The sequence below is a fragment of the Micromonospora sp. NPDC049049 genome (assembly GCF_040649115.1).
Lineage (GTDB): Bacteria > Actinomycetota > Actinomycetes > Mycobacteriales > Micromonosporaceae > Micromonospora.
Genome location: NZ_JBEZEX010000004.1, coordinates 56,306 through 279,658, shown reverse-complemented (window position 1 = coordinate 279,658; position 223,353 = coordinate 56,306). Strand labels below are relative to the sequence as shown.

Sequence of the window (223,353 nt, the reverse complement as noted above, 5' to 3'; positions counted from 1 at the left end):
ACGTCCACCGGATCGGTCGGGTGGGTCGGGCCGGCCGCGAGGGCGTGGCGATCACCCTCGCCGAGCCGCGTGAGCACCGGATGCTCAAGACCATCGAGAGGGTGACCGGCCAGCGGATCACCATCGACAAGATCCCCACCGTGGCCGACATGCGTACCCGGCGGCTGGAACTGACCCAGGCGGCCCTGCGGGAGAGCCTGCTGGAGGACGACCTCGACCCGTTCCGGGTGATCGTGGAGACGCTCACCGACGAGTTCGACCTGATGGAGGTCGCCCTCGCCGCCGTGAAGCTGGCCCACGAGGTGACGTCGCCGGGCTCCGACGACGAGGAGGAGATCCCGCAGGCTCCGGTCCGCGGGTCGCGCGAGGGCCGACCGGACGCCGGCGGCCGGGGCGGCGACCGGCGGGGCGGGGGCCGGCCCCGCTCCGGCGGCGGCAACACCGTGCAGGTCTTCGTCGGCCTGGGTCGACGTGCCGGGGTGCGCCCGCAGGATCTGGTCGGCGCGATCACCGGGGAGACCGGCATCCGCGGCCGGGACATCGGCTCGATCGAGATCGCCGACCGGTTCTCACTGGTGGAGGTGCCGCAGGGGGTGGCCGACGAGGTCATCTCCGGCTTGCGCTCCAGCACGATCAAGGGCCGCAGGGCCACCGTGCGCCGCGACCGCGGCGGCGACGAGCGCTGAGAACGCGGTCGGCGACCGCCGGAGTACGACGGCCGCCGACGACCCGGCCTGGCGAGGCGGCGGGAAAAACATGGGCACCCGCCGCCCGCCGGTCTAGCCGATGTTTCCGTTGACGACGTTGTTGGCGCCGGCCAGCGACGCGCCACCGGAGCGGTGGTCGTACGCCCGCATCACGTTGTTGGTGACGATCCAGTTGTTGCTGGTGCCGACCGTCACGATCGGTCGGTCCTGGCGGCGGGGCGTCGCGTCGTCGTAGAACTGGTTGCCGATCACCTGGCACAGGTCGGCGTCGCGGCCGAGGATCCCGTTCGCGCCGTTGTCGTGGATGTCGAGCCCCATGATCCGGGTACGTCCGGATGAGGAGACCTCGATGCCGTTGGTGGCGTTGCGCCACAGCCGGCCGCCGATGAACTGGGTCCCCCAGACCTGCCGAAGGTCGGCGCCGCTGCCAGTGCCACTCGTGCCGTTCGATTCCAGGTAGACGTTCTGGAAGATGTTCCGGTGGGCGGGTTCGCGCAGTTCCACTCCGTTGCCCCGGCAACCCCAGACATGCAGGTTGTCGAAGAAGCAGGCGCTGTCCAGCAGCCGTATCCCGGTCTGGCACTCACCGACCCAGACGTTGAGGAACTCGTTGTCGTACGCGACCTTGTTCACCAGGATGCCGACGCCGAGGCAGTCCTCGATGTTGATATCGGTGATCTTGTTGGCGTGGGCGCTGGTGTCCGCGTCCTTGCCGAGGAACTCGATCGCGTGGCTGCCCGAGTTGCCGAAGTGCAGGTGGTGGAAGGTCGACCGGGGGCCGCGGACGGTCAACAGCACGTTGGAGGTCTGCATGCCGTAGAAGTGCACGTTGGAGATCTGGTTGTACTTACCGCTCGAGACCAGACGGCCGGTGTAGCCCGGGGCCGGCTGGATGATCGCGGCGCCGATGTTCTCGCCGGTCCAGGTCACACTCGTCGGAAAGCGGACCTCCGATCCGAGACCGAGCGCGCCCACCGGTTGGAAGATCTCCCCGCCACCCGCCGGCAGCAGGTTCAGCGCCGTGGTGACCTTGTCCGACTCGTCACTGCCGTCGAGCCGGCAGCCGACCCGGGGGTCCCGGAGGCTGAGCGGGGCCTCCCGCACGGTCGTGACGGGCGGCGATCCCGCCTGTTCGGCACCGGCGAGGGTGGCCACCGTGGTCGCCACCGCGGCGCCCGCGCCGCCGGCGAAGAGCACCCGCCGTCCCAACCGTCGGCTCGGTGGATCTGACCGTTGTGGCGCTGCCGGCGGCACCGCACCAGGTGCGCTCACGATCGGTTCCATGCCTCTCCCCCGTTGAGTGCCACCTCGAGCGGCGGGCAGACTCTACTGTGCATTGTCGCGTGCTCGCCGACGCGGATCAGAGGGCGTACGGGCCGAAACGGCCCCAGGCCACCACTGCGGCGAGGACGAGCAGCACCGCGCAGGTGACCGCGCCCTGGATCTCGGTGCGACGCCCCTGCTGGGTGGTCTGCTGCTTGCCGGCGCGCAGGTGCACCAGGAGGCCGCCGATCATGACGATGACCAGCCCGACGGCGGCGAGCGGGGTGAGCACTGTGGCGATGCCGGTGGCAGCGGGCAGCACGAGCCCGACGGCGGCCAGCAGCTCGACCGCGCCGAGCGACTTGACCTGTGACGGTGGGACGGGGTCCACCCACCGCATCACCTCGCGCAACTTCTCCTTGGGCTGGCTCAGCTTGGCCAGCCCGGCACCGGCGAAGACGGCGGCGAGCAGGAACTGAATGATCCAGAGCACCACGTTCACGGGGGGTTCCTCCAGGGGCCGCCTCGCGGCGGAGAGGTGGTTGACGGTGCAGACGAGACAGTAGACCTCCCCGCGTACCGAAAGGGCCCCCGCCGTCGCAAGACGGCGGGGGCCCGGATGGTCGGAGCGTCAGACCGCGAAGAGCGCCGGCCCGTCAAGCGTCTTCACGTCGGCCGGGCGCAGCGCCAGGGCGAGCACGTCGGCCACGTCGGCCAGGGTGTGCACGGTCAGCGCCTCGCGCACCTCGGTCGGCAGGTCGTCCAGGTCGGGCTCGTTGCGCGCCGGGATGATCACCTCGGTGAGGCCGGCCCGGTGCGCGGCGAGCAGCTTCTGCTTCACCCCACCGATCGGCAGCACCCGACCGGAGAGCGTCACCTCACCGGTCATCCCGAACTCGGGACGGACCGGGCGGCCGGTGACCAGCGACGCCAGGGCCGTGACCATGGTGATGCCGGCGCTCGGACCGTCCTTGGGCACCGCGCCCGCCGGGAAGTGGACGTGGATCCGGCGTCCCGCGAGAGCGTTCGGGTCGATGCCGAACCGCCGCCCGTTGGAGCGTAGGTAGGAGAGCGCGATCTGCGCCGACTCCTTCATCACGTCACCGAGCTGGCCGGTCAGGGTCAGCCCCGGCTCGCCCTCCATGCTGGTCGCCTCGATGAAGAGCACGTCCCCGCCGGCGCCGGTGACGGCGAGGCCGGTTGCCACGCCGGGCACCGCGGTGCGCTCGGCCGACTCCGGGGTGAACTTCGGCCGCCCCAGGTAGCGGGTGAGGTTGTCGGTGTCGACGCGTACCGGCGACGGGTCGGTCGCCAGCGTCACCGCCACCTTGCGCAGGATCTTGGCGAGGCCACGTTCGAGCTGCCGGACCCCGGCCTCTCGGGTGTACTCCCCCGCGATCAGCGCCAACGCCTCGTCGGCGATCTCCACCTCGTCGGCGGTCAGCCCGGCCCGCTCCCGCTGCCGGGGCAGCAGGTGGTCACGGGCGATGGAGACCTTCTCGTCCTCGGTGTACCCGTCCAGGGTGACCAGCTCCATCCGGTCCAGCAGGGGGCCGGGGATGGACTCCACCACGTTGGCGGTGGCCAGGAAGAGCACGTCGGACAGGTCGAGGTCGACCTCCAGGTAGTGGTCCCGGAAGGTGTGGTTCTGGGCCGGGTCGAGCACCTCCAGCAGGGCGGCGGCCGGGTCACCGGCGTAGCCGGCGGCCAGCTTGTCCACCTCGTCGAGGAGCACGACGGGGTTCATCGAACCGGCCTCGCGCAGCGCGCGGACGATCCGACCGGGCAGCGCCCCCACGTAGGTGCGCCGGTGCCCGCGGATCTCCGCCTCGTCGCGGACGCCACCGAGCGAGACCCGGACGAAGTTGCGCCCGAGCGCCCGCGCCACGGACTCGCCGAGGCTGGTCTTACCCACTCCGGGAGGACCGGCGAGGGCGAGCACCGCGCCGGAGCCGCGACCGCCCACCACACCGAGGTTGCGCTCGGCGCGCCGGTTGCGCACGGCCAGGTACTCCAGGATGCGGTCCTTGACGTCGGCCAGGCCGGCGTGGTCGGCGTCGAGCACCGCGCGGGCCGCGGTCAGGTCGGTGTTGTCGTCGGTACGCGTGCCCCAGGGCATCTCGAGCACGGTGTCCAGCCAGGTACGGATCCAGCCCGCCTCCGGGGAGGCGTCGCTGGCCCGCTCCAGCTTGCCGACCTCGCGCATGGCCGCCTCGCGGACCTTCTCCGGCAGCTCGGCGGACTCGACGCGGGACCGGTAGTCGGCGGAGCCGTCCGGCTCGTCCTCGCCCAGCTCCTTGCGGATCGCGGCGAGCTGCTGGCGCAGCAGGAACTCGCGCTGGGACTTCTCCAGCCCCTCGCGGACGTCACTGTTGATCTGCTCGGTGACCTCCTGCTCGGCCAGGTAGTCCTTCACCCAGCCGACCAGCAGCTCCAGCCGGGCGGTGACGTCCGGCGCGGCGAGCAGCTCGGTCTTCTGCTCCAGCGTCAGCCAGGGCGCGTAACCGGCCGAGTCGGCCAGCTCGGAGAGGTCGGTCATCCGCTCCACCGCGTCGATGACCTGCCAGGCGCCCCGCTGCTGGAGCACGGAGGTCACCAGGGCGCGGTACTCACGGGCGAGTTCGCGGGCCCGACCGGCGTGGGCGGGTTCGTCGAGTTCGGTCGCCTCGACCCAGAGGGCGGCGCCGGGGCCGGGCACGCCGGAGCCGATCCGGGCCCGGGACAGGCCACGGATGACGGCGGCGGGCTCGCCCTCAGGCAGGCGGCCGACCTTCTCGATGGTGGCGACCACGCCCACCGGGCCGTACTCGCCGTCGATGCGCGGCACGGCCAGCAGCTTGCGGTCGCCGGTCGCCCGCGCCGCGTCGATCGCGGCCTGGGTGGTGGGGTCGAGGGTCACCGGGATGACCATGCCGGGCAGCAGCACGGCGTCGGTCAGGGGCAGTACCGGAAGAGTTGCCATCGAACACCTCGCGTTAGTTGAGCGTGTCTCACTCAAGTAACAAAGCGTTCCCCTTGTTCCGGCCTGTGACCCAGGCCACTTTCGCGCCCGGTCCGTCGGGTCGCCCGGGACCGGTGGGCGACCCGACGGGCACCTCAGGTGAGCTTGCTCTTCACCGTGTTCACCACCGAGCCGGCCACTCCCGGGTTGGTGCCGTACAGACGAGGGTCACCCGGGGCCAGCACCGGTTCCGGCGCGTTCGCCCGCGGGTTGTCGTCGTACCGAAACTCGCCCTTGCCGTCCGGCGAGGGCCCGGACGCCCAGCGCCCCTGGGCGGCGTCGGTGCCCGAGGAGAAACCCAGGTAGGTGTAGCCGTACTCCTCGGTGAACTCGCCCGAGTCCGGAAACGCCTCTGGCACCGGCATCTCCTCCAGGCCGTCCTCCTTGAGCTGCTCGATCGCCGCCAGCCACATGTTCTGGTGCATCGTGTCGCGGGCCAGCAGGAAGCGCAGCATCTGCTTGACGCCCGGGTCGTCGGTCATGTGGAACAACCGGGCGACCTGGAGCCGACCCTGCGCCTCGGCGGTGACGTTGAGCTGGAAGTCGGCCAGCAGGTTGCCGCTGGCGGTGACGAACGAGCCGTTCCAGGGCACCCCGTTGGAGTCGGCGGGCAGGGCGCCACCTCCGCCGTGGATGAAGTGCGCCGGATTCTCACCGGCGTAGGTCGCGGCGCCTCCGGGATCCTCCGCGATCCCCTCGGTCAGTGACAGCGGCGCGTTGTCCAACAGCCGGGTGATCATCGTGACGATCATCTCGACGTGGCCCATCTCCTCCGTGCCGACGTCGAGCAGCAGGTCCTTGTACTTGCCGGGCAGTCGGCAGTTCCAACCCTGGAAGAGATATTGGTTGGCGACCGTCATCTCGCCCCACTTGCCGCCCAGCACCTCCTGCAACCGCCGGGCGAACGCCGCATCCGGGCCGTCCGGCTTGGCTTCGAACTGCAGATCCTTGACGTGGCTGAACATCCAACCTCCTCGGTACCGAAAAATAGGTAGCGAGGCCGTTCCCGCCCCGATGACCCGAGCGGGCCAACCGGTGTCCCGGCCGGGTCAGCGCACCGGGCGGGCCATCGGCAGCAGCACCTCCAACGCCACTCCACGCGGCCGTAGCCGGTGCGCCCGCAACGCTCCCCCGTCCGTCGCGACGAGCTGCCGCGCGATCCACAGGCCCAGACCGGACATCCCGACGGCCGGCGCCGGACGCCGCAGCGCGACCAGCAGCGCATCGTCGACCCGACCCTCGTCGGTGACCAGGATGCTCAGGCTCGGGCCGCGCACCGTGGCGTAGAGCCCGACCTGTCCGTCCGGCGGCCCGTGCCGTAGCGCGTTCTGCACCAGGTTGACCAGTACCTGTCGGGTTCGTCCGGACGGCACCGGGCAGGAGGCCGCCTCCCGGGTGGCTCGCACCCGCCGACGGGCGAGCGGCACCAACGCGGCGGCCTCCCGCAGGATGCCCGCCAGCGCGACGGCCGGATCCGGCTGCGGAGTCGGCGTCAGCACACCGGTGCCGGCGGTCGCGTCACGCAGCAGGCTCTGAAGGTGGGCGGCCTGGTCGCGGGCCAGCGCACTGAGTGCCCGCCGGTCGTCCCCGGTCAGCTCCCGACGCTCGTCGGCCAACGCGCGGGTCAGCGAGGTCAGGGTGCTGATCGGCGTCCGGAACTCGTGACACAGCACCCGCAGCAGCAGCTCGGAATCGGCCGCCGTCGGTCGCTTCTCGCCCGGTGTCGGCTCAATGGGGCGCAACCCTCGCAGCAGGTCCCGCAAACCGTGCCGTACGCGCATCCACCCGAGTCCTCTCGTTCGGTGCGAACCCGCATGATCGGTACCCGCTGGGGAACGGCGCAGACATGCCGGGAGCCTCCACCTTGCGACTCGTCGTCGTGGACGATCACCCCCTGTTCGTCCGCGGCCTGGAGTTGCTGCTCCCGATCACCACCAACGGACGCGTCGAGGTGGCCGCCTCGACCGGCGACGCCGCCGCGGCGGCGGCCCTGGTCAGCAGCTGCCGCCCCGACCTGGCCCTGGTCGACCTGCACATGCCGCCGCCCGGCGGCATCCGGGCGGTGGCCGCGATCCGGCGGACCACCCCACGGGTACGGGTGGTCGCGATGTCCGGCTCCGCCGACCCCGGGCCAGCGGTGGAGGCGCTGCGGGCCGGTGCCGAGGGGTTCCTGCCCAAGACCAGCGAACCGGAGGAGCTGCTGCCCCCGCTGCTGGCGATCCTCGACGGCTGGGCGGTACTGCCGGCTGAACTGCTGCGCGCCATGCTGCTGGGGCCCACCCGCTCCGCGCCCGTCGACCTGGACGGCGAGGAACGGCGGCTGCTGCGGGCGATCGCCGCCGGCCGCAACACCGTCGACATCGCCGAAGAACTGCACGTCTCCGAACGGACGGTGAAACGGATGACCGCCGCGCTGCTGCGCAAGTTGCGGGTCTCGAACCGGGCCGAGGCGGCTGCCATCGCCGGTCACAGCGGCATCCTCGGGGAATGAAGCCTCGCCACCGAACCGATTCATGGTTTTGCTCGGTAACGGAATCGCGACGCGCCGAATGAATGGAAGGCATATTGTTGCGGATTACCGGGGTGATAGGTCAGACTTTGGACACATCCCGCCGCACACAGGGAGTAATCGGCAATGGCGAGAAAAGTAATCACGGTCCTGACCGACGACCTCGACGGTGGGAAGGCCGACCGGACGGTTGAGTTCAGTCTCGACGGCGTGGCCTACACGATCGACGTCTCCGACGAGAATGCCGGCGTCCTGCGCAAGGCGCTCGATCCGTACATCAATGCGGGTCGGCGGATCGGGCGCGGCCCGGTGGAGAGCGCCCGTTCGGTCCGGCGGCCGGGGCGACCCGCCGGCGCGGGAATGGATCGGGAGCAGAACCGGGCCATCCGGGAATGGGCCGTCAAGAACGGCTACAAGATTTCCGAGCGCGGCCGGATCCCGGTTGAGGTCGTCGAGGCGTACAAGAGCCGCTGACGCGACTCGACGGGGCCCCGCCGGAAACGGCGGGGCCCCGTCGTTTGTCCGGGCAACCGAAGCGGCGGCCAGCCACCCCGGGTCGTCGCCCCGGGTGGCCGGCCGCCGCCGGTACGTCAGGTCAGTTGACGTCGATGCGCACCGAGTCGAAGGCGGGGGTCTGGTTGGCCCGCTCCATCATCGGCAGGCGGTGCGAGCCGTCACCGGCCCAGACGGAGCACTGGGCGGTACCGGACTCCGGCAGGCCCGGAATCTGGATCGTCACCTCGTCGGGCTGGGCGCCGCCGCGGCCGTCCTCGGTCGCGACGAAGAACGCGGGCACCTCCTGCGGCTCCGGCGGAGCGGTCAGGCTGTCCAGCATCCGGCACGCGGTGTGGAAGTGACCGCGGACCAGGCCCTGGTCGTTGAGGAGCGAGCTCTCCACGTAGTAACCACCCTGACCGGCGGCCAGGAAGCGGTCCCGGACCAGGTTGCGGGTGCTGACCCGCAGGGTGAAGGGCTGGTTCTGGCCGACCTGGTCGGGGAACTGGGTGATCAGCAGCGACGGGTTGTTGGCCGCCGCGCCGACCTCACCGAATTCGGTGCTCACGCAGCGGTTGCCGTTCTGGAAACCGTTGTGCGGCTCGAGCCGGCTCTCGTCGCAGTCGTTGGCGAGCACGCCGAGCCCGGCGCCGGGCTCGGTGCCACCGCCGTTGTTCCCGCCACCGTTGTTCCCGCCACCGTTGTTGCCACCGCCGGGGGTGGTGGTGGGAGTGGTGCCGCCGCCGTTGTTGCCGCCCGTTCCGCCGGTGGGCTGCACCTGGCACTCGGCGAGCTGCGCGAGGCCCTGCGGCCGGGGTCCGGCCCGGTCGATGGCGGTCGTGATCCGGTCCAGCACGGCGCGGCGCTTGCCGGCCAACGGCTGGAGGATCGCGTTGCGGATGAACGCCTCACCCTTGTTGCCCTCGGCGGCGAGCCGGCGGTCCGCCTCGGCGATCTGGGTCTGCAACTGGGCGAGGTTGCGGTCCACCTCGGCCCGAGCCCGGTCTGGCACCTGCGGCAGCTTGCTCGCCACGTCCGGACAGGCGATGGCCGTGCCGGTGCCCACGGTGCCGTCCTTGCCGTCCTCGCACTCGGGGACCGACTGCTGTCCGTCACCCCAGTGATTACGCACCCACCGACCGTTCTGCCAAGTTCGGCTGGTCGAGCCGCCACCGGTCGGCGCGGTCGCGCCCGGGCTCGGCTCCACGCACTGCCCGGAAGCCGGACGCGGCTTATTTGTCCGCCGGTCCTGGGCCGACGAAATCTGAGTCACGGCGACAACTCCGCCGAAGACCGCGAGCGTGCCGACAACTGCCAGCAGACGCTTGCTCCGCGCGTTGCCGGAAGGCCGGCGCGCCCGAGTGGACCTGCGCATCGAATTGCTCTCCTTCTCGATCCGGTAGTGGATTTCTGCCCTCGGCGGACCGACGGATGTGAGGTGGCACGCCGCGGTGGCGACCCACCGTGACCTACCCGGTAATGCGTCGATGGCCGACGATGCCCTTTCCGCACCGTCTCCCGCGCCCGGTGGACGCGGATGGGGAGATCCTGTTCATTCGCGCAGGAGTACGGGGCGGCGGCCGGGAAGGTTCAACAGACGCACAGGAAATTGCCGCGACCCGACACGGAGCCGGTGCGGAGCAGGGATCAGCAGGTGAAACGGGCGCTGGTCAGTCGGCGCAGAGGTGGTCGAAGGCGAACCCGCCGACCAGTTCGTGGCGGCGCTGGCTCAGCGCGGCGATCTGCGCGGTCCACTCGGCGCGCGACAGCAGGTCGGCGACGGCGTTCTCGCGCAGTCGTTCCCCCACGGCGACGGCGGCGAGATCCTCGGCCAGCCGGGCCGCGTCGATGCCGCAGGAGAAACGGTGTTCGGTCACCGAGACCTGCTCGATGAGGCACGCGTCGGGGCGTACCTGCACCCAACTCCACCCCTGTGCCGGCCCGTTTACCCAGCGGACGTGCAGTCCTCGCACGATCGGGTCGGCCACCTGCCCGGCCACGTACGCCTCGACCGCTGCCACACGGGTCAGCGCGCCGAGGTCGTTCACCGGCCCGGTACGCCCGTCCGGCAGCCGGCCCAGGATGTCCCGGAAGCCCACCGGCGCCGGTTCGGTCCCGGCGGCGGTGGCCCCGCCCTCGGCGTACGCGCGCGCGTCGATCACGTACTCGACCAGGCGGCGGCCATGCTCGGCGGCGCTCAACGTGGGCGACCCGATCCGCAGAGTGGGCAGGCCGGCGGCCGCGCCCACCGCGTCCGTGAGGCGCTCCACGCGCTGCTGCGCCGAGCCGGGAGGCGGAACGGGGCCGATCTGTACGGCGACGACCGGACGGCCGGTGTCGGCGGCGTAGACCACGAAGTCGAAGCTGGCGCGGCTCGCCGAGGTCCACTGACTGCCGGTGACGCCGGGCGGGCGGCCCTGGAGCAGGTCAGTGAGCCGGCGTGCCGCCAGGACCCGATGGCCGGCGCGGCTGAGCAGCGCGTCGCGCCCCGCCTCGGCGGGCATCGCCCGCAGCCAACCGCGGTCGTCGCTCCCGATGCTCGTCATCTGCCTGATCCATCCGCCGGTCGGTCGAGCCGGGCCGAGTCTAGGTGGTCGATCATGGGCCATCGACTTCTCCTGTGACGTGTATCACAGCAGCGTTGACGTTCCAGGGGTGGCCGCCGGGTGTATCCAGCGACCGCCGGTACCGGACCGGCCCGGAGGTGAGCATGTCGCGACAGCAGTTCGGCTTCCTCGCCGGGTTCCTCGCCGTGGCGGTCTGGGCGCTCGCCGGCGTCGGCGTGGCCGCCCTCGCCGTGCTCGCCGGTCTGCTCGGCTGGCTGGTCGTCCGGGTGCTCGACGGCGACCTCGCGATGACCGGTCTCGGCGATCGCCGCGCCGACACTCGGCGGCGGCGATGACCACCCGCCCGTCCGCGGGGACGAACCCCAGCACCGGACTGGCCGCCGGGACGGCCGGTCCGGAACGCCGCCCTGGCGACACGGCGGACGTCGCGCGGATCGCGGTGCAGGCGGCCAGCCTCGTGCCGGGCGTGTCCGTCGTCCGCCCGGCGGCGGTCCGTCTGGATGACCGGTCCGTCGGACTCGACCTGCACCTGATCACCTGGTACGGGCACAGTGTGCCGACTATCGCCGAGACGGTCCGGGCGGTGGTCACCGACCGGGTGGCCGCCCAGACCGGGCTCCGCGTGGCGGTGGTGACGGTCACCGTTGACGACCTGCTCGTCCCCGGCGTCGACTCCTCCGGCGTCGGCACCGCCACTCCGGAGGACGGCTGAGATGCGCACCGCCAACCGGGTCGCCTCGTTGCTGCTGGCCACCGTGCTGCTTCTCGGTGGCGCGGCGGCGGCCGTCCAGGCGTTGCTGCTCACCCTGCACCGACCGACACCGCTCGACACCAGCGGCTGGCTCGACGCGCTGAGCGGCACCCGGTGGCGCGACCCCACCGTCCGGGCCGTGGCCGGCGGGGCTCTCCTGCTGGGCCTGGCCATCCTCGTCGCCCAACTGCGCCGCTGGACACCGGCCCGCCTGCGCGCCGACGAGCACGACGGCTGGTACCTGCACCGGCGCTGCGTGGAACGGCGGCTCGCTGACGCCGCCAGCGCGGTGCCGGGCGTCCGCCGTGCCCGCGTTCGGGTCCGACGGCGCGGCGGTCAGTGGCGCCCCCGGGTCCGCGCGACCGGCGACCCGGCGGCCCGGGCGGAGATCGAGTTCGCTGTGCACCAGGAGTTGCGTCACCTCACCGCACCGCGCCCGGCCCGGATCGACGTCCGGCTGCTGCCCCGGCGACGGCCGGCGTGACCAACGCCGGGCACCGGCTGCTGTGGACCATCATCGCGCTGCTGCTGGTCGCGGGCGGCGCGGCGGCACTGACGGCCAGCCTCGGCACGTTGCCCGGCACCGACCCGGCGGCGGCGCTGCTCAGCGCCGAGCTGGTCGAGCGGTTGCGGAGGGCCGCGCCGTGGAGCGGCCTGGCCGCGGCCGCCGCCGCAGCCCTGCTCGCACTGGCCGGGCAGCGCCTGCTGACCCGGGAGCTGCGGGGCCCGGATGGCACGTTGCGCGGCACCCTGAGCCACCCCGGACGCCGGCCGGGCCGGACCCGGCTGGCCACCGACGTCCTCGCCGACGCGCTGGTACGCGACCTGACCGGCAACCCCGGCGTACGCCGGGCCCGGGTGGTGCTCACCGGCGAACCACCGCACCCCGACGTGTGGATCCGGGTGGACCTCACCGCCGACGCGCCGACCGCCGGCGTACGCGAACACGTTCGCGCGGCGGTCCGCCGATTCGCGGCAACGACCGACTGCCAGCCCGCGCACCTCGACGTGACCGCCCGCATCGAGCCCGGCCACCCCTGACCCGACGTCGGCACGAGGGGGCATGATCGGTGTCGGCGGCGAACGGAGGTACGCGGGTGCGGGTGGTGTCGCTGGTGCCGTCCCTGACCGAGGCGGTGGCGCTGACCCTGCCGGGAGCACTGGTCGGGGCCACCGACTGGTGCAGCCACCCGGCCGGGCTCGACGTGGCCCGGGTCGGTGGCAGCAAGTACCCCGATCTGGACCGGGTGCGTGCGCTGCGGCCGGACCTGGTGCTGCTCAACGTCGAGGAGAACCGCCGCGCCGACGCGGAGGCGCTGCGGGCGGCCGGCGTGCCGGTGCGGGTCACCTATCCACGGACCGTTCCCGGCGCGTTGACGGAGCTGGGCGACCTGCTGACCGAACTGGGTGCGCCGACGGAGCCGGACTGGCTGCGGGCCGCCCGGCGGGCGTGGGCCACTCCACCTCCGCTGACGGCGACCCGCAGCGCTGTGGTGCCGGTCTGGCGTCGACCGTGGGTGGTGCTCGGCGGCGACACGTTCGCCGGTGACGTGCTGCGTCGACTCGGCGTGTCGAACACCTACGAGGAGCACCCCGAGCGCTATCCCCGCCCGACCCTCACCGAGCTACGCGAGCGGGAGCCCGACCTGGTGGTGCTGCCCGACGAGCCGTACCGGTTCACCGCCGACGACGGGCCCGAGGCGTTCCCCGGCGTACCGTGCGCTCTGCTCTCCGGGCGGCACCTCACCTGGTACGGCCCGTCCCTGGCCGAGGCGCCCGCGCTGCTCGCCGACCAGCTGTCCCGGCCGGTGCTGGCCGGCTGACCTCCGCCGCCACCCGGCGGTCGGGGCACTACCCGTCGGCTCAGCCAGCGTCCCGGCGGCTCAGCCCTCGGTTCGGCGGGTCAAGCGTCGGTTCGGCGGCGGGCGGCCAGGGTGCTGGCGCCGATGGAAACCGCCAGGGTCAGCAGCACCACGGCGAGGGTCAACCAGACCGGCAGCTTGCCCACCGGCGTCTCGGCGAGGATCAGCTTCAGCCCGGCGAAGGCCAGTAGCAGCGCCAACCCGTATCGCAGGTAGCCGAAGTGCCGCAGCAGGCCGGCGAGGCAGAAGTAGAGGCTGCGCAGCCCCAGTACGGCGAACGCGGTGGCCGTCCAGACCAGGAAGGTGTTCGTGGTGATGGCAAGGATCGCCGCCACCGAGTCGATGGCGAAGACCACGTCGGTGGCCTCGATGGCGACGAGCGCGACCAGCAGCAACGTGGCCACCCGTCGGCCGGCCACCCGGGCGGTGAACCGGTCGCCGTGGTAGCGGGCGTCGGTGGGCACCAGCCGCCGGAACAGCCGGACCACGACGTTGCGTTCCGGGTTGACGTCCGGCTTCCCGCGTACGGCCAGCCGCCAGCCGGTCCAGATCAGGAACGCACCCAGCACGAACCCGGCCCAGGCGAGCCGGTCCAGCAACTCGGCACCGGCGAGGATGAACAGCAGCCGGAAGACGAGCGCCCCCACGACACCCCAGAACAGCACCTTGTGCTGGTAGCCCGACGGCACCTGGAAGTAGCCGAAGAGCAGCGCGAAGACGAACACGTTGTCCACCGAGAGCGCCTTCTCCAGCAGGTAGCCGGAGAAGTACGCGATGGCCGGGTCGCCCCCGAGGCCCCACCAGACGACCAACCCGAACAGCAGACCCGCGCCGATCCAGACGGCGCTCCACAGCAACGCCTCGCGGAGCTCGATGACGTGGTTGTCCCGGTGCAGGAACACATCCACGGCGAGCAGCACCGCGATCACCGTGCCGACCGCCGCCCAGGCCCACAGCGGGACCGCGACCGTCGCCTCAGCCACCGACGCCCTCCGCATCGACCACCGCGCACCGCCCGTCGACCAGGCCGGCCAGCCCTTTTCGAGCCTAGGTGAACGCCCGACCCGGCATCGGGCGGTCGAACGAAGTCGGGTCGGGCCCATACGATGATCTGGCAGCTAGCAGTGCGGGCGGCGGCTGAGGCTCCGGGCGGGCGGGTAGCCGCCCTCAGGCGACCGGCATCACCTGGCCGGGGTCGGTGACCGTGTCGTCGGCGTCGTAGGCGATCGCGTTTGCCACCCGCACCACGCCACTGACCTGCGCCGCGAGCCGACCGGCGAGGTCGACGGCGGAGCGGCGGTCCAGCCGACCGGCAAGCGTCACGTCACCGTGGCGGACCTCGACCGTGACCAGTCCGTCCCGCACGGCGAGCACCCGGCGAAGCACCTCCTGCACCACGTCCTCACGAATCTCGGCGTCCGACCGCAGGTGCACCCGCAGCAGGTCGGCACGACCGACGATGCCGATCAACCGGCCGAGGTCGTCCACCACGGGCAGCCGCTTGACCTGCTCGCGGTCCATCACTCGGGCAGCGGCGGACAGCGGCGCCTCCGGATCGGTGGTGACCGCCGGCGCGGTCATCAGGTCGCCGGCCAGCAGGGCCGCACCCTTGCTCCGCGCGCCACGCCGACGGCGGCTCTCGAAGACCCGTCGCAGCGCCGGCTCACCGGCGCGTTCGACCCGGTGCAGCAGATCGGCCTCGGACACCACCCCCAGCACTCGGCGGAAATCGTCGATCACCGGCACCGCGCTGACCCCGCGGCGCAACAGCACATCGACGATCTCCCGGTACGGGGTCTCGGCCACCACGGTCTCGACCTCCCGGGTCATCACGTCACCCACCTGCCAGGTCCTCATCACGGCCTCCCTCTCGTGGTCCATCTCGGACGCTACGACCGAGCGCCGACGGTCGTCAGGGCCGCCGGACCGGACCGGAGGGGTCGAACGTCCCGAGCGGTTGCGGTCTGTCGGCCCTGCCGCCGGGAACGCCGGGAGCGTCCACTGGAGATGCCACCGGGAAGCGCGGTGCGAAGCTGAGAAAGGACGTGGAGACCATGATCGCGACGACCGAGCGGGTCACCGCCGAGAACACCGCTGCGAAGGCCGGCACCACTCACGAGCGGGCCGTCCGGTACATCCTGGCCGGCACCCGGCTGGCACTGGGCTGGATCTTCCTCTGGGCCTTCATCGACAAGGTGTTCGGTTTCGGGATGGCCACCGAGTCGAAGAACGCCTGGATCAACGGGGGTAGCCCCACCAAGGGATTCCTGACCTTCGGCGTGACCGGCCCGTTCAAGGATCTCTACACCGGGATCGCCGGTGCCGCCTGGGCGGACTGGCTCTTCATGATCGGCCTGGCCGGGATCGGTGTCGCGCTGCTGCTCGGCATCGGCATGCGGGTCGCCGCCGTGGCCGGTGGGCTGCTGCTGGTCATGATGTGGACCGCCGTCCTGCCTCCGGAGAACAACCCCTTCATGGACGACCACTTGATCTACGCGGCGGTGCTGGCGGTCCTGGCGCTGGTCAACGCGGGCGACACCTGGGGCCTGGGCCGGGTGTGGGCGACGCTGCCGATCGTCCAGCGGACACCCTGGCTGCGGTGAACTCCGCACACCCCCCTCAGCGGGCGTCACCAGCATCGGTGACGCCCGCCACGGCGTCGTTCCACCGGCCGGGCCCGCAGCGCCACCGGGACGCCGGTGCTCGACCGACGGACGGGGGCTGCGGAGCAGGTTGCGGGTCCGCCGCACATCGGTGAGGGGTGATCCGGCAGGATCGACGGTGACCGGACACATCACCCAACACGGCAGGAGATCCCCGCATGACCCAGGCAGCAGGCGCCCAGTCGGGCAAGCCCGAGGTTGGTCCGATCGAGGGTGCACCGCCGGCCGACCTCGTGATCGAGGACATCACCGTTGGCGACGGCCCGCAGGCCGAGCCGGGCCAACTGGTCAGCGTGCACTACGTTGGCGTGTCGCACTCCACGGGCGGCGAGTTCGACTCGTCCTGGAACCGGGGCGAGGCGTTCGACTTTCCGCTCGGCGGCGGTCAGGTCATCGCCGGCTGGGACCAGGGCGTCGCCGGCATGCGCGTCGGCGGTCGCCGCCGTCTGACCATTCCGCCGCACCTGGGGTACGGCGACCGGGGTGCCGGCGGCGTCATCAAGCCGGGCGAGACGCTGGTCTTCGTCGTCGACCTGCTCGGCGTGAGCTGACCGATTGTCGGGGTCGCCGGTACGCGCCGGCGGCCCCGTGCCCGGCTGAGACGGTGACGGGCAACCTCGTCGATCGAGATCAGGCGGCCAGTTGCAGGTCCGTGGTGGCGATCACCGGGCGACGCGCGGCCTCGATCGGCGAGGTCAGCTCCAGAATCGGCATCACGCGGTGCAGCCCGCTGACGCGCAGCACCCGCGCCACCACCGGGCTCGGGTCGACCAGGACCAGCTCGCCACCGCAGGCCCGCACGCGCAGATGCGCCGCGAGCAGCGTGCGAACGCCGGTGGCGGAGAGCAGCCGCAGCCCGGACAGGTCCAGTTGAAGGACCGGCCGGGGCGGCGCGGACCACAGCGCGGACCGGAACGCGGCCACGGTGGCGATGTCGATCTCGCCGGCCACCCGCACGAGGACCATCTGGTCACCCACGCTGACCTGCACGTCCAGCCGGTCGCTGTGCTCTTCCATGCCTAGAAATCTAGCCCCCACCACCGACACTTTCGCCCCTGTGCGGAGTGATTCCGGGTACGCCCAGGGGCATACCCCGAGGTACCCCACCTCCTCCTCGGGGTGGAGTCAGGGGCCTCCCGCGGCGCGCCGCGCGGGCTCGGAACCCGGGGGCCGGCCGGCATCCGGGTGGAGAATAGGTCGATGCTGATCTCCCGACCCCGGCCGCCCCGGCTGATCCGCCCCGTCCGCGAGCCGGCGACCAGCCCTCCGGCGCTGGCCGGAGCATGGGCCCCCATCGACCGTCGGCTGGACGAGGCCGAGTTGCTCCCCCTCCCCGCGGGCGCCGTCGGCCCCGAGGACGTGCTGGTCGACGGCGCCGGGCGGGTGATCAGTGGCGACGAGGACGGTCGGCTCTGGTGGTGGCCGGTCGACGCGCGGGCCGGCACCACACCCCACCTGCTGGCCGAGACCGGGGGCCGTCCGCTCGGCATCGAGCTGGACCCGTCCGGTGAGGCCCTGGTGGTCTGCGACGCGTACCGCGGGTTGCTGCGGGTCACCCCGGACGGCGCGGTACGCGAACTGACCGGAACGGCACCCCCGGTGCACCTGGCCAACAACGCGACGGTGGGCCGTGACGGCACCATCTTCTTCACCGACAGCTCCGACCGGTTTCCGGTCTCGCACTGGAAGCGGGACCTGCTGGAGCACCGTCCCAACGGGCGGGTGCTGGCCCACCATCCGGGCACCGGCCGCACCGAGGTGGTGACCGATGGGCTGTACTTTCCCAACGGGATCGCGCTGACCCCGGACGAGTCGGCGCTGATGCTGGTGGAGACCAGCACCCACCGTCTGCTGCGGGTCGAGCTCGGAGGCGGTGTGCGGGTCCTCGCCGACCTGCCCGCGTACCCGGACAATCTCGCCTCGGTGGGTGATGGGACGTACTGGATCGCGCTGCCCAGCCCCCGGGTGCCGATCGCCGAACGGCTGCTGCCCCATCCGCGCCTGCGCCAGATCGCCGCCCTGCTGCCCGACGCGATGCAGCCGCAGCCACGCCGCTACGGGCTGGTCGCGCTGGTCGACGACGCGGGAACGGTCCGCCGGACGCTGCACGGTCCGAACGGGCACTACTCGATGATCACCGGCGTACGCCAACACGGCGACCACCTCTGGCTGGGCAGCCTGACCGGTCCCGGAGTGGCCCGCGTACCCCTAACCTGACCCTGCCCTGCACCCCACCACCGCGCCGATCTTGCGTTTCCTGTCGCCGGGTTGCGTGAAATGCCCCTTATGCCGGCGCGGTAAGTGCAAGATCGACACGGTGGGTGTCCCGTCCCGTCGCCCGGCTACGGGCGACGGGACTACCGTCGTCGTGCGGACCGGCCCCGTTCTTCCGCTCAGCGGCCGCTGACGGAGGGTGCCGGTGCGGGCGATCCGCCGGCCACCGCGCCCGGGTGCGCCGGGGCGACCGGCGCGGGCTTGAGCCCGGGCGGCACCGGCAGGGCGCTGCCCTTGGCGAACTCGTCCCAGCTCACGTTCCACGCGGTCCAGCCGTTGCCCGGCTGTAGCTCCACCTCGGTGCCCTTGACGGTGACCAGGTCACCGACCTGCGTCACCCCCATCAGCCAGTCGGCCGCGGTGGCGGATACGTTCGCGCAACCGTGCGAGACGTTGGTGTTGCCCTGGTCCCCCTCCGACCAGGGCGCGGAGTGGATGAACTCGCCGCCCCAGGTGTAGCGCTGGGCGTCGTCGACGTCGACCACGTAGCCACCGTTCGGCTCACCCCGGGTGTCGAAGGTGACCCGCTCGTGCTTTTCCATGATCACCATCTTGCCGCTGGAACTCGGCGTGCTCGGCTTACCCAGGCTCACCGGGATCCGGCGTACCTGCTTGCCGTCGCGCAGGACGGTCATCTGCTTGGTGGCGTTGTCGATCTCCAGCGAGACCTGCCGTCCGATCTTGGAGGTCGCGGTCCGCTCGGCGTCGCCGACCAACTTCTTTCCGATCGGCAGACCCTCCAGACCGGCCCGCACACTGATGGTGGTCCCGGGCTTCCAGAAATCGGGGGCCCGGTAATAGACCTGGCTTCCATCTTCAAGCCACGACCAGGCACCCGGTTGCGGCGGATTCGTCTTTACGAACAACCGCCGCTGGACATCCGCCCTGGCCTCTTTCGGAATTCCTGGGTCGAAGGCAACCGTTACCGGCATCGCCGTGCCGTACGTCCGATTGCCGTTGAAATAGAGGGTGCTGGTGATCTGCGGCTTGGTCGACTTGGCCATCGTCGTGAACGTGGTGGTGCGGGTGGTGGTGGCACCGGAGTCACCGGTCGCGGTCACCTCCGCGGTGTAGGTCCGTCGTGGTTGCAGCGGGGCGCTCGGCACCCAGCCGGACCCGTCCTCGCGCGGTTCGGCGTTGACCTGCTTGCCCTTGTCGTCAGTGAGCCGCACGCCGGTGACCCGTCCACCCTTGACCACGGTGCCCACCTCGGCGCTGACCGGGACGTCCCGGGCCTTGTCCCCCGGCGTCACGGCGAGTTCCGGTGGGGCGGCGTGCTTCTTGGCCGAGCCGGTCGCCGAACCCCGGTCGACGGTGCACGCACCCAGGACGAGTGGTGCCGCTGCGATGGTTACCGCCAACAGCGTCAATCGCCGCCTAGACGTCATGTTTCAGTCCCCCCGTTTTTCGACTTCCCTCCTCCGCATTCTTGCCCGCTTGACGGGACCATTCGCGGCATTCGGAAATAATTGGCCGCGCATTTATCGACCCATTTTCCAACAATGCTCCGCTTGGCCCAGACAGGGGTTCAACCGACCCGTGTCATGCGCTTTGCTCCGCTTGAGCGACGCAACGTCGACTGTCCGAATGGCGAGCGGAGGCGGCGGCACCGTCGACCCGGCTCATGATCGACTCGGCTTCAAGGAAGTTGGGGCATCCTGGCCGTCCTGACACGGCGACTTCCAGGAACCCCACTGGAAGTAGAAGCTCAGGCCCGGTGGCGCACCTCGTGGGCGGACTTTTGTCAGTTGAAGCGAAACTTCCGGCGAACGCGACAAAGCTTTGCCTTCGTCCGGAGGCAAGGGTAAGGTCTGGATCTAGATAGAGGGTTGCCCATTCGTCGATCAACTTGCCGCCACCTCTGCCGGGTCGCCGCGTTCCGCTCCCGATGGGTCCGGGCCGCACCCGCGCCGTCCCTCACCGTCCAGCCGGAGCCCGCCTCCGGCCGGTTCGGCGCGCCCGGCGGACGGCAGTCAGGTCGACCGCCGCCGACGGCGTCCCAGCCGTCAGGAAGGGACCACCACCATGGATCAACAACTCAACCGACCGGGGCCGGCACCGGTGTCCGAGCCGGTCAGCCGGCGGGGAGTGCTGCGCGCCGCGACTGTCTCCGCGGCCGCTGTCGGCGCCGCCGGTCTGCTCGGCGGCCCAGCCGTCGCCGCGCCCGCCGCGACCACCGGGCAGGCCCAGGGCCGCCGCCGGGTGCCGGTGGACCGGATCAGCATTCAGCTCTACACGCTGCGTGACCAGCTCGCCGCCGACCTGCCCGGCACCTTGGACGCGCTGCGTCGGATCGGCTACCGGCGAGTGGAGCACGCCGGTTTCGTCGGACGCACCGCCGCACAGTTCCGGGCCGCGCTCGACGAGGCCGGGCTGCGTTCCACCTCCGGTCACGTCGGCATCCCGCAGCCGTTCGACGCGGCCACCTGGGAGCAGGCTCTCGCCGACGCCAACGTGGTGGGCTGCAAGAAGATCGTCCATCCGTACTTCGGTCGGGACGCGAGCGGTCAGCCGATCCGCGACCCCGCCGTCTACCGGGCCCTGGCTCGGGACCTGAACCGCGCCGGTCGGCTCGCCGAACGCGCGGGGCTGGACTTCGGCTACCACAACCACCAGCTCGAGTTCGTGCCGCTGACCGGCGGCTCGACCGGGTTCGACATCCTCAGCTCGCAGACCGATTCCCGGCTGGTGCACTTCGAGCTGGACCTCTACTGGACCTGGCGGGGCGCCCACGACCCGGTCGACGTGATCCGTGCCAACCGCGGCCGGATCCGCCAGGTGCACGTCAAGGACCTCGACGTCGAGGGTGGTTTCGCCGACCTCGGCGACGGCCTCATCGATTTCGGCCGCATCTTCGCCCACGAGCGGGAAGCCGGCATCGAGGAGTACATCGTGGAGCGCGACGACGCGGGCACCGCGCCGCGCTCCCCCGCCGACGCACTGGACACCGCTCGCGTCGGCTTCGACTTTCTCGCTTCACTTCGGTACTGAAACCACCCCGGGGGACTCACCTGATGAACAGGACCGCATTCGCGTCCGCCCTGCTGTTGGTGACGGCCGGTCTGGCCGTACCACCGTCGGCAGCGTCCGCAGCGCCAGCCGCGCCGCCGGACAGCAGCTTCCAGAAAGTGACACTGAACGACTTCCCGGGCGAGCCGATGAGCCTCGCCGTCCTGCCCGACCTGCGGGTGCTGCACACCTCCCGTACCGGTGAGGTCCGCATCCACGACCCGCGCACCGGGCTGAACACCATCGCCGCCGACATTCCGGTGTACGAGCACGACGAGGAGGGGTTGCAGGGCGTCGCCATCGACCCGAACTTCGCCCAGAACAAGTGGGTGTACCTCTACTACTCGCCGCCGATGGACACGCCGGTGGACGACCCGGCGACTCCCGGCGTCAACGAGGGCGACGCGCCGGAGACCGGCACCGAGGCGGACTGGCAGCGCTTCAAGGGCGCGCTGCGGCTGTCCCGGTTCAAGCTGGACGGGCAGAGGCTGAACCTCGCCAGCGAGCAGCAGATCATCGACGTGCCCACCGACCGGGGCATCTGCTGCCACGTCGGCGGCCAGATCGACTTCGACAGCAAGGGCAACCTGTACCTGTCGACGGGTGACGACACCAACCCGTTCGCCTCCGACGGCTACATCCCGATCGACGAGCGGGCCGACCGCAACCCGGCGTACGACGCTCAGCGCACCTCGGCCAACACCAACGACCTGCGCGGCAAGCTGCTGCGCATCAAGGTCAAGGCCGGTGGTGGTTACACGGTGCCGGCCGGCAACCTGTTCAAGGCCGGCACGGCGCAGACCCGCCCTGAGATCTACGCGATGGGGCTACGCAACGCGTTCCGGTTCTCCGTCGACAAGCGGACCGACGACGTGTACGTGGGCGACTACTCCCCGGACGCGTCCAACCCGAACCCGGAGCGCGGGCCGGCCGGGCACGGCCGGTGGATGCGCGTCGACAAGCCGGCGAACTACGGCTGGCCGTACTGCGTGACGCCGACGATCGCCTACAACGACTACGACTTCGCCACCGGTGAGTCCGGCGCCAAATTCAACTGCAAGCGCCCGGTCAACGACTCACCGCACAACACCGGCAAGCGCGTGCTGCCGCCGGTCGAGCAGCCGGAGGTCTGGTACGCCGCCGCACCCTCGGCCGAGTTCCCGCAGCTGGGCTCTGGCGGCATCTCTCCGATGGGCGGCCCCGCGTACGAGTACGACGGGACCAGCACGTCGCGCACCCGCTGGCCGGCCTACTACGACGGGGTGCCGCTGTTCTACGAGTGGTCCCGCGACTACATCAAGGAGTTCCGCCTCGACGAGGACGGCGATGTCGACGACATCCGTCCGGTGGCGCCGTCGCTGGTAGTGGACAACCCGATGGACATGGAGTTCGGCCCGGACGGCGCGCTCTACGTCCTGGAGTACGGCGACGGTTACTTCGCTGAGAACCCGGACGCGCAGCTGTCCCGGATCGACTTCGTGCGGGGCAACCGGACGCCGATCCCGAAGATCAGTGGCACCCCGACCGTTGGGCAGGCCCCGCTGACCGTCGCGTTCTCCAGCGCCGGCACGACCGACCCGGACGGTGACAAGCTCAGCTACGCGTGGGACTTCAACGCGGACGGCTCGGTGGACAGCACCGCTCCGAACGCGAGCTGGACGTTCCCGGAGAACGGCTCGTACACGCCGACGTTGAAGGTCACCGACCGCACCGGACGGTCCGCCTCGGCGTCCCTGCCGCTGGTGGTCGGGCCGACCGCGCCGGTCATCGAGTTCGTCGCCCCGGAGGCCGGGCAGCCGTTCCAGTTCGGGCAGACCGTCGCGTACGAGGTGAAGGTCACCGACGACCTGCCGGTGGACTGCTCCCGGGTAAAGGTCACCTACGTGCTCGGGCACGATGAGCACGGGCACCCGCTGTCCACCTCGACGGGTTGCTCCGGAAGCATCCCCACCTTCCTCGACGGTGGGCACAGCGGCGCGGACAACCTGACCGCGGTGTTCGTCGCGGAGTACACCGACGCCCCGACCGACCCGGGCGTACCCCCGCAGTCCGCTTCGGCGACCGTGGTGCTGGACCCGACCCCGGTTGCCGGTCTGGCCGGCTGATCGGTTTCACCACGACAGTGGCGGCGGCCGGATCCTTCCGGCCGCCGCCGCACGTCGTTCAGCTTCCGGGTCTCGCCGTCGCCATCGCCCTGGCGTCCCGACGGCGACCGACGTCGGGTCAGCTCCAGTCGCTGTCCACGTGGTTGTCCCGCCACCGTCCGCCCACCGGCGGGGTGTCGAGTCGCATGCCCTCGTCGGCGTTGCCGGCCAGGTCGTTGTCCTCGACCCGGCAGTCCACGCAACTGCCCCGCTCGGTGATCCACAGCCCGTGCGTCTGGGTCGGGTTGTCGTGGTTGTCCCACACCCGGTTGCCCCGGATGGTCGCCGAGTCGAACGGCGCGTCGACGGTGATGCCGGCCCGCAGCTTCGGTGCGGCGGCCAGCTCGTATCCGCATCCCGGCGGTGGCACGTCCCCGCTCCACGCGCTGAACGCGTCCGGGCGGACCGGGGCGAGGGTGAGTTCGTCGCCGGTGTTGGAGGCCACCATGGCCACCGCCTTCCCGACCCGCAGGACCTTGCCCCGGTGCCCGTCGTGCGGCCAGTTGGCCGACCGGTCCACCAGGGACCGCTCGCTGTAGCGGACGGCGTCACCGGTACCGCCGGTGCCCTCGCCGTACTGCCGTCCGTTGTTGCGGATCCGGTTGTTGAGCAGCACCGCGTCGGTCATCTGGTGGTCGATCCGGATCGCGTCGAGGCCGTTGCCCCAGAACTCGTTGCTCTCGATCACCACGTCCCGGATCGAGCCCCGGTAGCCGCGCCCGAGGTCGTGCGAGTGATAACCGTACCGGCCGTTGCCGCTGATCCGGTTGCCTCGGACGGTGTACGGGCCAGGGCTGTTACCGATGCTGACCCCGTCGTACATGTTGCCGTCGATGACGCAGTCGGTGAGTAGCCCACCCCGGCCGGCCACCGACGAGGTGCCCTGCGCCGACACGTCGAACCCGGTCTCCAGGTTTCCGGTCATCGTGCAGGCGGAGACGATCAGGCCGTCGGCGCCCCAGTCGGAGATGCCGAAGCGGTTGCCCTGACTGTGGCAGCCGACGATGCGGTATCCGCGCGGCGGCGCCCAGTAGTCCTTCTGCAGCTCCAGGAAGATCCCGTTGGTGCCGTTGGCCAGGGCGGTGCAGTTGGCGATGGTCAGCCGCTCCACCGCTCCCCAGCCACCGATGCCGATCCCGATGCCAGCGCCACCCATCTGCTCGCCGTTGTCCAGTCGGCCACAGCCGACCACCACCACGCCGTCGATCAGCGAGTCCTGGAGGAAGTCGCAGCCCAGCCCGGTGGCGGCGGTGTGGTGGATGTAGAGGTTGCGGAAGACGCCCCGCACCACGTACTGGAGGCCGAGGCCCTTGGCCAGGTAGTTGTACTCGGCCATGGCGACGCCGGAGCCGTCGATCTGGAAGTCGGAGAAGGTGCAGTCGGCGATGTGCCGGTCCCGGTCGGCGCCGTGCTGCACGGTGGTCCAGAAGGCCAACGGGGTGGGGTCGGCCCGGTTGCCCTCGTTGCTGAGCATGAACCGGGTCGCCGCCGGGCCGGCCCCGATCAGCGACACACCGCTGCGCCACACGGTGCCCGCGTCCCGGATCGAGTAGATGCCCGGCGGGCAGTAGATGACCCGGGCCCGTCCGTCCGAGGCGTACCCGGCGCCGAGGCGGTCCACGAGGGCGGCCAGCGCCGGCTGGTCGTTGGTCGCGCCGTCACCGGTGAGCCCGTACTCCAGCGCGTCGCAGTACAGCGGCGCGCCGGCCGAGGCGGGCCGTCGTACCCGGACCGAGTTCAACAGCAGCTCGTTCGCCACGGCCACGGCGGGCTCCCTTCGACGCGTTCGGTGCGTTCCGGCGGGGCCGACTTCCCGGTGAGGCCGCCGGGAAACCCCGACCCGATGACGCCGCCGGCCCGATGACGCCGGCCCGATGACACCGCCGGCCCGATGACACCGCCGGCCCGATGCCGCCGGCCCGATGACACCGCCGGGGAGGCCTGGACGTGCGCCGGCCCCGGCGCCGCACGGGCGGCGCCGGGGCCGAGGGGGTACGCGTCAGACGGCGGCGATCAGCAGCGCCGGTCGCTCCACGCAGTCGGCGACGTGCCGCAGGAAGCCGCCGGCCACCCCGCCGTCGCAGACCCGATGGTCGAAGGTGAGGCTGAGCTGGGTCACCTTGCGGACGGCGAGCTGCCCGTCGACCACCCACGGCTTGTCCACGATCCGCCCGATCCCGAGCAGGGCCGCCTCGGGGTGGTTGATGATCGGCGTGGAGCCGTCGACGCCGAACACCCCGTAGTTGTTCAGGGTGAAGGTGCCACCGGTCAGCCGGGCCGGGGGCAGGGTGCCGGCCCGCGCGGCGGCCGTGGTGGCCGCCAGTTCGGCGGCCAGCTCGGCGGTGGTGAGCCGCTGGGCGTCGCGCATCACCGGCACCAGGAGCCCCCGGTCGGTCTGCGCGGCGATGCCGAGGTGCACCCCGGCGGACTGGACGATGCGCTGCGCCTCGGTGTCGACCCGGGCGTTGAGCTGCGGGAACCGGCGTAGTCCGCTGAGGCAGATCCGGGCCAGCAGGGCCAGGATGCTCACCGGCGCGTCGGGCGTCGCGGCGTTGATCGCGGCGCGGGTCTCCAACAGCCCGGTGGCGTCCACGTCGACCCAGATGGTCACCTCCGGGATCTCCCGCCGGCTGCGGGAGAGCTTGTCGGCGATCACCTTGCGGACGCCGGTCAGCGCGACGATGACGTCGCCGTCCCCGGCCGGGGCCGACCCGACCTGCGGGTCCGGCACGGCGGCGAGCCGGGCGGCGGGCGCGGTCAGCGCGGCCTCCACGTCGGCGCGGCGGATCACACCCCCGGGTCCGGTGCCCCGCACCGTGTCGAGGTCGACGCCGTGCTCACGGGCCAACCGCCGCACTATCGGGGAGATGACCAGGGCGGCGGAGGGCGCTGCCGGGTCGCGCGACACGGCACCGGCAGCCGCGCCGGTGCCGCCGGTCGGGCCGGCGTCAGCCGGTTCGGGGGCCACCGCCAGGCGGGGCCGACGCCGACGGCGGGTGGCGGTGCCGTGGCCGGTGCCGTACCCGATCAGCACGTTGCCCGAACCGGCCCGTTCCTCCTCGCGGTAGGTGGCGTGCCCGGCGGGCTCGTCGCCCCCGTCCAGCGGCGCGATGGTGATCAACGGCTGGCCGACCGGGCGTACCTCACCGGCCGCGCCGTGCAGGGTGACCACCCGGCCGGCGTACGGGCAGGGCACGTCGACGACGGCTTTGGCGGTCTCCACCTCGACCACGCTCTGGTCGACGGTGACCACGTCACCCACGGCGACCCGCCACTCGACGATCTCGGCCTCGCTCAACCCTTCGCCCAGGTCGGGCAGGAGGAAGACCTGCGTCCGTTCGACGATGGTCATGCCGCCGCCCAACGCGCGTCCGGCTGGTCGTCCCACTGAAGGCGGGCGACCGCGTCGAGCACCCGGTCCACGCCGGGCAGGTGGGTGTGCTCCAGCATCGGCGCCGGGTAGGGGATGTCCAGCCCGGCGACCCGCAGCACCGGGGCGTGCAGCGCGTGGAAGCAGCGCTCCTGCACCCGGGCGGCGATCTCCGCGCCGACGCCCGCAAAGCCGGGCGCCTCCTGGATCACCACGCACCGGCCGGTACGCCGGACCGAGGCGGTGATGGTCTCGTCGTCGAACGGCACGATGGTGCGTACGTCGACGACCTCCAGGTCCCATCCCTCCTCCCGGGCGGCCTCGGCGGCCTCCAGCGCGACCGGCACCGCCGGTCCGTACGCCACCAGGGTGGCGTCGCGTCCGGGCCGGCGCACGACGGCCCGGCCGAACGGCTCGTTGCGGGTCGGCAGGGACGCCTCGGCGCTGGCGAAGTAGAGCTTCTTGGGCTCCATGAAGACCACCGGGTCGGGGTCCTCGATGGCCTCGCGCAGCAGCGAGTACGCGTCGTCGACGGTCGCCGGGGTGACCACCTTCAGTCCGGGAGTGTGCGCGTAGTACGCCTCGGACGAGTCGCAGTGGTGCTCGACCCCGCCGATCCCGCCCGCGTACGGCACGCGGATGACGATCGGCACGCTCAGCGCGCCCCGGGTGCGGTTGCGCAGCTTCGCCACGTGGGAGGCGATCTGCTCGAACGCCGGGTACGCGAACGCGTCGAACTGCATCTCGACCACCGGGCGCAGGCCGGACATGGCCATGCCGACGGCGAAGCCGACGATGCCGGCCTCGGCGAGGGGGGTGTCGAAGCAACGGTTCTCGCCGAAGCGGGCCTGGAGGCCGTCGGTGATCCGGAAGACGCCGCCAAGCGCGCCGACGTCCTCACCGAAGACGACGACCCGGTCGTCGGCGGCGAGCGCGTCGGCGAGCGCGGTGTTGAGCGCCTTCGCCATGGTGGTGGCCATCAGGCGTCGCCCTCCTCGGCGTGCGCGGCGGCCAGCTCGGCGCGGACCTGCTCACGCTGTTCGACAAGCTGCGGGGTGGGCTCGGCGTAGACGTGGTCGAACAGGCTCAGCGGATCGACTGTGGGCTGCTCGTTCATCCGGGTCCGCAGGTCCGCCGCGTACGCCTCGGCCTGCTCGGCGATCTCGGCGACGGCCGCGTCGTCGAGCACACCGCGGGCGCGCAGGTAGGTCTCCAGGCGGGCGACCGGGTCCCGGTCCCGCCAGGCGTCGACCTCGGCGCCGTCGCGGTAGCGAGTGGCGTCGTCGGCGTTGGTGTGCGGCTCCATCCGGTAGGTGTGCGCCTCGACCAGGAAGGGCCCCTTGCCGGCCCGGGCGTGGGCGACCGCGCGGGTGAGCACGGCGAGCACCGCGACCGGGTCGTTGCCGTCGACCTGCTCGCTGGGTACGCCGTAGCCGACGCCCTTGTAGGCCAGCGACGGCGCGGCGGTCTGCCGCGACAGCGGGACGCTGATCGCGTACCTGTTGTTCTGCACGAAGTAGACCACCGGCGCCTTGAACACGGCGGCGAAGTTGATCCCCTCGTGGAAGTCGCCCTCGCTGGTGGCGCCGTCACCGATGAAGGCCAGCGCCACGGTGTCGCGGCCCTGATACGCCTCGCCGTGCGCCAGTCCGGCGGCGTGCACGCACTGGGTGGCGAGGGGGGTGCACTGCGGCGCGGTGTGCACCTCGGTCGGGTCGTAGCCGCAGTGCCAGTCGCCGCGCAGCAGGGTGAGCACCTCGACGGGGTCGATGCCTCGGGCAACCAGCGCCATCGACTCGCGGTACGTGGGGAAGACCCAGTCGGTGTCGCGGACCGCGAGGACCGCGCCGACCTGGCACGCCTCCTGGCCCCGCGAGGACGGGTAGACGGCCAGCCGACCCTGCTTGGTCAGGGCGGTCGCCTGGGTGTCGAATCGGCGGCCGAGCACCATCCGGCGGTACAGCTCGCGCAGCACCTCGGCGGGTGGTTCGGGGTAGTCGGCGCGGGCGGGCAGCGGCGTTCCGTTCTCGGCGAGCAGGCGGACCGGCTCGGCGTCCGGTAGCAACGAGCGCGCCGGGTCGGGCGGGGTGACCGTTCGACGGGTGCGCGGGGATGCCCTGCGGACCGCCTGGGGAGTGGTCGTCACGGCGGAACCTCCTGGGACGTGTGGTGAGCCTATGCTTCCGCTTGTGGATGATTGACTCAAGATCGACACAGAAGGCGGGACGGTTGGCATGCGGAGGGCGTACCAGTGAGCCAGGAGACCGCCGACGACGCAGGCCGGGGCGCGGGATCGGGACGATCGGCCCGAGCGTTGGACGAGGTCGACCGGCGGATCCTCGACGAGCTGGTCCGCGACGGTCGGACGTCGGTGCGTACCCTCGCCGAGCGGATCCACATTTCCCGCACCAACGCGTACGCGCGGGTGGAGCGGTTGCTGCGCGACGGGGTGATCACCGGATTCCGGGCCCAGGTGGCGCCCGAGGCGGCCGGGCTGGGCACGTCGGCGTACATCGCCCTGACCATCGAGCAGAACACCTGGCGGGAGGTGTCGGCCGAGCTGGCCCAGGTGCGCTACATCGAGCACGCCGCGTTGCTCGGCGGTGACCACGACGTGCTCGCGCTGGTGCGCGCGCCGGACAACGCCGCGCTGCGCGACGTGGTGCTGGGTCGGGTGCAGAGCATTCCGGGGGTGCTGTCCACCCGCACCTGGCTGGTCTTCGAGGAGTTCGACGGGGTTGGCAGCCCCTGGGCGTGACCGCCGGCCTCAGCGCTCCGGCGGGGCCTCCAGCCCGTCGCGGTCGGCCAACTCCAGCAACGGTTCCAGCGAGTGCCGGTCACCGTCGAGGCCGGCGTGCGGGTCGCCGCGCTCGGCGAACCGGGCCGGCATGCTGAGCACGTCGAAGTCCTCCGGGCGGGCCTTATCCAGCTCCGACCAGTCCAGCGGCGCGGAGACCAGCGCGGCCGGCGTCGGCCGGATCGAGTACGCCGAGGTCACCGTGTGGTCCCGGGCCATCTGGTTGTAGTCGACGAAGACCGGCCGGTCCCGTTGGTCGCGCCACCAGGTGGTGGTGACCAGGTCCGGCAGCCGGCGCTGCATCTCCCGGCCCAGCGCGAGCACCGCCCGACGGCAGTCACCGAAGCTCCACCGCGGCTCGATCGACAGGTAGACGTGCAGCCCCCGACCGCCGGTGGTCTTCGGGTAGCCGGTCATGCCCAGCTCGGCGAGGAACGCCCGCACCTCGTGCGCCACCGGCACCACCTGCTCGAAGCCGATGCCGGGCATCGGGTCCAGGTCGATGCGCAACTGGTCGGGGCGTTCCACGTCGGCGGCGGTGACCGGCCACGGGTGGAACCGCAGGGTGCCCAGGTTGGCTGCCCAGATGACCACTGCCAACTCGCTCGGCGCGACCTCGTCGGCGGTCCGGCCACTGGGGAACGTGATGTGCGCCGTTCGCACCCACTCGGGCGCGCCGGCCGGCAGCCGCTTCTGGTAGAACGCGTCGCCCCGGTTGGTCTGCCGGGTGGCGATCGTCGCGCCCTCGAAGACACCGCGGGGCCAGCGTTCCAACATGGTCGGCCGGTCCCGCAACGCGCGCAGGATGCCGTCGCCCACCGCCAGGAAGTAGCGGACCACGTCCAGCTTGGTCAGCCCACGCTCCGGGAAGTACGGCTTGTCAGGGCTGGAGACGCGGACCAGCCGCTCCCCCACCTGGATCTCCTCCGCCGCCGTGGCCACGCCCTGAGGGTACGGCGCACAAGCGCCCCGTACAGCCACCGAGCGGACACTGGCGCGGCGCCGACGGAGCGGGGCTTCGACGGCAGCGATGACGCGCTCGCTCAGGTGAGCAGCAGCACGCCGACCACGACCAGTGGCAGCCCGACGAAGAGGAAGACGCCGACCCCGGTGAGCACACGCCCACCGCCGGCCGTCTCCCGCTCCGGCGCGGCACCGAAGGTGGCGCGCGGGCCGAGCATGCCGATCCGACTCATCGTCAGGTCGCCCGTCATGCCGATGAGCCCGCCCACCACAACCAACCCGATGCCCAGCCGAGCGGCGTAGTCACCGCCGGCGACCGCCACCCAGATCATCGCCGCGACCGCGACCAGCGCCCCGACCACCACGAACAACAGGACCGCTTCCCGCAGACCTCGCAAGACAGTCATTCTTGACCCCCGTCACCTGTCCGGCGCACATTGTTTCGCATCACCGGGTCGCGGCGCTGCCCCGAAACCGACAGCCACCACCGGACACGGTTACCGTCGGCGGCGCCCGGGTAGGGGGGCCGCATGGCGGAACTGGCAACCCTCTGGATCGTCCGGCACGGCGAGAGCACCGCGAACGTCGCGGCGACGCACGCCGAGGCGTCGGGCGCGGAGCTGATCGACCTCACCCATCGCGACGCCGACGTGCCGCTGTCCGCGACCGGCGAGGAGCAGGCTCGGGCCACCGGCCGTTGGCTGGCCGAACTGCCGGACGCGAGGCGCCCGGATGTGGCGGTCGTGTCGCCGTACCTGCGCGCGGTGCAGACCTCGCGGCTGGCGCTGGCCGGCACCGACATTCCCGTCCACCGCGACGAGCGGCTGCGCGACCGGGAGCTGGGCATCCTCGACGGGCTGACCGGGCACGGGGTGCGCCGGCGGTACCCGGACGAGGCCGAACGTCGGGAGCGGTTGGGCAAGTTCTACTACCGGCCGCCGGGCGGGGAGTCCTGGACGGATGTGGCGTTGCGGCTGCGGACGCTGCTGGGCGACCTGCGTCGTGACCACGACGGTTGCCGGGTACTGCTCTTCGGCCACGACGCGCTGGTCTTCCTGCTTCGCTATCTGCTGGAGGGGTTGACCGAGGACGAGCTGATGGCGCTCACCCGGCAGGACGTGATCGCCAACTGTTCGATCACCGAGTGGTCTGCGGAGAACGACGGCCGCCTTGCTCTCACCGCCTTCAACGATGTCGCGCACCTGCGTCAGCAGGGCGCCCAGCCGACCAGGGAGGACGAGATCCATGCCGAGCCGGTCTGAGGTGAAGGTGATCACCCCGGCGTTGCTGCGGGACTGGGCACTGCCCGTGCCGGTGGGCGGGAAGGAGAGCCGGGGCACCGTGCTGGTGGTCGGCGGTTCCCGCTTCACGCCGGGCGCGGTGCTGCTCGCCGGAGTGGCCGCCTTGCGCGCCGGTGCCGGGGTGCTCCAGCTCGCCGCCGCCGAGTCCACCGCGGCCGCGCTGAGCATCCAGGTGCCCGAGGCGCTCGTGGTCGGCCTGCCGGAAACCACCGACGGTGCGGTCGCCGCCGACCGGGACGGCCAGCTCGGCGACCTGGTCACGCAGGCCGACGTGGTGGCGATCGGCCCCGGCCTGAAGGCGATCGACGAGACCAACCGTCTGCTGAGCCTGGTCCTGGAGGCGGCCCGCCCGGACACGTCGCTGGTCCTCGACGCGTACGCCCTCGGCGCGCTCAGCCACTCACCGGACCTGCTGGTCGGCTCGGGTCGACCCGTGGTTCTCACCCCCAACGTCACCGAGGCCGAGCACCTGCTCGGGCGGGAGCCGGGCGACGACCTGGACTCCGAGGCAGCCGAGTTGGCCGCCCGGTACGAGGCGGTGGTGTCGCTGTACGGGCACGTGGCCGCACCGGACGGGCGGGGTTGGCGGGAGGAGAGCGGCGACGCCGGGCTGGGCACCTCCGGCAGCGGGGACGTGCTCGCCGGGTTGCTGGCGGGGCTGTTGTCCCGGGGTGCCGACCCGGCGCAGGCGGCCTGCTGGGGCTCGTTCGCGCACTCGGTGAGCGGCCAGCGGCTGATCCCCCGCTACGGCCGGATCGGCTTTCTGGCTCGGGAGCTGCTCGACGAAATCCCCCGAACCCTGGCGATGGTCTGAGGCGGTTTCACCTGTTTCCGCGTTCGGCGTGGGGGTACCGGATCCCCACCAGCCGAGACTCGTCAGGGAGGTCATACCGGTGTCGACCGATGCCATCGTCCTGCTCAAAGAGGACCACAAGGAAATGCGCCGCCTGTTCAAGGCCTTCCAGGACGCCGAGGAGGGGCCGGCGAACCAGCGGCAGAAGTTGGTGGACCAGATCCTGGAGGCACTGACAGTGCACACCTACCTGGAGAACGAGGTGATGTATCCGGAGGTCCGCCGACTGCTGCCCGACCTGGAGGACGACATCCTCGAATCGTACGAGGAACACCACGTCGCCGATGTGCTCTGCGCCGAGCTGGCCAGCATGGACGCCGACGACGAGCGGTTCAACGCCAAGACGACGGTGCTGATCGAGAACGTCACGCACCACGTCGAGGAGGAAGAGGAGGAGTGGTTTCCCAAGGTCCGCGACGCGCTGGGCCGCAAGCAGCTCCAGGAGATCGGCGAGAAGATGATCGCGCTGCGCGCGGACGCGCCGCGTACCCCCACCGCCCCGAAGGCGATCAAGAAGGCGCTCGATGCGGTGACGGCCTGAGGCACCCGCTCACACCGAAGGGCCCGGCACAACGCCGGGCCCTTCGTCGTGCCGCCCCGCCCTGCCCCGCCCCGCCCCGGCCCCGCCCCGGCCCGGCCCGGCCCGCGATCTTGCACTTCCTGTTGCCGATTGGCGACGTCTCGTGCCGTTTTGTCGCGACAGAAAGTGCAAGATCGCGGGACGAGGGGCGAGGGCCGGGGGGCGCGGCGGCGGGGGCGGGGGTTAGCTGCCTGAGCCTGGTTCGGCCATCCGGCGGTGCTGCTCGGACTTGAGCCGGTCCGGAATGATCTTGCCGGCGGCGGTCTGCACCTTGTTGATCAGCGAGCCGGCGGTGATCGTCTGATCACCCCTCATCATCGCCTCGAAGCCCTGCTCGGCGACCTTCGCCGGGTCGTCCTTCCTGCCCGAGCCCACCCGGGTGTCCTCCATGTCGGCCCGGTCGAAGAACTCCGTGTCGGTCGGCCCGGGCATCAGCGAGGTCACCGTGACGCCGGTGTCCTCCAGCTCGTTACGCAGCGCCTCGGCGAAGGACTGCACGAACGACTTCGACGCGTTGTACACCGCCTGGAACGGCCCCGGCATGGTGGAGGCGATCGACGAGGTGAACAGGACCCGGCCCGTGCCCCGCTCGACCATCCCGGGCAGCAGCCGCTTCGCCAGGTGCACCGTCGAGCGCACGTTGAGGTCGACGATCTCCAACTCGTCAGCGAGGTCGGTGCCGCCGACGAAGGCGCCACCGGCGCCCCGACCGGCGTTGAGGGCCAGCGCGTCCAGCGGCCGCCCGGTCGCGGTGATGGCGGCCACCAGTTCCGTCACGCCCTGCTCGCGGGCCAGGTCGACGCGGACCGACCAGATCTGCGGGCCGCCGTCGCGGCGCAGCTTCTGCGCGGCCGCCTCGATGCCGTCGTCCTCGGCCGCGATCACCAGGTCGAAGCCGTGCTCGACGAACTGCGCCGCCAGCTCGTACCCGATCCCGCTGGAGGCCCCGGTCACCAGGGCGAGAGGCCGGTCGGAGGTGGGTGTGGTCATGTTGTCGACTCCTTCTGTGCGAAACCTGGCCGCACCAGTGACGGCGCGGTGGTCACCTACCGTGTGCCCCGCGTCGAATCGCCCAATCACGTTGGCGGGGTCGCCTCCCGGAGGGCGGCCCGAACGGCCAGTAACGGCCCGGTAGGATCCTCCCGGGCCGTTACTGGCGCGTGGGGATGGAGAACCATCGGGGAGCGGCCTCGTCACGTGGACGTTTGCCGAGCGCCTGGGCCTTCCCGCACGTCTGTTGGAGGTCGCATGTCCCGCAACGCAGAGTCCACCGCATTCCGGAGTGCCCTTGAGGTGATCCGGGCTGTCGAGCCGCGGGTCGCCGACGCCATCGGCGCCGAGCTGACCGACCAGCGGGAGTCACTCAAGCTGATCGCCAGCGAAAATTACGCCTCCCCGGCGACCCTGCTGGCCATGGGCAACTGGTTCAGCGACAAGTACGCCGAGGGCACCGTCGGCCGCCGCTTCTACGCCGGCTGCCAGAACGTCGACACCGTCGAGGCGCTCGCCGCCGAGCACGCCCGGGAGCTGTTCGGCGCCGCGCACGCGTACGTGCAGCCGCACTCGGGCATCGACGCCAACCTGGTCGCCTTCTGGGCGGTGCTCGCCGACCGGGTGGAGTCCCCCGCCCTGAAGAAGGCCCAGGTCCGCCAGGTCAACGACCTCACCGAGGCCGACTGGTTCGCGCTGCGCCGCGAGCTGGGCAACCAGCGGATGCTCGGCATGTCGCTGGACGCCGGCGGCCACCTCACCCACGGTTTCCGGCCGAACATCTCCGGCAAGATGTTCGACCAGCGCAGTTACGGCACCGACCCGGCGACCGGTCTGATCGACTACGACCGGGTGGCCGAGGCGGCCCGCGAGTTCAAGCCCCTGATCCTGGTGGGCGGCTACTCGGCGTACCCCCGGAAGGTGAACTTCCGGATCCTGCGCGAGATCGCCGACTCGGTCGGCGCGACCTTCATGGTCGACATGGCGCACTTCGCGGGCCTGGTGGCCGGCAAGGTGTTCACCGGCGACTTCGACCCGGTGCCGCACGCGCACATCGTCACGACCACCACCCACAAGTCGTTGCGCGGCCCGCGCGGCGGCATGGTGCTCTGCCAGCCGGAGCTGGCCGACCAGGTGGACCGGGGCTGCCCGATGGTGCTCGGCGGGCCGCTGCCGCACGTGATGGCCGCCAAGGCGGTCGCGCTCGCCGAGGCCCGCCGGCCCGACTTCGCCGACTACGCCCAGCGGATCGTGGACAACTCGCAGGCCCTCGCCGAGGGGCTGTTGCGTCGGGGCGCGAAGCTCGTCACCGGTGGCACCGACAACCACCTGGTGCTGATCGACGTGTCCGGTTACGGGCTCACCGGCCGGCAGGCCGAGCAGGCCCTCCTCGACTCGGGCATCGTCACCAACCGCAACTCGGTTCCGCAGGACCCGAACGGCGCCTGGTACACCTCCGGCATCCGGATCGGCACCCCGGCGCTGACCACCCGGGGCCTGGGCACCGCCGAGATGGACCAGACCGCCGAGCTGATCCACACCGTGCTGACCCAGACCACCGCCGGCGCCAACGCCGACGGCACCCCGTCGAAGGCGAAGTACACGCTGGACGCGGGCCTGGCCGACAAGATCGCCCGCCAGGCCACCGACCTGCTGGCCACGTACCCGCTCTACCCCGGCATCGACCTGAGCTGACCCGACCGACTCGCGTCGATCATGGAGTTGTGGTGCCCGAATGAGGGCGGGTAGCGACTTTCGCCCACCACCACAACTCCATGATCGACGCGGACGGGGACGGAGACGGGGGCGGAGGGCCGGGGTCAGGCCATGGGGCGCTTGAGGTGGTAGCGGTGGACTTCGGTGCTGCCTTGGACGTTGTTGACGTCCTCGGCGGCGGAGACCAGCTCCCACCCCTCTCGGCCGGCGCGGTTGAGGTGCGCGATGGCGGTGTCGCCGAAGGCGGTGATGTCCTTGCGTGACCCGTCCGGCGCGTACCAGACGAACGAGACGTGAAAATTGCGGCCCTGTCCCTGATAGCGACGGACGAGCAGGGCGTACTCCCAGGCAACCATGCGGCTTATTATGACCGTCCAACGAGGACGGCGGCACGCGGGTCGTCGCGCATTGCCATCCGATGAACGCGGTGTGTCAACCCGCCCGGCGAGTCAACTCGTCGGTGATCAGCGCCGCGAGGCGATCCAGCCCGACGTCGATCTGCTCCGGTGTGACAGCGCTCACCGACAACCGCAACGCGCGCACCGGCGCGGAGTCGTCGTAGAAGTGCGCCATCGGCGTCCACAGCACCCCGTAGTCGCGCGCCGATCGGTCCAGCAACGCGTCGTCGACCGGGAACGGCACTGTCACCACCACGAAGAACCCGCCGGCCGGCACCGTCCACCGCACCCCGGGCTGGTCCGGGTGCTCCGGCTGAGCCGGCTGAGCCAGAAAGCGCCGGGTGAGGCCGGCCACCAGGTGGCGCAGATTCCTGGTGTACGCGGACCGCTCCCGGGTGTTGGCGGCGACCAGGCTGCATCCGTGCTCCAGCAGCCGGCCGCCGATCACCGCCTGCGCGATGGGTGACGTGTTCACGGTGACCATGCTCTTGATCATGGCGAGCTGGTCGGCGAGCGTGCCGACCCGCCCGCCCGGGCCGCCGACCCGCTGGTCGGCGACGACGTAGCCGACCCGCGCCCCGGGGAGCACGGTCTTGGCGAACGAGCCGAGGTAGACGACCCGCCGGCCGGTGTCCAACGCCTTCAGGGTGGGCGGGCGCGGCCCGTCGTCGCTGTGGAACAGTCCGTACGGGTTGTCCTCCAGCAGCAGCAGATCCTCCTGCGCCGCCAGGTCCAGCAACCGTTGCCGGTGTGCGGTGTCGATACTGACGCCGGAGGGGTTGGCGAAGTCCGGCATCAGGTAGCAGGCGCGCGGCCGCAGCCCTGCGGCCCGGGCCCGGCGCACCTGGGCGGCCAGGTCGGCCAGGTCGACCCCGGTCGGCCCACCGGCGACCGGCCACACCGGCAGGTCCACCAGCCGGGCCGCCCCGGTCAGGCCGACGTAGGTCGGGGAGACCGCGAGCAGCACATCCGCCGGCCCGGCCCGCAACGCCCGCAGCACCAGGAACATGGCCTCCTGGCAGCCGACGGTCACCACCACGTCCTCCGGGTCGACGGTGATCCCCTCGTCGACGGCGAGGTTGCGGGCGATCAGGTGGTGCACGATGCCCTTGGTCCGGCCGTACTGCAGCAGCAGCCGCCGGGCCTGCTCGGGTCGGTGCCCCAGGTCGTCGACGAGGTGCCGGTGGAAGGTGTCCAGGTGCCGGTGCACCGCCGCGACGTCGAAGAACTCCTCGTACGGCCGGCCGGCCGCGAGGGACACCGCCGTCGGGTGCCGCTCGGACACCTCGTTGAGGAAGTTCATCGAGGTCAGCGCCGGATCGCCCAGCGCGGGGTGCAGGTCGGCGACGGTCAGGTCGACCGGTTCGGCAGCGCTCATCCCTCAGCCCACCCCGAGGGTGCGCAGTTGGCCGGCCGCCACCACGTCCGCGCAGCCGGCCAGGGTGAGCGCGTCGGTCAGCTCGGCGGCGAGCAGCCCCAACGCGTCCCGGGCGGCCGGTTCGCCACCGACGGCCAGCGCCCAGAGCAGCGGTCGGCCGACAAGCACCCCGGCCGCACCCAACGCCAGCGCCCGCAGCACGTCGGTGCCGCAACGGATGCCGCTGTCCAGCAGCACCTGGCAGCCGTCCCCGACCGCGTCGACGACCTCCGGCAGCATGGTGACGCTCGCCGGTGAGCCGTCGAGTTGCCGCCCGCCGTGGTTGGAGACGACCACCGCGTCCGCGCCGACCCGTACCGCCTCGGTCGCGTCGCGCGGGTCCAGCAGCCCCTTGACCACCAGCGGCAGGTCGACCTGCTCACGCAGCCAGGCCAGGTCCGCCCAGCGCAGCGCCGGCGCGAACGACGCGGCGGTGTGCGCGGCGATCGCGGACACCCCGGGGGCGCCGGAGTGCGCCAACGCGTCGCGACCGTCGGGGAGGTTCGCGGCGACCACCTCGGTCGGCAGCCGGAACGCGTTGCGGAGGTCCCGGGGGCGTCGGCCGAGCACCGGGACGTCCACTGTGACCACCAGCGCCCGGCAGCCGGCCGCGACGACCCGGTCCAGCAGGTCGCGGACGAGCGCCCGGTCGCGCAGCCAGTAGAGCTGGAACCAGACGTCCGCCCCCGCCCGGGTGACCTGTTCGATGGGGGTGCTGCCCAGCGTGCTGGCCAGGTACGGGATCCCGGCCGCGCCGGCCGCCGCGGCCAGAGCGAGCTCTCCGTCCGGGTGCACGAGCCGCTGGTACGCCATCGGCGCCACCCCGACCGGCATGGCGTACCGACGGCCGAGCAGGTGGGCGCCGAGGTCGACGGTGTCCACGCCGCGCAGCACCCGGGGCAGCACCGCGACCCGGTCCAGCGCGCGACGGTTCGCGGCGAGGGTCACCTCCGACGCGCTGCCGCCGGCCAGGTAGTCCCACACGTCCGGCGGCAGCACGGCCCGGGCGCGCTCGGCGTAGTCGGCGAGCGACACGGCCGGCCGGTCGGCCAACCCCCGCTCACCCATCGCCGGGGCCCGCCGCGGCCACGCCGGCCACCTCGCCCGAGCCCGCCGAGGCCGGCAGTCCGAAGCGCTCGCGGAGGAAGACCGCCGCGCTCTCCTGCGCGCGCCGCCCGTCGGTGAAGGTACCCGGCATGGCGAAGAACCCGTGGATCATGCCGGGGTAGTGCGCCAGCCGGGTGGGCACGCCGGCGTCGCGCAGCCGATCGGCGTACCGCTGCCCCTCGGCGCACAGGGGATCCAGTTCGGCGGTGATCACCAGCGCCGGCGGCAGCCCGGACAGGTCCTCGGCGAGCAGCGGCGAGGCCAGCGGGTCCCTCGCGTGGGCCGGGTCGACCAGGTAGTTCCTCCGGTACCAGACGACCGAACGGCGGTTGAACAGCGCCGGGTCCTCGTCCCCGGCCGGTTCGCCGCTCTGGTCGGTGTTCGGGTAGACCAGCAGTTGCGCGGCGAGCGGCGGCCCGTCCGTACGGCTGAGCAGGGTGACCGCGGCGGCCAGGTTCCCACCGGCGCTGTCCCCACCGACAGCCAGTCGGGTCGGGTCGGCGCCCAGCTCGTCGGCGTGCCGGGCGATCCACGAGGTGGCGGCGTGGCAGTCGTGCACCGCCGCCGGGAAAGGGTGCTCCGGGGCGAGGCGGTAGCCGACGGTGATCACCTGACAGGGCACCGCGTTGGCCAGCCGCCGGCAGATGCCGTCGGCGGTGTCGATGCTGCCGAGCGTCCACCCGCCGCCGAAGAAGTACAGCAGGGTGGGCAGCGGACCCGACCCGGCCGGTCGGTACACCCGCAGCGGCAACTCCCCGGCGGGGCCGGGGATCCGCTCGTCGCGTACCTCGGTCACCGGCTCGACCGCGCCGCTGCCGGCGCGGATCGCGGCCAGGTCCGCGGCGCGCGCCTCGGAGAGGGTCTGTGCGTATAGCGGTGGGGCGCCGGCCGCGGCGCGGGCCGCCCGGTACGCGGCCACCTCCGGGTGTGCTGCCATGTCGCTCCTATCCGCCGGTGCTGACCAGCAGCTTGTCGATGCCACGCAGGAACAGGCTGCCGCTGAACGTCGGTGTCTCGGTGACCGTCAGCGCGGGGAACCTGGCGAACAGCCGGGGCAGCGCGAGGCGACCCTCCAACCGCGACACCGCCGCGCCGAGGCAGAAGTGCAGACCCACCCCGAAGGCCAGCGACGGCGGGCCGGGACGGGTCGGGTCGAAGGTGTCCGGGGCCGGGAAACGGGCCGGATCGCGGTTGGCCGCGCCGATCATGATCAGCACGTTGTCGTTTGCGGCGACCGGCACGCCGTGCAGCACGGTGTCGGCCGGCGCGGCGCGGGCCAGGAAGTGCACAGGGCTCGCCAACCGCAGCACCTCGTCGACGCAGCCCTGCGCCAGCGTGGCGTCGGTGGGCAGCGCCGCGACCGTCCGCGGGTGGGCCAGGAGTAGCGGCAGCCCGTTGCTGAACATGTAGACGGTGGTGACGAAGCTGGCGTTGAACAGCACGATCAGGTTGCTGACCAACTCCTCCTCGGTCAGCTCCACCTCCCCGGAGTCGAGCGCCTCGACCAACGCGCTGAGCAGGTCGTCCCCGGGCAGCCGGCGGCGGTGCCCGATCAACTCCCGGTAGAAGGCCCGCAACTCCTCAGCGGCGGTGTTGGCCGCAGCCAGCCGCTGCGGGGTCTTCCCCGCCACGTCCAGGAATTCGTCGATCCACTCCACCCGCTCGCGGTACCACGGCAGATCGGCGGCCGGGATGCCGACGAACTCGGCCATTACCAGGGCCGGAATCGGGTACGCGAAGTCGGCCACGAAGTCGACCACGCCATCCCCGGCGTCCGCCATCCGGTCCAGCAGTTCGTCGACCACGCGCAGGATCACCGGTTCCAGCGCGCCGAGCCGGCGTGGCGTGAAGGTGCGGGAGAAGACGTGCCGCATCCGGGTGTGATCGGGCGGGTTGACGAACATCATCGAGGTCTGAAAGGTCCGCAGGATCTCCTGCTCCTCCCAGCCCGGCGGCGGCTGTTTCGTCCATTCCGGATCGCGCAGCAACCCGTCGACAAGGTCGTAGCCGACAGCGACCGCGGCCACCGTACGGTGCTCGGCGCGCGCCGGCACCGCGCTGATCGGGCCGAGCCGGTGCAGTTCCGCGTACCACGGGTACGGGTCCTGTCTGCCCTGCTCGCTGTACAGGCCGGTGAGTAACTCCCCTACCTCCATGATCAAACTCCTCCCCAGGATGTCGGTGACCGGGGGCGGCGGGGATCACCCGCCGCCCCCGGTCCTGATCACAGGTCGAGCAGCCGCAGCGGCACGGCGTCTGCCAACGCCTGGTTGCCGGCGTCGTTCGGGTGGATGTGGTCCCCCGAGTCGTACGCGGGCAGCAACTGGCTGGGCCGGGCCGGGTCGCGCAGCACCCGGTCGAAGTCGAGCAGCCCGTCGAACTCCCTGCTGCCGCGCAGGTACGCGTTCACCGCCTGGCGGGTGGCCTCCTTCTGCGGCGTCCACACACCCGGCGCTCCGTGCCCCTCGTACGGGGTCAGCGTGGCCACCAGACTGGTCAGCCCGCGCTGCTGGAGCTGCTGGTTGATCTGCCGCAACGTGCCGATGATCGCCTCGGGTGAGTCGTTCGACATCCAGATGTCGTTGATGCCCAGGTGGGTGACGACGGTACGCACCCCGGTCTGCGGGAACACGTCCTCGTTGAGCCGGGCCGCCGCGTTCGGGCCGAGCTGGTAGTAGCCCGGGTAGTTGCCGTCGCCCGGCTCGGTGCCCTCGTGGTTGAGCCGGTTGCCGGCCAGGCTCAGGTTGAGCACACCCGGGGTGCGCTTGTCCGGCCGGTCGGCGAGCAACCGGTCGGAGAGCAGGTCGGGCCAACGCCGGTTGGCGTTGACGGTGCTGCCGTTGCCGTCACCGATGGAGTCGCTGAGCACGACCAGCGCGCCGGGGCTGCCCTTGCGTTGCACGTCGACGCCGGAGAGGAAGAACCAGCAGCAGGTGGGACGGGTGGTGAAGCCGGTGCCCTCGGCCGCCCCGGTCAGATCCCCGGCGCCGATGAAATTGGCCTGCTGGGACTGCCCGTGGAACGTGGTCGGGCCGGTCGGCGTCGGGAAGTGCACTGTGACCACCAGGTCGCTGTCGTCAGCGACCGGGAAGGCCAGCGGGTCGCTGAGCAGTTCGGCGCCCCGGTTCATTGTCGCCGTGGTCGCACCGGTGAAACTCAACGGACGTACCGAGGCCGCGTCGATGTCGGAGAGGTCGTCCGGTGTCGCGGTGTTCGGCCGGGCGACGGTGGCACGACCGACGGTGACCGCCTGCTCGCCGTAGAGGTTGCTCAGGCGGACCCGCAGCGCCGGGCCGCCCACGGAGACGTGCACGATCATCCGGACGCTCTGGTTGTTGAGGCCGGTGTTCGTCAGCCCGACCGAGTTGCCCCGGGTGACCGCGGTGGCCCAACTGCCCGCCCACTCGGCGCGGGAGTCGGGTCGGCCGGCGGCGGTGCCGGACGGACCGGCGCTGGCGACGACGGCGGGTGCGCCGGCGACCAACAGCGCGGCCGCAGCGGCGATGACAGGCCATCTCTTCGGGGTTGCCGTTGCCATGGAACCTCCATCGTGGGGCAGCCCAGGGCCGTCCGCTGACGGCGCCCGCCTGGACGATGGTCCAGAAACCTAGCCGCCGCCGCTGACGGGCGTCAATCAACCTGATCGACGCGATCAAATGTCCGGCGGGCCGTTCGGATCGCCCGTCGGCACGGTTCCGACCAGCCGTCTCGCGCCTAGGCTTCCAGGCGGCGGCGGTGCGGTCGCCAACCGCGCCACCGTCGCGTCGTCACCGGGAACTGCCCGGGGACCGCCGCTTTTCTCAGATGGGGGCTGCCGGATGACTGACGGACCCGGGCACACCACTACCTATGTGGACAGGGTGTTGGACCTCTTCGCCGAGTTCGGCGACCGGGAGGCGCTTGTCGGCGCCGACCGCCGACTCACCTACACCGAGGCCGCCGCGCTGGTCCGGGCGATGGCCGCGACGGTGACCCGGCACGGCGTACGGCCCGGGTCGGCGGTGCTGGTGACAGTCGCGAACGCGGTGGAGGGTCCGCTGCTACAGCTCGCCCTGCATCTGCTCGGCTGCCGGACGATGTGGGTCGCCCCGGTGACCGCGCGCCGGGAGGTCGACGAGTTCATCCGGTTGGCCCGCCCGGACGCCCTGGTCTACGACGCCCGGGACCGGACCAGTCTGGGCCCGGAGCTGGCCGCCGCGCTGCCCGGCACACCGGTGTGCTGTCTGGGCTCGGGCGGCACCGGGCCCGATCTCACGGCCGACGCCGACGCCGACGGGACGGGCCTGCCGGCGTCGGTGCCGGCGCCCGAGTCGTTCCTGCAGACCAGCGGCACCACCGGCAGCCCGAAGCTGGTGCACCACCGGGAGAGCTTCTACGCCCAGATCCTCGCCCTGGCCGCCGACTTCCGCGCCGCCGGGTTCCCGTTGCTGCGGCACCTGTCGCACTCGCCGATGTGGCTGGCCAGCGGGCAGATCACCACGCTGTTCAACCTGTTCACCGGCGGGGTGCTGTTCCTGCGCGACGACTGGGACCCGGTGGCCTTCGTGGACACCGTGCAACGGGAGCGGATCAACTCGACCTTCGTCACGCCGCCGATGCTCTACGAGGTGCTGGACCACCCGGCGCTGGTCGGCGCGGACTTCTCCGCCATGTTCATGTTCAACGTGGGCGCCGGGCCGGCCGCGCCCGCCCGGCTGCGCCAGGCCATCGCCCGGTTCGGCCCGGTGCTGCGCATCGTGTACGGCCTCAGCGAGGCGGTCGTGATCACCGCGCTGCCCGGGCTGACCGACGATCCGGAGCACCCGGAACGGTTGCGCTCCTGCGGGAGGCCCTACGGCGACGTCCACATTGAGATCCGCGATGACGACGGCGCGGTGCTGCCGACGGGCCGCGACGGCGAGGTGTGGGTACGGACCCGACTGAGCTTCGCCGGCTACCACGGTCAGCCGGAGCTGACCGCGCAGACGCTCGTCGACGGGTGGGTGCGGACCCGCGACATCGGCCACCTCGACGACGACGGCTACCTCTACCTCGTCGACCGGGCACACGACATGATCGTCACGCATCGCCGGAACTGGGCGATCTTCTGCCGTCCCATCGAGGACGTGCTGGTCGGGCACCCCCAGGTACGGGCCGCCGCCGTCATCGGCGTGCCGGACGAGACGGTCGGCGAGGTGCCGCACGCGTACGTGGTGCTCGGGCCGGGCGCGACGGTCACCGGGGCGGAGCTGATCGACCTGGTGACCGTCGAACTCAACGAGATGTGGGCGCCGGCCGCTGTGGAGGTCCTCGACCGGCTGCCGGTGAACCGGTCGATGAAGGTGGACAAGCGGGCACTGCGCGCGCGGTACGCGGCCCGTCGGGCGGCGGCGGTCGGGGCGTGACCCCCCGCCGGCAACTGGTCGTCCTGGTCAGCGCGGACCTGATCTCCAACCTGGGCACCCGCATCTCGGTGGTGACCATTCCGTGGCTGGTGCTTGTCACCACCGGCAGCCCCACCAAGATGGGTCTGGTCGCGTTCGCCGAGACCCTGCCGTACCTGCTGTCCAGCGCGTTGGGCACACCCTGGGCGGACCGGATCGGCCTGCGCCGTACCTCGATCCTCTGCGACGCGGGCAGCGCGGTGGTGATGGTCGTCGTGGCGCTGACCCCGTGGTTGGGCTTCGTCCCGCTGGTGGCGCTCGTCGCGGTGGCCGGCGCGCTGCGGGGCATCGGGGACCGGGTGAAGCACGTGATGTTCCGGCCGGCCGCGGAGGCCGCCGGAGTGCCGCTGATCCGCCTGACCTCCGCGTACGACGGGCTCAGCCGGGTGGTGACACTGTTCGGCGCCGCGGTGGGCGGCCTGCTGATCGCCGTTTTCGGGGTGACCGAGGCGATCCTCATCGACGCGGCCAGCTTCGGGGTCTGCGCGCTGCTCATCGGCGTCCTGGTCCGCCCGCCGGCCGCCCCGACGCAACCCACCCAGCCGGAGAGTTACCTGCGCGCCCTGCGGGGTGGCTTCAATTACCTGGGCCGGGACCGGCCGCTGCTCGGCATGCTCGCCGTCATCTCGGCGCTGAACATGGTGGCCAACGCCAGCGTGGCCGTCTACATCCCGGTCTGGGTCGCCCGGGAGCTTCCCGGCCCGAGCGGCCTCGGTCTGGTGTTGGCGGCGTTCTCGGCGGGCGCGCTGCTGGGGAACCTGGTGTTCACCACGCTCGGGCCCCGGCTGCCCCGGCGGCTGACGTTCCTGGTCGGCGCGCTGGTCGCCGGCACGCCCCGGTTGGTGGCGCTGGCGATCAGCGACGAGCTGCCGGTGGTGCTCGTGGTGACGTTCCTGTCCGGAATCGGCATCGCGGCGGTCAACCCGCTGCTCGGGGTGGCGCTCTACGAGCGGGTGCCGCCGGAGCTGCAGACCCGGGTGATCGGCATCGCCGGTTCGTTGGCGTTCGTCGGTCTGCCGGTCGGCGCGCTGCTCGGCGGCTGGTCGGTGGACGCCCTGGGATTCACCCCGGCCCTGCTGACCATGGCGGCGGCGTGCCTGGTGGTGACCGCGTACCCGCTGCTGAGCAGGGCCTCCGGCCCGGAGACACCGGTGCGGCCCACTCCCGCCACCACCCGGTAAACCCGTTGCGGGTCCGGCCCGGCTGCCACAGGCTCGGGCAGATGAACGGACAGCCCACCTACGGCGTGCCGGTGACCGACTGCGACACCGTGATTGCCTGGACCCTGCTGCACGGCCCCAGCCGGGCCGCCTTCCGCGCCGCGCTCGGTCTCGACGACGCCAGCTGGGCTCGGGCCGGGGCTGGGCGCTGTGGAAGGCGCTGATCACCCTGGATGATCAGGACCCGGCGAAGGCCGAGTGGGCCGCGCGCGTGCTCAGCGAACTCCTCACCGAGCACCACGCGCACCGCTGAACCGTCACCGGTCGGCCGGGGCCCGGGTGGCGTGCTCGGTACGGCAGCGCGGGCAGCGCAGCCGCGTCCCGGCTGCCGCCCGGGGCACCCGGAGCCGCTGACCGCAGCCGCAGGTCAGTACCGGCGCCGACGCGCGGAGGTATTCGTCCCGGTCCCGGCGCGGCCACCGGCCGTGACAGCGGGCGCACCACTTCGGCGGGTAGCTGTGGTAGTGGGCGAGGCCGAACGCGCCCGCGATCATCAGCGCGACGGGGACCAGCAGACCGAGCGGCGCGAGCAGCGCGGTCGGCACTCCGCCGAGGCCGTCGGAGACCAACTCGGCGACCACAGCGAGCACGACCACCGGCACACCGAGCAGTGTGAACCCGAAACCCCAGGCGAAGGTCAGCAGGGACGGCAGGAACATCCACATGCCGCCCGGCGCCCAGCGGCGGACCCCGTACCCGCCGCAGCGTGGGCAGTTCGGCGAGGCGCGGTGCGGCACCGACCGCAGCGCCTTCGGCGCCAACCACTGCACCAGGAGCTTGAGGATCTCCTCGACCAGTTTCGTCGCGAGAGCCTGAAGCAACGAACCGAGCATCCGGTCACCTCCCTCGCCGACGGATCCCGTGGTCGACCCACCACCCATGGTGGGCGGTGGGTGCCAACATCCCGTCCCAGCGCGCCGATCTCGTCGCGCCAACGACGCCGATCCGACAGCGCCCGCGCGTTGTTCGTCGGACGTTCGGTTGCTGGTCGCGTGGGCGTCGGCGACGGCTGACTAGCGTCTACGGTCGTCACCGCACCTGGAGGCCGCCGCGTATGACGTCGTCACCCACCCGCCGCCGCACCGCGGAGGTCGTCGCCGTGCGCCGGATCGGCGACAGCGCGCCGCACAGCGCGTTCACCGACCTCGTCCGGTACGCCGGAAGCTGGTTCTGCGCCTTCCGGGAGGCTCGCACGCACCTCAGCGACGACGGCGTGATCCGGGTACTGACGTCGAGCGACGGCCGGTCCTGGACCTCCGCGACGGTCATCGCGCAGCCCGGTGCCGACCTGCGTGATCCCCGTTCCGTGGCGCGCCCCGACGGGCGGCTGCAACTGCTCGCGGCGGCCGCCACCGGCGCGGCCAGCAAGACGTTCCAGACGGTGACCTGGCTCAGCACCGACGGGCACACCTGGGGTGATCCGACCCCGGTGGGCGAGCCGGGCGTCTGGGTGTGGCGGGCGGCCTGGCACGACGACGCGATGTACGGCGTCGGCTACGCCACCCGGGAGCCGAGGTTCGCCCGGCTCTACCGCAGCACGGACGGGGTCGACCTGCGGCAGTGGGTGCCGACGCTGTTCGCTGACGGGTACCCCAACGAGTCCGGCCTGGTCTTCGCGCCGGACGGTACCGCCCTGTGCCTGCTGCGGCGGGACGCGGCCACCGCGAGCGCGCAGCTCGGCCGGGCCGTGCCGCCGTACCGGGACTGGACCTGGACGGATCTGGGTGTCCAGGTGGGCGGGCCGGCGCTGCTCCGACTGCCCGACGGGCTGCTGCTGGCCGGGGTGCGCCTGCACGACGGCGAGGTCCGCACCGCGATCTGCGTCGTCGATGCGGACCGGGGCGAGCTGACCGAACTGGTCGCGCTGCCGTCCGGTGGCGACACCAGCTACCCCGGGCTGGTCTGGCACGACGACCTGCTGTGGGTGAGCTACTACTCGTCACACGAGGGGAAGACCTGTGTCTACCTGGCCGAGGTCAGCCTGACCGGCTGAGCCTGGCCCGGCAGCCCGGCGGTCGGCTAGCGTGCCGGCATGCCATCGACGCTCACCGAATCGACGGACCCGTACTGTCTGCGCCCCGGGGAGGCCACCGAGTTGCTGAACGGGCACCGGTGGCGGCGGTTCGTGGCGCTCGGCGACAGCGTCGTGGAGGGCATGTGTGAGCCGACACCGGGCTACCCGGACGTGCAGTGGGTCGACCGGGTCGCCGCCGAGCTGACCGCCGTGCGCCCCGAACTGGCGTACCGGAATCTGGGTCGACGCGGGCTGCGCGCGCACCAGGTGCGGGCCACCCAGCTCGGCCCGGCGCTGGCCTTCGCACCGGACCTGGCGCTTGTCGTCTGCGGCGGCAACGACGCCTTTCACCCGGCGTACGACGCGGAGGCGGTGGACGCCGAGCTGACCGCGATGATCGTCGCGCTGCGCGAGGTGGGCGCCGACGTGATCACAGTGGGCATGTTCGACGTCTCACACAGCCCGGCGGTGCCCGCGCACCTCCGGCCCGGCCTGGGCGACAGGATGCGCCGCCTGTCGGCCCACACGGCAAAGCTGGCCGAGCGACTGAACACGATCCACGTGCACCTGACCGACCATCCCCTGACGGCCGATCCCAGCCTCTACAGCACCGACGGCCGCCACGGCAGCGCCCGCAGCGACGCCATAGCCACGGCCGAAACCCTGCGCGTCCTCTCCCCCCACCGCACCCCCCGCATTCCCTGACCCCACCCCTACCCACCTGTTGATCATGAAGTTATTGCCACGACACGCCGCAGCGCGGGGCAATAACTTCATGATCACCGCGGGTGAGGGTGGGGCCGGGTCTTCAGTCGCTCAGGAGGATTCCGGTCAGGAGGACGCCGTGGGCCAGGTTGAGGATGCCGTCGCAGCCGGGGTAGCCGACCCGGGCCAGGCCGCCGGAGGCGTGCCGGCCGAACAGGTACGGGGCCAGGGAGTACGGGACGTCGGCGGTGACCGTCTCACCCGTCTCGATCTGGACGAAGTCCATCGACACCCGGTCGGTCGGCAGGTACTCCTGGAGGATGGCACCGCCCTGCTCGACGGCGGCCCGCACACCGTCGGCCCAGTCCGCGGCGCTCAGCTCCGGGCCGAGCAGGACACCGTGCCCGGCCGAACCGTCGGCCGGCTTCGCCACCAGCGTGGCCTGCTCGGCGATGGCCCGGTCGAGCACCGCTGCGGTCAACGGCACCGTGTACGGTACGTGCCGGCGGATCAGTGCCTGGTCGTCGGCGGGCAGCCCGTCCACGTCCTCCCACAGCCAACCGAACGTGGTCTTGTTACCGAGCAGCCAGGCTGCCGCCGACACGAACATCGGTAGGGTGCCGGCGGCGAGGGCCACGGCCACCGCGTCCAGACCGGCGGTCGGAGTGACCCGGTTGGGCACGAACAGCCGGAACAGCGCGTCGACAGGTGCGCCGTCGACGACCAGGCGGCTGTCGGCGTCCAGTGTGGCGGTGGCGACCGGGGCGATGACCAGGTCGATGCCGAAGTCCCGGGCCCGTACGGCGAGGGGGTCGAGGATCCGGATGAACGTCTGCGGGTCGTCGAGGCCCGGGTAGTCGCCGTCGAAGTCCATCAACAGCGCCACCCGAGCGCCCTCGGGCAGCCGCAGCTCCTCGCGGATCGCCACGAACCGCTGGTCCAGCAGCGACGGCGCGGCCCGCACCGGCAGGTCGTCGAGGATGCCGTGCTCACGGTAGAGGCCCTCGTACCGTTGGATGACGGTGTCGGCGTCGAACCCGCCACCGAGGCTGCTGTCGATGTTGTACTCGACGAACTTCGGCACGCCGGCGGAGAAGATGACGTCCGGGCGGTACGCGGCCAGCAGCGCCTCGGTCAGCGGCTCGGCCTCGTCCAGCAGCCGGGTCTCCCCCGCCGGTACGCCGAGCAGCCGGCGCAGCTCACCGGCGGTGTCGGCCCGCCGGCGGCAGGCGTCGAGGATGAGCTGGGCCAGCCGGTCGCAGACCTCGTTGAGCTGCCGCCAGGCGTCGGCGGTGAGCACCGGGGGCCGGGCCAACCGCCACTGCTTGTTGTACGTCGCCCGACCGTGGAAGACCTGCTCCCAGGCCGCCGCCCCGTTTGCCACCATGGCTCGACGGGCCGGCTCCGGCAGGTCGTTCCAGGCCCGGTCGGCCGCCGGCCACGGGTAGTTCGGGTCAGTCATGAGCTGTCCTTCATTGTGAGGTGGATCGCGGTGGCGAGCTGGTCGCGGCCGGGCTGGACGGCCCGGTCCAGTGCCGGGGCGAACGGCAGCACCGCCCCGTCCGGGCGGGTGACCCGGCGCGGCGGGGCGAGCAGCCGGACCCGCTCCACCACCGAGGTGATGATCTCGGCGGCCATGCCGCAGGAACGGTTGCCGTCGTCGAGCACCACGAGGCGTCCGGTGCGGGCCACCGACTCGGTGAGACCGTCGATGTCGAACGGGTACAGGGTGCGCGGGTCGAACACCTCCACCGAGACCTGGTCGGCCAGCTCCTCGGCGACGGCCAGCGCGTCGTGCACCAGGTGCCCGATCGCGACCACTGTCACGTCGTCGCCGAAACGGTGGATCCGCCCGCGGCCCAGCGGCACCGGCGTCAGGTCGTCGACGTCGTCACGCACGTCCATCGCGCCGGCCGGGGCGAACACCACCACCGGGTCGTCGTGGCGGATCGCGGTGACCAGCAGCCCGTACGCGTCGGCCGGGGTGGCGGGTACGACGGTGACCACGCCGACGTGGGCGAAGAGGCTGTACGGGTGGTCGGAGTGCTGCCCGGCCCACCCGGTACGCGAGCCGGATCCGGGCACCAGGTAGGTGACGGGGACACGGCACTGCCCGCCGGTCATCAACGGGAACTTGTGCGCGTGGTTGACGATCTGTTCGAAGACCAGGAACAGCAACGATGGGATCTGGAACTCGATCACCGGGCGCAGCCCGGCCAGCGCCGCCCCGGTGGCGAAGCTGGTGAACGCCTGCTCCGACAGGGGGGTGTCGCGGACCCGTTCGGTGCCGAACCGCTTGGCCAGCCCGGTGGTCACCAGCGACGCCCCGACCTGGACGTCCTCGCCGAGCAGGAACACCGCCTCGTCGCGGGCCAACTCGTCGCCGAGGGCCCTCGTCAGCGCCCGGCGGTACGACAGTCGGGGCATCTCAGCCACCTCCGGTGCGGGCGGTCAGGCCGCTGGCGTACAGGTAGGTCAACGCGTCGGCCGGGTCGGGTTGCGGGCTGTTCAGGGCGAACCGCACCGCCGCGTCGAGGGTCGCCTCGACCTCGGCGTCCACGGCGGCGCGGTCGGTGTCGGTGAGGCGTTCACCCTGGATGCGCACCGGGTCCCGGGCCCGACCACGGGTCACCTCGTCGGGGGGCCGGTAGTCGAGGCGTACCGCGTGTTCGAAGGTGTGGTGCACGTCGAAGCGGTAGGTCCGGGCCTCGATCAGCTCGGGGCCGCCGCCGGCGCGCATCCGGTCGACGGCGGCGCACGCGGCGACGCGTACCGTCTCGGGGTCCTGGCCGTCGACCTGGACGGCCGGGATGTCGAACGCGGCGGCCCGGCCGGCGATGCTGCCGGCCACCGCGCCGGCCACCGGCATGGTGGTCGCGTAACCGTTGTTCTCGCAGACGAACAGCACCGGCACCCGCCAGAGCGCGGCCAGGTTCAACGCCTCCAGCAGCATCCCCTCGTTGACCGCGCCGTCGCCGAAGAAGCTCACCCCGACGGTGTCGCGGCCCCGGCGGCGGTGGGCCCAGACCGCACCCGTGATGATCGCCCCCGATGCGCCGACGATCGCGTTGGCCCCGAGCACGCCGATGCTCAGGTCGGCGGCGTGCATCGAACCGCCCCGGCCGGCGTTGAGGCCGGTGACCCGGCCGCACAGCTCGGCGAGCATCCGGGCCGGGTCGGCCCCGCGGGCCAGGACGTGCCCGTGCCCGCGGTGGGTGCCGGCGAGCACGTCGTCGGCGCCCAGCGCGGCGCAGACGCCGGCGGCGATCCCCTCCTGACCGAGGTACGGGTGGATGCCGCCGACGATCTGCCCGCCGTGGACCATCTCCACCGCCCGTTCCTCGAACCGGCGGATCAGCCGGACCGTGCGGTAGAGCCGGACCGGGTCGGCGTCGGTCACACGGGCCCCTTGATGGCGGCCAGGATGTCGTCCCAGAGCCGTGCCCGGGCGGCGAGGGCGGTGTTGACGGTGTCGGCGCACTCCTGCCACTTGGTGTCGTCGTCGCCGCACAGGTCGGCGAGCATCTGCATGGCCATCGGGGTGTGCTGTTCGCCGTCGACCTCGATGTGCCGCTCCAGGTAGTCGACGAAGGTGTGCAGCCGGTTGCTGACCTCGTTGACCGAGACGACCTGGGTGAACATGTCCGGGATCAGGTCCTCCCGGCCGAACGCGAACGCCGCCGCCTGGCAGTGCACCGGGGTGGACTCGATGATCTGCCAGGTGGTCGCGGCGAACCTCGCCGACGCGGCCGGCACCCCGGCCTCGGCGAGCGCCTCGGTGACGGGTCGGCCGGCGCGCAGCAGGTCGATGAGCGCGTTCACCGCCGTGGTGTCCGCGCCGGCCTCGGCCATGCCCCGCACGTACAGCTCGAAGTGGCTGATGTAGCCACCGCCCAGCTCGTCGCTCTCCTCGACCATGACGATGTCGTTGATGAGGCGGCGGCTGCCGGTCGGGCCGGTCGGGATCCACGGCACCGTGACACAGGTCAGTTGCCGTTGCAGCGACTTCAGCAGGGACATGAAGTCCCACACCGCGAAGACGTGGTGCTGCATGAAGGTGACCAGCGCGTCGTGGGTGTCGAGGTTGGCGTAGAGCGGGTGCTTGACCACGGCGTCGCGCCGGTCGGTCACCGCCCGCTCCAACCGCTCGATGCCCGGGTGCGTCTTACCCCAGTCGTAGCGTGACATGTCAGCCTCCCTGCTGGGCGCGGTGGCGCCAGATGACCGGGCAGTAATCGGGGTCCGCGTAGTCCGGCCGCCCGTCGTGGGTGCGGCGGACCAGCACGTCGTGGTTGTACGAGGCGAGCGTGCCGTCGGAGAGCGGATACTCCCGCCAGGCGTTGTCGCCGTCCTGAAGGTGCAGCGAGATCGCCTGCCGGGGGCGACCGCTGACGTTGGGGCCACTGCCGTGGTAGGTGCGGCAGTGGTGGAAACTCACGTGCCCCATGGGGATCACCATCGGGATCTTGCGGATCTCCGCGCCGTTGTACGCGGCGTTCTCGGCCAGCATCTCCTCCAGCTGGCTGCGGTCCCGGTCGGCGAAGTGCCGCACCACAGTGTCGTCCGCGCCGATCTCCTTCCACCGGTGCGAACCGTCGACCATCGTGATGGTGCCCATCTCCTCCCCGCAGTCGTGGAAGGGGATGAACGCGGTCAGCATCTTCTCCGACGACGAGGACGCCCAGTAGTGCTTGTCGAAGTGCCAGGGCACGATGTTGCTCGGCTCGCCGGAGATCGGCGGTTTGTAGATCAGCGTGGACTGGAAGACCCGGATCTCGTCGGCTCGGGCGAGCCGGGCGGCGACCGCGCCGAGCAGCGGTTTGCGCAGGATCGCGCCGAGCCCGTCGTGCTCGTGGTGGACGTAGTCGTTGTGCCGCTGCACCGGGCCCTTGGACGGCTCCCAGTAGGCCAGCTTCGGTGGGCGTACCGGCAGCCGCCGGTCCCGCTCCCCGTCGTAGTAGCGCTGCGTGGCGGCGGCGAGGGCGTCCACCTCGTCGTCGGTGAACACCTTCTTCGACAGGTACCAGCCGTGCTCGGCGTAGTGCCGCACGTCGTCGTCGGACGGCAGCAGCGCCTGCTCCTCGGCGGTCAACGTCGGCTCGTACTCCGTCGCGGTCATGCCCCCACCCCCTGTGGTGTGGCCACCGCGGTGGCCAGTTCCCGCTCCTTGGCCTCGTAGAGGGCCTTGATGTTGCCGCTGCCGAAGCCGCGCGCGCCGCGCCGCTCGATCAACTCCAGGAAGAGCGTGCGACGCACGTGCATCGACTCGGCGAAGATCTGCAGCAGCTGGCCGTCGTGGTCGGAGTCGACGAGCACACCCAGCTCGCGCAGCCGGTGCAGTGGGGCGTCGACCCGACCGACCCGCGCCTCCAGGGCGTCGTAGTAGCTGGCGGGGGTGCCGGCGAAGCGCACCCCGCGCCGGCCCAGCGCCTCGACCGCGCCGACGATGTCGTCGGTGCGCAGCCCCAGGTGCTGCACTCCCCCACCGGCGTGCTGGTCGAGGAACGCGTCGATCTGCCCGGGTCGCCGGTTGCGGTCCGGTTCGAGCAGCACCACAGTGACCCGCCCGGACGGGCTCTGCACCACCTTGGAGTTCATGCCCTGTCCGTCGACCTCGATGTGCTCCTCGAAGATCTGCGCGAAGTCGAACAGCGCCTCGAAGTGCCGGACCGTCTCGTCGAGCTGGCCGGGCGGCACGCAGACCGCCAGGTGGTCGATCTCGGCGAGCACCGGCGGGTGGCCGTCCGTCGTGGACGCCGCCGCGGTGATGGCGCCGGGCAGGAACTCGCTCCCCTCGCCCCGGCGCTGCACCAGCCGGTGCCGCACGTCGGCGAAGCCGTCCACCTCGGCGATCACCACCTCGGCGTCCGCGCCGGTGCGGGTGGTCGGCGGCGTCACCCCGGTCGCGCCCCGACCCACCAGCTCGGCGTACGCGGCCGGCACGTCGTCGACCTCGACGGCGACGACCCCGATGCCGTCACCGTGGCGTTGCACGTACCGCGACGCCGGATGCTCCGCGCTCAGCCCGGAGGTGAGCAGCAACCGGATGTCGCCGTGGCAGAGCAGCAGTGAGCGCTGCCCCGCCAGCCCGGTCTCCGGACCGCCCTGGCCACAGATCTCGAAGCCGACGGCGGTGCTGAAGTAGAAGGCCGCCTGTCGGGCGTCCCCCACATAGAGTTCGATGTGGTCGATACCACGGATGTCCATGTCGCCTGAAACCCTTCCCACCGGATTCCCCCTGTGTTGCCGTCCGGGCACACCCCGCCCGGGATGCCGCCTCGATCACCCCCTCGGCTCGGCGACGCGCGCCAGCAGCAGGCTCACGTTCTGGCCGCCGAACCCGAACGAGTTGGTGACGGCGTACTCCAGGTCTGTCTTGCGGGCCGTGCCACGGATGTGGTCCGCCGGGCAGGCCGGATCCGGATCGTCGAGGTGGTACGTCGGCGGCAGCAGACCCCGACCGAGCGCCAACGCGGTGGCCGCCGCCTCCAGCGCCCCGGAGGCACCGAGCAGGTGACCGGTGAGCGCCTTGGTGGAGCTGACCGGCACACCGCCGACGCCGAAGACGTCGGCCAGCGCCGTGGTCTCCGCGATGTCACCGAGCTTCGTGCCGGTGCCGTGCGCGTTGACGTATCCGACCGCCGCCGCTGGCACACCGGCGCTGCGCAGCGCCCGGCGGATGCACGCCGCCGCGCCGGCACCGTCCGGGCGGGGGGCGGTCGGGTGGTACGCGTCCGTCGTCGCGCCGTGACCGGCCACCTCCGCGTACCCGGCGACGCCGCGGGCCGCGGCGTGCTCGGCGCGTTCGAGCACCAGCAGCGCGGCGCCCTCGGACAGGACGAACCCGCTGCGGGAGGTGTCGAACGGCCGACTCGCCCGGCCCGGGTCGGTGCCGGCGCGCGCCAACGCCCGCGCGTTGCCGAAGGTGTCGGCGAAGGTCGGGAAGAGCGGTGCCTCGCTGGCCCCGCAGAGCACCACGTCGACCTCGCCGGTCGCGATGAGCCGCACCCCGTCGGCGACCGCCTGGGCGCCGGAGGCGCAGGCCGTGCCGACCGACGAGCTGTAGCCGCGGATGCCGTGCGCGATGGCGATCCGCGCCGCCGGCATGTTCGGCAGGATCCCGGTGAGCAGGTACGGGCTGACCGCCGCCCGACCCCGGGCCGCCCGGGCCAGCACCTGCGACTCCAGGGTGGCCATCCCGCCGACCCCACCGACGATCACACCGATCCGGTCGGGGTCGACGTCGCGGCCCACCTCGATGCCGGCGTCGGTGAGAGCGTCGGCGGCGGCGAGCAGGGCGAGGACGACGATCCGGTCCAGCACCCGGGTCTCCGGCCCGGACGCGACGGTACGTGGGTCGATGTCGGGCAGCAGGCCGGCGACGTCCAGCGACTCGCTCGCCGGGTGCCCCTCCGGCGGGCGGGTCAGCCCGGACCGGCCGGTGGTCAGCGCGTCAAAGGTTTCCTCGACGCCCCGACCGACCGGTGTGAACAGACCCATCCCCGTGATCAACGCGGTCATGAGCGTGCCTCGGTGAGGTAGCGCTCGCGCAGGACCACCTTGCGGACCTTCCCGGTCACGGTGACCGGGATGTCGGCGGAGCGCACCGGCACGACCCGACGCAGTGTGGCGCCGAGGTCCGGGCCGAGGGCGGCGCGGACCCGCTCGGTGCGGTCCTCGGCCTCGTCGGCGCCAGCGGCCAACTCCAGCAGCACGTCGGTGACGACCGCCCCGGCCTCGGCGACGATCACCACGGTGCAGTCGGTGACGTCCGGGCAGTCCGCGAGGATGCGCTCCTCGGACAGCGCGGTGAAGAACCGCCGCCCGTCACCCGCGTCGACCGAGTCCACCGCCCGGTCCAGGTGGTAGTAGCGGCCGTCGGTGTCGGCGCGCACCAGGTCACCGGTGAGGTACCAGCCGCGCTGGCGGAAGCGGTAGGTGGTGACCGAGTCGTTCCAGTAGCCTCGGAACAGCGACGGTGAGTCGATGCCCAGGAAACCCACCTCGCCGACCGGCACCGGCTCACCGTCGGCGTCGAGCACCGCCACCTTCGCGAACCGGTACGGGCGGCCGATGCAGCGGCCGTACCGGTCGGTGTCGGCGCGGTGGGTGATGTGGAACATCGAGTGCCCCATCTCGCTGGAGCCCAACCCGTCGATGAAGACCGAGCCGGGCACCTTCGCCACCCCGTCGCGGGTCATGGTGTCGCGCCAACCGACCGCGACCAGCCGGCGGATGTGCGGCTCGTGCGAGGCGTCGCCGGTGTTGAACCACAGCCGCACCGAGTCCAGGTCGTACCCGGACAGGTCGAAGCGGGCCAACTCCGCCCAGGTGACCGAGAAACCGAACACCCCGTCGGGGCGCCAGCGTTGGATGGCGTCCAGCACCTGCTCGCCGCCCTGCTCGGAGAGCAGGAAGATCTGCGCGCGGTTGCCCAGCGCCTGGTTGACCATCAGCACCGTCGCGGTGTGCGGTGCGGGCAGCGCGTTGAGGATCCGGGTGGTGCCCTGCGCCTGCGGCATGGTGAGCAGGTGCCGGGTGGCCGCGAAAAGGCTGGCCTGCGAGTGCAGCACCGCCTTGGGCACCCCGGTCGTCCCGGAGGTGTGGGTGATCACGATCGGGTCGTCCGGGTGGTGCCGGTAGTGCGCCGGGGCCGCGGCCGGGTCACCCGTGCCGGCCTGCGCGGGAGTGCCTAGCAGGGGTACGCCGAGGTCGTGCCCGGCCAGCAGCGCGGTGTGCGCGTCGTCGGCCAGCACACCGACGCCCCGCAGGCGGCGGATGTACTCGGCGGCGATCTCTGGGCGGAGTTTGCCGTTCATCAGCGCCGGGATCGCCCCGAGCCGGGCCAGCGCCAGGAAGCTGAGCACCATGTCGGCGGCGGCGGTGGCCCAGACGGCGACCGGGTCGCGGGGGCGTACTCCTTGTTCGTGCAGCCAGGCGGCGCGGGCGGCGACCCGCTCATCGAGCCGGCCCAGCGTCAGCGGCGTCTCGGCGGGGTGCCCGTCGACGGCGGTGTCGAAGGTCAGGCCGGGCCCGTCCGGGTCGGCGCCGTGCGCCAGCACCCGGGCCAGGACGTTGCCCGCGCCCAGTTCGGTGTCGGCGGCCAGTGCGCCGCGCAGTCCCCGTGTCCTCATGGTCGTGCTCCTCCCCCCAGCAGCACCGCGACCGCCTCGGTCGGCCCGTCGGGTGCCTGTTCGATCAGGATCAGCAACACCTCGTCGGTGTCGCCGTCGTCGCGCAGCAGGTCGGCCTCGGCGACACCGTCGGTGTACGGGTCGCCGGTCGGGCTGAGGCAGACCACCGGTCCTCGCAGGTTCCAGCGGGCCGCGAGGTGCCCGGCGACGCTGTTGGGCACGGACTGGAAGAAGAACAGCGGGCCGACCCGCCCGCCGGCCTCGACGGTGGCCCGTACGTGCCGAGCGCTGGCGAGATCACCGCTGGCGCTGACCAGCACGATTCCCGTCCGCACCCCGGCGGGCACTCCCGCCGACCCGTATCCCCGCCGCAGACACCGTTCCGCGACGGCCACCACCACCGGCGCGAAGTCCGAGTGCACGAACCCCGGCACCCCCGCCACGGTGCCCCCGACGTCCCCGCCCTCGGGCCAGAGAGCCCGAGCCCTCTCCCCCGGCGATCCGGTCATCCGACGCCGACCAGGAGAGCGGTGTTGGCGCCACCGAAGGCGGCGTTGAGGGTCAGGGCGTGGGTGGCCTCCGTCCTTTGCGGACGGTCTTTGACGACGTTCAGAGGGCAGGAGTCGTCGGGGCCCAGCCATCCGGCGTTGACCGGCAGGTCGCCGTGGCGCAGCGCGAGCGCGGTGACCACCAGTTCGAGCAACCCGGACGCCTCCAGCGCGTGCCCGTGCACCGACTTCGTCGAGCTGATCGGGACCTGGGCGGCATGACCGCCGAGAGCCCGACGCAGGGCGGCGGCCTCGGCGGCGTCGCTCTGCGCGGTACCGGTGGCGTTGGCGTTGACGTAGCCGACGGACTGCGGTGGCAGCCCGGCCCGGCGCAGCGCGCCGTCGACAGCGCGGGCCAGCCCGGTGCCGCCGGGCTCCGGCTGGCAGGGATGGAACGCGTCGCCGGCCCGCCCCCAACCGACCACTGCGGCCACCGGTTCGACACCGCGTCGTCGGACGGCGCTCGACTCCAGCACCACCGCGGCCACGCCGTCGCCCAGCAGCAACCCTCGACGGCCGGCGCTGAACGGGCGGACCGCCCCGTCGACAGCGAGGGCGCGACCGGCGTCGAAGAGCGCGTACTGGTCCGACTCCACCAGGTAGCCGGCCGCGACCACGACCCGCCCGACATCATCCCGGGTGATCCGGGCGGCGGCGTCGGCCACCGCCGTGCTGGCCGACACGCAGGCGCTGGTGTAGACCCGGGTGTGCCCGGACAGTCCACATCGCGCGGCGAGCTGACCGGCGAGCACGGCCGGCGTCGGGCCCACGGCCGGGCCGCCGTGCACGGCGAGCAGCAGGGCACACCCGGCGCGCTGCGCGCGGTTCAGACCGGCCGCGCGGCAGGCCGCGTCGATCGCGGTGGCCAACTCGTCGGGGAGGGTAGCGACCTCGGGCAGGGTGGCCGCCACTGTGACCCGGCGGGAGGCGGTGTCGAATCGGTCCACCGGCCCGAACGCCGGCACGCCGGCCAACACCCCGGCGAGCTGCGCGTCGGCGCCCCGCCCCAGGGCGCTGACCGCGTACACACCGGTGAGCTGGGCTACGCGCGCCTCAACCATCTGCGGAGGCGGTCAGCGACGCCTGGAACACCACCAGGGCGTCGTCGACTGTGCGGATGCCGGCCAGTTCCTCGTCGGTGAGGTCGAGCCGGCGTTCGTAGCGCTGCTCGACGAGGTGCACCAGCCAGGCAAGCTCCATCGAGCCGATCCGGTCGGACACGTCGGCAGCCGGTTTCGCTGTGAGTTCGGCGAGCATGGTCATCAGGTCAGCTCGCCCCAGATCGGGCTGACCGCCCATCAGCTCTTGTCGCTCGTCGCCTCGGTGACCCGATCGGCGACCATTGTGGTGAACTCGCCGACCGTCATCAGGGCGAGCTGCTCCGACTCGTCGTCGGCGAACGTCAGGCCGTACCGGTCCTCGACCCGGACGGACAGGTCGGCCAGGGCGAGTGACTCCAGGTCGACGCCGGAAGGGCCGAGCGTGGTGTCGTCGTCGAGCCCCTCGACGTCGTAGTTCATGTCGGCGAGCTGCTCGACGACGAAGGCGCGGACCTCGGCTCTCATGGATACCCTTTCTGCGTGGCTCAGCTGACGGTGTCCGGTCGGGACACCGCCTACGTGTGGGTCGGCCGGGACACCGGCGGTCAGCCGGATCCGGCCGCTGTGCTGCTGCGGCGGGCGGGTGCTCTGTTGCTCGGTCGCCCGGACGCCCAGCTGGTGCTGACGCACGACCGTGAGGGACGGCCGGTCGTCCGGGTCGACGAGGTGACCGGGTCGGTCGAGCTGGCGGTCAGCGTCAGCCGCACCGCCGGGCTGGTGGTGGTCGCCGCCCGTCAAGCCGGCGCGGTCGGGGTGGACGTGGAGCGGATCCGCCCGCTGCCGGCGCTCGCGCTGGCCCGCCGCTGGTTCCCGCCCGCCGAGCTGGCCTGGTTGGGCGATCGGCCCGAGGCCAGCCGGACTGTGGACTTCCTGCGGCTGTGGACCGCCAAGGAGGCGGTCGGCAAGGCGCTCGGGCAGGGGTTGCGCGGCGGCGGGTTGCGCCGGCTGATGCCGCCGCCGGGGCTGCCGTTGCGGCCGGTGCCCAGCGCCGAGCACCTGTGCGTCGGTCATCCGCACCTGGGCGGGGGCCTCGTCCTGGCCGTCGCCGCGCACGCGGGCGAGCAGGTCGGCATCGAGGTGATGCAGCGGCCCGGTCACGGGGTGACCGCCGAGCGCAGCGCGTCGGTCGAGCGGACCAGCTTGCCGGTGGTGGTACGGGGCAACTGATCGAGCAGGTGCAGCGCCCTGGGCCGTTTGTAGCCGGCCAACCGCTCGGCGAGGAGCTTGTCCAGCGTCTCCTCCGACAGCGGGCCGTCCGGTTGGACGTACGCGGTGATGCCGTCGTCCCAGACCACCACGGCGGCGGCGACGCCGGTCAGCTCGGCGACGGTGGCCTCCACCTCGGTCAGGTCGACCTTCATCCCGCCGACGGAGACCTGCGAGTCGAGTCGACCGCGCACCGTGACCAGGCCGGTGTCGTCATCGACGGTCCCGGCGTCGCGGGTGTGCAGCCACCCGTCGGACCAGCGGGTCGGGTCGCTCAGCCCGACGTACGGCGACGCCGGGCAGGACACCCACAGCTCACCGCCGGACTCGCGGACCTCGATCCCGGGCGCGGGGGCGATCGACGGTCGGTGCGACCCGTGCAGGTCGGTGCCGATCACCCCGACCTCGGTCATCCCGTACATGTTGCCCAGGGGTACGCCGTACCGGTCGGTGAACGCCCGGGCGACGGCGGCCGGGACCAGCTCACCCCCGGTGGTCATCCGCCGCAACTGTGGCAGTGGACCGTTCGGACGGGTGGAGGCGAGCAGTCCGATGTGGAACGGCACGCCGAGCACCGTGGCTGGCGTGGGGCCGGCGCTGATCGCGGCCAGGACGGCGTCACCGCTGAGCCGCTCCGGTGGCACCAGCTCGACCCCGGCGTGCAGCCCGTAGAGCAGGCCACCGACCAGGCCGAGCACGTGCATCATCGAGGGCAGCAGGATGATCCGCTCGCCGGGCAGCGCCACCCCGTCGATCCGGGTGTAGCGGTGCACCTCGGCGACCAGGTCGGCGGCGGTGCGGCCGATCACCTTGGACGGGCCGGTGGAGCCGGAGCTGAGCTGGATCACGGCGTGGCCGCTGACCGCCGGGCGGTCGGCGTACCGGGTGACGCCCTCGGTGACGTCGACGAAGATCTTCAGGGCGCCGCCACCGGTCCGCACCGGAGCGACCACCACCTGCGGGGCCAACCGGGTCAGCGCCCGGTCCACCTCGTGGTCGGTGAGCCGGTGGTCGAGCAGGATCGCCTGCCCCCCGGCGCGCCAGGTGGCGAGCAGGTTCACCACGTACGCCAGCGACGGCGGCAACCGCAGCGCCACGGCACCACCGGGGCGCAGTCCGGCGGTGGTCAGCCGCTCCTGCGCGGCGGTGACCAGCCGGTGCAGGGTCGCCCGGTCGACGGGCTCGGGCAGACGAAGACAAACGTCGGTCGGGTGGCCGGCGAAGAGGACTTCGTCCACCCAGCCGGGGTCTGTCGCCGTAGGATCTTCTGCCGTCACTGCCGTTCACCGCCCAGCATGAAAGAGGGCGAATCCGCCCATCACGTACGCTTGTCGGGGTGCTGCGGGGAACCATACGACTCCCACGTGGCCATTGCTAGATGCGAATGGATGGATCAAAAGCAGCGGCCAGCCGGATTGCCGACAGCCCGTTCGGCGGGCATGATCGGGCGGGTGATTTGGCAGAACGTCACCGAGGCATGACGCCTCGTACAACCGTCGCGCGTCCCCAGCCGGACGGCCGATGGCGGCGAGGTCGCCGCCGAACGAGACGGCTCTCGGGCGCCAAGGCGCGTTCATCAGGGCGGTCGAGTTCATCAGGGCGGCCGAGCCGAGGCGGTGTCCGGGCGGCCACCGGCAAGGCGCAGGCCGGCCAGTTCTGATGAAACAGGCCTCAGCTCGGTTTGATGCTGGCGAGTTCGACGAGCAGCTGAACCAGCCGATACGCCTCGGCGACGTCGGCGGCGTGGAAGGCGACCGTCCGGCCGCCACCGACGCGGGTAACACCCGGGACCAGAACCGCGAGGTCGACCATGTACGGCCCGTACAGATCGACCTCGACGTCAACCGGCCCGGCCATCTGCGCCGGTGGGATCGAGGCGCGCCGGGCGATCGCGTCGGCGGCGGCATGGCGCAGCCGCTCCCGTGCCTCCTGCGGATGCAGGGCCACCGCGGCGGCCTGACCCAGGGTCTGCTTGACGGCGACGGTGACCGCCGAGGGCACCAACGCGCTGAACTCGGCGCAGGCGGTGTCGTCCCCGCTGAGCAGGACGACGGGCGCATCGTGGTGCCCTGCCATGGCGACGTTGAGGCCGATCTCGCCCAGCGACCGCCCGGCCACCCGTACGTCGAGGATGGCGTCGCTCATCGTGTGGGCCAGCACGGCGGGCCCGGCACCCGCCCGAGCGTGATAGCCGACGAGCAGGACGGCATCCGTGTGCTCGTCCAGCCCGGCGAGCATGCCCAGCGGCCGGGGTTTGCCCCGCACCAGGTGAGCACGCCGGTCGAGGTCCTCGGGCAGGATGTTCCGGAACGTCCCGTGCGCGTCGGCGACCCACACGACCGCCTCGGGTTCGGCATCGAGGACCCCGGCGATCACCGCGTTCGCCTCGGCCGTCATCAACGCCCGGCCGCGCTCGTAGTCGTACCGATCCGGATTCGTCTCGGTGGGGTGAACGATCCCCGAGACGCCCTCCATGTCGACGGAGATCAGTACCTTCACAACTCCAAGACCCTACGCGCCGCAACCCGTCCCCACCGCGTCGATCTTGCAGTTTCGGTCGTCGAGACGCGTGACATGCCCCCTATGTCGCGACACCAAGTGCAAGATCGCGGGAAGAGGGCGACGGGGGCGGCACCGGGGGGCGGGAAGGACCCTCAGGCCAGGGCTGGGGTTTGGGCGTGGATGTGGAAGCGCAGCGAACGGGCGTCGGTGAAGCACTCCCGCATCGGGCGTACGAGGTCCCGGTGCTCAGGGCTGCGTTCCCACTCCTCGAAGTCGGCCAGGCTCGCCCACTCGCTGGTGATCAGCCACTGCTCCGGGTCGGTCGACGACCGGCACACCTGGTCGACCAGGTGCCCCGGCACACCGCCGGCGACCAGGTGCCGCACCTGTTCGTACGCGGCGAGGAACGCCTCGGTGCGCGGCACCGGCACCCGTACCAGAAAGACCACCCGGGCCCGTTTGTCGCTCATGACGCCTCTCCCCTCATCGGCGCGGCCCCGCGCAGGACCAGCGCACTGTTGAACCCGTCGAAGCCCCGCGCGCAGATCAGGGCGAGTCGACTGCGCGGTCGACGGTGCTCGCGCAGGAAGTCCAGCTCGCAGCCCTCGGCCACCTCGTCCGGGCCCGCCGACGCGGGCAACGTGTCGTGGGCGAAGGCGAGCAGCGCGGTGGCCACGTCCAACGCCGAGCCGCCCTGGTACGCCCGACCCGTCAGCGGTTTCTGCGTGGTCACCGGGGGCGGCCGGTCGGCGAACACTGCCCGCAGCGCCTCGGCCTCGCTGCGGTCGTAGCGGGGCACGCCGAGAGCGTCGGGCAGCACCACGTCGATTCCGGCGGCGGCGACGCCCGCCCGGTCCAGGGCCAGCCGCATCGCCCGCGCGTACTGGGCCGGGTCGCCGCTGCTCTCCGCAGTGGTGTGCGCGGCGTCGTGGGTGGAGCCCCACCCGCTCACCTCGCCGTAGACCCGGGCGCCCCGGGCCAGGGCGTGCCCCAACTCCTCCACCACGAACACCGCTCCGCCCTCGGCCGGCAGGTAGCCGCTGGCGGTGGCGTCGAACGGCCGGTACGCCCGCTCCGGGTCGGCGACGTCACTGAGCAGCCCCGAGCGCAGCTGGCAGGCGAGCGCGTACGGGCTCAACGGGCACTCGGTGGCCCCGGCGATCACGACCGGGGTGCCCCGGCGCACCGCGCGGGCGGCGTGGGCCAGGCTGTCCAGCCCGCCGGCCGACTCCGCGACCAGCACCCCGCTCGGGCCCTTGAACTGGTGGTGGATGGAGAGCTGCCCGACGCTGGCCGCGTAAAACCAGGCGATCGACTGGTACGCCCCGACCGTCCGTGAGGTGCCGCCCCACAGCCGTTGCAGTTCCCGCTGACCGAACAGGTTGCCCCCGGACGAGCTGGCCAGGGTCACCGCGTAGCCGTACGGGTCGGGTGCCCGGTCGGGCAGGCCGGCGTCGGCCAGCGCCAGCCGGGTGGCGGCGAAGCCGAGGTGCGTCCACCTGTCGGTCTGCACCAACTGTCGACTGTCGGCGTATGAGTCGGCGGTGAAGCCGGGCACCTCCCCTCCGAAGCGCGTCGGATAGCCGACCGGGTCGAACAACGTGATCGGCCCGGTCCGGCGGGTGCCGGCGAGGACCGTGCGCCAGTGCGCGTCCGCGCCGATGCCGCTCGGTGCGACCACCCCGATGCCGGTCACCACCGCCCGGGCCGTCGCGCCGCCACTGTGCGAAGCGGCGCTCACGCCGCCACCGCGCCGAGCATCCGACGGAAGACCATGGCCGACTGGAAACCGCCGAAGCCGCTGCCCACCGAGAGGGCCACGTCCACCGGTACCTCCCGTGCCTCATTGGGTACGTAGTCCAGGTCGCACTCCGGGTCCCGGGTGCTCCAGTTCGCCGTCGGCGGCACCACACCGAACTCGATGGCGAGGGCGCACGCGGCCATCTCGATCGACCCGATCGCGCCGAGCGAGTGCCCGACCATCGACTTGATCGAGCTGATCGGGATCCGGTACGCGGCCTGGCCCAGCGCCCGCTTGAACGCGGCCGTCTCGTGTCGGTCGTTCTGCCGGGTGCCCGAGCCGTGGGCGCTGATGTAGGAGACCTGTTCGGGCAGGATCCGGCCCTGCCGGAGCGCGTCGGTGACGGCGAGGCCCATCTCCAGCCCGTCCGGCCGCAGCCCGGTCATGTGGAAGCCGTTGCTGCGGCTGGCGTAGCCGGCCACCTCGCAGTAGATGTGCGCTCCCCGACGCCGGGCGTGGCCGGCCTCCTCCAGCACCAGCACCGCCCCGCCCTCGGCCAGCACGAACCCGTGCCGGTCGGCGTCGAACGGGCGGGAGGCGTGTGCCGGGTCGTCGTTGTCCGGGCTGGTCGCCTTGATCGCGTCGAACGAGGCGACAGTGACCGGCGAGATCGGCGAGTCGGACGCGCCGGCCAGCATCACGTCCGCCTCACCGTCCACGATCATCTGGTGGGCGTACCCGATGGCGTCGATGCCGGAGGTGCAGCCGGTGGACACCACCTGCGCCGGACCGTGCAGCCCGTGCCGGCACGCCACGTCCGCGGCGAGGCTGCTGGGCACCAGCGCCTGATAGAGGTACGGGCCACCGCGCGTCCCGTCCACCAGCCACCGTCGGCCGTGCTCGCTCACTGTGACGTACTCCTGTTCCAAGGCCATCGTGCCGCCCACCGCCGTGCCCAGCACCACCCCGGCCCGGTCCCGTTGCGCGTCGGTGAGCTCCAACTGGGCGTCGGCCACCGCCTCGGCGGAGCAGGCCAGCGCGAACTGCACGTACCGGTCGGCCCGGCGTCGCTCGGCCTCGCTCAGGCCCGCCGCGACCGGGTCGAAGTCGCACTCCGCCGCGATCTGCGACCGGAACGCCGACGGGTCGAAGAAACTGATCCGCCGGGTGGCGGTGCGCCCCTCGGTGATGGTTTTCCAGAAGCGGTCCCGGCTGGCGCCGCCCGGGGCCACCACCCCGATCCCGGTCACCACCGTGCGGCGCCCGGTCATGGTGCCTCCACCAGTTCGGTGTCGACGTGGCCCAGTTCGGGTCGGGGGGCGAGCGGGCCCAGGTGGAAGACCACCTCGGCCGGTTCGACCCCGGTGTTGCGCAGCCGGTGCCGCACGTTCACCGGGACGAAAAGCCCCTCACCGGCGGCCAGCAGCGTCGGGTGATCGTCCAGGTCGACGGTGATCGCGCCCCGCACCAGGTACAGGAACTCCTCGCTGTACGGGTGGTAGTGCTCGGCGATCCGCTCCCCCGGCTCGAGTGTGGCCACACCGAGGAAACCCGAGGTGCTGCCGACGGTGCGGGGGCCGAGCAGCACCCGTAGCTCACCGCCGCGCCGACGGTCGGCGGGTACGTCCCGGGCGGCGATCGGGCGGGTGCTCAGGTCACTCATCGTCGGCTCCCGTCGGTGCGTCGCTGGCGGTCGGCGCGCCCTGGTCGGCGCGCTGCCAGGCGATCCGCTCCACCCGGTCCTTGATCACCGCGAGTTGGATCACGCTGTTGGTGTTGATCCGCTCGGTCATCGCGGCGTTGTCGACAGGCGCGGTCGGCTTCATCGCGAAGTCCTGCGTCCAGGTCATCCGGGTGCCACCGGCCTCCTCGGTGTAGCGCCAGTGGATGCGCATGTACTCGAACGGCCCGGTCTCCACCCGGTGCGCCCGGACCTGCCTGCTCACCGGGTCGGCGGTGCGCTCGCTGACCCAGCTCCAGGACACCCCGTTCTCGTCGGGGTACATGGTGAGGCGGAACCGCACCGTGTGCGCCTCGCGGTGCAGGATCTCCACCACGGCGTACTCGGTGAACAGCTCGGTCCAGTTCGCCACGTCGTTGGTGACCTCCCAGACCAGCCCCAGCGGCGCGTCGATGACCACGCTGTTCTCGGTGTGCCCGGGCGGGTCGGCGCGGCGGGCGACCAGGTCGGCCACCGCCGGGATGCTCAGCTGTCCGGCCTGCTCGGGGATGGCCACCTGCCAGCGGTCGGCGACGACCGCCGACAGTTCCAGCAGGGCGAGCGAGTCCATGCCCAGCTCCTCCAGCGACGCGGCGGGCGCGCGGGCCGCGGCGTCGGCGTCCAGCCCGCAGTGCGCCACCAGGATGTCGGTGATCTCGGCGGTCATCGGGCGACCATGGGTGACGGTCATCGGGTCCTCCTGTGGGTTGCGTCGGGATCTGCGGCGGGCGCGGTACGCGGTGCGGGGGTGGTCGTCGGCCCCGGAGCGGGCGCGGAGAGCAGACGGTCGACCAGGCCGGTGGTGTAGCGGCCCTTGCGGAATGCGGCGTCGTCGAGCACCCGCCGGACGAACGGGATGGTGGTGTGCACGCCCGGACCGGCGACGTCGAACTCGTCCAGGGCACGTTCCAGCCGGTTGAGGGCCAGCTCCCGGTCGGGCGCCCAGACGATCACCTTGGCGAGCAGCGAGTCGTACCAGGGACCGACCAGGTAACCGGCGCTGGCGTGGGTGTCCACCCGGGTGAACGGGCCACCGGGTGGGGTGAACCGCTCCAACCGGCCGGGGGTGGGGGCGAAGCCGCGCCCGGGGTCCTCGGTGTTGACCCGACACTCCACCGCGACGCCGTGCAGGCGGATCTCCTTCTGCCGCCACCGCAGCGGTACGCCGGCGGCGATGTGGAGTTGCTCGTGGACCAGGTCGATCCCGGTGACCATCTCGGTGACGGGATGCTCCACCTGGATCCGGCAGTTGATCTCCAGGAAGTGGAACTTTTCCTCGGCGTCGACAAGGAACTCCAGCGTGCCGGCGCCAACGAAACCGACCTTGAGGGCACCCCGCAGGGCGGTCTCGGCGATGGTGTCGAGAACGGCGGCGGGCAGCGCCGGCGCGGGTGCCTCCTCGACCAGTTTCTGGTGCCGGCGCTGCACCGAGCAGTCCCGGGTGCCCAGGTGCACCCCGTTGCCGTGGGCGTCGCAGAGCACCTGCACCTCGACGTGCCGCGCCTCGGTGAGGTAACGCTCGACGTACACCCGGTCGTCGCCGAAGGCTGCCTGCGCGGCGGCCCGGGTCCGGGTGTACGCCCGGCGCAGCTCGCCCGGGGTGCGTACCACTGTCATCCCCCGGCCCCCGCCCCCGGCGGCGGCTTTCACGATGACCGGGTAGCCGACGGCGTCGGCCACCTCGGCCGCCGCGGCGGCGGTCGGTACCGGCGCGACACTGCCCGGCGACAGCGGCAGGCCGGCGCGGCTCATCAGTGCGCGGGCCGAGGACTTGTCGGCCAGCGCGGCCATCACCGCCGGTGGCGGGCCGATGAACGTCAGCCCGTTGTCGGCGCAGATCTCGGCGAAGTCGGCGTCCTCGGAGAGGAAGCCGTAGCCGGGGTGCACGGCCTGCGCCCCCACCTGCCGGGCCGCCTCCACGATGGCGGCGGCGTTGAGGTAGCTGCGCCGGCTCGACGCCGGTCCGATCCGGACGGCCTGGTCGGCGAGGCGTACCGCCGCCGAGTCGGCGTCGGCGGCGGAGTAGACGACCGCCGTCCGGACGCCGAGCTCCTTGCAGGCGCGCAGCACCCGCAGCGCGATCTCGCCCCGGTTGGCGATCAGCACGGTCTCGAACATGGTCAACCACCCCGCGCCGTCATGCCGGATCCAGTTCGACGAGCGGTTGGTCGTACTCGACCGGCTGGCCGTCCTCGACGAGGATCGCGGCCACCCGGCCGGCCCGGTCGGCGGTCACCTCGTTCATCAGCTTCATCGCCTCGACGATGGCCACCGGCTGGCCGGGGCGGACCAGGTCGCCCACCGCGACGAACGGCCGCGCGCCCGGCTCCGGCGCCCGGTAGAAGGTGCCGACGATCGGTGCCCGCACCGCGGCACGCCCGGGCACCGGCGGCCGGAGCATTGCAGGGGCGGCGTTGGGCGCCGGACCGACCGCCGGTGCCGCCTCGGCCCGGGGCAGGGGTACGTCCGGTCGGGTCGCCTCCTCGGGGTGCCACTCGACCTCCAGCACCGCCGGCCCGCTGCGCAGCCGGATCCGGCGCACCGGCCCGGCCAGCTCGGCGATCAGGTGCTGCGCCTGCCGGCGCAGCCCGGCGAGGGCCTCCTCGCCGTTCACCCCGACGTCGTCGGACGCGTCGACTGTCGACAGCGCCCCGTCGCCGGCCGTCATCGCAGGCCCGCCCGAGCGCCGACGCGGTTCGCGCCGAACCGTCGGAAGCGTTGCCGGCGCAGCCGGACCAGCATGGCCGGCGGCACGTCCAGCAGCGGCAGGAGGTTGGCCAGCAGGGCGGCACGCAACCGGTGGGCGGCCTCCGCCGGGTCGTCGTGCGCGGCGCTCGACGGCTCCGGCACGACCTCGTCGACAACCCCGAGCCGGCGCAGGTCGGGCGCGGTCAGTCGCAGGGCGCGGGCGGCCTGCGGGGCCGCCGACCGGTCCGGCCAGAGGATCGCCGCACACCCCTCGGGGCTGATCACCGAGTAGACGGCGTTCTCGAGCATCAGCACCCGGTCGGCCACCGCCAGCGCCAACGCGCCGCCGCTGCCACCCTCGCCGGTGATCACCGCGAGCACGGGGGTGGGCAGCACGGTGAGGGTGAGGATGTTCTCCGCGATGGCCGCCGCCTGGCCGTGCTCCTCGGCGCTCACCCCCGGGTCGGCGCCGGGGGTGTCCACCAGGGTGACCACGGGCAGGCCGAGGCGGGCCGCGAGGCGCATGAGCCGCAGCGCCTTACGGTGCCCGGCCGGGCTGGCCATGCCGAAGTTGCGGGCGACCAGCTCGGCGGTGGTGTGCCCCTTCTGGTGACCGATGACCATCACATGCCGGCCGGCCAACCGCGCCACCCCACCAACGATGGCCGGGCAGTCCGCACCGAGCCGATCGCCGTGCAGCTCCACGAACCCGTCGAAAACCGAGTCCAGGTAGTCCAGTGTGGTGGGCCGCCCCGGGTGCCGCGCCATCCGGACGGTGTCCCACGCGTCGCGTACCGCCGGGTTGCCGGCGTCTCCCTCGGCCGCCGGGTCCGTCGGCCCCGTCACGACGGCGCCGTCGTCGGCAAGGCGCTCGCGGTGCGACGCCGGCTCCTGACGGGGTACGGGCGGATGCGCCGGACGGCCGGCGCGGGTCGCGGCGAGCAGCGCCGTCAGCCGTCCGCGCAGCGACCGGCGCTGCACCACCATGTCGACCTGCCCGTGTCGGAGCAGGAAGTCGGCGGTCTGGAAGCCCTCCGGCAGGGCCCGCCCGGTGATCTGACGGATCACCCGGGGGCCGGCGAAGCCCATCCGCGCGCCACTCTCGGCGAGCACCAGATCGGTGTTGGTGGCGAACGAGGCGGCCACTCCGCCGTAGGTCGGGTCGGTGAGGACGCTCACGGTGAGCAGTCCCGCCTCGCGCAACGCGGCGATGGCCTGACTGACGGTCGCCATCTGCATCAACGACAGCGCGCCTTCCTGCATCCGCGCCCCGCCGGACGCGGTGATCAGGACGAGCGGCGTGCGGTCGTCGAGCGCCCGTTCGGCGGCCCTGGTGATCAGCTCGCCGACCGCGCAGCCCAGGCTGCCACCGAGGAAGCGGAAGTCCATCACCGCCAGGGTCACCGGGTTCCCGCCGATGGTGGCCGTGGCGCAGACGACCCCCTCGGCAAGACCCGTGCTGGCCCGCGCGCCGGTGAGCCGGTGCGGGTACGGCAGCACGTCGACGAAGTCGAGCGGGTCCGCCCCCGGCAGCCGGTCGGGCAGCAGGCGCAGCGAACCCGGGTCGACCAGTTGGCGCAGGCGTTCCGGCGCGCCGAGTCGGGCATGCTCCCCGCACTCCGGGCAGACGTCGAGGTTGCGGCGCAGCCGTTTGCGGTAGAGCAGGGTCGCGCAGCCCGCGCAGCGGGACCAGAGCTGCTCTTCACGCGGCGCGGTGGCCGTCACGACCGCCGCCCGGTGTCCGGGGAGTCGAACCGGTAGAAGCACCGCGCCATGGCGTCGCGCGGCGAGCGCCAGGTCGACAGGTACGGCGACACGTACGGGCGTAGGCGGTCACTGACTCGGATGAACTCGGGGTGGTCACGCGCGGCCTCCACCGCGCCCTCCGCCGGCTGGGCGGTCTCGAGCAGGTGCACATAGAGGTCGTGCAGTCGGTACAGCGAGCGGTGCCGGACACCGACCAGGCGCGGCAGCTCCGTCGCGTCCGACTCGGCGAAGATCTCGGCGACCCGCTCCTCGGCGGTCGGATCGACCTTCGCGATGATCAGTGATCGGTCCATGTTGGGCCTCCCCCCACGGCGTCCGGCCGGCGACGGGTGGCCCCCGGACGCGCTGGACGACTGCCGACACGATGCGCCGATCCTCGTCACGGCGGCGTCACCGTGCCAGGTCGGCCAGCGACGGATGACGGTGACGCTGCGTTGACGCAACCTGTGTATCAGCTATGTGCCGGGTGGGTTCGATGCGCTAATGTTTATGCAGTTCAGAACCGATTTCGGGTTGGCCGTCGCCAATAGAACGTCCACGTCGGCGTTGACGCAACGTGACCGTTATTGATAATCTTCAGCGTGGTCAGCCCGGCGGCCTCGGCGGGCGGGGCCGCGCCCGGCCACGCCGCGATCGGCGGGGTCGACAGTGGCGTCGAGGGCAACCGATCCGGGACACAGCAGACAGTCGGGACGAGCGTTCCGCAGGGGGTGCCGCCGTGGCCGCTGATTCGTCCGTGCCGACCGCCGGAGACCCGCCCGAGGAGGGCGTCTCACTGCACCTGCTCGGAGGGTTCCGGCTCCTCCGCGAGGCGGTGCCGGTCGTGGTGCCGCGCGGGCTGCAACGGGTGATCGCGCTGATCGGGCTCCGCCCCGGCGCCACCCGCAGCCAGCTCGCCGGGCTGCTCTGGCCCGACGCGTCGGAGGAACGGGCGCTGTCCTCCCTGCGTACCGCCCTGTGGCGGCTGCGACAGGACCCGTGCTGCCCGATGACAGTGGCCAGCGACACCGTACGCCTCGGCCCGGCCGTCCGGCTCGACGTGGACGACCTGGTCGGCACCGCGGCCCGGGTCCGGGACGGCGACGACCCGCGCACCGCGGCCGGCGCGCTCGCCGCCGGGCGGCACGACCTCCTGCCCGGCTGGTACGACGACTGGGTGCTGCTGGACCGGGAACGCCTGCGCCAACTCCGGCTGCACATGCTGGAACAGGTGGCCGGGCACCACCTGGCCGCGGGGCGGCACGGCGAGGCCCTCGAAGCCGCGTTGGAGGCGATGGCCGCCGAGCCGTTACGGGAGACGCCACACCGGCTGGTGGTCCGCATCCACCTGGCCGAGGGCAACGCCTTCGAAGCCGTGCACGCCTTCTACGTCTATCGGGACCTGCTGCGCCGGGAGCTGCGGCTGGAGCCGAGCCCGGCCATGAGCGCCCTGCTCGACGACACCCTCGCCCCGATCCGCCAGGCCAGCCGCGAGGCCGTCGCCGACCGCCCGTCACCCGCGGTCCGGCGTACGTGACAGCGGTGGCCGTCACCGTCCGTTCGGCCTACGTGACGGTGATGTGACAGGCGCTACGGCACGGTGGGCGCACAGAGCACGTGGCACCGGTCCCCGAGGGGTCGGGCAGGCCACCGGCGGAAGGGGTCCCATGAGTCGTCTACTGATCGTCAGCCGGATCATCCCGGGAGCGGAGGGGCGGGTCGCGCAGATCTTCGCCGAGTCCGACGCCACCGAACTGCCCGGTCTGACCGGTGTCACGCACCGATCCCTGTACTGCCTGCACGACCTGTACGTACACCTGCTGGAGACCTCGGACGACGTCGACCCGGACGCGCTCGCGGCGGCCCGCAACCACCCGCTCTTCCGACAGGTCAACGAGCGGCTCTCCGCGCACACGTCGCCGTACCTGCCGACCTGGCGTTCCCCCCGGGACGCGATCGCCGGCTGCTTCTACCGGTGGGACGCGGCCGAGGCACCCGCTCCGCGGCCGGCCGTCACCGAGGCGCCCGCCGCGCACCCGGCCGGCTGAGATGTCCGCCGCGCCGCCGCACGTCCTGATCATCGGCGCGGGCACGGGCGGGCTGTGCCTGGCGCACGGCCTGCGCCGCGCCGGGATCAGCGTCGCCGTCTACGAACGGCACCGCGACCGCGCCGAGGGGCTGCTCGGCTACCGGGTCGGCATCGGCCCCACCGGTAGCCGAGCGCTGAAGGAGTGCCTGCCCCCGGAGCTGTTCGCCACCTTCCTGGCCACCTGCGCCCGGCCGCCGCACTACTTCAACGTCGTCACCCAGGGGCTGCGCCAGACCGCGTCGTTCGCGCTGCGGCCGACCGCCGACCCGGTCCGCACCGAGCACTCGGTGGCCCGGATGGTGCTGCGCCAGGTGCTACTGACCGGCCTGGAGGACGTGGTGCACTTCGACAAGACCTTCACCCGGTACGAGCAGCGCGACGACGGCACTGTCACCGCGCATTTCGCCGACGGCACCAGCGCCACCGGCGACCTGCTGGTGGCGGCCGACGGCACCCATTCCGCCGTACGCCGCCAGTACCTGCCACACGCCGTCACCCGCGACGCCGGGACGATCAACATCGCCACCCGCATCCCGCTGACCCCGCACACCCGCGGTCTCATTCCGGAGCGGGTCCAGCAGGGCATCTCACTGATCTTCGGCGTCGGCGGGATGATGGGCGTGCTGCACGTCATGGAGTTCAAGTGGGACGCCGAACGCGCTATGAAGCCCGGCGTCAGCGAGCCCGACGCCGCCCTGCTCCGAGACTGGCCCGGCCTGGCCCACGACACCACCACCGACAACATCAACCTGATCATCTGGAGTGCGGCCAACCGGTTCCCGACCGACATCATGGAACGCCGCGGTGAGGACCTGGTGCAGGTCGCCCTGGATCTCACGGCGAACTGGCACCCGCACCTGCGGGAACTGCTCGCCCACGCGGACCCGGCCAGCGCCCTACCGATCAAAGTGTCCACATCCGAGCCGGTGCCGCCCTGGAAGAGCAGCACAGTCACCATGCTCGGCGACGCCATCCACACCATGACCCCGGGCCGGGGCGTGGGGGCGAACACCGCGCTGCGCGACGCCCGCCTGCTCTGCGCACAACTCAGCCGCGCCACCGCCGGCGACAAGACGCTGCTCCAGGCGGTCGCCGACTACGAGGCCGTGATGGCGCCGTACGGCTTCGCCCGGGTCGCCGAATCGTTGAACCGCAGCGGCACCAGCGGCGACGACCGGATGTACCGGCCGGTGGTGGGTCGACTCGCGTTGCTCGGCGCGCGCGGCTACTTCGGAGTGACCAGCCGGGTACCACGGCTCCGTCGCCGGTTCGTCGACGAATTCCACACCTACGAGGGCGACCGGGACTGAACCCGGCATCACCCGACCCGGGCTCGGCGTCCTCGCCGGGCCCGGGTCTCATCGCGTCCGGAGCGCTCCATCCGACCGAGCCACACCTGACCCGCTCCGTGCCCGACCCGGGTCTCATCGGGCCGTCTTCTGGTGTGATCGGGCGACGCTGTGTCACCCGGCAGGCACCGGCTGAGGTGGCTGTCCCACCCGCAACGCTGACGGCCGATCCTGCCTGTCGTCGGCAATACGCGTGTGCGAAGCTGCGGCGAGTTTTTCTCGTGACTTTTCCAACGACCTGAGAGGGAGGTTCGCCGTGGCGTGGTCTTTCGGACACTCACTGATAGTGGTACTTGCACTGTTGCTGGGCCTGGCCGCCGGGTGGCTGCTGCGCGGCCGGCGGGGCGTACAGGGCAAATCGATTGTGGATGGTGACCCCGTCGCCGGTCTGGCCGTGATCTCCACGCCCACGCCGGCCGCCACCACCGACGAGGCCCAGCCCGCCGCCGCCGTCGACCCGGCACCCACCGCGGTAGCCGACGAGCCGGTACCGGTCGACACGGTCAGCGCGCCGGCCGCAGTGACCGGACCGGACGGTCCCACCCCGGTGCCCGTGCCGGCGGACGCCCCGAGCACCGTCGACCCGGCGGACATGGCGCTGACCGAGGACCCGCCGCCCGTGCCGGTCACCGAGCAGCCCGACGCCGCCGAGCTGCGGCAGGACTCGGGCGTGGACTCGGCCACCGAGCCGGTCCCGGCCGACGAGCAGCCCGCCCCGGCGGCCGTGGTCGCCCCCCGCCAGCCGGCGGACGACCTCCCGTCCGCCGACACCGCACCGCTCGACACGACGCCGGCCGACGACGTGGAGACCAAGGCCACGGCGGTCGACGCCACGCCGGCAGAGTCGTTGGGGACCCCGGGCCCGTCCGATGCTGAGCCGGTGGACGCTGAGCCCGTGGACGCCGAGCTTGCGGTTGCCTCCACCGAGGCCGACGAGTCGGCGGTGGCCGCGCCTCCGGTCCGCCCGACCCCCGCCGCGACCCCTCCGGTCCGTTCGGCCGCCGACACGACGATCAGCAGCGTCGACGCCGACCCGACGGGCCCTGCCGACGACTTCCGCCGGATCCAGGGGATCGGGCCGAAGATGGCGGCCGCGTTGCAGGACGCTGGCGTGCGCACGTACGACCAGCTCGGCGGGTTGGACGAGCCGGCGCTGCGCGACCTGATCCGGGCCGCCGGCCTGCGCGCCGCACCTGGGCTGGGCAGTTGGCCGCAGCAGGCACGCGTGCTCGCCGGCGCCGGCGACGAGATGGCCGCGGTGCTGCCGAACGGCAACCAGGCCTGACCGACCGCGTTCGAGCCCCCGGCAGCCGTCCACCACGACGGCGCGCCGGGGGCTCGGCCGTCGCTGAATAGGCAATGGGCGCGCCGCGCTCGCTCAGTCCGACGGCGAGGTCGGCGAGGTCGCGCCAAGCCCGCGATGCGTGCTGACGATCAGCCCGCCGAGCACCGTGGCACTCGCTACTGTGAGTTCATGTTCAAAGCTCTTGCCCCGCCGGATCCCACCGAGTTCGCCGGCAAGCGCGCGGTCGTCACGGGAGGTTCTCGCGGGATCGGCGCTGCCATCGTGCAGCGGTTGCTCGACGGCGGCGCGACTGTCGTCACCACGGCGCGTAACGCCTCCGACGAGACGCCGAAGGCCGCGACCTTCATTCAGGGCGACATCGGCACGCTCTCGGGCGTACGGGCATTCACTGCGGCAGCGCTCGACGAACTCGGCGGCGTCGACATCGTGGTCAACAACGCGGCGGCGGCACGCGCCCACATCGGCGGTATCTCATCCATCCCCGATGAGGAGTGGATCGACGCGCTCGACCTCAACTACCTGTCCGCCGTGAGAGTCAACAACGAGCTGCTACCGGCGCTACGCGAGGCCGGGTCGGGCAGCGTGATCGTCAACATCTCGTCGGGAGCGTCCCTCACGCCGGCACCGCCGTTGGCGCACTACGGCGCCGCCAAGGCCGCCCTCAACGCCTACGGCAAAGCGCTCGCCTCCGAGCTCGCGCCTGCCGGAATCCGCGTCACCACGATCATTCCCGGCAACGTGCTCACCCCCGGCGCAGACGCGATCCGCCAGAACTTCGCCGACGCGATGGAGGTCACGCTTGCCGCCACCACAGCGGGCATCCCTCTGGGTCGTCCCGGAGACCCGCGCGACATCGCCGAGGCAGTCGCGTACCTCGTATCGGACCGGGCCCAGTGGGTCACCGGAGTAAGCCTGACAGTCGACGGTGGTGAACTCCCCGTCATCTAGTGCCCCGTTCGGTCAGCCGTGTGAAACGGTCACCGTCGATGGTGCGGCGCAAGCCGGAAGGCGCTGCGCCCGATCCTCCGGGTCGACGGGCAGGCTCAGGCGCGAAGCTCGGCCGCGAGGTCGCCGATCGACGCCATCGCGTACCGCTGCATTCCTGGCCCGAAGGTGATGCGTGTGGCGCCCTGCCGGCCCAGTTCGGCAACGGACTCCCGGGTGGGTCCGGCGGCCATGTTGATCGGCCCGGAGATGCCATCCCGCAGCCGCGGGAGCACCTGTGGCGGCGCCAGGATCGGGTAGACGCAGTCGGCGCCGGCAGCCACGTAGAGGCGGGCACGTTCCACCGCGTCGGCCGGGTCACCCGTTCCGAACAGGAACGTGTCGACGCGGGCGTTGACGAAGAGAGCGTCGCCCGCCTCCGCGCGCACCTCGGCCAGCCAGTCAGCGTGCCGCCGGGGGTCCTTGAGGGTGGCGTCCCCCTCCGAGTCCTCCAGGTTGCAGCCGACGGCGCCAGCCTCCAACAGCCGACCGACCAGCTCGCGGGGGGCGAGGCCGTAACCGCCCTCGACGTCGGCGGACACCGGAACGGACACGGCGCGGACGATGCGCGCGACAGCCGCGAACATCTCGTCCGGCGGTGTCGCGCCGTCCTCGTACCCGAGCGAGGCCGCCACACCCGCGCTCGGGGTCGCGAGCGCCGGGTAACCGGCGTCGGCCAGGACCCGGGCGCTGGCCGCGTCCCAGGGGCCCGGCAGGACGAGCGGGTCACCGATGGCACGGTCGTGGTGCAGGGCGCGGAAGGTGGAGGCTGTCATCGTTGTGGTCTCCCGCCGATGGTGACGATCCGGCCGTTGTCGGGCGGCATCTTCGCCGCAGTGCGCATCGGACCACCCTACGTTTGGTGGACCATACGGTCAACAATCGTTACGCTGGTCAGATGGCGAGGCCACGGCAGTTCGACGAGGAGCAGGTGATCCGCGCCGTCCGGGACCAGTTCTGGGACGCCGGCTACGCGGCGACCTCCCTGGAGGACCTGGTACGCGTCAGCGGGCTGGGCAAGGGCAGCCTCTACGGCGCCTTCGGCGACAAACACCGGCTGTTCCTGCGGGCGCTGCGGGAATACACCGACACCAGCGGCGGCTACCTGCGCGAGATGCTCGCCGCCGCCCCCCGCGCCCTGGACGCGCTGCGCGCGTTCGTCATGGCACCGGTGAACGACACCGGTGGTGCTGCCGCCCGGCGCGGCTGCCTCATGGCCAACAGCACGTACGAACTCGCCACCAGCGATCCCGACGTCCTCGCCGAGGCGCGGCGTACCTACGAGGCGACGACCGCCCTGGTCGCCGAGAGCGTCGGGCGGGCGCAGGACGAGGGCGACCTGCCGAGCGACGTCGACCCGGTCGAGACGGCGCGCGCGCTGCTCGCCGCGCAGCAGGGCCTGGTGTTCATGGGGCGGACGGGGCTGGACATCGACACCCTGACCGCCACGGCCCGCAACCTCGCCGCCAAGCTCCTACCGGACGCCTGACACCAGCGGTTATTTGATCTTGCGGGTGGAGCGCACCACGATGCTCTCGTACTCGGGGTGCTTGACCACCCAGTCGGCGATGAACGGGCAGATCGGCACGACGGTCCGGCCCTTGCCCCGCGCGTCGTCCAGCACGGCCCGCGCCAGCGTCGACCCGACGCCCTTGCCCTCATACGGCGGATCGACCTCGGTGTGGGTGTAGGCGATGATCGAGCCGGTCAGCTGGTAGGTGACGAACCCGACGACCGTGCCCGCCTCGTCGCGCGCCTCGAAACGCTCCCGCGCCGGCGCGTCTGTCACGGTGAACTGCACCCGACCATCCAACCACCCGGCCCGACGGCGCTCGTCGCGAGGCCGGCAGGGACGCGGCCCCACGCGCATTGTCTCGGCCGGAACGGGAAACGCAAGGCCGCCGGGCACCGGGGTACGCGACGCCGTCGGGCAGACCGTGGGAGGGGACACGCCACCATGACGAATCCATCGACGGACGGCGGCTTCGCCGTCGTCGAGATGTTCACGTCCCAGGGCTGCAACAGTTGCCCGCCCGCGGAGGAGTTGCTGAGCGAGATCGAGCGCGACGCCCGGGACCGGGGCCAGAACGTCTTCGCCCTCGGGTTCCACGTCGACTACTGGGACGACCTGGGCTGGCCCGACCAGTTCGCGGACGCCGCGTACACCGCGCGTCAGGAGGCGTACGCGCGCGCGTTCGGCACCCGGGGTCTCTACACCCCGCAGATGGTCGTCAACGGCACCGTCGAGTTCGTCGGTTCCGATCGCCGGCGGGCAGCCGCCGCGATCATGTCCGCCATGGCCTCGACCGCCGCCACACCACTGGCGCTCTCCATCGCCAACCTGGGCAATGACCGGGTGATGGTGGACTACCGCACCGAACAGCCGCCGGAGCGCGCGGTGGTGCACCTGGCGGTCGTGGAACGAGAGCTGACCAGCGCCATCGCCCGGGGGGAGAACGCCGGGCGGACGCTGCGGCAGGACAACGTCGTACGCGCCTTCAGGTCGGTGGGCCTGGACGCCGAGCGAGGGCAGCTGGAGCTGGCGACGCCACCTGGTCTCGATCCGCGACGCGCCAGCGTGGTCGGCTACGTCCAGGAGAACGGCGAACGGGCGATCGTCGGCGCCACGGCCATCGAGCTGTCCACCGCGTAATCTCAGCCCATGCGGATGGCGCGCGGTGTGAGGGGATCCGGTGGCTGACGCGGACGACGTACGCCGGGTGGCGCTGGCCCTGCCGCACACGGTGGAGATCGCCAGTGACGGCTTCGACTTCCGGGTGGCCGACAAGGGCTTCGTCTGGTCCTATCCGGAGCGGACACCGGGCAAGCCCCGGGTGATCCGGCTCGACATCGCGGTGCTGTTCGTCGGCGACGAGGCCGAGAAGCAGGCTCTCCTGCTCGGGGAGCCCGAGATCTTCTTCACCACGCCCGGCTACGAGGGCCTGCCCCTGGTGCTGCTGCGCCTGGCGGCGGTCGACCTGGACCGGTTGACCGAGCTGGTGACCGACGCGTGGCGGATGCGCGTACCGGAGTCGCTGTTGAGCGACAGTGCGGGCGCCGGCAAATAGCGATATCAGCACGCAACGCGTTGGACACATTGACGGGGATCTCGGTGCTCCATTACCGTGGCCGAGAGAGCGCTCTCTCACCCGACCTTCCCCCCAATTCAGACGCAAAGCGCTGGACCCGGCAAGGGCCGCACCCGGCGCGCGCGATGGAGGCACGATGAAACCTCCCGTCCCCCACCGCCGATGGGCCCTGGCCGCCGCCACCGCGCTGGCCCTGGTCGTCGGCGGCCTCACCATCCCCGTCACCCGCGCAGCCGAGGCCGCACCCGTCGGCGCCGGCAGCTACACCACCACCCCGGTCGGCCCGCTGCCCAGCGGCTGCGGCGCGATGACCAGCAACCCCCGGCAGTTCGCCACCGCCAACGCGCCCGCCGGGCCGATCCCCACCAACGACTGGTGGTCCTCGCTGCTGTGGAAGCGCACCGACTGCTCGTTCAGTGAGCCGCTGCACGCCCACCCGATCTCCTACGACACCTTCGGCGACGGCCTCGGTTTCTCCGCCAACTCCACGCCCGCCATCAGCGGCACCGCCACCGGCGTCGGTGAGTTCCACTACCCGTACGTGCAGGACATCCGGGTCGGTGTGGCCGGGCTCGCCGCACCCCTGGTAAAGGTCGACGGCTGGACGGACTGGACGGTCAGCCCGCACTGGAGCGACGGCACGCGCACCATGCGCGCGACCATCGGCCACGGTCTGCCCTTCGCGTACTTCCAGACCACCGGCGGGAACGCGCAGATCAGCACCGCCGGCACCCCCGACGTCTGGTCCAACAGTGGTGCCACCATCGGCTTCCGGGTCAACGGCCACGACTACGTCGGGTTCGCGCCCAGCGGCGCCACCTGGACCGTGGCGTCCGGCCGGATCTCGTCCACCCTGGCCGGCCGCGGCTACTTCTCCGTCGCCCTGCTGCCGCCGACGTCCAGCGCGACGGAGCGCGCCGCGCTGGCCGCGACCTACGGTCAGTACGCGCACGCCCACGTGACCGGCACCCAGGTCTCGTACGCCTACAACCCCGCAACCAGCGGCCTGACCACCACGTACGCGTTCACCACCACCGCCCGGGAGGGCACCGCCACGCAGACGGTGGTCAGCCTCTACCCGCACCAGTGGAAGTCGCTGAGCGGTTCCACAGCGATCACGCCGACCTATCCGTCGGCGCGTGGCCGGATGAAGGTGCTCACCGGCGTCAACCAGTTCCGCACCGCGATGAAGTTCCAGGGCATCCTGCCGGAGTTGCCGGCCGTCGGCGACGGCAGCGGTGGCGACCTGTCGACGCTCACCGGCCACCTGGCCGCCACCCGCGCCAACCCGATGGACCAACGCGGCAACGACACCTACTGGACCGGCAAGGGGCTCGGCCGTGCCGCGCGGATCGCCGAGATCGCCGACCAGGTCAACGACACCACGACGCGCGACAGCGCGCTGAACGCGATCCGCAGCACGCTCACCGACTGGTTCACCGCGTCCAGCGGCAAGACCAGCCGGGTCTTCTACTACGACAACAACTGGGGCACGCTGATCGGCTACCCGGCGTCGTACGGGTCCGACCAGGAGCTCAACGACCACCACTTCCACTACGGCTACTACATCGCCGCCGCCGCGACCCTGGCGAAGTTCGACCCGGCCTGGGCGGCCACCAGCCGCTACGGCGGGATGGTCGACCTGCTGATCCGCGACGCCAACAACTACCGTCGCGACGACACCCGCTTCCCGTACCTGCGGGACTTCGACATCTACGCCGGGCACGACTGGGCGTCCGGGCACGGCTCGTTCGGTTCCGGCAACAACCAGGAGTCCTCGTCCGAGGGGATGAACTTCGCGAGCGCCCTGATCCAGTGGGGGCAGACGACCGGCGACACCGCCGTCCGCGACGCGGGTGTCTTCCTCTACACCACGCAGGCCGCGGCGATCCAGGAGTACTGGTTCGACGTCAGCGACCAGAACTTCCCCGCCGCCTTCGGGCACTCGACGGTCGGCATGGTCTGGGGTGACGGCGGCGCGTACGCCACCTGGTTCAGCGCCGAGCCGGAGATGATCCAGGGCATCAACCTGCTGCCGGTCACCGGCGGTCACCTCTACCTCGGTAACAACCCGGCGTACGTGCGGACCAACTACGCCGAACTCGTCCGCAACAACGGCGGACAACCGACGGTGTGGCAGGACATCCTCTGGCAGTTCCAGGCCCTCGGGGACGCCGACGCCGCGCTGGCGAACCTGCGCGCGAACCCCGGCTACACGCCGGAAGAGGGAGAGAGCCGGGCGCACACGTTCCACTGGATCCGTAACCTCGCCGCCCTCGGCAATGTCGACACGACGGTGACCGGCAACCATCCGCTGTCCGCGGTCTTCTCCCGCAACGGGGCCCGGACCTACGTGGCGTCGAACCCGACGGCGACGCCGATCACCGTGACGTTCTCCAACGGCACCACGCTCGCCGTGGGTGCCGGCAAGACGGCCACCACCGGGGCGTACACCTGGAGTGGTGGCAACGCGGCCGGCGGCGTTCCCCCGACGACGCCGACGGATCCCCCGCCGACGACCACCCCGCCGACGACCACTCCGCCGCCGTCCACCGGCGGGCCGACCCGCTACCTGCTGCCGGGAGGTGGGTTGGGCGGCGCCGGCAGCGCGGCCACGACGACGGTCGCGGCGGCGAACGGCAACCACGACGGTACGCCGACCAACGCCCAGGTCTTCACGGCGACCGGCCTCAACCTCGCCTACGCCGGCGGGCAGACGGCGTTCGACCTGTTCGTCGACGCCGGGACAGCGGTCGGCAACGGCGTGCAGGTGCGGATCTCGTACGACCTCACCGGCAACGGTAGTTGGGAACGGGTGGAGACGCTGCGCTACTTCGCCACCGACCCGGTCACCGGCTACGAGCACTACACCCAGAACGCCGGCCTGTCCTCGGCCACCGGCACGTTGGGCGCGCTGAGCAACGGCACGGTCCGGGTGGAGGTCTGGTCGGCGATCGGCAACAACCCGACCACGCTGGGCATCGGCAACCAGTCGGTGCTGCGGCTTCCGTACTCCTGATCGGCTAGATCGAACGCCACACGACGTCGGCCGGTGTGCGGGACCAGGATCGGTCCCGCACACCGGCCGACGCTGTGCGGTCAGTCAGTCGTTGTCAGGAGGCGGTGCAGGTGGGCGTGATGCCGGCCCCACTGCCCGTGCCCTGGAAACCGAACTCGGTGACCTGACCCGCACCGAGACGGCCGTTGTAGTCCACGTTGGCGAACCGCACCGTGCCGGTCGAGCCACTGGCCGTCGCGCTCCAGGTGTTCGTGACACTGGCACCACTCGCGAGGGTGACGCTGACGTTCCACCCGTTCGTGCCGGCGGAGCCGGCGGTCACCGTCACGGTGGCCACGAACCCACCGTTCCACGAGTTCAGCGACACCGACGCCGAGCATCCGCCGGTGTTCGGCGGCGGGGTCGTGGGCGGCGGGGTGGTGGGCGGCGGGTCGGTGGGCGGGGGCGTGGTCGGCGGCGGGGTCGTAGGGGTACCCGTACCGGCGTTGAGGGCGTTCAGAACGTTGGTGTACGCGGCCTTCTTGTTGCCGTTGCAGTCGAACAGCAGCGCGTTGTCCGAGCCACGCCACGAGTCGCAGTCCCGCACACCCCACACCGTGATGCCGGTGCAGCGCGAGACGTTCATGCAGGCGCGGGTGACGGCGCCGAAGATGTTGGCCTGGTTGCCGCCGGTCATCACGTCCAGCTCGGTGATCTGGACGTCCACGCCGAGGTCGGCGAACCGCTGGAGGTTGGCCTGGTAGTCACCGGCCAGCGAGGTGCCCAGGTGCGACTGGAAACCCACGCAGTCGATCGGCACGCCACGGGACTTGAAGTCCCGCACCATGTTGTAGATCCCGGTCGACTTCGCGTTGACCCCGTCGGTGTTGTAGTCGTTGTAACACAACTTCGCACCCGGATCCGCCGCCCGCGCCGCCCGGAACGCCGCCTCGATCCAGTCGTTGCCGGTGCGCTGCAGGTTCGAGTCACGCCGCCCGCCGCTGCCGCCGTCGGCGAACGCCTCGTTCACCACGTCCCAGGCGTAGATCTTCCCGCGGAAGTGCGTCGCCACCTGCGTGACGTGGTTGATCATCGCGCTGCGCAACGCGCTGCCCGACATACCCTGGGCCCAACCCGGCTCCTGCTGGTGCCACAAGAGCGCGTGACCGCGCACGCTCATGCCGTTGGCCTGCGCGTGACTGACCAGACGATCACCACCGGTGTAGCTGAACCGACCCTGCTGCGGCTCGGTGGCGTCCCACTTCATCTCGTTCTCGGCCACGACACTGTTGAACTCACGGTTCAGGACGGTCGTGTAGACGCTGGTGGAGAGCTTGTTCGTCGCGACGGCCGCGCCGAAGTAACGGCCCTTCTCGGCCGCCGAGGCCCGGAGGGTCGTGCCGGCGCTGGCCGTGGAGGTCAGCGTCATCGTCATGCCTGCGGCGAGGGCACCGGTAACGGCGATGGTCACCGCCGCTCGCAGGGCTCTTCTGTGATTCATGCGGATTCCTTCTCTGTGGTGGTGCAGCGATGGAGACGCACGCCGGGAGCCGCTCCTGCGACATGGGGGATGTCAGCAACGATCGCCGTCGCGGCAGCGGTGCGGGGAGTCCTGACCCGACGTCCGGCATGCCCTGGGCGGACGTCACGGGTCGAGGTGCCACAGCAGGTTCGCCCGGTGAACCACAGGTGCGGCTGCCCTCAACCATCGACTGTGAGCGATAACATGCCGTTCGTCAAGTCGTAACCAACAGCGCCGGGAAACCTGTCGCTCCGTCACGGTGGTGGGCCTGTCGCCGTGCTGCCGGAGCCGTGCCGAGCACGGCCCCGGCAGCGACAGTCACTGGAACGAGGCGTCGTCGACCAGGAGGCTGTCGGTGCCCTCGGCTGTCTCGACGTAGAAGGTGGCGCTGGTCAGCGTGCCGCTCCACGACACTGTCGTGGTGCCGGTGAGCAGGGTCCAGCCGTTGACGTTCACTCCCACCGCCGGCGTCAGCTGGAGGTAGTTCGTCGTGCCGTTCGCGGTCAGCGACAGTGTCGCCTTCGCCGACGGGGTGCCGCCCTGTGCGCGTACCCAGACGTTCGTGGTGTAGCTCCTGCCGTTGGTGAGCGTGGCGGTCACGTCCTGGCCGGGGCCGTTCCAGGCACCGGTCCGGCCGGTGATCGACAGCGACCCGCCGCCACCGTGCGCCACGCTCGTGTTGCGGGAGAGCGTGCCGCTGCCGTGCACTCCCCAGCCCGTCGTGCCGTTCTCCACGTCGCCGTTGGTGAGCAGGTTGGTGACGGTGCCGCCGGTGCCGCCGAACTGCCACCAGTTGACGTTGAACAGGTTGCCGCTGCCGCCGGCGAAGCGCAGGTAGAGATCATGGGTGCCGGTCGCTCCGCTGATCGCGCAGGTGGTGGTGCTCCAGGTCTGCCAGCCGCCGGTGCCACCCACGGTGCAGGTGCCCACTGTCGGGCCGTTGGCGCTGTCGAGGCGTACCTCGATCCGCCCGCCGCTGGTGGCCGACGCGACCCGGGCGCTGAACGAGGTCGCACCCGCGCCGAACGCGACACCCTTGACCTTGATGTGGTCGCCGTTCTCGATCCAGCCGACGTTCATCCCGCCCTCGCTGGACACCTCGGTCTCGATCCCCGAGCCCCAGGCGATCGTCTCGGCCTCCTGCCGCACGTACGGGTTCAGGGTGCCCACCTGCGGCGCCCCCGTGGTGGTCATGTTGATCGTCGGGAACATGCCGCTGCTGGTGTAGGTGAACTTCTCCACCGCCACTGAACGGGTGTAACCGCTACCACCGGGCAACGCCCCGTTGTGATAGAAGAAATACGAACCGCCCTGGAAGTCGATCACACCCGCGTGATTGGTGAAACTGGCTCCCTGCCGCGGCATGATCGTTCCCCGATATGTCCACGGCCCCGTCGGTCCCGTCGCCGTGGAGTACGCGATGAATTCGGAGCAGCATTCCGCCGCGAACACGTTGTAGTACAAGCCGTTGCGTTTGAACACCCACGGCCCCTCCTCGTACAGCGTCGGCCGACTCGCATTACCGTTACGGGTGCCGAACCCCGCGGTCGTGAGTGGAATGCGTGTCGCGCTGCCGGAGAACGAAATCATGTCCGGGTTCAACTTCACGTACCACAGACCGGGGTTACCCCAGTACAGATACGCCTGTCCGTCATCGTCGATGAACGCGTGCGGGTCGATCTCGTTGTTGCCGACCAGTGGTCGACCGAGCGCGTCGCGGAACGGCCCGGTGGGGCTGTCGGCCACGCCGACGCCGATGACCATCTGCCCGTTGGAGCGCTGGCGCACCGGCACGTACCAGTAGAACTTTCCGTTACGCGGAACGACCTGCCCGGCCCACGCGTTGGCGTCCGCCCACGCGAACGTCGCCAGATTCATCGGCGAGCCGTGATCGGTCCAGTTCACCATGTCGGCGGACGAGTACACCCGCCATTCGCGCATGGTGAAGTAGGTGGATCCGTCCTCGTCGTGTCCGGTGTAGAGGTAGACCCGACCGTTGTGCACCATCGGCGCGGGGTCGGCGGTGTAGATGTTCTGGACGATGGGGTTGTCGGCCCTGGCCGTACCCGGGATCAGTGCGAGGAGGCAGGCCATGCTGGCCAGCCAGGCGACGGTTCGCCTGGTCCGGCGAGCGGCCCGGTTTGCGGTTGGATCCTTAACGTTCACGATTACTCCCACAGAGAGTGCGCGGTGCTTGACGGGGGGAGCCACCGCTGCGGCGGCCGCTCGAACGGGCTTGTGGTTCGCGCGCTGGGCAGCACGACCGGCGGCCGTGTTAGCGCTAACAGCTATTCGCCAATGCCTCCTTCCCCTATCTGGCCTGGATTTTTGTGTGGCGCGGGATGACCGTCGTAACCCCATCGCAGCATTGAGGCATCAACGTTGACATCGAAGATTTACGATGCACGGTACTGAGCCACCGGACGGGCGTCAACGGAGGGGCAGCCACCGGCAACGGTCACTCACGGCAACGCTCCGATGATCGCGAGCCCGGTAGATGTCCGTTTCGGACCACAACCGCCGCCGGGACCGGGCGACCCCGGGCCAGGTCGTCGCGGAAATGGGTCGACCAGACACTCCGGGGGTTGCGGGCATGTTAACGACGAACTATGTTAGCGATCACATCGATGTGCCGCGATAAGCGCAGGGGTGGGCACCCGGCGTCCACGGCGACCCACGTCCCACCCACCACACCGCTCCCGGCGTCGGCCCCCTTGTGCCGCCGACGACCCACCGCCATCGATGGCGGCCCCGACGTACCCGGCCACCTGGAGGTTCCCCATGCCATCCCTGCCCCTCAGCCGCCGCCACCTGCTTCAGGCCGCCGGAGCCACCGTGGTGGTCTCCGCGACCGGCGTCGCCGTCTCCCCCGCAAGCGCGTCCGCCGCCATCGTGCCCCCGGCCCGGTCCGACATCGGCGTCTCGGCGTACGGATTCGACCCGGGCCAGGTACGACTCACCGCCGGCCGTTGGATGGACAACCAGACCCGGACGCTGAACTACCTGCGGTTCGTCGACGTTGACCGGATGCTCTACAACTTCCGCGCCAACCACCGGCTGTCCACGAACGGCGCCGCCACCAACGGGGGCTGGGACGCGCCGAACTTCCCGTTCCGGACCCACATGCAGGGTCACTTCCTGAGCGCCTGGGCGTACGCGTACGCGGTGCTCGGCGACACCACCTGCCGGGACAAGGCGAACTACATGGTCGCCGAACTGGCCAAGTGCCAGGCGAACAACGGTGCCGCCGGGTTCGGCGCGGGTTACCTCTCCGGCTTCCCCGAGTCCGACTTCACCGCGCTGGAGGCACGGACGCTGTCCAACGGCAACGTGCCCTACTACTGCATCCACAAAACCCTCGCCGGTCTCCTCGACGTCTGGCGTTACATCGGCAACACGCAGGCCCGTACGGTGCTGCTGTCCCTCGCCGGCTGGGTCGACACCCGGACGGCCCGGCTGAGCTCCAGCCAGATGCAATCGATGCTGGGTACCGAGTTCGGTGGCATGAACGACGTGCTCGCCGACATCTACCAGCAGACCGGCGACTCCCGGTGGCTCACCACCGCCCAGCGGTTCGACCACGCCGCCGTGTTCAACCCCCTGGCCGCCAACCAGGACCAGCTCAACGGGCTGCACGCCAACACGCAGGTGCCCAAGTGGATCGGCGCCGCCCGGGAGTACAAGGCCACCGGGACCACCCGTTACCGGGACATCGCCAGCAACGCGTGGCGCATCACCGTGGGCGCGCACACCTACGCCATCGGCGGCAACAGCCAGGCGGAGCACTTCCGGGCACCGAACGCGATCGCCGGCTACCTCAGCAACGACACCTGCGAGCAGTGCAACACGCACAACATGCTCAAACTGACCCGGGAGCTGTGGCTGCTCGACCCGAGCCGGGCGGACTACTTCGACTTCTACGAGCGCGCGCTGATCAACCACCTGATCGGCGGGCAGAACCCGGCCGACAGCCACGGCCACATCACCTACTTCACCCCGCTGCGGCCGGGCGGTCGTCGGGGCGTGGGCCCGGCGTGGGGTGGCGGCACCTGGAGCACCGACTACAACTCGTTCTGGTGCTGCCAGGGCACCGGTCTGGAAATCAACACGAGGTTGATGGACTCCATCTACTTCTACAACGGGACCACGCTGAGTGTGAACCTGTTCGCGCCGTCGGTGCTGGACTGGACGCAACGCGGCATCACTGTCACCCAGAGCACCAACTTCCCGGTCAGTGACACCAGCACCCTCACCCTGAGCGGCTCGATGAGCGGCTCGTGGAGCATCCGGGTGCGGATCCCGTCCTGGACCAGCGGCGCGACGATCGCCGTCAACGGCACCGTGGAGAACGTGGCCACAACCCCGGGCAGCTACGCCACCGTCACGCGCACCTGGGCCGCCGGCGACACCATCACCGTTCGGCTGCCGATGCAGGTCGCCGTCCGGGCCTCCAACGACAACGCCACCATCGGCGCGATCACGTACGGCCCGGCGGTGCTGGCCGGCAACTACGGCAACACGGCGCTGAGCGCCCCGCCGACCATCACCGTCTCCTCAATCACCCGGACCAGCACCAGCTCACTCGCGTTCTCCGCGAGCGCCAACGGGTCCACAGTGAACCTCGGCCCCTTCCACGACGCCCACGGCTTCAACTACACGGTCTACTGGAACACCAGCGGAAGCGGCGGCACCGGCGGCAGCTACCGACTTGTCAACGTCGGCACCGGGCTGGTCCTCGGTATCCAGAACATGTCCACCGCCGACGGTGGTCTGGCCGTGCAGTGGAGCGACAGCGGCACCGCGGACCACAACTGGGTGGTCATCACCGACGGCAACGCCGTCCGGTTCCGCAACGTCAACAGCGGCAAGGTCCTGGGCGTGGAGAACATGTCCACCACCGACAACGCCCGGGTTCTCCAGTGGGCCGACAACGGCACCGCCGATCACCGGTGGATCCTGGTGGACAACGGCGACGGCACCTACAAGATCCGCAACGTCAACAGCAACAAGCTGCTCGGAATCCTGAACGGGTCGACCGCCTGGGGAGCGCAGGCAGTGCAGGATCCGGACAATGGCAGCGCGGACAACCGGTGGAGGCTGGTTCGCAACGCCTGACCTCCGCCCCCGCTCGACGGGCTCACCGGCGCGGTCACCCGAAGGCCGCGCCGGTGACGCCGGGCGGGCGCCCGCCAGCGGTCGTACAGTGGGGAGGGTCCTGGCCCCAGTGAACGTGGCGGACGTGTCGGCTCGTGCCGCTTCCGCCCGGAAGGAGCACAGTGAACCGCCCCCTCCGCACCACGCTTGGCAGCGCGTTGGCCGCCGTCATGCTGGCCACCGTCGCCGTCGCGCCGGCGCAGGCGCACCCCGCAGGGCGCCCGCCGGCCGTCCTCGCCCTCCCCGACGGGTTCCAGCCCGAGGGCATCGCCACCGCCGGCCGGTACGCCTACTTCGGCTCCCGCGCCACCGGTGCCATCCAGCGCGTCGACCTGGTCACCGGCCGGGGCACGACGATCGGCGCGGCGACCGGCACGCCGTCGCTCGGCCTCAAGGTCGACACACGTGGCCGGCTCTTCGTCTCCGGTGGCACGGCTGGCGACGCTCGCGTGCTCGACACCCGCACCGGCGAGGTGCTGGCCCGCTACCAGTTCGCCACCGCCCCGACGTTCGTCAACGACGTCGTGCTGACCCGCGACGCGGCATACTTCACCGACTCGAACCGGCCGGTGCTCTACCGGCTGCCGCTCGGTCGCGGTGGCGCGCTGCCGCCCGCCGACGCCTTCACCACGATCACGCTGACCGGCGCGTACGAGCAGGTCGGCACGGGGGTGAACCTCAACGGCATCGCCACCACACCCGACGGCCGGGCGCTGATCGTCGTCCAGTCCTCCACCGGCACGTTGTACCGGGTCGACCCGGCGACCGGGGCGAGCACCGTCGTGGACGTGCCGGGCCACACCTTCACCAACGGCGATGGACTTCTCCTGCTCGGCCGCACCCTTTACGTCGTGCAGAACCGCCTCAACCAGATCGCGGTGGTCCGGCTGAACCACTCTGGCACCGCCGGAGCGCTCACCGGCACCATCACCGATCCGCACTTCGACGTACCCACCACCGTCGCCAAGGCGCTGGGCCGGCTCTACCTGCCCAACGCCCGGTTCACCACACCGCCGACCCCCACCACGCCCTACACGGCGGTCGCGGTCCGCGCCCACTGAGCGACCCGAGGGGCACCCGCCGCGCGGGTGCCCCCTCGGCCCACCGCTCCTGGGACCTCGATCGTCGTTTCGGCCGCCAGTAAGATCACTGGCACCTCGGCGACGACTGTCGCCTCGCGCACCCCGGAGTCCGTGTGGCCGCCCGTCCCTATCGGTTCCTGCGCCGAACCCTGGTCGTGGGCTGCATCCTCGCCGCCGCCGCACTGCCCGCCAACCCGCAGGCCGCACCACCGGCCGCACCGCCGGCCGCGCCCACCGGCGTCGCGCAACCCACGGTCCTGCGAATGCTGCAGATGAACCTCTGCAACAGTGGCCTCGCCGGCTGCTACACCGGCCGCGCGATGGCCAGGGCCGCAGAGGTGATCACCGCCGAGGCGCCCGACCTGGTCACCCTCAACGAGATCTGCGCGGACGACCTGCCGGCCCTGCGCCGGGTGTTCCAAACCGTCCACCCTGGCCAGAGCGTGGTGGCCGCGTTCCAGGCCGCCGGCGACCGCCCGAGCGGCGACGACACCCGCTGCCGCAACGGACAACGGTTCGGCATCGGGTTACTGGCCCACCTGCGGACGCCGGGCACACCGAGCACCGTGTACGCCGGAACCCACCCCACGCAGGACCTCGCGGACCCCGAGGAACGGGCCTGGCTCTGCGTCGACGTCGACAGCGCTCTGCTCGCCTGCACCACGCACCTGTCGGCCAGCGGCGGCTACCGCGTCGCGCTCGCGCAGTGCGACCACCTGCTCGGCACCATCCTGCCGACGATCAGCCGCGACGCCGGGTACGAGCCGACAGTGCTCGGCGGTGACCTCAACCTGCGCGCCGGCCCCGACCCCGACGTGCGGTCCTGCATCCCACCTGGCCATCAGCGGGTCGACGATGGCCGACTGCAACACGTCACGGCGACCGCCGACATCACCCTCTGCTGTCGCAGCCAGGTGCCCATGAACGGGACGACCGACCACCCCGGGCTGCTGGTCACCCTCACGATCGACAGCAGCCGTCCCGGCCGGCGGCCGGCCTGATCCCCCTCCGCCCGGGCACCGAGACGGCCGGATCCACGAGGTCGCCAGCACCGCGGCGCGGGCCGGCCGCACGGCGTCAGCGCGGCGGCGTGTCCCGGCGGGACGGGAACGGAGTACCGGGCTGGCCGAGGGTGGAGCGGGCGCGCAACCCGACCGGGTCGGGAGCGGGGGCGGGTGCCGGGGCCGGCGGCTCCGAGAGCCGCAGCCCGTTCAGGTACGCGGTGGCGGCCCGGTCGTCATCGGTCGGAGCGGCGAGCAGCGCGTAGAGCAGACCGACCACGCCGAAGATCACCGCCAGCACGATCGGCACCAGCAGGGTGCTCACCCCGGCGCCGGTCACCTCACCCGCCCGCTCGTGGCGGTGCACCGACAGGGCGCTCATGCCGGTGAAGTGCATCCCGTTGACGGCGATCCCCATGACCAGCGCGGACGCGAAGATCGCCAAGCCCCGCCGGACGGTCATCGCGAGCCACAGCGCGACGGTGGACGCCACCACGGCGATGACCACCGAGAGCACGACCCGGACCGTGTCGTAGCCGAGGGTGCCGTTGAGGCGCATGGCGGCCATGCCGGTGTAGTGCATGGAGGCCACGCCGACGCCGGTGAAGACACCGCCGGCGATCAGTCGTACCGGATTGAGCCGGCCGGTGCCCACGATGGCCAGGCCGATACCGACCGCCACCACGGCGATGACGGTGCTGGCCGCGGTCAGCGGCACGTCGTAACGGATCCGGGTGTTCTCGACGGCGAAGCCGAGCATGGCCATGAAGTGCATCGCCCAGATGGCGGTGCCGCCCAGCGCCCAGGCCGACAGCAGACCCCACCACGCCCGCTGGCCGTTCGTCCGGGCCGTACGGATGCGCCCGGCGCAGACCAGACCGAGGATCGAGCCGAGCACGGACAGCGCGTAACTCAACGCGGGCGTGATCCACCCGTACTCAAAGTGATTGATTTCCGCCACGGCGGCTTTCTCCCCATTCGTTACCGATGCGTCAACAAGACGCCCCGGCAATGATCAGGGGTGCTGTGATCAGGCGCAATAGGCCCCCCGGGCTATTCGAGGGGTGCCGTTTCGGTAACCGTCCGCTGCGTCGATTTACCCGACGAAAGTTGCTGGGCGTAACTATCACGCTGACGTGTGGTACGCGAGAACGCCTCGATTGACGGCCGCTATAGCCTGTCGAGCTGTCGACCGCAGCTCCGTTGTGGCACCGCCGGAGTCGGCAATCTGACCGAGCAGGTCGACGACCTGGCGGGTCCACCGGACGAGGTCACCGGCGGACATCTCACCATCGATCTCATGACCGCTGCCGAGCACCTTCGCCAGCGCCTCCCCCGGGCCCCCGGGAAGCGCGGCCTCCCGGGTGTGGCGCGGTGCGGGCACGCACCTCGACGGCCCGTTTGTCCCCCGTGCGAGCTACCGCAGGTGCGCTCCGAGCGGTGACGATTTCCGGCAGGCGAAAAAATAGCGTTCAACCCAGGCCGCTGCGCCCGTGCAACGGCCTTGGGAAGGACTCCGATGCGTTTCGTAAAGCAACTCGTGGCCGTCGCGGCGGTCGCTTTCGCCGGCGGCCAGGCCATCGTCGCCGCGCAGGGCAACGACTGGCTCACACTGCCACTCGGCGTGCTGACGTCGGTGCTCGCCATCCTCGTCTACATCTGGGTCGTACGGCGTACCGAACGTCGCGCGGTCACCGAACTCGCGAGGGCCGGAGCCGTCTCGCAGACCGGCCTGGGAACGGTGCTCGGGGTCGGGATGTTCGTGGCCGTCCTCGTCACCATCGCGCTCTCCGCCGAGTACCACATCAACGGCTTCGGTTCGGCGACGGGCGCGATGGGGCTGGTCGGGTTCATGGCCGCCGCCGCCGTGACCGAGGAGGTGCTCTTCCGCGGCGTCCTGTTCCGCATCATCGAGGAACGCGCCGGCACCTGGATCGCCCTGCTCCTCTCCGGGGTGGCGTTCGGCATGATGCATCTGACCAACCCGGATGCCAGCCTGTGGGGCGCGACCGCGATCACGATCGAGGCCGGGTTCATGTTCGCCGCCGCCTACGCCGCAACCCGCAACCTGTGGCTGCCGATCGGCCTGCACTTCGGCTGGAACATCGCCGCGGGCGGCATCTTCAGCTCCGTGGTTTCGGGCAACGAGCAGTCGAAGGGCCTGCTGGAGACTGCGATGTCGGGCCCGGCGCTGCTCACCGGGGGTAACTTCGGCCCCGAGGCGAGCGTGTTCGCGGTCACGGCGGGCGTGCTGATGACCGCGGGGTTCATGTGGATGGCTCACCGCCGCGGCACCATCGTCCCGCGTCGCCGCCGCGCGGCCGCCGCCCCGGCGACGGTTACAGTCACCGCGTGATCGACCGTCGGACGTTCCTGGACCGGTGGCGGCAGCACGCCGTCACGGTCCGGGATCTCCCGGTGGCACTGCTGCTCGCCGCCGCGTCGGTGGTGCCGGCGTTGCAGGACCGCGGGACGCAGCTCGGCGACCTGCCGGCGCGTCCCTTCGACGCGCTGGCCACCGTGGCGATCCTCCTCCAGTGCCTGCCACTCGCCGTCCGTCGACGCTGGCCGGCGCTCTGCCTCACCCTGGTGTCCCTCGGCTTCGCGCTCGACCAGCTCCGGGCCTACCACACGGTGGCGGGTGCCGGGCTTGCCATCGCGCTGGTGAGCGCGGCGGCCCACCTCGACCAGCACCGGCGGACCGCGGTGGTCCTGGCCTCCGCCGCGTACGTGTCGCTGGCTGTCGCCCTGCATCGGCAAGGCTCGACCGAGGGCGTGCTCGGGTTCGGCACGTTCTATCTGATGCTGGCCTTCGCGTGGGGCATCGGGGTGTGGCTACGGCAGTCCCGGGCAGCCGAGGCGGAACGCCGTCGACACGTCGCCCTGGCAGCCCGCAACGCCGAACGCACTCGCATCGCCAGCGAACTCCACGACGTGGTGACCCACCATGTGACGGCGATGGTCGTGCAGGCGGAGGCGGCGCGTTACCTGACCGCCGCCCCCGAGCGCCTCGACACGACCCTGACCGCCATCACCGACACAGGCCGGCGGGCCATCACCGACCTGCGGCATCTGCTCGACCTGCTCAACCCCGACCACGCCACCGATCCTCGTACGCCGGCCGTCGGCGACCTGCGCGCCCTCGTGGAGCAGACCCGCCGGGCCGGGCAGCCTGTGGAGTTCACCGAGGAGGGCAGCCCCGCGGGGGTGACCGGCGGCGGCGAGGTCGTCGCCTACCGGGTCGTGCAGGAGGCGCTGACGAACGCCCTCAAGCACGACCACGGCAGCCGCGCCATCGTCCACGTGCGGCACGGCGAAAGGGACACCTCGGTGAACGTCAGCACCGACGGATCGGGCTCGCCCGCCGCGACGCCCGGTGGGAGCGGGCGTGGCCTCGCCGGGCTACGCGAACGGGTCCACGTGCTCGGTGGCGAGTTCAGCGCGGAACGGCAGGCGGGCGGCGGTTTCGTCGTGCGGGCCCGCATCCCCACCGGGAGCCCGTCGTGACCGCGTCTGTCCGGGTGCTTGTCTGCGACGACCAGGAGCTGATCCGCACCGGCTTCGCCACGATCATCGACGCCCAGCCCGACATCGACGTGGTGGGCGAGTGCGGCAACGGGCGCGACGCTGTCGCCCTCGCCCGCCGGCTGCGCCCGGACGTGGTCGTCATGGACGTACGGATGCCGATCCTCGACGGCATCGGGGCGACCCGGCTGCTGGCCGGCCCCGGGGTCACCGAGCCCGTCAAGGTGCTCGTGGTGACGACGTTCAACCTCGACGAGTACGTGTACGAGGCGCTGCGCGCCGGGGCGAGCGGTTTCCTGCTCAAGGACGCCCCTCCGGCCCAACTGCTGCACGGCATCCGCACTGTCGCGTCCGGTGCCGCGCTGCTGGCGCCCGAGGTGACCCGGCAGCTCGTGGGCAGGTACGCCGAGCGGATCCGCCCGGCCGGGGGCACCGTGGACGCCGTCGGCCTGACTCCGCGTGAGCTGGAGGTGTTGCGCCTCGTCGCCACCGGCCTGTCCAACGGCGAGATCGCCGCCCGGCTGGTGATCAGCCAGGAGACCGTGAAGACCCACGTGTCACGGATCCTCACCAAGCTCGACCTGCGCGACCGGGTGCAGGCGGTCGTCTACGCCTACCGGACGGGCCTGGTGAGCTGACTGTCGACGTCAGCGGGGCGGGTTGTCCGGCGCGACCGCTGCGTCGATCAGCCGACGGTCTTCACCGGGAGTAGTAATCAGACCGAGGTGTGGTAGGCCAGAACACCCCGGTTGACCGCCGCGATCGCCTGCCGGGCGGTGGACCGCAGCTCCGGCGAAGCGCCCCCGGAGTCGGCAAGCTGACCGAGCAGATCGACGACCTGTCGGGCCCACCGGACGAAGTCACCGGCGGGCATCTCACCATCGATCTCGTGACCGCTGCCGAGCACCTTCGCCAGCGCCTCCCCCCGGGCCCACCGGTAGACGGGCCAGGCGAAACCTAGATCCGGCTCCCGGGTCGCCGTCAGCCCTCGCGCCGCCTCGTCGGCCTCGATCTCCCCCCACAGCTTCAGCGTCTCGTCCACCGCGTCGGCCACCGGCCCGCGCGGCAGCGACGCCCTCTCGTCGACATCGCGGCGCGCCTCGAACACCACCACCGACACCGCGGCGGCCAACTCGGCCGGGGACAGCCCGTTCCACACCCCCCGGCGCAGGCACTCGGCGACCAGCAGGTCCGCCTCGGTCCAGATCCGGCCCAGCATCCGACCGGCGTCGGTGACCGCGCCGTCGCGGGCGAGGTAGCCACGCTCGGTCAGCAGCGCCACGATCCGGTCGAACGTTCGCGCGAGGGACCCGGTACGACCACTGACGCGCTCGCGCAGCTCCTCGGTGTCGCGCTCCAGCCGCCGACGCCGCTCAGCCCAGCGGGCGTGATCCTCGCGCTCCGGGCAGGCGTGGCAGGGGTGGTGACGCAGCTCGCTGCGGAGCTGGGTGATCTGGTGGTCCTCGCCGGTCGCCTGCCGGGAACGGCCCCCGCGTCGGCCAGCGTGCCGATCCAGGCCGGTGCCGCTGACCTCGGCGGCGAGATCCCGCCGGGCGCCCGGGGACCGGTGGTTGAAGTGTTTGGGCACCCGGATCCGGGCCAACACCTCGGCCGGAGTGGTGAAGTCGCCGGGGCTGACCCGCCCGGCCCAACGGTCCTGGGTAAGCACCAACGGACGGGGCTCACCGAACCCACCGGTCGCCGGGTCCAACACCACGGCCAGCCCAGCCCGCCGGCCCGACGGCACCCGGATCACGTCGCCGACCCGTAGCCGCTCCAGCGAGGCCACCGCGGCGGCCTTGCGCTGGGTCTGCCCCTGCCGGGCGATCGCCTTCTCCCGATCGGCGATCGCCACCCGCAGCGCGAAGTACTCGTCGAAGTCGCCGTGGTGGCAGGCGGCCTCCGCGCCGTACGCCTCGATGGTCTCGGTGTTGCGCTGCACCTGCCGGGCCAGGCCGACCACCGACCGGTCCGCCTGGAACTGGGCGAACGAGGACTCCAGCAGCGCCCGGGCCGGCTCCGCGCCGACCGTGCCGACCAGGTTCACCGCCATGTTGTACGACGGCCGGAAGCTGGAGCGCAGCGGATAGGTGCGGGTGGACGCGAGCCCGGCCACGTGCCGTGGGTCAATCTCCGGGGACCACACCACGACGGCGTGCCCCTCCACATCGATGCCTCGGCGGCCGGCACGCCCGGTGAGCTGGGTGTACTCCCCCGGGGTCAGGTCGACGTGCGCCTCGCCGTTGTACTTGACCAGCCGTTCCAGCACCACGCAGCGGGCCGGCATGTTGATGCCCAAAGCCAGCGTCTCGGTGGCGAAGACCGCCTTGACCAGGCCGCGGACGAACAGCTCCTCGACGACCTCCTTGAACACCGGCAGCATGCCGGCGTGGTGGGCGGCCAGGCCGCGTTCCAGGCCGTCGAGCCACTCCCAGTAGCCCAGGACCGACAGGTCCTCGCCGGGAATGGCGGTGACCCGCGACTCGACGACCCGGCGGATCTCGGCCCGTTCCTCCGCCGAGGTGAGCCGCAACCCGGCGGCGAGGCACTGCTGCACCGCGGCGGCGCAACCGGCCCGGCTGAAGATGAACAAGATCGCCGGTAGCAGACCCTCCCGGTCCAGCCGGTCGACGATGTCCGGGCGCAACGGGCCACGCCAACGCGGGCCACGCCGGCCGGCACCGGGCCCGGCGCTGCGCCCCTCCCCCAACTCCAGCCGCCGCGCGGTCTCCCGGGTGTAGCGCAGCAACTCCGGGTGCACGTCGTGCTTGCGGGCGGCGTCGGCGTCGTGGAACAGGTCGAACATCCGCTTGCCGACCAGCATGTGCTGCCACAACGGCACCGGCCGGTGCTCACTGACCACCACGGCGGTCTCCCCGCGCACGGTGACCAGCCAGTCGGCGAACTCCTCGGCGTTGGAGACCGTCGCCGACAACGAGACCAGGGTGACCGAAGCCGGCAGGTGAATGATCACCTCTTCCCACACTCCACCGCGGAACCGGTCAGCCAGGTAGTGCACCTCGTCCATCACCACGTACGCGAGGCCCTGGAGGGTGCTGGAGCCCGCGTAGAGCATGTTGCGCAGCACCTCGGTGGTCATCACCACCACCGGCGCGTCGCCGTTGATCGCGTTGTCGCCGGTCAGCAGGCCGACCTGCTCGGCGCCGTACCGGGCGACCAGGTCGTGGTACTTCTGGTTGGACAGCGCCTTGATCGGGGTGGTGTAGAAGCACTTGCGTCGCACCGGTGGGGTCGTCGCGTCGACGGCGGGCGCCGGGTCGTCGGGCCGACCCCGCAACGCCAGGTGGACGGCGAACTCCCCGACCACCGTCTTACCGGCGCCGGTGGGAGCGCAGACCAGCACACCGCTGCCCCGCTCCAGCGACTGGCACGCCTCCCGCTGGAAGTCGTCGAGGTCGAACCCCAACTCGAGGGCGAACTCGTCCAGCGCCGGAAACTGTGCGGCTTGTGCGGCCTTGCGGCGCGCCGCTGCGTACCGCTCGGCGGGGCTCGACATGGCACCAAGATTAGTGCGTGCCGCGTCATGTCACCCCACAAGGCCGTCCGGAGGCTCGGTCGGGGGCGGTCGGTAGGGTGCACGGCGTGCCGGACCATGCCGAACCGCCCCAGACCAGTCCGCCGGGCACCACCGAGCGCCGGGCGTCCCGACGCCCTGTCAAGGCGGTGCTCTTCGACTTCCACGGCACCCTGGCCCAGGTGGAGGAGCCCCAGCGGTGGGTGTCGGAGGCCGCGGCGGCGTGCGGCGTCACCCTGGACCGCGTCCGCGCCACCTCACTGGCCGACCGACTGCTCACCGCCGGACGCGCCGGCGGGCCACTGCCGGCACGGGTGCCGCCCCGACTCGCCGAACTGTGGGCCGACCGGGACCTCTACCAACACGCCCACCGGGGCGCGTACACCGGGCTGGCCGAGACCGTCGACGCCGGCATCGACGGCTTCGCCGACGCGCTCTACGAGCGGCTGCTGACCACCGAGGGCTGGCTGCCGTACGCTGACACCGCCCCCACGCTGACCGCGTTACGCGATGCCGGGGTGCCGGTGGCGGTGGTCAGCAACATCGGCTTCGACCTGCGGCCGCACTTCGACGCCTGGGGGCTGACAGACCTGGTCGGCGCGTTCGTGCTCTCGTACGAGGTGGGGCGCTGCAAACCCGACCCGGCGATCTTCTGGCGTGCCTGCGGCATGCTGGGCGTCGACCCGGAGCAGACCCTGATGGTCGGTGACACCCCGGCGGACGCGGGCGCGGTGGCCGCCGGCTGCTCGGCGCTGGTGCTCCCGGCAGCCGAGCCGGGCCGGGAGAACGGGCTGGGCGCGGTGCTCGACCTCGCCCTGCCCGGCTGACCTGCGGTTGCCTCGGCCACGCCGGTGGAAGCCGCCGCAGGTTGGCCAGGGCGGACGGCCTAGCGTCGTGCCCGTGACCGAGATCCTGCTGCCCACGCCGGCACCGGCAGAAACGCCACCAGCCCGCGGCGGCGGCGTCGTCGCGGTGGGGCTGGTGCTCGGTGGGGCCCTGTCGGTGCAGTTCGGCGCCGCCGTGGCCGCGTTGCTCTTCCCGCGTACCGGGGTGGCCGGTGCGGTGACCCTGCGGCTGACCATCGCGGCGGTGCTGCTGCTCGTCGTGTGCCGGCCCCGCCTGCGCGGACACGACCGGTCGGCCTGGCTGGCGGCCGGCGCGTTCGGGCTGGCGCTGGCCGGCATGAACTCGCTGTTCTACCAGGCCATCGAACGCATCCCGCTCGGCCCGGCGGTGACGCTCGAGGTGCTCGGCCCCCTCGCGCTGTCGGTGTTCTCCGCCCGCCGACTGGCCAGCTGGGGCTGGGCGGGGCTCGCGCTGGCCGGGGTGGCCCTGCTCGGGCAGGGCGGCTTCGACAGGCTGAACCCGGTCGGCGTGGCCTTCGCGTTCGGCGCGGGCGCCATGTGGGCCGCGTACATCGTGCTGAGCGCCCGGGTCGGCGGCCGCTTTCCCGGCGCGGACGGGCTGGCCCTGGCGCTGACCGTCGCCGCGCTGGTCACCCTGCCGCTGGGCATCGTCGACGGCGGCGCGGCGCTGCTCGACCCGCGGGCGCTGGCCCTCGGCGCCGCCCTCGCCGTGCTCGCCTCCGGGCTGCCCTACACCCTGGAGCTGATGGCGCTGCGGCGGATGCCCACCGCCACCTTCGCCGTTCTGATGAGCCTCGGCCCGGCCGTCGCCACCCTCGCCGGCTGGCTGGTGCTGCGGCAGGAGTTGACAGTGCTGGAGTGCACCGCCATCGTGCTGGTGATCGTCGCCAGCATCGGCGCGGTACGGGTCAACGCAGCAGCCGCACGGCGCCCGGAACCGCGCTGATCGTCACCGGCAACTCCAGGGAGCGTTCCCCGTCGGCGTACGACGTGATGCCCTCGGCCGCCAACTCCACGGTGCGGGCCCGGAAGCTGCGCACCAGCGGATGACTGATGTGGGTGCCCTGGTAGATACGCGGCTTCACCCGGACCAGGGTGCGCCGGTTGACCCGACCCGCCACCACCACGTCGAGCAGCCCGTCGGTCGGGTCCGCGTCGGGGCAGATCCGCATCCCACCGCCGTACGTGGGGCAGTTGCCCACCGCCACGAGCACCGCGTCCAGGTCGTGCGGCACCCCGTCGAGGCGCAGCGTGTAGCGGCGTGGGCGCAGCCGGGCCAGCTCGACCAGGATCGCCAGGTCGTATCGGCGCGGGCCGCGGGGCCAGCGCATCCGGTTGGCCCGCTCGTTGACGATCGCGTCGAAGCCAGCCGCGAGGACCGCCCCGTACCAGCGCTCGACGCCGTCGACTCCTACCATCCGGGCCAGGTCGACCGGTTGACTGCGGCCGTCGCGTACCGCCTCGGCGATCACCGCCGCCGCAGCCAGGGGGTCGGCCGGAAAGCCGGTGTCCAGGGCGAAGTCGTTGCCGGTGCCGGCCGGGATCGGGCCGAACGGCACGTCGGTCCCGGCGACCGCCTGCAACGCCCGGTGCACGGTGCCGTCGCCGCCGACCGCCACCAGCGCACCCGCGCCGTCCGCGACCGCCTGACGGCATGCCGCCTCCGCCTCGCCTGGGCTGGACGCCGACAGCACTCGAAGCGGCCGACCCGCGTCGGCCAGCCCGTCCAACAACCGGGGCAGCAGTGCGCTGTACCGTCCCCGACCGGCGGACGGGTTGGTGAGCACGGCCACCGGCCCACCGGCGAGCGGGGCGCGGTCGACGGGTTCGCCGGCGACCGGGCCGGGCAGGTGGTCGTCTGCGGTCACGGGCAGCACCGTACCGGTCGGACACCCGCCGTTCACCAGGGGCAGGTGCCGTCACCAACAGTTCCGCCGCCGCCGCGGCAGGTGACGCGACGACGCCGCCCCCGAAACACGGGGACGGCGTCGGTGGACCGGTCGGCGCGGAGCCGTCAGGTCATGTCGTCGTAGCGGCGTTCGATCGGCGCCGGTTTGGCGATCGGCTCGGGTTCGCCGATCGGCGCTGCCGAGTCGACCCGCTGCCCGGCCACGACCGGGTCCGCGTCGAACTCCAACGGCGACACCTCGTCGTCGTCGATGCCGGCGTAGATCTCCTTGCCGCGCCCACGCCGCTTGTCGTTGAGGAAGGCGACGCCCACCGCACCGAAGTAGAGAGCGGAGAGGCAGATCGCCAGGGCCGTCATGCCGAACGGGTCCGGCGTCGGAGTGACCACGGCGGAAAACGCGAAGAACACGAAGATCGCCACGCGCCACCAGCTGAGCAACCGCTTCGCGCTGGCGATGCCCACGAAGTTGAGCATCAGCACGACGAGCGGGAACTCGAAGGCCACGCCGAACAACAGGATCAGGTTGGTGACGAAGGAGATGTACTTGGTGATCTCCAAGGTCGTGCTGATCTCGCTGTCCGAGATGCTGAGCAGGAACTCCAAGCCCTTGGCCGTGACGAAGTACGCCAGCACCGCACCGGCCGCGAACAGCGGCGCGGCGAGGGCGGTGAAGAAGTACGCGTAGCGCCGCTCGTGCCGGTGCAGGCCGGGCGCGATGAACGCCCAGAGCTGGTACAGCCAGATCGGTGCGGCCACGATCAACCCGACCCAGAGCGCGACCTTCAGGTTGAGCAGGAACAGGTCGGCCGGGCCGAGCTGCACGAACTCGCACTTGCCGTCGACATATCGGGCCTGCGGCAGGTCACAGTAGGGCTGCTGGAGCAGGTGCAGCACCGGCTTGGCCAACCAGAAACCGAAGCCGAACCCGATGAGGATCGCCACGGACGCGCGGAACAGACGGTTGCGCAGCTCACGAACGTGCTCGATGAGCGTCATCGAGCCGTCGGCGGCCCGTTCGAACGACTTGGGGCCGCGTTTACGCAGTGCGAAGGCCACGGGAGTGGGGCCCTTCGGTCAGTTGTCGCGGACGCGGTGCACCGGGTCGACGACCGGCTGCTGCGGCGGGGCCTGCTGGTACGGGGCCTGCTGCGGCTGGCCAGCGTACGGCGCCTGCTGCCCGGCGTGCGGCGGCAGCGGCTGGTAGCCGGCCTGCGCGTCGGCCTTCTCGGCGAGGTCGCGGTCGTCATCCTGCAGGCTCTTGGTCTCGGCCTTGATGATCCGCAGCGACCGACCCAGCGAACGGGCCGCGTCGGGGAGCCGCTTCGCACCGAAGAGCAGGATCAGCACAACCACGAGAACAGCGATGTGCCACGGCTTGAGGGCACCCATGAGAAGCTCCAGTCGCTCTGTGTCCGGGGGGTGGTACGCAGCCCATCGTACGTGCGGATCGGCTGCCTGCCACCCGCTGGGTGGTGGTGGTCTGGGCGGGAGGGTGAAGTCTTGACCAACCCGCGATGATCCGTCAACCATCGCCGGGTGCGTGCCCGATCAGCCGCGCTTGGCCTTGATCACCGCGAGTCGCTGGGACGTGGTGTCGAGCCGACGTTGGACTTCCTCGGCACGCTGTTGCAGCGCCTCGGCGGTGTCCCGCAGCGCCTCGGCCTCCGCAGCGCGCCGCTGCAACGCCACGGCGGCGCGGCGCAGTCGGGGCAGCCGGGCCAGCACCGGGCGCACGGCCAACGCGAGCACCACGAGAGGTAGCAGCACCACCGCGAGCACGATCCAGATCAGCACGGCGGTCAGCCTACTGGGTGCGGCCGGCCACCGCCGGGTCACCCGACGGCGCGCGCTCCGGGTCGACCTCGGGCAGCCGGGGCACGGCCGCGGGCACGGCGTACGCATCCAGCGCGGCGGCCGCCGTCGCCCGCACCTGCTCGGCCAACTCCACCGGGGCGACCACTGTCACCTCCGGGCCGAGGCCCAGCACGAACCGGCGGGCCCACCCCAGGTCGGTGACCCGCAGGGAGACGAGCCACTGGTCGCCGTCACCGGCCTCGACCCGCTCGCACGGGTAGTACTCGGTGATCCACCGTTCGCCCCGACCGATGCGCAGGGTGATCAACGGTAGGTCGGCCGAGGGGCGGAACACGCCCTCGGTGAGGTCGTGCGGGACGGCCTGGGGCGGCACCGTGGCCGGCTCGTCCAGCTCGGTGACCGCGTCGATCCGGTCGGCGCGGAACAGCCGGACGGCCTCCGCGCGCCGACACCACGCCTCCACGTACGCCCGCCCGCCGACCATCAGCATCCGCAGCGGGTCGATGACCCGCTCGGTGGTCTCGTCCCGGGCGGCCGTGTAGTAGGTGATCCGCAGGGCCCTGCCGCCCTCCACGGCGGCGCGCAGCGCCTCGACCCGCGGGGTGTCCCCGGGTAACCGGACCGCCACCGGCGCGCCCACCAGGTCTCCTGCGGCCTCGATCTTGGCGAGGGCCCGTTCGACGGCCTCCCGGTTGGCCACCCCGGGCGTCTCGGCCAGCATGCGCAGCGCCACCACGAGGGCCAGGGCCTCGTCGGGGGTCAGTCGCAACGGCCGGTCGATGCCGGCGTCGTAGGTGATGGTCACCCGGTCACCGTCGAACGCCATGTCGATCAGGTCACCGGGGCCGTACCCGGGGAGCCCGCACACCCAGAGCAGCTCCAGATCCTCCCGGAGCTGGCGCTCGGTGACGCCCAGGTCACCGGCCGCCTCGGCGATCTCGATGCCGGGCCGGGCCAGCAGGTAGGGCACCAGGTTGAGCAGTCGGGCCAGCCGGTCGGCGGACGCGCGGGAGCCGTTGCGGGCGGCCGGGCGGGTCACCGGGCACCCCCGCCGACGGCCAGCTCGTCGTGGCGCACGGCGATCTCCTTGAGTCGTTGGATGACCGCCTCGCGGACCTCCGGTGGGTCGATGACCCGCACGTCCGGGCCGTAGCCGACGAGATGACCGGCCAGCCCGTCCGGGTCGGCGTACGGCAGGACCAGCCAGTCGCCGTCCGGCCCGGCGGTCACCTCCACCGCCCAACGGCGCAGCCCGGCGGCCCGCCCGGGCGCGGCCAGCACGGTGGCCCGACCGGTGCGCTCCACCGGACCCGACCAGCGGGCCACGTGGCTGATCAGGTCGACGTTGGCCGGCGGCTCGTACGCGCCGGGGGCGCCAGTCACCCGGACCGCGCCGACGACCCGGGACAGCCGGAAGCAGCGGGTCGCCTCCCGGTCCTGGTCGTGGCCGACCACATACCACCGGCCGCGCCAGCAGACCACGCCCCACGGTTGCAACCGTCGCCGGGTGGGCGCGTCGCGATCGGGCACCCGGTAGTCGAACCCCACCTCGCGGCGGTCCCGGGCGGCGGCGGTCAGCGGCGCGAACGCCGGGTCGACAGTGACCATCGGCTCCAGGCCGAGGGTCGCCTGCGGGTCCACGTCCACCCCGGCGGCGCGCAGCTTGGCCAGCCCCGACGACGCGGCGGCGGCCAACCCGGCGTGCTGCCACAGTCGGGCGGCGATGCCGACCGCTGCGGCCTCGTCCGGTTCGAGGAGGATGTCGGGCAGCGCGTATTCACGGTGGGCGATCCGGTAGCCGGGCTCGGCGTCGAAGGCGCTCGCCGTGCCGGTCTCCAGTGGGACACCCAGCTCGCGCAGCTCGGCCTTGTCCCGCTCGAACTTGCGTTGGAACGCCTCGTGGTCGCGCGCGTCGTCCGGATCGTGCTCGTAACCGGGCACGGTCGCGGCGATCTGCGCGGCGGTCAGGAACCGTCGCGTGGACAGCAGGCAGATCACCAGGTTGACCAGGCGTTCGGTGCGGGTCCGCGACACGCGGTAGACGCTAGCAGCCGACCCGCCCACACCGCGCACCCGCGCGGGCGTGCCGCACACTTGTTCGGATCGGGCCTCCCCCGGCGCGTCGCCGTCAGCGGTCATAGGGTGATCCTCATGTCGCAAGCGGAGGCCAGACCCGAGAGCGAGAGCGTCGGCACCGTCGTCGTCGCCGGGGCGGCCAACCTCGCCATCGCGGTCGCCAAGCTGATCGCCGGGCTGATCTCCGGATCAGCCGCGATGCTCTCCGAGGCGGCGCACTCGATCGCCGACACCACCACCGAGGTGCTGCTCTTCCAGGCGCTGCGCCGCGGCGCCCGCCCGGCCGACCAGCGACACCCCTTCGGGTACGGCAAGGAAAGCTACGTCTGGGCGTTCTTCGCCGCCATGTTCACGTTCGTCGCCGGCGCCGGTTTCGCCGTCACCCACGGCGTCACCACGATCCTGGTGCACAAGCACAGCGGCGACTACCTGATCTCGTACATCGTGCTCGGGGTGTCGTTCGTCATCGAGTCGATCTCGCTGGCCCGGGCCGTGCGGCAGGTCCGCCGCGAGTCGCGGCGCTGGCGGACCACGCCTCGGCGGTTCCTGCGGTTGACCGCCGACACCACCGTCAAGGCGGTCTTCCTGGAGGACAGCGCGGCCCTGATCGGTCTGGTGCTGGCCGGGCTCGGCGTCGGTCTGTCGCACGCCACCGGCGACGAGGTGTGGGACGGCGTCGCGTCGATCCTGATCGGGCTCCTGCTGCTGACCGTCGCCGGGATCCTCGCCAGCAACAATCTGTCGCTGCTGGTCGGCCGGGCCGTCCCGGAGCGGCTGCGACACGAGATCGAGCAGGATCTGGCCGGGCTGCCCGAGGTGGAACGCATCGACACCCTGTTGACCATGCAGCTCGGCCCGCAGGACATCCTGGTCGCCGCGAAGGTCGACTTCCGCGACGAGGCCACCGGCGCGCAGATCGAGGCCAGCGCCGACGAGGCCGAGCGGCGGCTCACCAACCGGTACCCGGAGATCCGCTTCGTCTTCCTCGACCCGACCCGTTCGATGCCGGGCGCCACCGGCACCGCCCGGCACACCCAGGCTGGGCCGAGCCCGGACGCCGGCGGCCCCGAACCGACCTGACCCGCACCCGGGCGCGGGCCGCCACGCCCGCGCGGCTAGCGTGCCCGTCATGGTGCGATGGCGTACGGGGACGGTGGCGACGCTTCGACGGCAGTGGACCGGGGCGGTGGAGCTGGACGTCGACCTGCCCGACGGCACGCGGATGCGGGCCCTCGCGTACCCGGAGCTGGTCGGCACGCCCCAGCCCGGCGACCGGGTGCTGCTCAACGCGGGCGCGCTGCTGATGGGGCTGGGCACCGGCGGGTACGCCCTGGTGGTCGCCCTGCCCGACCGACTGCCGCCGGACCCGCCGGAGGTCGCCGACACCCGCGACGCCGGGCATCTGGTCAAGGCCCGCTACACGCCGTTGCAGCCGATCCTCCTCGGCGTCGACGAGGAAGCCTCCCCGCACCGCGACGTGCTGGCCGACGCGGACGACCTGGGCGGCCTGCCGGTGGTCACCGCCGACCTGCACTCGGCGCTCCCGGCGATCCTGGCCGGCATCCGGGCCGACGCCCCGCAGGCGCGGGTGGCGTACCTGCTCACCGACGGTGGGGCGCTGCCCGCCTGGTTCTCCCGTACCCTCGCCGGGCTGCGGGACGAGTTGGTTGGCACGATCACCGTCGGGCAGGCGTTCGGTGGCGACCTGGAGGCCACCACCCTGCACGGTGGTCTGCTCGCCGCCCGCCACGTGCTCGACGCGGACGTGGCGATCGTGGCCCAGGGGCCCGGCAACCTGGGCACCGGAACCCGGTGGGGCTTCTCCGGCGTCGCCGTCGGCGAGGCGGTCAACGCGATCGCCACGCTGGGCGGGAAGCCGGTCGGCTCGCTGCGCATCTCCGACGCCGACGCCCGCCCCCGACACCGGGGCGTGTCACACCACAGCCTCACCGCGTACGGACGGGTGGCGCTCGCCGCGGCGGAGCTGGTGGTGCCCGACGACCTGGACCCCGCCCTTGCCGCCGAGGTGGACGCGGCGCTGGCGCCCCTGGCGACCCGACACCGGATCGTCCGGGTGCTCACCGACGGTCTGGACGCCGCGCTGCGGGCCAGCGCGGTACCCCTGTCCACCATGGGCCGTGCCCTGGACGCCGACCACGCCTACTTCCTGGCAGCAGCCGCCGCCGGCCGCCACGCGGCAACCCTGCTCCCCTGACCCCCCGCCAGCCCGCGTCGATCATGAGGTTATTGCGCTCCGCCTCGGCGTGTCATGGCAATAACCTCATGATCATCGCGGGCCAAAGAGGGTGCGTCCGGGTCAGGCCAGGAAGATCAGGGCTAGCCAGCCGCCCACGATGAGCGCCAGCGCCAGGGCCAGCACCCACGTCGGCACTGTGTAGTCACCGCGCCGGTTACGGTCGACCTCGGCGCGGATCTTCTCCCGCCGGCGTTCGATCCAGTTCTGCCGCTCGGTGCCGCGCTCGGGGCGGTCGGAAGGTCCAGAAGTCGTCATGGCGCGCTCAGCTTAACCGCTCGGCGCACCGGGCTGACCGGCCCCGTCGACGCAGCGCGTCGACGGGGCCGGCAACCGGTCACATGCTGGCGATCAGCCGCTCCACCCGCTCGTCGTACGCCCGGAACGGGTCCTTGCAGAGCACGGTGCGCTGCGCCTGGTCGTTGAGCTTCAGATGCACCCAGTCGACGGTGAAGTCCCGACGCTTCTCCTGGGCGTGCCGGATGAACTCGCCCCGCAGCCGAGCCCGGGTGGTCTGCGGCGGGGTCTCCTTGGCCTCGAAGATCTCCGGGTCGGTGGCCACCCGGTCGACGTCGCCGCGGCGCTCCAGGAGCCCGTAGAGGCCCCGACCACGGCGCACGTCATGGTAGGCCAGATCCATCTGCGCCACCCGGGGGTGCGACAGCGGCAGGTCGTGCTTGCGCTGGTAGCGCTCGATCAGCCGCAACTTGCTGACCCAGTCGATCTCCCGGGAGACCGGCTCCAGGTCGCCGCTCTCCACCGCGTTGAGCACCCGGCCCCACAGCTCGACGACCCGCTTGGCGGCCTGGTCGCCGCCGCGTCGCTCGACGAACTCGGTGGCCTTGGCGAGGTACTCCTGCTGGATGTCCAGCGCGCTGACCTCCTTGCCGTTGGCCAACCGCACCTTGCGCCGGCCGGTGATGTCGTGCGACACCTCCCGGATGGCCCGGATCGGGTTCTCCAGGGACAGGTCGCGCATCACCACCCCGGCCTCGATCATCCGCAGCACGATGTCGGCGGTGCCGACCTTGAGCAGCGTGGTGACCTCGTTCATGTTGGAGTCGCCGACGATCACGTGCAGCCGCCGGTAGCGCTCGGCGTCAGCGTGCGGCTCGTCGCGGGTGTTGATGATCGGGCGGCTGCGGGTGGTCGCCGAGGAGACGCCCTCCCAGATGTGCTCGGCCCGCTGCGAGAGGCAGTAGACCGCGCCGCGTGGAGTTTGCAGGACCTTGCCGGCCCCGCAGATCAACTGCCGGGTGACCAGGAACGGGATGAGCACGTCGGCGAGCCGGCCGAACTCGCCGTGTCGGGAGACCAGGTAGTTCTCGTGGCAGCCGTACGAGTTGCCGGCCGAATCGGTGTTGTTCTTGAACAGGTAGATCTCACCCGCGATGCCCTCGTCGTGCAGCCGCTTCTCCGCGTCGACGAGCAGGCCCTCCAGGATCCGCTCGCCGGCCCGGTCGTGGGCGACGAGATCGGTCACCGAGTCGCACTCCGGTGTCGCGTACTCCGGATGCGACCCGACGTCCAGGTAGAGCCGGGCCCCATTGCGTAGGAAGACATTGCTCGACCGGCCCCAGGACACCACGCGACGGAACAGATACCGCGCGACCTCGTCCGGGGACAGCCGCCGCTGCCCGCGATAGGTGCAGGTGACGCCGTACTCGGTCTCGAGGCCGAAGATTCGCCGCTCCATGGTGAGACATTAGCCGCCCGGAGGCCCGGTTCGTCACTGTCAGACCACAGGTCGTGCCCCGAGCGCCGTCACATACCGGTTGAGTGCGACATTCCGTCCGGACCGAGGCTCGCCGCGAACTGCCGGCAGCTGTCGTACTCCGGAAGCAGACCCCGCTCGCGGACCTGCGCCAGAGTCGGCGCCGCGTCGTCGCGCGCGGACAGCAGTGGAACGTCGGCGGGCCACTCGATGCCCAACTCCTCGTCCAGCGGGTGCACGGCGTGCTCGCCGGTCGGGTTGTATGTGGTCGAGCAGAGGTAGCTCAACGTCGCGTCGTCGGTCAACGCGCAGAACCCGTGCCCCAGCCCCTCGCTGAGGTAGACCGCCCGACGGTCGGTGTCGTCCAGCCGGACGCCCTCCCAACGACCGAAGGTCGGCGAGCCGACCCGCAGGTCCACGACCACGTCGAGGACAGCGCCCCGCACGCACGTCACGTACTTGGCCTGCCCGGGCGGGACGTCGGCGAAGTGGACGCCGCGCACCACGCCGCGCGCGGAGACCGACAGGTTGGCCTGGGCCAGCCGGAGCGGATGCCCCACCACCTCGGCGAGCTTGTCGAAGCGGTACCACTCCATGAACATGCCGCGCGGGTCACCGTGCTGCTGGGGGATGATCTCCCAGGCGCCCTCGATGCTCAGCTCCCGGATCTTCACCAGGAACCCCCGTCGTTGCCGGCCTGATCGCTGAGCAGACCGAGCAGGTAGGTGCCGTAGCCGCTCTTGGTCAGCGGCTCGGCGAGCGCGCGCAGCTGTGCGTCGTCGATCAGGCCGGCCCGCCAGGCGACCTCCTCGATGCAACCGATCTTGAGACCCTGCCGCTCCTCGACCACCCGGACGAACTCGGCGGCCTGCATCATCGAGCTGAACGTGCCGGTGTCCAGCCAGGCGGTGCCCCGATCCAGCACCGTCACCGCCAGCTCCCCGGTCTCCCGGTACACCTCGTTGACCGCCGTGATCTCCAGTTCGCCGCGGGCGCTCGGGGTGAGCTTGCGGGCGATGTCCACCACCCGGTTGTCGTAGAAGTAGAGGCCGGGCACCGCGTAGCGGGACTTCGGCCGGGCCGGCTTCTCCTCGATCGAGAGCACCCGACCATCGGCGTCGAAGTCGACCACGCCGTACTCCTGCGGGTTGGCCACCTGATAGGCGAAGACCCGCCCACCGACCAGGTCACTGTGGTCGGCGAGCTGCCCACCCAGACCCACGCCGTGGAAGATGTTGTCGCCGAGGACCAACGCCACCGACTCGGCGCCGATGAAGTCCGCGCCGAGGATGAACGCCTGCGCGATGCCCTCCGGGCGCTCCTGACTGACGTACTCCAGCCGCAGCCCGAACTGGCTGCCGTCGCCGAGCAGCCGACGGAACTGGTCCTGATCGTCCGGAGTCGTGATCACCAGAATCTCCCGGACCCCGGCCATCACCAGGGTGGAGAGCGGGTAATAGATCATCGGCTTGTCGAAGACCGGCATCAGCTGCTTCGAGACCGCCCGGGTGATCGGCCAGAGCCGGGACCCGGTGCCGCCGGCAAGTAGGATTCCGCGCATCGGGGAAGCCTAGCCGCACCCGGGCACGTCGTGCGGGGGTCACACACCGGGCGCCGCCCCGCCCGTCGCGTATACTTCCGGACCCGTGAGGATCCTCGTCACCGGCGGAGCCGGATTCATCGGGTCGGAGTACGTTCGCCTGCTGCTGGGCAAGCCCCTCGGCAGCGCGGAGAGCGTGCCGACGCTCGAGCCGGCCGTCGTGACCGTGCTGGACAAGCTGACCTACTCGGGCAACCTGGCCAACCTCGAGCCCGTCCGCGACGACCCGCGACTGCGTTTCGTGCAGGGCGACATCTGCGACCCGGTGGTTGTCGACGAGGCGGTGGCCGACCACGACGTGATCGTGCACTTCGCCGCCGAGTCACACGTCGACCGTTCCATCGCGGGCGCCGCGCCGTTCGTCACCACCAACGTGCTGGGCACCCAGACGCTGCTCGACGCGGCGCTGCGCCACGGCACCAGACGATTCGTGCACGTCTCCACCGACGAGGTCTACGGCTCGATCGACGAGGGCTCCTGGACCGAGACCTGGCCACTCGCCCCCAACTCGCCGTACTCGGCGTCCAAGGCCGGCTCCGACCTGCTCGCGCTGTCGTACCACCGCACCCACGGCATGGACGTGGTCGTCACCCGCTGCTCCAACAACTACGGCCCGTACCAGTTCCCCGAGAAGGTCATCCCGCTGTTCGTCACCAACCTGCTCGACGGTGGCACCGTCCCCCTCTACGGCGACGGCGGCAACATCCGTGACTGGCTGCACGTGCACGACCACTGCCGGGGCATCGCCCTCGTCCAGCAGAAGGGCCGTGCCGGTGAGGTCTACAACATCGGCGGCGGCACCGAGTTGACCAACAAGGAACTCACCGGCCTGCTCCTGGACGCCTGCGGCGCCGGGTGGGACCGGGTCGTCCCGGTCACCGACCGCAAGGGCCACGACCGCCGGTACTCCCTCGACATCACCAAGATCAGCGAAGAGCTCGGCTACCACCCCAGCATCACCCTCGACCAGGGCCTCGCCGACACCGTCCGCTGGTACCGGGACAACCGCAACTGGTGGGAACCCCTCAAGTCCGCGCCGACCGCATGACCCGACTCCTCGTCACCGGCGCGGGCGGGATGCTCGGCCGGGACCTGGTCGCCGTGCTGGGTGCACGACCCGACCTCAAGGTGACCGCCGCCACCCGCGCCGACCTCGACATCACCGACCCCGCCGCGGTCCGCACCGCCGTCGCCGGGCACGACCTCGTGATCAACGCCGGCGCGTGGACCAACGTCGACGCCGCCGAGGCCGACGAGGCCGCGGCGACGGCAGTCAACGGCCACGCCGTGGCCAACCTGGCCGCGGCATGCGCCACCGACGGAACACGGCTGATCCAGATCTCCACCGACTACGTCCTCGCCGGCAACGCGGACACCCCGTACCCGGAGGACGCGCCCATCGCGCCGGTCAACGCCTACGGCCGCAGCAAGCTGGTCGGCGAACAGGCCGTCGCGCGGCTGCTGCCCGACACCGGGTACGTCGTACGCACCGCCTGGCTCTACGGCGCGCACGGCCCGAACTTCGTGGCCACCATGCTCCGACTCGCCACCCAGCACGAACACCTCGACGTGGTCGACGACCAACACGGCCAACCCACCTGGTCGTACGCGCTCGCCGAACGGCTCGTCGCGCTCGCCGACGCGGCGCTGGCCGGTCACGCGCCGCCCGGCGTCTACCACGGCACCTGCGCCGGGCAGACGACCTGGTACGGGTTGGCGCGCGCCGCGTTCACGCTGGCCGGACTGGACCCGGACCGGATCCGACCCACCACCAGCGACCGGTATCCACGTCCCGCTCCACGGCCTGCGTACAGTGTGCTAGGGCACAGCCGCTGGGCAGCCGTGGGTCTACCCCCGCTTCCAGACTGGCACAGCGCCCTGGTTGACGCGTTCCACTCCCCCGCTCCACCCGCCCCGTGGAAGGTCGCATGAAGCTCACCCTCGTCACCGGCCTGACCGGCCTGCTGCTCCTCGGCACCATCGTCGAGCTGTTGCGCCGCCGTCAGCTGCGCGAGAAGTACGGCATGCTCTGGCTCGCCGTACTGATCATTGTGATTCCGCTGTCCCTTTTCCCCCGGCTGCTCGACAACGTCGCCGAACTCCTCGGCGTCGCCTCCGGTGTCAGCCTGGTGCTCTTCCTCGGCATCGTCTTCCTGCTGTTGGTGTGCGTGCACCTGAGCTGGGAGGTCAGCGCCCTGGAAGAAGAGACCCGCACCCTGGCCGAAGACTTCGCCCTGCTCCGCGCTGAGATCGACGCGGACCGGGCAGCCCGAGACGAACTGGTGTCGACCGATGGTTAACGGCAAGCGCACATTGATCATCATCCCGGCTCTCAACGAGTCGGGCTCGATCGCCGACGTCGTCGGCGAGGTCCGCGGCGAACTGCCCGGCGTCGACGTGCTCGTCGTCGACGACGGCTCCACCGATCGCACCGCCGCCGTCGCCGCCGCCGCCGGTGCCCTGGTCGCCAAACTGCCGTACAACCTCGGCGTCGGTGGGGCCATGCGCCTCGGCTACCGCTACGCCCGTGACCACGACTACGACGTCGCCATCCAGATCGACGCCGACGGCCAGCACGACCCCCGGTACGTGCCGAAGCTCGTCGACCTGCTCGACGACAACGACCTCGTCATCGGCGCCCGCTTCGCCGGTGAGGGCGACTACAACGTCCGCGGCCCCCGCCGCTGGGCGATGGTCATGCTCTCCGCCGTGCTGTCCCGGGTCGCCCGCACCAAGCTCACCGACACCACCTCCGGCTTCCGGGCCGCCAACCGGCGGGTCATCGAGATGTTCGCCAGCTGGTACCCGGCCGAATACCTCGGCGACACGGTGGAGACCCTGGTGCACACCGCTCGCCGCGGCTTCCGCATCCGCCAGGTGCCGGTCGCCATGCGCAAGCGGATGGCGGGCACGCCCAGCCACTCCCCCGCCAAGGCGATGGTCTACCTCGGCCGCGCGTTCGCCGTTCTCACGCTGGCGCTCATCCGCCGGTGATCCGACGGCTACTGAGCCTGGTCCCGCCCGGCACCGTCGCTGTCGGTGCCGGGCTGGCCCTTCTCGGGCTCGCCTCCTACGTTCACCTCGCCGTCGCCGGCCACAGCCTCAGCCAGGCCGACTACTCGTCCCTGTCGGTGCTCTGGTCGATCGTGTTCACCCTCGGCATCGGCGTGTTCATGCCGATCGAGCAGGAGGTCGCCCGGGTCGTCGCCGCCCGACACAGCCAGGGGCTGCCGCCCGGCCCGGTGCTGGCCCGCGGCGTCACCGTCGCCGCCGTGATGCTCGCGGTACTGGTGTTGGCCGTCACCATCGGCCGCCAGCCGCTCGCCGACAAGCTCTTCGCCGGTGACGGCAACCTGGTCACCGTGCTGATCGGCGCACTCGCCACGATGGCCGTCGCCTACGCCACCCGTGGCGTCCTCTCCGGCCTGCAACTGTTCCCCTGGTACGGCGCTCAACTCGGGATCGACGGCGGCCTGCGGATCATCATGGTGGCCCTGCTCGGGCTGGCCGGAGTGACGTCGCCCGTCTGGTACGGGCTCGTGCTCGTCGCCGCCCCCCTGGTCAGCGTCCTCCTCACCCTGCCACCGGTGCTGCGCGCCATCGGCGGAGGCCCTCCGGTCGCCTGGGCCACGCTGCTACGCGGCCTCGGCCTGCTCACCGCCTCCAGCCTGCTCTCCCAGGTCGTGGTGAACATCGGGGTGATCAACGTACAGCTGCTCTCCCCCTCCGACGCGGCAGCCGCCGGCGCACTGCTCTCCGCCCTCGTGCTGGTCCGCATCCCCCTGTTCGTCTTCGGCTCCCTGCAGGCGTCACTGCTGCCCGGCCTGGCCACCACCGCCACCACCGGCGACCAGCAAGGCTTCCACAGCCTGCTTCGTCGGGCGCTCGGCATCGTCACCGCGCTCGGCCTCGCCGGCGCCCTCGGCGCCGTGCTGCTCGGCCCATGGTTGGTCGGCACCCTCTTCGACGCACCCGGCGTCCTCGGCCACGGCGACTTCGCCTGGCTGGCGGCCGCCACGCTCGCCTACCTGTGGGCGATGGTGCTCGGTCAGGCCCTGCTCGCCCTCGACCGGCACCGCGCCCAGGCCCTCGCCTGGACCGCTGGCGTCGCCGCCCTGATCGCCGTGACGCTGATCCCGGCTCCGGTCACCCTGCGAGTCGAACTGGCGTACACCATCGGCTCCGTCATCGTGGCCGCCACCATGGCGATGCTGCTGCGTGGCGGCTTCAGCCGACCCACCACCCCCGCCCGGCCGCTCGCCGAGGCCGTTGCCCCTGCCGCATCCGGAGGCATCCGATGACCCGACCCCGGGTGAGCGCCGTCATGCTCGCCTACGGCCCGGAGCCCTACCTCGTCGACGCCGCCCAGGCGGTGCTGGCCAGCACCGACGTCGAGATCGACCTCATCGTCGTCGACAACGGCTGCACCGGCGACGGCATCGACATCGTCAAGGGCCTGCCCGGGGTGCGGGTGATCCGACCGGAGGAGAACACCGGCTACTCAGGTGGCTGCCGGGTCGGCGCCGCCGAAGCCACCGGTGACTGGCTCGCGTTCGTCAACTCCGATGCCGTCGTCGCACCCGACGCCCTGGCCAAGACCACCGCCGTGGCCGCCGAAGCGGGCGTAGGCGCGGCCATGGCGTCGATCCGGTTGGCCGACACCCCCGAGCTGATCAACACCAGCGGCAACCCGCTGCACTTCACCGGCCTCTCCTGGGCCGGCGGCAACGGCGAACCGGCCAGCAACCACGCCGTACGCCGTGCCGTGCCCTCCCTCAGCGGCTGCTGCTTCGTGATCAGCCGGCAGCTCTGGCGCGAGCTCGACGGCTTCGCCGCCGAATACTTCGCGTACCACGAGGACACCGAACTCAGCCTGCGACTGTGGCAGCGCGGACTACGACTGGAGTACGTGCCGGACGCCGTCGTGCGGCACCACTACGAGTTCTCCCGCAACGCCCTGAAGCTCTACCTGGTCGAGCGGAACCGACTGGTCACCCTGCTCACCGCCTACGAGGCGCGGACACTCGTGGTGCTCGCCCCGGCGCTGCTGCTCACCGAGGCCGCCATGCTCACCGCCGCGGTCGCCGGCGGCTGGTCCCGGCAGAAGCTGCGGGGTTGGGGCTGGTTGTGGCGCAACCGCGACTGGGTTCGCGGCCGTCGACGGCAGCTACAGGCTGAACGCCGGGTGCCGGACGGGGTCATCGCGAAGCTGATGACCGGTCGGGTCACGCCCTCCGGTGTGCCGACCACACCCGGCCTGGGAGCGTTCAACGCCGTCGCCGGCGGTTACTGGGCCCTGGCCCGGCCCCTGCTGCGCCGAGGATGACCGCTGGTGCCGGCCCCGGAACACGGGGCCGGCACAGGCGAGCAGAACCCTAGCGTTCGCCGCCCTCCGCGGGCCGGTCCTCCAGGTCCGCGGAACCGGCCGACGACGTCGGCTTGTGCCCCTCCGTGGTCGGCACGACCGGCTCGGCGGGACCGCCCGCCGCGTCCGCCGCCTGCCCCTCGGCCGTCGCATCCCCGTCCAACAGAGCCGTCAGCGCGGCACCGGTGATCCGCCGGAACGTGCGTCCGATCCGCTGACGGTCCAGGACCGCCACCTCGAGCTGGTTCGCGGCGATCGTCCGGGCGGCACCGCCCTCACCGCCGGCGCTGCTCAACGCCTGCACCGCCACCCTGACCGCCTCGGCCAGGGACATGTCCGCCCGATGCTCCGACTTCAACACACCGGTGATCGCCTCGGCCTGACCACCCATGGCCATCCGCCCCGGCTCGTCGTTCACCGAACCGTCATAGGTCAGCCGGTACAGCTCGTCCGCCTCCGGGGTGGCACCAACCTCCGCCACGCAGATCTCCACCTCGAACGGCTTCGACTGCTCGGTGAAGATGGCACCCAGGGTCTGCGCGAACGCGTTGGCCAGCGCCCGACCAGTGACGTCACGCCGGTCGTAGCTGAGCCCGTTCAGGTCGGCCATCCGGACTCCGGCGCGGCGCAGGTTCTCGAACTCGTTGTACCGGCCGACCGCGGCGAACCCGATCCTGTCGTAGATCTCGCTCACCTTGTGCAGGGCACTGGAAAGGTTCTCCGCGACGAAGAGGACCCCGCCGGAGTAGCTGAGGACCACCGCGCTGCGACCCCGAGCGATGCCCTTGCGGGCCAACTCGGAGCGGTCGCGCATGATCTGTTCGGGAGAGGCGTAGAACTGCATGGCCACGTCGGCGGTTCTCCTTACGGCGCTGTGCTGACGACTGCTGACTGGTGAGGTGCGGGTCTCAACCGCCCGGGTTCTCCATCCGGCCGGCAACCACGCCCTCGGCGATCGCCGCCGTCTCGGGGTCGGTCAACCGGCGGGTGCCCTCGGCGGTCGCGGTCATCACCACGGGGTAGATCCGGCGGGTCAGATCCGGCCCACCGGTCGCGGTGTCGTCGTCGGCGGCGTCGTAGAGCGCCTCGACCGCCAGCCGCGTCGCGTCCTCGACGGACAACCCGGCCCGGAACCGCTTCTTCAACGCGGACTTCGCGAACAGCGACCCGGACCCGATCGCGTCGTAGCCGGTCTCCTCGTACGGGCCACCGGTCACGTCGAAGCTGAAGATCCGACCGGCTCGCGCCGGGTCGGAGGCGGCCAGGTCGAACCCGGCGAAGAGCGGCACCACTGCCAACCCCTGCATGGCCGCCCCCAGATTGCCCCGGATCATCGAGGCCAACCGGTTGGCCTTACCGTCCAACGAGAGCATCGCGCCCTCGATCTTCTCGTAGTGCTCCAGCTCCACCTGGAACAGTCGCATCAGCTCGATGCCGATACCGGCGGTGCCCGCGATGCCGACCAGCGAGTACGCGTCGGCGGGGTGCACCTTCTCGATGTCGCGCTGCGCGATCAGGTTGCCCATGGTGGCCCGTCGGTCGCCCGCCATCACCACACCCTCGGCCGCCGCGATGGCGACGATGGTGGTCGCGTGGGGCGCCAGGTCGGCGGCCATGCCCGGCGGCAGCGGTCGCCGACCGGGCAACATCTCGGGGGCCACCCGACTCAGAAACGTCGTGAAGGAGGACGTCCCCGCGTTGGTGAACACATCTGGAAGACGCCCGGATGGATCAAAGCCCGCTGCCACGTGGTTCCTCTCAGGTACGTGATCGCCCTGGCCAGCCTCATGGGACTGTCACGGAACTGGCCAAGACCACCGTTGCAGTTGAAGCAGAGTATCCCGCGCACCCATCCGGTGCGATGATCGTGGTCCAGATGTTGCGGGTCGGCGCCGCCACGGATCGCGCAGACCCCGCCCTGCTCGGCCAGGAGCTCCTGAAACTCTTTCTCACCCACGCCGTACCGGCACCGCAGGTGGGGCAGCCACTCGCCGCAATCGCGGCAGCGGCGGTGGCCATCCCGGTCATCCAGAGGACGGGGCTGTCCGCTTTGTGCCCTTATGCCCTACTGGCCGCCTTTTTGCACGTAGCCCCTCACAAATTCCTCTGCATTCTCTTCGAGGACGGAGTCGATCTCGTCGAGGAGGTCGTCGACGTCCTCGGTGATCTCGGCGTGCCGCTCGGCCACCTCGGGGTTGGCCTCGGTGGTGACGTCCTCGATTTCCTCGCCCTGACGGGACTTGCCGGACTGCGACTGGCCGCCGCTGTCATGAGTGGCCATGGCTGTCTCCTCCACGATCGTCTGAGATGAAATCTACCCCGCGCAGACGACAGAAAGCCCTCACGTCCGCCGTGTTCGGGGTCAGGGACGTTCGATTACGCCGAAGGGTCAGCCCCGGGGAGCCGACGCGTCGGCCGGGACCGGCGCCGGCGCCCGCTCCGACTCACGCTGCCGCTCCTCCGGGGCCTCCGCCTGTGGTGCCCCGCGCCGCAGGCGGGGTGTCCAGTCCTTGAACCGCAACGCCTGCTTCTCCACCAGATGCCAGGACAGGAACGCCAGGACGACGGTGAAGACCATGACCACCGCGAAGTAGCCGACGAACCCCCAGGCAGCCGCCCCCAGCCACGCCAGCATCTGCTGCACGACGAAGGAGTAGATGTAGATGCCGTACGAGTAGTCGTTCTTCTGGCCCACGCGGTGCAGCAGCCGTGGCAACCGGACCGCGAGGTAGAGGATGGCGTACTCGTAGGCGAGCAACGCCGGGCCGAACAGGTGGCCCTCCAGGGTCTGCCAGCCCGTCACCACGATGGCGAGCACGCCCAGGACGTCGCTGATGGGCAGCTTGTCGCTGTAGAGGTCCGCCACGGCGCCCACCAGGAACATGAAACCGAACCGCAGGAACCAGATCTTGCTGAGTGTGCCGAGCAGCGGCAACGTGCCGACGGAGCCGCTGGTGAAGTATGTCGATCCGCCGAAGCGCAGCGCCTCGTACTGGTTCCACAGCAGCAGACCGAAGACGAGAACGGCGGCCGCGAGCACCAGCCAGCGGGCCCGACGCAGCACCGCCACCACGGCCAGCGACGCCACGATCAGGTAGCAGAAGATCTCGTAACTGAGCGTCCAGAGTGAGCCGTCGAGGACGCTCTTACGCACCAGGTCGCCGTACGGCGTGTCCCGGAAGACGTCCATGATCCCCTGTTGGCGGTAGCCACCCCACCAGTTCGCCTGCAGGAAGTTGACCACGCCGGCCGGGTGCCGCCACAGGCCGTCCAGGTTGCCGCGATCGGCGTACCAGACGATCGGGGCCACCACGAAGCCGATGAACAGCAGACACACCCAGAGGCCCGGCCAGATCCGCAGGGCACGGTGCCACAGGTAGCGGGGCAGGCTGGCCCGCCGGGCGCTGCGGGTGATGAGGAAGCCCGAGATGCCGAAGAAGCCGGCCACCCCCAGACCGGCCACGTCGACGACCTCGGTCAACGGTCGGGCGTACCCGATCACCGCGGTGTGCGCGAGGACGACCGCGACGGCGAAGCAGAGCCGCAGGAAGCCGAAGCTGTTGGCACGTCCGGCGTACGCGTTCGACAGCGGTACAACGGTCATCGCACGCAGGCCAACCTGCCGGGCTGAGGGGAGCATCGCATCACCGTGTGGGTCGACGGATCGGGGGACGGCCTAGCATGCCACAGAGCGATTCCCGGCGGAGGCACCGGATCTCAGCCCCCGGTCAACGTCTCCAACAGGTCCTTGGCGCTGGCGCAGCGATCGAACAACGCCCCGACGTGGGCGCGGGTGCCCCGCTCGGGTTCCATCATCGGCACCCGGACCAACGACTCCCGGCCCACGTCGAAAATCACCGAGTCCCAGCTCGCGGCGACCACCTCGGAGGCGTACTGGGCGAGGCAGCGACCGCGGAAGTAGGCCCTGGTGTCCTCCGGTGGCTCGGTCATCGCGCTGCGCGTCTCGTCGTCGGTGAGCAGCGTCTTCATCGCCCCCCGGCTGACCAGGCGGTGGTAGAGGCCCTTCTCCGGCCGGACGTCGGAATATTGGAGGTCGACGAGCTGGAGCTTGTGCGAGCCCCAACCGAGCTTCTCCCGCTCCCGGTAGCCCTCCAGCAGTCGCAGCTTCGCCACCCAGTCCAACTCGTCGGCGCAGAGCATCGGGTCCCGGCCGAGCCGGTCCAGGACGCTCTCCCAGCGGTCGAGCACGTCGACGGTCTGCTCGTCGGCGTCGGTGCCGTACCGGTCGTCGACAAAGGACCGGACCCGCTCCAGGTACGCCCATTGCAGGTCGAGGGCGGTGAGCCGGCGGCCGTCGCGCAGTCGCATGCGGTGCGTCAGGGTGGGGTCGTGGCTGACGGCGCGCAGTTCGCTGACCGGGTCGGCGATGCCGAGGTCGGCGCCGAGGGCCTTCTCCTCGATCATGGTGAGGATCAGCGCGGTGGTGCCGACCTTGAGGTAGGTGGAGATCTCGGAGAGGTTGGCGTCGCCGATGATGACGTGCAGCCGGCGGTACTTGTCGGCGTCGGCGTGCGGCTCGTCCCGGGTGTTGATGATCGGCCGCTTGAGGGTGGTCTCCAGGCCGACCTCGACCTCGAAGAAGTCGGCACGCTGGGAGATCTGGAAACCGCTCTGGCCGCCGTCCTGGCCGATGCCGACCCGGCCGGCGCCGCAGACGATCTGCCGGGTGACGAAGAACGGCGTCAGGTACGCCACGATGTCGGCGAACGGCGTCTGCCGGCGCATCAGGTAGTTCTCGTGGGCACCGTAGCTGGCGCCCTTGTTGTCGGTGTTGTTCTTGTAGAGGTGGATCGGCTGGGTGCCCGGGATGGTGGCGGCCCGGCGGGACGCCTCGGCCATCACCCGCTCGCCGGCCTTGTCCCAGCGCACGATGTCCCTGGGGGTGGTGACCTCGGGAGTGGAGTATTCGGGGTGCGCGTGGTCCACGTAGAGCCGTGCGCCGTTGGTGAGTATCACGTTGGCCAGGCCCAGGTCTTCGTCCGCGAGGGCCTCGGCGGGGTCGTACGCGGCACCGGAGTAGGTGAAGCCGCGGGCGTCGCGCAGCGGCGACTCTTCCTCGTAGTCCCACCGGGCCCGGCCGCCCCGGTTGAGTTCCGGACGTGCCCCGTAGGCGTTGACCACCTGCGATGAGGTGACCATCGGGTTGGCTCCGGCCTGCCCGGGCACTGAGATGCCGTACTCGACCTCGGTGCCCATGATCCGTCTTACGCTCATCGACCTACCCGCTTCGCTCGCCCGACCCGGTCCCCCGTCAGGTCGAGCGTAGTCCGCCCTGAGCACCTGCACTCTGTAGGTGAGTGCCGGCGGGCCGCGACACTTCGCTGGATTCGGTGTCGGAATGCTCAGCGGGCGGCGTCAGGTCGTCGGTCTCGGCGGAGCCGGTGGTCCAGACGAGCCACCCGAACAGCACCAGGCCGACGCTTGCGCTCAGCAGCGGGACCACCGAGCCGACCACCGGGTGCCAGTCGCCGGCGAGGGGGTTGAGGCTGCTCAGCCCGATGTTGGCGGGCAGGCCGTTCTGCCAGCGGACCATCGTGTACGCCAGGCAGAACAGCTGGATCGGCAGGAGGAGCAGGACGGCGAGTCGGGTGAACGAGCGGGCCCGGGCGACCTCGAAGCCGCGTTGTTCGGCGATCCACGCGGCGTAGAGCAGAACGCCGACCAGCATGGGCAGCATGTAGCGGCCCTGGGTGACGAAGCCGCTCTCGTTGACCAGGGCGATCTGCATGAGGGAGGGGACGGCCACGCCGCCGCCGAGCAGCACGAGCAGGCGCCACCGGTCGAGCGTGCTGCCCCAGACGACCCCGATGAGCAGCAGCGCTCCGGCGACGAGCTGCCAGATCAGGTAGGGCGGGGCGGGCATCCGGGTGTCCAGCCAGGAGGTGACCCCGACGATCTGGTCGAGGTATCCCCGCCACCGGTCGGCCTCACGCAGGGCCGCCTGCCCGTAGGTGAGCCGGTCGGCGGAGTAGTTGCCGAGGTCGGAGGTCTGCTGGCGGACGGACCAGGCGAGCACGGCGAGAGTGGACAGGACGATGCCACCTGCCCAGAGCTGCGCGGCCCGGTCCCGCAGTAGGCCGACGAGGTTGCCGCGGCGCAGCGGGAAGGCGAACGCGACGAACGCGGTCGCCAGCCACAGCGGGCCGGTCTGGCGCAGCACCGCGAGGAGCAGCGCGCTGATCCCGACGAGGACGATGAGGCCACGCCGTGGGCCGGGTGGACCGAGGAGCAGGGGGATGACCGCGCTGAAGAAGGCGATGCCGGCGGCGATCTCCAGGCCGTTCGGGTTGACCGCGCTGGCCATGTGCACGGCCATCGGGGTGGTGACGACGAGCAGGGCGCCCATCATGAGGCCGCGGCGGGACCGGTTGCGGATCACGACGTACGCGCAGGCGAGCAGCGCGGCGGAGCACAGGGCGCTGATCATGCGGGCGAGCAGGACGCCGGACCAGCCGGGCCAGAGCACAGTGGGTGCGCCGACGAGGGCGTAGTAGGCGGGGAAGTAACGACCGGCCCCGGTGCCGGCGCGGGTCGGTGTGTCGTCGCTGCCGGGGGGCTGGGCGCAGGCTGCCGAGACTTCCTTCTTGAACTGCCAGCACTGCTCACGGACGAGACCACCGGGAACGGTCTGGAAGGCGCCGGTGCCCTTCTTCGCGTCGGCGGGCGGTGGCGCGATCTGCCCGGCGGCGACGCCGGCCGCTCGGACGATGTGCTCCCGCTCGTCCGGGGTGCCGTCGTACGGGGCGGCCATCGACCAGGCGAAGATGATCAGGAAGAATGCGGCGAAGGCGAGGGCCCAGTGTCGTCGGCCTGTGCTGATGGTGGCCGCCGGGCTTCCGCTGGTGGCCGGCAACGTCACTCTTCCGGGATCAGGCACGTCAACCTCGCGGCTCGCGCGGGCAGGCCCCGCTGGGTAGATGGACAGACGATAGACTCCCTCGTCGTCCTCACCGCTCCGGGTCCCCCCTTGGAGAACTCTTTGCTGTCACCTGTTGCCGAGTCCGTCCGCCACCTGTCCCGACACAGCGCTGTGCGGTTTCTGGTCGTCGGGGGTCTGAGCGTCGCCGTGGACACGGGATCACTCTTCGTGTACCACGGAGTTCTCCGGATCGTCCTGCCGGTTGCGGCCGGGATGTCGTTCCTGACCTCGTTCTGGGTCAACTTCGGGCTGAACCGGGCGTGGTCGTTCGGCTCGTCCGCCCAGATGGTGCCGCAGGTGGGGCGCTACTTCGCGCTGGTCCTCGCGAACCTGACCGCCAACGTGGTGCTGGTGTCCGCGTTGACCTGGGCGGGCACGCCGTACCTGCTGGCGAAGCTGTTGGTGACGGCGTCGCTGTCGGCGGCGAACTACGTGGTGTCGAAGCGGTGGATCTTCGCTGCCTGACCGACGCCCTGGAATACCCGCAGCGAGGGTGCCCACCACCGAATGGTGGGCACCCTCGCTGCTGGGGTCAGAGGTACTGGCCGGTGTTGCTGGCGGTCTCGATGGACCGGCCGGCCTCGGCGCCCTTGCCGCCGGAGACGAGCGTGCGGATGTAGACGATCCGCTCGCCCTTCTTGCCGGAGATGCGCGCCCAGTCGTCGGGGTTGGTGGTGTTGGGGAGGTCTTCGTTCTCGCGGAACTCGTCGACGCAGGCGTCGAGCAGGTGCTGAAGGCGCAGCCCCTTGCGACCCGAGGTGAGGAACTCCTTGATGGCCATCTTCTTGCTCCGGTCGACGATGTTCTGGATCATCGCGCCGGAGTTGAAGTCCTTGAAGTAGAGGACTTCCTTGTCACCGTTGGCGTAGGTGACCTCGAGGAATCGGTTCTCCTCGGTTTCTGAGTACATCCGCAGCACCACGGCGTCGATCATCGCCGCGACGGTGGCCTGGGGGTCGGTGCCGTGTTCGGCCAGGTCGTCCGGGTGCAGGGGCAGCCCGGAGAGGATGTACTTGGAGAAGATGTCCTTGGCCGCCTCGGCGTCCGGTCGCTCGATCTTGATCTTCACGTCGAGGCGACCGGGGCGCAGGATCGCCGGGTCGATCATGTCTTCCCGGTTGGAGGCGCCGATGACGATGACGTTCTCCAGCCCCTCCACGCCGTCGATCTCGCTGAGCAGCTGCGGAACGATGGTGTTCTCCACGTCCGAGGAGACACCGGAGCCACGGGTTCGGAAGATCGAGTCCATCTCGTCGAAGAACACGATCACCGGCGTGCCCTCGCCGGCCTTCTCCCGGGCGCGCTGGAAGATCAGCCGGATGTGCCGCTCGGTCTCACCGACGTACTTGTTGAGCAGCTCCGGGCCCTTGATGTTGAGGAAGAAGCTGGTGTGCTTCTCCTTGCCCTGCCGCTCGGCGATCTTCTTGGCCAGCGAGTTGGCCACCGCCTTGGCGATGAGCGTCTTGCCACAGCCCGGTGGGCCGTAGAGCAGGATGCCCTTCGGTGGGCGGAGCTGGTGCTCACGGAACAGGTCCGCGTGCAGGAACGGCAACTCCACCGCGTCGCGGATCTGCTCGATCTGCGACTGGAGGCCACCGATGTCGCCGTAGTCGACGTCGGGCACCTCCTCCAGGACCAGCTCCTCGACCTCGCTCTTCGGGATCCGCTCGTACGCGTACGCCGAACGGGGCTCGATCATGAGCGAGTCGCCGGCCCGGATCGCCGAGCCGATGAGCGTCTCGGCGAGGTGCACGATGCGCTCCTCGTCGGAGTGGGAGACCACCAGCGCCCGGTCGCCCGGCCCGCCGTTCGGTCCCTCCAGGATCTCCTTGAGCATCACCACTTCGCCAACCCGCTCGTAACCGAACGCGTCGACGATGTTGAGCGCGTCGTTGAGCAGGACCTCCTGGCCGCGCCGCAGGTCACCCACATCGAGCGAGGGCGAGACCGCGACCCGTAGTTTGCGGCCACCGGTGAAGACGTCCACCGTGCCGTCCTCGTGCTTGGCCAGGAAGACTCCGTAACCGCTCGGCGGTTGCGCGAGCCGGTCGATCTCCTCCTTGAGCGTCACGATCTGCGTGCGAGCTTCCTTGAGGGTGCTCACCAGCCGGTCGTTGTTCTCGGTCAGCCGCGCCAACTGTGCCTGGGTGGCCGCCAGCCGCTCTTCGAGCTGCCGGACGTGTCGGGGGCTTTCGGTCAACTTCCGCCGCACCAGGGCGAGTTCCTCTTGCAGGAACGCGACCTGCGTGGAGAGATCGTGGGCTTCCTTCTCCCACCGTGCGGCGCGCGAGTCCGCGTCGTCGCTACGTGCTGCCACGTCCCACCTCCCCGGGGGGCTTGAACGTTCTGCCCTAACACTAGCCGCTATGAGGCCGATTCGGTCCCACGCAACACCCTCGTCACCGAACCTTGATCGCCAAGGGTGGCCTGACGGGCCGTTACCGGCGTTCGGGTACCGTCGGAGCGTGGGACGGGAGAACATGGGGGGTGCACAGGTGGCCGAGGTCGCGACCGACGAATTGCAGGTCTGGGTCGACCAGGACCTCTGCACGGGCGACGGGCTCTGCGTGCAGTACGCGCCGGAGGTGTTCGAGTTCGACATCGACGGCCTGGCCTACGTCAAGGGCGTCGACGGTGAGCTGCGGATGGCACCGGGGAGCCGGGTCGACGTCCCCGCGCACCTGCGACTCGAGGTGATCGACTCCGCGAAGGAGTGCCCGGGCGACTGCATCCACGTGGTGCGTGGCGACGGCGTCGAGGTCGCCGGCCCGGACGCCGAGGACGACTGACCCACCGGCCGGGCCGCGCGGCCCGGCCGGTTAACAACTGGGGTACGCCTCAGAGCATCGGACGGCCGACCACCGAGGCGACCAACCGCGCGAACTCCTCCAACCGGGCGATCTGCCCGGCGCCGCCGTCGTCGAGGGTCTTGCCGAAGCGCAACGCGTCGTGCCGGGGCGTGCCGGGCATCTCCTCACTCGGCGGCGCCTCGTCCAACGAGGTGAGCAGCAGGTAGACGTCGATGCTGTCGACCCGGATCTCGCCGCTCTCGGCACGGTTGAGTCGCCGCCGGCAGCCCACCTCGGTGACGGTGGAGACCGGCACCACCCGCAGCGACGAGGTCATCGAGCCCGGAGGGCCCTCCTCCGGCGGTACGTCCTCGCCGTGCCAGAGGATGAGCCGGCTGCCGTCGCAGACCACGACCTCCTGCCACACCCCGTTGACCTCGTTGACGAAGCGTTCCAGGGTGAAGCCGAGCACCGACGCGCCGCGCAGCACGCCGCCGAGCGCCTCCAGGGCGACGTCCGGGTCGCGCAGGTAGGCCCGCGCCGCCGACTCCAGGTCCTGGTAGGGCGACCAGTCGGGAAAGACCGCGGGGAGGTCTCCACCGCCGTAGCCCGGTCGGCTCATGCCAGCGTCTCCCCCTGCTCGGCGCTGCCGACACCCAGCTCGATGGTCACGGCCTGTCCATCTCCCCCGCACCGTTGGGTTGCGCGCCCGCCGCCTGCGCGGCGGCGGCCTGTCGGGCCGCCTCCGCCTCACGCAGGTCCTGACGGCGCTGCGCGTACGCCTCGGTGCCCTTGCTGGGCTTGCGGCGGCGCGGCGGCGCGGTGACCCCCGGGGCCAGCTTGCGGGCGGACACCAGGAAGGCGGTGTGCGCGATCATCCGGTGGTCCGGACGGACGGCGAGGCCCTCCGCGTGCCAGTCTCGCACCAGGGACTCCCAGGCCCGGGGCTCGGTCCAGCCGCCGCGCTCGCGCAGCGCCTCCACCAGCTCGGACAGCTGCGGTGTGGTGGCGACGTAGCCGATGAACACCCCACCGGGCACCAGCGCCCGCTCGACCATGTCGAGGGTCTCCCAGGGGGTCAACATGTCCAGGATGATCCGGTCGAAGCCGGTCTCCTGGCACTGCGCGACGTCGCCGACGTGCAGGTTCCACGAGGGGTGCGGCCCGTTGAAGAACGCCTCGACGTTGCGCTTGGCGATCTGGGCGAAGTCGTCGCGCAGCTCGAACGAGTGCAGCTCGCCCTCCGTGCCGACGGCTCGCAGCAGGGAGCAGCTCAGCGCGCCGGAGCCGGCGCCGGCCTCGAGGACCTTCGCGCCGGGGAAGATGTCGCCCATCGCCACGATCTGCGCCGAGTCCTTCGGGTAGATCACCTGGGCGCCGCGCGGCATGGACAGCACGTAGTCCGACAGCAGCGGCCGCAGGGCCAGGAAGGCGGTGCCCCCACCGGAGGTGGTCACCACGCTGCCGTCGGGGAGCCCGATCAGCGCGTCGTGGGCCAGGATGCCGCGGTGGGTGTGGAACTCCTTGCCGGGCTCCAGCGTCACGGTGTGCATCCGCCCCTTGGGGTCGGTCAGCTGGACCCGGTCGCCGGGCCGGAACGGCCCACGGTGCACGGGTGTCAGCGCCGGGCTGGCGGGGTCGGCGGCGACGGTGGAGGGAGTTGCGGTCACGGTGTCATCTTCCGGTTGGGTTCAAGGAGCTGTGCCAGGTCCGCGATGTGCAGAATGCCGACGACATCTTCGCCTGACGTCACCACGTACTGTGCGCCCGGGTAGGTCTGTACGGCCTCCATCACCCGCTCGCCGTCCCACCCGAGCGACAACGTGGGAAGAGTGCCCAGCGACCGGGCGACGGCGTCGACCGCCAACCACGGTCGGCGCTCGACCGGCACCGCGTCGGCGGCGGCCGGGTCGACCAGCGCCACCGGTCGACCGGTGGAGTCGGTGACCACCAGCGCGGCGTCGGGCTGCCCGCTCTCGGCGCGGCGGCGCTGGGCCTCGGCCAGTGGCGTACCGGTGGGCACCGGCCAGACCGGACGGGCCAGCCGGGCGAGGTCGATCAGCGGGAACCGGCGGCTGACCCGGGCGGCCCGGATCGACTGCCCGGCGCCACGCCAGAGGGTGACGGCGACCAGGAGCATCAGCGGCAGCGCCAGCGGCGCCAGCCGCCGCTCGACGGTGAGCAGCACCACCAGGGCCGCGGTGCCGACGGCGACGATCCGGCCGGCCCACCCGGCGACCTCGGTGCCGAGGTGCCGGTCGCGGGTCAGCCCCCACACCGCGGCGCGCAGCGCCCGGCCGCCGTCGAGCGGAAGCCCGGGCAGGCTGTTGAACAGGGCCACGATGACGTTGCTGACCGCGAGCTGGAAGGCGAGCTGGTGCGCCACGGTCCCCTCGGGCAGGGCGAGCGTGGCGGCGACCGCCAGGACGCCGAGCACAGCGGAGACCGCCGGGCCGGCCAACGAGACCAGCAGGTCGACGCGGGGCGACGGGGCGTCGCGGTCCATCTCGGTGTAACCGCCGAGCAGCTCCAGGGTGATCCCGCGCACACCGATGCCGTACCGCCGGGCGGTGAGGGCGTGGCCCAGCTCGTGCAGGAGCACCGAGCCGAGCAGCGACACGACGAACCCGAAGCCGATCAGGTAGCCGCTGAGCTGCGACAGGTCCAGTTGTCGGCGGGCGAACTCGCCGTACAGCACAGCGATGAGCACCGCGAGCAGGACCATGGAGCCGTTGAGGTACAGCGGCACCCCGAACACCTTGCCGACGTTCAGGCCGAGTCGTCGGTCCGGTCGGCGCGGCGGCCTGGTTGTCTGCTCCATCGCCACGATGCTACGGACCGTCGCTGGGCGGGGCGGGCGGCGGGCGGTGTCACACCGGTGCCCTAACCTTTGCCGACATGACGGCGGAATCGGTCACCACCCCCCAGCCCTCCCCCGCGGCGCAGGCGCCGCCGACGGTGCGGGCCTCGCTGTCCCCGTCGCGGGCGGCGGATTTCAAGACCTGCCCGCTGCTCTACCGGTTCCGCAGCATCGACCGGCTGCCCGAGCGCACCACCATCGAGCAGGCCCGGGGCACGTTGGTGCACGCGGTGCTGGAGCGCCTGTTCGACCTGCCGGCCACCGGTCGCACACCGGAGGCAGCCGGCGACCTGGTGGCCCCCCAGTGGGACCGGCTGGTCACCGAGCAGCCCGAGCTGGCCGGGATCTTCGACGGCGCGGAGCCGGCCGGCCCGGTGGAGTTCCTCCGCTCCGCCGCCGGGCTGTTGCAGGGTTACTTCGCGGTGGAGGACCCGACCCGACTGGAGCCGGCCGAACGCGAGGCCCTGATCTCCGCGGTCGTCGACGAGGAGCTGCTGATCCGGGGTTACCTCGACCGGCTCGACGTCGCTCCGGACGGCGCGCTGCGGGTGGTCGACTACAAGACCGGGGGTGCTCCGCGGGAGGCGTTCGAGGCGCGGGCGCTGTTCCAGCTGAAGTTCTACGCCCTGGTGCTGTGGCGCACCCGGGGGGTGGTGCCCCGGGTGCTGCGCCTGCTCTACCTGCGCGACGCCGAGGTGTTGGATTACACCCCGGACGCCGACGAGCTGGTCCGCTTCGAACGCACCGTGGTGGCGCTGTGGCGGGCGATCGAGCAGGCCACCGCCCGGCAGGATTTCCGGCCCCGGCCGAGCCGGCTCTGCGACTGGTGCAGCCACCAGGCGCTCTGTCCCAGCTTCGGCGGCACCCCGCCGCCGTTCCCGGTCGCGGCGGCGGGCGCCGACCCGCTGCGCGACTCCCGGGCGGCCACTCCGGTCGCGCCGGGTGCCGACGAGTGACGGCCTCCTGAGCGACGCGTACGCCCGGTGCGGCGATTCCGGCCGCCGGGATCGCCTGCCGCACGCCGAAGACCCGACAGCAGCGGTGCCGCTGCGGTCGGGACAGGACGACCGGCTGGCCTCTACGGTGATCCGCGACGCACCGGCTCCGGTGCGCGAGGATGACCGGTGCGCGCCACGACGTCGGCGGGACGGGAGACCAGATGAGCGATCAGGCGCCCTCGGCGCGGCCGGTGCGGATCCTGCTCGCCGACGACCAGCCGCTGCTGCGGACCGGGTTCCGGATGGTGCTGGGCGCCGAGAGCGACCTGGACGTGGTGGCGGAGGCCGGTGACGGCGTGGAGGCGGTGGAGTTGTCCCGCCGGCTGCTGCCCGACGTCGTACTGATGGACATCCGGATGCCCCGGATGGACGGGGTGGCGGCGACCCGGGCCATCGTCGACGCCCGGCTGCCGGTACGGGTGCTGGTCCTCACCACCTTCGACCTGGACGAGTACGTGGTGGGCGCGTTGCGGGCCGGCGCCAGCGGGTTCCTGGCCAAGGACGTGCCCGCCGAGGATCTGATCGCGGCGATCCGCACTGTCGCCGGCGGGGACGCGGTGGTGTCACCTCGGATCCTGCGGCGACTGCTGGACCGCTTCGCCGACCTGCTGCCCGACCCGGCGGCGACCCCGGCGGCGGCGCTCAACGCGCTCACCGACCGGGAGCGCGAGGTGCTCGTGCAGGTCGCCCGAGGGTTGTCCAACGCCGAGATCGCGACGGTCCTGTCGGTGAGCGAGACCACCATCAAGACGCACGTCGGGCATGTACTGACCAAGCTGCGGTTGCGCGACCGGGTGCAGGCGGTGGTGCTGGCGTACGAGTCGGGGCTGGTCCGCCCCCGGGCGTAGTTGCGCCGGCTGAAGTACCTCACCCGGCGTACTCGAAGATCCCTCCGTGGGGGGACGGCCGGCGTTGCGGTCGTCACCTACCGTGACCGGAGACGGCCCGGTTCGGTTGACCCTCCTGTGGCGTCAGGTGCAAGTGTCGGTGCTGCCGCCGCTGTGTGGAAAAACGGTCGACCGGCCGTCGACTCAGGGGCAACCCTGATGCGATATGGGGGTGCACCCGCAGCGGGAAATCCGCTCCGGGTCCCCCCAGGGTCGGACGGGGCGGGCGTATTCGGCACCGATGATTGAACAGTCGCGCCGGACCATCGGGGGGCGGCGTGCATTTTCGGACAGACGGAAGAGGTAGATGACGTGACCGCGACGGTAGGCCAGCAGGCGCAGGCCGCGGCCCGGGCGAACGACGTGTGGAAGGTGTACGGCAGCGGCGAGGCTCAGGTCATCGCGCTGCGGGGGGTCAGCGCGGAGTTCGAACGTGGTCGCTTCACCGCGATCATGGGCCCGTCGGGTTCCGGTAAGTCGACGCTGATGCACTGCCTGGCCGGTCTGGACTCGGTGACCCGGGGGACGGTGTCGATCGGTGAGACGACCGTCACCGGGCTGGGCGACGCGGGGCTGACGAAGCTGCGGCGCGACAAGGTGGGCTTCATCTTCCAGCAGTTCAACCTGCTGCCGACGCTGACCGCCAAGGAGAACATCCTGCTGCCGCTGTCGATCGCCGGACGCAAGCCGGACCCGGCCTGGTACGACACGGTGATTGAGACGGTGGGGCTGAAGGACCGGCTGGACCACCGGCCGGCGCAGCTCTCCGGTGGGCAGCAGCAGCGGGTGGCGTGCGCGCGGGCGCTGGTCTCCCGCCCCGAGGTGATCTTCGCGGACGAGCCGACCGGCAACCTGGACTCGCGCTCCGGCGCGGAGGTGCTCAACTTCCTGCGGAACTCGGTCCGGGAGCACGGCCAGACCATCGTGATGGTCACCCACGACCCGACGGCCGCCGCGTACGCCGACCGGGTGGTCTTCCTCGCCGACGGTGAGATCGTCTCGGAGCTGATCGAGCCGACCGCCGAGACGGTGCTGGACACCATGAAGAAGCTGGACACTCCGGCCGAGGTGGGCAACTGATGTTCCGCGCGACGCTGAAGAGTCTGCTGGCCCGTAAGGTCCGGCTGATCCTGTCCGGCCTGGCGGTGGTGCTCGGGGTGATGTTCGTCTCCGGCGCGTTCGTGCTCACCGACACGCTGGGTCGCTCCTTCGACTCGGTCTTCGCCGACGGCTTCTCCGAGATCGACGTGAACGTCGCGGCGAAGCCGAAGGTGCAGGTCAATGAGCTGGAGGGCGAGCAGACCGCCGCCCCGCTGCCGGCCGCCCTGGTGGACCGGGTGAAGCAGGTGCCGGGGGCGGCCTCGGCGACCGGTGTGGTCAACGCCGACGGCGCCAGGGTGATCGGCAGCAACGGCAAGGTCGTCACCTCGTTCGGCCCGCCGCAGTTGGGCGAGAACTGGACCGGCGAGAGCGATCTGCTGAAGCTGCGTGAGGGGCGCGCGCCGCAGGCCGAGGACGAGATCGTCATCAACAAGGCGTTGGCCACGGCAGCGAAGGTGCAGGTCGGCCAGAAGGTCGGTGTGCTGACCGCGTTCGAGTCGAAGAAGCGGGAATTCACCCTGGTCGGCGTCTTCGGTTACAGCGGTGACCGGGACTCGATCGGCGGGGTCAACGAGGTCTTCTTCACCACGCCGGTGGCGCAGCGGCTGATGCTGGGCGAGCCGGACGTGTTCAGCAGCATCACCGTGCAGGCCGCCGCTGGAGTCTCGGACGAGAAGCTTCGCGACGACGTTGCCCGCACCCTGGGCGCGGACTTCGAGGTGAAGACCGGCGAGCAGGTGGCAGCGGACGCCTCGGCCAGTCTGAAGGAGGGGCTGTCCTTCTTCAACAAGATCCTGCTCGGCTTCGCCGCGGTGGCGCTGCTGGTGGGCACCTTCCTGATCCTCAACACCTTCTCGATCATCGTGGCGCAGCGGACCCGGGAGTTGGCGCTCATGCGCGCCATCGGGGCCAGCGGCCGGCAGATCATCGGTTCGGTGGTGCTGGAGGCCATCGCGGTGGGGTTGATCGCGTCGGTGCTCGGCCTCGCCGCCGGCATCGGGGTGGGCGCGCTGCTGGCGTTCCTGTTCGGCAAGCTCGCCGGTGGGCTCACCCTGGCCGGAATCGGCGTGCCGGCGGCCGCGGTGATCGGTTCGTTCGCCGTCGGTCTGGTGATCACCGTGGTGGCGGCGTTGCTGCCGGCGCTGCGGGCGTCCCGGATCCCGCCGATCGCGGCCATGCAGGACGTGGCCACCCCGGACCGGCCGTTGACCAAGGTCACGGTGGCCGGGTCGCTGGTCACCGGCATCGGCGCGGTGCTGCTGTTCCTCGGGCTCAGCGGCAACGCCGGCGGTCAGACGCTGTCGACCATCCTCGGTGGCGTGCTGTTCGCCTTCATCGGGGTGGCGCTGCTGACCCCGTTGATCAGCCGGCCGGTGGTGAGCCTGCTGGGCGTGATCTTCTCCTGGTCGGTGCCGGGCAAGCTGGGCCGGCTCAACTCTGGGCGCAACCCACGTCGTACGGCGATCACCGCCGCCGCGCTGATGGTCGGCATCGCGTTGGTCACCGGCGTCACGGTGATCCTCGACTCGGCCAAGGGCAGCATCAGCGCGCTCGCCCAGGACACCATCAAGGCCGAGCTGGTGATCGCCGGTCAGCAGGGCGGCCCGCGTCCGCCGACCTTCGACCCGGGTGTGCTGGACCAGGCCAAGGCCCTGCCCGGTGTGCGGTTGGTCGACGGCGAGTACGGCGACATGGGGCGGATCGACGGCGAGAGCACCTGGGTCGCGGCGAGCAGCGACATCGCGTCGCTGCGGCAGATCTTCGGCGCGAAGCCGACCGCCGGTGACATCGACCGGCTCGGGCCGACCCAGATGCTCGCCAGCTCGGACACGGCCACGTCCCGTGGCTGGTCGGTGGGCTCGACGGTCAACGTGCAACTGACCCGGGGCGAGGCACGCACCTACACGATCAGCGGCATCTACGAGTCGTCGCAGCTGACCAACCCGGTGACGCTGCCGGCGACCGCGGCGAAGGACTTCGCCATCCCGCAGCCCATCCAGGGCTTCATTCAACTGGACCCGGGCACCCGGGTGTCCGACGTCCAGCCGCAGGTGGAGGCGTTGCTCGCGGACAGCCCCGAGGTGTCGGTGGCCGACCGGGACGCGTTCATCAAGCAGCAGACCAGCTCGCTCGACGGGCTGCTCACGATGATCCAGATCCTCCTCGCGCTGGCCATCGTGATCGCCGTGCTGGGCATCATCAACACCCTGGCCCTGTCGGTGCTGGAGCGGACCCGCGAGCTGGGTCTGCTGCGGGCGATCGGCCTCCGCCGGTCCCAGACCATGGGCATGATCACCGTGGAGGCGGTGGTGATCTCGGTGTTCGGCGCGCTGCTCGGCGTGGTGGTGGGCACCGGCCTCGGCGCCGCTGTGGTCGAGGCCCTCAAGGACGAGGGCATCACCGACCTGATCCTGCCCTGGGGGCAGATGGGTGTCTTCCTCGGCCTGGCCGCCATCATCGGCGTGGTGGCCGCGGTGCTCCCGGCCGTCCGGGCGGCCCGGATCAACGTCCTGGGCGCCATCGCCCACGACTGATCGGACAAAAAAGGGAGGCCCTGCTGACGCGAGCGCGTCAGCAGGGCCTCACTTTTGTGTTCAGGCAGCGGCCCGATCGGTCAACAGCGCCGCGAGCAGCGCCAGGTCCACGCCGGTCAGGTTCTCCACCTGGTGTACGCCGACAGTGCTCGGCAACGCCACCTCCGCCGGTACGGCCAGGACCGCCGCGCCCGAGGCGAGCGCGCTGGCCACCCCCGTCGGTGAGTCCTCGATCGCCACGCACCGCTCGATCGGCACACCCAACAGCCGGGCGGCGGTCAGGTACGGCTCGGGGTGCGGCTTGGCCGCCACCACCTCGTCGCCGGCGACCACCGTGTCGAAGTTGTCCCGACCGAGGGTGTCCAGGGCGATCTCGACGAGCGCCCGGGGACTGGAGGTGACCAGCGCGGTGGGGATTCCCGCCGCGCGGACCGCTCCCAACAGGTCGAACGCGCCCGGCTGCCAGCGCAGACCGGTGCGGAACAGCTCCAGGATCCGGGCGTTGATCCACGCCGCGCTGATCTCCGGATCCCGTTCGGGCTGCCCCAGGTCGTCGTGCAGGATGCGCATCGACTCGGCCATGGCGGTGCCGATGATCGACTGGCGGGCGTCGACGGAGAGTTCCCCGCCGTACTCCTTCGCGAGTTCCTGCAACGCGACGTCCCACAGCTTCTCGCTGTCGACCAACGTGCCGTCCATGTCGAAGAGCACAGCGGCGGGGTGATGGCTGCTCAGCGGAACCTCCAGGGTCGTGACCGACACCGGCGATCCTGCCAGCAGCCGCAGGGGCCGGTGGCGGCAACGGGCGTCAGGGTGATCCGGGCAACCCCGTTCAGCCCAGGTCGCACTCCTTCAGGGAGCCCTCGTAACCCCGGAAGAACCTGTCGGTGCGCTGCTCGGCGGTGCCGTGCGCCCCTTCGGCGAACCACGGCTGGTCCGGGTCGTCGCCGACCGCCGCCACCCCCTCCCGGAACTCGTCCAGGTCGCCCTCGGCGAGGGTCAGGGTCCCCGAGCGCACCGAGTCGCCGAGGTACGCCCCGGCCATGCAGTCGGCCTGCAACTCCTGCTGGATGGTGAAGCTGTAGTTGATGCCCAGCCGCACCTGGATGGCGTGCGCGTACTCGTGCCCGAGCAGGTAGAACACGAACGCGTCACCGACCTCGCGGAACGCCGCCACCGACCAGGCGACGTCGTACGCGATGAAGTCGCCCTGCGAGCAGTAGACGGCGTTGTTGCGGGGCAACGCCTGTCCGCCGCAGGACACCTCGCCGTCACGCTGGTACGGGATGATCCGCCGGATGGGTCGGAACCGCTGCCCGGATTCCTTGAACTGGGCCGCCCAGTACCGCTCGGCGATCGCCTGCGCGTCGGCGACGTCCTGCTCGAACTCGGCGACGCTGGTGGTGCTGTCGGCCCGGGTGGTGCCCGGTCCCGGTGACGCTGCCGGCGGGTTCGCCCCGGGGCGCTCGGCCTCCGGCTCGGCCAGCCCACCGCCCGCGCAGGCGAGGGAGACGAGGGCGGCGATCAGCAGACCCGCCACCGGGCCCCGCGCGTCGCGTCCGAACCGTGCCCCCACTGTGCCTCCCCAGACATCGGTGCTCGCGCTGCGATGTACCCCGACGATACGACCGCCACGCCCATCACCGGTTCTACGCAGGGTGGGGACGGACGGTTCACGCCGATCAGCTCGGTGCTGTTCTGGCGGCGCCGGGGGCGGCGGGTATGCGCGGGCAGGGGCATCGGGTTTACGTGGCACAGGGCGGCGGGTTTGCTCGGCAGTTGCGCGACGACGAGGTGCCGCCCCGGGTGGTGGCCGGCTACGCGCCCGTGCTGCTCGTGTGGTCGTCGCTGTGGCCGCACCGACCGTTGGACCGGATCAGCTTCGACCTGACGGCCGGGCAGCCCGGCGGGGACTGCGCGCTGCGCTGGACGCTCACCACCGACGGCGACCTACCAAGCGAGAGCACCCTCGGGCACCTTCGCCACCGCCTCAACTACCTGATCAGCGACCGGCTCCGCCGCTCGTACGGCCAGTAGCGTCGCTCAACCGCTCGACTCCCGACCGCGATGCCAGGTGTCACCCTGGTCACCGTGCCGCTCGGCCTCGTACCTGTGCTGCCGACTCCGAGCCTCCCGCCCAGCCGCCGGATCGCCCCCGACGTCCGCTCGCCCCCGCCGAGCCACCACGCCGTACGCCACCCCCGCCGCAACGACGAAACCCCCGACCACCACCCACACCACAGTCATGCCGCCAACCTAAGCCCCGCCCACCACCCCCGAACCCCGGTGATCATGAAGTTAGCGTCAACCCGCTCGGCGTGTCGTGACGCTAACTTCATGATCACCGATTCGGGTTGGGCTGGTGTGTCCGGAGGGCGGGGTTGGGTTCGACGTTTCGGTGGGTGCCGGGGTGGTGCCTCGCGGAGGAGGGGGAGAGATCGTGAAGTACATGATTTTGCTCTACGGGTCGCAGCAGGACTACGACGTGCTGTCGGGGCGGGCTTCGGACCGGCCGGCGATGTCGGCCGAGCAGATCGCGGCGATGCACCAGCACATGGAGACCTTTCACCAGGCGCTGGCCGAGTCCGGGGAGTTGGTCGACGCCCGAGGCCTGAGCGAGCCGGTGCACGCCCGCCGCGTCCAGGTGCGCGAGGGGGCACCAGTGGTCACCGACGGCCCGTACCCGGAGACGCAGGAGGTCCTCGCCGGTTACACCATCGTGGAGTGCGCCAGCTTCGACCGGGCCACCGAGATCGCCGCCGGCCTGGTCGACCCGGACGCCCCCGGTGGGTACGTGGACGTGCGCCCGGTGCTCGACGGTGTCGAGGACCTGGCCGGCTGACCCGGTGCCGGAGACTCCCGCCGAGGGCCTGCTGCGCGAACTGGCGCCGCAGGTCCTCGGCGCGCTGGTCCGCCGCTACGGGCACTTCGACACGGCCGAGGACGCGGTGCAGGAGGCGTTGATCGCCGCCGCGCACGGTTGGCCGCGCGACGGCGTACCGGAGAATCCGCGTGGCTGGCTGATCACCGTGGCGTCCCGCCGGCTGACCGACCTGCTGCGTCGCGAACAGGCCCGGATGCGACGGGAGGACACGGTGGCCCGGTGGGTGCTGCCGGAGCAGTGGAGCGCCCCCGCCGCCGACCGTCCGCAGGCGGACGCCGACGACACGCTCATCCTGTTGTTCCTGTGCTGCCACCCGGCGCTGTCGGCGGCGTCGCAGATCGCGCTCACCCTGCGGGCGGTGGGCGGGCTCAGCACCGCCGAGGTGGCGCGCGCGTTCCTGGTCCCGGAGGCGACAATGGCCCGGCGGATCAGTCGGGGTAAGCAGCGGATCCGTGACAGTGGGCTGCGGTTCGCGCCGCCCACCGGCCCGGAGCGCGCCGACCGGCTCGCCGCCGTGCTGCACGTCCTCTACCTGATCTTCACGGAGGGGTACGCCCGCACCGCCGGGCCCGGTCTGCTGCGCGCCGACCTGACCGCCGAGGCGATCCGGCTGACCCGGCTGGTGCGCCGGCTGGTGCCCGAGGACCCCGAGGTCACCGGGCTGCTCGCGTTGATGCTGCTCACCGACGCCCGCGCGCCGGCGCGGATCGGCCCGCACGGTGAGCTGGTGCCGATGGCCGAGCAGGACCGCTCCCGGTGGCGGGCCGACCAGATCGCCGAAGGGGTCGAGCTGATCACCGGGGCACTGCCGCGCGGGGTGGTCGGGGCGTACCAGCTCCAGGCGGCCATCGCGGCCGTGCACGACGAGGCGCCCAGCGCGGCGGCCACCGACTGGGCGCAGATCACCGCGCTGTACGAGGTGCTTCTCGGGATGTCCGACAACCCGGTGGTGGCGCTCAACCACGCGGTGGCGGTGGCCATGAGCCGGGGCGCGCCGGCCGGCTTGGCGCTGCTCGCCGACCTGGCCGACGACCCCCGTCTCGCCGACGACCCTCGACTGCCGGCCGCTCGCGCCCACCTGTGGGAGCTGGAGGGTGAACGGGTCGCCGCGCGGGAGGCGTACCGGATGGCGGCGGCGCGCTCGACGAACCTGGCGCAGCAGCGCTACCTGAACGCCCGCGCGGAGCGCCTCGCGGGCGACCCACCCCCCGCCGGCTGACCCGCACGGGCCGTGCGGGTCACGAAACGAGCCGGCGGGCCGTGCGGGTCACGGGCCGAGCTGGCGGGCCGTGCGGGTCACGGGCTGGCGGCCAGGAAGACGAAGGCCGCCATCAGCACCAGGTGTACGCCGCCCTGCAACACGTTGGCCCGGCCGGGCACCACAGTGAGGACGGCGGTCACGGCGGTGAGCGCGAGCAGCGTGAGCTGGGTGCCGCCGAGGCCGAGCAGCAGCGGGCCGTCCAGCCAGATCGAGGCGATCGCGATGGCCGGGATGGTCAGGCCGATGCTGGCCATCGCGGAGCCGAGCGCGAGGTTCAGGCTGGTCTGGACCCGGTCTCGGCGGGCGGCGCGGGCGGCGGCCAGGGTCTCCGGCAGCAGCACGAGCAGCGCGATTATCACGCCGACGAACGCGTGTGGCAGGTTCGCCGCCGCGACCCCGGCCTCGATGGTCGGGGAGACCGTCTTGGCGTCGCCGACCACCGCGACCAGCGCCACCAGCAGCAGGACCAGGCTGACCAACGCCGCGCGGGTCGTGGGCGGCTTGGCGTGCTCCTCCGTCTCGATGACCTTGCCCCGGCTGTCGACCGGCAGGAAGTAGTCGCGGTGCCGGCCGGTCTGCACGAGCACGAACAGCCCGTACAGGGCCAGCGACGCGACGGCGGCGAAGACGAGTTGGGCCGGGCTGAACTCCGGGCCGGGGCGGGCCGTGGTGAAGCTGGGGATGACCAGGCTCAGGGTGGCCAGGGTGATCACGGTGGCCAGGGCTCCGCCGGTGCCCTCCGGGTTGAACACCGCGACGCGGCGGCGCAGCGCCCCGAGCAGCAGGGACAGACCCAGTATTCCGTTACACGTGATCATGACGGCGGCGAAGACGGTGTCCCGGGCGAGTGACTGGGTCTTCTCCGGCCCGCTGATCATGAGCGTGACGATCAGGGCCACCTCGATCACGGTGACCGCGACGGCGAGCACGAGGGACCCGTACGGCTCTCCCACCCGGTGGGCGACCACCTCCGCGTGGTGCACCGCCGCGAGCACCGCGCCGCCCAGCAGCACCGCGACAACCACGATGACGGGCCCAGGCAGGCTCCGCCCCCAGGTGACCATCAATATCAGGACGGCGAGCACAGGTACGACGAACGTCCAGTCGGTCAGGCGGGAGCGAAGGAGGGCGGCCATGCCATAAAGAGTGCCAGGTCAAGTGATCATGTGCCCACCATCGACGCGGCGACATGCGGCGGTCAGTGGCCTTCACCACGCCAACCCGTAACCCATAGGTTACGCTTTCCGGGTGGACGAGGTGGCCACCGCGATCGCGGACCCGGTACGACGGCACATCCTGACCCTGCTGCGCGACGAGCCGTTGTCCGCTGGTGACATCGCCCAGCGATTCGTGATCAGCCGACCCGCGATCAGCCGCCACCTGCGGCTACTGCGCGAGAGCGGTCTGGTGCACGACGAGATGGTCGGCCGACAGAGGATCTACCGACTCGATCCGCGCCCGCTCGCCCCGCTGGTCGACTGGCTCGCCGCGCTCGCCGCCACCGACCGGTGGGAGCGGCACCTCGACGCGTTGGAGACCGAGGTCTATCGCACCCGCCGAGAGCGCCGCGGCCGCGGCCCGGCGGAGCACCGAAGGGAGCACACGGCATGACCCGCACACCCGCCGGACGCCTGTTTGACACCGACACCGGCCACGATCTCGTCCTCACCCGAACCTTCCGCGCTCCGGCAGCGGACGTCTGGGCCAGCCTGACCGAGCCCGAGCGTACGGCCCGCTGGTTCGGCCCGTGGGAGGGCGACGCCGGCCCCGGCCGGACCATCCGGGTCCAGATGGCGTACGAGGAACAGCAGCCCTGGTGCGAGATGCGCATCGACGCGTGCGAACCGCGGCAGCGCCTCGCCGTGTCGATGGTCGACGACTACGGCAGCTGGCTGCTGGAGCTGACACTGACCGAGACCGACGGCACCACCGAGCTGCGGTTCGTGCAGCACCTGAGCAGCGTGGAGGGCATCGCCGAGGTGGGCGCCGGTTGGGAGTACTACCTCGACATGCTGGTCGCCTCCCGGGACGGTTCGCCCCGCCCCGAGTTCGACGACTACCACCCGGCGATGCAGCAGTACTACCAGGGGCTGGTCGCCGCGGCCGGCTAGGGGTCGAGGGCCCGCCGCAGCCTGGCGAACTCGGCGGTCAACGCCGGCAGCGGAAAGTGCGCGTTCAGGCCGCTGGGGTTCGGCAGCACCCAGACCTGGGCCGGCCCCAGCCGCTCCGGTCGCGGGCCCAGCCCGGCCTTCGGTCGGGCGAAGGCGATGCGGTACGCGCTCACCCCGAGAATCGCCACCCAGCGCGGCCGGTAGCGCTCGGCCTTCACCGCCAGCCCAATCACCCCGGCCACCAGTTCCTCCGAGGTCAGCTCGCCGGCGCGGGCGGTGGCCCGGTTGCTCAGGCTGGTGATGCCCAGGCCCTGCCGCAGCAGCTCGTCGCGTTCCCATGAGTGCAGCTGGCGGTTGGTGAAGCCCGCCCCGTGCAGGGCCGGCCAGAATCGGCTGCCCCGGCGGGCGAACGGCTCCCCCACGGCGGCCGAGTAGAGGCCCGGGTTGAAGCCGCAGAACAGCACGCGCAGCCCGGGGCCGATGATGTCCGACAGACCCCGGCCGGCCGCCGCAGCCACCTCCTGCGGGGTCGGCCGCCGCGCCGGCCCCGGTCTCTGCGCGTCCACCCCACCGATCCTGCCGTACGCCCCGGTGCCCGACCCGGCGCACGCTTTGACACCCTCAACGGATGCAGTCAACCGACCACCTCGCCGCCAGCCGCTACGCGCGAATGCGCTGGAACACTCCACTCTCGCCGGAGCACTCCGCGTTGCTGCTGGAACGGCTCGACGTCCGGCCCGGCGCGCGTGTGCTCGACCTCGGCTGCGGCTGGGGTGAGCTGCTGCTGCGGGCGGTCGCCGCCGGTGGTGTCTCCGGCCCGGTTCCGACCCGCGGCGTCGGCGTCGACACCGATGAGGCCGCGCTCGACCGAGGGCGGCGGCTGGCCGCGGGGCGGTCGCTGAACCGGCACGTCGCCTTCGTGAGGGGGGAAGCGGCGACCTGGCAGGAGCCGGCCGACCGGGTCCTCTGCATCGGCTCTGCACACGCCTTCGGCGGCACCGAGGCCGCCCTCGACGCCCTCGCCGCCGTGGTCCGACCCGGTGGGCGGCTGCTGTTCGGCGACGCGTACTGGGAGCGGTCCCCCACGGCGGAGATCGCCGAGGTCTTCGGCCCGGAGGTTCCGACCCTGCCCGGGCTGGTCGAGGCCGCCCACCAGCGGGGCTGGCGGTTGCTGCACCTGAGCACCGCCGATCAGCGGGAGTGGGACGACTTCGAGTCCACCTGGCTCGCCGGGCGGCAGGAGTGGCTGCTGGCGTACCCGGAGGATCCCCGTGCGGCCGAGGTCCGCGCGGAGCTCGACGACCGGTTGCGCGAGTACGTCGGCGGTTACCGGGGTGTCCTCGGCCTCGGCTACCTCGTCCTCGGCCGCTGACCGTCAACAGTTGACGCCGCTGGCTAGGCTGCGCGTGGTGAGCGCCGGATCTCGCCCCGCCCTGCCGTGGCGGATCCTCGTCGTGGCCGGCGCCGCCGTGCTGGTGTGGCTGGTCCTGGGCGCTCTGCTCGGCCGGGACTACGACCGACCGGCCCATGCGATCGCGGCGGTCCTCACCACCGCTGTCGTCGTACCCCTGGTGGTCGTCGCCCGTCGTGTCCTGGACCGTCGGCCCTGGGCCGGCCTCGGGTTGCCGTCGCTGCGCGCCGGCTGGCGGCGTCTGCTGTTCGGGATGGCCTGCTGGCTCGTCCCCGCCGCGGCGGGGTTCGCGCTCTGCCTCGGTCTCGGCTGGGTGGAGATCGGTGTCCGGACGTCCGTCGGGGATGTGCTGCGGGTGGCGGCGCTGCTGGTCGTGCTGGTTTTCCTCAAGGAGGCGCTGCCGGAGGAGCTGGTCTTCCGTGGGTACCTGCAACACCACCTCGCCACCCGGCTGCCCGCCTGGCAGGCGGTCATCGGGCAGGCGGTGCTGTTCACAGTCTTCGGGTTCCTCATCGGGGCGGCCAGATCCGTCGACCGGCTGGCGCTGTTCTTCGTCTTCGCGTTGCTGTTGGGCGCCTTCCGTGCCGCCACCGGCGACATCTGGGCCGGCATCGGCCTGCACGTCGCGTTCCAGACGGTCGCTCAGCTGTTCGGCGACGTCGGGGCGGTCTTCGACGTGGTCGGCGCGAACGTCCTGGGCGTGGTGGCCATGGGGGTCGTGCCGTTCTCGGTCAGCTGGATAGTCCTGCGACACCGCTACCGCGACCACCTGAACTGGAACGCCCTCGCACCGGAGCCGGCGCGCCAGAGCGGCTGAAGCCTGGGCATTCGGCCCACCGGTCCGACCGGCGTGCGGAAGAGTGGCGGACGAGAGCTGTCGACGAGCGAGCGACGGCACGGCGTCGTGCGGAGGTTTTCGGATGAGCGACACGTCTTCGGTCAAGAGGGCCCGCAACGTCGTCCTGGTCCACGGCGCGTACGCCGACGGCTCCTCCTGGTCCGACGTCATCCCGATCCTTCAGCGGGCCGGGCTCACGGTCACCGCTGTGCAGAACCCGCTGACCTCGCTGGCCGACGACGTCGCGGCCACCAACCGCGCCCTCGACCGGCAGGACGGGCCAACGGTGCTGGCGGGCCATTCCTGGGCCGGCACGATCATCAGCGAGGCCGGCAATCATCCGACGGTTACCGCCCTGGTGTACGTCGCGGCCCGCGCGCCGGACGCCGGGGAGGACTACGCCGCGCTCGCCGCGAAGTTCCCCACGCCGCCGGCGAACGCCGGCCTCGTGCACCACGACGGGTACGCACAGTTGAGCGAGAACGCCTTCCTGAGCGACTTCGCCGGTGGTGTCGACGAGGCCCGCGCCCGCGCTCTGTACGCGGTGCAGGGGCCGATCGCCGACGACCTCTTCACGGGCCGCACGACGACGGCCGCCTGGCGGGACAGGCCCTGCTACTACTCGATCTCCACGCAGGACCGCACGACCGCGCCGGAGCTGGAGAGGTTTCTGGCCGACCGGATGAACGCCACTACCATCGAGGTCGAGTCGTCGCATCTCGCCATGGTCACCCACCCGGAGACGATCGCCGACCTCATCCTCATGGCGACCACTGGCACCCGCGGGCCCGCATAGGTGACCTGGGCCAACCGTGCCACGCCCGGTCGTCTGGGCAGGTCAGGTCAGGGCGCACGCGGATCCCTCGGTGAAGTGCGGTAGGGCACGGCAGAGGACGTCGACGAGCGCGCGGACCGGCAGCGCCATGAGTTGCCCTGCGAGGCGTTCTCGATCTTCGTCGGTGCTCATGCCACCGACCATACGTCCCACCACCACCGTGACGCGGGCCGTGCGCGGGCGCACCCGGGCCGCAAACGGTGGGGTTGACGGGGCGCATACATCGGAGGTTTACTGCGTCAGCGATACCAATCGATGAATTCTGACCGTCCACAGTGTTTCGGCGAGGTCATCGACTGTTTCCACCCCACCACTCCTCCATCACCCCACCACCCCGCAGCACCTCAGCCGAGCATCGGCGGCCCGGCTTCCGCACCACCGCCACCATGGCCCCGGCCTGCCCATGCGCACCGGCCTGAGGTCGACGCTCAGCAGAGGAGCAACACCATGCGTTCCCGTCCCCGCCTGTTGGCACTCGTCACCGGCCTGGCAGTCATGCTGGCCAGTCTGGTCGCCCTGCCGACACCCGCCTCGGCGGCGCCACTGACCAAGGTCCTGGTGTTCAGCAAGACCGCCGGCTTCCGGCACTCGTCGATCCCCAACGGCATCGCCGCGATCCAGCAGCTCGGCTCGGCCAACGGCTTCACCGTGACGTCGACCGAGGACGCTGCCCAGTTCACCACCTCCAACCTGGCCCAGTACCAGGCGGTGGTGTTCATGTCGACGACCGGCGACGTCCTCAACGCCAGCCAGCAGACGGCCTTCGAGTCGTACATCGCCGCTGGTGGCGGCTACGTCGGCGTGCACGCCGCGGCCGACACCGAGTACAGCTGGCCGTGGTACGGCCAACTGGTCGGCGCGTACTTCGACTCGCACCCGGCGATCCAGAACGCCACAGTGCGGATCGAGGACAACACCAACCCGTCGACGGCGCACCTCGGGGCCACCTGGGTCCGCTCCGACGAGTGGTACAACTACCGCACCAACCCCCGGTCCACCGCTCGGGTCCTCGCCAACCTCGACGAGTCGTCCTACAGCGGCGGCAACATGAGCGGCGACCACCCGATCACCTGGTGCAAGGCGTACGGCGGCGGACGGGCCTGGTACACCGGCCTCGGGCACACCGAGGCGTCGTACACCGACCCGAACTTCACCCGGATGCTTCTCGGTGGCCTCCAGGTCGCCGCGGGCTCCGTGACCGCCGACTGCTCGCCGCGCACGACCACCCCGCCGCCCACCGTCAGCGGTTCCACCCTGCGGGCCCGCGCCAACAACCAGTACGTCAGCGCGCCCAACTCGACCACCGCTCTGATCGCCAACAAGACCTCGGTGAACACGAGCGAGCGGTTCGACCTGGTCAACCTCGCCAACGGCAACGTGGCGCTGCGGGCGAAGAGCAACGGGCAGTACGTCGCGGCCGAGAACGCCGGGGCCGCCGCGCTGATCGCCAACCGGGGCAGCGCCGGCGCCTGGGAGACGTTCCAGCTGGTCCGCAACTCCGACGGCACGGTGAGCCTGCGGGCCACTGTGAACAGCCGGTACGTCTCCGCCGACAACGGCGGCTCCTCCCCGTTGATCGCCAACCGGACCGCCATCGGCCAGTGGGAGAAGTTCGACCTGGTCACCACCAGCTGACCTGCCTCCCCGCCCGTTCTTCACCACCCCCACCTGGTCGTGGTGCGCCCCCGCGCGCCCGCACCCCCGGTCGTCGAGAAAGGACGATCATGCTCTCGTATCCCCGGCGCTGGCCCCGGGCGCTCTTCGCGGCGGTTCTCGCTGTCGCAAGCGCGGCCCTCGCTGTGGCTGCACCGTCCACCGCGCAGGCCGCGGTGATCCCCGCCTCCGACTATCAGCAGGTCAAGCTCGCCACCGGCTCGGCCGAGCTGGGTGAGGCCATGTCCCTGGCCGTCCTGCCCAACCGCTCGGTGCTGCACACCGCCCGCAACGGTGTGCTGCGGGTGACCGACGTGGCCGGCAACACCAAGACCTCCGGCACCCTGTCGGTCTACACCCACGACGAGGAGGGCTTGCAGGGCGTCGCCGTCGACCCCGGCTTCGCCACCAACCGGTGGATCTACCTGTACTACTCGCCCACGTTGAGCACCCCGTCCGGGGACGCGCCGACCACCGGCTCGCAGTCGGACTGGGACCGGTGGAAGGGGCACCTGCGGCTGTCGCGGTTCACCCTCAACAGCGACGACACGCTCAACCTGGGCAGCGAGAAGATCGTGCTCCAGGTCGCCAACGACCGTGGGCAGTGCTGCCACGTCGGCGGCGACCTGGACTTCGACGCCGCCGGCAACCTGTACCTGACCACCGGCGACGACACCAACCCGTTCGAGTCGTCCGGCTACGCACCGCTTGACGAGCGGACCAACCGCAACCCGCAGTTCGACGCCCAGCGTACGGCGGGCAACACCAACGACCTGCGGGGCAAGCTGCTGCGGATCAAGCCGCAGTCCGACGGCACGTACACCATTCCGTCGGGCAACCTGTTCGCCCCCGGCACGGCCAACACCCGGCCGGAGATCTACGCGATGGGTCTGCGCAACCCGTTCCGGATGAGCGTCGACAAGGCCACCGGCGTCGTCTACCTCGGTGACTACGGCCCCGACGCCGGTTCCACGAACTCCAGCCGTGGCCCTTCCGGTCAGGTCGAGTTCAACCGCATCGCGTCGGCCGGCAACTACGGTTGGCCGTACTGCACCGGCAACAACACGAGCACCGAAACATACAACGAATACACCTTCCCGTCCGGGCCGTCGCAGTCCAAGTACAACTGCACGGGCGGGCCGACCAACAACTCGTTCCGCAACACCGGGCTCGGCACGCTGCCGGCGGCGAGGCAGGCCTGGATCAAGTACGCCGGCGACTCCGGTTCACCGTCGGAGTTCGGCAGCGGCTCGGAGTCGCCGATGGGCGGGCCGGTCTACCGGTACGACGCGTCGCTGAACTCCAGCATCAAGTTCCCGCAGTCGCTCAACGGTCAGTTCTTCGCCGGCGAGTACGGTCGCCGTTGGATCAAGGCCATCGCTGTCAACTCCGACGGCTCCCGCGGGGAGATCTCCAACTTCCCGTGGTCCGGCACGCAGGTCATGGACATGGCCTTCGGTCCGGACGGCGCGTTGTACGTGCTGGACTACGGCACCGGGTCGAACAACCAGGCGCTGTTCCGGATCGAGTACATCGGCGGCGGCAACCGCAATCCGATCGCGGTCGCCTCGGCGAACCCGACGTCCGGGGCCAACCCGTTGACGGTCAACTTCTCGTCGGCCGGCAGCTCGGACCCCGAGGGTGGGGCGCTGAGCTACCTGTGGACGTTCGGTGACGGCACCACGTCGACGGCGGCGAACCCGACCAAGACGTACACCACGAACGGCACGTACTCCCCCACGTTGAGGGTCACCGACCCGAATGGCTTGACCGGCACGGCGAGCTTGGTCATCACCGTGGGCAACACGGCCCCGACGGTGACGCTCACCTCGCCCGCCGACGGGCAGTTGTTCAACTTCGGTGACACCGTGTCGTACCAGATCTCGGTGAGCGACCCGCAGGACGGCACGATCGACTGTTCCAAGGTGAGCCTGACGTACGCGCTGGGCCACGACAGCCACGCCCACCAGATCACCTCGAAGAACGGGTGCAGTGGGTCGATCACCGTGCCGACCGACGGCGAGCACGACTCGGCGGCGAACATCTACGGGGTCTTCGACGCCGCCTACACCGACAACGGCGGGCTGACCACGCACAGCATCAAGACGCTGCAACCCAAGCACCGCCAGGGTGAGCACTTCGGCGCTCAGTCCGGCGTCCAGGCCACCGACCACACCAACGCCGAGGGTGGCCGCACCGCCGGATTCATCGAGAACAACGACTGGATCTCGTACCAGCCGTACAACCTGGCCAACGCCAACCGCATCACCGTGCGGGCGTCGTCGGCCGGCGCGGGCGGCACCATCGAGGTCCGAGCCGGGTCGGCCACCGGCTCCCTGCTGGGCACCGTCACGGTGCCGGTGACCGGCAACTGGGAGACGTTCGTCGATGCGTCCGCCACGATCAGCAACCCGCCCACCGCGTCGACGACGCTGTACCTGGTGTTCAAGGGTGGGTCCGGCTACCTGTTCGATGTCGACGCGTTCACCTTCGCGACCGGCACCGGTAGCACCACGCCGGTGAGCACGCTGCGGGCGCAGGTCAACAACCAGTACGTGTCGGCGGTCGGCACCACCGCGTTGATCGCCAACAAGGCCAGCGTCGGTGCGACGACCGAACAGTTCGACCGGGTGGACGCCGGCAACGGTGCCATCGCCCTGCGGTCGCGCGCCAACGGGCTCTACGTCTCGGCCGCGAACGCGGGCGCCGCAGCGTTGGTCGCCAACGCCACGTCGATCGGATCGTGGGAGACGTTCCAGCTCATCAGCAACTCGGATGGGACGGTGAGCCTGCGCGCCACGGTCAACAACCAGATCGTGTGCGCCGAGAACGCCGGGGCCGGATCCCTGATCGCCAACCGCACGTCGGTCGGGGCCTGGGAGAGGTTCATCCTGACCACCGGCTGACCGGGAATGTGCACGGGGCCCGGCCTGGTAACCGACCAGGCCGGGCCCTACCGTGTGAAGTAGGCGGCGCTCTCCGCGTCCGCGGGGTAGTAGGACTCGACGGCGATCTCCTCGATCGTGATGTCCGTCGGGGTGCCGAACGTGGTGATGGTCGAGAAGAGCCGCAGCTCTCGGTCACCGACCCGGAGGATCATCGGGAGCACCACGTCGGCGTCGAGGCGGTCGCTCGTCGGCTCCTCGGGCTGCGGGCTGAGCAGTTCCTCGTAGAGCGCGGCGAGCGCCGCGTCCGGAGCTGCGGCGAGCTGGCGTGAGATCCGGCTGCGGAACACCGCCCGCACGTCCGCCAGGTTGACGACCAGCGAGGCGAGCCCGCGCGGGTCCAGGCCGAGCCGGACCAGGTTCACCGGTGGCCGCAACAGGTCGGGGGCCACGTACGCGAAGAACGGATCGACCGCGCGGTTGGTCAGCAGGATGTTCCACCGACGGTCGAAGACCAGCGCCGGATACGGTTCGTGCGCCCGGAGCACCCTGCGGACCGCGCCGAGAGCACCCGACAGGGCGGCGTCGTCGAGCGGGCGCTGCGCGTACCGGGGCGCGAAGCCGGCGGCGAGCAACAGGTGGTTGCGATCACGCAGCGGCACGTGGAGCTGCTCGGCCAGCCGGAGGATCATGTCGGCGCTCGGCGTGGACTTGCCGGTCTCGACCAGGCTGACGTGCCGAGCCGAGACGTCGGCGGCGATCGCCAGGTCGAGTTGGCTGAGCCCTCGGCGCTTGCGCCACTGCCGCAGGAGTTCCCCGACCGCATACACGATCATGACCCTACTCATCCTCGCTCGGGACGCCATGAAGTGCGATGTCATCGACAACCATCCGGGCCGGGGAAACACTTGCGCCCATGACCACCGAGAACAAGAGCATCGTCGGACGTGCGTTGGCGGGGCTTGTCGACACCGGCGACGTCGACACGCTCGCCTCGTACCTGAGCGAGGACTTCACCCATCACCGCTCGGATTCGACGACCTCGACCAGGGCGCAGTGGCTCGCCGCGGTCAGCGCCGCGCTCGGCCCGACCACCGGCATGCGGGTCGACATCCTGCACCTGCTGGCCGACGGTGACCACGTCGTGGTGCACTCGCGACGCCGACTCCCCGACGGAGGGCCGGAGATCGTGGTGGTCGACGTCCTGCGGATCGCCGACGGATTGATCGCGCAGGTGTGGGAAGTCATCGAACCGGCGGCCCAGGCCGCCGCCAACGACGCGTGGTGGGACGCGGATGCCTAGATCGGAAAGCGGCCGTGGCGCCAGTGCCAGTGGCCGCCGGCCCGCAGGTGGTCGATGATCGCGCGCTGGAGCACAGTGCGGCGCGGCAGCTCGTCGAGCGGCGTGGTCAGGGTCCGGAACCCGAACCGCAGGACCTCGATGTCGGCGTCCGGCCCCGCGGACTCGTCGTAGGGCTCCAACTCGAACCGGCGCTGGAACCGCACGATGTTGGAGTCCTCGGGGAGGTACTCCCGCAGCTGTGGGTCGAGCAGCCACGACGCGCAGGAGAACGCGGTGTAGCGCTCGTCGGGAAAGTGCCGGGGAAAGAACGCGCGGGCCTCGTCGAGGGACGACGCCACCGCCTCCGGAGTCAACGGCCCCGAATCGGGGACGTGCAGCCCGATCGCGCCGTCACCGCGCTGGTGCTGTAGCCGGCCCAGCTCATACACGCTGCCGCGCGAGTGAAGCGTCAGCCAGCTCTGCATGATCGGCCAGCCCTCGCCGCGCATCCGTCGGTCGATGGCGAGGTTGCGGCCCAGGTCAGCCAGGGTCACCCAGGTCACGGCGTCGGGGATGCCGTGGTCGCTGTGGTACCCGCGCACCACGTCGACAAGGGCCAGGTACGCGTACACGTAGAGGTGCCGCCAGGCAGGCCCGCGCTCCCGGGGCAGCTCCGGACCGGGCGGAAGCCAGTCGTAGCCCGCGAGGTCGGCGCGGACCAGGGCGATCGAGCGGTCGAGCAACCAGCGCAGCTCCGGAGTCCACAGGGCGGAGCCGGGGTCGGGCCAGCCCGCCAGGATCTCGGCGGCGTCGTCCGGCGGCACGGTGAGCCGGTCGAGGATCGCGGGTGCGTCGGCCTTGGCCGGCAACGGAGCTGACGGCCCGTCACCGGCGAGCCGGTGCACGCGGTCGACGTCCTCGACGGGCACTCCGAGCCGGCCGGCGATGTCGTCGGAATTCACGCCGACGACCCTACCGGCGCGCGAGCGTTTCAGGAGTCCGCCGGAACTCCGGCGTCGAGCTGCCCGATCATCGGTGCGAGGAGGTCGTTGAGTTCCCGGGCCAGCACCGCCACGGCCCGGCGCGCCGCCGCGGCAACCTCGTCGTCCGGGCCGTCGGGCGTCGGCGGCAGGTCGTCGAGCGGGATCGGCGCCTCCACCTGGAGCAGCGCGCGCAGATGCGGGCGGCGCGTCTGGTCCTGCTCGGTGGGTGTGGTGAACTGGCCGAACAGCCGGGGCCAGTCCTGCCAACCACGGTCGCGCTGCCACTGCTTGGTCCAGGTCAGCTCGGCCGGCCAGCGGGAGGCCACTGTCACCGCGCAGACCAGGCTGCCGTCCCACGGGCTACGCGCGCAGGTCGCCGAGATGATCCGGCGGTGCCAGCGCACGAAACCCGGCGACAGCTCGGTGGCCAGCCGCCAGGCGGTCACCGCGAACGTCACGGGCGCGAAGTCACCCCAGGTGTCGGCGAACTCGTCGATCCGGCGAAACACCTCGGCCTCATACCGGCCACGCCCGTCGGTGCCGTGCTCGCGGTCGAACTGCTCGTCCAGCCAGAAGGCGCGCGGATCCGGCATCCTCAACCCCCGTTTGTGAGAAGTTCTCGGACACACGGTGGCGCATCCCGCGGTCAGGCAACCGTCACTGACCGTGCACGACACGCCCACTGTAGACCCTCCGCCCGAGCCTAACGTCTGCGGGAGGGCGTCGAAGCGCATCGGCTCCGACCATCAACGTCAGGCTCGTCACCGGCTGAACGGCGCCGGGCCCGGCCTGGATGGTGAGACCAGGCCGGGCAACACCAGATGGCAACCGAGGTCCTCAGCTGTGCTGCGGGATGTCCGTCGTGTACGCCAGCTCGCGGCCCGCCTCCACGTCGGAGGTCAGCGCATCGATCCGGGCCTTGGCCAGGGAGTAGGAGTCCGAGCCGAGTAGCTGGTGCAGAGGGGCCTCACCCGAGACGGCCACCTCGATGATGGCGGTCGCGGCACGGGCCGGGTCACCGAGCTGGGTGCCCGGCATGGCCAGGTGCGCCTCGGTCATCTCCCGGATCGACTCGTAGCCGGACACGGTGGTCGGCGGCAGGCCAAGGGAGTGCGTACGCAGAAAATCGGTCCGCATGTAGCCGGGCTCCACGAGGTTGACCTGCACGCCGAAATCACCGACTTCCGCAGCCAGTGACTCGGTCAGCCCTTCCAGGGCGTACTTTCCGGCGCAGTAGAGACCCCAGCCCGGGAAGGAGGTCAGACCGAGGATCGAGGAGATGTTGATGATGTGACCACTGCGCTGGGCGCGCAGGGACGGCAGCACCGCACGAAGAACGTTCCAGAGTCCAAAGATCTGCACGTCGAACATCAGCCGGACGTCGGCGTCGGTGACCTCCTCGACGGCGGCGAGGAAGCCGTAGCCGGCGTTGTTCACGACCACGTCGATCGCGCCGAAACGGTCGGTGGTGGAACGGATCGCCGCCGCGACCGCCGGCTCGTCCGCGAGGTTCAGCTCGAGTGGCAGCAGCCGGGCCCGGTCCACGGATCCCAGCGCCGCGTCGAGACGCTCAGCCGACCTGGTCGTCGCCGCGACGTTGTCACCGCGCTCGAGGATCTGCTTGACCAACTCCAGGCCGAGGCCCCTGGAGGTCCCCGTGACGAACCAGGTGGCGGGTCGGGTGGTGGGGTACGACATCAGTGTTCTCCTTGTGACTGGAGTGGCAGCGCTGTGCCCTGCCGGGAACGCATTCCATGCTGCTGTCGGGCGGGCGGGCCGAACACGTCTGGCCAGGCCCGGCCGTACCTGGGAACGCCATGCCCACCCAGCCCTCTGGGCGCGGGCCGCCGCGCGCGCCATCATTGGCGACATGGTGCGACGCACAGAACTGGCCGACTTCCTGCGGAAATGTCGGGCTGACACGACGCCGGAGGCGGCGGGAATCCTCCCGCTGTCGGGGCGACGCGTCCGCGGCCTGCGCCGGGAGGAGGTAGCTCAGCTCGCCGGGGTGAGCGTCGACTACTACACCCGTCTCGAACAGGGCCGGCACAGCAGTCCGTCGGAGGCGGTCATCGACGCGTTGGGCCGTGTCTTCCACCTCGACGCGGCCGCCCGGGCTCACCTTGTCGACCTGGCCCGGCCGGCCCGGCACCGCACCGGGCAGGTGCCGGCCCAGCGGGTCCGGCCGGCGATGCACCAGTTGATCGCCTCGATGGTCGACCACCCGGCTTTCATCGTCGGGCGCCGCACCGACATCCTCGCGTCGAACCTGCTGGCCCGCGCCCTCCTCACCGACTGGACCCAACTGCCACCCCGCCAGCGCAACTACACGCGCTGGGTCCTCCTCGACCCCGGCGCCCGCGAGGTCTACCCCGAATGGGCCACCGTGGCGGCTGACGTCGTGGGCACGCTGCGCCTCTACGCCGGCCGGAACCCCGACGACCCGCAGCTCAATGAACTCGTCGGCGAGCTGACCATCAAGAGCCCGCAGTTCCGTACGTGGTGGCACAACCACCGGGTGCACGAGCGGACCCACGGCACCAAGCACATGGTCCACCCCGCGGTGGGTCCGATGACCATCCGATACGAGGCGCTGGCACTACCCGGCGACGACGACCAGACGCTCTTCATCTACACCACGGATCCCGGCAGCAGCTCACACGACAACCTGCGCCTGCTCGCGCTCTGGGCGGCACAGCAGCGGTACGCCCCAACGACCGGCGCATCCACTGCCGCTCCCGCCCAGATCCAGGACACCCCGACCAGGTCTCCGGGCTCGGCCTGAATCCGACGGGCGTCGATCCCCCCTTGACAATCGGTGGTCTCCACCATGGACGATTCAGCGTGCGAATTCTTGTGGTGGGTGGCAGTGGCCTGATCGGTGCCCATGTCGTGGACGTCCTGCGGGAGCGTGGTCACGCCGCTACCACAGTGGCGCGTACCGCCCAGCCGGGCATTGACCACCTACTCGACGTCGGGTCCGCCCCGATCGACGAACTGCGGGCGCTGCTCGCCGGTCACGACGGCGTCGTCTACGCCACCCGCACCGACGAGCAACGGCCGCTACCCAAGCCGATCTATCCCGAGTTCCGCCGAGACAACGTCGACCCGGTGGTACGCCTGTTCACCGCCGCCCGCCTCGAAGGTCTCACCCGGGGCGTCGTGATGGGCTCCTACTACACCTACTTCGACCGGCTGCACCCCCAGTGGCGCCTCGCCGAACGGCACACGTACATCCGCTGCCGCCTGGAACAGGCCCGGGAGGGGCGGACGGCGGCCGGCGAGGGCCTGCCTGTCGCCGTACTGGAACTGCCCTTCGTCTTCGGTAGGGCCGGCGACCGGCTGCCCAACTGGGCCGGTCCGCTGGACCGGTGGGCCCGCTCGCGTACCCCGTTGGTCGCCCCGACCGGCGGCAGCGCCGCGGCCTCCGCGCGCAGCGTGGCCGACGTCGCGGTCGACGCCCTGGAGCAGGCCAGCGGCGCGGACCTCCCGGTCGCCGACGAGAACCTCACCTGGCACGACATGATCGCCCGCATCGCCGCGGCGGTGGGCCGGCCCCGCCGGGTCGGTCGCCTGCCGGCCGGCGCGGCGCGGGCCGCGCTGCGACTCGGCGGCGCGGCGCAGGCCCTCGGCCGCAAGGAGTCGGGCATCAACCCCAGCCACCTCCCCGACCTGCTGCTCGCCGACCTGTTCATCGAACCGACCACCGGCCGGTCGCTGGACCCGGCCCTACGTGAGACCTTCCCGATCCGCGCCACCTGACCCCTCGCGGGGTCGACAGTGACCGGCCTGCTGGGCCGCAATCTCGACGAACTCCTGCACCAGCGGAGACCGGTTGTCCTCGGCCCACGCCAGACACACCTGGTTGGGGCCGAGGTCGGCGACGGGCACGTGGCCGACGTCCGGTCTCGTGTAGAAAGTCGCCGTCGACAGCGGCAGGATCACCATCCCGGCGTACGCGGCGACATGTTCCAGCTTCTCCTCGACGGAGTTCAGCTCGGGCCGAGGTCGGGGATCGGGGTCGGTGGGACGGTTCGGCAGGTCCCGCCACTCCGGCACCGCGTCCGGGTCCTGCAAGAGCCGTTCCTCGATCAGCTCGGCGAGGTCGACCGACTCCTTGCCGGCCAGCCGGTGATCGGTGGGTAGGACGACGACCCGGGGTTCGGTGAACAGTGGCCGCAGGCACAGCCCGCTCTGGTCGACCGGAAGCCGAACGTAACTGACGTCCGCGCGGCCCTCGCGGACGATGTCGGCCTGGTCGTCCCAGGACGTACGGACGACGTTGACGGCCAGGTCGGGGTGCCGCTGGCCGATGGCGCGGGCCTCGGCGGTGACGAGAAGGCCGGGCATGAACGCGATGGTGAACGTCGGCCGGCCGTGCGCGGCCCGCTGCACCCGCCGCCGCAGGGCGTCGGCCGAGGCGAGCAGCGGACGGGCGTCGGTCAGCAATTGACGTCCGGCCTCGGTCAGCACCGTGGAGCGGCGGTCCCGAACGAAGAGCGTGGCGCGCAGTTCGTGCTCGAAGGCCCGGATCTGACGCGACAGGACCGGCTGAGCGATGTGCAGCCGGGCGGCAGCCCGACCGAAGTGCAGCTCCTCAGCGACCGCCACGAAGTAGCGGAGCTTGCGCAGATCGACGTCCACCCTGCCCCCGTCCGGTTGCCGCTCCGGGCGGTTCCATGATACCGCTGGGTATGAATGGAGTGATACCCAACGGGCATTACAAGAGGTGAAAGAGGTCTTGGACGCGAGCGTGCCCGGCGGCGCACGGTGGTAACCGTCTCCACCACACGATCCGGAAGGACACGATCATGACCCTCATCGACCAGCGCGTCGTCGTACTTGGCGGAACCTCGGGGATCGGCCTCGCCACCGCCGCCCGTGCCGCCCGCGAGGGCGCCCAGGTCGTGGTCGCCTCCAGCAACCAGCGCAGCGTGGACCGCGCCCTGACAACCCTGCCGACCACCACCCAGGGGTACGTCGCCAACCTCACCGACCCGGACGCCGTGTCCCGGCTGTTCCACGGTCTCGGCTCGTTCGACCACCTCGTCTACACCGCCGGCGAACCCCTCGCGCTGATGTCCGTCGACGCCCTCGACCTCACCGCCGCCCGGGCCGCCTTCGACCTGCGCTACTTCGGCTCCCTGTCGGCAGTCAACGCGGCACTGCCGTACCTGCGCCCCGGCGGGTCGATCACCCTCACCACCGGCACCGCCAACCACCGACCCAGTGCCGGCTGGTCCGTCGCGGCCAGCATCACCGGGGCGATCGACGCGTTGGTCCGCGCGCTCGCCGTCGAACTCGCCCCGATCCGGGTCAACGCCGTCTCCGCCGGGGTGATCCGCTCGCCGCTCTGGGACTCCCTGCCCACCGAAACCCGGGAGCAGATGTACGCGCAGCTCAGCGAGTCGCTTCCGCTCGGCCGGGTGGGCGAGCCCGAGGAGGTCGCCGAGGCGTTCGTCTACCTCCTGCGGGCGACCTACGCCACCGGCACGGTGGTGACCGTGGACGGCGGCACCCTGGTCTCCTGAGCCGGCCGCACCCGTCAGCGGAGTTGTTCGGCCAGGCCGACGATGATGCCTTCGGGGCCCCGGACGTAGCAGAGCCGGAAGATGTCCTCGTACCGCTCGACCTCCCCGACGAGTTCCGCGCCGTGGCCCCGCAGCCGGGTGATCACGTCGTCGATGTCGTCGACGGCGAACATGATGCGTCGAATGCCGAGCGTGTTCGCCGGCGTGTTCTTCGGTTCCGCCCTGATCGCCGCCGGTCGGTGGAACATCGCCAGCTCGACCTTGCCGTGGCCGTCCGGGGTCCGCAGCATCGCCACCTCCTGCCGGACGTCGTCGATCCCGATCACACGCTCCACCCAGCGCCCCTCGACCGGCCCCCGACCCTCCATCTCCATGCCGAGCTCGACGAAAAACCCGATGACGGCGTCAAGGTCCTCGACAACGATGAGGACGTTGTCCATCCGCTGGATCGCCATGCTGGATCTCCCTGGTCTGGTGCGGTCACCGTTGCCGCTCCTCCCTGAGACGGAGCCACTTCAGCGTCCTCGACATCCGGGCTGACCAACTGTGCGATGTGTGCCGTCCCGCCGACCAGAACCGGAGATCTTCCGCATGGCCATGCACGACGATGAGCTAGCCCTCACCGATGACGTCGTCCGCGAGCTGATATCGGATCAGTTCCCTCGGTGGGAGACGGCACCGGTCCGGCGCGTCGCGTCGAACGGCACCGTGAACGCCATCTTCCGCATCGGCGACGACGCGGCGGCCCGGTTCCTGCTGCGGCCACGCGATGTCGCCGTGGCCGCCGAGCTCCTCCAGAGGGAGGCCGAAGCCTCCCGACGCTTCGCCGAACACAGCCCATTCCCGGCTCCCCGGCCCATCGCGATCGGCAACCCCGGGAAGGACTACCCCCTGCCGTGGTCGGTGCAGTCGTGGGTACCGGGAAGCATCGCCCCCGTCGACATCGACGGGTCCGTGGAACTCGCCCGTGACCTGGCGTACCTGATCAGCGCGCTTCGGGCCACCGACACCCAGGGCCGCCGCTTTCAGGGCGACAACCGTGGTGGCGACCTACCCGACCACGACGAGTGGGTCGAGGAATGTTTCGGAAAGAGCGAGGGCCTGCTCGACGTCCCGACGCTTCGGCGTCTGTGGAGTCACTTCCGGGAACTGCCGCGCACGTCGGCCGACGTCATGTCCCATGGCGACCTGCAGCCGCTGAACGTCCTGGTAGCCGACGGCCGGCTGGTGGGTGTGCTCGACACCGGCGACTTCGCGCCGGCCGATCCCGCCCTTGATGCCATGTGTGGCTGGTACTTCTTCGACGATGCGTCCCGAGCGGTGTTCCGTGACAAGCTGGGTTGCGACGAGCTGGAGTGGGAGCGCAGCAAGGCATGGAGCTTCCAACAGGCTCTCGGTGCCATCTGGTACTACGTCGAGACCAACCCCGTCATGTACCAGATGGGCCGTCTCGTCCTTGACCGGGTCGTGGCGAACACGAAGGTCTGAGGCGGTCAGTTGGCTGGGGTCCCCAGCATCACTGTGAGTCCTTCCTGAGCCGCCAGTACGGCGCCCTCGAACTCCGCCTGCGCCGCCGCCACTGCGGCTGCCCGGTCATTGCCTGGCCAGAAGTGGGTGAGCATCAGGCGGCGGGCACCCGCCAGGCGAGCTGACCGACCGGCCTCGGTGGAGGTCATCAGGTTTCGGGTGGGACGGCTGGTCTCGCCGTCGTGGTCCGTCGCCTCGACGATGAACAGGTCGGCGTCGCGGCCCAGTTCGGCAAGCGCGGGAGTCGGCCCAGTGTCCCCGGAGTAGGCCACGGCGATTCCGTCGGCCACAAGCCGGATGCCGGCGTTGGGCACGAAGTGCGGCAGAGACAGCCCGGTCAGGTCGAACGGCCCGACCCGGTAGCTGCCGGGTAGTGGGTGCAGATCGAACACCGTGCGCAGGTCGACATCGGGCTCCAGGCCGCTGAGCCGGTCGAGCACGCCGGGCGGGCAGAACAACGGCAGCCGTGGGCCGCCGGGCTGACCGTAGAACCGCATCCTGAACGGACCGTGCAGGTCGACGCAGTGATCCGGATGCTCATGGGTGATGACGACGGCGTCCACCGCACCATCGGGCCAGTGCCTGAGCAATCGCGGCAGTGTGGCGTAGCCCAGGTCGAGCACCACGCGGTAGCCGTCCCAGTCCACAGCGAAGCCGCTACAGGCACGGCCTGGCTCGGGAAAGGCGCCGGAACTGCCGAGCACTGTGACCTGTCGCATTCGCACAGCTTGTCATCGCCTCAGGTGGGATGGGCACCGCTGGTAGGGATGCCGCCCGCGGCTAGATCAGCGTGCTCGACCACCGTGTGCGTTAGGTTACGTCGTTCAGTTTGTCGAGCGCGCCGTCGTGCTGGTCGTCGTATCAGTGCGGGCGCGCCTAGCAACGGCCGGCACGGGCCACAGGAGGCGACATGTCCGACGAGATCAGGCTCAGCGCGGTCACCCTGGACTGCCCGGACGCCGTCGCCTTGGCGCAGTTCTACGCCAGCATCACCGGCGGAACCCTGACACACGCCGGGGACGGCTGGGCATGCGTGCTGAGCCCGGCCGGGCGGATCAACTTCCAGACTGTGCCCGGATACACGCCACCCACCTGGCCCGACCCCACCTCGTCGATCATGATGCATCTCGACTTCATGGTCGTGGACCGAGACGCCGCCGAGGCCCGCGTGCTCGCTGCCGGAGCGACAAAGTACGAGTTCCAGCCCAACAGCGAACAGTGTTACGTCTACGCCGACCCGGCGGGCCACCCGTTCTGCCTGACCACCTGGGAGGCCACGGCTACACCAACTCAGCTCGCCTGACCGAGCGGCTCGGTGAGGCCCTGGCCGCCGAGTTGCCCGCGCTCCCCCATGTACAAAGCCAGGTCCCGGTGCAGCAGCATGAACGTTATGGATCCGGAGACCGCGCGCCAACGGCGGCACCAGGAGCACGTGGCATCCTGGCTCCAGCTCATCGCCACTCTCCGGACTGAGGGCTGGGAGGCGTATCTGACCTGCACGGCAGCCCCAGTGCAGGTGGAGGGCACCCTGCCGAACGGTGAGCGCTTCTACTTCCGCGCCCGCCACAGCGACGTGTCGCTGGGCATCGGAAGCGACGACCCCGCCGACATCCCCGAGTGGGAAGAGAGCGAATCGCACACGGAAGCCAGCTGGCTGCCAGCAGGCAATGGCTAGACCATTATCAGACGGCTTGCTTTCCGCTACGCCCAACAGAGCAATCCGACTGAGTGAGTGCCAGCCTGCGTCGACCGGGCTTCACTCTGCGGACCCACGCGCATCTCCTGCCGACCAGCGAGGACCGCGCGCGCGAGGCCAGCGATGCGGCCTTCGGCGAGGACCAGGCCGCCGAGGACATTCCGGAAGCCCTCGACGGCCTGATCATGGTCCAGCGACCCTCAGGATGGCCGTAATTGCAGGTCAACGACCTGCGCCCGTTAGTTGGCGTTGTATTGATCGAGGGGAGAACATGGTCGATCAACACGGACAAGATGCCGCCTAAGCTGCCCGTTCATTCGTGGCCTGTGGGTCAATGTTCGTCACTCCTGGTCCAGCTCTGACGGCCTGGAAACGGCATGATCTTAGAGCTCCTGCCGGGCTCCCGACCCCTTTGCTTGCACGGTTGCTGCCGCAAGCCTGTGAACCAGCCAGCGCCGTCGCTCAGGCCGATGGTGACCCGCTGGCTACCCCGAGCTACCAGCGCTGTCACTCAGTTGGTCACCCGGCGAGTCGCTATGGTCACTGCCATGGCGTCTTTCAGCCCTGAGGAGACCGAGCGGCAGTGGGACTACGAGCTACTTCGAGACGGCGCAGTCACCGGCTTCCACGATGAGAAGCATCTCGACCACGTCGTGAGTGAGCTGGTGAGTCTCGGATATGGCGTCGCCCAGACTCGCGGTGGCAACGGATCCAAATCCAACCTGCTAGGCGAACTCCTCTCCCAGGTAACGATGCGGTACTGCGGCTGGTCGGTCCAGAATCTGGACGCCTTCTGTGACACCCTGCGCTACATCGACTTCGCCGGCGTTACCGGCTGGGCGCTGGTCATCCACCAGCTCGACGAGCCGTTCAAAGCCGATCCGCAGTGGACGCGGACCATGGCCGACATCATCGCCCAGGTCTCGTACGAGCACCTGCTCATGGGAAACCGACTCCTCGCGTTGCTGCACAGCCGAGATAGGGACGTGACGCTCGGCCGGCTCGGCGGTCACGAGCACTTATGGCGCTAGCCCGCCGGCTATAGGCCATACAACGACGGTCGGGCCGGACTCACCGTCCGACTTTGGGCCGACACCACCGTGGTCCACCTGCTCCTCAACGGCGTCCGACTAAAGACCGCCTCCTCCCGGCTCACCTCCGCCCACCTGCGCCAACTGAATCAGGGCAGGCCCGATGAGAGTTCCCACCCCGCTGACCGGCTGCCGTGTCGACCGAACAGTCTTCGACTACCAGGTCCGGCTCAGCCTCTCCGCGCTCGCCCCCGACGAGGGCTATCGTGTCGACGCCGAACTGGCCGTCGAAACTCCGTTCCTGCTCCGCGACCCGGACGGGCAATGGCACGAACTTGACCCCGGCACAGGAACCCGCCTGGCACCCGTCCTGGACCTGTTCGGTCAGACCATCAGCAGCGTTGAGATCCACGGCAACGGTGCCCTCCACCTGACCTTCGACAACGACGCCGAGTTACACATCGACCCCCATCGCCACTACGAGTCCTGGCACCTCACCGGCACGGGAGTCGACCCGATAACCGTCGGCCCAGGCGGGGAAACCGACTGGCAGACGGCTCCCCAGCCCGAACCACCCCACATCGGCTGACATCCACAACCAAGATCGTCTAGCCGGAAGTGTCACGGATCAAGTGACAGCGATCCGTAACGCATCAAGTGGAGCACGACATCGCCGGCTGGCCGATGTCGTGCTCCACTTGATGCGTTACGCGGTGGCTCCACCTGATGGGTGACATTGGTAGATAACTGGTGGGAGACGAGGACGACTCAGGAAGTGGATGGGCGCCGCTAACGCTCTTCTTCCGACGCCATCTGGCGCGCAGTGTCCTGGTAGTACGACACCAGTTGCGGCAGGGGTACCGCCTTGCGGGAGGCTGAGGAGAGATCCTTCCCTTCCGCTGACCACGGCGGCGGCCATGTGCTGATCCCCTGATCGGCGGTGAGCGCTTCGACGTCCGCTTTCCACCCCGGCCACCGCAGAGTGTCATAGAACTGAGTCAGCGAACCAGCGAGGACCGCATACAGCCAGTCGGCGTACCCCTGGCCGAGGTCCAGCCACTCGAGATCATCTGGACCGAAGTAATGGATGGTCGGCTTACCGCCGGGCTGTGCCGGCACCCACACGAACTGGCCGCCCATGACGTCGTAACCGACGACGATCCAGGGACCGGTGGGGTCCGACTCCGTTGCTACGTCCGGCAGCCCATCGTGACCGCTACCAAGGACGCGTAGCCAACCGTGGTCTACCAGCAGCCCTCCTGTGTTGGCGACAACCGCACCAAGCCACGAACGAGTCGTGATTCCCAGCGTCGCCAGGCAGGCTTCCGCACGAGCAGGATCGGCAGGAAGCACATCAACCGGGTACGGGGCCACCGCCAGCGCCGCAGACACCTCGGTCCATGCTGACTGCTCCACGGCCGTAGCTTGCCTGAAGACAGGCAAGATCGTCTAGCCGGACGTGTCGCGGATCAAGTGACAGCGATGCGTCACGCATCGGTGGAGCCCGACATCGCCGGCATTCCCTGCCGACAGCGAGGACCGCACGCGCAGGGTCATTGATGCGGCCTTCGGCGAAGACCAGGCCGCCGGGGACGTTCCGGAAGCCCTCGACGGCCCGAAGACGGCATGATCATGGTTCAGCGAACCTCGGGAAGGCCGTAATCGCAGGTCAGTGACCCTGCGCCCGTTACTTGGCGTTGAAGTAGTTGGCCTCCGGGTGGTGGACCACGATCGCGTCGGTGGCCTGCTCCGGCATGAGCTGGAACTCCTCGGACAGCTCGACCCCGATCCGGTCCGCGCCGAGCAGATCCATGATCTTCGCCCGGTCTTCCAGGTCGGGGCAGGCGGGGTAGCCGAACGCGTACCGGCAGCCCCGGTAGTCGTTGTGCAGGATGCCGGCCAGGTCCGCCGGGTCGTCGTGGCCCAGCGGGCGGCCGTCGGGCAGCGTCATCTCGGCGCGAATGCGCTGGTGCCAGTATTCGGCGAGGGCCTCGGTGAGCTGCACGGAGAGGCCGTGCACCTCCAGGTAGTCGCGGTACTCGTTGCGGGCGAACAGCTTCGCCGCGTACTCGCTGACCGGCTGGCCGACGGTGACCAGTTGCAACGCGACCACATCGAGCTGGTCGCCCTGGGGCCTGAAGAAGTCCGCCAGGCAGAGTCGCCGCTCCTGCCGCTGCCGCGGGAAGGAGAACCGGGCGCGCTCCGCGTGCCCGTTCTCGTCGAGCACCACCAGGTCATTGCCTTCGGAGTACGCGGGGAAGTAGCCGTACACCACGGCTGCCTCAAGGACCTGGTCGGCGATCAGCCGGTCCAGCCAGTACCGCAGCCGCGGCCGACCCTCGGTCTCGACCAGCTCCTCGTAGGAGGGTCCGCTGCCACCCCGGGCGCCGCGCAACCCCCACTGCCCGGAGAAGGTGGCCCGCTCGTCGAGCAGCGCCGCGTAGTCGGCCATCGGCACGCCCTTGACGACCCGGGTGCCGAAGAACGGCGGAGTGGGCACCGACACGTCGGCGGCCACATCGGAGCGGACCGAGGAGTCGTGCAGCTCCGGCAGCGACGTGGTGACCATCGAGCGCTGCCGTTCCCGGCGCGCCCGCCGGGCGGCGAGAGCCGCCTCCCGCTCCGGGTCGATCACCGGGGCGCCGCCGCGCTTGGCCGTCATCACCCGGTCCATCAGGGACAGGCCCTCGAACGCGTCCCGCGCGTAGTGCACCTGCCCGGGGAACGTCGACCGCAGGTCGTCCTCGACGTACGCGCGGGTCAGCGCCGCCCCACCCAGCAGGACCGGCCAGCGTTCCGCGACCCCGCGCGTGGCCATCTCGGCCAGGTTCTCCTTCATGATGACAGTGCTCTTGACCAGCAGCCCGGACATGCCGATCGCGTCGGCGCGGTGCTGCTCTGCCGCGTCGAGGATGGCGCTGATCGGCTGCTTGATGCCGATGTTCACCACCTCGTAGCCGTTGTTGGACAGGATGATGTCGACCAGGTTCTTGCCGATGTCGTGCACGTCGCCGCGTACGGTGGCGAGCACGATGCGGCCCTTGCCGCCGTCCTCCGCGGTCTCCATGTGCGGTTCCAGGTAGGCGACCGCGGTCTTCATCACCTCGGCGGACTGGAGCACGAACGGCAGCTGCATCTGGCCGGAGCCGAACAGCTCACCGACCACCTTCATGCCGTCCAGCAGGATGTCGTTGATGATCGACAGTGGGGAGCGGCCGCCGGCCATCGCCTCGTCCAGGTCGGCCTCCAGGCCGTTGCGCTCACCGTCGATGATCCGCCGCTTGAGCCGCTCGTCGAGCGGCAGCGCCGCCAACTCCTGGGCGCGACTGGCGCGGGCGCTGGTCACGTCGACGCCCTCGAAGAGCTCGAGGAAACGCTGCACCGGGTCGTACCCCTCGCGTCGCCGGTCGTACACCAGGTCCAGGGCGACCTCGCGCTGCTCATCGGGAATCTTCGACATCGGCAGGATCTTGCTGGCGTGCACGATCGCCGAGGTCAGGCCGGCCTGCACACACTCGTGCAGGAACACCGAGTTGAGCACCTGCCGGGCCGCCGGGTTCAGCCCGAAGGAGATGTTCGAGATGCCCAGGGTGAAGTTGACACCCGGGTAGCGGCGGGAGATCTCCCGGATCGCCTCGATCGTCTCGATGCCGTCGCGGCGGGTCTCCTCCTGCCCGGTGGCGATCGGGAAGGTCAGCGCGTCGATCAGGATGTCGGCGCGGTCCATGCCCCACCGGTCGGTCAGGTCGTCGATCAACCGCGCCGCGACCCGGACCTTCCACTCCTGGGTACGGGCCTGACCCTCCTCGTCGATGAGCAGCGCCACCACCGACGCGCCGTGCTCCCGGACGATCGGCATCACGCGCGCGTACCGGGACTCGGGGCCGTCGCCGTCCTCGAAGTTCACCGAGTTGACCACGCAGCGGCCGCCGAGCATCTCCAAGCCGGCCTCCACCACGTTCGGCTCGGTGGAGTCCAACATGATCGGCAGGGTGGACGCGGTGGCGAACCGACCGGCCAGCTCCCGCATGTCCTGCGTGCCGTCGCGGCCGACGTAGTCCACGCACAGGTCGAGCAGGTGGGAGCCGTCCCGTGCCTGACTGCGGGCGATCTCCACACAGGCCCGCCAGTCGCCGGCGAGCATCGCCTCCCGGAACGCCTTCGAGCCGTTGGCGTTGGTCCGCTCCCCCACCATCAGCACCGAGGCGTCCTGGGCGAACGGCACCGGGTGGTAGACCGAGGAGACGCCCGCCTCGTGCCGCGGCTCCCGGGCCGGGGCGGTGACGCCGTGCAGCCGCTCGGCCAGCACCCGGATGTGCTCCGGGGTGGTGCCGCAGCAGCCACCGATCAGCCCCACGCCGTACTCGGTGATGAACCGCTCCAGGGCCTCGGCCAGCTCCACGGGAGTCAGCGGGAAGTACGCCCCGTCGGCGGTCAGCACCGGCAGGCCGGCGTTCGGCATCACCGACAGCGGGATGCGGGAGTGCTGCGACAGGTAGCGCAGGTGCTCGCTCATCTCGGCCGGGCCGGTCGAGCAGTTGAGCCCGATCAGGTCCACGCCGAGCGGCTCGATCGCGGCGAGGGCCGCCCCGATCTCGCTGCCGACCAGCATGGTGCCGGTGGTCTCCACCGCCACGTGACAGATGATCGGCACCGTCTGGCCCAGCTCGGCCATCGCCCGCTTCGACCCGACCACCGCCGCCTTGACCTGGAGCAGGTCCTGACAGGTCTCGATGATCAACGCGTCGGCGCCGCCGACGATCAGACCCGCGGCGTTCTCCTGGTAGGCGTCGCGCAGGGTCGAGTAGGCGGCGTGCCCGAGGGTGGGCAGCTTGGTGCCCGGCCCGATCGAGCCGAGCACGAAACGGGGCCGATCCGGGGTGCTGGCCGCGTCGGCGGCCTCCCGGGCGATCCGGGCGCCCGCCTCGGACAGCTCGCGGATGCGGTGCGGGATGTCGTACTCGGCGAGGTTGGCGAGGTTGGCCCCGAAGGTGTTGGTCTCCACGCAGTCGGCGCCGACGGCCAGGTAGGCGTCGTGCACCCCGCGCACCACGTCCGGGCGGGTGACGTTGAGGATCTCGTTGCACCCCTCGAGCCCGTCGAAGTCGTCGAGCGTGAGGTCCGCGGCCTGAAGCATCGTGCCCATCGCGCCGTCGGCGATGAGAATGCGATCAGCCAGCACATCCATCAATGAAGTCCGCACCCGTTCAGGTTAGTGCGATTCCGCCGGACTCCACGACCATCATCGTGCGATCCCCTATTGTGTCACGGGAATCACGCTGTCTGGTTCGTTCGGGTATGACCTGCTGCCGGAGCGGCCGACCGGCGCGGCCGACGGGCCGCACCCTCGCCCTGCACGTAGGCTGGCGGACGTGAAGGACAACAGGGACGCCACCGTGCCACACGGTATGACGACCGGGCGCGGTCCCGGCGCCAGCCGCGACGAGCAGGGTGAGGTGACGGCGTGACCGAGTTCGACGGACTGCCGGTGCTGCGGTCCCCGGTGGCGATCGCCGCGTTCGAGGGCTGGAATGACGCCGCCGACGCGTCCACCGCCGCGGTCGAGCACCTGGAGCAGGTCTGGAACGCCCGGCAGATCGCCGAGCTGGATCCAGAGGACTTCTACGACTTCCAGGTCAGCCGGCCCACCATCACCATGGCCGACGGGGAGACCCGGCGGGTGGAGTGGCCGACGACCCGGTTCATGGTGGCCAGCCCGGAGGGCACCGACCGTGACGTGGTGCTGATCCGCGGCATCGAGCCGAGCATGCGCTGGCGGACGTTCTGCGAGCAGGTGCTGGAGATCTGCCACAGCCTGGAGGTGGAACGGGTGGTGCTGCTCGGCGCGTTGCTGGCCGACGTGCCGTACACCCGGCCGCTGCCGATCAGTGGCAGCGCCTCCGACGCGCAGGCCGCCGAGCGTTACCAGCTCACCCCCACCCGGTACGACGGGCCGACCGGCATCGTCGGCGTGCTGCACGACGCCTGCACCCGCGCCGAGGTGGACGCCGTCTCCTTCTGGGTGCACGTGCCGCACTACGCCAACAACCCGCCCTGCCCGAAGGCCACCCTCGCCCTGCTGCACCGGGTCGAGGAGGTCGTCGACCTGCCGGTGCCGATGGCCGACCTGGCCGAGGAGTCCGCCGAGTGGGAGCAGCGGGTTCGCAGCGCCGCCGAGCAGGACGCCGAGCTGGGCGAGTACGTCCGCGAGCTGGAAGAGCGGGTCGGCGACGAGGGGATCACCCCGTTGACCGGTGACGAGATCGCCCAGGAGTTCGAGAAGTACCTGCGCCGCCGGGGCGGTTCGGCCGGCCCCACCGCCGGCTCCTGGTAGCACTGTTTTCGCTGCGGGCCTTCGGACCTTTTGTGGTCCGGGGGCCCGTTTTCGCGTGTCCGGGGTAGCGCCGTCACACCCCCTAGGGCATCCTAGGAACCTAGATGTGATCAAGGAGGCGGGTGTGCAGATCAATCCCGGGGCCGCCGAGTTCCCGCACCGACAGATCGCCGCGCAGCTCAAGGCCCAGGTCCGGCGCGGGGACTGGGGGCCGGGCGAGCGGCTGCCGTCCATCCCGGCCATCGCCGAGATGTTCGGCGTCGCCAAGCAGACCGTGCAACGCGCCGTCGACCAACTGCGGGTCGAGGGCATCCTGATCACCAAACCCGGCTCCGGTACGTACGTCCGGGGCACCCGCCGCCGCCTCAACCGCCTCTCCCGAGGCCGGTACGGCGGCTTCCGCGGCTACCACGCCGACCTGGCCGCCCGGTACCGTCAACAGCTCGTCTCCGTGGGGCACGCCCCCGCCCCCGCCGAGGTGGCCGACGCCTTCGGCGTCTCCGACGGCACCAACCTGCTCTGCCGCCGGCACCTCGTCCGCACCGACGACTCCCCCGTCGAGGTGGGCGCCTCCTGGTTCCTGCCCCGCGACACCGCCGGCACCTCTCTGGAGCGCGCCGAGGCGTTCGGCCGGCCGCTCTACCAGGAGGCCGAGGAAGCCACCGGACGACGGTACGTCTCGGCAACCGACACGATCAGCGCCCGTCAGCCGAGCCGGGAGGAGGCCGAAACGCTCCAGATCCGACCGGACACCCCGGTGCTGCACCTGCTGCACGTGGCGTACGACACGCACCGCAAGCCGATCGAGGTCTCCCAGGCGACCTGGCCCGGCCCGATGACCACCCTCACCGAGGAGTACAAGATCCCCGGCCCGACCCCCGACCCGGAACCCGACCCCGGCCTGGTCCTGGGCTAGCCAGCACCGCCCCGCCCCGCCCCAGCCCAGCCCTGGCCCTGCCCTGCCCTGGCCCCCGCCCGGTCCGGCCGGCGGGCTCGGCGATCTTGCGCTTTCGGTCGTGCTTTTGCCTGTTCTGCACCTTTCGCTGGGACAGAAACTGCAAGATCGGGGCTATTAGCGCGCGCCAGGGCGGCCTCTCAGAGCTCACCCCGTTGTCGAAACTCGTCGCCGTCGTTGCATCTATACACTCGGTATATATACTGCGGGTATATCGATGGTCGGGCGGCCCGTTCCGGCGTCGAGCAACCCAGGGGAGGATCAATGCCAACCGTGAAACCTGTTGGTGCACGGGGGATCACGCGGCGCGGCCTTGTCGGAGCCGCGCTGGCGGTCGGGGCCGGCGTACCGTGGGGCATCGCTGGCCGCGCCACGGCGGCAACCGCCGATGCGGGCCCGGCCCGGCTCACTCTCCCCCGGCCGACCGGGCCGTACCGCGTGGGTGTGGTGCCACTGCATCTGGTCGACCGGTCGCGGCCGGAACCGCTGGCGGGGCCGGGGCGGTATCGGGAACTAATGGTCAGCGTCTGGTACCCCGCCCGGAACGAGCGGCGCTACCCGCGTTCCCCGTGGATGACGGCCGCCTCGATGCGCGTGCTGCTGGAATCCGCGGGCTTCGACCCCCACGCCGCGCTGGCGCCGTTGACGGCCGGGCACGAGGGCGCCCCGGTGCGGCACCCGGGCCGGCGGTTGCCGGTGGTGCTGTACTCGCACGGTGCCGGCAGCCACCGTTCGGACACCACCATCGTGGTGCAGGAACTCGCCAGCCACGGGTACGCGGTGGTCACTGTGGACCACACGTACGACGGGTTCAGCGAATTCCCCGACGGCCGAGTCACCGTCCAGGAGGAAGACGTCGATTCCACCCCGTGGACCTACACCAGGGACGTCCGATTCGTCCTCGATCAGATCTCCGACCTCGCCGCCGGGGGCAACCCCGCCGTCGACCACGCGCCACTGCCGACCGGGCTGGGCGCCTCCCTGGACCTGAGTCGGATCGGCATGTTCGGCTGGTCGAAGGGCGGCACCGCGACGGCCCTGACCATGGGCACCGACCGGCGGGTCCGGGCGGGGCTGAGCCTGGACGCCCCGATGGTGTCGCAGCCGATGCCCACCACCGACCTGTACCGGCCGTTCATGCTGATGACGGCGGAGTACACCCAGGCTGCGGAGCCCGCCGTCGCCGAGTTCTTCACGCACCTACGGGGATGGCGACTCAACGTCCAGGCCGCCGAAGCGATCCACTCGTCCTACGGCGACAACCAGTGGCTCGTGCCGCAACTGGCGAAGCTCATCGGCATGAGCGACGAGGAACTCGTGCGTTGGGTCGGCACGCTCGACCCCGCCCGCGCGGTCCGCATCGGGCAGGCGTACCCGCTGGCGTTCTTCGACCTGCACCTGCGCCACCGGGGCGGACACCTACTGAACGGCCCGAGCCGGTCCTTCCCCGAGGTGGCGTTCATTCCGTGACCCGGCCGACAGAGCCTCCGTCGATCATGGAGTTGTGGTGCCTCGCGTAAGGGGCACAGCTCCGCTTGTCGCCCACCACAACTCCATGATCGACGCGAGCGGGGCGGGGCCCGGCTTGCGAGGGGCTAGAGGCGGATGCCCAGGAGGGCGTCGACGGTGGTCGCGAAGAGAGCGGGCGCTTCGGGGTCGTCGGTGGCACCGGCGAGGGTCGCCTCGGCCCAGCGGTCGGCTGCGGCCAGGGCTCCGGGAGTGTCCAGGTCGTCGGCCAGGCGTGCGCGTACCTCGGCCAGCAGCTCGGCCCCGGACGGCCCGGCGGGCGCGGCGGCGGCCCGCCGCCAACGGTCCAGGCGCTCGTGCGCGGCGGTGAGCAGGTCGTCGGTCCAGGTGCGGTCGCTGCGGTAGTGCCCGGAGATCAACGCCAGCCGGATCGCCATCGGGTCGACCTTGTCCGCGCGCAGCCGGGACACGAAGACCAGGTTGCCGCGGGACTTGGACATCTTCTCGCCGTCCAGACCGATCATGCCGGCGTGGACGTAGTGCTCGGCGAACGGCGCCTGGCCGGTGAGCCGCTCGGCGTGCGCGGCGGAGGCCTCGTGGTGCGGGAACAGCAGGTCGTTGCCGCCGCCCTGCACGTCGATCCGATCACCGAGCAGGTTCAGCGCGATGACCGCGCACTCGATGTGCCAGCCGGGGCGGCCCGGGCCCAGCTCGCCGCCCGGCCAGGACGGCTCGCCCTCGCGGGCGCCGCGCCACAGCAGCGGGTCCAGTGGGTCCCGCTTGCCGGCCCGGTCGGGGTCGCCACCGCGCTCGGGGAAGATCTCCAGCATCTGCTCGCGGGTCAGGTTCGACTCGTAGCCGAAGCGGGGCGTGGCGGAGATGTCGAAGTAGACGTCGCCGGTGCCGTCATCGAGCCGGTACGCGGCACCGTCCTTGAGCAGCACCTCGACCTTGTCGGCGATGTCCGGGATCGACTCGACGGCACCCACGTAGTGCGCCGGCGGGATGATCCGCAGCGCCTCCATGTCCTCCCGGAACAGCGCCGTCTCGCGCATCGCCAGGACCACCCAGTCCTCGCCGTCGCGGGCGGCCCGCTCCAGCAGCGGGTCGTCGATGTCGGTGACGTTCTGCACGTAGCGCACCGGGCGGCCGGCGTCACGCCACACCCGCTGCACCAGGTCGAACGTGATCATGGTGGCGGCGTGGCCGAGGTGGGTGGCGTCGTACGGGGTGATGCCGCAGACGTACATGCTGCCCGCGTCGGCCGGCTCACTCGGGTGGACACCCTGCCGCGCCGAGTCGTACAACGCCAGTGGCTCGCCCCTGCCCGGCAGCCGTGGCACCTCGTGTCCCGCCCAAGACTCCATGGGATCAGCCTAGCCAGCCCGCCGGCAACGCCGGAGCGCCCCACGGGTGATCAAGATGACAGCGGGTCACATGGGCGGCCAGGGCATCGCCGGCCAGTCCTCCGGAGGCTGCGGGAAGCAGCCGGTCTCGCGCAGCCGGTCGACCCGAGCGGCCACCTCGGCCACCTCGCTGATCGTCAGATGGTCGGCCAACTCCGCGCCGAGCGCACCGGCGACCTGACCGGCCAGCGCGTCGAGCATCTCCACGGCGTCCGCGGGCAGGCGCTTACCGGCCCAACCCCAGAGCACGGTGCGCAGCTTGTCCTCCACGTGGAAGCTCACCCCGTGGTCTACGCCGTAGATCCGGTCGTCGGCACCGACGAGCACGTGACCGCCCTTACGGTCGGCGTTGTTGAGCACCGCGTCGAGCACCGCGAGCCGGGCCAGCCGTGGGTCGTCGGCGTGGGCGAGGGCGTACGCGGCGCCGTCGTCGTCCCGGGCCGCGGCGATCGGGATCCAGCGTGGCGGCAACTCCCCGGCGGGCAGGAAACCGACAAGTGGTTCGGCGTCCTCCGGCTCGTCGATCCACAGCTGGCAGGAGCCGGGGCCGAACGGGCCGTCGCGCAGCACCGTCGGCGGCACCAGGTCCCATCCGGTGGCCCGGGAGACCAGGTACGCCGAGACCTCCCGGCCGGCCAGCGTGCCGTCGGGGAAGTCCCAGAGGGGGCGCTCGCCACGGACCGGCTTGTAGACGCACCGGGCGGTCAACCCGTCCAGGGTCAGGATGCCGCGCAGCGTCGTGTTCGACGCGTCGACCAGCCGACCTTCCAGGTCGAGGACGCCGTCACGCAGCAGCCGCAGCGCGGCGTCGCCGTCCTGGCGAGGCTGGAGGCCGGACGAGGTCACCGGTGATAACCGTTGTGCCGCGGGCAGAGGTGCCCGGCGGGGTCCAACGGTTGGCCGCAGAGCGGGCACGGTGGCCGGCCCGCGTTGACCACTCGCCGGGCCCGCTCGATGAACTGGCGGGTCGCCTGGGGAGTGAGCCGGACCCGGAGCCGATCCAGGTCCTCGTCCGGCTCTTCGTCCTCGTCGTCGTCGTCGTCGTCGTCCTCGTCGCCGAGCTCGACCTCGGGCTCCACCTCGCCCGCCGCGATCGCCTCGATCACCACGGTGGCGGTGTCCACGTCGAAGGCCAGCCCGAGCGTCCCGACCCGGAACTCCTCGTCGACCGGAGTGTCCAGCGGCTCATTGTCGCCGATCACCGGCGCCAGCTCGGGCAGGTCCACCCCGAAGCGACGCTGCGCCTCGGTGAGCAACTCCTCAAGCTTCTCGGCGAGCAGGGACACCTGGACCTTCTCCAGCGCGACGCTGACCAGCCTGCCGCCGCCGCGGGCCTGCAGGAAGAACGTGCGCTCCCCCGGCGGCCCGACAGTCCCGGCGACGAACCGCTCCGGCGGTTCGAAGGCGTGCACCTGGTGGGTCATACCCACGACCCTATCCGGCCCGCCCTGGCATCGCGCACCCCACCGACCCGAATCGCCACAGCGACGGCGCGCCCGGTGTAGCAGGGGTTACACCCGGGCGTGGCGGCCATTTCGGCCTACGCGGACGCCCCGGCCGGGGGCGGTGTCGTGACGGGCCTCACCGCGACGCACCCGCTCCGCCGCCGACGGCCGCGTCCGAGTCGGCCACGCGGTTCGCGCGCCGACGCCGCTTGGCCGGCGGCGGCACCAGCGCCGCCAGATCGCCACCGGTGTCGTTGAGTCGCACCAGAAACGGACGCAGCGGCGTGAACCGGATCGCCGTCACCGACGCCGGGTCGGCAACGATCCGCTGAAAGGCATCCAGGTGTACGCCGAGCGCGTCCGCCACGATGGCCTTGATCACATCGCCGTGGCTGCACGCCAACCAGACCGCCTCAGGCCCGTGCTCGGCGGTGACCCGCGCGTCCCAGGAGCGCACCGCCGCCACGGCACGGGCCGCCATCGCCGCCATCGCCTCGCCATCCGGGAAGACCGCGGCGCTGGGGTGCTGCTGGACCACCGGCCAGAGCGGCTCCTTGGCGAGTTTCTTCAGCGGCTGCCCCTCCCAACTGCCGTAGTCGCACTCGATCAGCCCGTCCTCGACGATCGGGGCGGCCTGCGGGAGCGCCAGCTCCAGGGTCTGCCGGCAGCGGATGAGCGGGCTGGTCACCACGGCGGCCAACGGCACCGCCCGCAGGCGCTCGCCGACCGCGGTGGCCTGCGCGCGCCCGGTGTCGTCCAACTCGACCGGTTGCCGACCGGCCAGGCCGCCATCGGCGTTCGCCGTGGTACGGCCGTGTCGCAGAAGCAGAAGGGTTGCCACGGGACCACCCTATGACCTGGCCCCCGGGCCGGGCCGTCGCGGGCGGCGACCTCACGACTGCGGCCCTCGTCCCCACCCCCGAGCGGAGACGAGGGCCGTCGGCAGACCGGTCAGGTGGCGCTGATCGTGCCGGTCAGCAGCAGGGCCAGGACCAGGGTGCCCAGCGCGACCCGGTACAGCACGAAGACGTACAGGGTGTGGTGGGCGACGTAGCGCAGCAGCCAGGCGATGGCCGCATAGCCGATGCCGAACGCGATCAGGGTGGCCACGATCGTCTGGGCCACGGTCGGCACTGACGTGCCCGGGGCGGACGGTTCGAAGACGTCCCCGAGGCTGAACACCCCGGACATCACCACCGCCGGGATGGCCAGCAGGAACGAGTACCGTGCCGCCGCCTCCCGGGTCAGGTTGAGCAGCAGGCCGGCGGTCAGCGTGCCGCCGGAGCGGGACACACCGGGGACCAACGCCATCGCCTGGGCGAAGCCCATCACGATGCCGTCCTTCATCCGGAAGTTCTCCAGGGTGCGGGTCTGCCGCCCCCAGTACTCGGCGAACGCCAGCACGAACGCGAACACGATCAGCGTGGTCGCCACCACCCACAGGTTGCGCCCGGCGGTCTTGATCTGGTCCTTGAACAGGAAACCGAACAGCCCGATCGGGATCGAGCCGACGATGACGTACCAGCCCATCCGGTAGTCGAGGCTGGAGCGGACCGACTTGTCCCGGATGCCCACCAGCCAGGTCCGGGTGATCCGCCAGATGTCCTTGGCGAAGTAGATCAGCACTGCCGCTTCGGTGCCGAGCTGGGTGACCGCGGTGAACGACGCGCCGGCGTCACGGTCGAAGAAGATCGCCGAGGTGATCCGCAGATGCCCCGACGAGCTGACCGGAAGGAACTCGGTCAGTCCCTGGACGATGCCCAGGACGATGGCCTCGACCCAGGTCACTCGCCGACTCCCGAGAGGTCGAGAGCCTCGGCGACGGTACGCAGAGTCTGCACACCGCTGTCCCGGTCGGCCACGAAAAGGGTCACCGACAGCGTGGTGACCCCGGCTGCCGCGTACTCCCGCATCCGTTCGGCGACGCGCTCCTTCGGACCGAGCAGCGAGGTGCGGTCGATGAACTCCATGGGCACGGCGGCGGCAGCGTCACGCTGCCGCTTGGCCAGGTACAGGTCCTGCACCTCGCGGGCGGCGTCGCCGTAGCCCATCCGGGTGGCGAGCTGGTTGTAGAAGTTCTGCTGGCGGCTGCCCATACCGCCCACGTAGAGCGCGGCGTACCAGCGGACGAGTTCGGCGCAGGAGGCCACGTCGTCGCCGATCACCACGGGCACCGACGGCACCACGTCGAACCCGGCCAGCTCCTTGCCGACCTTGGCCCGCCCGGCGCGCACCGAGGCGAGCTGCTCCTCGGCGAACTCCGGAGCGTAGAACACCGCCAGCCAGCCGTCGGCGATCTCGCCGGCCAGCTCCAGGTTCTTCGGGCCGACCGCAGCCAGGTAGATCGGTATGTGCTCGCGCGGTGGGTGGAAGCCCAGTCGCAGGGCCTTGCCCGGGCCGTCCGGCAGCGGCAGCGTGTAGTGCTCGCCGTCGTACGCCACCTCCTTGCGGGCGATGGCCAGCTTGACGATGTCGACGAACTCGCGGGTCCGGGCAAGCGGCTTGGCGAAGCGCACACCGTGCCACCCCTCGGAGACCTGCGGGCCGGAGACGCCCAGGCCGAGGCGGAACCGGCCGCCGGAGAGCGCGTCGATAGTGGCGGCGGTCATGGCGGTGGCCGCCGGCGTACGGGCGGGGATCTGCATCACCGCTGCGCCGACGTCGATCCGTTCGGTCTGGCCGGCCATCCAGGCGAGCATGCTGGGTGAGTCGGAGCCGTACGCCTCCGCCGCCCACACCACCGAATAGCCCAGCCGGTCCGCCTCCTGGGCCAGCGCCAGGTGGTCGGCCGGTGTGCTCCACGCCGTCTGGTATCCGAGACTGAGCCCGAGTCGCACTGGTCCTCCCCCATCCGTGGCACAGGTCGCCCCAGGTTACGCAATGCCGATAACGGACTCGATCACCGGCTCGACACCTTATGATCCCCCCTCCATCGGGGCAGCCCGGGGCGGCGGAACCGGCAGAACCGGCAGAGATACGGGAGCGAGGATATCGGTGGCGGCAGGTTCGAAATAAGGTTCACCCATGCAACAGCGACCGCTCGGCCGAAGCGGGCTGGCGGTTTCGCGGCTCGCGCTCGGCACCATGACCTGGGGCCGGGACACCGACGCCGACGATGCGGCCGCTCAGCTGAAGAGTTACCTCGACGCGGGCGGCAACCTGATCGACACCGCCGACGTGTACGGCGACGGCGACGCCGAGTCGGTGATCGGCTCGCTGCTGGGCTCCCTCGTCCCCCGCGAGGAGCTGCTGATCGCCACCAAGGCGGGGTTGCGCCCCGGCAGTGGCCGACGCCGGGACGGCTCCCGGGGGCACCTGCTGCGTACCTTGGACGCGTCGCTGCGCCGCCTCGGCACCGACCACGTCGACCTGTTCCAAGTGCACGGCTACGACCCGGACACCCCCCTCGAAGAGACCCTGGCCGCCCTGGATCACGCGGTGGCCAGCGGCAAGGTCCGCTACGTCGGGGTGTCGAACTTCTCCGGCTGGCAGACCGCGCGGGCCGCCGCCTGGCAGACCGCCTGGCCGGGGCGGGCGCCGGTGGTCGCGTCCCAGGTGGAGTATTCGCTGCTGGAACGGGGCGTGGAGCGGGAGGTGCTGCCCGCGTGCGACGCGCTCGGCCTCGGCGTGCTGCCCTGGTCGCCGCTGGGCCGGGGCGTGCTCACCGGCAAGTACCGGCACGGCCGTCCGGCCGACTCCCGGGCCGCGTCGCCGCACTTCGAGCGGTTCGTCTCGACCTACCTGGAGCCGCGCTGCTCCAGCATCGTGGAGGCGGTGGCGACGGCGGCCGGTGGGCTGGGGGTGTCGCCGCTGGAGGTGGCGTTGGCCTGGATCCGGGACCGGCCGGGCGTGACCGCGCCGATCCTCGGCGCGCGCACGGTCGGGCAGTTGCTCGGCGCGCTCGCGGTGGAGCGGATCACCCTCCCAGAGGAGATCACCACCGCGCTGGACGACGTCTCCGCGGTGCCGGTCGGCTACCCCGAACGCGACGGCTGACCGGGCGGCCGCGACCGTCCCCGGGCGAAACCGGTCCAGCGCGTCGATCTTGCAGTTCCTGTTGCCGTTATGGTGCGACGTGACTGTTTTGTCGCGACAGGAAGTGCAAGATCGGCGCGGCGAGGGGGTTGGGCGGGCGCGGGGTGGCGTGGAGGCGGGGCGAACCGGTGGGGGCGGCGTTGTTGGTCACCCTGGAGGGGGTGGCAAACGGTCGCTGGGCTGGGCAGCATGGAGGGCATGGACTACGAATACGCGCCACTGCGGCTGCCGCCGAACGTCGACCGGTTGACCGCAGCGGCGCAGTTGGCGATCCAGGCGGAGTTCTCCGGATGGGAGTTGGCCCGGGTGCGGCTGTACCGGGACGGCACGCGGCAGGTGGTGCTACGTCGGCGGCGGGTCAACCAGCCGCAGCCGGGTCTGTCGTACTGACGACCGGGCGGTGCCGCCCGAGGCCGGAGTCCGGCCCCGGGCGGCACCCGGCCTAGTGCTGGTGCCCGGCGTGGTCGTGGTCGTCGTCGAGCTCCAGGAACGGGTGCTCGTCGAGCCGACCGACCAGCCGGTCGTCGGCAGCCGGCTGGAACGGGCCGACCGCGTCGTCGTCGTCAAACGACTCCAGGTCGACCGGGGTGCCCACCTCGCTGACCATGACCACCCCGTCGAGTGGCTCCAACTCGGGGACGTCCAACGCGCCGAGCGAGCCGTCACCACTCTGCAGCAGCTCCAGCACGGCCTCGCCGACGCCCTCCACCGGCGCCGGCTCGTCGTCCTCCGGGGTGCCCTCGCGGCGGGCCGCCTCGGCCACCCGCAGCAGCGCGGCGACGCTCGGCACCCGGTAGTCGCGACGCTGACGCACCGAGATCACCCGAGGGTGCGGGTCGCTGGCCTCGGCACCCTCGCCGCCGCCGAAACGCTCGTCCGCCTCGTCCGGGTCGATCGAGTCGACATCCCACGGCGTCACCTCGCCGAAGGCGTCGAGCAGCCGCTCGTCGTACGCGAAGGAGGCGTTGTTCAACGCCACGTACGCCTGCCAGACGTCGTCGTCGTCGACGCGGCCCTGCGCGGCGCGTACGGCGGCCAGGTGGTGGCGGGCCGCTTCGATCACCCGCTCGAGAGCGGCGTCCAGCTCACCATGCTGGTCGGTCATGTGGGGCAGTCCCTTCACGATGGGGAGGTTGCGCGCCGGCGGACACCGCCGGACACGACTAGCAGGTGCGGAGGAACCGGTCGAGAACCCGCACGCCGAACTGTAGTCCGTCGACCGGAACGCGCTCGTCGATGCCGTGGAACAACGCGGAGAAGTTCAGGTCGGCGGGCAGTTGGAGCGGCGCGAACCCGAAGCAGCGGATGCCGAGCTGCGAGAACGCCTTGGCGTCGGTGCCCCCGGAGAGCATGTACGGGACGGGCCGCGCCCCCGGGTCCTCCGCGCGCAGGGCCGCCGACATGGCCTCGACCAGGTCACCGTCGAAGGTGGTCTCCAGCGCCGGCTGCCGCTGGATGTACTCGATCGCGATGTCCGGGCCGACCAGCTCGCGCAGTTGCCGCTCCAGCAGCTCGGACTGGCCGGGGAGGCTGCGGCAGTCGATGGTGGCGGTGGCCCGGCCGGGGATGACGTTGTCCTTGTATCCGGCGCTCAACCGGGTCGGGTTGGCGGTGTTGCGGATGGTCGCACCGATGATGTTGGCGATGGGGCCGAGCTTGGCGATGGCCGTCTCCGGGTCGTCCGGGTCCAGCTCGATGCCGAGCAGGTCGGAGACCTCGGTGAGGAAGGCTCGCACGGTGTCGGTGACGACCACCGGGAAGCGGTGCCGGCCGATCCGGGCGACCGCCTCGGCGAGCGCGGTGACCGCGTTGTCGTCGTGCATCATCGAGCCGTGCCCGGGGCGGCCCTTGGCGTGCAGCCGCAGCCAGTCGATGCCCTTCTCGGCGGTCTCGATGAGGTAGAGCCGCTGGCTGTCGTTGACCGAGTAGGAGAAGCCGCCGACCTCGCCGATCGCCTCGGTGCAGCCGTCGAAGAGGCCCCGGTGGTTGTCCACCAGGAAGTGCGCGCCGTACTCGCCGCCGGCCTCCTCGTCGGCGGTGTAGGCCAGCACGATGTCGCGCGGCGGGCGTACGCCGGTGCGCTGCCAGTGGCGCACCACGGCGAGCACCATCGCGTCGAAGTCCTTCATGTCGATGGCGCCCCGGCCCCAGAGGTAGCCGTCGCGCAGCTCGCCGGAGAACGGGCCCACCGACCACTCGTCGGCGTCGGCGGGCACCACGTCCAGGTGGCCGTGCACCAGCAGCGCGCCCCGGCTCGGGTCGGTGCCCGGGATGCGGGCCACCACGTTCGCCCGGCCCGGCATGGACTCGTGCAGGACGGACTCCACGCCCACCTCGGCGAGCTTCTCCGCCACGTACTCGGCCGCGCGGCGCTCGCCGGCGCTGGTGTCGTTGTCACCGGTGTTCGTGGTGTCGATGCGCAGCAGGTCGCGGCAGAGGTCCACGACCTCTGCGGTGGGGTCGGGCAGGGCGGAGGCGGCGTCGCTCGTCATCGCCTCTTCATACCAGCCCGGGCCGCTCGACAGGCCGGCGCGGGTGGACGCATCGACGGGTCGGTTTCGCGTCGGCCGCGTTCGGGTACCGCCGCCCACGACCGAACGTCCTGCCGGAGCTTCCGCCCGCCAGTCGAGGAGGGCACCATGTCCGCTGTTCCCCTGCCGCCGCTGCCGCCCGCGCCCGCACCCGAGGAGGGCTACCGACCCGCCGGTCGTAGCATCGCCGACATCGTCGACGGGGAGCACCGGCAACTGCTGGCGCTGCTGGACCAGCTCTCCGGCCCGGACACCACACCGCAGGAGGGGTTGGCGGTGCTCACCGCCGCGCTGTCGCGGCACCTGTCCGCCGAGGAGCAGTACCTGCTGCCGGCGGTCCGCGCGGCGCTGCCGGCGGCCACCGAGCGGGTCGATGCGGAGATCAGCGCCGACGCGGCCCTGCTGAGCGCCCTGAAGGGGCTGACGGAGGAGGCGCTGACCGAGGTCGCCGAGCGGGTCCGCCGGCACGTGGAGGGCGTGGGCGCGCTGGTCACCGAGCTGCGCGCCGTCGCGACCGAGGAGGAGCTGATCCGGCTGGGCAACCGGTTGGAGATCGCCGAGGAGGCCGCGCCGACCCGACCGCACCCGGGCACGCCGGCCACCCCTCCGTGGAACCGGATCGTGGAGCCGGCGGTCGGGGTCGTGGACAAGGTCCTCGACGCGGTGACCCGGCGACCGACGTACCTGGCGGACCTGGCGGACCTGCCGGAGCCGCCGCGCGACCGCTGACCGACGACCACCGGCAGTGCATTCATTATCACCGATCCGCTCAGGCTATTCCGCCAGCAGACGCCTGGTCCTACCGTCACCCTATGAACCTGGAGCTGCGTCACCTGCGGGTGGTCTGCGCGATCGCGGAGACGGGAAGTGTGACGAAGGCGGCCTCGGCGCTCGGCCTGGCCCAGCCGGCGCTCACCGCCCAGCTTCAACGCATCGAACGGACGCTGGGCGGCCCGCTGTTCGACCGGGATCGGCGCGGGGCTCGACCCACCGCGCTCGGTGAGCTGGTGCTGGCCCGCGCCCGGGTGCTGCTGCCGGCGATGAAGGGGTTGCAGGACGAGGCCGCTCGGCTGGCCGGGGCAGGCGACACGCCGCCGTGCTACCGGTTCGGCGGGGTCAACAGCCCGATCCTGGGTCGGCTGGTGCACCGCTTGGCGGCCGAGCAGCCGCCCGCCCAGATCACCACGTACGCGTCCTGGTCGGTGGACGAGTTGGCGCAGTTGGTGGCCGGCGGTCGGCTGGACTTCGCACTGGCCGGCGTGTGCGGCGACGCCAGTCCGTCGGCCGGGTTCGGGTTGAGCTGGCAGGAGGTGGCCGTCGACCCGGTGCTGGTGCTGCTGCCGGAGACCCATCCCCTCGCGGCGCAGGAGGAGGTCCGCCTGGCCGACCTGCGCCACGAACAGTGGGTCGCCGCGCCGGGTGACGGCTGCTTCGCCGACTGCTTCGCCGCCGCCTGCGCCCGCGCCGGCTTCACCCCCCGCAAGGTGTACGAGACCGACATCCGCGGCTGCGTCGACCTGGTGGAAGCCGGCGTGGCGGTGGCCCTGTGCCAGGCGACGTTCCGTCCGGTGAGTGGTCTGGTCACCCGTCAACTCGCCGGGACGCCGCTGCGCTGGCGGCTGCTGCTCGGCTGGCATCCGGACTCCCCCGCCGCCCAGGGCGCGGAGCTCGTGCTGGAAACGGCGAAGGCGGCGTACGTCGACTCGTTGGCGCCGCACCCGGCGTACCTGGCCTGGCTGCCCCGCAACCCGGGGTTCGGCGTCCGGCACCCGACCGGGGTACGGCCGGGCTGAGCTGCCGGTATTCCGGGCCGCTGGCGGTGCGAACCGCCGTGGGCCGGGTATCTGGCGGACATGACCGACCTCTACCCGCCCGCCGACGACCGCGAACTGCTGCGCCAGGCGGCTGCCGCGCACACCGCCGCCACCCGTGCGGTGGAGGCGTTCCTGCGCCGCCTGCCGACGGTGCCCGACCCGGCCGACGTGACCGAGTACGCGAATCTGCTCACCCGGGAGGACCAGACCCGGGGCGACCGGGACGCCGCCGCCGACGCGGCGGGTCTGACCATCGCCAGTCTGGAGCCCGACCAGGGCCAGTAGCGCGCCGCGACGGTGCCGTCCCGGGTTCGGGACGGCACCGTCGCGGGTGAACCTCGCTCAGCGTTCGACGAGCGGGTCGTGACCCAGGTCCAGCAGGGAGTGCCGCCAGTTGTCGTCGGCGTTGCCGCGCGACGGTTTGGCGTCCATCAGCTCGCGGATCCGCTCGACCGCCTCCCGCATCACCTCGATGTCCTCCGGGGTGAGGTCCACCTTGCGCTTGTTGAGCACCTTGAGGATCTCCCGGCCGGGCTGGGGCAGGTCGAGGTTCGGGTTCGGGCTGAACGACTCCTCCCCCGAACCCCGGGTCAGCAGCCAGGTCCGCAGCTGCTCCGACGGGACGTTGACCTCGGCGTGGAAGTCCTCCCAGAGCACTTCCACCTCGGGGTCGAGCCGCGCTTCGCGTACCATCAGGTCTCCTCTCCGGGCGGCGGCCCGGACGTCTCCGGGTCGTCCTGGTCGGTCTTCGGGTGCAGGCCCTCCGCGGGCACCCGCGTCCGGCGGGGGTTCGCGGTGGGCGACGCCAGGATCGGGTCGGGATGGTCGTCCTCGTCCCGGGGTTTCGCGGACTCCGCGGGCTGGTGCGGGTCCTCCTGTTCGTCCCTTCGCGCCGGCCCGCTCATCGCGGGTGTGTGGTCGTGGCGGCGGTGTACCCCCGCTCGCCCGCTGTTACGTCGAAGGTGAGCGCCCCGTCGCGGACGTCCACAGTGACCTTCTGCCCCGGCGAGATCGCCGACTCCAGCAGCATCCGGGACAGGTGGTTGTCCACCTCCCGCTGGATCACCCGGCGCAGCGGGCGGGCGCCGAACTCCGGCTGGTAGCCGTGCTCGGCGAGCCAGTCGATGCCGGCGGTGGTGAACTCCACCTGGAGGTCCTGGGCGTGCATCCGGCGGCGGGTCTCCTCCAACAGCAGCGCGGTGATGTCGCGCAGCTGCTCGGCCTCGAGCCGGCGGAAGATGATGACCTCGTCGATGCGGTTGAGGAACTCCGGGCGGAAGTTCTCCTGAAGGCGGCGCATGAGGCGCTCGCGCAGCTCGTTGCTCTCCTGCTCGCTGCCCACGTCCCCGGTGCCGAAGCCGACCGAGCGCTGGGCGCCGGTGATCAGTTCGGAGCCGAGGTTGCTCGTCATGATCAGGACGGTGTTCTTGAAGTTCACAGTGCGACCCTGACTGTCGGTGAGCCGCCCGTCGTCGAGCACCTGGAGCAGGATGTTGAAGACGTCCGGGTGGGCCTTCTCGATCTCGTCGAGCAGCACCACCGCGTACGGGCGGCGACGCACCGCCTCGGTGAGCTGACCGGCCTCCTCGTACCCGACGTATCCGGGCGGCGCGCCGACCAGCCGACTGACCGTGTGCCGCTCCTGGAACTCACTCATGTCCACCCGGACCATCCGGTCCGCCTCGCCGAACAACGCCTCGGCCAGGGCCCGCGCCAACTCGGTCTTGCCGACACCGGTCGGGCCGAGGAACAGGAAGCTGCCCATCGGTCGCTCCGGGTCGGCCAGCCCGGCCCGGGAGCGGCGCACCGCCTCGGCGACCGCGGTGACCGCGTCGTCCTGACCGACCACCTTCTGGTGCAGGTGACCCTCCAGGCGCAGCAGCCGGTCGCGTTCCTCCTCGGTGAGCTGGCTGACCGGGATGCCGGTGGCCCGGGAGACCACCTCGGCGATCTCCTTGGGGCCCACCTCGGGCACCTGGGATCCGGACGAACCGTCCTCGCCGTTGGCGCGTCGGATGTCCTCCTCCAGCTCGGAGATCCGGTCGCGCAGCGCGGAGGCCCGCTCGTACTGCTCGTCGGTGACGGCCTGTTCCTTGTCCCGGCGTACCTCGTCGAGTTCCTGCTCCAGCTCGCGCACGTCGGACGCGGGGGTGCGGGTCCGCAGCCGCACCCGGGCGCCGGCCTGGTCGATGAGGTCGATCGCCTTGTCCGGCAGGAACCGGTCGGTGACGTACCGGTCGGACAGCTCGGCGGCCGAGACCAGCGCCTCGTCGGTGAAGCGCACCTGGTGGTGGGCCTCGTACCGGTCGCGCAGCCCGCGCAGGATGGCGATGGTGTCGTCGACGCTGGGCTCGGGCACCAGCACCGGCTGGAAGCGCCGGGCCAGGGCGGCGTCCTTCTCGATGCTCTTGCGGTACTCGTCCAGCGTCGTCGCGCCGATCACCCGCAGCTCGCCGCGGGCGAGGGCGGGTTTGAGCATGTTCGACGCGTCCATTCCGCCCTCGCTGCCGGCGCCACCGGCCCCGACCAGGGTGTGGATCTCGTCCATGAAGATGATCAGCTCGTCCCGGTGCGCACGGATCTCGTCGATCACCTTCTTCAGCCGTTCCTCGAAGTCGCCCCGGTAACGGGTGCCGGCGACCAGACCGGCCAGGTCGAGCTGGACGACCCGCTTGCCGAGCAGGGTCTGCGGTACGTCGCCGTCGCAGATCCGTTCGGCCAGCCCTTCGACGATGGCGGTCTTGCCGACGCCCGCCTCGCCGATCAGCACCGGGTTGTTCTTGGTCCGCCGGGACAGGATCTCCACGGCCTGCTCGATCTCGTCGGCCCGCCCGATCACCGGGTCGATCTGGTCGTTGCGGGCCAGGTCGGTGAGGTCCTGCCCGTACTGGTCCAGGGTGGGGGTGCCACGGTCCGGCTTCGGCCCGGTCATCGGCCCGCGCTCGGCGTTGGCGGCCTGCAACGACTCGGGTTGGATCCGGCCGGCGGCCAGCATCCGCCCGGCCGGCGACTCCGGGTTGAGCGGCAGCGCCATCAGGATGTGCTCGGGGCCGATGTAGTTGGCACCCATCGCGCGGGACAGCTGATGGGCGTCGAGCAGCGCCCGCTTGGCGGCGGGGGTCAACGAGAGGTTGGGCGGCACCTCCCCGCGTGGCGCGCCGTCGCCCTTTCCGCCGAGGGCGTTGAGCAGGGTGTCCGGGTCGGCCCCGGCCCGGCGTACCAGGTCACGCAGCGGTTCGCGTTGCAGCGCCGCCCAGAGCAGGTGGTCGGTGTCCAGGTCGCTGCTCTGCCGTTGCGCGGCCCGTCGGGCCGCGTCGGCCAGCATCTCCCGGGCGTCCGCCGTCATCAGTCGGGTGATGTCGACCCGGTGCGGCGGTCGGCGCCCTCCCTCGCCCCGGCCGAAGTACCTGGCCAGGAATTCGTCCCACGGGTCGGAGCCGATGTCACCGGGTCCCATCATGTCTGTCCTCCGCAGTAGGGCTCGGCACGGTCGGCAGGGGCTACCCGGCGCGCGGCCCGACAAACGCCGCAGGTGGCGAAGGACCGGCATTCCGGGAGTGGCGTCGGGCCAGGGACGGGCGGTGGTGGCAGGCTGACCGGATGGATGAGACCCCGCTGCTGATCGTGGATGGCGCCAACGTGGTGGGCTCGCGCCCGAACGGGTGGTGGCGTGACCGCGCCGGGGCCGCTGCCCGGTTGCGCGACTCGCTCGCCCCGGTGGCGACCATCGGGTTGCCGGCCCGGCTGACCGCCCCGGTGGAGGTGGTCCTGGTGGTCGAGGGGGCCGCGCGGGGCGTACCGGGCACCGAGGGTGTGCGGGTGGTCTCCGCCGCCGGCTCCGGCGACGACACGGTGGTCGAGCTGGTGGAGGGCGCGCCGCGGCGTCGGCGGCTGGTGGTCACCGCCGACCGGGAGTTGCGCGGCCGGGTGACGGCGCTGGGCGCCGAGGTGTACGGCCCGCGCTGGCTCCGCGAGAACCCGACCAGCAACTGAGAAATTCTCGCACTGGGACTCCCACAGATCGGACTCCCGGCACTTCCGAGGGCCTTCCGGACAGGCGGGCAGGAACACCGACAGGGCGGATGTTCTTTCGGAACCGGCGATAGGCTCTAATGGAGATCTCCCCGCCCCCAGGAGGTTCCGCCGTGGCGAGCGTCGCCGAGCTGAAGGCTGCCATCGATGTCGCCCTCCAACAGATCGGAGACGGGCAGACAGCCGTGCAGGCAGCCGGCGAGAAACTCTCCGAGGCACAGCAGACCCTTGCCGGGGCGCTGGAGGGCAGCGGGCACGAGACTGTGGAGGCGGCCCAGGCGTCACTGACCCAGGCCAGCCAGGAGCTGGAGGAGTGTCTCGCCGCGACACTTGTCGCGGTGGAGCAGGCGCAGCTCTACGTCTCCACTCTGTAGGCCGTCATGTCCATCATCGAGGATGTCGGCGGGCAGGTCCGTGCCGCCACCGAGGAGTTCCCGGTCGCGCTGCTCGGGCAGGCGCTGGAGAAGTTCGGCCTGGCCGCGGAGCGGCTGCGCTGGGTACGACAGGAGTCGGCCAACCCGATGGGGGTGCCCGAGCTCTCCGCCGCCACCGAGCACGCCGAGAGTGCCGGCTACGCGCTGCGGGTGGCCCAGGAACAGCTGTCGGCGTACCTGACGGCGATCGGGCTCGGCGCGGACGGCGCCCCAGCGCCCCGCCCTGAGCAGCAACGCGCTCCCCGACACGACACGCCACCGGTGTCCGGGCCCGCCGTGGTCGCGCCTGAGCCGGCCGAGCAGGTGCGAATGCGCCGCTGGTGGTCGGTGCGGGTGGCCGAGCTGACCGGCGGGCGCGAGGGCACCGACGACGAGCCCGACGAGCAGGTGGACGACTCCCAGGAGTTGCTGCGCCGAGTGGTGGGTGGTGTCCGCTCCGGCGACCGGGACCGGCTCCGCAAGGAGCTGCGCCGAGCCCCGGCCGACGTGGGGCTGGGCATGGCGGCGCTGGCGCCGCCGCTGCTGCGTGAGCTGGCCGGCGAGTTGCTCGGGCACCCGCCTCGCGCCACCGATCTCGGGCGGCTGCGCGGCGAGTTGGACGGACGCGTGCGCGACCTGCTGCCCGGGTTGCCGCCGCCGGTGCTGGAGACGTTGCTGACCCGGGTGTGCCGGATGCCGCCGCCGCGCGCCTCGGGGGAACCACCGCACGCCGCCGACTCCGCGGTGACCGCCGGGGTGGCGACCGGGCTGCTGCTCGCCCGCCTGGGCCGGGACCTGCCGGCCGGCGGCGCGAAAGAACCGGCGGGTTCGGGGCAGCGAGGCGACGTCGGGCAGCCGGCGCGGGCGGGGCAACCGGCGGGCACGCAGCAGCCGAGCGGGACCGTGCGGTCGGCGGGGGCGGTTCCCCGCGCCGGCGGTGCGATGCAGCGCTCCGGTGGTCTGCCGCAGCGCTCGGACGGGCCGCCGCCACGCCCCGCTGGGCCGCCCCCACGCTCGGGCAGCCCCTGGCGGGACGCGCCGACGCGTCGGGACTCCGATGGCTGACCGGCGCGGTCAGCTGGCCAGCCGGGTCCGGGACACCCTCGCCGAGGCGTTGGGCGCCACCCGCACCCGACTGTCCGCCGCCCAGGCCGACCTGACCGCCGGGCGGGAACGACTGGCCCGGGTCCAGCGGGCCGCGGCTGCCGTACCAGAGCGGGTGGGCGCCCAACGGGACCGCCGCATCGCCGAGATCGACGCCCGCTACTCCACCCGGATCGCGGAGCTGGCCCGGCGGGCCGCCGACGCGGCCCGGCAGGAGGCGCCCGGCTGCGCGGGGGCCGACTGGGCGGGTTGGACGCCGACGCCCGCCCGCCGGGCCGAGCCGCCCGGCGCGCTTCGGGTCGGCACGGTCCGGATCGACGGCGTCGACCCGGTTCCCGCGCTGGTGCCGTTGCTCGACGCCGGGCACGTGCACCTCTCCGGGGACGACCGCGCCGGCTGCGACGCGGTGGTGTCCGCGTTGCTGCTGCGGGCCGTTGGCCGTGCCGACCCCGGGGTGGTACGACTGGTCGGGTACGACCCGGACCAGCTCGGCGGCGGCCTGGCCGGGTTCGCCCCGCTGGGCACGGCGGGGCTGCTCACCTTCGTCGGCCCGGGCGGGCTGGGCCCGCTGCTCGACGACCTGGTGGAGCAGATCCGCCGGATCAACGAGACGGTCCTCGCCGGCGAGTACGCGTCGCTGCGCGAACTGGCTGCGGCGACCGGCCGACGACCCGAACCGTGGCGGGTGGCGGTGCTGCTCGGCGGGGAGGAACTGAACCGGCACGAGCGCGGGCAACTGGACCGGGTGGTGCGGGCCGGCGCCGCATGCGGCGTACACCTGGTGGTACACGGTGTGCCGTTGCCGGAGGATCCGACGGTGACCCGGGTGGTGGCCGGCGTGTCCGGCGCGCGGATCGGCGGCTCGGCCGGGCTGCCGGTCCGGCTGGACCCACCGCCACCGGCGGCGCTGGTCACCGAGACCTGCCGGGACGTCGCCGCCCGGGTGAACGCGGGCCCGCCGCCGACTCCCTTCACCGACCTGCTGCCCCCGACCGAGCTGATGTGGCGGGAGGACTCCGCCGACGGGCTGACCGCGCCGATCGGTGAGGGCCCACAGGGCCGGCCGGTACGGTTGACGCTCGGCGACTACCCACCGCACGCGCTGATCGGCGGGCCGTCCGGCACCGGCAAGACCAACCTGATCTTCGCGTGGATCGGCGCCCTCGCCGCCCGCTACTCCCCCGCCGAGCTGGAGTTCTACCTTCTGGACTTCAAGGAGGGGGTCTCCTTCGCGCGGTTCGCGCAGGGCCGGCGCGACCCGAGTTGGCTGCCGCACATGCGGCTGGTCGGCATCAACGTCAACACCGACCGGGAGTTCGGACTGGCGCTGCTGCGCTTCCTCGCCGAGGAGTTGCGCCGACGCGCCGACGCGGCCAAGAAACACGAGGTGACCAAGCTGGCGGAGCTGCGGGCGGTCGACCCGACCGGACACTGGCCCCGCATCGTCGCCGTGGTGGACGAGTTCCAGATGTTGCTGGCCGGCCGGGACGTGGTCGCCCGGGAGGCGGCCGACCTGTTGGAGGACCTGGCCCGCCGCGGCCGGTCCCAGGGCATCCACCTCGTCCTGGCCTCGCAGGACGTGCGGGGCATCGAGGCGCTGTGGGGCCGCCCCGCGCTGGTCGCCCAGTTCGCCCTGCGCATCGCGTTGCCCAAGGCGCTGCGCATCCTCGCCGAGCGCAACGACGCGGCGCAGTCGCTGCCGCGCTGGCACGCGGTGATCAACGCCGAGTCGGGCATGGTGGAGGGCAACGAGGTGGCCCGCATCCCGGCGGCCAGCGACTGGGAGACCTGGAGCGGGTTGCAGCACCGGCTGTGGCGGATGCGCGCCCCCGACGCGGCGCCGGCCCGGCTCTTCGACGGCGACGCGATCCCCCGGCTGGCGGACGCCCCGGACTTCCGGGCGCTCGCCGTACCGCCGGACGGAACCGCGCCGCGCAACCCGGTGGCCCTGCTCGGCGAGATCATCGACGTGCAGTCCCGCTCGGCGTCGCTGCGGCTGCCGCGCGCCCCGGGCCGCAACCTCGCGGTGCTCGGCACCCGCGTCGACGAGGCGTGCGCGGTGCTCGACGCGGCGGCCCGGTCGCTGGCCCGTCAGCACCCGCCGGGCACCGCCCGGTTCTCCATCGCCTGCCTCGACCCGGACGCCGACCCGATCGCCCGCGCCCTCTACGACGACCTGGCCGACGACGCCGCCTGGTACGACGAGGAGACCGTCGGGGAGCTGATGGCCGAGACGGCCGACGGGCTCGGCGGCCCGGGAAGTCCGCACTACCTGCTGCTGTTCGCCGTCGACGCGGCAGCGGGCGCGTTGGCCGCCCGCACGGGCCGGCGGACCGGCCTGGAGCAGCTGCGCCGGATCATGCACGACGGGCCGGAACGACGCACGCACGTGCTGGCCTGGTGGCGGGGTGTGGCCCGGATGCGCGCCGATCTCGGTGGGCCGGCCGCCCGTACCGACCAGATCGGCGCCTGGGTGGCGCTGGACGCGCACGGCGGCGAGCTGGGCTCGTCGCTCTATCCGGGCACCGGCGGCCCGGACTGGTATCCCCGCCCCTGGCGGGGGCTCTTCTTCGACCGGGCGGTGCACCGCACCGGACAGGTGATCATCCCGTATGGACCGACGCGATGAACGAACCGGTGACCAGCGAGACGTACGCGGCGCAGCTACGGCGGCTGGCCGAGCTCAGCGCGCGGGTACGCGAGCAGCGCGCCGAGGCGCACACCTGGCACGAGCGGCAGTGCGTTGCCGCCGAGCGGGCCGTCGCCGAGGCTGCCGACCAGCTCCAGAACGCCGAGGAGGAACTGGTCGCTGCCCGTGAGCAGCAGGAACGGGTCGACGCCGAGGTGACCCACCTGTGGCAGCAGGTCCGTTCGCGTCTCGGTGCCCGCCGTCTCGGTGGCCCGCCCGCCCCGGCGAACGGCGTCGGGGCCACCGACCCGGTGGTGCTGCTCGCCAAGGCCCGTGACCTGCTCGACCGGGCCGGTCAGCCGGGCGAGCTGCCGGGCTCGGTCAACCCGCTGCTGGCGCTCTGCGGGGTGGCCGGCGCCGTGCTGGCGTACGCGCTGGGGGCCGGCGCCCGCGCGCTCGGCATCGGGTACGGCGGAGACCTGGCGGTCGGGTTGCCGGTGCTGGCGCTGGTGGTGACCCTGCTCGGGCCGCTGGTCGGTCTGGTGCCGGCGCGGGTGCTGGCCGACCGCCGGCACGCGGTGCTCGGCCCCCGGCCGATCACAGTGGTCCTCGGTGCGGGGGTGGTCGCCACCGGGCTGCTGCTGGCCCTCGGCCGCTGATCCGACGAACGGCCCCCGGGTGGCCGCAGTCAACGACCGGACAGGGCGCTCGGGGCGCGAGACAGCACCAGCTAGACACCGGCATTCCCGGCTCAGCCCTGGTGGGACGAGTTCGGAAAAAGGCTCTGAGCCAGGGCCAAGGTTTCGGGATGGTCTGTGCCCAACACCCGCTTGCGACGTTCGAGAGTCTCCTCGTCAAGAGCGCGCGCCTCGTGGAGACTCCCCTCCCGGCGCAGAATTTCAGCGAGGATGGCCGCCGCCTGCAGAGTGCTGCGGTGGTCGGGACCAAGCCTGCGGCTGAGCTCGGCAAGGGACAGGCGGCACGACGTCCTCGCCTCGTCCAGTTCTCCGAGATTCGCGAGGTCGAGAGCGAGTTGGGTCTTGGTAATCAGGGTGTCCGGATGATCGTGACCAAGCACCACTTCCCGGCGGTCCAGAATATGGCGGTGCAGAGCCCTCGCAGCTTCGTGTTCACCAAGCTCAGACATTCGATTAGCCAGATTGTTGGCGGACAGCAGAGTCCTGGGATCATCGTCACCGAAGATCCGCCGCAGGCGAGTGAGAGTGTCGCGGTTCAACTGCCGTGCGTCCTCGTATCTCCCGAGGTCGGCCATGGCCCTGGCGCAGTTGCCAGCCGAAGACAGGGTCTCCGGATCGTCCGGACCGAGCAGGCGCTGCAAACGGGCAAGTGTGTCCGTCTCGATGCCCAACGCGTCGGGATGCGCCGGGGGAAGCGTCGCCGACTGCCGCCGAGCTGCCCGCAGGACATCCAGATCGTCGCTGCCCAGCGATTGGGTCCATCTCTCGCGAGCTGCGCGGGCGAGCTCATTCGCTGATGCGGCCTGTCCGGACAGCTCCAGATACCGGGCGGCATCGAGAACGACTCTTCGATAATCCTGGCTGCCCGCGTCAGCGGATGCGGGGGCCAGCCGTAGATGCGGGCCAACGTGAGCCGTCAGGATGGACCACAGGGGCCAGAGGGCCAACTCAGAGGGGTCGTCGGATCGGTTCGCGGCGAGCAATTCACCGGCCAACTGCCACTGCCTGCTTCGCGTCCGTACGGTGAGCAGATCGCGCACGACTGCCGCCGTCGTGCGGTGCACCACGAGCGACCCCCCGTCCGAGTCGAGCCGCGCAAGGCCGAATTCCACCAGCCGCCCCACCGATGACCTCAGTTTGACGGGTGAGGCCTTGGCGAGGGCGCTTCGACTTCCCTCCTGCGGCATACGAGTGAGCCAGGTGAAGGGAATCGGCTCTGGCCCCAGGAACGAACACAGATTCAGGATGCTGACCCCGACGGGGTCCTCAACACTGAGCCGTTCGACGGAGAGCGCGACCACCGCGGCCAACGACAATTGATATCCGACCGGCCTGCCGCGGTCCAGAATCTCGATCGCATGCGCTTCGATCGCATCGACGTACTCACTGGGCCGCATGCCCGTTGCCACCATGAAACCCGCCGCCTGCGCTACCGCCAGGGGCAGATCGCCCACCGCGTTCGCGACCCTGTCCGCGTCCGACGGGCTGATCCCGCTCAGCTGCGCTGTCAATAAGGACACCGACTCTGTCCGGGAAAATACATCCACTTGAATCAACGCTCCTAGCTGATTCCAGTAGTTGGCTCGCGAGGTGATCAGCACTTGACCGGCACCATCGGGAATTACCGGCGAAACGAGCTCGGTTCCCGGCATGTTGTCCAACACCACCAACCAGCCCCGGTGGCCGCGCAGCCAGACCCGAGCCTTCTCGGCAGCATCCTTGACCGGTGTTCCTTCGGTTGCTTCACCCACTTCGACAGCCAACGCCGCCAACTGTTCGGTTACGAGCGGAGGCTGTTCGGCAGCTATCCACCAAATCACGGAAAAACGCTCTTTGAATCTGTGCGAATATTCGACTGCCAGACTTGTCTTACCGGAACCACCTATGCCGTGCAGACAGACGACAGATGATTCGAGTCGCAGGTGAAGTTCGTCCAGTATCTGTTCCCGACCGGTGAACAGCGGATTCCGATTCGGCATACGACGCGGGCCCGGCTGCTCAGTCTCGGCGGGGACAACGCTCTTGGATCTCCGGCGCGGCCACAGCAACACCACCTCGGACCCCACGCACATCAGAGTTATGACACCTAAGGTCAACCACGGATTCTGTCGCACCAGCTCAAGGACCCTGGGCCAACGCTGCTGGTCGGAAGCTGCGTTAGCGGCAAGACCTCCCAGCGCAGCCAACATCGGCACACCGGCCACGACCCATCCGGCCGAGCGACGACCATCAGAACCCATGGACGAATCCCTCCGCGGCACCGTCCCCCACATCCAACAGGACGTCGCGTCTGGTGTCACTGGCCGTTCATCAGGTCCTCGAGACGTGAAGCGCCCTGGGCAGGGTGTACCCAGGGCGCTGCGCCGGCCCTCGATGCGACCGGTCAGGCCGGGATCAGGACGGCCTCGCGGAGCAGACGGCGGGCCAGGGTGACCCGGTCGGCGTCGTCGGGCAGGCCGGGCAGGTCGCCGACCCGGGTGACCACTCCGCTGAGCAGGGCACGGGCGGCCGGCTCGCAGGTCGCCGGAAGGGTGATGGTGCGGTCGAAGAGCCGCAGCGCCACGCTGTCCGACCCGTGCGGCACAAGCTGCCAACGCAGGCCCGGCCGCAGGGTGAGCCGGGAGTCGGCGTCCAGTGTGGCCAGCGCGTCGGCCTGGGCGAGCGGTCGGATCGGCGCCGGGCGGGCGGCCGGCCAGGCGCGCTGGCGCAATCGCGCGGCGACGGCGCTCGGGTCGGCGCGCAGCAGCCAGTCCCGCAGCGCCTCCACGGTCTCGGTCAGCTCCGGCTCGATGGCGTCCGGGTCCGCGACGTCGGTGCCGAACGGCAGGCTGGCCCGCAGTCGCTGGTCCTCGGCGGACAGCGCCAGCAGCTCCTCGACCAGGGCGTAGCGGGTGAGCGCGCGAATGCCCACGGTCAGGTGCAGCGAGCTGGCGTCCTGTGCCTGCGCGCTGTGCAGCCACCCCCGGGGCAGGTAGAGGGCGTCACCGGGGGCGAGCACCACGTCCAGCGCGGCCGGACCCTGCGCGGTGGCGGAGACCTCGTCGGCGCGTCCACCCCACGGCTGCTTCTCCAACGGGTCGGGCAGGACCGGCGGGTGGATCCGCCAGTGCTTGCGGCCGTCGACCTGGAGCACGAACACGTCGTGGGTGTCGTAGTGGGTGGCGAAGCCCTGGCTGCCGGCCGGGGTCAGGTAGGCGTTGATCTGCAACGGCTGGTTGAGCGCGAGGCCCAGGTCGCGGGCGAAGTCGACGAGCGGCGGCCAGATCCGGTGCAACCCCTGCAACACGAGGGTGGCCCCGGACGCGTACTGCTCCAGGACCCGCTCGTCGAGCACCTGGTCGCCGATCTCGGCGCCCGCGCCGCCACCGCCGGTCCAGCGCGAAGCCGCGACCAGCTGGCCGTCCTTGGCGACGCGCAGGAACGGGGTACGCAGACCGCGCCGGCTCAGCAACTCGTCGGCGTCGGCGGGGCTGAGCAGGTCGGTGAAGCCGGCCGGGTCGGGCAGTTCGGCGGCTCGGGACAGCAGCGGGGTGTGCCCCCAGTGCGCGGCGGCGAACTTGGCCGGTTCGACCGAGACGCATCGGGCCAGCGCCGCGGTGGCCTCGGCGGACGCAACCGCCGGGCGACCGTGGTGGCCGCCCGGCGGGTCGAGGTAGGTCATTGCGAGCCGCTACCGGGCGCTGCCGTCAGCGCCACCGTCCTGCTGGCCCGGGGTGGCACCGCCATCGGCGGGACCCTCCGCGCTGCCATCGGCGCCACCGTCGTGCTGACCGGGGGTGGCACCACCATCGGCGGGACCCTCCGCGCCGCCGTCGGCGCCACCGTCGTGCTGACCGGGGGTGGCACCACCATCGGCGGGACCCTCCGCGCCGCCGTCGGCGCCACCGTCGTGCTGACCGGGGGTCGCGCCGCCGTCGGCCGGACCCTCCGCGCCGCCGCCGCCGGTGGTCTGCATGTCGTCATCGTTGAGTGCCATCGGTACTCCCTCGGGTGTGCCGCCCCGCCGTACGCCGGGGTCCGTCGTGTTGCGGGTGGTACCCCACGCGCGATCTTCTCTAACCCTCACCGTAGACGCCGAACCGGGGCGACACGGGCAGTTCGCGAGCCGCGGCGGAGAGTGCCAGGATGGGTGGGTGATCCTGGTGGGCACGTCCGGCTGGCAGTACCGGGACTGGCGCGGGCGCTTCTATCCGCAGGGGTTGCCGCAGCGGCTCTGGTTGGAGCACTTCGCAGCCGGGTTCGCCACGGTCGAGGTCAACAACGCCTTCTACCGGTTGCCCGAGCGGGACACCTTCGCCGCCTGGCGGGCGCGCACCCCGGCTGATTTCTGCGTCGCGGTGAAGATGAGCCGCTACCTCACCCACATCAGGCGACTGCGTGACCCGGAGGAGCCGGTGGCCCGGTTCCTCGGCCGCGCCACCGCGCTCGGTGACCGGCTCGGCCCGGTGCTGCTGCAACTGCCACCGAACCTGCGGGCGGACGTGGAGGCGCTGGACGCGACGTTGCGACTGTTCCCGACGCAGGTGCGGGTAGCGGTCGAGCCCCGGCACCCCTCCTGGTGGACCGACGCCACCCGTGCGGTCCTCGAACGGCGTCGGGCAGCGCTGGTCTGGGCGGATCGGCTGGGCCGCCCGGTCGCCCCCCGCTGGCGCACCACCGACTTCGGCTACCTGCGGCTGCACGAGGGGCGGGCACGGCCGTGGCCGCGTTACGGTCGGGCCGCGCTGCGGTCCTGGGTGGGTCGGCTGACCGACGCCTTCGGTGCCGACGAGCCGGCGTACGTCTACTTCAACAACGATCCGGGCGGGGCCGCGATCGTGGACGCCGTGGCGTTCGCCGCGCTCGCCCGCCGGGCCGGGCACCCGGTGTCGCGGGTGCCCGCCGAGGACGACTGAGCCCGCCCGACAGCGGTCGGGCGGGCTCGCGGTGTGTCAGACCGTCACGGCATCATCGTGGCGAGGTCCTTGGGCATGGTGTCCTTCACGTCCTGCCACTCACCCTGGGTGACGTGGCGGCGCAGCGTGTCCAGCACCACCTGCGTCACCCGCTCCGGGCCACCCTCCGCGTCGTACGGGAAGCCCTGCCGAACCTCGTAGAGGAAGTCGTCACGGTTGAGCTTGATCGGCACGTCGGACGGCACCCAGCCATCGAAGTAGATGCCCCGTACCAACACCGGCAACTGTTGGGCGAACTCCACGCTCTCGTCCACCGGCAGCCGGTCGCGCAGCAGGTGCAGCACCGTGCGCAGGGCCGCGTACGACTGGTTGCGCCGTTCCTTCGGCCAGCCGTACGCATTCTCGATGTCCTTGAGAATGAGGTTCGTCTTGTCCAGCGAGGACTCGAACGCCGAGATCATCGAGTCAGCCATCGGTCGACCCCCGTTCCGTGGTGTCCCACCGTCGGTCGTCGGCGCGGCGCGGCGGCCCCACCGGGCCACGGCGGGCCCGCACCGGGCTGCCCTGTGGCGCGCGCCGGGCGTTGTCGGCCGTGCCGACCACGTGCAGGACGGCACCACGCCGTCGATCCGTCACCACTCGAACCGTCATCCCCGTCACCTCCGTGTCGTCTCCGGCGTCGGCCGCCCGTGGACGGCCGAACCCACCGCGTCCACCCTGCCGGCGGGTGGGGTGAGTCGTCCCCACCCTGATCGGGTGAGGTCAGTCGACGTCGAGGAGAGCCGCGAGGGTCGTGGCGTTGGTCTGCGCGTAGTCGCGGTAGCAGTTGTTCATGAGCACGTGGGTCTGGCCTGCCTCGTCGGCGAGCTCGCGCAGCTTCGGCGCCCAGTCGGCCAACTCGCGCTGGGAGTAGTGGTAGCCGAACTTCTCGTGGATGTCCTTGCTGGTCCACTTGTCGCTGTGCCCGTGGAAGCGCATGACCGCGAGGTCCGCGGTGGCGGCCAGCACCGGGGGCAGCGACGAACGGTGGCCCTGCGGCATGTCCACGCAGACGTACGGCAGTTTGTGCTCGCGCAGAAAGGCCAGGGTCTCGTCGGCGTTGTCGCCGTCGAACCAGGAGGCGTGCCGGAACTCGTACACCGGGCGCAGCGGCGCGCAGCGCTTCGCCACCTCCAGCAGGTACTGCTTGTTGGCCCGCTTGATGGTGAACCAGGGTGGGAACTGGAACAGCAGCGCGCCCAACTTGTCGGCCTCGACCAGTGGGTCCAGTGCGGACAGGAAACGCGTCCACACCTCCTCGTACGACTGCGCGGGCAGGTCGTCGGGGTAGACGTTCTTCTTGTCGGTCTCCGGGCGCAGGTCCTTGTAGAGCGCGCTGACCCGGGTGGGGTGCCCGGTCAGCAGGCTGAACGCCTTGACGTTGAAGGTGAAGCCGGCCGGGGTGCGTTCGGCCCACAGCCGCGCGGTCGCCTCGGCGGGCGGCGAGTAGTAGGTGGCGTCCACTTCGACCAGCGGGAACTGCTTGGCGTAGTAGGCCAGCCGCTTCTCCGGGGTGTCGGCGGTCTGCGGATACCACCCCGAGTCCAGCAGTGTGCGGTCGGTCCAGGAAGCGGTGCCCACGAGGATGTCACCCATGGCTGAAGTCCACCGCGTCCGGGACCGACCGGCAACCGCTGGGGTGGCTCAGGCCGCCCGCCGCTCGCGAGTCTGCTTGCACGTCACACAGGTGGTGGCGGACGGGAAGATCTCCAGCCGCTCCACCGGGATCGCCGCCGAGCAGCCCTCGCACCAGCCGTAGGTGCCCTCCTCGAGCCGGCCAAGGGCGTGCTCGTACTGGGCGCGGCGGTCGAGGATGGTGCGCAACAGGGACTGGGCGGTGTCCCGCTCGGCCGTCTTGGTACCGCTGTCGGCCTGGTCGTCGCCGGCGGTGTCGCCGACCTCCACCAGCCGCAGCACCTGGCTCTGGAGCACCGCCTGGTCGTACTCCGCGGTCAGCTCGTCGTAGCGCGCCTGGAGCGACTGTCGGATCTGGTCGATCTCCGTCTGGGACCGGGCCGTACCGACCGTGTCGTGGACGAGCATCGCTGCCTGCCTTTCCTGGGCCTGTGGCACAAGGTGAACCGGGTGCCGGCGGCGCGGGGCCCCGGTCACGGTCGCGTTCGGTGCGCGGGCGATCACCCGTGCTCTGTGAGCCGGGCGAGTACCCGCCGGACCGGCCGGGCAAACCGACAAATTCTCGGTTGTTGTCAGTCGTCGTCGCCGGGCTCCACGAGCGCCGGTCGGCGGGGGTCGTCGGCGCGTACCACGACGTCGGCGAAGCTCGCCGGGACGACCTCCTCGGCGTACCGGTCGAAGGCCGGCAGCGCCCACTGCTGGGCCGCTTCGGTGCGTCGGCGAAGCGCCGCCGGGGACAACTCCAGGTGGACGGTCACGTCGAAGGGCAGGCCGCCGCCGAGCAGCAGTGAGCCGCTGACCAGGACGACACCGCCGGGTGCCAGGTCGACGTATCGGGCACGGCTGGCCCGGTCGGCGTCGGCGTCCCAGAGCGACGGGAGCAGCCGGCCGCTGCCGCCGGCGGCGGCCGGGTCGAGCACCTCCCGGCGCAGCCCGGCCTCGTCGACCCAGGCCTCGTAGAAGGAGTCGGGGTTGGTGCGCCCCAGCTCGAAGCGCAGCGACGCGGGGCGCAGGAAGTCGGTGGCGCGGACGTGCAGCACCGGATGGCCCTGCGCGCGCAGCGGGTCGACCAGCGCCGCGGCCAGTTCGTCGGCGCCGGCGGCGGGGGCGCCGTCCACCGCCACCCGCAGCCGCGCGGGCCCGGCGGCGGCGCTCGCGGCGCGGGTCGCCGCGTCGGCCAGCCGGCCGGTCAGCTCGGTGACGAGCAGGTCGGGCGAGATGGGGCGGATGCGCACCGGACCATCCTGCCCCGCGCCGGGTACGTGGGTGTCGCCGGTCAGCCGCTGCGGTCGATGGTGACCCGGGCGTCGTCGGCCAGCCGGTAACCCACGCCGTAGACGGTGGTGACCAGTGGGACGTCGACGCCGACCTTGCCGCGAAGCCGACGCACGTGCACGTCGACGGTGCGCACGCCGGCGTGCTCGTAGCCCCACACGGCGTTGAGCAGTTGCAGGCGGGTGAACACCCGGCGCGGGTGGGCGACCAGGTGCAGCAGCAGGTCGAACTCCAGCCGGGTCAGCGGCAGCGGCTCCTCGTCGCGCAGCACCGAGCGCGACGAGGCGAGGATGTGCAGGGCGGGAATGGTCGGGCTGATCGGGCGGGCCGGCGACCGGTTGGCGGGCGCCTGGTCGGGGCGGCGTTCGGTCGGGACCGAGCCGATGATCACGCCTTCGCCCCGCTCCAGCATCTCGCGAGCGGCCTCCAACAGCCGGCGTGCCGCCGGGGTCAGCGACTCCTCACAGGCCAGCGGGATGGACAGCGTCACAGTGAGCACGGGCGCGGCGGTGTTCGCCGGGCGACGCTGGCCGCCGGGAGGTCGACCGGGCACCGCGGGTTGGGACGTATGCCATCCGGCACGCGACGAGGCGGGGCTGACCGACATGGTCCTCCTTGGGCTGGTCCGGGTATCTCCCCACGGCCCGGGACGCCGCTTCATCGATGCTTCCCGGCGCCTGGGCGAGGGTCAAGAGGCGGCTACGTTGCATGAATGTGACAATTGACGAACGCATCGGAGCCGGATGCTCGCTCTGCGTACGAGTCCTGATGATTACAGCAGAGTCGTCGACATGCCCCGTTACGGGGGTCCCCGACCGGTTCACCAGGCGGTCACGTCGCCTCCGCACCAGGGCTCAGCTGCTGTGATCCACGCTGATCAGGGCCTCGTCGGCCAGCCGGTAGCCGACGCCGTAGACGGTGGTGACCACCTCCGAGCCGGCCAGCTTGGCGCGCAGCCGACGGACGTGCACGTCCACCGTCCGGGCCACCGCGTGCTCGTAGCCCCAGACGCTGGAGAGCAGTTGCAGTCGGGTGAACACCCGGCGGGGCCGCTCGGCCAGGAACAGCAGCAGCTCGTACTCGATGCGGGTCAGCGCGATGACCCGGTCACCCTGGCGGACCATCCGCGAGCCGGCCAGGATGCGGACGTGGTCCGGTGCGGCAGGGCGCGGGGCCGGTCGCGGCCCCGACGCGGGCTCCTCCACGGCACGCAGTTGACCCTCCCCCGATTCGGCCAGCTCGCCGAGCAGCTGCACGAGCCGGGCCAGGCGAGGGCTCAGCGGCCCGGGGACGAGGTCGAGGGTGATGGTGAGGGTCGGGCTGGTGCGCGGACGGGCCGACGGGCGCACGCCGGGGTGACGGCGCGTGGGGATGGCGACGACGGACATGGTGCCTCCTGAGTGGCGGTACGCGCGCCACGCCGGGTGTGGCGTGACGGTCAGCGGCGCGCCCACCCGGCGTTGACCGGGGACGCGAGGGGTGAAGGGTGGTGCAGTGGGGTCGGGCCGAGGGCCGGTAGGCCGGCGATGCGCCAGGCCGCGAACCCACCGACCACATCGGTGGCCCGGTGCAGGCCGACGTCCTGCAACGCGGCGGCGGCCAGCGACGAGGTGTAGCCCTCCTGACAGAGGATCACCACCGGCACGTCGTAGTCGACGGCCTCCGGCAGCCGGGCCGCGCAGCGTGGGTCGAAGCGCCACTCCAGCACGTTGCGTTCGACGATGAGAGAGCCCGGCACCACGCCGTGCGCGGCCCGCTGTGCCGCCGGGCGGATGTCGACGAGCAGCGCTCCGCTCCGGTACGCGAGGTGCGCCCGCTCCGGGTCCAGCCGGCGCAGCCGGGCCCGCGCGGCGGCCAGGATCTCGTCGATGCCCCGGGAGCCCGGTGGCGGCACGGGGGCGGGACAGTGCTCGGCGGTTGTCTGCATTATCGGATTCCTTCCGGTGACAGGGGGTTCTCGGGGCGCGCGACTACCAGGACCGACCGGCCTCGGCGACCTCGGCGACCCGCAGCCGCCCGTCGAGGAGGTGATAGCGGGTCATCCGCAGCAGCGCCGGCCGGTAGACGTGCACGCTGACCGCCGGATCGACGCCCCGGTTGGTCACCTGGTGCACGTGCCGGGGGCCGAAGCGGCGGCCCGCACCGGCCGGCAACAGTCGGGGGCGCAGTCGGCCGGCGCTGACCGTCTCCTCGGTGAGCACGCCGCTGACCACCCGGAACGCTCCGGAGGAGCCGCCGTGGTCGTGCAGGTCGGTGCCCTGCCCGGGCAGCCAGCTCAGCGCCCACACCTCGTGTTCGTCGCCGACGGCGAGGCGGGCGTACCAGCGCTCGGCGGGATCGAAGCGCAGCGCGACCGGCCAGCCGGCCGGGTCGGCCCACCCGGCGGCAACGGTGAGCAGGTCGGGCTCCGGACGGTGGTGCGTCATGGCGGTTCCTCGCGGGTCGTTCGGCGGGGTGCCCTCGTACTCTAGACGGCAAAGCCTATAGGTTTAGTAGGTAATTCCGTCTGATGGGACGCAGGTCATCCGCTCGGGTGAATCAGCGCAGCACCGGCGGGTCCGTGCGGTAGCCCGGCAACGAGGGCCAGCGCACTGTCAACACCACCGACGCGCGCTCGGCGAACCAGGAATGGTCCACCCCACGCGCCCACACCACGTAGTCGCCCGGAGCGGCCAGCCGTACCGTCCGGTCCGGCAACTCCACCCGGAAACACCCCTCGACGAGTACGAGCAGAGTGGTGCGCACCTCGCCGGTCGCCCACCGCGCCCGGGCCTGCCCGGGCGGATGCACGCCCCACTTCACCTCGACGTCGGTGCTGTGCCGGATCTCCCCCGGCGGCGCGAAGTGCCCGAGCAACCAACCAGCGTTGGTGGCCCCGTCGACGCCCGCGTTGCCCACGTACACCGTCTCACCCATCGGACCCCTCACCCTGCACACCGGCCGAGCAACCTATCAGGACCGAAGTGACTAACCTGGAACGGTGACCGAGAACCTCGACGCCGAGACGCTGGCGTTCGCGCACCGGATGTTCGACCTGGCCCGTGCCGGCGCCACCGACGACCTGGCGGCGCAGATCGACGCCGGCCTGCCGGTCAACCTCACCAACGACAAGGGCGACACGCTGCTCATCCTGGCCGCGTACCACTCCCACCCGGACACGGTGGCCGCCCTGCTCAGCCGCGGCGCCGACCACACCCGAGCCAACGACCGAGGTCAGACCGCGTTGGCAGCGGCGGTCTTCCGCAGCAGCGCCGAAGCGGTCCGCGCACTCCTCGCCGCCGGCGCGGATCCGGCACACGGCAACCCGTCGGCCATCGAGACGGCGCGCTTCTTCGACCTGCCGGAGATGACAGAGCTGCTGCGCGTCGGCTGACACCGGCACGGCCGGCCGGTATACAGGGTCGGTGGAAGATCCCCTGCCGGAGCAGATGCGGGCGTCCGCGACCGCGCTGCTGACCGCGCTCGACCCCGCCGCCCGAGAGAGCGCCGCGCACTCGTTCGACGACGAGGCCGCCCGACGTTGGCTGGAATACCGGCCCCGACCCCGACCGGGCGTCTGCCTCGCCGAACTCGACGTCACCGCCCGCAAGGCCGCGCACCGGTTGCTGGCCACCGCGCTCAGCCCCTCGGCGTACGCACAGGCGATGGCGATCATCTCGCTGGAGGAGGTGCTGGACCGGGCCGAGGGCTGGCAGCGCGGGCGGCACAGCGCCGACTACTGGGTGGCCGTGTTCGGTGACCCCGCGCGCGACGACCGTTGGGCGTGGCGACTCGAAGGGCACCACCTGTCGGTGAACATGACAGTGGTGGACGGTCAGGTCTCCCCCGCGCCGATCTTCTTCGGCGCCAACCCGGCCGCGGTCCGCTACGCCGGCCGGCCGGTCTCCCGCCCACTCGGTGTCGAAGAGGACCTGGCCCGCGCCCTGCTCGACGCGCTGGGCCCCGCCGAGCGGGCCGCCGCGATCATCGCCGACGAGGCGCCGGCGGACATCATCAGCGCCACCCGTGGGCGGGTCGACGGGCCGCTGGAGCCCCTCGGCGTACCGGCGCAGCGGCTGGGACCGACCGGCCGCGCCCTGCTCGACCAGGTGGTCGCCCTCTACCTCGACCGGTTGCCGCCCGAGCTGGCCATCCGGGAAGCGAACCGACTGGACTCCGGCCCGTTGCACTTCGCCTGGGCCGGCCCGACCCACCCCGGGCGGCGGCACTACTACCGGGTGCAGGGCGACGACCTGCTGATCGAGTACGACAACACCACAGCGGACGGCAACCACGCGCACACCGTGCTGCGCCGCCCCGCCAGCGACTTCGGCGCCGACGTCCTGGCAACCCACCACCAAACCCACCCCCACTAACCCCACCCCACCCGCCCCCGCCCCGCCCTCGCCTCGCCGATCTTGCAGTTTCGGTGGTCGGATTGCCCTTCTGGACGGCTTTTGCCGGGACAGAAAGTGCAAGATCGACGCGTATCGGGGGCTCGTGCGGGGGCGGGGTCTGGCGGGGGCGGGGCGGGGACGGGTGGTTCAGGGGTGGGTGGCTTCGATGAGGAAGCGTTGGGCGTGGGCGACGAAAGGGCCCTCTTCGGCGATGCGGTGGTGGAGGTCGCGCAGAGGTGCGCGGTAGCCGTCGACGGTGAACCCGGGCACGGTCCAGATCACCTTGCGCAGGAACCAGACCACCGCGCCGATGTCGGCGAACGTCGCCCGCAGCGTGGCCCGCCGCAGGTCGACAACTCGCAGGCCAGCGGCCTCGGCGGCGGCGACCGCGTGTTCGGGGTGCCGCTGGGTCGGCGGTGGCAACGGCCCGAGGATCGCCTCACTCAGCTCCCGCATGGTGCCGGCGCCGATCTGCTGGGACAGGAACGTCCCGCCGGGTCGCAGCACCCGCGCCGTCTGAACCCAGTCGGTACGCACCGGATGCCGGCTGACCACCAGGTCGAACGAGGCGTCGCGAAACGGCAGCGGCCCGTCCGGGGCGACCGCGACCACCGACGCGCCGACCCGACGCAGGGTCCGGCGGGCGACCTCCACGTTCGGCGGCCACGCCTCGGTCGCCGTCAGCAATTGTGGGGGACGCGGCACTTCGGCGAGCACCTCCCCGCCGCCGGTGTCCACGTCCAGCGCCGCGTCGGCCCGCGCCATCCGGTCGGCGACCAGCCGGGCGTACCCCCAGGGTGGACGCTCCTCGGTGGCCCGGCCGGCCAGCCAGTCGAAGCCCCAACCATCGACGGGCGCGGCGGCTGCCTCTGCGATCAAGTCCTCGGCGTCACGCTCAGCGGTCATGGCGGTCAGCCTCGCGGCCGGTCACCCGGCCGGCAACCCAATTGCGCCGCCCGGCCGAGGTGCCCGTGAGCCTCTGCTCCTCACGCGCGGTCTGGAGGATCCGAGCGCCTTCGGGGCCCATGTCGTGCGGCTCGGCCAGGTCTGCCCGGGGAAAGCACACGAGCTGGCGAAGCGCGGTGTGAGCGGTGCCATGCGGGGCCCAGGTGGCAGGCGCGAGATCTTCGGGAGCGAAGGTGTCAGCGGATCGTGGGCCGACCAGCCGTACGGATGCCGGCGAGCGCGTCCAGACCGCCGGTCTCGGTACGTCCGCTGTCGAACTGACGCATCAGCCGTGCGCCCAGGTGCACGCCGACCGCGCCGACGGCCAACGCGACCAGCTCGGTGGCCAGGATCGGGACCGACGCGCCGTGCTGCGGGGATTGTGACCGGACCAGGCAGGTGAGCAGGAACATGGCTGCCATCAGCGCGTTCACCAGGTTGAAGGCGACAGCGGTGCGGCGGGTACGGTCGCCCGGCACGTCCCACAGGTCGATCATGCCGGCCACGGCGGTCAGGGCGGCGGCGACGAGCGCGGCGACGCCCGTCCAGTAGCCGACCTCGCCGAGGAACGCGGGCCCGCCGACGACGTCGGTGAGGTCGAAGACGGTGGCGCTGACGAAGAGCCCGAGCGGGAACGTCACGAGCATTGGTTGGATCGGATGCCCCTGCACCCGCAGCCGGCTCTGCATCGGTCCTCCCCCGGGTCGGCGCAGCTCACCTGACCAGAGTGCTACCCGAGGGCGGTCGCGACGAAACGATGCCGCCCGACTCGCCGGCAGCAGAAAGAACGGGCACCGGAGCCGCCGCCGGACCAGCTCTGATCGACTCGGCTTCCCGGAAGTCGGGGCGTCCGCGCGACTGCGACACCCGCGGGTTCAAGGACTCACGGGCGGCGCCACGGTGGAGATGCCGGCCGGGGTCAGTTGTCGCGTTGGCGGGAGACCGTCCGGACCAGGCGCTCGGCCACCTCGCGCAGCGGGATGTCCAGCGACGAGGCGGCGGTCCGCAGCACGTCGAGGGCCTCGGCCGGAGGGCACCCGCGCTGCGTCATGATGACGCCGACGGCCTGGCCCACCACCCCGTCGTGCAGGAGTGAGGCGTCCCGTTCACCGGCAAGGGTGAGCTGTCGGTTGCGGTCACGGACGGCGGCGAGCAGCAGACCGGCGTGTTCGGCGAGCAGCATGGCGGTCAACTGGTGTTGCGGGGTCAGCAGGTCCGGCGCGGCGGCGTACAGGTTGATCGCCCCGATGACCTGGTCGTCGATGTCGACCGGCGCGGAGATCACCCCGCGTACGCCGAGGTCGCGGGCGTGCGCCGTCCAGGCCGGCCAGCGGGGCTCACCGGTCAGGTCGGCGGCGAGGATCATCTCGCGGAGATGGATCGCGCTCATCGCCGGAGTGTCCGGCCCGTGTCGCAGGTCGTCCAGCCCGGCCAGCCCGTCGTCGGAGGCGGCCACCCCGGCCGGCTCGCCGGCCCGCAGGGCGGTGAACCCGCACCAGCGCACCCCGGCGAGGGCGTCCCGCGTGACGCGGACCAGGGCCAGCAGCGCCTCATCAAAGTCGGTCAGGGCGATCAGCCCGGCAGTCAGCTCCCGCAACAGTGCGGCTGCTTCCAGCACACCAAGGGTGTGCACCACCGGTTCCCGCGTGTCGAGGTTCACCGGTTCGCAGCCTCCGTGCCGTCTCGCGCCTGACCGGTACGCTTCGTCGCCTGTGTCATCGTCTGCTCTCTCCCGACTCGACCGACCAGCCCTACTACCCTGGGAAACCTGGGTCGAAACGGCGTAAATCGGGGCCCCGGTCGCGCGCGGAAGCGCGGTCGGGGCCCCGACGGTCGAAACGTCAGCGCGAGCCGCCGCCGAGCCGCCGCCCGATCGACGCGATCAGACGGTCGAGCTCGGACCCGAACGGGTTGTCGTGCACGAGGTATGTCCAGGTCGCGGTGGGCCGGACCAGGGTGCCGTCGTCGGGCTGCCAGTCCTCATCGAATTCGGTCTCGGTGAAGGTGGCGATGGTGCGGGCCTCGATCTCCGGGATCAGGTCGTTGAACGCCGGCACCGCGGCCCGGTGGAACTCGTCCAGCGGGTCGAGCCGGCCGAGCGCGCGCAGGTGCACGCCCTCGCGGACCTCGGACAGCTCGGCCAGGTGCTCGGCCCAGAGCCGGTCCAGGTGGAAGAGCGCGATCGACCGGGCGGCACGGGCGAGCAGGTCCTCGTCCATCTCGCCGGCCTTCTCGGGCTCCTTCTCCAGCAGCATCACCGCGGCCACGTCGCTGGTCAGCAGTCGCTCTCGGCGCGCGGCAAGGGCCTTGCGCTGCTGCTCGATGACCACGCTGTAGCGCCAGGTGTTGCGGTGGATCTCGTGGTTGACGCCCTCGGCGACCCGCTGGGCGTGCTCCACCGCGTAGTCGACCTGCTCGTCGGTCACCAGACCGTCGGCGTTCATCCGCGGCGACGCCGGCACCGAGTCGGCGGCGTGCCGGACGACGAGGTCGTCCTCCAGGCTGACGAAGAAGACCGAGCCGCCCGGGTCGCCCTGCCGGCCGGCCCGACCACGCAACTGGTCGTCCACCCGGCGGCTGTCGTGCCGGCCGCTGCCGATCACGTAGAGCCCGCCCAGCTCGGCGACCCGCTCCTGGTCGGTCTGGTCGCTGCCGCCGAGGCGGATGTCGACGCCACGGCCGGCCATCTGGGTGGAGACGGTGACCGCGCCGTACGCGCCGGCCTCGGCGATGATCGTGGCCTCTTCGTCGTCGTTCTTGGCGTTCAGCACGACGCACGGCACCCCGGCGGCGTTCAGCCCGGCGGCGAGCCCCTCGGACTCCTTGACGTCCAGGGTGCCGATCAGCACCGGCCGCCCCTTGGCGTGCGCGCGCTGGATCTCGTCGACGAGCGCCTCGTCCTTCTCCGCCCGGGTGGCGTAGATGCGGTCCGGCTCGTCCTCGCGGATGCACGGGGTGTTCGGCGGGATCACCGCGACCTCGAGGTTGAAGAACTCCCGCAGTTGGTCGCCGACGAGCACCGCGGTGGCGGTCATCCCGCACACCTTCGGGTAGAGCGCGATGTACGCCTGCATGGCGATGGTGCCGAGCACCTCGCCCTCGGCGGTGGCGTCCAGCCCCTCCTTGGCCTCGACAGCGGCCTGGAGACCGTCCGGCCAGCGGCGGCGCTGGGCCACCCGGCCGCGCATCTCGTCGACCAGCTCGACGGAGCCGTCCCGGACGATGTAGTCCACGTCACGGTGCAGCAGGGCGTGCGCGTGCAGCGCCACGTTGACAGCGGAGAGCTGCTCGACGTGCTCCTCGTCGTACAGGTCGATGCCGAGCTTGGCCTCCATGGCGGCCAGGCCGGCGGAGGTGAACGCCACGCTGCGCCCGTCCTCGGCGACCGTGTAGTGCTTGCCCTTGCGCAGGCCACGAACGAGCGCGGCGGCGGCGTGCACCGGGTCCTGCTCGCCCGGCACCGCGCCGGCCAGGACCATCGGCACCCGGGCCTCGTCGATCATGATCGAGTCGGCTTCGTCGACGATGGCGGTGGTCAGCGCGGGCTGCACCCGGTCTTCCACGTCGGTGACCAGCTGGTCGCGCAGGTAGTCGAAGCCCGCCTCGCTGACCGAGACGTAGGTGACGTCGCAGGCGTACGCGTCGCGCCGCTCCTGCGGGGTGGAGGCTTCGTTGACCCAGCCGACGGTGAGGCCGAGCAGGGTGTAGACCGGCTCCATCCACTGGGCGTCGCGGCGGGCCAGATAGTCGTTGATGGTCAGCACGTGCACCGGGCCGTTACCGAGCCGGACGTGCCCGTACGCGGCGATCGTCGCGGTCAGTGTCTTGCCCTCACCGGTGGCCATCTCGGCGACCTTGCCGGAGAGCAGCGACATCGCGCCGAGCAGCTGCACGTCGTACGGCCGCTGGTCGAGGCCGCGGCGGGCGGCCTCACGGCCGACGGCGCAGATCTCCTCGTAACCGGCGGCGGCACCCGCGGCCGCGGTCAGCTCGGCATCGTCGAGCGCGGTGAGCTCAGCCTCGCGCGCCTCGATCGCCGGGAGCAGTTTCTCCAGCGGAGCAAGATCCACGGTCGAGCCGGGGCGCTGGAGGAACCGCCGGAACTTGCTCTTGAACCGTTGCGACACACCCATGAGCGGCAACGGTACGCGATTCTGGCCGGCGTGCGCGGCCCGGTCGCCCGGCAAGTTCGCCGCGACCGGGCGTCGGTCACCCGACCAGCAGTTGGTGACTGGCGAGTTCCCGGTACAGCGGGTCGGTGGCGGTCAGTTCGGCGTGGGTACCCACTGCCACCACCCGGCCGCCGTCGAGGACGACGATCTGGTCGGCGTCGACCACGGTGGCGAGCCGGTGCGCCACGATCAACAGGGTCCGGCGGACGGCCACGGCGTCGATGGCGCGGCGCAGCGCGACCTCGTTGCGGGAGTCGAGGTTGCTGGTCGGCTCGTCGAGCAGCAGCACCGGCGGGCCGGCGAGCAGCGCGCGGGCGATGGCCAGCCGCTGCCGCTCACCTCCGGAGAGCAGCACTCCGCCCTCGCCCACCTGCACGTCGAGGCCGAGGGGGGTGCGCTGCGTCAGGTGGCCCAGGTTGACCTCGTCCAGGACGTCGCGCAACCGGTCGTCGCTGGCGTCCGGTGTGGTGATCAGAAGGTTCTCCCGCAGCGTGCCGGCCAGCACCGGAGCCTCCTGCTCGACGTAGCCGAGTCGGGCCCGCAGCGCGTCGCGGGGCAGGTCCCGTACGTCGGTGCCGTCGAGGCGGACCGCGCCGGCGCTCACCTCGTAGAAGCGCTCGACCAGGGCCAGCAGTGTGGACTTGCCGGCGCCGGACGGACCGACCAGGGCGGTCCGGGTGCTGGCGGCGACCGCGAAGCTGACCTCGTGCAGCACCGGCTCGCCGCCCGGGTAGCCGAAGCTGACCCGGTCGAACTCGATCATCGGGGTCGGGCGGCGCGGGGTCGCCGTCGCGCTGCCGGGCGCCGGCCGGTCGTCCGCGCCCTCCGCGGGGACGGCCAGGATCTCCTCGATCCGCTGGAGAGCGCCGAGGCCGGACTGCAACTGGGTGTACGCCCGCAGCACCTGCCCCAACGGCAGCGCCAGCAGGAACAGGTACATGACGAACGCGACCAGGTCACCGACCGAGATCGCCCCGGCCGCGACCCGCGCCCCGCCGATGCCGAGCACCAGCAGGAACGCGCCCTGCACGGTGACCGAGCCGATCGGGCCGACCAACGCCTGCACCCGGGCCACCCGCAGCCCCGCCGCGTACGCCTCGCGCGCGCTGCCGGTGACGGTCTGCGTCTCCCGGGTCTCGGCGCGGCTGGCCCGGATCGTCCGGGCCGCCGAGATGGCCCGCTCCACCGCCGAGGTCATCTCGCCGATCCGCTCCTGGGCGACCCGGGCGAGCGCCCGGACCCGGCGGGCGAAGGTGGCGGCGAAGATCAGCCCCAGCGCCACCCCGAGCAGGGTGACGCCGAACAGCAGCGGGTCGAGCAGCACCATGGCCGTGCCGGCGCCGACCACCGTCACCGCCCCGGTGACCGTCTCGAACAGCCCGGAGGTGACGACGGCGCGCAGCAGTGTGGTGTCCGAGCCGACCCGGGAGAGCAGGTCGCCCGTGCGGCGGCGGTCGTACTCGGCGATGGGCAGCCGCAGCAGGTGGCCGGCGAGCCGCCGCCGGGTGCCCAGCACCACTCCTTCGGCGGTGCGTTGCAGCAGGTAGTCGCGCAGCCCACCGATCGCCGCGCCGAAAATCACGAGGGCCACCAGCACCGCCACCAGCCGGGACACGCCCTGCTCGGCGCCGATCCGCTCGAGCACCGACCGGGTGAGCAGCGGCTGCGCCAGCGACGCCGCCGAGCCGATCAGCGACAGCGCGCCCACCACGACCAGGGTGCCGCGGTGCTCCCGCAGGTACGGCAGCAACGCGGCCAGGCCGACCGGCCGGCCCGCGGGGCTGCCGCCGGCCGGCCGGTCGGTCGAGGTGTCGCCGGGAACCGGCCGTTCCTGCACGGTGCTCATGTCGCGAACGGTAGCCGCCCTCGGCACGCGGCGACGGCGGCTCAGGTGGCGAGCACCACCTGAAGCTCCTGGCGACGACGCTCGGCCAGGTCGGTGAGGAGGGCGGGCGCCTCGTCGAACGGCACCACCGCCGAGACGAGATGCTTACGGATCGCGTCGCCGTACGTCCGGAGCAGGTCGACGGTCTCGGCGGAGAGCCGTTCGCGGTCCCAGGTGGGCGCGAGCCCGCGAGGCACCCGGCCGATCTGGGCGCAGCGCAGCGACAGCCCGTTGTGGTGGAACTCCTCACCGAGGCGGACCGCGTCCGCGCCGCCCTGGTAGAAGGCGAGGTCGATGACGGTGCCCTGGGGCCGCAGCAGCCGCAGGGCGAGGTGCAGCGCCCACGCCTGCCCCCGGCACTGGAACACCACATCGGCACCCCGGTCGCCGGCGGTGTGCGCCCAACGGGTCTTGAGCACCACCGCCGGGTCGTCCGCGTCGGGGTCGAGGGTTTCCAGACCGAGCGCCTCGGCGACCTGGCGGCGGTGCGGGGTGGGGTCGAGCACCACCACCGACGCGGCGCCGTTGCGTCGGGCGAACAACGCCGTCAGCAGCGCCACGACACCGGCGCCGACGACGGCGACCCGTCGGCCGCGTACCCCGTCGCCGAGCGTGCGGACGTCGGTGCCGTGCAGGTCGGCGGCGGCGTGCAGCAGACCGTTGGCGCAGATCGGGCCCATGTGCGCGACGTAGACGCCGAGCAGAGGGTCCAGGTCGTCGGGCAGCGCCACGAACCGTTCGGCGACCGGGTCGGCCAGCCAGCCGGTGCGGTGCCCGTACGTCATCGCGCCGACCGTGCCCACCGCGACGGCCGGGGTCTCGCTCTCCACCACCCGGCCGACCTGCATGTAGCCGAGTCGGGTCACCGGGTAGGGCGTGCTGGCCGCGCCCGGCTGGAACAGGCCCAGGTCGGGGTTCCAGGTGACGTTCAGGTAGGGGTTCGTGCCCTTGACGTAGCTCAGCTCGGTGCCGGCGGAGACACCGCTGAACAGCGTCTCGACCCGGAACGTGCCGGGGCGCAGCGGGGCGGCGTCCTGCTCGACCAGGTCGACCCGGCCGGGGCCGGTGACCACCACGACCTTGTCACGCATCGACTGCCACCCCGGTGGCGAGCACTGCCGGCGCGGTCGCGGTGGCGAGCCGCACCGTGGTGCCGGTACGGGCCGAGTCGGCCACCGCGAGGGCCAGGCGCTGGGTGGCGAGGGCCTCGGCGTACGGGACGCGCACGTCGTCGCCGATGCCGCGCACGGCGTCGACGAACGCGCGGTCCACCGCCACCCGGGCGGCTTCCGGGTCGGCGGGGACGTGTCGTTCGCCGTCGGCGTCGCGGATCGACAGCCCTTCCTCGGTGATCGCGAGGGCCAGTCCGTCGGCGAGGATCTCCAGGCCGGCGCGGTGCTTCCAGCCGAGGACGCAGGCGGCGCTGAGCGTGCCGACCGCGCCGTCGGCGAAGCGCAGCGCGGCGGTGGTCACCGAGTCGATGTCGGCGCCGTCGACCGGCGGTGGGGTGCCGTTGCCGTACGCGGTGACCTCGGTGACCTCGCCGGCCAGCACGCGGATCAGGTCGAGCACGTGGGCGGCCTGCTCGACCACCGGCCCGCCGGAGCGGTCCCGCCGCGACCACCACGCCACCGGGGGCACCTTGTCCAGCCAGGCGCCGCTGACCATTCGCACCGGACGGTCGGCGAGCAGGTCGCGGGCCTGGTCGAGCACGCTCAGGTAGCGCCAGTGGTGGCCGACGGCGGTGCGCAGCCCTCGCCGCGCGACCAGGTCGGCGATCCGCTCGGCGGTGCTCAGGTCGACCGCGACGGGCTTCTCCACGAACATCGGCACCCCGGCCTCGATCACCGCCTCCTCGGCGGGGCCGTGCGCGAACGGTGGCACGCAGACGTACACGGCGTCCAGATCGGCGGCCAGCAGCGCGGCGACGTCGGCGAAGGCCCGCCCGCCGTGCTGGGCGGCCAGCGCGGACGCCGCCTCCGGCGCCACGTCGGTGACCCCAACCAGCTCGACGTCGTCGAACTCGGCCAGCACCCGCGCATGACGCTGTGCCACGCCGCCGGCACCAACCAGCCCCACCCGACAGTTCCGCATCCCCACACCCCTTCGAAGACTTTTCATCTGCGATGGGAGCAGTCCCCTGAGCTGTGCGCAATCAAACGTTCATCGCCCGGGAACGAATTGTCGTCACCTCTGTGATCAAGCTGTTGCCGAGAATGCGGTTAGCGGGTGATGAGGAATGGGAACAACCAAATTCGGTTTTTCCACGCACGAACGGAGGGGTGCCCGTGCGGGATATGACATCGACTGTGTCGCCTGTGGTCGAGGCGTGGGCTACGTACCGGACGACGGCGGCGGCCGACTGGCCGACCCGTCGGCTGATGCGCGCCAAGGGTGAGACCCGGGTCAGCGTGGTGCTGCCGGCGCGCAACGAGGAGGCCACCGTCGGCGCGATCGTGTCGACGATCCGGGAGCACCTGATGGATCGGGTCGCACTGGTCGACGAGCTGATCGTGGTGGATTCCCGCTCGACGGACCGGACCGCGCAGGTGGCCCGTGCCGCCGGCGCGGAGGTGGTCAGCCAGGACGCGATGACCCGGGGGTTGCCCCGGCTGACCGGCAAGGGCGACGCACTCTGGGCAGGGCTGGCCGCCGCAGAGGGAGACGTGGTGGCGTTCATCGACGCCGACCTGCGGGAGTTCCGGCCGCACTTCGTGAGCGGGCTGCTCGGGCCGCTGTTGACCGACCCGTCTGTCGACTTCGTGAAGGGCTTCTACCACCGCCCTCTGGTGGGCACAGCCAGCGTGGAGCAGGACGGCGGGGGCCGGGTGACCGAGTTGATGGCCCGACCGCTGCTGAATCTCTTCTGGCCCGAGCTGGCCGGCTTCGTGCAGCCGCTTGCCGGCGAGTACGCGGGCCGCCGGGACGTGCTGGCCCAGGTGCCGTTCGTCTCCGGGTACGGGGTGGAGACGGCCATGATGATCGACCTGCTCGACCTGGTCGGCCTGGACGCGCTCGCGCAGGTCGACCTCGGTGAGCGCAAGCACCGCCACCAGGACACCGCCGCCCTGGGCCGGATGTCCGCGCAGATCATGCTGACGGCCTGGACCCGGCTGCAACGGCGCGGCTGGGCGACCCCCGGGTTCGCGCCGGAGTCGTTGCTGACCCAGTTCCGTCGCGGTGGTTCCGACACCCTGCCGAACCTGGACCGCGAGATCGTGGTCAGCGACGTGTCCATCGAGGAACGCCCGCCGTTGGCCGAACTGCGCCACCGGGTGCCCCGCCGCCGGGTGGCCGCCGCGTGAGCGCCAGGAGCCTCACCGTGCTGATGAACGCCGGCCCGTGGCTGTCGGTGCCGCCGCCCGGTTACGGCGGCATCGAGAACGTCATCGCCACGCTGGTGCCCGAGCTGCGGCGACTGGGCGTACGGGTGGTGCTCGCCTCGGTGGGCAGCAGCACCCTGCCGGTGGACGAGCAGGTCTCGGTCTTCGCCGACGGGCAGTTCGCCGCATTGCAGCGGCCGTACAACCAGGTCTGCGGAATCGCCCAGGCGCACCTGGCCGGGGTGGTCCGGGAGCTGCACTCCCGCGACGACATCGACCTGGTGCACGATCACGTCGAGGCGGTCGGGCTGGCCACCCTCGCCGCGATGGGGCCGTCCGGGCCGCCGACCCTGCACACCCTGCACTGGGACCTGGCCAAGCACCCGGCGCTCTACGGCAGCCTGGACGGCGGCGACCGGGTCCGGGTCAACGGCGTCTCCGCGTCGCAGCTGGCCCGCGCCCCGCTGGCGCTGCGGGAGCACTCGGTGGGGCACGTGCACCTGTCCACGCCGCTCGCCGTCGACGCCGACCGGCGACCCCGACCGGACAAGGGCGAGCACCTGCTCATCCTCGGCCGGATCAACCCGGGCAAGGGGCAGGACGTGGGTGCCCGCCTCGCGCACCGGGTCGGTATTCCGCTGGTGCTGGCCGGCCCCGTCGGCCCGTACCACCGGCCAGCCGACCTGGCCGCTGCCGGCGACGAGGCCCGGCAGAACCCGGACGTGCGGTTCTTCCTCGACGAGGTGGCACCGCACGTCGACGGCGACCTGGTCCGCTGGGTCGGCACCGTGGCCGGCCAGGAGCGCGACGATCTGCTCGCCAGCGCCCGCGCGTCGCTGTTCCCGCTGCGGTGGGAGGAGCCGGGCGGCACTGCTGTCGTCGAGTCGCTCGCCCTGGGTACGCCGGTGGTGGCCACCTCCCGGGGTTGCCTGCCGGAGCTGATCGAGCATGGCCGTACCGGGCTGCTCACCGCCGACGAGGAGGAGTTGGGTGACCTCGTCCTCGCCGCCGAGCTGCTCGACCCCGACGAGTGCCGGCGGGTGGCCGCGCAGCGCTTCACGCCTGCGGTGATGGCACAGCGTTACGTCGAGCTGTACGAGCGGGTCCGGCAGTCGGCGAGCGCCCCGAGGTTGCTGCCGGCCTGACCGGTGGCGGTGCCAACCGGTTTGCCGGTCGCACGGGCGGGTAGCCGGCAGCGCTCATGCCCGCCGCGCGACGAGGAGCCCGGAATGGTCGGACCGATGGCGCACTCCCGGGCCCGACCCAACCCGGCCGACGGCAAACCGCCGGTCCGTCGCGCGGCGGCGACGGTGGGCGTGCTGTTCCTGCTGGTCGGCGTGCTCGGCTTCGTGCCGGGGATCACCACCGGCATGGACGCGCTGCGCTTCGCCGGCCACGACTCGGGCGCGTACCTGTTCGGCGTCTTCCAGGTGTCGGTGCTGCACAACCTGGTGCATCTGGCGTACGGGGTGGTGGGTCTGCTGCTGGCCCGGACGGTCACCGGCGCTCGGGCGTTCCTGATCGGCGGCGGCGCGGTCTATCTGGTGCTCTGGCTCTACGGGCTGGCGGTGGACCACGACACCGGGGCGAACGTGCTGCCGGTCAACGACGCCGACGGCTGGCTGCATCTGGGGCTCGGCGTCGGCATGATCGCCCTGGGCGTCCTGACCGGCCGGCCTCGTCGCTGACCTGGGGTCGCGGCGACGTGACCTGCCTCGCCCCGCCGTCGGTCCGGTTTGATCGGGAGCGGCCTCGGGTAGTTGGCAGATCCCGACCCAGAGCAGCGAATTGAGGCGCCGATGTCGAGCGGGATCACCTGCGAGGTGCGTACCACCGCACCGGTGGCGGTCGTCCGGCTCACCGGCCCCCTGCACCTGGGCACGATGCGCTCGGTGCACCAGGCGCTCAGCGACGCGTTGGTCGACCAGCCGGAGGCGCTGGTGGTCGACATGGCCGGGGTGCGCGTGGAGGACCGGTTGGCGCTGTCGGTGTTCGCCGCGACAGCCCGCCGGGCCGAGGAGTGGCCGGCGGTGCCGGTGCTGCTCTGCTCCCCGTCGCCGATCGCCGCCCGATGGCTGGCCGAGTCGACCACGTGCCGGGTGCTTCCGGTCTCCGCGGACTGCGCCGAGGCGACCCGGTTGGCCGGCACGACGTCTCCGTTGCGGATGCGGGCCCGGCTGGAGCCGGTGGCCGGGGCCTGCCGGCGGGCCCGGGAGCTGGTCACCGAGGCGTGCGCGCGGTGGAACCTGCCCGACGCGTCCGGCCCGGCCGCGTTGGTGCTCAGCGAGCTGGTCGGCAACGTGGTGCGCCACGCCGGCACGCCGATGCAGGTGACGGTGACCCTGCGCCGGCCGTATCTGCACCTGGCCGTGGTGGACGGCAGCAGCGCCGAGGCCCGTGCGGGTGGGACGGACCTGCACGCCGAGGGTGGGCGAGGGTTGATGCTGGTCCGGGAGCTGACCCAGCGGTGGGGCAGCGTGCCGGCCGGTCAGGGCAAGGCCGTCTGGGCGATGCTGCCGGCAACCTGAGCGTTCGAGGCGCTTGCGCCCGGTACCAGCGTTCTGACCGAATTTACCGCTCTGGCCTGGTTACATGGTGCGAGGGTCGGGTAGGCACGCCCGTCCTTTCTGCCGTCACGACGGGGTGAGCAGCCATGCCCAAGCGGGTAACCACGGAACCCGGTCGAGATCGGGGCCCGGCGATCCTGGCACCGGCCCGCTTCGGGGGCTTCCCCGGACCGGTACGCGCACCGGTTCCCGGCAGCTCGTTGATCAAGTTCCTGGCCACTACCGACCACAAGCAGATCGGCCTGCTGTATCTGCTGACCTCCTTCGGCTTCTTCCTGTTGGCCGGCCTGGAGGCGATGGTGATGCGGGCCGAACTGGCCCGCCCGGGGATGCAGATCCTGTCCCCGGAGCAGTACAACCAGCTCTTCACCTCGCACGGCGCGGTGATGCTGCTGCTCTTCGCCACGCCCGCGGCGTTCGGGTTCGCCAACTACATCGTGCCGATCCAGATCGGCGCGCCGGACGTGTCGTTCCCCCGCCTCAACGCGCTCGCCTACTGGCTTTACCTCTTCGGCGGGCTGATGGTGGTCGGCGGCTTCCTCACCCCGCAGGGGTCGGCGGACTTCGGCTGGACCGCGTACACCCCACTGAGCAGTGTCGAGAACAGCCCCGGAGTGGGCGCGAACATGTGGGTGCTCGGCCTGGTCGTCTCCGGGCTCGGCACCATCCTCGGCGCGGTCAACCTGATCACGACGATCCTGACCCTGCGCGCCCCCGGCATGACCATGTTCCGAATGCCGATCTTCACCTGGAACATGCTGTTCACCAGCGTGCTGGTGATCCTCGTCTTCCCGCTGCTGGCCGCCGCGCTGCTGGCGCTCTCGGCCGACCGATTGCTCAACGCGCACGTGTACGACGCGGCCACCGGCGGCCCCATGCTCTGGCAGCACCTGTTCTGGTTCTTCGGCCACCCCGAGGTGTACATCATCGCGTTGCCGTTCTTCGGCATCATCACCGAGATCATCCCGGTCTTCTCCCGCAAGCCGCTCTTCGGCTACACCGGGATCGTGCTGGCCACCATCGCCATCACCGTGCTGTCGATGACGGTCTGGGCGCACCACATGTTCGCCACCGGCCAGGTGCTGCTGCCGTTCTTCAGTATCCTGAGCTACCTGATCGCGGTGCCCACCGGTGTGAAGTTCTTCAACTGGATCGGCACCATGTGGAAGGGTCAGCTCACCTTCGAGACGCCGATGCTGTTCGCCATCGGCTTCCTGGTCACCTTCCTGCTCGGTGGCCTCACCGGCGTCCTGCTGGCCAGCCCGCCGGTCGACTGGCACACCCACGACAGCTACTTCGTGGTGGCGCACTTCCACTACGTGGTGTTCGGCACCGTGGTCTTCGCCCTGTTCGGCGGCTACTACTTCTGGTGGCCGAAGATGACCGGGCGGCTGCTCGACGAGCGGCTCGGCAAGGCGCACTTCTGGACCATGTTCATCGGCTTCCACGGCACCTTCCTCGTGCACCACTGGCTGGGCAACGAGGGCATGCCACGCCGGTACGCCGACTACCTGCCCACCGACGGCTTCACCACTCTGAACACCATCTCCACGATCTTCTCGTTCATCCTCGGCCTGTCCACCCTGTTCTTCATCTACAACGCCTGGAAGTCCTGGCGGTACGGGGCGATGGTGACGGTGGACGACCCCTGGGGCTTCGGCAACTCCCTCGAATGGGCCACCAGCTGCCCGCCGCCCCTGCGTAACTTCGACCGGATGCCCCGGATCCGCTCCGAACGTCCGGCGTTCGACCTGAAGTACGGCCCCCTCGTCGCCGATCTGGGCCGCGACCTGCCGCAGCGCACCACCAAGCCGCCACAGCACCTCGCCGAGGAGTTCCGGATGGAGCACCACGCCCCGGAGTCGCCGGCCGCCGAGGGCGCGCACGGCGCGCGCGACGCTGTCGACTACCAGCCCGCGCCGCGCTCCGGGGCCCGGCCGGTGGACGTGCCGGAGCCCGAGGGCGTCCGCCGGCCGAGCTTCGAGCAGTCCGACCCGCCGCAGGACGCCGAGGACGCGCCGAAGCCGCACGAGCGCTGGCGCCACCCGCACAGCGACGGCAACACCGAAGAGCGCTGACCAGGGGTACGCGCGAAAGGGCCGACACCCAGCGGGGTGTCGGCCCTTCGCCTGTCCGTGTGCGTCAGTCCCGGGCCGGCGCCAGGCCGGCGGCGGTGAGTGAACGGCGTACCGCGGGCTGGACCCGGGTCAGCCGCAGCGGCACCCCGGTCCGCTCCGCCGCGTCCCGACCGGCCATCAGCGCGGCGATCCCACCGGCGTCGAAGCCACCCGCGCCGACGAGGTCGACGACCACCTCGCTGGGCTGGCCGGTGACCGCCTCCAGCATGGCCCGGCGCAGCTGGTCCGCGCCGTCGCGGTCGATCTCGCCGCCGACCTCGACCACCACCGAGTCGCCGTTCTGCTTGACCGAGATCCGGGTCTTGCCCGGGTCGGGTTCGGCGGCGCCGTTCTGCCATGGCGGCGGCGCGTCGGCGAGCATCGCCTGACGCAGCCAGGTGAGCGCCCGCGACAGCAACCGGGACACGTGCATCTGCGAGATGCCGAACCGGGCGGCGATCTCGGCCTGGGTCTGGTTGCCGTAGAAGCGCATCGCGAGGATCCGTCGCTCACGCCAGGGCAGTCGGTGCAGCAGACCGCTCACCGTCACCCGGTCGTCGACCGACTCCAACGCGTTGTCGGACTCGCCGACCAGGTCTCCGAACTCGGCGGAGCTCTCCCCGCCCACCGGGGCGTTCAGCGAGGCCGGGCTGTAGCCGGCGGCCGACTCCAGGGCGGCGAGGATCTCCTCCTCCGGGGTCTCCAACCGGGCCGACAGCTCGGCCACGGACGGGGCCCGGGACAGCTCGCTGGTGAGCGCGGCGGTGGCCTGCCCCACTTCGAGGATCAGGTCCCGCAGTCGGCGGGGCACGTGCACGCCCCAGGTACGGTCCCGGAAGTGCCGTTTGATCTCGCCCACGATGGTGATCGCGGCGTACGCGGTGAAGGAGCCCCGTTCGGGGTCATAGCGGTCGACGGCGTTGACCAGGCCCAGCCGGGCCACCTGCTCCAGGTCCTCCAACGGCTCCCCCCGCCCCCGGTACCGGCGGGCCAGCCGGCCGGCGAACGGCAGCGCGAAGCGCACCAGGTCGTCCCGGGCCTCCCCCCGCCGCTCCGGCGGCAGCCCGGCGATCCGGGCCGCGTACGCCATCGCCGCCGCGTCGAGATCCTCCAGACCCCGATCGTTGGGTGGTGGTGGGGTCGTGGTCGTGGTCGTGCTCGTCTGTCCGAACATCCGCGCCTCCCTCAGGAAGGTCCCCCGCCCGGATCGGGAAACCGGTCGTGCGCGTGGTCGAGCCACGCACCGGGCCGGAAAGTGGGTCAGTGACTGGGATGCCAGCGGGCGACAACACCTCTACGCAGCGCAATCAAGCCGTCGCAGCCAGCGATGTTCCCGCTCCGTAGGTACTCAATCACGGGACCCCGGGTTCGCGAGGAAGTTTCGGCGTCCTCCGTCTCAGGAGACCAACAACCCCTGGTGGCCGCCGCTGTCGCGGAGCACGGCCAGCGCCTCGGCGACCCCCAGCGGGGGCGGCGCCGGCAGGTCGTACGGCTGGGCGCGCAGCACCTCGGTGGCCCGGCGGGTGGGCACCGAGGTGACCGGGTACCCGCGGGCGGTGGTGCGGTCCAGCGCCCGACGCCGCCGGCCGAACCCGGCGACGGCCAGCCACTGCGGCAGCCCTGCCAGCGCGGGTGAGCGCACCCCGGGCGGCTCCGGCAACACGTCCACCGAGCTGAAGGGCTCGCTGCCGGCCAGCCACCACTCGGCCTCGTCGACGCTGCGGCGGGTGGCGTTCTCACACCAGTACGGCACCAGCCCCGCCCGCACCACCTGCCACGGATCGAGCAGTCGACCGCACTCCACCACCAACCGGTCACCGGTCTTGCCGGCGCGCCGCAGCCACCGCCGGTAGAGGTCGGCCACGCCCGCGCTCAGTGCCGCCGGCCGGGGCACCAACACCCGGTGCAGCGGATGCTGGTGCCGGGTGGACCAGTCCCGCGCGGCCAGCTCGAAGCCCGAGTCGACGCCGTGCTCGGCGTACGCCGACGGCACGGACACTTCCGGCGGCTCCCAGCGGGTCGCGTCCCCGCCGACGGAGCGCAGCACCTGCCGCAACGCGTGGCTGTCCGGGTGGAAGTCCACCGGGTCCAGCCCACTACCCGGGCAGCCGACCTGGAAGCTGTGCCCCGGTCCGCGCTCCAGCACCGGCCAGGTGCGTGCGTCGCGGACCAGCAGCACGGGGGCGCCCGGCACCAGCCGGTCGGCCAGGAACCGCGCGTACGCGGCCGGTAGGGCCCTCCACGTGGCGGTCAGCGACACGGTCGCCCCGGTCAGCGCGCCACGGCTGGCCGGGCAGTGCACCTGGCGCAGGTGCAGGTCGGCGTTGCCGACGAGCAACCGGGCGGAGAGTGCCGCGCCATGCTCCGCGGCGTCCCCCGGGCGGTCCACCGCGCCGTCGGACCAGTGCACGGTCATCTCGAAGCCCGCCGGCAGCCACGGCACCCCGAGGGCCACCGCGAGGTGCGCGGCAGCGCCGTGCGGAGAGCCGATGAGCACCCCCGGGTAGCGGCGGCGGGGGTACTGGTCGACGAACCAGCGGGCCACCCTCGCGGCGTCCACCTCGTCGATCTGGGCCACGGTGAGCGCGACCCGGCCGGCGGCGCGGGTGACCGCGGCACGGCGTACCGGTTCGGGGGCGCCGGGGAACCGCGATGTCGGCCCGGTGTGCCCGAGGTCGGCGCAGTCGACCCCGCGCAGTGCACGGGCGGTGGCGGCGACCAGCACCCGGGCGGAGCTGCCCGCGGCCACGACCCGGTCGCCGGCGAGACCGGCGCCATCAGCCGTGAGCCCCTTGTGCACCTTGTGCACCGGCCCCACCTTGCCTCGTTCGCTCACCACGCGGCCCGGCTTCCCGTCCCGATGGGGTTCAAACGGGGCATCACCCACCCGGCGGCACATTCCGCTGGTCAGCGGGGTGCCCCGGTCATCACCGGCGTTCGGCGGCTCGGGTTTCGCCAGGGCCAGGACGGGCACTTCCGGGGCCATGCGCACCGACGACACCAGCGAGCCAGCCGCCGCCACGATCACCCCGTACGAGGACGGACCGCTGCTGGTCCGCGGCGACTTCGCGTTGGTCAGACCGAACGGCGAGCGCATCGACGCGCGGCGGGGCACTGTGGCGTTGTGCCGGTGCGGCAAGTCGGCGCTCAAGCCGTTCTGCGACGGCACCCACAAGGCGATCAACTTCCGCGCCGGCACCACCCGCGAGGGCTGACCGCCCCATCCCCGAGTCACGCAGCGACAGGGCGCGGAGGGGCCGCACCAGAGGCACGTCCCCTTTGCTCTGCACCCGCCCACGCGCCAGTTACGGACCGTGTGCGGTGCATGGGCGGGTGCAGAGCAAAGGGCGGACCCGGGGCGGCACGTCCCCCACCCGCCGGCAGGTCCCACCGGGGCGGCACGCCCCCACCCTGGGCGGCACGCCCCCACCAGGCGACAAGCCCCTCGGGTCAGACGAACGCGGGCGGGGCCACCTCGGGCGACGCGACGAGCGAGACCGTGGGCGGCAGGGGCGGCGGGGCGGGTGTCCGCAGCGAGCTGCGGCCCGCGGCCCAGCTGTCCAGCAGGTGCCCGGCGAACAGCCGGTCCACAGCGAGCCCGGCCGCCGCGCCGAACAGCACGTCGCGGGCGAGGGCCGGCTCGACGCGGACCAGTCCGCCGCACATGTCGTGCGCGGCGATCTGCTCGTGCACCGCGTCGGCCTCGACGTGCTCGTCGTAGAAGCGGGTGGCCACCTCGTCGAAGCCGAGCCGGCGCAACCCGTTGCCGTAGCGACGGTTGGGCAGCGAGGAGGTCATCTCGAACGCGGCCAGGTGCCCGAGCAGCGCGCCGCGCAACCGCCGGTGCAGCCCGAACAGCGACATCAGGTTGTTGGTCGCCAACGTCACCGCCGGCGCCACGTCGATGTGCGCGCCGTACGCTGTGTCCAGGCCCAGTCGGTCGAGGGTGCTCCGGAACAGCTCGGCGTGCATCCGGTCCAGCCGCCCATTGCCGTACTCGTCGGTCTGGATCTCCACGAGCGCGGCCTTGGCCGGGCCACCGAGGCGAGGCAGCGCCCAGCTGTGCGGGTCCGCCTCCCGCAGGTGGTAAACAGAGCGGTGGGCGACGAACTCGCGGAACTGGGCGAGGTCGGCGCGGCGTTGCAGTGTCGCGGCCAACGCCGGACCGTCGTCGGCGGCGACCACCTCGGCCAGGCCGGCCGCCACCCCGGCGGCGGGCACCGACGGCGTGCCGGCCAGCCGACGCAGCGCCGCCTCGAAGACCCGTTCGCAGCGGGCACGCAGCGCCAGCAGCGTCGGCTGCCACTCCCACGACTCGTCCACCCCGAGCCAGCCCCGGTAGTGCAGCTCGTAGCAGAGAAACAGCGTCAGCTGCAGGTCCTCGTCGGTGATCGGGTCCGCCGGGTGGAGATCGACGCCGAGATCGGCCGGCAGGTCGTGCGGCGGGTGCCGCAGAGCCTCGACGACTGCTGCGGAGAGCGGGCCGCGTGCCCTCGGCAGTGTCGCGGGACCGTAGCGGCGGTCGGCGGGCTCGGACATGGGACCTCCAGCGTCGTCAGGCCGCTACTCATGCCCTGGCCCGGGGTGGCTAAACGAGATCGTCGGCGCTCGTGGTGACCTCCACCTGCTCACGGACTTTCCGGGCCGGGGCGCCCTCGGCGTACAGGCCGCGCAGGTCGGCGAAGGCGGGCTCCGGCGGTGCCAGCGACACCGCCGGGTCGACGACCGCCTCCAGTACGCAGGGACGGTCGGCGGCGAGGGCCTCGTCCCAGGCCGCGCCGACCAGCTCCGGGCGGTCCACCCGCACCCCGTGCAGCCCCAGCAGCCGGGCCCACCCGGCGTACGGCACGTCGGGGCGGCGGTGGGTGGGGTCGGACGACGGTTGTCGCCCGCCACCCATGCCGTTCTGGTCCCGGTTGTTGAGCACCAGCACGACCAGCCGCGGGTCGCGCCACTGCTGCCAGAGGTGCGAGACGGTGATCAGTTCGGCGAGCCCGTTGAGCTGCATCGCCCCGTCACCCACCAGCGCGACCACCGGTTGGTCGGGCGCGGCGAGCTTGGCCGCCACCGCGTACGGCAGCGCGCAGCCCATCGAGCCGAGGGTTCCGCACAGCTGCGCGTTGACCCCCGGTGGCAGGGTGAGGTGGCGGGCGTACCAGTAGAGGACCGAGCCGACGTCGACGGCGACCGCGCCGGTGCCGGGCATCCGGGCGGACAGCTCCTGCAGGACGAGCTGCGGATTGACCGGGTTCGCGGCGGCGGCGGCCCGCTCGGCCGCGACCTCCCGCCAGCGGTCCACCGAACTTTCCACAGTGGCGCGCCACTGCTGTTCGGACCGGCCACGCAACCGGCTCAGCAGCGCCCGCAGCGTCTCCGCGGCATCGCCGACCAGCGGAACGTCGGCCGGGTACCGGGTGCCGATCCGGCGACCGTCGATGTCGATCTGCACCGTCCGCGCCTGCTCGGGCATCGGGAAGTAGTCGGTCCACGGGTCGTTGGTGCCGACCATCAGCAGCGTGTCGCAACCACCCATCAGCTCGGCCGCCGCCGGGGTGCCGACCTCGCCGAGCACCCCGGTGTGGAACGGCAACCGCTCGTCGAGCACCGGCTTGCCGAGCAGCGAGGTGGCCACCCCGGCACCCAGCCGGTCGGCGATCTCGATGATCTCGGCGGCGGCGTCCCGACCACCCTGGCCCACCAGGATCGCGGTCCGCTGGCCGCCGCCGAGCAGCTGCGCGGCGGCGTCCAGGTCCGCCTCGTGCGGCAGGACCCGGGCCAGCGGCTCGCCGGGGGTCGCCGTGATCACCCCGGCGCTGTACGACTGAAGGGCGGGTACCAGCGCCTCCTGCAACTGTCGGGGCAGCACCACGCACGTCGGGCTGCGGGTCGCCGCCGCCGTCCGGAACGCCTGGTCCAGCAGCGCCCCCACCTCGTCGGGGCTGCGGCCGTACCGGACGAACTGGTTGCACACATCCCCGAAGAGCCGGCTCAGCCCGATCTCCTGGTGCGCGCCGCCGAGCGGCCCGGAGATGTCCTCCCCGACGATGGCCACCACCGGTTTGCTGTCCAGCTTGGCGTCGTAGAGGCCGTTGAGCAGCTGGACGGCGCTGGGGCCCTGAGTGGCGAGGCAGACCCCGATGCCGCCGGTGAACTTGGCGTGCCCGGTGGCCATGAACGAGGCGGTCTCCTCGTGCCGGGCCGGGATGAACGCCGGCTCGCCGCCGGTGCGGTCCAGCGCGTCAACCAGTGGAGCGATCGCCTCGCCCGGGTACCCGAAGGCGCGGGGTACCCGCCAGGCCAGCAGCCGCTCCACCAGGACGTCCGCAACCGTTCGGTCAACCATTGCCGCGCCCCGGTGTGCCGGGGTCGACGTAGCGCAGTACCGCTCCGACGCCGTCGGTGAGGTCGGGCGCCTCGTCGGCGCCGAGCACTGTCAGTGCCGCGTCGGTGCCGACGAGCGCCCGGACCAGCGCCGCGTCGGCGCGTACCCGCTGCGGGTCGGCCACCGACATGGCTGCCAGCTGCCCCGGGTCGACGGCGATCTCGGTGGGTTCCGCGCCGATCCACAACTCACCGTTGGCCGACGGGTCGTCCACGATGATCATCATGTCGACCTGGTTGCGTTGCAGGGCCGAGACGACCGCGTCGAGCCCGCCGCCCACGTCCTCCTGCACGCCGAACTTGTCCAGCGCGGCGCTGATCCGCTGGTCGGCGATCTCCGCGATGGTCTGCACCGTGAGGTCGTCCAGCATCGTCTGGTCGGCGCCGCCGGCCCGCGAACCGGCATCGGTGCGGACCACCAGGTCCTGCCAGCGTTCCGGCATCTGGGCGGCGATCATCCCGGTGGCCCGGACGTCACCGGCGACCACCACCACGTCCGCGCCGACCCGGTCGGCCAGCTGCACGGTGGCCGCGGTGACGTCGCCGGCGTTCTGGTGCCACGCCTCCATGGCCGCCCGCTGGTAGCGCGACTGGGACCAGCCGCCGGGCTTCGCCCGTCGCAGCGGATACTCGTCCCGGCCGGCGACGTGCGCTCGTCGGGGTACCCCGCCGGCGCTGACCGCCATCGCGTCGGCGCCGAGCCGGTCGGCGACCACACGTACCCAGGCCACCTGCTCGCCGCGTTGCGCGAGCAGCGGCATCACGTGCGGCAACGGGCCGACGTGGGCCAGGTCCCGCAGTGGCGGCGCGGACAGGTACTCGGAGAGCACCACCTGGCCGTGACTGGCGAAGACCGCCAGCCCGTAGTCCCCGACCATCGGATCGTGACCTCGGACCACCCGGTCCAGCGCGGCGATGTTCGCCTCGTCCGCCCCCTGTTCGGCCAGGCTGCGTTCCAGGGCACGCCAGCGCAGATCCAGTGCGGGTTTGGCGTCCTCCGTGTCCGCGGAGGCGTCCAGATACACCGAGCACCACGGCCCGGGACGGTCGTAGAGCGGGCGCAGGAAGGACAGCTGCATGCTCGACCCCTTTCCAGCTCGGCCCCCCGCTTACCCGGGTCGCGGGG

Annotated in this window: 224 protein-coding genes and 1 riboswitch (1 of these 225 running past the window's edge); of the genes, 97 read left to right on the top strand and 127 right to left on the bottom strand. The window is 71.6% G+C overall.

The features are described from left to right. Positions 1-686 carry the end of a DEAD/DEAH box helicase gene (locus AB0B68_RS07235; protein ID WP_357258268.1) on the top strand. 1,048 nt of this gene lie to the left of the window's left edge, so the window shows 686 of its 1,734 coding nt (coding positions 1,049-1,734); its start codon lies off the left edge, out of view; it ends in the stop codon at positions 684-686. Between the two features lie 93 nt (positions 687-779). On the opposite strand, the gene AB0B68_RS07230 is transcribed toward AB0B68_RS07235, so the two are convergent. From AB0B68_RS07230 to AB0B68_RS07210, 5 genes are all read right to left on the bottom strand, one after another. Beyond that, complete coding sequence (locus AB0B68_RS07230) at positions 780-1,979, bottom strand: right-handed parallel beta-helix repeat-containing protein (RefSeq protein WP_357258266.1); 1,200 nt, start codon at positions 1,977-1,979, stop codon at positions 780-782. Positions 1,980-2,067: 88 nt separating this feature from the next. Continuing rightward, the gene (locus tag AB0B68_RS07225) at positions 2,068-2,472 is read right to left on the bottom strand and encodes a DoxX family protein (RefSeq protein ID WP_357208219.1); all 405 of its coding nucleotides are present in this window, start codon (positions 2,470-2,472) and stop codon (positions 2,068-2,070) included. 129 nt (positions 2,473-2,601) lie between these two features. Continuing rightward, positions 2,602-4,932, bottom strand: a complete 2,331-nt coding sequence (gene lon, locus AB0B68_RS07220; protein WP_355009832.1) for an endopeptidase La — start codon at positions 4,930-4,932, stop codon at positions 2,602-2,604. A 134-nt stretch (positions 4,933-5,066) separates the two neighbouring features. Continuing rightward, entirely contained in the window at positions 5,067-5,936 is an 870-nt protein-coding gene (locus tag AB0B68_RS07215; RefSeq protein ID WP_357208524.1) for a manganese catalase family protein, read from the bottom strand. 84 nt (positions 5,937-6,020) lie between these two features. Beyond that, a complete protein-coding gene (locus AB0B68_RS07210; RefSeq protein WP_357258264.1) occupies positions 6,021-6,752 on the bottom strand; it encodes a HAMP domain-containing sensor histidine kinase in 732 nt (243 codons plus the stop codon). A gap of 98 nt (positions 6,753-6,850) precedes the next feature. Here AB0B68_RS07210 and AB0B68_RS07205 point away from each other — a divergent pair, with 98 nt between their 5' ends. Further along, positions 6,851-7,462 (top strand): response regulator transcription factor, encoded by a 612-nt coding sequence (locus AB0B68_RS07205; RefSeq protein ID WP_357258262.1) that lies wholly within the window; start codon positions 6,851-6,853, stop codon positions 7,460-7,462. A 144-nt stretch (positions 7,463-7,606) separates the two neighbouring features. Beyond that, positions 7,607-7,954, top strand: coding sequence for an Lsr2 family protein (locus AB0B68_RS07200; protein ID WP_088989485.1), 348 nt, complete (start codon positions 7,607-7,609; stop codon positions 7,952-7,954). A 121-nt stretch (positions 7,955-8,075) separates the two neighbouring features. Here AB0B68_RS07200 and AB0B68_RS07195 read toward each other — a convergent pair whose 3' ends face one another. Together AB0B68_RS07195 and AB0B68_RS07190 are read right to left on the bottom strand one after the other, a co-directional pair. Beyond that, the gene (locus AB0B68_RS07195; RefSeq protein ID WP_357258259.1) at positions 8,076-9,350 is read right to left on the bottom strand and encodes a hypothetical protein; all 1,275 of its coding nucleotides are present in this window, start codon (positions 9,348-9,350) and stop codon (positions 8,076-8,078) included. Positions 9,351-9,645: 295 nt separating this feature from the next. Continuing rightward, positions 9,646-10,521 (bottom strand): hypothetical protein, encoded by an 876-nt coding sequence (locus AB0B68_RS07190; RefSeq protein WP_357206036.1) that lies wholly within the window; start codon positions 10,519-10,521, stop codon positions 9,646-9,648. A gap of 164 nt (positions 10,522-10,685) precedes the next feature. Here AB0B68_RS07190 and AB0B68_RS07185 point away from each other — a divergent pair, with 164 nt between their 5' ends. From AB0B68_RS07185 to AB0B68_RS07165, 5 genes are read left to right on the top strand one after another with little or no spacing between them, the layout of a single operon-like run. After that, on the top strand, positions 10,686-10,877 hold the full coding sequence (locus AB0B68_RS07185; RefSeq protein WP_357206039.1) for a hypothetical protein: 192 nt from the start codon (positions 10,686-10,688) through the stop codon (positions 10,875-10,877). Beyond that, the gene (locus AB0B68_RS07180) at positions 10,874-11,254 is read left to right on the top strand and encodes an Asp23/Gls24 family envelope stress response protein (protein WP_357206042.1); all 381 of its coding nucleotides are present in this window, start codon (positions 10,874-10,876) and stop codon (positions 11,252-11,254) included. The genes AB0B68_RS07185 and AB0B68_RS07180 overlap by 4 nt, the downstream gene beginning before the upstream one ends. 1 nt (position 11,255) lies before the next feature. Then, positions 11,256-11,777: a DUF6286 domain-containing protein gene (locus AB0B68_RS07175; protein WP_357258257.1), complete on the top strand. Its 522-nt coding sequence runs from the start codon at positions 11,256-11,258 to the stop codon at positions 11,775-11,777. Then, entirely contained in the window at positions 11,774-12,334 is a 561-nt protein-coding gene (locus AB0B68_RS07170) for a hypothetical protein (RefSeq protein WP_357258255.1), read from the top strand. The genes AB0B68_RS07175 and AB0B68_RS07170 overlap by 4 nt, the downstream gene beginning before the upstream one ends. Before the next feature lie 56 nt (positions 12,335-12,390). Beyond that, complete coding sequence (locus AB0B68_RS07165; RefSeq protein ID WP_357206051.1) at positions 12,391-13,116, top strand: helical backbone metal receptor; 726 nt, start codon at positions 12,391-12,393, stop codon at positions 13,114-13,116. 80 nt (positions 13,117-13,196) lie between these two features. On the opposite strand, the gene AB0B68_RS07160 is transcribed toward AB0B68_RS07165, so the two are convergent. Both AB0B68_RS07160 and AB0B68_RS07155 read right to left on the bottom strand, forming a co-directional pair. Then, positions 13,197-14,138, bottom strand: coding sequence for a TerC/Alx family metal homeostasis membrane protein (locus AB0B68_RS07160; RefSeq protein ID WP_357206053.1), 942 nt, complete (start codon positions 14,136-14,138; stop codon positions 13,197-13,199). 184 nt (positions 14,139-14,322) lie between these two features. Continuing rightward, positions 14,323-15,012, bottom strand: coding sequence for a CBS domain-containing protein (locus AB0B68_RS07155; RefSeq protein ID WP_357206055.1), 690 nt, complete (start codon positions 15,010-15,012; stop codon positions 14,323-14,325). Positions 15,013-15,200: 188 nt separating this feature from the next. Between AB0B68_RS07155 and AB0B68_RS07150 the strand changes: the two genes are divergently transcribed. Both AB0B68_RS07150 and AB0B68_RS07145 read left to right on the top strand, forming a co-directional pair. Beyond that, positions 15,201-15,758 (top strand): hypothetical protein, encoded by a 558-nt coding sequence (locus AB0B68_RS07150; protein ID WP_357206058.1) that lies wholly within the window; start codon positions 15,201-15,203, stop codon positions 15,756-15,758. 218 nt (positions 15,759-15,976) lie between these two features. After that, positions 15,977-16,369, top strand: a complete 393-nt coding sequence (locus tag AB0B68_RS07145; protein ID WP_238685740.1) for an FKBP-type peptidyl-prolyl cis-trans isomerase — start codon at positions 15,977-15,979, stop codon at positions 16,367-16,369. A 79-nt stretch (positions 16,370-16,448) separates the two neighbouring features. Here the strand turns inward: AB0B68_RS07145 and AB0B68_RS07140 are convergent, their stop codons facing one another. Beyond that, positions 16,449-16,835, bottom strand: a complete 387-nt coding sequence (locus AB0B68_RS07140; protein WP_357206061.1) for an STAS domain-containing protein — start codon at positions 16,833-16,835, stop codon at positions 16,449-16,451. Positions 16,836-17,018: 183 nt separating this feature from the next. Here AB0B68_RS07140 and AB0B68_RS07135 point away from each other — a divergent pair, with 183 nt between their 5' ends. Further along, positions 17,019-18,035 (top strand): SMP-30/gluconolactonase/LRE family protein, encoded by a 1,017-nt coding sequence (locus AB0B68_RS07135; RefSeq protein ID WP_357258253.1) that lies wholly within the window; start codon positions 17,019-17,021, stop codon positions 18,033-18,035. 176 nt (positions 18,036-18,211) lie between these two features. Here the strand turns inward: AB0B68_RS07135 and AB0B68_RS07130 are convergent, their stop codons facing one another. Then, entirely contained in the window at positions 18,212-19,480 is a 1,269-nt protein-coding gene (locus AB0B68_RS07130; RefSeq protein ID WP_357206067.1) for an Ig-like domain-containing protein, read from the bottom strand. Positions 19,481-20,117: 637 nt separating this feature from the next. Between AB0B68_RS07130 and AB0B68_RS07125 the strand changes: the two genes are divergently transcribed. Both AB0B68_RS07125 and AB0B68_RS07120 read left to right on the top strand, forming a co-directional pair. Next, positions 20,118-21,083 (top strand): sugar phosphate isomerase/epimerase, encoded by a 966-nt coding sequence (locus AB0B68_RS07125; RefSeq protein ID WP_357258251.1) that lies wholly within the window; start codon positions 20,118-20,120, stop codon positions 21,081-21,083. Positions 21,084-21,106: 23 nt separating this feature from the next. After that, positions 21,107-23,206 (top strand): PQQ-dependent sugar dehydrogenase, encoded by a 2,100-nt coding sequence (locus AB0B68_RS07120; RefSeq protein WP_357258249.1) that lies wholly within the window; start codon positions 21,107-21,109, stop codon positions 23,204-23,206. A 118-nt stretch (positions 23,207-23,324) separates the two neighbouring features. Here AB0B68_RS07120 and AB0B68_RS07115 read toward each other — a convergent pair whose 3' ends face one another. From AB0B68_RS07115 to pdhA, 4 genes are all read right to left on the bottom strand, one after another. Next, a complete protein-coding gene (locus AB0B68_RS07115; RefSeq protein WP_357205061.1) occupies positions 23,325-25,004 on the bottom strand; it encodes a right-handed parallel beta-helix repeat-containing protein in 1,680 nt (559 codons plus the stop codon). A 240-nt stretch (positions 25,005-25,244) separates the two neighbouring features. Further along, a complete protein-coding gene (locus AB0B68_RS07110) occupies positions 25,245-26,609 on the bottom strand; it encodes a dihydrolipoamide acetyltransferase family protein (RefSeq protein ID WP_357258290.1) in 1,365 nt (454 codons plus the stop codon). Beyond that, a complete protein-coding gene (locus tag AB0B68_RS07105) occupies positions 26,594-27,598 on the bottom strand; it encodes an alpha-ketoacid dehydrogenase subunit beta (RefSeq protein WP_181539337.1) in 1,005 nt (334 codons plus the stop codon). Before AB0B68_RS07105 ends, AB0B68_RS07110 begins: the two co-directional genes overlap by 16 nt. After that, positions 27,595-28,794 (bottom strand): pyruvate dehydrogenase (acetyl-transferring) E1 component subunit alpha, encoded by a 1,200-nt coding sequence (pdhA, locus tag AB0B68_RS07100; protein ID WP_357205068.1) that lies wholly within the window; start codon positions 28,792-28,794, stop codon positions 27,595-27,597. The genes AB0B68_RS07105 and pdhA overlap by 4 nt, the downstream gene beginning before the upstream one ends. Before the next feature lie 135 nt (positions 28,795-28,929). Between pdhA and AB0B68_RS07095 the strand changes: the two genes are divergently transcribed. Continuing rightward, positions 28,930-29,373, top strand: coding sequence for an Lrp/AsnC family transcriptional regulator (locus tag AB0B68_RS07095; protein ID WP_355008035.1), 444 nt, complete (start codon positions 28,930-28,932; stop codon positions 29,371-29,373). A gap of 9 nt (positions 29,374-29,382) precedes the next feature. Here AB0B68_RS07095 and AB0B68_RS07090 read toward each other — a convergent pair whose 3' ends face one another. Both AB0B68_RS07090 and AB0B68_RS07085 read right to left on the bottom strand, forming a co-directional pair. After that, positions 29,383-30,354, bottom strand: coding sequence for a DNA primase small subunit domain-containing protein (locus AB0B68_RS07090; RefSeq protein ID WP_357205033.1), 972 nt, complete (start codon positions 30,352-30,354; stop codon positions 29,383-29,385). Positions 30,355-30,455: 101 nt separating this feature from the next. Further along, a complete protein-coding gene (locus tag AB0B68_RS07085; protein ID WP_357258247.1) occupies positions 30,456-30,782 on the bottom strand; it encodes a hypothetical protein in 327 nt (108 codons plus the stop codon). Between the two features lie 123 nt (positions 30,783-30,905). Between AB0B68_RS07085 and AB0B68_RS07080 the strand changes: the two genes are divergently transcribed. The 3 genes from AB0B68_RS07080 to AB0B68_RS07070 all read left to right on the top strand — a co-directional run bounded on the left by AB0B68_RS07080 (position 30,906) and on the right by AB0B68_RS07070 (position 33,070). Next, positions 30,906-31,637, top strand: a complete 732-nt coding sequence (locus AB0B68_RS07080; protein ID WP_357205039.1) for a histidine phosphatase family protein — start codon at positions 30,906-30,908, stop codon at positions 31,635-31,637. Beyond that, positions 31,621-32,490 (top strand): NAD(P)H-hydrate dehydratase, encoded by an 870-nt coding sequence (locus tag AB0B68_RS07075; protein ID WP_357258245.1) that lies wholly within the window; start codon positions 31,621-31,623, stop codon positions 32,488-32,490. The genes AB0B68_RS07080 and AB0B68_RS07075 overlap by 17 nt, the downstream gene beginning before the upstream one ends. A gap of 79 nt (positions 32,491-32,569) precedes the next feature. Then, positions 32,570-33,070, top strand: coding sequence for a hemerythrin domain-containing protein (locus AB0B68_RS07070; RefSeq protein ID WP_357205044.1), 501 nt, complete (start codon positions 32,570-32,572; stop codon positions 33,068-33,070). Between the two features lie 222 nt (positions 33,071-33,292). On the opposite strand, the gene AB0B68_RS07065 is transcribed toward AB0B68_RS07070, so the two are convergent. Next, a complete protein-coding gene (locus AB0B68_RS07065) occupies positions 33,293-34,099 on the bottom strand; it encodes an SDR family NAD(P)-dependent oxidoreductase (RefSeq protein ID WP_357205047.1) in 807 nt (268 codons plus the stop codon). A gap of 149 nt (positions 34,100-34,248) precedes the next feature. Next, positions 34,249-34,338, top strand: a riboswitch (ZMP/ZTP riboswitch). Between the two features lie 19 nt (positions 34,339-34,357). Between AB0B68_RS07065 and AB0B68_RS07060 the strand changes: the two genes are divergently transcribed. Beyond that, complete coding sequence (locus AB0B68_RS07060) at positions 34,358-35,794, top strand: glycine hydroxymethyltransferase (RefSeq protein ID WP_357205050.1); 1,437 nt, start codon at positions 34,358-34,360, stop codon at positions 35,792-35,794. Between the two features lie 125 nt (positions 35,795-35,919). Here the strand turns inward: AB0B68_RS07060 and AB0B68_RS07055 are convergent, their stop codons facing one another. The 6 genes from AB0B68_RS07055 to AB0B68_RS07030 all read right to left on the bottom strand — a co-directional run bounded on the left by AB0B68_RS07055 (position 35,920) and on the right by AB0B68_RS07030 (position 42,242). Then, positions 35,920-36,180, bottom strand: a complete 261-nt coding sequence (locus AB0B68_RS07055; protein WP_357205073.1) for a hypothetical protein — start codon at positions 36,178-36,180, stop codon at positions 35,920-35,922. A 67-nt stretch (positions 36,181-36,247) separates the two neighbouring features. Continuing rightward, on the bottom strand, positions 36,248-37,591 hold the full coding sequence (locus AB0B68_RS07050; RefSeq protein ID WP_357258243.1) for a PLP-dependent aminotransferase family protein: 1,344 nt from the start codon (positions 37,589-37,591) through the stop codon (positions 36,248-36,250). 3 nt (positions 37,592-37,594) lie between these two features. Beyond that, positions 37,595-38,698, bottom strand: a complete 1,104-nt coding sequence (locus AB0B68_RS07045) for an alpha-hydroxy acid oxidase (RefSeq protein ID WP_357205055.1) — start codon at positions 38,696-38,698, stop codon at positions 37,595-37,597. After that, complete coding sequence (locus AB0B68_RS07040; RefSeq protein ID WP_357258241.1) at positions 38,691-39,674, bottom strand: alpha/beta hydrolase; 984 nt, start codon at positions 39,672-39,674, stop codon at positions 38,691-38,693. Before AB0B68_RS07040 ends, AB0B68_RS07045 begins: the two co-directional genes overlap by 8 nt. A gap of 7 nt (positions 39,675-39,681) precedes the next feature. Next, entirely contained in the window at positions 39,682-40,893 is a 1,212-nt protein-coding gene (locus AB0B68_RS07035) for a cytochrome P450 (RefSeq protein ID WP_357258239.1), read from the bottom strand. A gap of 68 nt (positions 40,894-40,961) precedes the next feature. Then, positions 40,962-42,242, bottom strand: a complete 1,281-nt coding sequence (locus AB0B68_RS07030) for an SGNH/GDSL hydrolase family protein (RefSeq protein WP_357258288.1) — start codon at positions 42,240-42,242, stop codon at positions 40,962-40,964. Positions 42,243-42,555: 313 nt separating this feature from the next. Here AB0B68_RS07030 and AB0B68_RS07025 point away from each other — a divergent pair, with 313 nt between their 5' ends. The 3 genes from AB0B68_RS07025 to AB0B68_RS07015 are packed head-to-tail and all read left to right on the top strand — an operon-like array spanning position 42,556 to position 45,544. Next, positions 42,556-44,121 (top strand): AMP-binding protein, encoded by a 1,566-nt coding sequence (locus AB0B68_RS07025; RefSeq protein ID WP_357197473.1) that lies wholly within the window; start codon positions 42,556-42,558, stop codon positions 44,119-44,121. Next, the gene (locus tag AB0B68_RS07020) at positions 44,118-45,341 is read left to right on the top strand and encodes an MFS transporter (RefSeq protein WP_357258237.1); all 1,224 of its coding nucleotides are present in this window, start codon (positions 44,118-44,120) and stop codon (positions 45,339-45,341) included. The genes AB0B68_RS07025 and AB0B68_RS07020 overlap by 4 nt, the downstream gene beginning before the upstream one ends. A gap of 41 nt (positions 45,342-45,382) precedes the next feature. Then, positions 45,383-45,544 carry a hypothetical protein gene (locus AB0B68_RS07015; RefSeq protein ID WP_357197480.1) on the top strand — a complete coding sequence of 54 codons (162 nt, stop codon included), beginning with the start codon at positions 45,383-45,385 and terminating at the stop codon, positions 45,542-45,544. Between the two features lie 93 nt (positions 45,545-45,637). Here the strand turns inward: AB0B68_RS07015 and AB0B68_RS07010 are convergent, their stop codons facing one another. Next, the gene (locus AB0B68_RS07010; protein ID WP_357197482.1) at positions 45,638-46,213 is read right to left on the bottom strand and encodes a hypothetical protein; all 576 of its coding nucleotides are present in this window, start codon (positions 46,211-46,213) and stop codon (positions 45,638-45,640) included. Positions 46,214-46,434: 221 nt separating this feature from the next. Between AB0B68_RS07010 and AB0B68_RS07005 the strand changes: the two genes are divergently transcribed. Both AB0B68_RS07005 and AB0B68_RS07000 read left to right on the top strand, forming a co-directional pair. Further along, positions 46,435-47,373 carry a sialidase family protein gene (locus AB0B68_RS07005; protein WP_357258235.1) on the top strand — a complete coding sequence of 313 codons (939 nt, stop codon included), beginning with the start codon at positions 46,435-46,437 and terminating at the stop codon, positions 47,371-47,373. 39 nt (positions 47,374-47,412) lie between these two features. Next, positions 47,413-48,099, top strand: a complete 687-nt coding sequence (locus tag AB0B68_RS07000; protein ID WP_357197487.1) for an SGNH/GDSL hydrolase family protein — start codon at positions 47,413-47,415, stop codon at positions 48,097-48,099. A gap of 103 nt (positions 48,100-48,202) precedes the next feature. Here AB0B68_RS07000 and AB0B68_RS06995 read toward each other — a convergent pair whose 3' ends face one another. From AB0B68_RS06995 to AB0B68_RS06940, 12 genes are all read right to left on the bottom strand, one after another. Then, positions 48,203-49,561 carry a hypothetical protein gene (locus AB0B68_RS06995; protein WP_357258233.1) on the bottom strand — a complete coding sequence of 453 codons (1,359 nt, stop codon included), beginning with the start codon at positions 49,559-49,561 and terminating at the stop codon, positions 48,203-48,205. Beyond that, the gene (locus AB0B68_RS06990) at positions 49,558-50,526 is read right to left on the bottom strand and encodes a transketolase C-terminal domain-containing protein (protein ID WP_357258231.1); all 969 of its coding nucleotides are present in this window, start codon (positions 50,524-50,526) and stop codon (positions 49,558-49,560) included. Before AB0B68_RS06990 ends, AB0B68_RS06995 begins: the two co-directional genes overlap by 4 nt. 1 nt (position 50,527) lies before the next feature. Next, complete coding sequence (locus AB0B68_RS06985) at positions 50,528-51,499, bottom strand: thiamine pyrophosphate-dependent dehydrogenase E1 component subunit alpha (RefSeq protein ID WP_357197497.1); 972 nt, start codon at positions 51,497-51,499, stop codon at positions 50,528-50,530. Further along, a complete protein-coding gene (locus AB0B68_RS06980; RefSeq protein WP_355008003.1) occupies positions 51,496-52,287 on the bottom strand; it encodes a DUF3050 domain-containing protein in 792 nt (263 codons plus the stop codon). Before AB0B68_RS06980 ends, AB0B68_RS06985 begins: the two co-directional genes overlap by 4 nt. A 1-nt stretch (position 52,288) precedes the next feature. After that, positions 52,289-53,218 (bottom strand): phytanoyl-CoA dioxygenase family protein, encoded by a 930-nt coding sequence (locus AB0B68_RS06975; protein ID WP_357258228.1) that lies wholly within the window; start codon positions 53,216-53,218, stop codon positions 52,289-52,291. Next, complete coding sequence (hppD, locus tag AB0B68_RS06970; protein WP_357258226.1) at positions 53,215-54,306, bottom strand: 4-hydroxyphenylpyruvate dioxygenase; 1,092 nt, start codon at positions 54,304-54,306, stop codon at positions 53,215-53,217. The genes AB0B68_RS06975 and hppD overlap by 4 nt, the downstream gene beginning before the upstream one ends. Positions 54,307-54,381: 75 nt before the next feature. Further along, positions 54,382-55,620, bottom strand: a complete 1,239-nt coding sequence (locus tag AB0B68_RS06965) for a beta-ketoacyl-[acyl-carrier-protein] synthase family protein (protein ID WP_357197507.1) — start codon at positions 55,618-55,620, stop codon at positions 54,382-54,384. Beyond that, the gene (locus tag AB0B68_RS06960; RefSeq protein WP_357258224.1) at positions 55,617-57,233 is read right to left on the bottom strand and encodes a class I adenylate-forming enzyme family protein; all 1,617 of its coding nucleotides are present in this window, start codon (positions 57,231-57,233) and stop codon (positions 55,617-55,619) included. The genes AB0B68_RS06965 and AB0B68_RS06960 overlap by 4 nt, the downstream gene beginning before the upstream one ends. After that, complete coding sequence (locus tag AB0B68_RS06955; RefSeq protein WP_357197513.1) at positions 57,230-57,742, bottom strand: beta-ketoacyl synthase chain length factor; 513 nt, start codon at positions 57,740-57,742, stop codon at positions 57,230-57,232. The genes AB0B68_RS06960 and AB0B68_RS06955 overlap by 4 nt, the downstream gene beginning before the upstream one ends. Further along, positions 57,739-58,842: a beta-ketoacyl synthase N-terminal-like domain-containing protein gene (locus AB0B68_RS06950; protein WP_357258222.1), complete on the bottom strand. Its 1,104-nt coding sequence runs from the start codon at positions 58,840-58,842 to the stop codon at positions 57,739-57,741. Before AB0B68_RS06950 ends, AB0B68_RS06955 begins: the two co-directional genes overlap by 4 nt. After that, positions 58,835-59,080, bottom strand: coding sequence for an acyl carrier protein (locus AB0B68_RS06945; RefSeq protein WP_357197519.1), 246 nt, complete (start codon positions 59,078-59,080; stop codon positions 58,835-58,837). Before AB0B68_RS06945 ends, AB0B68_RS06950 begins: the two co-directional genes overlap by 8 nt. Next, entirely contained in the window at positions 59,080-59,346 is a 267-nt protein-coding gene (locus AB0B68_RS06940; protein ID WP_355007995.1) for an acyl carrier protein, read from the bottom strand. The genes AB0B68_RS06945 and AB0B68_RS06940 overlap by 1 nt, the downstream gene beginning before the upstream one ends. Positions 59,347-59,361: 15 nt before the next feature. Here AB0B68_RS06940 and AB0B68_RS06935 point away from each other — a divergent pair, with 15 nt between their 5' ends. Next, positions 59,362-60,048, top strand: coding sequence for a 4'-phosphopantetheinyl transferase superfamily protein (locus AB0B68_RS06935; protein WP_357197523.1), 687 nt, complete (start codon positions 59,362-59,364; stop codon positions 60,046-60,048). Here the strand turns inward: AB0B68_RS06935 and AB0B68_RS06930 are convergent. From AB0B68_RS06930 to AB0B68_RS06880, 11 genes are all read right to left on the bottom strand, one after another. After that, positions 59,976-61,325, bottom strand: coding sequence for a class I adenylate-forming enzyme family protein (locus AB0B68_RS06930; protein ID WP_357258220.1), 1,350 nt, complete (start codon positions 61,323-61,325; stop codon positions 59,976-59,978). The genes AB0B68_RS06935 and AB0B68_RS06930 overlap by 73 nt on opposite strands. Positions 61,326-61,758: 433 nt before the next feature. After that, entirely contained in the window at positions 61,759-62,586 is an 828-nt protein-coding gene (locus AB0B68_RS06925) for a M55 family metallopeptidase (RefSeq protein ID WP_357197529.1), read from the bottom strand. A 155-nt stretch (positions 62,587-62,741) separates the two neighbouring features. Next, the gene (locus tag AB0B68_RS06920) at positions 62,742-63,059 is read right to left on the bottom strand and encodes an antibiotic biosynthesis monooxygenase family protein (protein WP_357197532.1); all 318 of its coding nucleotides are present in this window, start codon (positions 63,057-63,059) and stop codon (positions 62,742-62,744) included. Beyond that, the gene (locus tag AB0B68_RS06915; protein WP_357197535.1) at positions 63,056-64,330 is read right to left on the bottom strand and encodes a beta-ketoacyl synthase N-terminal-like domain-containing protein; all 1,275 of its coding nucleotides are present in this window, start codon (positions 64,328-64,330) and stop codon (positions 63,056-63,058) included. The genes AB0B68_RS06920 and AB0B68_RS06915 overlap by 4 nt, the downstream gene beginning before the upstream one ends. Continuing rightward, complete coding sequence (locus tag AB0B68_RS06910) at positions 64,327-65,601, bottom strand: beta-ketoacyl-[acyl-carrier-protein] synthase family protein (protein WP_357197538.1); 1,275 nt, start codon at positions 65,599-65,601, stop codon at positions 64,327-64,329. Before AB0B68_RS06910 ends, AB0B68_RS06915 begins: the two co-directional genes overlap by 4 nt. Beyond that, positions 65,598-65,993: a cupin domain-containing protein gene (locus tag AB0B68_RS06905; RefSeq protein ID WP_357197541.1), complete on the bottom strand. Its 396-nt coding sequence runs from the start codon at positions 65,991-65,993 to the stop codon at positions 65,598-65,600. Before AB0B68_RS06905 ends, AB0B68_RS06910 begins: the two co-directional genes overlap by 4 nt. Beyond that, positions 65,986-66,741, bottom strand: a complete 756-nt coding sequence (locus AB0B68_RS06900; RefSeq protein WP_357197544.1) for an SRPBCC family protein — start codon at positions 66,739-66,741, stop codon at positions 65,986-65,988. Before AB0B68_RS06900 ends, AB0B68_RS06905 begins: the two co-directional genes overlap by 8 nt. Beyond that, on the bottom strand, positions 66,738-68,168 hold the full coding sequence (locus AB0B68_RS06895) for an acetyl-CoA carboxylase biotin carboxylase subunit (RefSeq protein ID WP_357258217.1): 1,431 nt from the start codon (positions 68,166-68,168) through the stop codon (positions 66,738-66,740). The genes AB0B68_RS06900 and AB0B68_RS06895 overlap by 4 nt, the downstream gene beginning before the upstream one ends. Positions 68,169-68,187: 19 nt before the next feature. Further along, the gene (gene accB / locus AB0B68_RS06890) at positions 68,188-68,718 is read right to left on the bottom strand and encodes an acetyl-CoA carboxylase biotin carboxyl carrier protein (RefSeq protein ID WP_357206107.1); all 531 of its coding nucleotides are present in this window, start codon (positions 68,716-68,718) and stop codon (positions 68,188-68,190) included. Further along, positions 68,715-70,463 (bottom strand): acetyl-CoA carboxylase carboxyltransferase subunit alpha, encoded by a 1,749-nt coding sequence (locus AB0B68_RS06885; RefSeq protein WP_357258215.1) that lies wholly within the window; start codon positions 70,461-70,463, stop codon positions 68,715-68,717. The genes accB and AB0B68_RS06885 overlap by 4 nt, the downstream gene beginning before the upstream one ends. After that, positions 70,460-70,798 (bottom strand): TcmI family type II polyketide cyclase, encoded by a 339-nt coding sequence (locus AB0B68_RS06880; RefSeq protein ID WP_355007983.1) that lies wholly within the window; start codon positions 70,796-70,798, stop codon positions 70,460-70,462. The genes AB0B68_RS06885 and AB0B68_RS06880 overlap by 4 nt, the downstream gene beginning before the upstream one ends. Before the next feature lie 425 nt (positions 70,799-71,223). On the opposite strand from AB0B68_RS06880, the gene AB0B68_RS06875 reads away from it, so the two are divergent. The 5 genes from AB0B68_RS06875 (at position 71,224) to AB0B68_RS06855 (ending at position 76,176) form a co-directional block, all read left to right on the top strand. Next, positions 71,224-72,021 (top strand): BTAD domain-containing putative transcriptional regulator, encoded by a 798-nt coding sequence (locus tag AB0B68_RS06875; protein WP_357206111.1) that lies wholly within the window; start codon positions 71,224-71,226, stop codon positions 72,019-72,021. A gap of 130 nt (positions 72,022-72,151) precedes the next feature. Further along, positions 72,152-72,532 carry a TcmI family type II polyketide cyclase gene (locus AB0B68_RS06870; protein WP_357206113.1) on the top strand — a complete coding sequence of 127 codons (381 nt, stop codon included), beginning with the start codon at positions 72,152-72,154 and terminating at the stop codon, positions 72,530-72,532. 1 nt (position 72,533) lies between these two features. Continuing rightward, positions 72,534-73,883, top strand: coding sequence for an NAD(P)/FAD-dependent oxidoreductase (locus AB0B68_RS06865; protein ID WP_355007981.1), 1,350 nt, complete (start codon positions 72,534-72,536; stop codon positions 73,881-73,883). Between the two features lie 325 nt (positions 73,884-74,208). Then, the gene (locus AB0B68_RS06860) at positions 74,209-75,207 is read left to right on the top strand and encodes a hypothetical protein (RefSeq protein WP_357258213.1); all 999 of its coding nucleotides are present in this window, start codon (positions 74,209-74,211) and stop codon (positions 75,205-75,207) included. A 189-nt stretch (positions 75,208-75,396) separates the two neighbouring features. Continuing rightward, positions 75,397-76,176, top strand: coding sequence for an SDR family oxidoreductase (locus AB0B68_RS06855; protein WP_357206119.1), 780 nt, complete (start codon positions 75,397-75,399; stop codon positions 76,174-76,176). A gap of 95 nt (positions 76,177-76,271) precedes the next feature. Here the strand turns inward: AB0B68_RS06855 and AB0B68_RS06850 are convergent, their stop codons facing one another. Continuing rightward, positions 76,272-76,988: an isocitrate lyase/phosphoenolpyruvate mutase family protein gene (locus AB0B68_RS06850; protein ID WP_357258211.1), complete on the bottom strand. Its 717-nt coding sequence runs from the start codon at positions 76,986-76,988 to the stop codon at positions 76,272-76,274. Positions 76,989-77,110: 122 nt separating this feature from the next. On the opposite strand from AB0B68_RS06850, the gene AB0B68_RS06845 reads away from it, so the two are divergent. Beyond that, complete coding sequence (locus tag AB0B68_RS06845) at positions 77,111-77,701, top strand: TetR/AcrR family transcriptional regulator (protein ID WP_357258209.1); 591 nt, start codon at positions 77,111-77,113, stop codon at positions 77,699-77,701. Between the two features lie 9 nt (positions 77,702-77,710). Here AB0B68_RS06845 and AB0B68_RS06840 read toward each other — a convergent pair whose 3' ends face one another. Further along, positions 77,711-78,013, bottom strand: coding sequence for a GNAT family N-acetyltransferase (locus tag AB0B68_RS06840; RefSeq protein WP_357258207.1), 303 nt, complete (start codon positions 78,011-78,013; stop codon positions 77,711-77,713). 156 nt (positions 78,014-78,169) lie between these two features. Here AB0B68_RS06840 and AB0B68_RS06835 point away from each other — a divergent pair, with 156 nt between their 5' ends. The 3 genes from AB0B68_RS06835 to AB0B68_RS06825 all read left to right on the top strand — a co-directional run bounded on the left by AB0B68_RS06835 (position 78,170) and on the right by AB0B68_RS06825 (position 82,320). After that, a complete protein-coding gene (locus AB0B68_RS06835) occupies positions 78,170-78,865 on the top strand; it encodes a DUF1223 domain-containing protein (protein ID WP_357206126.1) in 696 nt (231 codons plus the stop codon). A gap of 40 nt (positions 78,866-78,905) precedes the next feature. Then, entirely contained in the window at positions 78,906-79,280 is a 375-nt protein-coding gene (locus tag AB0B68_RS06830) for an MmcQ/YjbR family DNA-binding protein (protein ID WP_357206128.1), read from the top strand. Between the two features lie 157 nt (positions 79,281-79,437). Then, the gene (locus AB0B68_RS06825) at positions 79,438-82,320 is read left to right on the top strand and encodes a glycosyl hydrolase (protein WP_357258205.1); all 2,883 of its coding nucleotides are present in this window, start codon (positions 79,438-79,440) and stop codon (positions 82,318-82,320) included. A 94-nt stretch (positions 82,321-82,414) separates the two neighbouring features. Here AB0B68_RS06825 and AB0B68_RS06820 read toward each other — a convergent pair whose 3' ends face one another. Together AB0B68_RS06820 and AB0B68_RS06815 are read right to left on the bottom strand one after the other, a co-directional pair. Next, positions 82,415-83,800 carry an endo-1,4-beta-xylanase gene (locus AB0B68_RS06820; RefSeq protein WP_357258203.1) on the bottom strand — a complete coding sequence of 462 codons (1,386 nt, stop codon included), beginning with the start codon at positions 83,798-83,800 and terminating at the stop codon, positions 82,415-82,417. A 339-nt stretch (positions 83,801-84,139) separates the two neighbouring features. Beyond that, positions 84,140-85,915: a family 43 glycosylhydrolase gene (locus AB0B68_RS06815; RefSeq protein ID WP_357258286.1), complete on the bottom strand. Its 1,776-nt coding sequence runs from the start codon at positions 85,913-85,915 to the stop codon at positions 84,140-84,142. A gap of 687 nt (positions 85,916-86,602) precedes the next feature. On the opposite strand from AB0B68_RS06815, the gene AB0B68_RS06810 reads away from it, so the two are divergent. The 3 genes from AB0B68_RS06810 to AB0B68_RS06800 all read left to right on the top strand — a co-directional run bounded on the left by AB0B68_RS06810 (position 86,603) and on the right by AB0B68_RS06800 (position 91,058). Continuing rightward, entirely contained in the window at positions 86,603-88,936 is a 2,334-nt protein-coding gene (locus AB0B68_RS06810; protein WP_357258201.1) for a beta-L-arabinofuranosidase domain-containing protein, read from the top strand. A gap of 161 nt (positions 88,937-89,097) precedes the next feature. Then, entirely contained in the window at positions 89,098-90,036 is a 939-nt protein-coding gene (locus tag AB0B68_RS06805) for a superoxide dismutase (RefSeq protein ID WP_357201143.1), read from the top strand. Positions 90,037-90,170: 134 nt separating this feature from the next. Beyond that, complete coding sequence (locus AB0B68_RS06800; RefSeq protein WP_357201146.1) at positions 90,171-91,058, top strand: endonuclease/exonuclease/phosphatase family protein; 888 nt, start codon at positions 90,171-90,173, stop codon at positions 91,056-91,058. 76 nt (positions 91,059-91,134) lie between these two features. On the opposite strand, the gene AB0B68_RS06795 is transcribed toward AB0B68_RS06800, so the two are convergent. Both AB0B68_RS06795 and AB0B68_RS06790 read right to left on the bottom strand, forming a co-directional pair. Next, a complete protein-coding gene (locus AB0B68_RS06795; protein WP_357201149.1) occupies positions 91,135-92,019 on the bottom strand; it encodes an MHYT domain-containing protein in 885 nt (294 codons plus the stop codon). A gap of 165 nt (positions 92,020-92,184) precedes the next feature. Further along, complete coding sequence (locus tag AB0B68_RS06790) at positions 92,185-92,442, bottom strand: hypothetical protein (RefSeq protein WP_357201152.1); 258 nt, start codon at positions 92,440-92,442, stop codon at positions 92,185-92,187. Positions 92,443-92,577: 135 nt separating this feature from the next. Here AB0B68_RS06790 and AB0B68_RS06785 point away from each other — a divergent pair, with 135 nt between their 5' ends. Genes AB0B68_RS06785 through AB0B68_RS06775 form a run of 3 tightly spaced genes read left to right on the top strand, consistent with a single transcriptional unit; the run spans position 92,578 to position 95,221 of the window. Further along, positions 92,578-93,414: a CPBP family intramembrane glutamic endopeptidase gene (locus tag AB0B68_RS06785; RefSeq protein WP_357201155.1), complete on the top strand. Its 837-nt coding sequence runs from the start codon at positions 92,578-92,580 to the stop codon at positions 93,412-93,414. Continuing rightward, positions 93,411-94,565: a histidine kinase gene (locus AB0B68_RS06780; RefSeq protein WP_357258200.1), complete on the top strand. Its 1,155-nt coding sequence runs from the start codon at positions 93,411-93,413 to the stop codon at positions 94,563-94,565. Before AB0B68_RS06785 ends, AB0B68_RS06780 begins: the two co-directional genes overlap by 4 nt. Beyond that, on the top strand, positions 94,562-95,221 hold the full coding sequence (locus tag AB0B68_RS06775) for a response regulator transcription factor (RefSeq protein WP_357258199.1): 660 nt from the start codon (positions 94,562-94,564) through the stop codon (positions 95,219-95,221). The genes AB0B68_RS06780 and AB0B68_RS06775 overlap by 4 nt, the downstream gene beginning before the upstream one ends. A 77-nt stretch (positions 95,222-95,298) precedes the next feature. Here the strand turns inward: AB0B68_RS06775 and AB0B68_RS06770 are convergent, their stop codons facing one another. Beyond that, entirely contained in the window at positions 95,299-98,100 is a 2,802-nt protein-coding gene (locus tag AB0B68_RS06770) for a DEAD/DEAH box helicase (RefSeq protein WP_357201164.1), read from the bottom strand. A gap of 86 nt (positions 98,101-98,186) precedes the next feature. Here AB0B68_RS06770 and AB0B68_RS06765 point away from each other — a divergent pair, with 86 nt between their 5' ends. Both AB0B68_RS06765 and AB0B68_RS06760 read left to right on the top strand, forming a co-directional pair. Next, positions 98,187-98,945 (top strand): HAD-IA family hydrolase, encoded by a 759-nt coding sequence (locus tag AB0B68_RS06765; protein ID WP_357201167.1) that lies wholly within the window; start codon positions 98,187-98,189, stop codon positions 98,943-98,945. Between the two features lie 67 nt (positions 98,946-99,012). Next, positions 99,013-99,930, top strand: a complete 918-nt coding sequence (locus AB0B68_RS06760) for an EamA family transporter (protein WP_357258198.1) — start codon at positions 99,013-99,015, stop codon at positions 99,928-99,930. On the opposite strand, the gene AB0B68_RS06755 is transcribed toward AB0B68_RS06760, so the two are convergent. From AB0B68_RS06755 to AB0B68_RS06730, 6 genes are all read right to left on the bottom strand, one after another. Then, positions 99,893-100,834 carry a diacylglycerol kinase gene (locus AB0B68_RS06755; protein ID WP_357201205.1) on the bottom strand — a complete coding sequence of 314 codons (942 nt, stop codon included), beginning with the start codon at positions 100,832-100,834 and terminating at the stop codon, positions 99,893-99,895. The genes AB0B68_RS06760 and AB0B68_RS06755 overlap by 38 nt on opposite strands. A 164-nt stretch (positions 100,835-100,998) precedes the next feature. Continuing rightward, complete coding sequence (gene tatC / locus AB0B68_RS06750) at positions 100,999-101,949, bottom strand: twin-arginine translocase subunit TatC (RefSeq protein WP_355007963.1); 951 nt, start codon at positions 101,947-101,949, stop codon at positions 100,999-101,001. Between the two features lie 18 nt (positions 101,950-101,967). Further along, positions 101,968-102,282: a Sec-independent protein translocase subunit TatA gene (tatA, locus tag AB0B68_RS06745; protein ID WP_124855346.1), complete on the bottom strand. Its 315-nt coding sequence runs from the start codon at positions 102,280-102,282 to the stop codon at positions 101,968-101,970. A gap of 159 nt (positions 102,283-102,441) precedes the next feature. Further along, complete coding sequence (locus tag AB0B68_RS06740) at positions 102,442-102,687, bottom strand: hypothetical protein (protein WP_357201176.1); 246 nt, start codon at positions 102,685-102,687, stop codon at positions 102,442-102,444. A gap of 10 nt (positions 102,688-102,697) precedes the next feature. Beyond that, on the bottom strand, positions 102,698-103,747 hold the full coding sequence (locus AB0B68_RS06735) for a YafY family protein (RefSeq protein ID WP_357201179.1): 1,050 nt from the start codon (positions 103,745-103,747) through the stop codon (positions 102,698-102,700). Next, positions 103,744-104,742: a WYL domain-containing protein gene (locus AB0B68_RS06730; RefSeq protein ID WP_357201208.1), complete on the bottom strand. Its 999-nt coding sequence runs from the start codon at positions 104,740-104,742 to the stop codon at positions 103,744-103,746. The genes AB0B68_RS06735 and AB0B68_RS06730 overlap by 4 nt, the downstream gene beginning before the upstream one ends. A 117-nt stretch (positions 104,743-104,859) precedes the next feature. Here AB0B68_RS06730 and AB0B68_RS06725 point away from each other — a divergent pair, with 117 nt between their 5' ends. Beyond that, entirely contained in the window at positions 104,860-105,864 is a 1,005-nt protein-coding gene (locus tag AB0B68_RS06725; RefSeq protein ID WP_357201182.1) for a cation diffusion facilitator family transporter, read from the top strand. Positions 105,865-105,913: 49 nt separating this feature from the next. Further along, positions 105,914-106,999: a DUF3866 family protein gene (locus AB0B68_RS06720; protein WP_357258196.1), complete on the top strand. Its 1,086-nt coding sequence runs from the start codon at positions 105,914-105,916 to the stop codon at positions 106,997-106,999. A gap of 102 nt (positions 107,000-107,101) precedes the next feature. On the opposite strand, the gene AB0B68_RS06715 is transcribed toward AB0B68_RS06720, so the two are convergent. From AB0B68_RS06715 to rfbA, 4 genes are all read right to left on the bottom strand, one after another. Continuing rightward, positions 107,102-107,296 carry a hypothetical protein gene (locus AB0B68_RS06715; protein ID WP_355007957.1) on the bottom strand — a complete coding sequence of 65 codons (195 nt, stop codon included), beginning with the start codon at positions 107,294-107,296 and terminating at the stop codon, positions 107,102-107,104. 79 nt (positions 107,297-107,375) lie between these two features. Continuing rightward, positions 107,376-108,734, bottom strand: coding sequence for a Pup--protein ligase (gene pafA, locus AB0B68_RS06710; RefSeq protein ID WP_210781723.1), 1,359 nt, complete (start codon positions 108,732-108,734; stop codon positions 107,376-107,378). 68 nt (positions 108,735-108,802) lie between these two features. After that, positions 108,803-109,426 (bottom strand): dTDP-4-dehydrorhamnose 3,5-epimerase, encoded by a 624-nt coding sequence (gene rfbC / locus AB0B68_RS06705; RefSeq protein ID WP_355007956.1) that lies wholly within the window; start codon positions 109,424-109,426, stop codon positions 108,803-108,805. Beyond that, positions 109,423-110,313: a glucose-1-phosphate thymidylyltransferase RfbA gene (gene rfbA, locus AB0B68_RS06700; protein ID WP_355007955.1), complete on the bottom strand. Its 891-nt coding sequence runs from the start codon at positions 110,311-110,313 to the stop codon at positions 109,423-109,425. The genes rfbC and rfbA overlap by 4 nt, the downstream gene beginning before the upstream one ends. 85 nt (positions 110,314-110,398) lie before the next feature. On the opposite strand from rfbA, the gene rfbB reads away from it, so the two are divergent. The 6 genes from rfbB to AB0B68_RS06670 are packed head-to-tail and all read left to right on the top strand — an operon-like array spanning position 110,399 to position 115,678. Then, complete coding sequence (gene rfbB, locus AB0B68_RS06695) at positions 110,399-111,400, top strand: dTDP-glucose 4,6-dehydratase (RefSeq protein WP_357201193.1); 1,002 nt, start codon at positions 110,399-110,401, stop codon at positions 111,398-111,400. Beyond that, on the top strand, positions 111,397-112,284 hold the full coding sequence (gene rfbD / locus AB0B68_RS06690; RefSeq protein ID WP_357258194.1) for a dTDP-4-dehydrorhamnose reductase: 888 nt from the start codon (positions 111,397-111,399) through the stop codon (positions 112,282-112,284). The genes rfbB and rfbD overlap by 4 nt, the downstream gene beginning before the upstream one ends. Then, positions 112,281-112,652 carry a DUF2304 domain-containing protein gene (locus AB0B68_RS06685; protein WP_112587313.1) on the top strand — a complete coding sequence of 124 codons (372 nt, stop codon included), beginning with the start codon at positions 112,281-112,283 and terminating at the stop codon, positions 112,650-112,652. Before rfbD ends, AB0B68_RS06685 begins: the two co-directional genes overlap by 4 nt. Continuing rightward, positions 112,645-113,346, top strand: a complete 702-nt coding sequence (locus AB0B68_RS06680; protein WP_355007952.1) for a glycosyltransferase family 2 protein — start codon at positions 112,645-112,647, stop codon at positions 113,344-113,346. Before AB0B68_RS06685 ends, AB0B68_RS06680 begins: the two co-directional genes overlap by 8 nt. Then, positions 113,343-114,653: a polysaccharide biosynthesis protein gene (locus tag AB0B68_RS06675; protein WP_357258191.1), complete on the top strand. Its 1,311-nt coding sequence runs from the start codon at positions 113,343-113,345 to the stop codon at positions 114,651-114,653. The genes AB0B68_RS06680 and AB0B68_RS06675 overlap by 4 nt, the downstream gene beginning before the upstream one ends. Continuing rightward, entirely contained in the window at positions 114,650-115,678 is a 1,029-nt protein-coding gene (locus AB0B68_RS06670) for a glycosyltransferase family 2 protein (protein ID WP_357208437.1), read from the top strand. The genes AB0B68_RS06675 and AB0B68_RS06670 overlap by 4 nt, the downstream gene beginning before the upstream one ends. Positions 115,679-115,727: 49 nt before the next feature. On the opposite strand, the gene prcA is transcribed toward AB0B68_RS06670, so the two are convergent. From prcA to AB0B68_RS06635, 7 genes are all read right to left on the bottom strand, one after another. Continuing rightward, a complete protein-coding gene (prcA, locus tag AB0B68_RS06665) occupies positions 115,728-116,567 on the bottom strand; it encodes a proteasome subunit alpha (RefSeq protein WP_357207663.1) in 840 nt (279 codons plus the stop codon). Between the two features lie 58 nt (positions 116,568-116,625). Further along, positions 116,626-117,465 carry a proteasome subunit beta gene (prcB, locus tag AB0B68_RS06660; RefSeq protein ID WP_355007948.1) on the bottom strand — a complete coding sequence of 280 codons (840 nt, stop codon included), beginning with the start codon at positions 117,463-117,465 and terminating at the stop codon, positions 116,626-116,628. Continuing rightward, complete coding sequence (locus tag AB0B68_RS06655; protein ID WP_357207667.1) at positions 117,384-117,674, bottom strand: endonuclease VII domain-containing protein; 291 nt, start codon at positions 117,672-117,674, stop codon at positions 117,384-117,386. Before AB0B68_RS06655 ends, prcB begins: the two co-directional genes overlap by 82 nt. 108 nt (positions 117,675-117,782) lie before the next feature. Next, positions 117,783-117,998: a ubiquitin-like protein Pup gene (locus AB0B68_RS06650; protein WP_030332902.1), complete on the bottom strand. Its 216-nt coding sequence runs from the start codon at positions 117,996-117,998 to the stop codon at positions 117,783-117,785. Between the two features lie 108 nt (positions 117,999-118,106). Then, positions 118,107-119,321 carry an acyltransferase gene (locus tag AB0B68_RS06645; RefSeq protein WP_357207669.1) on the bottom strand — a complete coding sequence of 405 codons (1,215 nt, stop codon included), beginning with the start codon at positions 119,319-119,321 and terminating at the stop codon, positions 118,107-118,109. Positions 119,322-119,434: 113 nt separating this feature from the next. Further along, the gene (gene dop / locus AB0B68_RS06640; protein ID WP_357207672.1) at positions 119,435-120,952 is read right to left on the bottom strand and encodes a depupylase/deamidase Dop; all 1,518 of its coding nucleotides are present in this window, start codon (positions 120,950-120,952) and stop codon (positions 119,435-119,437) included. A gap of 37 nt (positions 120,953-120,989) precedes the next feature. Next, on the bottom strand, positions 120,990-122,597 hold the full coding sequence (locus AB0B68_RS06635; protein WP_357258189.1) for a DUF2142 domain-containing protein: 1,608 nt from the start codon (positions 122,595-122,597) through the stop codon (positions 120,990-120,992). Between the two features lie 120 nt (positions 122,598-122,717). Here AB0B68_RS06635 and AB0B68_RS06630 point away from each other — a divergent pair, with 120 nt between their 5' ends. After that, positions 122,718-123,122 (top strand): GtrA family protein, encoded by a 405-nt coding sequence (locus AB0B68_RS06630; RefSeq protein WP_355007942.1) that lies wholly within the window; start codon positions 122,718-122,720, stop codon positions 123,120-123,122. Positions 123,123-123,189: 67 nt separating this feature from the next. On the opposite strand, the gene arc is transcribed toward AB0B68_RS06630, so the two are convergent. Continuing rightward, positions 123,190-124,974: a proteasome ATPase gene (gene arc, locus AB0B68_RS06625; protein WP_030332887.1), complete on the bottom strand. Its 1,785-nt coding sequence runs from the start codon at positions 124,972-124,974 to the stop codon at positions 123,190-123,192. Between the two features lie 178 nt (positions 124,975-125,152). On the opposite strand from arc, the gene AB0B68_RS06620 reads away from it, so the two are divergent. Next, positions 125,153-125,446 (top strand): ferredoxin, encoded by a 294-nt coding sequence (locus tag AB0B68_RS06620; protein ID WP_266242041.1) that lies wholly within the window; start codon positions 125,153-125,155, stop codon positions 125,444-125,446. Between the two features lie 49 nt (positions 125,447-125,495). On the opposite strand, the gene AB0B68_RS06615 is transcribed toward AB0B68_RS06620, so the two are convergent. The 3 genes from AB0B68_RS06615 to AB0B68_RS06605 are packed head-to-tail and all read right to left on the bottom strand — an operon-like array spanning position 125,496 to position 128,267. Continuing rightward, positions 125,496-126,068 carry a hypothetical protein gene (locus tag AB0B68_RS06615; protein ID WP_355007941.1) on the bottom strand — a complete coding sequence of 191 codons (573 nt, stop codon included), beginning with the start codon at positions 126,066-126,068 and terminating at the stop codon, positions 125,496-125,498. A gap of 46 nt (positions 126,069-126,114) precedes the next feature. Next, positions 126,115-127,068, bottom strand: coding sequence for a tRNA (adenine-N1)-methyltransferase (locus tag AB0B68_RS06610; RefSeq protein ID WP_274524482.1), 954 nt, complete (start codon positions 127,066-127,068; stop codon positions 126,115-126,117). 44 nt (positions 127,069-127,112) lie between these two features. Next, the gene (locus AB0B68_RS06605; RefSeq protein WP_357258188.1) at positions 127,113-128,267 is read right to left on the bottom strand and encodes a site-2 protease family protein; all 1,155 of its coding nucleotides are present in this window, start codon (positions 128,265-128,267) and stop codon (positions 127,113-127,115) included. A gap of 77 nt (positions 128,268-128,344) precedes the next feature. Between AB0B68_RS06605 and AB0B68_RS06600 the strand changes: the two genes are divergently transcribed. The 4 genes from AB0B68_RS06600 to AB0B68_RS06585 all read left to right on the top strand — a co-directional run bounded on the left by AB0B68_RS06600 (position 128,345) and on the right by AB0B68_RS06585 (position 133,826). Continuing rightward, a complete protein-coding gene (locus AB0B68_RS06600) occupies positions 128,345-129,262 on the top strand; it encodes a PD-(D/E)XK nuclease family protein (protein ID WP_357208014.1) in 918 nt (305 codons plus the stop codon). A 203-nt stretch (positions 129,263-129,465) separates the two neighbouring features. Next, complete coding sequence (locus tag AB0B68_RS06595) at positions 129,466-130,152, top strand: response regulator transcription factor (protein ID WP_357208011.1); 687 nt, start codon at positions 129,466-129,468, stop codon at positions 130,150-130,152. A gap of 351 nt (positions 130,153-130,503) precedes the next feature. Beyond that, a complete protein-coding gene (locus tag AB0B68_RS06590; protein WP_030332873.1) occupies positions 130,504-131,271 on the top strand; it encodes an ABC transporter ATP-binding protein in 768 nt (255 codons plus the stop codon). Next, the gene (locus tag AB0B68_RS06585) at positions 131,271-133,826 is read left to right on the top strand and encodes an FtsX-like permease family protein (protein ID WP_357208388.1); all 2,556 of its coding nucleotides are present in this window, start codon (positions 131,271-131,273) and stop codon (positions 133,824-133,826) included. The genes AB0B68_RS06590 and AB0B68_RS06585 overlap by 1 nt, the downstream gene beginning before the upstream one ends. 60 nt (positions 133,827-133,886) lie before the next feature. Here AB0B68_RS06585 and AB0B68_RS06580 read toward each other — a convergent pair whose 3' ends face one another. Both AB0B68_RS06580 and AB0B68_RS06575 read right to left on the bottom strand, forming a co-directional pair. After that, positions 133,887-134,537 carry an HAD family phosphatase gene (locus tag AB0B68_RS06580; protein WP_357208202.1) on the bottom strand — a complete coding sequence of 217 codons (651 nt, stop codon included), beginning with the start codon at positions 134,535-134,537 and terminating at the stop codon, positions 133,887-133,889. A 121-nt stretch (positions 134,538-134,658) separates the two neighbouring features. Beyond that, positions 134,659-135,402 (bottom strand): neutral zinc metallopeptidase, encoded by a 744-nt coding sequence (locus tag AB0B68_RS06575; protein WP_355007936.1) that lies wholly within the window; start codon positions 135,400-135,402, stop codon positions 134,659-134,661. Between the two features lie 203 nt (positions 135,403-135,605). Here AB0B68_RS06575 and AB0B68_RS06570 point away from each other — a divergent pair, with 203 nt between their 5' ends. Beyond that, on the top strand, positions 135,606-135,863 hold the full coding sequence (locus AB0B68_RS06570; RefSeq protein WP_357258185.1) for a hypothetical protein: 258 nt from the start codon (positions 135,606-135,608) through the stop codon (positions 135,861-135,863). Between the two features lie 6 nt (positions 135,864-135,869). Here the strand turns inward: AB0B68_RS06570 and AB0B68_RS06565 are convergent, their stop codons facing one another. Continuing rightward, positions 135,870-136,073, bottom strand: coding sequence for a hypothetical protein (locus AB0B68_RS06565; protein ID WP_357208193.1), 204 nt, complete (start codon positions 136,071-136,073; stop codon positions 135,870-135,872). Positions 136,074-136,275: 202 nt separating this feature from the next. Between AB0B68_RS06565 and AB0B68_RS06560 the strand changes: the two genes are divergently transcribed. After that, on the top strand, positions 136,276-136,668 hold the full coding sequence (locus AB0B68_RS06560; RefSeq protein ID WP_238680394.1) for a YciI family protein: 393 nt from the start codon (positions 136,276-136,278) through the stop codon (positions 136,666-136,668). A gap of 4 nt (positions 136,669-136,672) precedes the next feature. After that, positions 136,673-137,929 (top strand): DUF6596 domain-containing protein, encoded by a 1,257-nt coding sequence (locus tag AB0B68_RS06555; protein WP_357258183.1) that lies wholly within the window; start codon positions 136,673-136,675, stop codon positions 137,927-137,929. A gap of 77 nt (positions 137,930-138,006) precedes the next feature. Here AB0B68_RS06555 and AB0B68_RS06550 read toward each other — a convergent pair whose 3' ends face one another. Further along, complete coding sequence (locus AB0B68_RS06550) at positions 138,007-139,107, bottom strand: ionic transporter y4hA (RefSeq protein ID WP_357200401.1); 1,101 nt, start codon at positions 139,105-139,107, stop codon at positions 138,007-138,009. Positions 139,108-139,219: 112 nt separating this feature from the next. Here AB0B68_RS06550 and AB0B68_RS06545 point away from each other — a divergent pair, with 112 nt between their 5' ends. Together AB0B68_RS06545 and AB0B68_RS06540 are read left to right on the top strand one after the other, a co-directional pair. Continuing rightward, positions 139,220-139,582 (top strand): metalloregulator ArsR/SmtB family transcription factor, encoded by a 363-nt coding sequence (locus AB0B68_RS06545; RefSeq protein ID WP_357200404.1) that lies wholly within the window; start codon positions 139,220-139,222, stop codon positions 139,580-139,582. Continuing rightward, positions 139,579-140,082 carry an SRPBCC family protein gene (locus AB0B68_RS06540; protein WP_357200407.1) on the top strand — a complete coding sequence of 168 codons (504 nt, stop codon included), beginning with the start codon at positions 139,579-139,581 and terminating at the stop codon, positions 140,080-140,082. The genes AB0B68_RS06545 and AB0B68_RS06540 overlap by 4 nt, the downstream gene beginning before the upstream one ends. Here the strand turns inward: AB0B68_RS06540 and mug are convergent. Next, positions 140,079-140,648: a G/U mismatch-specific DNA glycosylase gene (gene mug / locus AB0B68_RS06535; RefSeq protein WP_357258181.1), complete on the bottom strand. Its 570-nt coding sequence runs from the start codon at positions 140,646-140,648 to the stop codon at positions 140,079-140,081. The genes AB0B68_RS06540 and mug overlap by 4 nt on opposite strands. Positions 140,649-140,710: 62 nt before the next feature. On the opposite strand from mug, the gene AB0B68_RS06530 reads away from it, so the two are divergent. From AB0B68_RS06530 to AB0B68_RS06520, 3 genes are all read left to right on the top strand, one after another. After that, positions 140,711-141,454: a methyltransferase domain-containing protein gene (locus AB0B68_RS06530; protein WP_357258179.1), complete on the top strand. Its 744-nt coding sequence runs from the start codon at positions 140,711-140,713 to the stop codon at positions 141,452-141,454. Positions 141,455-141,491: 37 nt separating this feature from the next. After that, on the top strand, positions 141,492-142,310 hold the full coding sequence (locus AB0B68_RS06525) for a type II CAAX endopeptidase family protein (protein ID WP_357258177.1): 819 nt from the start codon (positions 141,492-141,494) through the stop codon (positions 142,308-142,310). Between the two features lie 103 nt (positions 142,311-142,413). After that, the gene (locus tag AB0B68_RS06520; protein WP_357258175.1) at positions 142,414-143,127 is read left to right on the top strand and encodes an alpha/beta hydrolase; all 714 of its coding nucleotides are present in this window, start codon (positions 142,414-142,416) and stop codon (positions 143,125-143,127) included. 42 nt (positions 143,128-143,169) lie between these two features. Here the strand turns inward: AB0B68_RS06520 and AB0B68_RS06515 are convergent, their stop codons facing one another. Further along, on the bottom strand, positions 143,170-143,298 hold the full coding sequence (locus AB0B68_RS06515) for a hypothetical protein (protein ID WP_357258173.1): 129 nt from the start codon (positions 143,296-143,298) through the stop codon (positions 143,170-143,172). A gap of 315 nt (positions 143,299-143,613) precedes the next feature. Here AB0B68_RS06515 and AB0B68_RS06510 point away from each other — a divergent pair, with 315 nt between their 5' ends. Together AB0B68_RS06510 and AB0B68_RS06505 are read left to right on the top strand one after the other, a co-directional pair. Next, positions 143,614-144,801: a ThuA domain-containing protein gene (locus AB0B68_RS06510; protein ID WP_357200425.1), complete on the top strand. Its 1,188-nt coding sequence runs from the start codon at positions 143,614-143,616 to the stop codon at positions 144,799-144,801. Between the two features lie 89 nt (positions 144,802-144,890). Further along, positions 144,891-147,725 (top strand): PQQ-dependent sugar dehydrogenase, encoded by a 2,835-nt coding sequence (locus tag AB0B68_RS06505; RefSeq protein ID WP_357258171.1) that lies wholly within the window; start codon positions 144,891-144,893, stop codon positions 147,723-147,725. A gap of 47 nt (positions 147,726-147,772) precedes the next feature. On the opposite strand, the gene AB0B68_RS06500 is transcribed toward AB0B68_RS06505, so the two are convergent. Beyond that, positions 147,773-148,540: a helix-turn-helix transcriptional regulator gene (locus tag AB0B68_RS06500; RefSeq protein ID WP_357258168.1), complete on the bottom strand. Its 768-nt coding sequence runs from the start codon at positions 148,538-148,540 to the stop codon at positions 147,773-147,775. 80 nt (positions 148,541-148,620) lie between these two features. On the opposite strand from AB0B68_RS06500, the gene AB0B68_RS06495 reads away from it, so the two are divergent. After that, positions 148,621-149,007 carry a nuclear transport factor 2 family protein gene (locus AB0B68_RS06495; RefSeq protein WP_357200433.1) on the top strand — a complete coding sequence of 129 codons (387 nt, stop codon included), beginning with the start codon at positions 148,621-148,623 and terminating at the stop codon, positions 149,005-149,007. On the opposite strand, the gene AB0B68_RS06490 is transcribed toward AB0B68_RS06495, so the two are convergent. The 3 genes from AB0B68_RS06490 to AB0B68_RS06480 form a co-directional block, all read right to left on the bottom strand. Further along, positions 149,004-149,948, bottom strand: coding sequence for an acyltransferase domain-containing protein (locus AB0B68_RS06490; RefSeq protein ID WP_357258166.1), 945 nt, complete (start codon positions 149,946-149,948; stop codon positions 149,004-149,006). The genes AB0B68_RS06495 and AB0B68_RS06490 overlap by 4 nt on opposite strands. A gap of 29 nt (positions 149,949-149,977) precedes the next feature. Further along, on the bottom strand, positions 149,978-150,562 hold the full coding sequence (locus AB0B68_RS06485; protein WP_357258164.1) for a hypothetical protein: 585 nt from the start codon (positions 150,560-150,562) through the stop codon (positions 149,978-149,980). A gap of 244 nt (positions 150,563-150,806) precedes the next feature. Beyond that, positions 150,807-151,667 carry an SDR family NAD(P)-dependent oxidoreductase gene (locus AB0B68_RS06480; RefSeq protein ID WP_357200441.1) on the bottom strand — a complete coding sequence of 287 codons (861 nt, stop codon included), beginning with the start codon at positions 151,665-151,667 and terminating at the stop codon, positions 150,807-150,809. 172 nt (positions 151,668-151,839) lie between these two features. On the opposite strand from AB0B68_RS06480, the gene AB0B68_RS06475 reads away from it, so the two are divergent. Next, the gene (locus tag AB0B68_RS06475) at positions 151,840-152,754 is read left to right on the top strand and encodes a helix-turn-helix transcriptional regulator (protein WP_357200444.1); all 915 of its coding nucleotides are present in this window, start codon (positions 151,840-151,842) and stop codon (positions 152,752-152,754) included. 59 nt (positions 152,755-152,813) lie between these two features. Next, on the top strand, positions 152,814-153,731 hold the full coding sequence (locus tag AB0B68_RS06470) for an NAD(P)-dependent oxidoreductase (protein ID WP_357200447.1): 918 nt from the start codon (positions 152,814-152,816) through the stop codon (positions 153,729-153,731). Here AB0B68_RS06470 and AB0B68_RS06465 read toward each other — a convergent pair. Further along, positions 153,699-154,613 carry a LysR substrate-binding domain-containing protein gene (locus AB0B68_RS06465; protein WP_357258162.1) on the bottom strand — a complete coding sequence of 305 codons (915 nt, stop codon included), beginning with the start codon at positions 154,611-154,613 and terminating at the stop codon, positions 153,699-153,701. The genes AB0B68_RS06470 and AB0B68_RS06465 overlap by 33 nt on opposite strands. Before the next feature lie 167 nt (positions 154,614-154,780). On the opposite strand from AB0B68_RS06465, the gene AB0B68_RS06460 reads away from it, so the two are divergent. After that, a complete protein-coding gene (locus tag AB0B68_RS06460) occupies positions 154,781-155,500 on the top strand; it encodes an SDR family oxidoreductase (protein WP_357200453.1) in 720 nt (239 codons plus the stop codon). Positions 155,501-155,514: 14 nt separating this feature from the next. Here the strand turns inward: AB0B68_RS06460 and AB0B68_RS06455 are convergent, their stop codons facing one another. Beyond that, the gene (locus AB0B68_RS06455) at positions 155,515-155,955 is read right to left on the bottom strand and encodes a VOC family protein (protein WP_357200456.1); all 441 of its coding nucleotides are present in this window, start codon (positions 155,953-155,955) and stop codon (positions 155,515-155,517) included. 136 nt (positions 155,956-156,091) lie between these two features. Here AB0B68_RS06455 and AB0B68_RS06450 point away from each other — a divergent pair, with 136 nt between their 5' ends. Then, positions 156,092-156,988 carry an aminoglycoside phosphotransferase family protein gene (locus AB0B68_RS06450; RefSeq protein ID WP_357200459.1) on the top strand — a complete coding sequence of 299 codons (897 nt, stop codon included), beginning with the start codon at positions 156,092-156,094 and terminating at the stop codon, positions 156,986-156,988. Positions 156,989-156,993: 5 nt separating this feature from the next. Here the strand turns inward: AB0B68_RS06450 and AB0B68_RS06445 are convergent, their stop codons facing one another. Beyond that, a complete protein-coding gene (locus AB0B68_RS06445; RefSeq protein ID WP_357258160.1) occupies positions 156,994-157,746 on the bottom strand; it encodes an MBL fold metallo-hydrolase in 753 nt (250 codons plus the stop codon). Positions 157,747-157,937: 191 nt separating this feature from the next. Between AB0B68_RS06445 and AB0B68_RS06440 the strand changes: the two genes are divergently transcribed. From AB0B68_RS06440 to AB0B68_RS06420, 5 genes are all read left to right on the top strand, one after another. Then, the gene (locus AB0B68_RS06440) at positions 157,938-158,330 is read left to right on the top strand and encodes a VOC family protein (RefSeq protein ID WP_357200466.1); all 393 of its coding nucleotides are present in this window, start codon (positions 157,938-157,940) and stop codon (positions 158,328-158,330) included. An 87-nt stretch (positions 158,331-158,417) separates the two neighbouring features. Continuing rightward, positions 158,418-158,702, top strand: coding sequence for a hypothetical protein (locus tag AB0B68_RS06435; protein ID WP_357258158.1), 285 nt, complete (start codon positions 158,418-158,420; stop codon positions 158,700-158,702). A 53-nt stretch (positions 158,703-158,755) separates the two neighbouring features. Next, positions 158,756-158,938: a hypothetical protein gene (locus tag AB0B68_RS06430; protein WP_357200471.1), complete on the top strand. Its 183-nt coding sequence runs from the start codon at positions 158,756-158,758 to the stop codon at positions 158,936-158,938. A gap of 333 nt (positions 158,939-159,271) precedes the next feature. After that, positions 159,272-159,754, top strand: coding sequence for a hypothetical protein (locus AB0B68_RS06425; protein WP_357200474.1), 483 nt, complete (start codon positions 159,272-159,274; stop codon positions 159,752-159,754). Between the two features lie 163 nt (positions 159,755-159,917). After that, positions 159,918-160,343, top strand: a complete 426-nt coding sequence (locus AB0B68_RS06420; protein WP_357200477.1) for a DUF6188 family protein — start codon at positions 159,918-159,920, stop codon at positions 160,341-160,343. A gap of 200 nt (positions 160,344-160,543) precedes the next feature. Here AB0B68_RS06420 and AB0B68_RS06415 read toward each other — a convergent pair whose 3' ends face one another. Both AB0B68_RS06415 and metH read right to left on the bottom strand, forming a co-directional pair. Then, positions 160,544-161,170: a DUF2625 family protein gene (locus tag AB0B68_RS06415; RefSeq protein ID WP_357200480.1), complete on the bottom strand. Its 627-nt coding sequence runs from the start codon at positions 161,168-161,170 to the stop codon at positions 160,544-160,546. Positions 161,171-161,441: 271 nt separating this feature from the next. Then, positions 161,442-164,957 carry a methionine synthase gene (gene metH / locus AB0B68_RS06410; protein WP_357200482.1) on the bottom strand — a complete coding sequence of 1,172 codons (3,516 nt, stop codon included), beginning with the start codon at positions 164,955-164,957 and terminating at the stop codon, positions 161,442-161,444. Between the two features lie 261 nt (positions 164,958-165,218). Here metH and AB0B68_RS06405 point away from each other — a divergent pair, with 261 nt between their 5' ends. The 3 genes from AB0B68_RS06405 to AB0B68_RS06395 all read left to right on the top strand — a co-directional run bounded on the left by AB0B68_RS06405 (position 165,219) and on the right by AB0B68_RS06395 (position 168,513). Continuing rightward, positions 165,219-166,088 carry a PAC2 family protein gene (locus tag AB0B68_RS06405; protein ID WP_030332815.1) on the top strand — a complete coding sequence of 290 codons (870 nt, stop codon included), beginning with the start codon at positions 165,219-165,221 and terminating at the stop codon, positions 166,086-166,088. A gap of 124 nt (positions 166,089-166,212) precedes the next feature. Then, on the top strand, positions 166,213-167,004 hold the full coding sequence (locus tag AB0B68_RS06400; protein ID WP_357200486.1) for a GntR family transcriptional regulator: 792 nt from the start codon (positions 166,213-166,215) through the stop codon (positions 167,002-167,004). Between the two features lie 303 nt (positions 167,005-167,307). Then, positions 167,308-168,513, top strand: coding sequence for an acetylhydrolase (locus AB0B68_RS06395; RefSeq protein ID WP_357200489.1), 1,206 nt, complete (start codon positions 167,308-167,310; stop codon positions 168,511-168,513). Positions 168,514-168,638: 125 nt separating this feature from the next. On the opposite strand, the gene mshC is transcribed toward AB0B68_RS06395, so the two are convergent. The 6 genes from mshC to AB0B68_RS06365 form a co-directional block, all read right to left on the bottom strand. Then, the gene (mshC, locus tag AB0B68_RS06390; RefSeq protein WP_357258156.1) at positions 168,639-169,877 is read right to left on the bottom strand and encodes a cysteine--1-D-myo-inosityl 2-amino-2-deoxy-alpha-D-glucopyranoside ligase; all 1,239 of its coding nucleotides are present in this window, start codon (positions 169,875-169,877) and stop codon (positions 168,639-168,641) included. Positions 169,878-169,943: 66 nt separating this feature from the next. Beyond that, a complete protein-coding gene (locus AB0B68_RS06385; RefSeq protein ID WP_112587406.1) occupies positions 169,944-170,762 on the bottom strand; it encodes an SCO1664 family protein in 819 nt (272 codons plus the stop codon). Next, positions 170,759-171,340, bottom strand: a complete 582-nt coding sequence (locus AB0B68_RS06380) for a DUF3090 domain-containing protein (RefSeq protein WP_357258153.1) — start codon at positions 171,338-171,340, stop codon at positions 170,759-170,761. The genes AB0B68_RS06385 and AB0B68_RS06380 overlap by 4 nt, the downstream gene beginning before the upstream one ends. A 157-nt stretch (positions 171,341-171,497) precedes the next feature. Further along, positions 171,498-172,202: an MSMEG_4193 family putative phosphomutase gene (locus AB0B68_RS06375; protein WP_357207724.1), complete on the bottom strand. Its 705-nt coding sequence runs from the start codon at positions 172,200-172,202 to the stop codon at positions 171,498-171,500. Between the two features lie 110 nt (positions 172,203-172,312). Then, positions 172,313-173,149, bottom strand: coding sequence for an undecaprenyl-diphosphate phosphatase (locus tag AB0B68_RS06370; protein WP_030490918.1), 837 nt, complete (start codon positions 173,147-173,149; stop codon positions 172,313-172,315). Beyond that, positions 173,146-174,198 (bottom strand): LLM class F420-dependent oxidoreductase, encoded by a 1,053-nt coding sequence (locus tag AB0B68_RS06365; protein WP_210865913.1) that lies wholly within the window; start codon positions 174,196-174,198, stop codon positions 173,146-173,148. The genes AB0B68_RS06370 and AB0B68_RS06365 overlap by 4 nt, the downstream gene beginning before the upstream one ends. A gap of 187 nt (positions 174,199-174,385) precedes the next feature. Here AB0B68_RS06365 and AB0B68_RS06360 point away from each other — a divergent pair, with 187 nt between their 5' ends. Beyond that, positions 174,386-175,357, top strand: coding sequence for an aldo/keto reductase (locus tag AB0B68_RS06360; protein ID WP_112587412.1), 972 nt, complete (start codon positions 174,386-174,388; stop codon positions 175,355-175,357). Positions 175,358-175,594: 237 nt separating this feature from the next. Next, positions 175,595-175,786 carry a DUF5703 family protein gene (locus tag AB0B68_RS06355; protein ID WP_013734349.1) on the top strand — a complete coding sequence of 64 codons (192 nt, stop codon included), beginning with the start codon at positions 175,595-175,597 and terminating at the stop codon, positions 175,784-175,786. A gap of 52 nt (positions 175,787-175,838) precedes the next feature. Here the strand turns inward: AB0B68_RS06355 and AB0B68_RS06350 are convergent, their stop codons facing one another. Together AB0B68_RS06350 and AB0B68_RS06345 are read right to left on the bottom strand one after the other, a co-directional pair. Further along, the gene (locus tag AB0B68_RS06350; protein ID WP_091408864.1) at positions 175,839-176,501 is read right to left on the bottom strand and encodes a hypothetical protein; all 663 of its coding nucleotides are present in this window, start codon (positions 176,499-176,501) and stop codon (positions 175,839-175,841) included. A 58-nt stretch (positions 176,502-176,559) separates the two neighbouring features. After that, a complete protein-coding gene (locus AB0B68_RS06345; protein WP_357208160.1) occupies positions 176,560-177,888 on the bottom strand; it encodes a M20/M25/M40 family metallo-hydrolase in 1,329 nt (442 codons plus the stop codon). Between the two features lie 147 nt (positions 177,889-178,035). Here AB0B68_RS06345 and AB0B68_RS06340 point away from each other — a divergent pair, with 147 nt between their 5' ends. From AB0B68_RS06340 to AB0B68_RS06330, 3 genes are all read left to right on the top strand, one after another. Next, positions 178,036-178,656, top strand: a complete 621-nt coding sequence (locus tag AB0B68_RS06340; protein ID WP_357208158.1) for a hemerythrin domain-containing protein — start codon at positions 178,036-178,038, stop codon at positions 178,654-178,656. A gap of 83 nt (positions 178,657-178,739) precedes the next feature. Beyond that, positions 178,740-179,720, top strand: coding sequence for a LysR family transcriptional regulator (locus tag AB0B68_RS06335; protein ID WP_357208156.1), 981 nt, complete (start codon positions 178,740-178,742; stop codon positions 179,718-179,720). Positions 179,721-179,780: 60 nt separating this feature from the next. Then, a complete protein-coding gene (locus tag AB0B68_RS06330; RefSeq protein WP_210818733.1) occupies positions 179,781-180,026 on the top strand; it encodes a hypothetical protein in 246 nt (81 codons plus the stop codon). A gap of 57 nt (positions 180,027-180,083) precedes the next feature. Here the strand turns inward: AB0B68_RS06330 and AB0B68_RS06325 are convergent, their stop codons facing one another. The 3 genes from AB0B68_RS06325 to AB0B68_RS06315 are packed head-to-tail and all read right to left on the bottom strand — an operon-like array spanning position 180,084 to position 183,201. After that, entirely contained in the window at positions 180,084-180,434 is a 351-nt protein-coding gene (locus AB0B68_RS06325; RefSeq protein WP_141909299.1) for a DUF3140 domain-containing protein, read from the bottom strand. Then, positions 180,434-180,646, bottom strand: coding sequence for a hypothetical protein (locus tag AB0B68_RS06320; RefSeq protein ID WP_357208051.1), 213 nt, complete (start codon positions 180,644-180,646; stop codon positions 180,434-180,436). The genes AB0B68_RS06325 and AB0B68_RS06320 overlap by 1 nt, the downstream gene beginning before the upstream one ends. After that, entirely contained in the window at positions 180,643-183,201 is a 2,559-nt protein-coding gene (locus AB0B68_RS06315; protein ID WP_355007897.1) for an ATP-dependent Clp protease ATP-binding subunit, read from the bottom strand. The genes AB0B68_RS06320 and AB0B68_RS06315 overlap by 4 nt, the downstream gene beginning before the upstream one ends. A 140-nt stretch (positions 183,202-183,341) precedes the next feature. On the opposite strand from AB0B68_RS06315, the gene AB0B68_RS06310 reads away from it, so the two are divergent. The 5 genes from AB0B68_RS06310 (at position 183,342) to AB0B68_RS06290 (ending at position 188,578) form a co-directional block, all read left to right on the top strand. After that, positions 183,342-183,734 carry a hypothetical protein gene (locus AB0B68_RS06310; RefSeq protein WP_355007896.1) on the top strand — a complete coding sequence of 131 codons (393 nt, stop codon included), beginning with the start codon at positions 183,342-183,344 and terminating at the stop codon, positions 183,732-183,734. Positions 183,735-183,886: 152 nt separating this feature from the next. Continuing rightward, complete coding sequence (locus AB0B68_RS06305; RefSeq protein WP_030332749.1) at positions 183,887-184,147, top strand: hypothetical protein; 261 nt, start codon at positions 183,887-183,889, stop codon at positions 184,145-184,147. A gap of 6 nt (positions 184,148-184,153) precedes the next feature. After that, on the top strand, positions 184,154-185,251 hold the full coding sequence (locus AB0B68_RS06300; protein ID WP_357258151.1) for a hypothetical protein: 1,098 nt from the start codon (positions 184,154-184,156) through the stop codon (positions 185,249-185,251). After that, positions 185,244-187,919, top strand: coding sequence for an FtsK/SpoIIIE domain-containing protein (locus tag AB0B68_RS06295; RefSeq protein WP_357258149.1), 2,676 nt, complete (start codon positions 185,244-185,246; stop codon positions 187,917-187,919). The genes AB0B68_RS06300 and AB0B68_RS06295 overlap by 8 nt, the downstream gene beginning before the upstream one ends. Further along, the gene (locus AB0B68_RS06290) at positions 187,916-188,578 is read left to right on the top strand and encodes a hypothetical protein (RefSeq protein WP_357205301.1); all 663 of its coding nucleotides are present in this window, start codon (positions 187,916-187,918) and stop codon (positions 188,576-188,578) included. The genes AB0B68_RS06295 and AB0B68_RS06290 overlap by 4 nt, the downstream gene beginning before the upstream one ends. A 92-nt stretch (positions 188,579-188,670) precedes the next feature. Here AB0B68_RS06290 and fxsT read toward each other — a convergent pair whose 3' ends face one another. The 3 genes from fxsT to AB0B68_RS06275 form a co-directional block, all read right to left on the bottom strand. Further along, positions 188,671-190,857 carry an FxSxx-COOH system tetratricopeptide repeat protein gene (gene fxsT / locus AB0B68_RS06285; RefSeq protein WP_357205304.1) on the bottom strand — a complete coding sequence of 729 codons (2,187 nt, stop codon included), beginning with the start codon at positions 190,855-190,857 and terminating at the stop codon, positions 188,671-188,673. A gap of 143 nt (positions 190,858-191,000) precedes the next feature. Then, positions 191,001-192,278, bottom strand: a complete 1,278-nt coding sequence (locus AB0B68_RS06280; protein ID WP_357258147.1) for a cupin domain-containing protein — start codon at positions 192,276-192,278, stop codon at positions 191,001-191,003. 9 nt (positions 192,279-192,287) lie between these two features. Then, the gene (locus AB0B68_RS06275) at positions 192,288-192,593 is read right to left on the bottom strand and encodes a hypothetical protein (RefSeq protein WP_357258145.1); all 306 of its coding nucleotides are present in this window, start codon (positions 192,591-192,593) and stop codon (positions 192,288-192,290) included. A 157-nt stretch (positions 192,594-192,750) separates the two neighbouring features. Here AB0B68_RS06275 and AB0B68_RS06270 point away from each other — a divergent pair, with 157 nt between their 5' ends. Further along, on the top strand, positions 192,751-193,512 hold the full coding sequence (locus AB0B68_RS06270; RefSeq protein ID WP_357258143.1) for a DUF72 domain-containing protein: 762 nt from the start codon (positions 192,751-192,753) through the stop codon (positions 193,510-193,512). Between the two features lie 44 nt (positions 193,513-193,556). On the opposite strand, the gene AB0B68_RS06265 is transcribed toward AB0B68_RS06270, so the two are convergent. The 10 genes from AB0B68_RS06265 to AB0B68_RS06220 all read right to left on the bottom strand — a co-directional run bounded on the left by AB0B68_RS06265 (position 193,557) and on the right by AB0B68_RS06220 (position 199,377). Then, positions 193,557-193,985, bottom strand: coding sequence for a DUF2267 domain-containing protein (locus AB0B68_RS06265; protein ID WP_347661067.1), 429 nt, complete (start codon positions 193,983-193,985; stop codon positions 193,557-193,559). Then, on the bottom strand, positions 193,978-194,163 hold the full coding sequence (locus AB0B68_RS06260; RefSeq protein ID WP_112676583.1) for a hypothetical protein: 186 nt from the start codon (positions 194,161-194,163) through the stop codon (positions 193,978-193,980). The genes AB0B68_RS06265 and AB0B68_RS06260 overlap by 8 nt, the downstream gene beginning before the upstream one ends. A 111-nt stretch (positions 194,164-194,274) precedes the next feature. Next, complete coding sequence (locus AB0B68_RS06255) at positions 194,275-195,147, bottom strand: DUF72 domain-containing protein (RefSeq protein ID WP_357258140.1); 873 nt, start codon at positions 195,145-195,147, stop codon at positions 194,275-194,277. A gap of 48 nt (positions 195,148-195,195) precedes the next feature. Next, positions 195,196-195,594 carry a TraR/DksA C4-type zinc finger protein gene (locus AB0B68_RS06250; protein WP_124823205.1) on the bottom strand — a complete coding sequence of 133 codons (399 nt, stop codon included), beginning with the start codon at positions 195,592-195,594 and terminating at the stop codon, positions 195,196-195,198. 164 nt (positions 195,595-195,758) lie between these two features. Further along, positions 195,759-196,421, bottom strand: coding sequence for a uridine kinase (locus AB0B68_RS06245; protein WP_357258138.1), 663 nt, complete (start codon positions 196,419-196,421; stop codon positions 195,759-195,761). Between the two features lie 41 nt (positions 196,422-196,462). Beyond that, the gene (locus AB0B68_RS06240; protein ID WP_355007887.1) at positions 196,463-197,068 is read right to left on the bottom strand and encodes a winged helix-turn-helix domain-containing protein; all 606 of its coding nucleotides are present in this window, start codon (positions 197,066-197,068) and stop codon (positions 196,463-196,465) included. 247 nt (positions 197,069-197,315) lie between these two features. After that, the gene (locus tag AB0B68_RS06235) at positions 197,316-197,849 is read right to left on the bottom strand and encodes a winged helix-turn-helix domain-containing protein (protein WP_357204212.1); all 534 of its coding nucleotides are present in this window, start codon (positions 197,847-197,849) and stop codon (positions 197,316-197,318) included. Positions 197,850-197,899: 50 nt separating this feature from the next. Then, entirely contained in the window at positions 197,900-198,388 is a 489-nt protein-coding gene (locus tag AB0B68_RS06230; RefSeq protein ID WP_357258136.1) for a rhodanese-like domain-containing protein, read from the bottom strand. A gap of 43 nt (positions 198,389-198,431) precedes the next feature. Further along, positions 198,432-198,887, bottom strand: a complete 456-nt coding sequence (locus AB0B68_RS06225) for a cysteine dioxygenase family protein (RefSeq protein ID WP_357204208.1) — start codon at positions 198,885-198,887, stop codon at positions 198,432-198,434. A 112-nt stretch (positions 198,888-198,999) separates the two neighbouring features. Continuing rightward, positions 199,000-199,377, bottom strand: coding sequence for a signal peptidase I (locus AB0B68_RS06220; RefSeq protein ID WP_357204206.1), 378 nt, complete (start codon positions 199,375-199,377; stop codon positions 199,000-199,002). A gap of 64 nt (positions 199,378-199,441) precedes the next feature. Between AB0B68_RS06220 and AB0B68_RS06215 the strand changes: the two genes are divergently transcribed. After that, positions 199,442-199,834, top strand: coding sequence for an ankyrin repeat domain-containing protein (locus tag AB0B68_RS06215; protein ID WP_357204205.1), 393 nt, complete (start codon positions 199,442-199,444; stop codon positions 199,832-199,834). A gap of 31 nt (positions 199,835-199,865) precedes the next feature. After that, positions 199,866-200,816 (top strand): DUF3500 domain-containing protein, encoded by a 951-nt coding sequence (locus AB0B68_RS06210; RefSeq protein WP_357258134.1) that lies wholly within the window; start codon positions 199,866-199,868, stop codon positions 200,814-200,816. 168 nt (positions 200,817-200,984) lie between these two features. Here the strand turns inward: AB0B68_RS06210 and AB0B68_RS06205 are convergent, their stop codons facing one another. The 7 genes from AB0B68_RS06205 to AB0B68_RS06175 form a co-directional block, all read right to left on the bottom strand. Next, positions 200,985-201,743 (bottom strand): class I SAM-dependent methyltransferase, encoded by a 759-nt coding sequence (locus AB0B68_RS06205; RefSeq protein WP_357204201.1) that lies wholly within the window; start codon positions 201,741-201,743, stop codon positions 200,985-200,987. A 236-nt stretch (positions 201,744-201,979) separates the two neighbouring features. Beyond that, positions 201,980-202,471, bottom strand: a complete 492-nt coding sequence (locus AB0B68_RS06200) for a DUF2231 domain-containing protein (protein ID WP_357204199.1) — start codon at positions 202,469-202,471, stop codon at positions 201,980-201,982. A gap of 230 nt (positions 202,472-202,701) precedes the next feature. Beyond that, positions 202,702-203,442 carry a GAF and ANTAR domain-containing protein gene (locus AB0B68_RS06195; RefSeq protein ID WP_357204197.1) on the bottom strand — a complete coding sequence of 247 codons (741 nt, stop codon included), beginning with the start codon at positions 203,440-203,442 and terminating at the stop codon, positions 202,702-202,704. A gap of 181 nt (positions 203,443-203,623) precedes the next feature. Further along, positions 203,624-205,915, bottom strand: a complete 2,292-nt coding sequence (gene secA2 / locus AB0B68_RS06190) for an accessory Sec system translocase SecA2 (protein WP_357204195.1) — start codon at positions 205,913-205,915, stop codon at positions 203,624-203,626. Positions 205,916-205,991: 76 nt separating this feature from the next. After that, a complete protein-coding gene (locus tag AB0B68_RS06185; RefSeq protein WP_357258132.1) occupies positions 205,992-207,800 on the bottom strand; it encodes an ABC transporter ATP-binding protein in 1,809 nt (602 codons plus the stop codon). A 41-nt stretch (positions 207,801-207,841) separates the two neighbouring features. After that, the gene (locus tag AB0B68_RS06180) at positions 207,842-208,930 is read right to left on the bottom strand and encodes a zinc-binding alcohol dehydrogenase (RefSeq protein WP_357204191.1); all 1,089 of its coding nucleotides are present in this window, start codon (positions 208,928-208,930) and stop codon (positions 207,842-207,844) included. Then, positions 208,923-209,933: a Gfo/Idh/MocA family oxidoreductase gene (locus AB0B68_RS06175; protein ID WP_357204189.1), complete on the bottom strand. Its 1,011-nt coding sequence runs from the start codon at positions 209,931-209,933 to the stop codon at positions 208,923-208,925. The genes AB0B68_RS06180 and AB0B68_RS06175 overlap by 8 nt, the downstream gene beginning before the upstream one ends. Before the next feature lie 194 nt (positions 209,934-210,127). Between AB0B68_RS06175 and AB0B68_RS06170 the strand changes: the two genes are divergently transcribed. From AB0B68_RS06170 to ctaD, 5 genes are all read left to right on the top strand, one after another. After that, positions 210,128-211,144: a glucosyl-3-phosphoglycerate synthase gene (locus tag AB0B68_RS06170; RefSeq protein WP_355007873.1), complete on the top strand. Its 1,017-nt coding sequence runs from the start codon at positions 210,128-210,130 to the stop codon at positions 211,142-211,144. Positions 211,145-211,167: 23 nt separating this feature from the next. After that, positions 211,168-212,307: a glycosyltransferase gene (locus AB0B68_RS06165; RefSeq protein ID WP_357204216.1), complete on the top strand. Its 1,140-nt coding sequence runs from the start codon at positions 211,168-211,170 to the stop codon at positions 212,305-212,307. Positions 212,308-212,391: 84 nt separating this feature from the next. Next, entirely contained in the window at positions 212,392-212,850 is a 459-nt protein-coding gene (locus AB0B68_RS06160; protein WP_328654569.1) for a DUF4383 domain-containing protein, read from the top strand. 111 nt (positions 212,851-212,961) lie between these two features. Then, entirely contained in the window at positions 212,962-213,690 is a 729-nt protein-coding gene (locus tag AB0B68_RS06155; RefSeq protein WP_357204186.1) for an ATP-binding protein, read from the top strand. A gap of 125 nt (positions 213,691-213,815) precedes the next feature. Beyond that, on the top strand, positions 213,816-215,807 hold the full coding sequence (ctaD, locus tag AB0B68_RS06150) for a cytochrome c oxidase subunit I (RefSeq protein WP_357258130.1): 1,992 nt from the start codon (positions 213,816-213,818) through the stop codon (positions 215,805-215,807). A gap of 64 nt (positions 215,808-215,871) precedes the next feature. On the opposite strand, the gene AB0B68_RS06145 is transcribed toward ctaD, so the two are convergent. After that, the gene (locus tag AB0B68_RS06145; protein WP_091408326.1) at positions 215,872-217,020 is read right to left on the bottom strand and encodes a SigB/SigF/SigG family RNA polymerase sigma factor; all 1,149 of its coding nucleotides are present in this window, start codon (positions 217,018-217,020) and stop codon (positions 215,872-215,874) included. Positions 217,021-217,242: 222 nt separating this feature from the next. Further along, positions 217,243-218,685: a hypothetical protein gene (locus AB0B68_RS06140; RefSeq protein ID WP_357206965.1), complete on the bottom strand. Its 1,443-nt coding sequence runs from the start codon at positions 218,683-218,685 to the stop codon at positions 217,243-217,245. A gap of 145 nt (positions 218,686-218,830) precedes the next feature. Here AB0B68_RS06140 and AB0B68_RS06135 point away from each other — a divergent pair, with 145 nt between their 5' ends. Continuing rightward, on the top strand, positions 218,831-219,061 hold the full coding sequence (locus tag AB0B68_RS06135) for a CDGSH iron-sulfur domain-containing protein (RefSeq protein WP_357258127.1): 231 nt from the start codon (positions 218,831-218,833) through the stop codon (positions 219,059-219,061). Between the two features lie 235 nt (positions 219,062-219,296). On the opposite strand, the gene AB0B68_RS06130 is transcribed toward AB0B68_RS06135, so the two are convergent. From AB0B68_RS06130 to AB0B68_RS06120, 3 genes are read right to left on the bottom strand one after another with little or no spacing between them, the layout of a single operon-like run. Further along, positions 219,297-220,385, bottom strand: a complete 1,089-nt coding sequence (locus tag AB0B68_RS06130) for an iron-containing redox enzyme family protein (protein WP_357206967.1) — start codon at positions 220,383-220,385, stop codon at positions 219,297-219,299. Positions 220,386-220,434: 49 nt separating this feature from the next. Further along, entirely contained in the window at positions 220,435-222,189 is a 1,755-nt protein-coding gene (locus AB0B68_RS06125; protein WP_357206969.1) for a thiamine pyrophosphate-binding protein, read from the bottom strand. Then, on the bottom strand, positions 222,182-223,306 hold the full coding sequence (locus AB0B68_RS06120; RefSeq protein ID WP_355007865.1) for a Vms1/Ankzf1 family peptidyl-tRNA hydrolase: 1,125 nt from the start codon (positions 223,304-223,306) through the stop codon (positions 222,182-222,184). The genes AB0B68_RS06125 and AB0B68_RS06120 overlap by 8 nt, the downstream gene beginning before the upstream one ends. Positions 223,307-223,353: the final 47 nt, after the last annotated feature.

Coding starts and splice junctions, on each gene's coding strand:
- lon (WP_355009832.1), bottom strand. CDS start 4,932: ATGGCAACTCTTCCGGTACTGCCCCTGACCGACGCCGTGCTGCTGCCC.
- AB0B68_RS07215 (WP_357208524.1), bottom strand. CDS start 5,936: ATGTTCAGCCACGTCAAGGATCTGCAGTTCGAAGCCAAGCCGGACGGC.
- AB0B68_RS07210 (WP_357258264.1), bottom strand. CDS start 6,752: ATGCGCGTACGGCACGGTTTGCGGGACCTGCTGCGAGGGTTGCGCCCC.
- AB0B68_RS07200 (WP_088989485.1), top strand. CDS start 7,607: ATGGCGAGAAAAGTAATCACGGTCCTGACCGACGACCTCGACGGTGGG.
- AB0B68_RS07195 (WP_357258259.1), bottom strand. CDS start 9,350: ATGCGCAGGTCCACTCGGGCGCGCCGGCCTTCCGGCAACGCGCGGAGC.
- AB0B68_RS07190 (WP_357206036.1), bottom strand. CDS start 10,521: ATGACGAGCATCGGGAGCGACGACCGCGGTTGGCTGCGGGCGATGCCC.
- AB0B68_RS07185 (WP_357206039.1), top strand. CDS start 10,686: ATGTCGCGACAGCAGTTCGGCTTCCTCGCCGGGTTCCTCGCCGTGGCG.
- AB0B68_RS07180 (WP_357206042.1), top strand. CDS start 10,874: ATGACCACCCGCCCGTCCGCGGGGACGAACCCCAGCACCGGACTGGCC.
- AB0B68_RS07175 (WP_357258257.1), top strand. CDS start 11,256: ATGCGCACCGCCAACCGGGTCGCCTCGTTGCTGCTGGCCACCGTGCTG.
- AB0B68_RS07155 (WP_357206055.1), bottom strand. CDS start 15,012: ATGAGGACCTGGCAGGTGGGTGACGTGATGACCCGGGAGGTCGAGACC.
- AB0B68_RS07145 (WP_238685740.1), top strand. CDS start 15,977: ATGACCCAGGCAGCAGGCGCCCAGTCGGGCAAGCCCGAGGTTGGTCCG.
- AB0B68_RS07140 (WP_357206061.1), bottom strand. CDS start 16,835: ATGGAAGAGCACAGCGACCGGCTGGACGTGCAGGTCAGCGTGGGTGAC.
- AB0B68_RS07135 (WP_357258253.1), top strand. CDS start 17,019: ATGCTGATCTCCCGACCCCGGCCGCCCCGGCTGATCCGCCCCGTCCGC.
- AB0B68_RS07130 (WP_357206067.1), bottom strand. CDS start 19,480: ATGACGTCTAGGCGGCGATTGACGCTGTTGGCGGTAACCATCGCAGCG.
- AB0B68_RS07125 (WP_357258251.1), top strand. CDS start 20,118: ATGGATCAACAACTCAACCGACCGGGGCCGGCACCGGTGTCCGAGCCG.
- AB0B68_RS07120 (WP_357258249.1), top strand. CDS start 21,107: ATGAACAGGACCGCATTCGCGTCCGCCCTGCTGTTGGTGACGGCCGGT.
- AB0B68_RS07085 (WP_357258247.1), bottom strand. CDS start 30,782: ATGACTGTCTTGCGAGGTCTGCGGGAAGCGGTCCTGTTGTTCGTGGTG.
- AB0B68_RS07080 (WP_357205039.1), top strand. CDS start 30,906: ATGGCGGAACTGGCAACCCTCTGGATCGTCCGGCACGGCGAGAGCACC.
- AB0B68_RS07075 (WP_357258245.1), top strand. CDS start 31,621: ATGCCGAGCCGGTCTGAGGTGAAGGTGATCACCCCGGCGTTGCTGCGG.
- AB0B68_RS07065 (WP_357205047.1), bottom strand. CDS start 34,099: ATGACCACACCCACCTCCGACCGGCCTCTCGCCCTGGTGACCGGGGCC.
- AB0B68_RS07060 (WP_357205050.1), top strand. CDS start 34,358: ATGTCCCGCAACGCAGAGTCCACCGCATTCCGGAGTGCCCTTGAGGTG.
- AB0B68_RS07050 (WP_357258243.1), bottom strand. CDS start 37,591: ATGAGCGCTGCCGAACCGGTCGACCTGACCGTCGCCGACCTGCACCCC.
- AB0B68_RS07045 (WP_357205055.1), bottom strand. CDS start 38,698: ATGGGTGAGCGGGGGTTGGCCGACCGGCCGGCCGTGTCGCTCGCCGAC.
- AB0B68_RS07040 (WP_357258241.1), bottom strand. CDS start 39,674: ATGGCAGCACACCCGGAGGTGGCCGCGTACCGGGCGGCCCGCGCCGCG.
- AB0B68_RS07035 (WP_357258239.1), bottom strand. CDS start 40,893: ATGGAGGTAGGGGAGTTACTCACCGGCCTGTACAGCGAGCAGGGCAGA.
- AB0B68_RS07025 (WP_357197473.1), top strand. CDS start 42,556: ATGACTGACGGACCCGGGCACACCACTACCTATGTGGACAGGGTGTTG.
- AB0B68_RS07015 (WP_357197480.1), top strand. CDS start 45,383: ATGAACGGACAGCCCACCTACGGCGTGCCGGTGACCGACTGCGACACC.
- AB0B68_RS07010 (WP_357197482.1), bottom strand. CDS start 46,213: ATGCTCGGTTCGTTGCTTCAGGCTCTCGCGACGAAACTGGTCGAGGAG.
- AB0B68_RS07005 (WP_357258235.1), top strand. CDS start 46,435: ATGACGTCGTCACCCACCCGCCGCCGCACCGCGGAGGTCGTCGCCGTG.
- AB0B68_RS07000 (WP_357197487.1), top strand. CDS start 47,413: ATGCCATCGACGCTCACCGAATCGACGGACCCGTACTGTCTGCGCCCC.
- AB0B68_RS06995 (WP_357258233.1), bottom strand. CDS start 49,561: ATGACTGACCCGAACTACCCGTGGCCGGCGGCCGACCGGGCCTGGAAC.
- AB0B68_RS06990 (WP_357258231.1), bottom strand. CDS start 50,526: ATGCCCCGACTGTCGTACCGCCGGGCGCTGACGAGGGCCCTCGGCGAC.
- AB0B68_RS06980 (WP_355008003.1), bottom strand. CDS start 52,287: ATGTCACGCTACGACTGGGGTAAGACGCACCCGGGCATCGAGCGGTTG.
- AB0B68_RS06975 (WP_357258228.1), bottom strand. CDS start 53,218: ATGACCGCGACGGAGTACGAGCCGACGTTGACCGCCGAGGAGCAGGCG.
- hppD (WP_357258226.1), bottom strand. CDS start 54,306: ATGGACATCCGTGGTATCGACCACATCGAACTCTATGTGGGGGACGCC.
- AB0B68_RS06965 (WP_357197507.1), bottom strand. CDS start 55,620: ATGACCGCGTTGATCACGGGGATGGGTCTGTTCACACCGGTCGGTCGG.
- AB0B68_RS06960 (WP_357258224.1), bottom strand. CDS start 57,233: ATGAGGACACGGGGACTGCGCGGCGCACTGGCCGCCGACACCGAACTG.
- AB0B68_RS06955 (WP_357197513.1), bottom strand. CDS start 57,742: ATGACCGGATCGCCGGGGGAGAGGGCTCGGGCTCTCTGGCCCGAGGGC.
- AB0B68_RS06950 (WP_357258222.1), bottom strand. CDS start 58,842: ATGGTTGAGGCGCGCGTAGCCCAGCTCACCGGTGTGTACGCGGTCAGC.
- AB0B68_RS06945 (WP_357197519.1), bottom strand. CDS start 59,080: ATGGGCGGTCAGCCCGATCTGGGGCGAGCTGACCTGATGACCATGCTC.
- AB0B68_RS06940 (WP_355007995.1), bottom strand. CDS start 59,346: ATGAGAGCCGAGGTCCGCGCCTTCGTCGTCGAGCAGCTCGCCGACATG.
- AB0B68_RS06920 (WP_357197532.1), bottom strand. CDS start 63,059: ATGAGCGACAAACGGGCCCGGGTGGTCTTTCTGGTACGGGTGCCGGTG.
- AB0B68_RS06910 (WP_357197538.1), bottom strand. CDS start 65,601: ATGACCGGGCGCCGCACGGTGGTGACCGGGATCGGGGTGGTGGCCCCG.
- AB0B68_RS06905 (WP_357197541.1), bottom strand. CDS start 65,993: ATGAGTGACCTGAGCACCCGCCCGATCGCCGCCCGGGACGTACCCGCC.
- AB0B68_RS06900 (WP_357197544.1), bottom strand. CDS start 66,741: ATGACCGTCACCCATGGTCGCCCGATGACCGCCGAGATCACCGACATC.
- AB0B68_RS06895 (WP_357258217.1), bottom strand. CDS start 68,168: ATGTTCGAGACCGTGCTGATCGCCAACCGGGGCGAGATCGCGCTGCGG.
- accB (WP_357206107.1), bottom strand. CDS start 68,718: ATGACGGCCGGCGACGGGGCGCTGTCGACAGTCGACGCGTCCGACGAC.
- AB0B68_RS06880 (WP_355007983.1), bottom strand. CDS start 70,798: ATGGACCGATCACTGATCATCGCGAAGGTCGATCCGACCGCCGAGGAG.
- AB0B68_RS06870 (WP_357206113.1), top strand. CDS start 72,152: ATGAGTCGTCTACTGATCGTCAGCCGGATCATCCCGGGAGCGGAGGGG.
- AB0B68_RS06865 (WP_355007981.1), top strand. CDS start 72,534: ATGTCCGCCGCGCCGCCGCACGTCCTGATCATCGGCGCGGGCACGGGC.
- AB0B68_RS06855 (WP_357206119.1), top strand. CDS start 75,397: ATGTTCAAAGCTCTTGCCCCGCCGGATCCCACCGAGTTCGCCGGCAAG.
- AB0B68_RS06850 (WP_357258211.1), bottom strand. CDS start 76,988: ATGACAGCCTCCACCTTCCGCGCCCTGCACCACGACCGTGCCATCGGT.
- AB0B68_RS06845 (WP_357258209.1), top strand. CDS start 77,111: ATGGCGAGGCCACGGCAGTTCGACGAGGAGCAGGTGATCCGCGCCGTC.
- AB0B68_RS06835 (WP_357206126.1), top strand. CDS start 78,170: ATGACGAATCCATCGACGGACGGCGGCTTCGCCGTCGTCGAGATGTTC.
- AB0B68_RS06825 (WP_357258205.1), top strand. CDS start 79,438: ATGAAACCTCCCGTCCCCCACCGCCGATGGGCCCTGGCCGCCGCCACC.
- AB0B68_RS06820 (WP_357258203.1), bottom strand. CDS start 83,800: ATGAATCACAGAAGAGCCCTGCGAGCGGCGGTGACCATCGCCGTTACC.
- AB0B68_RS06815 (WP_357258286.1), bottom strand. CDS start 85,915: ATGGCCTGCCTCCTCGCACTGATCCCGGGTACGGCCAGGGCCGACAAC.
- AB0B68_RS06810 (WP_357258201.1), top strand. CDS start 86,603: ATGCCATCCCTGCCCCTCAGCCGCCGCCACCTGCTTCAGGCCGCCGGA.
- AB0B68_RS06785 (WP_357201155.1), top strand. CDS start 92,578: ATGCGTTTCGTAAAGCAACTCGTGGCCGTCGCGGCGGTCGCTTTCGCC.
- AB0B68_RS06770 (WP_357201164.1), bottom strand. CDS start 98,100: ATGTCGAGCCCCGCCGAGCGGTACGCAGCGGCGCGCCGCAAGGCCGCA.
- tatA (WP_124855346.1), bottom strand. CDS start 102,282: ATGGGTGCCCTCAAGCCGTGGCACATCGCTGTTCTCGTGGTTGTGCTG.
- AB0B68_RS06725 (WP_357201182.1), top strand. CDS start 104,860: ATGTCGCAAGCGGAGGCCAGACCCGAGAGCGAGAGCGTCGGCACCGTC.
- AB0B68_RS06720 (WP_357258196.1), top strand. CDS start 105,914: ATGGTGCGATGGCGTACGGGGACGGTGGCGACGCTTCGACGGCAGTGG.
- AB0B68_RS06715 (WP_355007957.1), bottom strand. CDS start 107,296: ATGACGACTTCTGGACCTTCCGACCGCCCCGAGCGCGGCACCGAGCGG.
- pafA (WP_210781723.1), bottom strand. CDS start 108,734: ATGGAGCGGCGAATCTTCGGCCTCGAGACCGAGTACGGCGTCACCTGC.
- rfbA (WP_355007955.1), bottom strand. CDS start 110,313: ATGCGCGGAATCCTACTTGCCGGCGGCACCGGGTCCCGGCTCTGGCCG.
- rfbD (WP_357258194.1), top strand. CDS start 111,397: ATGACCCGACTCCTCGTCACCGGCGCGGGCGGGATGCTCGGCCGGGAC.
- AB0B68_RS06685 (WP_112587313.1), top strand. CDS start 112,281: ATGAAGCTCACCCTCGTCACCGGCCTGACCGGCCTGCTGCTCCTCGGC.
- AB0B68_RS06680 (WP_355007952.1), top strand. CDS start 112,645: ATGGTTAACGGCAAGCGCACATTGATCATCATCCCGGCTCTCAACGAG.
- AB0B68_RS06670 (WP_357208437.1), top strand. CDS start 114,650: ATGACCCGACCCCGGGTGAGCGCCGTCATGCTCGCCTACGGCCCGGAG.
- AB0B68_RS06650 (WP_030332902.1), bottom strand. CDS start 117,998: ATGGCCACTCATGACAGCGGCGGCCAGTCGCAGTCCGGCAAGTCCCGT.
- AB0B68_RS06645 (WP_357207669.1), bottom strand. CDS start 119,321: ATGACCGTTGTACCGCTGTCGAACGCGTACGCCGGACGTGCCAACAGC.
- dop (WP_357207672.1), bottom strand. CDS start 120,952: ATGAGCGTAAGACGGATCATGGGCACCGAGGTCGAGTACGGCATCTCA.
- AB0B68_RS06615 (WP_355007941.1), bottom strand. CDS start 126,068: ATGAGCCGACCGGGCTACGGCGGTGGAGACCTCCCCGCGGTCTTTCCC.
- AB0B68_RS06605 (WP_357258188.1), bottom strand. CDS start 128,267: ATGGAGCAGACAACCAGGCCGCCGCGCCGACCGGACCGACGACTCGGC.
- AB0B68_RS06600 (WP_357208014.1), top strand. CDS start 128,345: ATGACGGCGGAATCGGTCACCACCCCCCAGCCCTCCCCCGCGGCGCAG.
- AB0B68_RS06595 (WP_357208011.1), top strand. CDS start 129,466: ATGAGCGATCAGGCGCCCTCGGCGCGGCCGGTGCGGATCCTGCTCGCC.
- AB0B68_RS06585 (WP_357208388.1), top strand. CDS start 131,271: ATGTTCCGCGCGACGCTGAAGAGTCTGCTGGCCCGTAAGGTCCGGCTG.
- AB0B68_RS06565 (WP_357208193.1), bottom strand. CDS start 136,073: ATGACTGTGGTGTGGGTGGTGGTCGGGGGTTTCGTCGTTGCGGCGGGG.
- AB0B68_RS06560 (WP_238680394.1), top strand. CDS start 136,276: ATGATTTTGCTCTACGGGTCGCAGCAGGACTACGACGTGCTGTCGGGG.
- AB0B68_RS06550 (WP_357200401.1), bottom strand. CDS start 139,107: ATGGCCGCCCTCCTTCGCTCCCGCCTGACCGACTGGACGTTCGTCGTA.
- AB0B68_RS06540 (WP_357200407.1), top strand. CDS start 139,579: ATGACCCGCACACCCGCCGGACGCCTGTTTGACACCGACACCGGCCAC.
- AB0B68_RS06530 (WP_357258179.1), top strand. CDS start 140,711: ATGCAGTCAACCGACCACCTCGCCGCCAGCCGCTACGCGCGAATGCGC.
- AB0B68_RS06520 (WP_357258175.1), top strand. CDS start 142,414: ATGAGCGACACGTCTTCGGTCAAGAGGGCCCGCAACGTCGTCCTGGTC.
- AB0B68_RS06515 (WP_357258173.1), bottom strand. CDS start 143,298: ATGAGCACCGACGAAGATCGAGAACGCCTCGCAGGGCAACTCATGGCG.
- AB0B68_RS06510 (WP_357200425.1), top strand. CDS start 143,614: ATGCGTTCCCGTCCCCGCCTGTTGGCACTCGTCACCGGCCTGGCAGTC.
- AB0B68_RS06505 (WP_357258171.1), top strand. CDS start 144,891: ATGCTCTCGTATCCCCGGCGCTGGCCCCGGGCGCTCTTCGCGGCGGTT.
- AB0B68_RS06500 (WP_357258168.1), bottom strand. CDS start 148,540: ATGATCGTGTATGCGGTCGGGGAACTCCTGCGGCAGTGGCGCAAGCGC.
- AB0B68_RS06495 (WP_357200433.1), top strand. CDS start 148,621: ATGACCACCGAGAACAAGAGCATCGTCGGACGTGCGTTGGCGGGGCTT.
- AB0B68_RS06485 (WP_357258164.1), bottom strand. CDS start 150,562: ATGCCGGATCCGCGCGCCTTCTGGCTGGACGAGCAGTTCGACCGCGAG.
- AB0B68_RS06480 (WP_357200441.1), bottom strand. CDS start 151,667: ATGTCGTACCCCACCACCCGACCCGCCACCTGGTTCGTCACGGGGACC.
- AB0B68_RS06475 (WP_357200444.1), top strand. CDS start 151,840: ATGGTGCGACGCACAGAACTGGCCGACTTCCTGCGGAAATGTCGGGCT.
- AB0B68_RS06460 (WP_357200453.1), top strand. CDS start 154,781: ATGACCCTCATCGACCAGCGCGTCGTCGTACTTGGCGGAACCTCGGGG.
- AB0B68_RS06455 (WP_357200456.1), bottom strand. CDS start 155,955: ATGGCGATCCAGCGGATGGACAACGTCCTCATCGTTGTCGAGGACCTT.
- AB0B68_RS06450 (WP_357200459.1), top strand. CDS start 156,092: ATGGCCATGCACGACGATGAGCTAGCCCTCACCGATGACGTCGTCCGC.
- AB0B68_RS06445 (WP_357258160.1), bottom strand. CDS start 157,746: ATGCGACAGGTCACAGTGCTCGGCAGTTCCGGCGCCTTTCCCGAGCCA.
- AB0B68_RS06440 (WP_357200466.1), top strand. CDS start 157,938: ATGTCCGACGAGATCAGGCTCAGCGCGGTCACCCTGGACTGCCCGGAC.
- AB0B68_RS06435 (WP_357258158.1), top strand. CDS start 158,418: ATGGATCCGGAGACCGCGCGCCAACGGCGGCACCAGGAGCACGTGGCA.
- AB0B68_RS06425 (WP_357200474.1), top strand. CDS start 159,272: ATGGCGTCTTTCAGCCCTGAGGAGACCGAGCGGCAGTGGGACTACGAG.
- AB0B68_RS06420 (WP_357200477.1), top strand. CDS start 159,918: ATGAGAGTTCCCACCCCGCTGACCGGCTGCCGTGTCGACCGAACAGTC.
- AB0B68_RS06395 (WP_357200489.1), top strand. CDS start 167,308: ATGCCAACCGTGAAACCTGTTGGTGCACGGGGGATCACGCGGCGCGGC.
- mshC (WP_357258156.1), bottom strand. CDS start 169,877: ATGGAGTCTTGGGCGGGACACGAGGTGCCACGGCTGCCGGGCAGGGGC.
- AB0B68_RS06380 (WP_357258153.1), bottom strand. CDS start 171,340: ATGACCCACCAGGTGCACGCCTTCGAACCGCCGGAGCGGTTCGTCGCC.
- AB0B68_RS06360 (WP_112587412.1), top strand. CDS start 174,386: ATGCAACAGCGACCGCTCGGCCGAAGCGGGCTGGCGGTTTCGCGGCTC.
- AB0B68_RS06355 (WP_013734349.1), top strand. CDS start 175,595: ATGGACTACGAATACGCGCCACTGCGGCTGCCGCCGAACGTCGACCGG.
- AB0B68_RS06350 (WP_091408864.1), bottom strand. CDS start 176,501: ATGACCGACCAGCATGGTGAGCTGGACGCCGCTCTCGAGCGGGTGATC.
- AB0B68_RS06345 (WP_357208160.1), bottom strand. CDS start 177,888: ATGACGAGCGACGCCGCCTCCGCCCTGCCCGACCCCACCGCAGAGGTC.
- AB0B68_RS06340 (WP_357208158.1), top strand. CDS start 178,036: ATGTCCGCTGTTCCCCTGCCGCCGCTGCCGCCCGCGCCCGCACCCGAG.
- AB0B68_RS06335 (WP_357208156.1), top strand. CDS start 178,740: ATGAACCTGGAGCTGCGTCACCTGCGGGTGGTCTGCGCGATCGCGGAG.
- AB0B68_RS06330 (WP_210818733.1), top strand. CDS start 179,781: ATGACCGACCTCTACCCGCCCGCCGACGACCGCGAACTGCTGCGCCAG.
- AB0B68_RS06325 (WP_141909299.1), bottom strand. CDS start 180,434: ATGGTACGCGAAGCGCGGCTCGACCCCGAGGTGGAAGTGCTCTGGGAG.
- AB0B68_RS06320 (WP_357208051.1), bottom strand. CDS start 180,646: ATGAGCGGGCCGGCGCGAAGGGACGAACAGGAGGACCCGCACCAGCCC.
- AB0B68_RS06315 (WP_355007897.1), bottom strand. CDS start 183,201: ATGATGGGACCCGGTGACATCGGCTCCGACCCGTGGGACGAATTCCTG.
- AB0B68_RS06310 (WP_355007896.1), top strand. CDS start 183,342: ATGGATGAGACCCCGCTGCTGATCGTGGATGGCGCCAACGTGGTGGGC.
- AB0B68_RS06300 (WP_357258151.1), top strand. CDS start 184,154: ATGTCCATCATCGAGGATGTCGGCGGGCAGGTCCGTGCCGCCACCGAG.
- AB0B68_RS06295 (WP_357258149.1), top strand. CDS start 185,244: ATGGCTGACCGGCGCGGTCAGCTGGCCAGCCGGGTCCGGGACACCCTC.
- AB0B68_RS06290 (WP_357205301.1), top strand. CDS start 187,916: ATGAACGAACCGGTGACCAGCGAGACGTACGCGGCGCAGCTACGGCGG.
- fxsT (WP_357205304.1), bottom strand. CDS start 190,857: ATGGGTTCTGATGGTCGTCGCTCGGCCGGATGGGTCGTGGCCGGTGTG.
- AB0B68_RS06280 (WP_357258147.1), bottom strand. CDS start 192,278: ATGACCTACCTCGACCCGCCGGGCGGCCACCACGGTCGCCCGGCGGTT.
- AB0B68_RS06275 (WP_357258145.1), bottom strand. CDS start 192,593: ATGGCACTCAACGATGACGACATGCAGACCACCGGCGGCGGCGGCGCG.
- AB0B68_RS06265 (WP_347661067.1), bottom strand. CDS start 193,985: ATGGCTGACTCGATGATCTCGGCGTTCGAGTCCTCGCTGGACAAGACG.
- AB0B68_RS06260 (WP_112676583.1), bottom strand. CDS start 194,163: ATGACGGTTCGAGTGGTGACGGATCGACGGCGTGGTGCCGTCCTGCAC.
- AB0B68_RS06255 (WP_357258140.1), bottom strand. CDS start 195,147: ATGGGTGACATCCTCGTGGGCACCGCTTCCTGGACCGACCGCACACTG.
- AB0B68_RS06250 (WP_124823205.1), bottom strand. CDS start 195,594: ATGCTCGTCCACGACACGGTCGGTACGGCCCGGTCCCAGACGGAGATC.
- AB0B68_RS06240 (WP_355007887.1), bottom strand. CDS start 197,068: ATGTCGGTCAGCCCCGCCTCGTCGCGTGCCGGATGGCATACGTCCCAA.
- AB0B68_RS06235 (WP_357204212.1), bottom strand. CDS start 197,849: ATGTCCGTCGTCGCCATCCCCACGCGCCGTCACCCCGGCGTGCGCCCG.
- AB0B68_RS06230 (WP_357258136.1), bottom strand. CDS start 198,388: ATGCAGACAACCGCCGAGCACTGTCCCGCCCCCGTGCCGCCACCGGGC.
- AB0B68_RS06225 (WP_357204208.1), bottom strand. CDS start 198,887: ATGACGCACCACCGTCCGGAGCCCGACCTGCTCACCGTTGCCGCCGGG.
- AB0B68_RS06220 (WP_357204206.1), bottom strand. CDS start 199,377: ATGGGTGAGACGGTGTACGTGGGCAACGCGGGCGTCGACGGGGCCACC.
- AB0B68_RS06205 (WP_357204201.1), bottom strand. CDS start 201,743: ATGACCGCTGAGCGTGACGCCGAGGACTTGATCGCAGAGGCAGCCGCC.
- AB0B68_RS06200 (WP_357204199.1), bottom strand. CDS start 202,471: ATGCAGAGCCGGCTGCGGGTGCAGGGGCATCCGATCCAACCAATGCTC.
- secA2 (WP_357204195.1), bottom strand. CDS start 205,915: ATGGGTGTGTCGCAACGGTTCAAGAGCAAGTTCCGGCGGTTCCTCCAG.
- AB0B68_RS06185 (WP_357258132.1), bottom strand. CDS start 207,800: ATGAGCACCGTGCAGGAACGGCCGGTTCCCGGCGACACCTCGACCGAC.
- AB0B68_RS06180 (WP_357204191.1), bottom strand. CDS start 208,930: ATGCGTGACAAGGTCGTGGTGGTCACCGGCCCCGGCCGGGTCGACCTG.
- AB0B68_RS06175 (WP_357204189.1), bottom strand. CDS start 209,933: ATGCGGAACTGTCGGGTGGGGCTGGTTGGTGCCGGCGGCGTGGCACAG.
- AB0B68_RS06165 (WP_357204216.1), top strand. CDS start 211,168: ATGAACGCCGGCCCGTGGCTGTCGGTGCCGCCGCCCGGTTACGGCGGC.
- AB0B68_RS06160 (WP_328654569.1), top strand. CDS start 212,392: ATGGTCGGACCGATGGCGCACTCCCGGGCCCGACCCAACCCGGCCGAC.
- AB0B68_RS06155 (WP_357204186.1), top strand. CDS start 212,962: ATGTCGAGCGGGATCACCTGCGAGGTGCGTACCACCGCACCGGTGGCG.
- ctaD (WP_357258130.1), top strand. CDS start 213,816: ATGCCCAAGCGGGTAACCACGGAACCCGGTCGAGATCGGGGCCCGGCG.
- AB0B68_RS06145 (WP_091408326.1), bottom strand. CDS start 217,020: ATGTTCGGACAGACGAGCACGACCACGACCACGACCCCACCACCACCC.
- AB0B68_RS06135 (WP_357258127.1), top strand. CDS start 218,831: ATGCGCACCGACGACACCAGCGAGCCAGCCGCCGCCACGATCACCCCG.
- AB0B68_RS06130 (WP_357206967.1), bottom strand. CDS start 220,385: ATGTCCGAGCCCGCCGACCGCCGCTACGGTCCCGCGACACTGCCGAGG.
- AB0B68_RS06125 (WP_357206969.1), bottom strand. CDS start 222,189: ATGGTTGACCGAACGGTTGCGGACGTCCTGGTGGAGCGGCTGCTGGCC.
- AB0B68_RS06120 (WP_355007865.1), bottom strand. CDS start 223,306: ATGCAGCTGTCCTTCCTGCGCCCGCTCTACGACCGTCCCGGGCCGTGG.